The following is a 192,720-nucleotide window of genomic DNA, read 5'->3' as shown; positions in this document are numbered from 1 at the left end:
CAAGGGTCCGTCCTCGGCCTACCTCGACCGTCGCCGCTCAACATCATCGGCGCGCCCCGAGACATCGCGCTGGCGGCGCTCTACCTGGCGCCTGACGCCAGTCGCTTCGTGACGGATCAGGTGATCCGCGCCAACGGCGGGGTCCTCATGCTGTGAGCGCTAAACCGCGCGGCGGCCCGCATGCGCCAACAGCGGCCTCGAGCACCGCTCCAGTAACCGGACCTTCGACCGCGGTGCCAGACGAGCCCGAACGCCCCTTCTCGGACGTTTGTCAGCGCGCTTCTCGTGCCTCCACCTCGGTCGAGAAACTCACTCGAGGCTCATGCCTCCCAAAGCGGGACCGCCGTTCACGGCCACCGCCTTGCTCTCGGATCGTTGCGGCCGCAGCCTCGAGTTCGGACGCGGTTCGGCTGGCGATGACCACGTGAGCGCCGAGCTCAGCCAGTTGGTGGGCGGTTTCGTAGCCGATGCCTGTGGCGCCGCCCGTTACGACCGCGACACGACCCGAGAAATTCAGCTGGCGAGTGATCATCTGTCTTGTCTTTCGTCTTCGGCCCCTGTTTCCAGGATCGGCCTCTAGGGGAAGGGGCGGCGTCATGCGACCAGCGTGAGTGGGGGTCAGGGGGCCTTGCTGCCGACCCAACCATGGGAACGCAGCCAGGCGTCGAAGGCGACCGGCCAGTTGTCCACCGGCTTGCCCCGCGCAAGCGTTCCGGAGCCGTGGCCGACATCATCGTAGATGTGCAGCTCCGCCGGCAGTTCCGCCGCCGTCCAACGGGAAAAGATCTCGACCCTCTTGCCGACCGGGATGGTTGCGTCGTCCTGGGCGGCGACGATGAACAGAGGCGGCCCTCCCTTCGGCGGAACCTTGTCCTCCATCGCGCCGTAGATCGGCGCGCCGAAGTTCGGGCGATCGGCGCGTGGGGCGTCCATCACAACGCCCATCGTCGTCATGGCGCCCGCGGAGAAGCCCATGAGCCCAACCCGGTCCGGAGCGATACCGTACTGAGCGGCGTTGGCGCGAACGAAGCGGATCGCCTGGATTGCGTCGGCGACCGCAATCCCGCGGCCTGGCTCGATCAGACGCGCCATGTCGTCGAATTGCTCGGGATGATTGCGCAGATCAGTGGGCAATCGAAATCCGGACTGGCGGCGCACCCAGTACTTCAGGACGAAGGCGGTTACGCCGCGATCGGCGAGCCATTTCGCCACGTCGGTCCCTTCTAGGCTGAAAGCGAGGGCCTGGAACGCGCCGCCGGGGCAGACGATCACGGCCTTGCCGTTGGCTTGGCCAGGGCGCGGGCGGAAGATGGTGAGCGTCGGCGTCGTCAGGTTCAGCTCGGTGCCCGGCGGCGGACCAGGCCAGATCTTCACCGTCTCCGGCGCTCCCGGATTCGCGGGCGCGGAGTGCGCGCCGGGGCTCGTCAGCAGAACAGCGGCCGCTCACGCGACCCAGAACATGCGACCCAACTGCATCGCTTCCGCCAATAATGCCTGCTTATCGGTGTGGAGCGAGATCGAATCAGCCATCTTTTCGACGAGGTCGGCCTCTCGCCTGTATTGATTGGGGCTTCCATTCATAGCTGCGCCTTGCCAAAACTCGACTGTGGTTTGATTCAACTCACACGCCGAATGCTCTAGTTGTCAGCCCTCTGGCGCGATCGTGACGCGAAGGCCCGCAAGGCTGTCGCTCATGCGGATCTGGCAGGAGAGGCGCGACCGTCCATCGCGGTGGCTCGAGGCGTCGAGAAGATCGTTCTCATCCTCGCTGATCACGGGGACGAGGTCGGCGAACTCCGGATCTACGTAGACGTGACAGGTGGCGCAGGAACTGACGCCGCCGCACAGCGCGAGCAGTTCGTCGACACCGCCGTCGCGGATCACTTCCATCACGCTCATGCCGATCGGAGCTTCGAGCGTGTAGGTTTCGCCGTCGGCGGTGCTGACTGTGAGTTGGGGCATTCATCGACCTGTAAAATGGCTAGGCGGAGAATGCCAAAACGGCGCGGGCAGGTCCTGTCCCAGATGGGATAAGGAGGCAGCGTGTTAGCTGTTGAATTGTAGTCTCGGTCAGCCCGCGAACCGCGGCTCGGGCAGCCCACGCGCTCCGAGCCCCTCCACGACGTACAGCCATCCCGCGCCGGTTTCGGTTGGTTCGTTGAAGTAGGCCGGATCGATGGTGACGACGAACAGCTGATCGAGGTCGGCGCCGCCGAACATCACGCTGCCCGGGAGCGAAACCGGCAGGTCTATGGTGCGCTCCAGCCGTCCGTCCGGGCGGAATGCCGCGACCTTGGCTCCTCGGAAGATCGCCACCCAAATCAGGCCATCGCTGTCGACGGTGGCGCCGTCGGGCATGCCGCCCAGCGAACTCACGTCGGCCAGCAAACGTCGCCCGCCGACCGCTCCCGTCGCCGTGTCGTACTCGTAGGCGTAAAGGGCGTGCCGGGCGCTGTCGGAGAAGTAGAGCGTCTTGCCGTCTGCAGAGAAGCAGGGACTGTTCGAGAAGGCGATGTCGCCGGCGATCTTCTGCAGGCTCCCGCCCGGCGGCAGGCTGTAGATCCCGCCGATCGGAGTCGGCGCCTCCAGATTGGTCGAGCAAGAGCCGATTATGAACCGCCCCTGGCGGTCGACCTTGCCGTCATTGAAGGTGGCCGCCGCGGGCTGATCTTGGGCCGTCGCCAGCGGTTCGAACGCGCCGCTTTCGAAGTCGAGCGTGTAGATGGTGTCCTTGATCGCGACGACGGCTCCGCCCTCTTCACGCAGGGCCAGCGCGCCCGGGCCGGACGGCGCCTCCCAACCTTGCAGGCTTCCATCGCAGGGCGCGTAGCGGTGAATAATCCGCCGCCCGATATCGAGAAAATACAAAGCCTGCTCGGCCACGTCCCAGACGGGACCCTCGCCCAAGCTAGTCTCGACGGTCCCGACGCGGCTTATCCGCATGCCCTGTGTCTCCTTCCCAAACGACCCCTCGCTCTGCTTTTGCGAGCCCTTCTGCGGTCTCACCCCTCGCGCGCGGGCGGCCTCATCGGCGTCAACGGCGTGGATAGCGCGCCGTCCAGGCGGATCGTCTGACCGTTGAGGAACGGCGTCCGCAGGATCGCTTCGACCAGCGAGGCGAACTCTTCGGCCCGACCGAAGCGCTTCGGAAAGGCGATGTTGCGGACGAGCTCCGCCTTGAGTTCGTCGCTCGCTCCGGCGAGACGGGGCGTCCAGATGGGGCCCGGCGCGATGGCGCAGGACCGCACGCCAATCGCCGCCAGATCGCGCGCCATCGCCAGGGTCATGCCGGCGATCCCCGCCTTCGCCGCCGCATAGGCGACCTGGTTGGGCTGTCCGTCGAACGCCGCCGTCGAGGAGGTGTTGATGATGACGCCGCGCTGACCGTCCGCGTCGGGCGCGTTGCTGGCGAAGGCCGCGGCGCACAGACGCGACATGTTGAAGGGGCCCATGAGGTGCAGGTCGATCATGCTCCGGAAGACCTGCATGTCGTGCGGCGCGCCCTCAATATCGGCTGTCACGGGAGTCGGGATCGACACCCCGGCCGAATTGACGTTGATCGAGAAGACGCCGAGCTTGCGCGCCGCCGCGATAGCGGCGGCGATATCCTGGTCGTTGTTGTGATCGCCTTCGAGCGCCACGACCCGATCGCCGAGCTCACGGGCCAGAGCGCTCGCCCGAGCGCCGTCCGGTTCGAACACCACGACTCCGACACCCAGCTCGACCAGCCGACGCAAGGTGGCCCCGCCGAGCCCGCCGGCGCCGCCGCTCACGATCGCCGAGCTTTGCGCGAAGTCCATCGGTTCCTATTCCGCGGCTTCTACCTGGCCAGCCGCGACGGCCTTCGCGATCGGCTTTGTCTGCGTGAGGCAGCTGCCGAAGCTGTGCAGGCCGAGCGCATGCAGCCCGCCGAGCCCGCCGCAGACGAACAGGATGATGTCCTTGGGCTCCGGCGTCACATAGATCCGGCCGTCCTCGCGGATCCGGCCCTGCGCCTCGACCTGCCCCCGATGCAGCGGCTCGAGCCAGTCGCCGGGCACGCTCGCCTGCCTCCAGATCAGCTCCTGGACGTCTTCGATCCGCGGAACCTCCTTGGCGATCAGCTCGGCCCAGATCGGGTTAATCCCGATCATCATCTCGCTGTATTCCATCGACGGCGAGAAGCAGTTGGCCCCGGGATAGGCGACGGACTTGCCGATCATCTCGAAGAAGGCGTGCGCGCCGATCGACGTCGTGTCGAGGATGTTCATCGTCCCCATCGTGCCGAACGAGGTGACCGCGTCGCCCCTCACGCCCGCCCGGCGCTCTGCGAGCGGCGCCCAGGGCGACTTCTCCTCCCATTCGCCCAGCAAAAGGCCTGTGACGCGCCCCGGCGAGCCGAAGGTAGTCTGCGAGCTCACGCCCGGCTTCTGGCCGGCGACGTTGCGCATGATGAGCCGGATCGCTCGGCTGATCGCCACGGCTCGAGTCGCCACGCCGCCGGCGCAGCCGTAGCTGTAGGGGATCTTCAGCCTCTCGCGGACCGGGCCGTTGACGACGAAGGCCGGGTAGACTGGCGCGGTCGTGGCGTTGAGGCCGTAGAGCTCAAAGTCCGGCTCGGCGATCGCCTGGATCGCGGCGATGATCAGCTCCAGCGACTCCGCCGGCGCGCCCGCCATGACCGCATTGATGACGATCTTCTCGACCGTGCATTCGGACTCGTCGGGCATGCGCGCGATGAGCTCGTCCGGATAGCGGTCGTTCGCCGCCAGGAAGGCGCGCACCCGACCTGAGGTCGGCGCGACGAGCGGCAGCCCGTCGCCCCAGCCCTGCGCAAGCGACAGTTCGATCAAGGCCTCGGGGTCGTCATCGGCCTCGATCTGGCGGCTGGAGAGCCAGTCGATCTCACAGCCGGCCGGCCCACAGTCGCGGCTGACAAGGATTTTCGGGACCAACGCCCTGCGGCTGGACGGCTTGATCTTGTGGATCACGCGACCTTCTCCCGCTTGGCGCAGCTGGCGCCCATGACCTCGAGCAGGCCGGCGAAATAGGCGTCGGCGACCGGCAGCACTTCTTCTTGCGAAAGCTCGTTCAATGGGTACGGCAGGACGTGGACGCGCAGTCCCGAGCGCCCGCCGCGCCGCGCCAACTCATGGGCGAAGGCCTCGAAGTTGCTTGTCGCGACGGCGACGGTCGGAACGCCAGTATTGGCCGCGGCGATGGCGTCGCGGATCGTCCAGCCGGTGCAGGATCCGCAATTGGCGAGGCCGACGACGGCGACGTCGATGGTCTTCAGCCACGCCTGCAGCGAGGAACTCTGTTCCTCGCCCTCTTCGCCGGAGCGGTTCGTCGAGCGCCAGTACGAGACCTCCGCGCCCGCTTCGCGGAGCTTGGCCGCCCAGTCTTCGCTGATCCAGTCCCAGCAGCGCCAGATCTGGTCGAGGCGGAAGCCGATGCGCTTGCCGGCGAGAGGGCCAGCATCGGGCCCCGGGCTTGCATTGTCGTCCGCGCGCCGCGCGGTCGGGTCGAGGATCTTGATGGGCGCCATCGATTGCCTCCCTGCACGCGGCTTGTCTGCCAAGGGGTCGGGCGCCTCGCCCGCTCATCCCAAGCACCGCTTCTCCGAGAGCATGGTTGCAGCCTGGCGTCTGATCGTCCAATGCATATCATCGGCGCTATTTATACGGATGACGTATTGCTCGACCTTCGCAGTCTGCGGCACCTCGTCGTGCTCGCACGCCATCTGAACTATGTGCGGGCCGCCGACGAACTCGGGGTCACCCAACCGACGCTGAGCCGGTCGATCCAGGCGCTCGAGCGGCAGCTGGACATACGGCTCTTCGATCGAGATCGCGGCGGGGTCCGCATCACCCCACAAGGCCGCAGGATGGCCGATCGGGCCGCCGTTCTGCTTCGCGACGCCGATGATCTGGAACATCAAGCGATGCTGGCGGCTCGAGGCGAGGCTGGACGCGTTCGCTTCGGAATGGCGCCGATGCCGGCGCACACCCTGCTTTCGGGAGCCTTGACCGACCGCCTTGCTGTTGCTCCGGCGGTGACAAACGAGGTTCTGGTCCGTGACGTGGACGCGCTCTGGACGATGCTCCTTGCCGGCGAGATCGAGTTCTTCGTCGATCCGAACCCGCCGACGCACGACCTGTCCGAGGTGCGCCTGGAGGTGCTGGGAGAATTTCCGCTCAGCGTGATCGTCCGCGCCGATCACCCACTCCTGCGCGAAGGCTCCACGGGCGGTCGATACCCGCTCCTTCGGTCGAGTTGGACCGGTGTTGCGGTCCCCGAGGAAGTCACCGACCACATCCTTGGGCCGCCGAATGTCATCGAGGATTTTTCGGCTCTGGCGAGCCTCGCCGCCGCCACGGACGCCCTGTGGCTCTCCTCGGCCTTCGCCATCCAAGACGAGCTGCGAAGCGGGTCGCTTCGGGAGCTCTTCCGAGCCGCAGGCCACATCAAGATCACCATGTGTTCGCTGAAACGCCGTTCGCTCTCTCCAGCTGCGGCCGCTGTCGCAGCGATGCTCCGGCGTCGCGTGAAGCTGATCATGTACGACGACAATTCCACAGACTAGCGTCCGACAGGATCGCAAGAGCTGAAACGCTGCCGCCGAAGGCAGTTTCGCGGTGATTGATGTTTGGCTCCAGCGGCGCGCGTAGAATTGTGGCATCCGTCTTCGCCGCGATGACTTCCACCTGCATAGCCTTAGACAAGGGCAGGCTCGTGCAGATAACCCCGGCCGGCAGGAACCGGGGGGGAACCAACGCGTGCGCACGAAATCGATCACGAAATCGATCACGACCTTCATCCTCGCCGCGCTCGCCGCCACCTCCGTCCAGGCCGCCCCCACCCCCGAAACCCGCACCGCCGCCGCGCTCGAAGCCATACGCGACGACGAAGCCCGCCTCCGCCTCTTCCTCCAGGCCTTTCCGAAGGGCGGCAATCTCCACCTCCATTCGTGGGGCGCGGCCTTTGCCGAGGATTATATCGGCTGGGCCGTGCAGGACCGCCTCTGCATCTCGCGCGAAAAGCTCGCTTTCGTCCCGCCGCCCTGCGACCCCTCCGCCAGCCCGCCCGCCGCATCGCTGGGTCAGGACGCGGCGCTCCGCCGCCAGATGATCGACGCGCTGTCCGCTCCGGCCGATCCGCCGCCGGCCATCCCGCAGCACGACCGCTTCTTCGCGACGTTCGAGCGGATCGGCGCGCTCTACCCCAAGGCGACCCCGCGCGAACTCGCCCTCATCCGCCGCACCGCGGCGCAGGAGCACACGCTCTACGTCGAGTATATGTTCAACTTCGAAGCGCTGTGGCCGGCCGGCGCGGCGGGGAAGGGCCTTGCCGGCGAAACCGACCCGCAGACGCTGTTCAGCGCGATGGCCCCGGACATCGAAGGCCGTATCGCCGCCGCCCGCGCTGAACTCACCCAGGCCGAGACCCAGGCCGCCGCGCTGCTCCGCTGCGGCCAGCCCGGCGCCGAACCCGGCTGCGGTGTCGAGGTCCGCTACATGGCCGCGATCGCCCGCACCTTGCCGCCCGAGACCGTCTTCGCCCAGATGATGATGGCCTTCGCGCTCGCCGACGCCGATCCCCGCATCGTCGGCGTCAACATTCTCGAACCCGAGGATGATCCCGCCGCCATCTCCAATTATGGGCAGCAGATGCGCATGTTCCGCTATCTGGCGGCCCGCTATCCGCGGGTGAAGGCATCGCTCCACGCCGGCGAGCTGACCGGCGGTCTCGTCCCGCCGGCCGACCTGGCTTCCCACATCTACGAGGCGGTCACCATCGCCGGCGCCCGCCGGATCGGCCACGGCGTCGACATCGCCTATGAACCGAACGCGCCCGCTCTGCTGGCGACGATGGCCGGGCGTGGCATCGCGGTGGAGATCAACCTGTCGAGCAATGACGTCATCCTCGGCGTCCGCGGCTCCGCGCATCCGCTCCGCCTCTATCGCGCGGCCGGTGTTCCCGTCGTCCTGTCGACCGACGATCCCGGTGTTTTGCGCATCGACCTCACCCACGAATATGTCCGCGCGGTCCGCGAGCAGAAGCTGACCTATGCCGACATCAAGGCGCTGTCCCGCAACGCCCTCGAATATGCCTTCCTCCCCGGCGCCAGCCTGTGGCGCGACAGCAAGGTGGGGGCGCTCCGCAGCGAATGCGCCACCCTCGCAACCGCCGCCACGCCCGCCGAACTCTGCGCCACAATCCTGAAGGATAGCGCCAAAGCGACCGTGCAATGGCGCCTCGAACAGGACTTCGCGACGTTCGAACGCGACGTCGCGGCGCGATGAGGGAGAAGGCCTTCCGTCAGCGCTTTACGCTGCCTCCCCGAGACAAGCTCGGGCAGGAATTAACCCACCCCCCCGACCGGAGCCACATGCGCCTCACCCCGATCCTCCTCGCCTGCCTCGCCTTTGTCCTCCCGTCGCAGCTCACCGCCGCCCCGGCCCCCTGGACCCCGAAGGTCGTCATCATCACCACCTTCGAAAACGGCAAGGACACCGGCGACAAGCCCGGCGAGCTCCAGCTTTGGATCGAACGCGAGCATCTGACCGAGACGATCGCCTTCCCCGGCGGCGTCCATCCGCTGATGAGCAACGCCGATCATAGCGTCGTCGCGATCCTGACGGGCATGTCTTTGGTCAATGCCGGCCCGTCGATCATGGCGCTGGGCGCCGATCCGCGCTTCGACCTGCGCCGCAGCTACTGGCTGGTCGCGGGCATCGCCGGCGTCGATCCGGCCGAGGGCGCGATCGGATCGGCGGCCTGGGCGAAATATGTCGTCAACGACGTCGCCCAGTCGATCGACATGCGCGAAGCGCCGGCCGACTGGCCCTACGGCGTCTATGTCAACGGCGCCGACCGGCCCAACGTGCTGCCCTCATCGGCGCAGGGCTATGGCCCCGACGGCGAATATCCCCTGGTCTTCCCGCTCAACCCCGCGCTCGCCGACTGGGCGCTGGCGCTGACCCGCGACGTCGAGCTGCAATACACGCCCGAAATGGCCGACTATGCGAAGAAATGGACCGGCTTCCCCAAGGCGCAGGCGCGGCCGCAGGTCTTCCAGGGCGAAAGCTTCGCCGCCGACCATTATTGGCACGGCCGCTACATGAACCAATATGCGCGCGACTGGGTGAAGATGCTGACGGCGGGCAAGGGCCGCTTCGCCATGAGCAACATGGAGGATTCGGCGATCGCCTCGGCCATGGTCCGGCTCGACCGGATGGGGAAGGCGGACGGGAAGCGCTTCATGGTGCTGCGGACGGCGTCGAATTACACGGTCGCCCATGAGGGGCAGAGTGCGCTGGAGTCGGTGACGGCGCCGTATCCGGGTGGCGGGATCCCGGCCTATGAGGCGGCGTATCGGGTGGGGAGCAAGGTCGTGCGGGCGCTGGTGAGCGGATGGGGAACGTATCGGGACAGGACGCCGGAGGGGGAGTGGCGCACGGTGAGACGACGCGTCGGACGAGGTTGAGCGGCGCCGGGGAGGATAGTGCATGACCCCTGATGTTCTCGCAGTGCTGGAAGCCTAGATCTCGTAGGGCGAGAGCCGGCCGAGATTGTCCTGCGCCAGCTGGCGCAGCCAGTTGCGCACCACCCGCATCCGCGCGGTGTCGTGCACGTCTCCGTAGGTGCTCATCCAGAGACGCCGCTCGAGCAGCACCTCAGGAAGCACGCGAACCAGGCCTTCCGCCATGAAGCAGTGCATCACGCCGATCCCGCCATCGGCGCGGATCATCTCGCTCTGGGCGCGGATCGAGGAGCTGGCCAGAGTGGGGGTCAGGCCCGGCAGGATCTCGTCGAGGTAGCGCAGTTCCGAGGCGTAGATCAGGTCGCTGACGTAGCCGACGATCTGATGCCCGGCGAGCTCCTCAGGCACAGCCGGCGTTCCGCGCCGCGCGAGGTAGCCGGGCGAGGCGTAGAGGGCGAGCTGGTACTTGGTGAGCGGCTCGACCACCAGCCGGTGTGCGTCGGGCGCGCTCAGCGTAATCGCCATGTCGACCTCGCGACGGCTGGGCGAAAGAAAGCCCGCGGTCGCCGCCAGCTCGACCCGCAGGCCCGGGCGTTGTGCCGCGAGGGCCGGAAGCGCGGGCGCCAGAATGGCCGTGCCGAAGCCCTCGGCCGCACTGATGCGCACCGTTCCGGCGATCACGTCCGGGTGCGCCATGCGCGCGGCGCGTTCCATGGCGGTTTCCGCCTCGACCCCGCTCGCGAGCAGTTGAGCGCCGGCCGCGGTCAGTTGCAGGCCCGAACGCGAGCGGACCAGCAGCGTGGCCTTCAGCGCGGTCTCCAGGCGGGCGACCCGGCGGCCGACCGTGGCGGTGTTGACGCCCAGCTTCTCGCCGGCCGCGGCCAGTGATCCAGATCGCGCGGCGGCGAGGAAGATGCGAAGGTCGTCCCAGTCGAACATCGACCCCTCCAGCCTGCGTTTCGTTCATGCAAATGCGATGCGGCAAAAACGCAATACCGGTTGCGTCCCCCTCCAGCTAGGGCCTGCCCCCGAACGAAGGATCATCCCATGCGAGACATCACCCATTTCATCGACGGCCAGTCCGTCGCGGGGACCTCGGGCCGCTATGGCGAGGTCTTCAATCCGAACACCGGCGAGGTTCAGGCCCGGGTGGCTCTGGCGACGGTCGGCGAGGTGGACGCGGCCGTGCAGTCGGCGCTGCGGGCCCAGATCGGCTGGGCCCAGGTCAATCCCCAGCGCCGCGCGCGGGTGATGTTCGACTTCAAGCGGCTGATCGAAGACAACATGAACGAGCTGGCCGAGATCCTGTCATCGGAGCACGGCAAGGTGATCGCCGATAGCAAGGGCGACATCCAGCGCGGCCTCGAGGTCGTCGAGTTCGCCTGCGGCATCCCGCACGCGCTGAAGGGCGAATACACCGAGGGCGCGGGTCCCGGGATCGACGTCTATTCGATGCGCCAGCCGCTGGGCGTGGCCGCCGGCATCACCCCGTTCAACTTCCCCGGCATGATCCCGATGTGGATGTTCGGGGTGGCGATCGCGGTCGGCAACACCTTCGTGCTGAAGCCGTCGGAGAAGGACCCGACCCTGCCGGTGCGCCTGGCGGAGCTGTTCATGGAGGCCGGGGCGCCGAAGGGCGTGCTGAACGTCGTCCACGGCGACAAGGTCTCGGTCGACGCCCTCTTGGACCACCCGGACGTCAAGGCGGTCAGCTTCGTCGGCTCCTCGGACATCGCCCACTACGTCTATTCGCGCGGCACGGCGGCGGGCAAGCGCGTGCAGGCGATGGGCGGGGCCAAGAACCACGGCATCGTCATGCCCGACGCCGACCTCGCCCAGGCGACCAAGGACATCATGGGCGCAGCCTACGGCTCGGCCGGGGAGCGCTGCATGGCCCTGCCTGTCGTGGTCCCGGTCGGCAAGAAGACCGCCGACGACCTGCGCGAGCGGCTCCTGGCGGAGATCGAGACCCTGAAGGTCGGCGTCTCCACCGACGCCGCGGCCCAGTACGGCCCGGTCGTCTCGGCCGCCCACAAGCAGAAGATTTCAGACTACATCCAGCTGGGCGTCGACGAAGGCGCCGAGCTGGTGGTCGACGGCCGCGGCTTCCAGCTGCAGGGCTATGAGAACGGCTACTTCCTCGGCCCGACCCTGTTCGACCAGGTGAAGCCGACCATGCGCACCTATCAGGAAGAGATCTTCGGCCCGGTGCTGCAGGTGCTGCGGACCGAGAGCTTCGAAGAGGCCGTCGCCCTGCCGACCAACCACCAGTACGGCAACGGCGTGGCGATCTTCACCCGCAACGGCCGCGCGGCGCGCGAGTTCGCCTCGCGGGTTCAGGTCGGCATGGTCGGCATCAATGTGCCGATCCCGGTGCCGGTGGCCTACCACACCTTCGGCGGCTGGAAGCGCTCGGCCTTCGGCGACGCCAACCAGCACGGCATGGAGGGCGTGCGCTTCTACACCAAGGTCAAGACCGTCACCGCCCGCTGGCCGGAAGGCGCGGTCGAGGATAGCGCCTTCGTCATCCCGACGATGAAATAGGGCCGACCATGAAGTCGGCGCGCTCAAAACCCGCGCCGCCAGCGCCGTCCGGGACTCCGTCCCGGGCGGCGTTTTTCGTACCGGCTCGGCCGACTGTCGCGTCCGGGCCGTAAGCCGGCGGCTGGGCCAAAATTGGTACAACTACGCAACATCGCAGGGGCGATTGCAGCAGAAATCTGCTCTCGCAGTGCACAACGCCGCGGTTGACGCGCCCGCCAGATGACCGCATTAGGCAAAAGAGGCCTGAAGCCTTAGTGGTCGAGCGAAGCGAATTTAGGACAAGTTCCTAGTTACAGCCGAAACCGGTCGGGAAGAGCTCATCGCGGCGGCTTCCGACCCGGCGAGGTCGAAGGATTTCGAGTTGGGCGGAGCCTGTCGTCTTGGGGCTCTCCAAGGGAGTGGGACGAGAGCTGGCATGAGTTCGGACTCGCGCGCCGTCGGCGTTCTGAAGGAAGTCTTCCCTGGTGAGACGCGGGTCGCGCTCTCCCCCGAGGCGGCGAAAAAATTTGTCACCGGCGCCGCCAAGGTGCTCGTGGAGCGCGGGGCGGGCGTTAGCGCCAGCTTCCCGGATGCGGACTACGCCGCGGCCGGCGCCGAGCTGGTCGACCGCCAGGCTGTGCTGGCGCAGGCCGACGTCCTGCTCGCCGTCCGGCCGCCGACCCCCGCCGAGGTGGCCAAGCTGAAGCCCGGCGCGACGATCGTCGGCCTGCTGGATCCGTCCCGCAACGCTCCCCTGCTCGAGACCATCGCCGCCCAGGGCCTGAGCGCCTACGCCATGGAGCTGCTGCCGCGCACCACCCGCGCCCAGGTGATGGACGCCCTGTCCTCCCAGGCCAACCTCGCCGGCTATCGGGCGGTGATCGAGGCTGCGGCGGTCTTCGGCCGCGCCATGCCGATGATGACCACGGCCGCCGGCACCATCACCCCGGCCCGGGCCTTCGTCATGGGCGCCGGCGTCGCCGGCTTGCAGGCCATCGCCACAGCCCGACGACTGGGCGCCGTGGTGACCGCCACCGACGTCCGTCCCGCGGCGAAGGAGCAGGTCCAGAGCCTGGGCGCCAAGTTCGTCGCCGTCGAGGACGAGGAGTTCCTGGCCGCGGAATCCGCCGGCGGCTACGCCAAGGCGATGAGCCCGGAATACCAGGCCAAGCAGGCTGCCCTGATCTCCGAGCACATCCGCAAGCAGGACATGGTCATCACCACGGCCCTGATCCCCGGCCGCCCTGCCCCGCGGCTGGTGACCGCCGCCCAGGTCGCCTCCATGCGGCCGGGCTCGGTGCTGGTCGACCTGGCCGTCGAACAGGGAGGCAACATCGAAGGCGTGGCCCCCGGCCAGATCAAGACCACGGACCGCGGCGTCCATGTGATCGGCTTCGAGAACCTGGCGACGCGGATCGGCGTGGACGCCTCCACCCTCTACGCCCGCAACCTGCTGGCCTTCGTCCAGCACCTGTTCCAGCAGGCCGCCGCCGAGGGCGGCGGGGCTGACGACGACATCCTCAAGGCGGCCCGGGTCGTGCGCCAAGGCGCCGTCGCCTTCCCCGCGCCCGCCGCCGCCTGAACGCCCGGAGAACCTAGATGCACACCGCATTCGACCCGGATCTGATCGCCGTCTTCGTGCTGGCGGCCTTTCTGGGCTTCCAGCTGATCAAGCGGGTCTCCAGCCTGCTCCATTCGCCCCTGATGTCGCTGACCAACGCCATCGCCGCCGTGGCGGTCGTGGGCGCGATCATCATCCTGGGCGAAGAGAACGCCTCCCCGTTCGCCAAGACCCTGGGCTTCATCGCCGTCACCGCAGCGACGGTGAACCTGGTGTCCGGCTTCCTGATCACTGACCGCATGCTGAAGATGTTCAAGAAGGGCTCGCCCAAGTGATCGGCAACCCCCTCGTCGAGGCCGCCTACATCGTCGCGGCCGTCTGCTTCGTCCTCTCGCTGATGTGGATGAGCCATCCGACCACGGCGCGCCGCGGCGTGCTGGTGGGCGAGTTCGGCATGTTCCTGGCCATCGTCGGCACGCTTCTGCTCAAGGAGGTGGTCGACCTTCCGCTGATCGGGGCGGCCCTGCTGCTGGGCTCGGCGATCGGGGTTCCCCTCGCCTACATGATGCCGATGACCGCCATCCCGCAACGGACGGCGCTCAGCCACTCGCTCGGCGCGCTCGCCGTAGCCCTGATCGGCGTGGTCGAGATGAACAAGCTGGCCGGCCACGGCGCCGGCCTCAGCTTCGCCTCGGTGGCGCTGGCCTTCGAGATGATGCTCGGCTTCCTGACCTGCACCGCCTCGGTCCTGGCCTTCGCCAAGCTGCAGGAGCTGGTGACGACGCGGCCGATGGTCTTCAAGGGCCAGCAGATCGTCAATCTGTGCGTCTTCCTCGCCGCGATCGCCTGCGCCGTCGGACTGGCGCTGCAGCCGCAGAGCGGCGCCCTGCTGATCGGCTTCGTGGTGCTCGCAGCGCTCTTCGGCGTGCTGCTGGTGGCCCCGATCGGCGGCGCTGACATGCCGACGGTCATTGCGCTGCTGAACGCCTATGCCGGCCTCGCGGCCAGCGCCATGGGCTTTGCTCTGTCCAACAAGCTGCTGATCATCACCGGCGCGCTCGACGGCGCCTCGGGCTTCATCCTCGCGGTCATCATGTGCAAGGCGATGAACCGCTCCTTCGCCAACGTGATGTTCGGCGGCTTCGGCCAGGTCGCGGCCGACGCCGGCGGCGCGGGCGAGGCCCGTCCGGTGCGCTCGGCCAGCCAGGAAGACGCCGCCATGATGCTGGAGAACGCCACCTCCGTGGTGATCGTCCCCGGCTACGGCATGGCCGTCGCCCAGGCCCAGCACAAGGTCTCCGAACTCTACCAGTCGCTGACCAACAAGGGCGTCGAAGTGCGCTTCGCCATCCACCCGGTCGCCGGCCGGATGCCCGGCCACATGAACGTCCTGCTCGCCGAGGCCAACGTCCCCTACGAGAAGCTGATCGAGATGGACGAGATCAACGGCGATCTGCCGACGACCGACGTGGTGCTGATCATCGGCGCCAACGACGTGGTCAATCCGGCCGCCCGCGACGATCCGAAGAGCGCCATCGCCGGCATGCCGATCATCGAGGCCGACAAGGCCCGCACGGTGATGGTCATCAAGCGCAGCATGAAGCCGGGCTTCGCCGGGATCGAGAACGAGCTCTACTACCTGGACAAGACCCAGATGCTGTTCGGCGACGCCAAGGACTTCGTCGCCGGCATGGTCAAGGAACTGAGCGGAAGCCGCGGAGGGCACTAGCCCCCTCCCCTCCCCGCCCGCGCGACGGGTCAAGACCCCAAAGGGGTGTTTGCCCCTTCGGGGCGGTCGGCCCGCCGCCCCGGTGACGGCGGGCCTCCAGCTCAGGCCGGCCCGTTCACGCCGGTTCGAGACGCGGTTGGATCCCCAGCTTGTCCAGCGCGGCCTGCTGAGCCTGGGCGGCCCCGGAACCGCAAGCCGCCAGCATCCGCCTTTGACCCTGGCTGAGACCGCCGGTCTTGTTGAGATTGACGACCAGGCTGACGAAATCGGTCCGGTCGTACCAATCGCTGATAACGATGTTGAGATTGTCCGACGCCCAGTCGTTGATGATCCAGCTGTTGAGCTGTGGATCGAGCTCCAGCGCCAGGTCGAGCAGCGACGCAGGATTGCCGGAGAACGGGATGAACCCTTCGGCGATCACCGAGGCGTCCGGAGTGAGGATGCCCTGCAGGACGAAGAAATCCGGACCCGTGTAGGGCAGCTCCCCGTCCAGGAAGGCCTCGAGGTCCGCCGGCGTCTGCACATCGCCCCAGTTCGAGGTGATCGAGCTGCGAGACCAGAGGTCGGGGTATTGCGACACCGTGGCGTCGTCGTCGTAGAGGACGATGATGCGCCCTGCCCCCGCCCACAGGGTGTCCAGGGTGACGTTCGTGCCGACGCTGCGCGGGATCAGCTGGGCGCCCAGAGTCTGGAGCTGGGCCATCAGGGCCTGGGTCGAGGCGTCGTCCATGCCGAAGGTGTGCTGGAAATCCAGGATGATGACTTCCTGGCCGTTCTCCGGGTCGGCGTAGAATTGCGAGAGCTGGCTGACCAGATCGCTCAACGGCGCGCTGACCAGGCCGTGGACGAAGTTCATCTGACCGGCGACGTTCTGCAGCCGCAGGTCCAGATAGCGGATGCCCCCTTCCAGCTGCTGCAGGAAGGTCTGACCCTGGGCGATCGACCACATGGCCAGCACCGCGCCGACCGGAACCCCGGCGACCTCGGCGGCCGTGCGGACCCACGGCAGCCATGGGGGCATGTCGATCCCGACCGACGACCACGGGGTGATCGCATAGGTCCCCGAGTCATGCGTCCCGGGCATGGCCACCTGGCGCAGCATCTTTGGGCCGATGACCGAGGCCAGCTGGCTCATCCATGGGCCCTCGACCGCCGGGTAGTCTTCCAGCGACAGGCCGAGCGCAAAGCCGTCGGTGCCGGCCCAGAGGAGTTCGTTGTCGTCGTCCATGGCGAGCCGCACCTCGTTGTAGCCGAGGCCAGAGAGGGTGTTGGTCGCGTTCACCTTCCCCGTAAGGTCGTCGCACTCGTACACATAGCCGTTGGAGCCGGCGTAGATGACCGCGTCGCCGCTCAGCGGCGTGACGACGTGGTAGCCGCAACTGGGCAATGAGGTCTGCCACTGGGTCTCGACGTTCGCCGGATCGAGGCCGATCAGATAGCCGTTGGTGCCGACCGCCAGCACCGATCCGTCGGCGCTCAGCGACAGCCGGACTTCGTTCGATCCGCGCCCCGGCAGGCCGTTGGACTGGGCGAGCGAACCGTTGGCCTGGTTCAACCGATAGACGTGACCGGCGCAGGCGGCGTAGGCCACCGTATCGCCCGCCTCGATCGAGGTGACAGCGTAGCCGCAGCCCGGAAGGCTGGTCTTCCACGCCGTGCTGAGATCCGTCGTGCTGAGCCCCAGGGCGTAGCCGTTGGTGCCGACATAGACCAGCGAACCATCGACGCTCAGGGCGAACCGGACTTCCTGTTGGCCCACCCCCGACATGCTGTTGGTGTGCAGAATGTCCCCGGTCGCGGGGTCGAGGAGGTAGGCGTAGCCGGCGCTGCCGAAATAGGCGTAGGCCGCATTGGCCACCACGGAGACGACGTTGTAGCCGCAGTCCGGCAGGCTCTTGTGCCAATTGGTCTTCAGCGAGGTCGGGTCGAGCCCCAGGGCGTAGCCGTTGGTTCCGAGCAGCAAGGTGTTTCCGTCGCCGGAAAGCGCCAGGCGGATCTCGTGGTAGCCGTCTCCGCTCAGCCCGTTGCTGGCCAGGACGGCCCCGGTCATCGGGTCGAGGCGGAAGACATATCCATTGGACGCGGCGTAGAGCGCCGACGGCGTCCTCAGGACGGAGGTGACTTGGTAGCCGGTCTTGGGCAGGCTGCGGGTCCACATTGTTGCAAGCAGCGTCATCGTCTTCTCCGGTCGAAGGATGCTGGGGGGGACGCAACTGGGGAAATACACGCGGCGAGGGTGTGGAAACCTATACAGCAACTATGGCGCGCGCTCCGGCGATTAGCGCTGGGATCGCGCAATTGTGTTCGGAGTGTGGCGGCGCGAGCGTCCGCGGCCCCCTCCCCTCCCCTTCCCGCGCCCCGTGCCGGACGGCCGATTGACCCGCCCAGGCGCGGTCAGGCGGTCAGTCAGCGGCGAATAAGCGATGGGACGAGGATCAGGCCCGGCCGCCTCGTCCCGCCGGGAGGTGATGCAAATAAGCAAAACCCCCTTTGGGTATTCGCGCGACTGGCGTCTTGCCCTGACGCACGCGCGCAGACTTGCGTATTTGCGGTCTTGCCCGTCTCAGCGCTTAGGGTTTTGCACCTCTAGGCGTTTGCCCGCCTGGGGATAGGGGCCAATCCCCCATCACGCGTCTGCCCGCGCACCCATCTGGGCGACCACCCGTTTACGCGTCAGCCCGTCCGCTCGTTTGGGGTTTCGCATTTTCGCCCTGACGGGGCTTCACCCCATCACCCCCTTGACCGCGCGGGAGAGCGGGAGAGCGGGAGAGCGGGAGAGCGGGAGAGCGGGGTAGGGGGCGCTCGGGTTAACGGGATGTTCACCATCTGCCCATAGGCTCGTCTGCACGAAAGGACGCGCGCCCGTTCGCACGTTCGCCCAATCCCCCAAGACACCCATTGGGGGCCAGCTGGAGCGAGAAGATGGCCGTTATCAGCGTGTGCTCGACCAAGGGGGGCGTCGGCAAGACGACCCTGGTCATGTGCCTGGCCGACGCCTTCGCCCGTCAGGGCGGGTCGGTGGCGATCGTCGACGGAGATCCCAACGGCCACGTCGCCGCCTGGCGCGACCGGGCCGGCGAGGACTGCACCGTCGTTGTCCAGTCCGAGGCCGACGAGACCCGCATCCAGGACGTGATCGCCCAGGCCGCCGGGAAGTACGCCCTGGTCTTCGTCGACCTCGAGGGCGCGGCCTCCCAGGCGGTGACCTACGCCATCGCCGAGAGCGACCTGGTGCTGATCCCGACCAAGGTCTCTGGCATGGACCTGCAGGAAGTGTTCCGCACCTATGAGGTGGTCAAGCGGGCAGAAAAGATGCTGCGCCGACCGATCGCCGCCAAGGTGGTCTTCACCCAGATGTCGCCGTTGCAGAGCCGGGTCGCCCAGCACGCCCGCGCCGAGATCGGGGCCAACTCCATCCCGGTCCTCGCCACCGAGATCATCCAGCGCGCCGCGTATCAGCAGATCCACTTCACCGGCGCCACGCCCTCCCACCGCGACGGGGACCCCAAGGCCGCGCGCGAGATCGCCTCGGTGCTCGGTGAACTGCTCGAAGCCTTGGCCGATCAGGCCCAGGCCGCCGCCTGACCCTGAAGGAAGACCCGATGTCCAAGCCCTCGCTGGCCTTCCAGCCCACCCCGCGCCCCCGGCCCCTGTCCACGCAGCAGGAGACCGAGAAACTGGTCGAGGCCACCCACGACCTGGGCTTCGGTCGGCAGACCGCCGCGCCGCAGCCGGTCGCCAAGCCCGCTGTAACGCCCGTTCCGGCGCCTTCAGCAGAGCCGAAGGCGGGGGAGGCGGCGCTGCGCAAGCCGGCGGCGCTGAAATTCGACGTGCCTGACGAGCTCTGGGACGACCTGCGGATGGCCGCGATCCGCCGCCGCGTCACGGTCAAATACCTCGTCCTGGAGGCGCTGGAGGCCAAGGGCTACGCCGTCGACCTCGCGGGGATCCCGGAAGACGGCCGCCGCCTGCGCTGAGGCGGGCCTGAGCCGGCGCGGCGACTCGGCGTTCACCCCGAATCGTCGGTCTATTGGGAACACAGCTGCACCCGTTTGCCCGTTGCGGGAATCCGGGGGCGGGGAGGGGGCTTGAGGCCCCCCTGGGAGCGAGCATGAGCCTGCGAAAAAGCCAAAGCCAGGCGCAGTTCGATCTGTTCGCGCCCTACATCATCGACATGGCCTTCCGCGATCAGCGCGAGACCATGGAGCGGCCGTTCTTCTCGCTGGCCAAGCGCAAGCGGATCAAGCCGATCTCCTACACCAGCCCGGACGGCTCGGTGTTCGTCGAGGTCCACGCCGTGCCCGAGGAAGGCATGGCCACCATCTGGGACGGCGACATCCTGATCTGGGCCGCCTCGGTGATCACGGTGATGAAGGACCGCAAGGTCAACGACATCGACCGGACTTTGCACTTCCACCCGGCGGACCTGCTGCGCGGCATCCACCGCTCGGTCGGCGGCGAGGACTACACCCGCCTGCGCGCGGCGCTGAACCGGCTGCAATCCACCGCCATCCGCACCAACATCCGCGCCAAGGGCAAGTCGAAGACCCGCAGCTTCTCCTGGATCGAGAGCTGGACCGAGGTCGTCGACGAGGCCACCGGCCACTCCCGCGGCATGACGCTGACCATCTCTGACTGGCTGTTCGAGGGCATCGTCATGGAGGGCGGCGTCCTGGCGATCGATCCGGACTATTTCCGGCTGACCGGCGGGCGCGAGCGCTGGCTCTACCGGGTGGCGCGCAAGCACGCCGGTGGCAACGACGGCGGCGGCTTCACCATCTCCCTGCCGACCCTGTTCGAGAAGTCCGGGGCGGAAGGCTCCTATCGGCGGTTCAAGTTCGAGCTGAAGAAGATCGTCGATGGCGACGACCTGCCCGAATACCACCTGCTCTGGATCGACGAGAACCAGGGCAAGGAGCCGGCCCTGATGATGGTCCGCCGCGACAAGCTCACCCCGGATCACCCCGCCTATCGCAGCGCCGCCCTGCGCGACAAACGCTTCCCGCAGATGGCCGTCTGAGCCCGAGGCCAGGCCGCGCCAGGGCAGGGGAGGGGGCGTTCCCTATAGCCCGAGAGGGCGCTTCGGCCCGAACGCCTGTTTCACGCGACCAGGCTTGCAGCCCTCTCTCAAGAGCGAAATCAGAGTCTACGTCTTTACAGCGGCTTGCGGGAGACTCCGCACCTTCTCGATCCGGCCGAGGTCCCGACAAGGCCCGTAAAACGGGCGGTGAGTCGTCGGGCTTTTGGGAACGGCAGGGCCGCTTTCGGCGGATCAGGAACAAAACGTCGGGCGATCGGGGACGCTGCGGTGGGCGATCAGGAACGAAACCGCGGGCGTTCGGGAACGGGCCGATCTCGCAAGCTGCTGTTCTGGTTGAGGTTCCAGGTCTTATCCACAGGCTTAACGAACTAACCTCTCTTACGAGAGTCTCCTAAGGTTAGTAACGGTTCCCAAACCGCCGAAGCCGCTCGCCGGGCTGAATAAGGGCCCGGCGGCTCGATTGCAGCGGATCAGCGGAAAGGGGGCTGTTCGGGCGATTGGGAACGCCTCATCGAGCCCGCCGTGGCCGATCGCCAGTTTCCACCGTCGAAGGCGACGGCGTTCCTGATCCGCCGAGGTTGCGGACCGATCCAATCGGGCGATTGGGAACGCCCCGCAGGAGCCGCCGCCGTCATGACCGTTTTGGCCAGCAGGGCAGGGGGCCAGCCGCGCATCGCGCCGGCCTCTTGACTCAGACAACGCCCGTTCCCGATCGCCCGATTCCCGGCGAAAAGCGCATTCAGGCGTCGCCGCAGCCTTGAAGCCGTTTTTGCGAGCCCCCACCTGAATGAGTGCGGACCGGGCCCCTCTGGCGGTTGATGACAACCGTGATGTCGGACCGCGCGGGCGCCCCGGGGTCTGGAATGCTTTCCCCCCCTCAGCTGACCAGCTCCCGGGCGCGCCCTCCACTAGGAGGAGCAGATGAATCTCGACATTCGTATCTGGCGTTTGAGAAGCCGGCATCGCTGGCTCGAACAGCGGCTGCGCGCAGAGCTGAGGCGGCCGGTCCAGGACGCCTTCGCCATCCAGGACCTGAAGCGGCGCAAGCTGCAGGTGAAGGACGAGCTGATCGTCGCCGAGGCCCGTCTCGCGCCCGCCGGCATCTAAGCCCACCCGCCTCCAAAGACGCACGGCGAGGGCCCGGAGCATTTGGCGGTTCATTCGAACCGTCAAATGCTCATAAGTCTTCGAAGTTAGGCCATTCGCTGCGCCGAACCGGTTTCCACTTCGGCGGCGAATGGCCTAGCGGCCGCCGCCGATGCTCAGCCGATCCGAGACCATGATCGACCTTCTCCTCACTCAACCGACGCTGGGGAAGCCGCTCTGGATGTGGCTGGTCTTCGCGACCATCGTCGTCATCGTCTTGGCGCTGGACCTCGGGATCCTCCACCGCAAGCCGCGCGAGATCGGGGTCCGTGAGAGCCTGGGGCTCTCCGCCGTCTACATCTCCCTCGGCCTGGCTTTCGGCGGATGGGTGACGCTCGAGCTCGGAAGACAGGCCGGGCTGGAATACCTGACCGGCTTCCTCGTCGAAAAGAGCCTGGCGCTCGACAACGTCTTCATCATCGCAACCATCTTCTCCGCCCTCGTCGTCCCACGGGCCTACCAGCATCGGGCGCTGTTCTGGGGCGTGCTGGGCGTCATCCTGCTGCGCGGCCTGATGATAGGTCTGGGCGCCGCGCTGGTCGCCCGTTTCGACTGGGTGCTGTGGGTGTTCGCAGCCTTCCTGATGGTGATGGGGGCCAGAATGCTGGTGTCCGCGCGCCAGCCCAAGGACCCGCGCGAAAACACCCTCTATCGCCTGCTGGCCCGTCGCATTCGCCTGACGGATCGGTTCCACGGCGCCCGGTTCTTCGTGCACCTACCGGGCCGTGACGGCCGACGGGTGGTCTGGGCCACGCCGCTGTTCATGACCCTGATCATGGTGGAGCTGGCCGACTTGGTGTTCGCCGTCGACTCGGTGCCGGCGATCTTCGCGATCACCAAGGACCCCTATCTCGTCTACACCTCCAACATCTTCGCCATCCTGGGGCTCAGGGCCCTCTATTTCGCCCTGGCCGCGGTCATGGCGCGGTTCGCCTATCTGAAGTCGGCGCTGGCGCTGCTGCTGATCTTCATCGGCGGCAAGGTGTTCCTGGCCGAGCTGATGGATTGGGAGAAGTTCCCGGCGCCCGTCTCCCTCGCCATCACCGCCGGCCTGCTCGGCGGCGGCATCCTCTATTCGGCGTGGCGCACGCGCACCGGAGCGCCGATCCAGGCTGCAGGGGAGGGGTAGGCCGTCGGGCGATTGGGAACGGCGGCTAGTCCTCGGCGTCATCCTCGCCCTCGCGCGGGACCGAGGCCCCGCCGCCGGTGGCCTCGTAGCGGCGCGCTGCGAGCCACTCCAGGCGCTTGGCCTGGGTCAGCAGCACCCTGCGCAGCCCGCCCTTCACCTGGCGCTCCGAGATCACCTGGGCGAGCCTGGAGATGATCAGGGCGCGCCGGGCGATGCGGAAGTCCGGATGGGCGCGCAGCTCCTGCACCCGCTCGGAGACGATGCGGCCGCGGAAGGAGGGCTGGGCCTCGACCACCAGATCCCCAATCGGAGGATCCTTCTCGTTCAGGATCGCCCTAAACTTGGACTTGGCGATCTCCTGAGCGGTGACGAGCCGCTCGAGGGCGTCGAGATGCGCCTTTGCGGCCGGGGCGCGCAGCTTGTCGTTCCTACCGACGTCCTGAAATTGCGGCAGGGGCCAGACCTCGATCTCGAACACCTCGAACGGGTCCAGCACCGACATGGCCACTGCGTCGGTGCGCTGGTTGGTCAGGTGGCGGCGGATGCGGGTGCGCAGCTGCTCGTTGGTCTGGCCGACATAGATCGGCTCGCCGTCGTAGTCGAAGAAGGCGTAGACGCCCCAGCGGTAGTTGCCGACGAAGGGCCGCGCGCCCGAGGGATCGTGCTCGAACGGCGCGTCGAGGAACCGCGCCAGACCGTTACGCAGTTCGTTGGTCTCGAACGGCGGCTGGCGGATGAAGTCGGGATTCGCGCCGAAGAGGCTCACGCCACCTCGCGCAAGGCCGCCGCCGTCTCGACGATGGAGGGGCCGACGATCGGCTCGAAGATATGGCGGGCGAGGTGGCGCACCACGTCCACCGCCACGCCGTCGCCGGTGAGGTGGTAGGCCTCGTTGTAGTTGCCGGGCAGCCGGTAGTCGTCGGAGAGACCCATCAGCCGCGCGGTCTCCCGCGCCGAGATCAGCCGTGTCCGCACCCGCTCGCCGTCGATCACCATGATCACTTGGCGGCTGGAGCCGCCGGCCGGGGTCCGCAGGCAGCCGGAGACGTCGTCGAAGCGCACCTCGGCGCGCTGCACCTTGGCGCCGTTGTGGTTCAACCGCGTGCGACGGTAGATCCCGCCGACCATCCGGCGACCGGCGCGCTTGGCCTGGGCCACCTTCGCGGCGTTGACCGGGGACATCATGGCCAGCAGCTGACGGGTCTCGGCGGCGGTGTGCCACGGGACGCTCTGGGGGGCCTCCTCGATCACGTCGCGCAGCGCCAAGGCCCGCGGCCTGGGCAGAGGCAGGTTCCACCACAGGAAGTCGTCCTGCAGCGCCTGGGGCAGTTTGTCGACGGCCCGGCGCAGGGCGGCCGTGTGGAAGGGCTCCAGCGGGCCCTCGGAGAGCAGGGCAGGGGGGATGACGACATCGGCGCGGACGCCGATCACGAACAGCCGGGGCCGCGACTGCGGCAGGAAGAGCTCGGCGTTGATCACCAGGGCGCCCAGCCGATAGCCGGCCTTGGCGTAGGTCCGGCAGATCACCTCGAAATCCTTGCCGCCGTGGGAGGTCAGGGCGCCGCAGACGTTCTCCAGGGCGATGATCGCCGGCGCGCGGCCGTCCTCGATCAGCCCGGTCATCACGTCCCAGAAGGGATAGAAGGCGCCCGACCGCTCGGCCTTCAGGCCCGCGCCCGCGCCGGCCAGGGAGAGGTCCTGGCAGGGGAAGGAGGCCCAGGCGAGGTCGGCCACGCCCGGCAGCTCGGCCGAGTTCACCTGGCGCACGTCTCCGATCTTCAGCTCGGCGCCGCCAAAGTTTTCGCGATAGACCGCGCCCTTCTTCGGATCGAAGTCGTTGGCGAAGCGGCAGGTCCAGCCGGCGCCCAGGCCGGTCCGCGCCATGCCGCCGCCTGCGAAGAATTCATAGAACTCAGGCATGTCGCCGCCGCGTGTCGCCCGGTCTGGCGTGAGTGGGAGCGGCGCCATTGGAGGCCTCGCGCGCCAGCTTCTCCTCGATGGCTTCGGTGATCCAGGTGTTGCGCGACACCGCGCCGGGCCGGTCGGCGCGTGCGGCGTCGATCGCCTCGAAGGTCTCCCCCGGAAGCCGCAGGTTGATGCGGTCGAGCCCGCGAACCGCCGAGCCCTTCGAATCGTCTGTCATGGCGCCACGTTGGCGCCTCTGTGGCGCCGCGTCCAGTTTAAGAGTTGCCGGTTTGTTCTGGGCGCGCGCGAACGCCTCGCGATATCGCTCGACAGCCGCCCGCGATCGGGAAATTATTCGGTCCAGTCGGTTCGATTTTTGAGGTTGGTGGACGTGACGCGCGCTTGCGCCTCCCGGCCGTTCCCGTCCTTATTGGACCAAAAGAACAGGATCGGCAGGGAAGAAACATGCATCCGAAGTACCCCCACGTCTTCAGCCCGATCCAGCTCGGTCCGGTCGAGATCAAGAACCGCTTCTATTCGTCGCCCCATGCGGTGCCGCTGAACTGGCTGGGCGCGCCGACCGCCGACTACCTCGCCTACGTCGAGGCGCGCGCCAAAGGCGGCTGCGGACTGGTCGTGTTGAGCATGGCCGCCTTCCACCGGGCCAAGGCCGTCTGGCCCTGTCCTCAGCTGAAGGAGAACATCCCGGCCTTCCGCGAGCTGGCGGACGCCGTGCACGCGACCGGCGGGAAGATCTTCGGGGAACCCTGGTACTTCTGGTCGGGGCCGGGGTCCTGGCAGCCCTACAGCCCGCCCGCGCCGGCCCTGGGCCCGTCGGTCTCCCAGTTCAGGTTTCACGACAAGACCTGGTCGACCCGCGAGATGACCAAGGACGAGATCCGCCGGATGCTCGATGTCTTCCGGGAGTCGACCGAGAACCTTCGCGAGGCCGGCTTCGACGGCGTCATGGTCCACGCCTCGCACGGGGCGATCGTCGAACAGTTCCTGTCGCCCTATTTCAACCGCCGCACCGACGAGTACGGCGGCCCGCTGGAAAACCGGATGCGTTTCCTCGTCGAGACCCTGCAGACGGTCCGCGAGGCCGCCGCCGGCAAGATGGCCGTGGGCATGCGCTTCAACTGCGACGAGCTGCTCACCGGCGGCTACCACACCAAGGACGCCTACCAGGTTCTCAAGCAGGTCGCGGACGCAGGCCTGCTCGACTACGTCGACCTCGACGTGGCCGTCGAGCCGGACCAGTTCTGGCTGGGGATGCCGAACGTCTTCGTCGAGAAGCACGTCTACAAGCCCTTCATCCAGGCGGTCCGCGGGGCGGCGGGAGAGGTTCCGGTGCTGGGCGTCCTCGGCCGGCTGACGACCGTGGCCGAGGGCGAAGACGCCCTGGCCTCCGGCGTCTGCGACATGGTGGGCGCGGCGCGGGCCCTGATCGCCGAGCCGGACCTCGTCAATCACGCCTTCGCCGGCCAGGAAGAGCGCAGCCGCACCTGCATCGCCTGCAACTGGTGCCTGCAATCCCTGCTCGACGAGGGCGCCCAGACCTGCACGGTCAATCCCACCGCCTGGCGGGAACGTTACTGGGGCGCGGGGTCCATCGTTCCGGCGGCCAGGCCGTCGAAGGTCGTCGTGGTCGGGGGCGGACCGGCCGGGCTGGAGGCGGCGCGCGTCGCCGCGCTCCGCGGACACGACGTGACCGTGGTCGATGCACGCGACCGGCTGGGCGGGGCCTTGGCCTTGTGGGCGGGCCTGCCGGGCCGCGAGTTCTTCATGAAGAGCGTCGAGTGGTGGGGCCGCGAACTCGATCGGCTGGGGGTCGAGATCCGTCTCGGCGAGCAGGCCACGGCCGCGAGCGTGCTGGCGGAGACGCCCGATGCGGTCATCGTCGCGACAGGCGCCCTCTACAGCCGAAGCGGCCACAGCAATTTCCGCGACTTCCCGGTGCCGGGTCATGACCAGGCTTTCGTCTACCGGCCGGAAGAGATCCTGCTCGGGAGCGTCAGTCCGTCCGGCAAGGTGGTGGTGCTCGATGGCGAAGGCATGAACGCCGGCGTCGGCGTCGCCGAGGTGCTGGCCGGCCGGGGCTGCGAGGTGGAGTTTATCACCCCCAGCTTCTCGCCGGTGTCGCAGCGGGTGAGGGGGGCGGAAGAGACCCGCTTCATCATGCAGCGCCTGCTGGCCGCCGGGGTGACGATCACCCCGACCACCTATCTCAAACAGATCGGCGACCACGAGGTCACCGCCTTCAACGTCTATTCCGAAGAGGAGCGGGTCATCACCGGCGTCGACGCGGTCGTGCTGGCGACGGGCCGGGTGTCGTTGAACGATCTCGAGAAGGACCTCGACGGCAAGGTCGCGCAGCTCTTCACCATCGGCGACGCGGCGGCCGCCCGGATGTGGGCGACGGCCAGTTACGAGGGCCACCTCTTCGCCCGCTTCATCGGCGAGCCCGACGCCCCGACCTCGATCGCCGAGGTCTACTTCGGCTCGGACGAGCTGCAGCTCCGGCCCCTGCCGGAAGCGACGCGAAGGGCCTTGCAGGGCGCGGTGGGCGAAAATCCCTAGGGTCGCCAGGGGCGTCAAGTCTTGGGCGCCCTAGCTTGACCGCGGCGTCCCGCAGGACCATGTAATCGGGCGCGGAGGCTGACGTGTTCGCCTCCGCTGATCACAGGAACCCAACCCCAATGCCTAGCGACAGTAGTCGATTGTTCGCGCCGGCGCGGCCGCTCGTGGCCTGACCTGCAGGGGTCGGCTCGCCACGTCCGCCGCGACGGCGGACTGGAGGTGAGCCATGGAAGACATCCGCAGCGCGGCCGTCGCGGCCGTTGATCCGATCCTGCTGGCCGAGTTGATCGACCAGCACGTCGCCGACATCGTCGCGCGGCTGAACGAGGAGGCGCTGGAGACCGCCGCCTCCCTCCTCGCGCACCTCCCCCTGGAGCGCGCCGTCGAGGTGTTCGACCGCCCGGAGCTCGTCCGCGCCGGCGAACTGATCCTGGAGCTGCCCGACGAGATCGCCGGGCGAATCCTCATGGGCATGGCGGCCGACCGCGCGGCTGATACCCTGCACCAGCTCGACGGCCCAGACCGCACCAAGCTGCTGACGCGCGTCGACTTCGAGACGGCCCAGTCCCTTAAGCTGCTCCTCACCTACCCGGAGGGCGTCGCCGGCAGCATCATGACGACGGAGTTCGTCAGCGTGCCCGCCACCTACACGGCGAGCGAGACGCTTCGGCACATCCGCGAGGTCGAGCGCGACCGCGAGACGGTCTATTCGATCCAGGTGCTCGATCCGGGCACGCGCGAGCTGGTGCGGGTCGTGACGCTGCGCCAGCTGATCGCCGGCGAACCGGACCAGCCGATCTTGGCGCTGGCGCCGGATCGCGAACCGATCGCGGTGCAGGTCGACACCGACCGCGAAGAGGTCGCCCGGCTGATCTCGATCCACGACCTGCTCGCGGTTCCAGTGCTGAACGCCCGCCGCCAGGTCCTGGGCATCGTCACCGTCGACGACGTGATCGACGCCATCGTCGCGGAGAGCACCGAGGACGTGCAGAAGTTCGGCGGCGTGGAGGGGATGGCCGAGCCCTACCTGGAGATCGGCTTCGGCCGGATGATCCGCAAGCGCGGCGGCTGGCTCTGCGCGCTCTTCATCGGCGAGATGCTGACCGCCACCGCCATGCAGCACTTCGAGGACGAGCTCGCCAAGGCCGTGGTGCTGACCTTGTTCATCCCCCTCATCATGAGTTCCGGCGGCAACTCCGGCTCACAATCCACGTCGCTGCTGATCCGGGCGCTCGCGCTCGGCCAGCTGCGTCTGCGCGACTGGTGGCGCGTGGCGGTGCGGGAGATCCCGACGGGAGCCACCCTGGGCGCCATCCTGGGCGTCATCGGCATGGTCCGCATCGCCGCCTGGCAGATGCTGGGCATTTTCGACTATGGCGTTCATTGGCCGCTGATCGCGCTGACCGTCGGCGTCGGGCTGGTCGGCATCGTCACCTTCGGCTCGCTCACCGGCTCGATGCTGCCCTTCATCCTGAAGCGTCTGGGCTTTGACCCTGCCAGCGCCTCGGCGCCATTCGTCGCCACCCTCGTGGATGTCACCGGGCTGGTCATCTATTTCAGCGTCGCCCTGGTGATCCTCAGGGGAACCCTGCTGTGAGGCCCGCATCGGGTCCGGACGCCATGCCCGCTTGGCGGTTCGCACAAATACCCACTCGACACGCGACGTCTGATGCGCTGTACCGCGGTGGAAGTTGAACACCTGATCAGGTAGCCGCAGAAGCTCGGAGCGCGCGTCCCCCCCGCAAGGGAGCGGACGGCGTCCGCCGAGCCACGCCGTCCAGAACCAAGGAGAGGATCCCTCATGAGCGAACGCACACTCGATACGTCCGACATCGACCAGTACCTCGGCAAGCCGGTCGACTCCTCGCCGCTGCGCGAGCCCATCGCCAACAACGACATCCGCCGCTGGGCGCACGCGATGCACTACCCCAACCTGCTGCACTTCGACCCGGCCTTCAGCGCGGCCAGCCGCTTTGGCAAGCTGGTGGCCCCGCAGAGCTTCCCGATCGCGGCCGACGACGGCCATGGCGCGGCGCCGGCTTGCGTCGGCATGATCCCGGACTCGCACCTGCTGTTCGGCGGCGACGAATGGTGGTTCTACGAGCCGCGGGTGTTCGCCGGCGACATCATCTCCAACGAGCGCATTCCGTTCGACTACGTGGTCAAGCAAACCTCCTTCGCCGGTCCGACCTGCTTCCAGCGCGGCGACAACTTCTACCGCAACCAGAACGGCGAGTTGGTCGCCAAGCAGCGCTCCACCTCGATCCGCTACTCGGCCCACGCCGGCGGCGAGAACGTCAACCTGGATGACGCCGAGGAGCCGGTCTGGAGCGACGAGGAGATCGCGGCCCTGGAAGAACGCAAGTTCACCTGGATCCAGATGCTGCACGACCTGGGTCACAAGGAGCGCTGGTGGGACGACGTGAAGGTCGGCGACCAGCTGCCCGAGCGCGTCTTCGGCCCGCACTCGGTGGCGAGTTTCACGACCGAATGGCGCGCCTACATCGTCAACACCTGGGGCACCATCGACCTGCGCAAGAACGACCTGGAGGCGCTCGGCTTCACCAAGGAGATGGCGGGCTACGAGAACGATCCGGACATGCAGCTGATCAATCCGGAGCTGACGGACGGCGCCTATTACGGTCCGTCGCGCGGGCACCTCTTCCCGCGCTGGGCGCGCAAGATCGGCATGCCCCGGTCCTACGGCTACGGCGCCTCGATGGGAGCTTGGGTGACCGACTATCTGGCCGGCTGGGCCGGCGAGCACGGCATGGTCGTGCACTCGATCGCCAACTACCGTGGCCCGGCGCTCGCCGGCGACATCACCATCCAGACCGCGGAAGTCGTCGACAAGCTCGTCGATGAGACCGGGCGACATATGGTCCAGGTCAAACACAAGATGGCCAACCAGAAGGGCGTGACCATGTGCACGGCGACGGCCGAAATTCAGTTGCCCAAGAAGCCGGTCTGAGCGCCCCGTCCTCGTGACGGCAGAAGATCAGCCCCGGGACTTGGAGCCGTCCACCGGGGCTGATCGCGCCTTCGCAACCGACTTGGCCGGGCCAAAAAAAGCCGCGCCCGAAGGCGCGGCAGTTATTAGGGAGGAAACGCCCAGAATGGGCAGGACCGATCTAAGCATCGTTCAGACCGGGCGCAAGCCCTGCCATGGCGCAAATGACGAATATCCTCGCTTCCAGCGTTGACCACGTGCGCGGCGACGCGACCGGCCTGGCCGTTCCCGCCCATGGCGAGGCGCTGCGCGCCGGCGGCGAGGCCTTCCTGACCCAGGCCTTCCGCGCCTTCGGCGCGCTCCCGGCCGACAACAGCGTCGCCCGGATCACCCGGTTCGAGCCCTGCCCGGGCGGCAGCACCGGCAAGAAGTTCTTCCTTTCGGTCGAGTACGAGCGGCCCGGCCCGGACCTGCACACCGACCTCTTCGTCAAATTCTCCCGCGATTTCACCGATGCGCGGCGCGACCACGGCCGCTGGGAAATGGAGTCCGAAGTCCGCTTCGCGCCGATCTCGCGCCTCACCGGATTCCCGATCTCAACGCCGGTCGCCTATTTCGCCGACTACCATCACGAGAGCGGCACGGGCCTCTTGATCACCCAGCGCATCGCCTTCGGCGAAGGCGGGATCGAGCCGCACCACCTGAAATGCTTCGACCACGAGCTCGACGAGCCGCTCCCCTATTACCGGGCGATCCTGACGGCGCTGGCGCGGCTCGCGGCCGCGCACAAGGCCGGCCGGCTCTCCCCCGACATCGCCGTGCGCTTCCCCTTCGAACCGGCGACGGCGGGCGGCGACCCGATCCTCTACGACGAAGACGAGCTGCGCGCCGTCCTGGCGGATTGCACGGATTTCGCCGCGCGAGCCCCGCAACTGCTGCCGGCTGAGATCCGTGCGCCGGACTTCATGGCCAAGCTTGAGCGGGAGGCGCTTCGCATCCGCGAGCACGAGTCCACCATCCAGGCCTATCTGCGGGGAAATCCCGATCTCGTCGCGCTCTGCCACTGGAACGCCCACATCGACAACGCCTGGTTCTGGCGCGACGCGCAGGGCGAGCTGCAGTGCGGCCTGATGGACTGGGGCCGGGTCAATCAGATCACCCTGGGCGCGGCCCTGTGGGGCTGCCTGAGCGCGGCCCATCACGACGTCTGGAAACATCATCTCGACGCGCTGCTGGCGCTGTTTGTCCGCGAATATCACGAGTACGGCGGTCCGCTGGTCGCGGTGGAGGAGCTCAAGCTCCATCTCACGCTGCACGTGGCGAGCATGGGGGTGGCCCGGGTGCTGGCCTTCCCGGCGATCGTGCTGTTTCGCGTGCCCGGAGCGCTCAAGGCGTCCGGTCCGCACGATCCTGCGATCCTAGGCGTCGAGCCCGCGCGAAACTGCCTGCATGTCTACACGGTGTTCCTGAACCTCTGGCGGACCGGGGAGATCGGGGCGAGCCTGGACCGATTGCTTGAGCGTGCTACTGCTGCGCCGCCGGCCGGCGCCATGCGCGAGCCCATGCCCCGCTGAGAGGGCTGTCCCGCGATAGAGCGGCCGGTGTTGGATTGAGGGAACGACATGCCGAACGATGCGAGCCGCGGAGACGCCGCTTTTGAACCCGCCGCCCTGGCCGAGCGCGAGGCGCTGATCACCGGCAAGCCACCGCGGCTGCCGCCGATGACGGCGGAGGAGATGGGCCCCGAGGCGATGGAGACCGTGCGCGACATCCGCCGCGCCGTGGGCCTCGACCCCGATGGGATGACCGAGGTCCCGGACTATATGTCGACGATCCTGCGCCATACCGGCCTCTATCGGGCGTTCGGCGACTACGGGCTGCAGCTGCTCAAGGGCGTGATTTCGCCGCGCGACCGGGAGCTCGCCATCCTGCGCACCGGATGGCTGTGCCGGGCGCCATTCGAGTGGGCCGAGCATGTCGCGATCGGCCAGCGCTGCGGCGTGACCCAGGAGGAGATCGAGCGCGTCACCCGCGGGTCGTCGGATCCCGCCTGGAGCGCGAACGACCGGGCGATCCTGCGCGCGGTGGAGGAGCTGCATGCCGACGCCATGATCTCCGACGAGACCTGGGCCGACCTGGCGAAATTCCTCGACCAGCTGCAGCTGATCGAGCTGCCGTTCCTGATCGGCCACTACCACCAGGTGGCCTTCTATCAGAACGCGATCCGGCTGCGCCCGCCGCCCGGGAGCCTGGGACTTTCCGCACGCTGAGCAGGCTTGTCGGACGCCTGTTTCGCCGGGCGGGCGTTCCGTTCGCCCACCTCGTGACAGGGCTGCAATAATCTGCAACCTTTCCGATACTGTGGCGCTTTGTACAATTAAGGCGGCGTCGGTCGTCTGTGCGAAGAGCACTGGGAGGGCTTCAGATGACAAGAGTGGCGTTCGTGACGGGCGGGACGCGGGGCATCGGCCTTGCGATAGTGACGCGCCTGAAGGCCGACGGCCTGAAGGTCGCCGCCGGCTATTCCGGCAACGAGGCCGCCGCCGAAGCCTGCGCCCGCGAGTTAGGCGTCATGGTGGTCAGGGGCAACGTCGGGGTGCTCGAGGACTGCCAGAGCGCGATCGCCAAGGTCGAGGCCCAGCTCGGCCCGGTGGACGTGCTGGTCAACAACGCCGGCATCACCCGCGACACCGTCTTCCACCGCATGTCGCCCGAGCAGTGGGGCGAGGTCGTCCGGGTGAACATGGACAGTCTCTACAACATGACCCGCCAGGTGATCGAAGGCATGCGCGAGCGCGGCTGGGGCCGGATCGTCAACATCTCCTCGGTCAACGGCCAGAAGGGCCAGATCGGCCAGAGCAACTATTCCACCGCCAAGGCCGGCATGCTGGGCTTCACCAAGGCGCTGGCCCTGGAGAACGCCAAGAAGGGGGTGACGGTGAACGCCATCGCGCCGGGCTATATCGACACCGAGATGGTGCAGGCGGTGCCAGAGAAGGTGCTGCAGTCGATCATCGACCAGATCCCGGTCGGCCGGCTCGGCACCGGCGAGGAGATCGCCGACGTGGTGGCCTTCCTGGCCGGCGAACGGGCGGGCTATGTGACCGGCGCCACCCTGGCGATCAACGGCGGCCAGTTCATGGCGGGGTGAGGCTGGGTCGAAGGGCCCGCACAGGGCCTCTCGCCGCCGCAACGGCTCGAACATGTCGGAGGGGGCGGCTCGAGGGCCGCTCCCGATATGTCCGGGCGCTGACGGTATCGGCCTGTTGCTGAATTCTCCGTGGCGCGCGCGCGGCAAATAGTGCGATCCTGCCTGCAACAACCGATTGCGAGACGCCTGCAAGCGGCCAAGGGTCAAACCGGCAAGCTCACTCGCAACCCAGCAAATATCGGGGAGAACTACATGCGAATGAATGCTTTGCTCGGCTCGTCGGCCGTGCTGGTCGCCTTGGGCACCCTCATGCCGGTCTCAGCCTATGCCCAGGCGAAAGACGAAGGCGCCAGCCAGGTCAGCGAAGTCATCGTGACGGCGCAGCGGCGCTCTGAAGCGTCGCGCGACGTGCCGATCACCATCACCACCTTGAACCAGAGCCAGCTGGCGGTGGCCAACGCCAATCAGTTGTCGGATATCACCAAGCTGACGCCGTCGCTGCGCTTCGATTCGGCGGGCACCTTCGTGCAGCCGACCATCCGCGGCGTGGGCACGGCGGTCAGCACCTCGGGCGGCGGCCCGAACGTCGGCATCTATGTGGACGGCTTCTTCCAGTCGAACTCCCAGGTCGCCGACTTCCAGCTCCTGAAGGTGCGGAACATCCAGGTCCTGAAGGGACCGCAGGGCACGCTGTTCGGCCGCAACACCACGGGCGGCGCCATCCTGGTGACGACCGCCGATCCGGACAGCGATCCTGCTGGCGAGCTCAAGGCCAGCTACGCGCGCTTCAACACCGTCACCCTCCAGGGCTACGGGACGACGGGCGTCGGCGACAAGGTCGCTGTAGATATCGAGGGGGTCTATCGCAAGGGCGACAGCTTCAAGACCAATATCGTCAACGACGACCACCACGTCGGCAAGTTCGAGAACTGGTCGATCCGCACGGGCGCGAAGGTGCAGTTCACGGATTCGGTGTCCGGGCTCCTGCGTTACACCCATTCGGAAACCGACGATCCGACCTTGCAGCTGTCCAACGCCTATCTCGACCGCAGCGGACAGGCCGGCTTCTTCAGCAAGGTCTCGGCCGCCGGCCAGGCGTTCTACGGCAAGTCCAGCTCGGCCGGCGTGCCGCTGATCTATTTCTATGCTCCGACCATTCCTGGATCCTACACGATCGACCCGAATAAGATCGCGTCCGGCGACAAGCTGGTTTTCACGAACAAGTCGGACACCCTGCAAGCGACGATCAAGGCGGACCTCGGATTCGCCGACCTGACGTCCTACACCCAGTATCGTGAGGATCGTTCGGACAATAACGGAGATCTGGACGCCACGGCTTTGCCGTTCTTCTTCATCGATATCGATATTGACAACAAGACCCTCTCGCAGGAATTCCTGCTGAACTCGAAGGCGGGCACGGCCCTGCAGTGGACTGCAGGCGTCAACTACTTCCAGAACAAGGACATCTGGGATATCGGCGCCGCCTTCGGCGCCCCGCCCTTCCTTCCCTTCGGCGGTTCGGGAACAACGACGAAATCCTATGCAGCCTTCGTCGATGCGACCTATCAGCTGTCGGAGAAGTGGTACTTCACGGCTGGCGGGCGCTACAGCCACGACCTGGTCACCGAGGCCTATTTCCGGACCAATTTCACGACGACGGCCTATGAGGGCCCGGACGGAAACCCTGTCTCGACCGCCGGACTGCCCCCGGAGACGGTCATTCCGGTCAAGAGGCTGAAGAACAACAGCTTCACGCCGCGCGCTGTGATCCGCTACAAGCCGAACGAAAATTCGAGCCTCTATGCGTCGTTCACCCGGGGCTACAAGGCCGGCATCCTGAACGTCGGCGGGCTGTCGCAGGTCCCTGTCGAGCCTGAAAAGATCAACGCCTACGAAGTCGGCTACAAATATTCCGACAGCAGTTTCTCGTTCGACCTGGCCAGCTACTACTACGACTACAAGAACCTGCAGGTTTCGAGCTATCAGAACGGCGCGGCGATGATCACCAACGCGGCCACCTCCGAGATCTATGGCGTGGAGGGGCAGTTCCGCTATCGCGTGACGGCGGACTTCAACGTGAACGGGGGCGCGGCCTGGACCCACGCACGATACAAGTCCTTCCGCAATGCGCCCTACTACAGCTACTGCGACCCGGTGGCGGTCGCGCCCAGCGACATGGTCTGCGGCGCCATCGGGCCTGGCTCGCTCACCCAGACGACGACGGACGCGTCCGGCCTGAAGATGCAGCGCTCGCCCAGCTTCACCGGCAATGTCGGCGCCAACTACGGGCTGGACCTCGCCGGCGGCCGTCTGACGCTGTCCGGCAACCTGTACTACTCGTCGTCGCTCTTCTTTGATCCGTCAGAGCAGTTCAAGCAGAAGGCCTACGAGATCCTGTCGCTGCGCGCGCAATGGGTCGACCCTTCCGATCGCTATACGGTCGCGGTGTTCGGCGACAACGTCACCAACAAGCGCTACCAGAGCCAGGTTCTCTTCAATACGCTCGGCATCGGCAGCGTCTGGGGTTCGCCCGCCACCTATGGCGTCGAGCTCGGCGCGAAGTTCTGATCACGGCCGCCGCGTCAGGCGTCTTGCCTGACGCGGCCTAGGCCCCGCGCCGGCCGGGGAGGGGAGGTCGCTTGCCTTAAGCGTGTTTCCCGCCACAATTCACGCAGAACGGGATCCCGCGGCGCGCGGGGCCCCAACGATAAAAAGATCCAAGGGAGGGAAGATGGGCAGGCTTGCCGTGCCGGTCCTGTGCGGGACCGTTTCGCTTTTCGCCGTGACGTCGGCGATGGCGCAGACCGATCCGGCCGGGGCGAGCGGATCCGGGGACGGGGCGCAACTCGAAGAGATCATCGTCACCGCGCGGAAACGGGAAGAGTCGCTGCAGCGGGTTCCGGTCGCCGTTTCCGTCGTCTCGGCTGAGCAGCTCAAGAACAACCTCGCCAGCGATCTCGCCAAGATCGGCGAGCTGGCGCCGCAGGTCAGCATGTCTCAGGGCGGCTCCGGCACCGGCGCCATCATCACCGTCCGCGGCGTCAGTTCGGCGTCGAACGACGCCGGGCTCGACCAGAGCGTGGCGATCGAGGTCGACGACGTGCCGATCAGCCGCGGGCAGGTCATCTCGGCGGCCATCTTCGACGTCCAGCAGGTCCAGGTGCTGCAAGGGCCGCAGGCCCTGTTCTTCGGCAAGAATTCCCCCGCCGGCGTCGTTTCGCTCCGCTCGGTGGATCCGACCGACCGCTACGAAGGCTATCTGACCGCCGGCTACGAGTTCAGAGCCGACCAGCGATTCCTCGAGGGCGCGGTATCCGGCCCGCTCACCGACACCCTGAAGGCCCGGCTGGCCTTCCGCGCCAGCAAACAGGACGGCTGGATCCGCAACGTCGCCCAGCCGATCCAGGACTTCCTCAATCCGGCCGTGACCGATCCGGGCGCCACCATGGGCGAGCGGGGTCCCGCCGGCCACGACTACTCCGGACGCCTCACCCTGCTGTGGACGCCGACGGCGGACTTCGACGCCAAGTTCAAGCTGATGATGAACTCGCAGACCCGCAACGCCGGCAATGCGATGACCGAGCCCTTCTGCATCAACGGCCAGACGCAGCCGGTGTTGGCGGGCGTGGTTCCCCTGCCGGGCGCCGACTGCAAGAAGGACATGGTGAAGTCGCACGGCGCGGTCGCGCCGGAGTTCGCCGCCAACTTCCCCTACGCCAACGGCGGCGAGCCCTATTTCCGCTCCAAGTTCAGCCTCGCGGCGCTGACCTTCAACAAGAAGCTCGACAGACTGACGCTGACCTCGACGACTGGTTACTACAACCAGACGGTCCAGCAGATGAATGTCTCCGACTGGAGTCCGTATGCGTCCATCTGGGCGGCCAGCAAGGAGTCATACCGGCTGGTGACGCAGGAGGTCCGGGTGGACACCGATTTCGACGGTCCGGTCAATTTTATGGGCGGGGCCTATTACGAGCACTTCGTCCGGCCGTTCTTCAATGCGCCGGACCTGTTCCACGTCTTCAATCCGGCGGCGGGGAACTACACGCTGACCAACATGTCGTCGAACTCGCGCGGCGAGTACTATTCGGCGTTCGGCCAGGTCCGCTGGAACATCGTCCCGACCCTGGAGCTGGCGGCCGGCGCGCGGTGGGCTCACGACGAGAAGAGGAGCGCGATCGTCAACGCCGCGAACAACCCGAACAGCGCGACGGGCCGGGCGCTCTTGCCCTCGGGCCAGGTGCTGCGGTCGAAGTTCAGCGACAACGACATTTCGCCGGAGGTGACGCTCAGCTGGCGCCCTGAAGCGAACCGGACTTTGTACGCCGCGTACAAGACCGGCTACAAAGCCGGCGGCATCTCCAACCAGTATCTGGTCTTCGCCAACGCGACCCCGGACAATGTGAAATTCAAGCCGGAGAAGGCCCGCGGCTTCGAGGTCGGCTACAAGGCGACCACGCTGGACCGCAGGCTGCGCTACGATCTCGTCGCCTATCGCTACAATTACAAGGACCTGCAGGTCGTCTCCTATAATGCGGAGACGATCAGCTTCACCATCGGCAACGCCGCCTCCGCCCGCATCGAGGGCGTGCAGGGCTCGGGCGAATGGCTGGCGACGGACGACCTCACCTTGAGGGGCAATTTCGGCTACAACCGCGCCAGGTACCGGAGCTACCCGGGGGCGCAATGCTATGTGGGCCAACCGACGGGAACGGCCCCTGGGCAGTGTAACGGCGGCCGTCAGGACCTCACCGGCAAGTACCTGCTCCGTGCGCCGAAGTTCACCTACAGCTTCGGCGCCGACTACAAGCCGCAGCTGCTCGCGGACTGGGACACCACCTTCACGGCCCAGGCCAGCCACAGCTCGTCATACCAGGCCGCCACTGACTACGCGCCTGGAGGCCATCAGAAGGCTTACTGGCTGTTGAACGCCGGCGCGCGCCTGGGGCCTCAGGAGGGGAATTGGGACGTGGCCCTGATCGGCCGGAACCTGACGAATTCCTACTACATGCTCAACACCATCGGCTGGTCCGGCAGCGGCAACCCGAACCAGTACGTGGGCTTCTTCAACCGGCCGCGCGAGGTGGCGCTCCAGGCCACCGTGCGCTGGTGACCCAAGCGGATCCTGCCGGGGCGCTGTCAGCCCCGGTGGGATAGGCGATCGGCATGGCAGGCGACGGATATTGTCTTATCCGCGCGACCTGCGGCTGGGCTAGTGAAGCTTCCGACAGTCTCCCCAGAAGAGAGCGACGGAGGACGCCCCGCATGCCCGCCTATCTGATCGTCTATCGCGAGAGCCCGGTCCGCGACGCCGCCGAGCTGGCGGAATACTCCCGCCAGACCCGCGAGATGGCGGGTGGCGACTGGAAGCTGACGCCCCTGGTCGTCTACGGCGCCGTCCATCCGCTGGAGGGGCAGGCGCCCGACGGCGTGATCATGCTGCAGTTCCCGACGATCGAAGACGCCAAGGCCTGGTACGAGAGCCCGGCCTATCAGGCCGCCCTGCCGCATCGGCAGAAGGCCGCGGACTATCGCGCCATCTTCGTCGAGGGGCTGTAGGCCGCGCTCAGGAATCGCCGATGTCGAACAGGCGCGCGACCGGCCAACGGCCGTCGGCCGCGAGGGCGGCGACTTCCTGGCGGACGAACTCCTCGACCTGCAGCACTGCGCGGGGCGACTCGGCGGACGATTGCATGGCCAGGAACAGCTGGCGCGTGACCTTCGGATTGACGATCGGCGCCCAGGTGAGCCGACCGCTGACGGCCTCGCGGTTGAAGCTGGAGACGGGCAGCGCGGTGTAGCCCAGGCCGGATTCCACCAGCTCCTTCATCAGCTGGGAGGAGTCGGCCTGGATCTTCACGTTGAGCTTGCACCGGGCCTTCGTCGCGGCGGCGTCCAGGGCCATCCGCAGTCCGTGCGGATGGCTGGGCAGCACCAGCGGCAGCTCGGCGAGCCGGGCGAAGTCGACCGGCTGGTCCGGCCGCAGCGGCGAATCCGGCGGCCCGACCAGCATCAGCTCGTCCTCCAGCAGCTTGGCCGCATTCACCCCGACCGGGGTGGGAGGGCCATAGAGGATGGCCGCATCCAGCTTTCCCCGCTGCAGCCCGTCCAGCAGGGGACCCGACGAGCCGTCGACGATCTGCAGGGAGATGTTCGGCGCAAAGCTCGCCACCCGGCGCGCCAGCGGCCCGGCCAGGACATAGACCGTGGTCGGCGGCATGCCGAAGACGACGGTTCCGCCCGGCTCCGACGGCAGGGCGCGGACTTCGTTCAGCGCGTGCCCGACCTGGCGCAGCGGACCGGTGATCCGCGCGCGCAGCGTCTCGCCAGCCTCGGTCAGCTGCATGCCGCGTCGCCCGCGGGTGAAGAGGACCACGCCGAGCTCCTCTTCCAGCAGCCGCATCTGCCGGCTGAGCGAGGGCTGGGCGATGTGCAGGTGTTCGGCGGCGCGGCTGAGCGAGCCATGCTCGGAGATGGTTATGAAGTAGCCGAGCCGCTTGAAGTCCACGCGCTGTCGCCCTCGGTAATATAGCCTTCGGGCATAGCCCGAAGACGCAAACTGCCCCGGTGATATGCGGGGCTGGACGCACAGGCAAGGCGGAGCGGAGGCCGTCGCGCGACGGCGCTGGTATAGCTTGGCGCTATATCAGCCGACGTATTTTGACTGACTTGCGGGCCCCGCCGGTGGGCTATCTAAGCGCAGCGCCGAACTCAAAAACGAGCGGGAGGAAGCATGGCCGGGGAACTGGTGTTCGCATGAAAGCCTACCATTTCGACGCCTTCGGAGACGATCTGGCCAGCCTGAGGCTGGGCGAGGACGCGGCGCCCACGCCGGGGCCCGGCCAGGTCGTGGTCCGGATCCGCGCGAACGCGCTGAACTATCGCGACCTGGTCGTCGCCCGCAACGAGCATCCGGGCCTGCGTCCGGGCCTGATCCCGGTGTCGGACGGCGCCGGCGAGGTGGTCGAGGTCGGGGCAGGGGTCTACCGGGTCAAGGTCGGCGACCGGGTGGTTCCGTCGTTCCACCAGACCTGGCTCTCCGGCCCGGCGGAGCCCGAGTTCATGCGCGGCATGCTGGGCGGCGTCGTCGACGGGCTGCTGGCCGAATATGTGCTGCTCGACCAGCAGGGCGTGGTGCGGCTGCCGGACTATCTCAGCTATCAGGAGGGCGCGACCCTGGCCTGCGCCGGCGTCACCGCCTGGACCAGCCTCACCTGCGGTCCGCCCTTGCGGGCGGGCCAGACTGTCCTGGTGCAGGGGTCGGGCGGCGTTTCGATCTTCGCCCTGCAGCTCGCCCGCATGTTCGGCTGCAAGGTGATCGCCACCACCTCGTCCGCCGACAAGGCCGAGCGCCTGAAGGCGCTGGGGGCTGACAGCGTCGTCAACTATGTCGAGACCCCGGCCTGGGGCGCGGCGGTGCGCGATCTGACCGGCGGCCGCGGCGTCGACCGGATCGTCGAGGTCGGCGGTCCGGGAACGCTCGAACAGTCGCTCGCCTGCGCCGGCATGGGCGCGCAGGTCGCCCTGGTCGGCTACGTCGGCGGCCTGGCCGGCGAGATTAGTCCCCGGCTGCTGATGCGCCCGGGCCTGGCCGTCCATGGGGTCGCGGTCGGCAGCCGCGCCGACCTCAGCGCCCTGCTCTCGGCGATGGAGGTCGCCCAGATGCGTCCGGTGATCGACCGGGTCTTCCCCTTCTCCGAAGCCCTCCAGGCCTACCGGCGCCTCGAAGGCCGCAGCCACTTCGGCAAGGTGGTGATCGCGGGGGACTGAGCCGGTCCCCCTCAGGTATAGCCGGCAGGCATAGATAGGGACACGTATTGTCTTGGCGCTATGGCGCGCGCCTGAGGTATCCCTCTCGACAAGAAGAGTGCGCACAAGGGGAGGGGAGCTTCCCGGCGCGGTCGGCGAGAAGGTCAGTGCCTATGAAGATCGGCGTTTCGTACCCCGTCACGGAAGTCGCCGGCGATCCGGATGCGGTTCGCAAGTTCATCCGCGCCGCCGAGGACCTCGGGTACGCGCACATGATGGCCTACGACCACGTGGTCAAATGCCCGCACGAGGGGCGCGAGCCGAAGCTCACCGGGCCTTATACGGACAAGGACACCTTTCACGACCCGTTCGTGCTGTTCGGTTTCGCCGCGGCGGTCACCGACAAGCTCGAGTTCGCCACAGGCGTGCTGGTGCTGCCGCAGCGCCAGACGGTGCTGGTGGCGCAGCAGGCGGCGGACGTCGACCTGCTGTCGCGCGAGCGGCTGAGGCTGGGGGTCGGCATTGGCTGGAACTATGTGGAGTTCGACGCCCTCGGCCAGGACTTCAAGACCCGCGGCAAGCGGATCGACGAGCAGATCGGCTTCCTGCGCCAGCTCTGGGCCGAGCCGATCGTCAGCTTCGAAGGCCGGTTCGACCGGATCGATCGGGCGGGGATCAATCCTCGACCGCGCCGGCAGATCCCCATCTGGCTCGGCGGCCATTCGGAGCCCGCCTATGAGCGCGGCGCCCAGCTCGGCGACGGCTTCATCTTCGCCGCCCCGGGGGCCGGCGCCGTCGAGGCCTGGGCGCGGGTCAGGCATCACCTGGGCGCGCTCGGTCGCCCGGAGGAAGGCTTCGGCCGCGAGCTGCTCGCCATCTTCGCCCGCGATCCGCAGGAGGCGGCCGACCACCTCAAGATCTGGCGTGACGCCGGCGGCACCCATGGCTGCGTGCCGTCGATGGGCAAGGGACTGGGCGGCGATATCGACGCCCACATTGAATACGTCGCCGAGGTGAAGCGGCTTCTCGACGCCGGCTGAGGTCCCTGGACTCGGGTCGGTGAACGCACCACCTGTCGAACAGAAAACAATAAGATTACGGGAGGATACGGAGATGAGCGTGACCATCGAACCCATCAAGCCGCTGATCGGCGGCGTCGTGCGGGTCGACAAGGCGCACCTGTGCGACGACGAAGTGGTGGAGGCCGTTCGCACCGCCCTCGAGGAGCGCGGCGTGCTGGTCATCCCACAGATCGCCGTCAGCGACGCCGAGCAGCTCGCCTTCACCGACCGGCTCGGCGAACGCGTCAACTTCACGCGTCGCGTGCCTGGTTCCGACGCCTCGGCGCCGGACGTCTACAAGGTCACCCTGGACAAGAAGATCAACACCGAGCCGGACTATGTGCTCGGCACCTTCTTCTGGCACGTCGACGGCGTCACCCTGGACATGGCGTTGCCGAAGGCGACCGTGCTCTCCGCGCGCAAGTTGTCGAACACCGGCGGAGCCACCGAGTTCGCCAATCTCTTCGCCGCCTATGAGCAGCTCCCCGAGGAGGAGAAGCGGCAGCTGGAGGGGTTGCGGGTGATCCACACCCTCGAGGCGAGCATCCGCCCCGTCTATGGCCACCCGCCCCAGGAGCGCCTGGATCGCTGGCGGGGCATGGCCCAGCCCATGGAGCACCCTCTCGTCTGGACCCATGCGGACGGGCGCAAATCCCTGCTGCTCGGCACGCACGCCGATGGCGTCGTCGGCATGCCGGGAGCGCACGGCCGCGCCCTGCTCTGGCGGCTGCAGCAATGGGCGGCGCAGCCCGATTTCGTCTATCGCCACAACTGGCAGGTGGGCGATCTGGTGATCTGGAACAACGAGGGGCTGATGCACCGGGTCATTCCCTACACCGACGCCGGACGCGTCATGCACCGCACCAGCATCGGCGGCCACGAGCGGCCGGGCCATCTCGCCGCCAAGGACTCGCTGGCGAAGCTGCTCGAGCCGATGGGCTGAGGGCTCAGGCCGCCTCGACCCGGGTGCGCAGGATGCGCAGCGTCTTGATCTTCCAGCGGCCGTCCGTCTTCTCGTAGGTCTCGTGGTAGTAGCCGTAGCCAATCATCTTGGCGAACGGCGCGCCGGGCGGCATGTAGAGGTGGTCGGTCATCGACCAGATGGCCTCCGCCGTCGTGTCGCTGGTGATGCTGATCTCGGAATTGTGGCCATGGTGGGCGCTGACGATCCCGACCTTGGCGAAGCCGCCGTCCGACCATGACGCCGCGCCGCGCATCACGATGTTCATGGCGGGCAGGAAGTCCTTCCCGGTCGCCGGATCGGTGCAGCAGCCCATGTAGTCGAGCACACAGTCCTCGGCCAGGACGCCGCGCACCAGCGCGCCGTCGCTGGTGTCGACGCCGCGGAAGTACCGGGCCTTGGCCTGTTTGATCTCTTCGATCGCGGACAGCCGTTCCAGGTCGTTCATCAAGCGTCTCCAGGGGCTGATCCGCCTTCCAGGCCGGCAGGCGTATGCGCGGATCGCCGCATCTCCGAGCCCCTCTCCATAAGATATCAAGACTGCTCCCGCCAAATGTTGGACGGAAGGTCTGCGGATCGCTACGCCACGCCCCCTCATGAATATCTCCGTCGCCTGTCCTCCGCCCCGGGTCGCCACCGGGACGGCCGAATTCCGCAGAATGAGCCTGGCCCTCTTCCTCGGCGGCTTCTCGACCTTCAGCCTGCTCTATTGCGTCCAGCCCCTGCTGCCGGAATTCGTGGCGACGTTTCATGTCAGCCCGGCGGAGAGCGCGCTGGCCCTGTCGCTGACGACCGCCATGCTGGCCGTGGCGATCATGGTGGCCGGCGCCTTCTCCCAGGCGCTCGGCCGGCGTGGGCTGATGTTCGGATCGATGGCCCTGGCGGCGATCCTCAACGTCGCCGCGGGGCTGGCGCCCAACTGGGGCCTGCTGCTGCTGGCCCGCGCCTGCGAAGGCTTCGTCCTGGGCGGTGTTCCCGCGGTGGCCATGGCCTATGTGGGCGAAGAGATGGAGCCGCACGACCTCGGCTCGGCCATGGGCCTCTACGTCGCCGGCACCGCCTTCGGCGGCATGATGGGGCGGGTGGGCATGGGCGTTCTGACCGAGTTCGGCTCCTGGCGCTGGGCGCTGGCCATGATCGGGCTGCTGGACCTGGCGGCGGCGATCGCCTTCATCGTCCTGCTGCCCCGCTCGCGGCATTTCGTGCGGCAGGCGGGCTTCAAGCCGATGTCCCACCTTGCCGCCTGGGGCGGACACCTGCGCAACATCGGCCTGCTCAGGATCTTCGCCCTCGGCTTCGCGGCGATGGCGGTCTTCGTCACCGTGTTCAACTACGCGGGCTTCCGACTCAAGGCCGCACCCTACAGCCTCACCCAGACCCAGAGCAGCCTGATCTTCCTGGTCTATGGCCTGGGCATCATCGCCTCGCCCATCGCCGGTCGGTTCGCCGACCGCCATGACCGGCGCATTCCGCTGCTGGCGGGCTTCGCCGCCATGGTGACGGGCGTCGCCTTCACCCTCTGCCAGCCGCTGCTGCTGTTCGCCATCGGCATCGCCCTGGTCACCGTCGGCTTCTTCATCGTCCACTCGGTGGCGAGCGGCGGGGTCGGGCGGATGGCGACCGCCTCGAAGGGCCACGCCACCTCGCTCTACCTGCTGTTCTACTATGCTGGCGCGAGCCTGATCGGCTCCGCCGGCGGCTGGTTCTGGGAGCGTGGCGGCTGGACCGGGGTCGCCGTCCTGGCGGGCGCCGTCGCGCTCTCGGGCGCGGCGGTGGGACTGTCGCTGAAGGCGCAGCCGGGCCGCGGCTGAGCCTGGTGCGTTTGTGCGGTCTCCGCGGTTCGGCTATGCCGTCGGTCCATGAGCGACCCGAGCAAGCCGGCCGGATCATCGATCTCCGGCGAGAACCGGCTCGATCCTGGCGACCTGCCAACGCTTCTGGGGTTTCATCTGAGGCTCGCCCAGGTGGCGATGCGTCGTGACTTCGCCGAGGCCCTGGCCGATCTGGACCTGACGCAGAAGCAGTACGGCGCCCTGGAGATCATCGCCGCCAACCCGGGTCTTTCGCAGATGGATCTGGGATCAAATCTGGCGAACGACCGCGCCACCATCATGGCCCTGGTGGCTCGTCTGGAGGCGCGCGGCCTGGTTGTCCGCCGCCGGTCTGCGGCGGACCGACGGCGTCAGGAGCTAGGCCTGACGCCCGAGGGACGGGCGGTCCTGGCGCGTGCAAAACAGGCGGTCGATGCTCATGAGCGGCGGATCACATCCCGTTTCACGGCCGCCGAGCTCAAGGCCATGATGGAGGGGCTCGCCCGCATTCATGGGCGTTTGACCTAAGGTCCTGCCGGCGCGTTGCGGAATCGCGGTTCGGCGCATACTGTATGTCTCACATACAATTTGAGCGGCGACACAACGCTGCGCGGGAGGAAACATGGCGGCGCGAGGCTCGCTCCTGAGCGGAAGCCCGAACCCTGCTGCGATCTCGACAAGGACCGCGCGGACCGCGGCTGAACCATGCCCGACCTGACCCGCCGGCGCCTGCACGCCGCCGCCCTGACGACGGTGCTCCTCGGCGCCTCAGGCGCCGCCCGGCCCACCCTTGCCAAGGACAGGACAATGTCGAACGACGACACCGCGCTGCACGTGCCGGCCCAGGTCATTCCGCCGCCGAAGTCGATCAGTCCGCAGGGGCAGGCCTTCCTGGCCGCGGCGGCCAAGCGCATCGCCGAAAGGTCTCGCGCCGGCGGCCCGCCGCCCAGCACGGAGGCCCAATCCGCAGCCGCCGTCCAGTTTCTTCGGCCGCGCGCCGCCGGCTTCAAGGGTTCGCTCGAGGAGATCGCCCTGCCGAGCGGGGCGAAGCTCTATCGGGTCGTTCCGGAGGGGCGCAAAGGGCGGCTGGCCGAGGTCGTCTACATGGACATCCACGGCGGCGGCTTCATCTCCGGCGGCGGCGAAATGTGCCGGCTGCTGGCGACGCTGAGGGCGCAGGACTACGGCGCGGAAGTCTATTCGGTCGACTATCGCCTGGCGCCTGAACACCCGTTTCCGGCCGGCCTGGACGACTGCATGGCGGCCTATCGGGAGATCCTGAAACGCCACAAGGCCACGGATCTGGTCGTCGGAGGATCCTCGGCCGGCGGCAATCTCGCTGCAGGGCTGATGCTGCGCGCGCGCGACGAAGGCTTGCCGCTGCCCGTCGCGCTCGTGCTGCTGACCCCGGCCCTCGACATGACCCATTCGGGGGACAGCGTCCTCACCAACAGATACCTCGACGTGAACCTCCACGGCGGCGGGGGAGAGGGGCCGAACGCCTATGCGGCCGGGAGCGACCCGACGACTCCTTACCTCTCGCCGCTCTTCGGCGACTTCACCAAGGGCTGGCCGCCGACGATCCTGGCGAGCGGAACCCGCGACCTCCTGCTGTCCGACACGGTGCGCATGCATCGCGCGCTTCGCCGCGCCGGCGTGGCCGCCGAACTCCATGTCACCGAAGCGGGCCCGCACGGCGGCTTCATGGGCGGCGCGCCGGAAGATGCGGACGTGATCTCAGAGTGCCGGCGGTTCGTCTATTCGGGGTGGGGACTTCCAGGATAAAGGGGCCGGGCGCCGCGCCGCTACGCCTGTGCGTCCGGGGCGGGGCGACGGCGCGCCGCCTCGACCAAGGCTTCGATCGCCCATCGCTTCACACGCTGGGCGCCCTCGTCGTCGAGCCCGAGCACGTCCTTGGCGACGATCAGCCCCTCCGCGCCGACAAAGAGGCCGACGGCGCAGGCGAGGAGTTCGAGCGCTTCCGGCGTGAATTCACCGGCGCAGGGCGCCAGGGCCGCGGCGATGAGCTCCGGTCGGCGACCCTGGCGCAGCGGCGCGCCCGGCTGGAGGACGTAGGCCAGCATCTGGCGCACCGACGCCTCATGCCCCTGCACAGCGTCCTGCAGCGCCTCGTCCATCAGGATCAGGCGGGTGGCCGGATCGCCGCTCGGCTCGTCGCGGAACAGCTCCGCCGGCGCCGGGGCGACGACGTGGACCATGGCCTCCAGCAGCAGCGCCTCGACACTTGGGAAGTAGCGATAGGCCGTCGCCCGCGAAACCCGTGCTTCGACCGCGACCTCCTCGAGATTCGGGGTTGGCCCGCTGCGGATCAGACGGACGGCGGCCTCGCGCAGGTCCTCGCGGGTGCGCTGCCGCTTCTGGCGACCGGGCTCGACCCCGCGCCCGATGTCGTTGGCGGCCTTGAAGCCGAAGTGTTCGTCCATCTTCCGGTCCATCTCGGCGGGCGCCAGCAGCTGGCGATTCGCTGGTCTGCGAACCCTGCTACCGCCGTTCTCAGGTGAGAAAAATGGCGGGGCGATAGCGACAGGATGTTGCAGCCCTTCGGCAAGGCCGAAACGGGTTCAGGGACGGCTCTTCGGCTGAGGAGGTGGCGACGGTCGGACGGGTTGCGAAACCTTAAGGCGCAGCCGCACCGCCCAGGGCCGCAGCCAGGCCCGGCGTGAAGCTCGCGCCGTAGGGCGCCTTGATCGAGGAGCCGGCGAAGGCCGAGCCGAAAGGCTCGGCGCGTCCGCCGAGGCAGGCCTGCAGGAAGTTCTCCGCCGCCGCGTTGAAAGCGATGTTGTTCTCCGGACGCGCGAATCCGTGGCCCTCGTCGGGGAAGAGGATGTAGGTGACCGGCAGCCCCTTGGCCCTCATGGCGTCGACGATCTGCTGAGATTCGCGGACGTTCACCCGCGGGTCGTTGGCGCCCTGGCCGATCAGCAGCGGGCGGGCGATGGCCTCGGCCTTGAACAGCGGCGAGGCGGCCTTCAGCGCCGCCTGCCCCTCGGGCGTCGCCGGATCGCCGAGGCTGAGATAGAGCTGCCGGCGGCCGGCTTCCCAGTAGGCTGGGATCGAGGCCAGCAGGGTGTTCAGGTTCGACGGTCCGACGATGTCGACCCCGCAGGCGAAGGTCGTGGGCGTGAAGGTCAGGCCGGCCAGGGTGGCGTAGCCGCCGTAGGATCCGCCCATGATCGCCACCTTCTCCGGCGTGGTCACGCCGGCCTTCACGGCCCAGTCGACGGCGTCGATCAGGTCGTCGTGCATCTTGCGGCCCCACTGCATGTCGCCGGCCCGCAGGTAGCGTTTCCCGAAGCCGGTCGAGCTGCGGTAGTTGACCTGCAGGACGGCGTAGCCGCGGTTCGCCAACCACTGCGGCATGCCGGAATAGCCGTAGGAGTCACGGGCCCAGGGGCCGCCGTGAACCAGCAGAACCATGGGGACCGGCTTGGCCGGGCGGCCGCGACCCGCCGGGTCGCTGTCCGGCGGCAGGGTCAGGTAGGAGACCTCCGTCAGCCCGTCGCGCGTGCGGATCTCGATCGGATGCATGTCCGCCAGGCGGACCTTCTCCAGCTCCGGCCGGGTCGTGAAGAGCTTGGTCAGCCGCTTCGGGCGGCGATCGTAGAGATAGAAGGTCGGCGGGGCCGTCGCCCGAATGTTGACCACGGTCCAGAGGTCGTCCGCGTCGGTGCGCGACGTCACCTCGAAGATGCCCGGCAGCTGGGTCTGCAGGAACTCCAGATCGCCGCGGATCGCCGGATCCAAAGCCGTCCACTGAGACTTCAGATATTCCACGCCGTAGGCCTGGACCCGACCGGTCTTCGGATCGGACAGGGCGTCGCTGACGTCGGCCTTGGCGTCCTGCGCCAGCGCCGTCCGGGCGCCGGTCGCGGTGTCCTGGGCCACGAGGGCGGCGGTGTCGCGGCCGCGGCTGTCGATCCAGTAACGGATCTTGCCGTCGTAGCTGTAGCCCGTCGGCGCCGTGGTCTGGGCGTCCTCAAAGGCGATGGTCTCTTCGGGCTGGGCCGCGATCTGGTTGTTCTCCACCCGGTAATAGGCGACGCCTCCATCATTCAGCGGCTTGGCCGCCGCTCGGACCCGCAACTGGGCGTCGACGCCAAACCCGGCGAAGCCGTCGTTCTGCAAGAGCTTGGTGAGCTGGCCGCTCTTCAGCTCGAGGCTGAAGACGTCGTGCCAGCGCGGGTCGCGATTGTTCAACCCGACCAGGATGCGGTCCTTGACCAGCGGGCTGATGCCGATGACCTCGACCCGGGTCTTGTCGAACGGAGTGAGGCTGCGCTGCGCGCCGGTGGCGACGTCGACGCCATAGAGCAGGAAGTTCTCGTCCCCGTTCTTGTCGTTGACGAACAGCAGCATGGAGGAGTCCGGCGCCCAGAAGTACTGCCGGATCGGCCGGACCTTCTCGGCGGTGAGCGGCCGCGCCCGGCCGGGATCGGCGGTGGGCGCGACCCAGAGGTTCATGACCCCCTCGCGCGGGGCGAGCCACGAGAGCCACTTGCCGTCCGGGCTCAGCCGGCCCGCCGAACGGGTCGGGTTGCCGAACAGCTTGGTCCGCTCGATCAGCGGGGCGGCGCCCGACGGGCCGCCGGGTGCGGTGGAGGGCTGGGCGTTGGCTGCGCCGCCTGCAAGGGCGGCGACGACGACAAGGGCGAGCAGAAGCGAGCGCAAGGGAAGCTCCACCTATAGGTTGTGGCGACGTTAGCGACGAAGCTGCGCCTCGGCCAGGGCGCGCAGCGCACGCCGAGCGCAAGCACCCCATCTCTCAACGCGCATGAGTGCGACCATCTCCGTCGAACCGGGACGGTCGGCCGCTTGCGCCGTCGCTGCGGCCCCCGCTGGCTCGGCGCTCATCCTAGCGGCTCGGCACGAAGCCGGCGCTGGTCAGCTGGAGCCGCCGAAGATCGAGACCCATCTCGTTGCGGAAGCGTATGACGGCCGCGTCGCCCAATCGGCGCGCGCTGATCGCCGATTCGGCCCGTTGCTCGTTGAGGATGTCCGACAGCACGTAGTTGTTCGGCATGACCGTCGGCATCTCCTGGGCTGCAACCGGGGCGACCGCCGTCACCGTCAAGATCGCGAGCAGGGTCAGTAGAAGCGCCAGACGGTGAAGCATGACGGCGCTCTCGTCTGCGCCGCTCCCTGAGAGGCTTGGCCTGGTCGCGACTCCGCTCGTCTTTCGACGCCCAAACGATCTTCTTGTGCGCGGCGATTGTGCTAGGCGCAGCTGATGACGACCGTGGGGCCGAGAGAGCGTGAGTTCGCCTTGATGCGGCGTTATCCGGGCAAGTCGCGGGGCGGCGGGGTGGACCTGCGCCGCGTTCCCCTTGGAAGCTGACCATGGCCGTCGAGATCCGTTTGCGCCTCGCCGAGGCGGAGGACATTCCCGTGCTCGCCCCCTTGATGCGCGAGGCGATCGAGGCGCTGTTGAGCCCTGTCCTGCCGCCGCACCTGGTGGCCGCGTCCTTCGAGATCATGGGGCTGGACCGCCAGCTCATCGCCGACTGCACCTATTACGCCGTCGAAAGCGGCGGCCAGATCGTGGGCTGCGGCGGCTGGAGCCGCCGGGCGACCCTGTTCGGCGGTGATCACACCCACGGCCGCGATCCGGCCATGCTGGAGCCGGGGCGGGATCCAGCGCGCGTGCGGGCCATGTACACGCGTCCGGACTGGACGCGGCGCGGCGTCGGTCGGCGCGTCCTTGATCATTGCGAAGCTGCCGCGGCCGCCGAGGGCTTCACCGCCTGCGAACTCGCCGCCACCCTCGCCGGCGAGCCGCTCTACCGGGCCTGCGGCTACCAGACGGTCGAGCGATTCGAGGCGCCGACCTCGAGCGGCGACTCTGTGCCCCTGATCCGGATGCGCAAGCCCCTGGCCGGGGGTTGATCGGCGGCTGATCGACGGCCGGAAGCCGCCAGTTTGCCGCATATTTCGCCTTCCGGGCGCCTGAAGGCGCGATTGTTACCTACAAACTGAGCATGTGACGGCCGCCGTAACGCACCTGTGTTGCGCGACGCTTGGTGGGCTGCATTCCTTCCTACGCAAGTTGACCTGCGCCAAAGTTGCGGCGCCGCCAAAAGTTGCGGCCAATAAACGAGTCAATGGAAACGCTTGGTTAGAGGATATCGCCGTTCGGGGAACGTGCAAACTGGGGGTCTAACCTATGAAGAAAAGCAAATCGATCCTAATTGCTGGGGCGTCAGGCCTCGCATTACTTTGTACAACTGCTAGTAGCGCGGCCGCGCAGACGGCGGCCAAGCCGTCGGAGGAGTCCGCCACGGTCGACACCGTGATCGTGACCGGTACGCGCACCACCGGGCTTCGCGCCGTCGACAGCGCGGCTCCGATCCAGGTGCTCGGCGCCCAGGCCCTGGCGCGGGTGGGCCAGCCGGACCTGATCCAGGGCCTCGCCCAGACGGTGCCCTCCTTCACCGCCGAGGCTTTCGGCGGCGACACCGCCAACCTGACCCTCAGCGCCCGCCTGCGCGGCCTGAGCCCGAACCACGCCCTGGTGCTGGTCAACGGCAAGCGCCGGCATCCCACCGCCAACCTGCACGTGCTGGGCGGGCCCTACCAGGGCGCGGCCACCGCCGATCTCAGCCTGATCCCGGTGGCGGCCATCGACCACGTCGAAGTGCTGCAGGACGGGGCGGCCGCCCAATACGGCACCGACGCCATCGCCGGCGTGATCAACATCATCCTGAAAGACAAGGGCGCCGGCGGCGTGCTCGAGGGCACGGCCGGCCAGTACTACAAGGGCGACGGCGAGACCGGTTCGCTTTCCGGCAACTTTGGCGCGCCGCTGGGCGAGAACGGTTTCATCAACCTGACCGCCGAGCTGCGCTTCCACGACTTCAGCCATCGCGGCGGCGCCGACGCCCGGGTCTCCGACGTCGACGGCAACCTGCTGCCCAGCAGCCCAGCAAGCTGGGCGGGCGCGCTGGACTATCCGCGCGTCAACCACATCCTCGGCGACGCACAGCAGACCGTAAACAACGCCTCCTACAACGCCGGCTACGACCTGGGCGCGGTCCAGCTCTACAGCTTCGGCAGCTTCAGCTACCGCCGCGCCGAGGCCTACGAGAACTACCGGGTCCCGAGCCGGGTCATCGCCTCGCCGGTGCTGGGCGTTCGCGGCAGCTACACCGCTCCGGGCGAGCTGATCTTCGCCCCCCTCGGCTTCCACCCGAAGGAAGCGCTGCGTGAAACGGACTATGCCGTCACCGGCGGCGCCAAGGGCGCCGTCGCAGGCTGGAACTGGGACCTCAGCTCGACCTACGGCAAGGACATCGCCGACATCTACACGCGCAACTCCGCCAACGCCGCCCTCTTCGTCGACACCCATTTCACGCCGACCGAATTCTACGATGGCACCTTCGAGAGCACCCAGTGGACGAGCAACCTGGACCTGAGCCGGGAGTTCGACGTCGGCCTGGCGGGGCCGCTGAACGTCGCCTTCGGCGCGGAATATCGCTGGGAAAAGTACGCCATCACCCAAGGCGACGCGGCCTCGATCTACAAGGAAGGCGGCCAGTCCTATCCCGGCTTCCAGCCGACCGACGCCGGCGGCCACAGCCGGAAGAACTACTCCGCCTACATCGACCTGGCGACCAACCCGATCGCCAACCTGAAGGTCGACGTGGCCGGCCGCTACGAGCACTACAGCGACTTCGGCAGCACCACTGTGGGCAAGCTGACGACCCGCTACGACTTCAACCCGGCCTTCGCCCTGCGGGGCACGGCCTCGACCGGCTTCCGCGCGCCGACCCTGGCCGAGTCCTTCTACTCCGCGACGAACGTCGGCCCGACCACCGCCTTCGTGCAGATGCCGCCAAACTCCGACGCCGCCGCCCTGCTAGGCTTCGCGCCGCTGAAGCCGGAGAAATCCACCAACTTCAGCGTTGGCTTCGTCGCCCACCCGGTCGAGGGCATGACCGTCACCCTCGACGCCTACCAGATTAAGGTCTCGGATCGCATCATCGGATCGGGCTCGATCCTTGGCCAAGTCGGCAGCACGGTCGTCTCCCAGGCCGTGCTCGACGCGATCGCCGCCCACGGCAACGTCCTCGACCCGACCGTCACCTTCGTCGGCACGACGCTGTTCGCCAACGGCGCCGACACCCGCACGCGCGGCATGGAGCTGATGGTCACCTATCACAGCGACTTCGACGACTGGGGTTCGGTCGACTGGAGTCTGGCCGGCAACTACAACAAGACCACGATCACCAATCTCGCAGAGGTCCCGGCGCCGCTGGCGGGAGCCATCGACTCCCTGCTGTCGCCGACCGCCATCAGCGACCTGACCACGGCTTCGCCGAAGGCCAAGGTCACGCTCGGCGCCTTCTACGCGGTGAACAGGTTCACGGTGAACGTGCGCGAGACCATCTACGGGCCGGTCACCGAGATCGTCAGCCCCGACGGCACCGGCAGCGGAGCGGACGCCTACAAGAGCCACATCGGCACGACGGCGATCACCGACATCGACGTCGCCTACAAGATCACCGACAGCATCAAGGTCGCCGTCGGCGCCAACAACCTCTTCAATAAGAAACCGCCGAAGATGAAGCAGTTCGGGCCCACCGGCGGCTTGGCCGACGGCAGCAACGTCTACGACGCGCCGCTGACCATCAGCCCCTGGGGCATCAATGGCGGCTACTATTACACCAAGCTGACCTACACCTTTTGAGTTCTCGCCGGCGCGCCGGTGACGGCGCGCCGGCTCTGTTCTGTGTTTTTAGGCGCACAAGGTATTTTCGGGATGGAAAGCCAAGAAGGGGTCGGCGCCACAGCGCTGACTCGTCGTCGTTTCTTTGAACAGTTGGCCGCTGTGGGCGGCATGTCTTTGGCCGTCGCCGGCCTGGAGGCCTTGGGCTTCGGCTTCGCCTCGGCGCAGGCTGCGCCCCCCGCACTGAGCGGCGGCGCCAAGGGCAAGAAGGTCGTGATCCTCGGCGCCGGCCTGGCCGGGATGACGGCGGCCTACGAGCTCGACAAGGCGGGCTACCAGGTTCAGGTGATCGAGGCCCGCGCCTTCGCCGGCGGACGCTGCCAGACCGCGCGGCGCGGGTTCAAGCACACGGACCTGGCCGGCAACACCCAGGTCTGCGACTTCGACGAGGGGCTCTACATCAACCACGGGCCGTGGCGGATCCCCTATCACCATCGCTCGACCCTCCATTACACCAAGCTGTTCGGCGTGCAGCTCGAGAGCTTCGTCAACGACAACGACGCGGCCTACGTCTATTTCGAGAAGGGCAAGGGGGCGCTGGCCGGCAAGCCGATCCGCAAGGGCGAGATCGCCGCTGACGCCCGTGGCTACGCCGCCGAGCTGCTCGCCAAATGCGCCAGCAAGGGCAATCTCGACGCGCCGCTCTCGGCCGAGGACCGTGAGAAGTTCCTGGCCTATGTGGTCAGCGAGGGCCGGCTCGATGCGAAGGACCTGAGCTACAAGGGAACCCCCGGCCGCGGCTTCGCCGTCCATCCGGGCGCAGGCCTTGATCCCGGCCCGGGCAAGCCCTCGATCCCCTTCGCCCTGGCCGACGTGCTGGATTCCAAGGCCTGGATGGTGCTGAGCTCGGTCACCGAATACGAGCAGCAGCGCACCATGCTGCAGCCGGTCGGCGGCATGGACCAGGTCGCCAAGGGCTTCGAACGCCAGGTCGGCCGGCTGATCAAATATTCGACCAAGGTCGAGAAGATCTCCCAGGGGCCGGCCGGAGTCAGCGTCTCGGTGCGCGACGAGGCGGGCCAGGCCTCGGTGATCGCCGCCGATTTCTGCATCTGCACCATTCCCCTCTCGGTGCTGCGCACCATCGACATGCAGGTCGCCGCTCCGTTCAAGGAGGCGATGGCCGACGTCGCCTATGCGCCGGTGAACAAGATCGGCCTGCAGATGAAGCGGCGGTTCTGGGAGGAGGACCACGCCATCTACGGCGGCCACGTCTACACCGACATGCCGGGGATCAATTCGATCTCGCTGCCCTCGACCGGCTGGCAGGGCCAGAAGGGGGTGCTTCTCGGCTTCTACGCCTTCGGCTCGGAGGCCGCTCGCATCAGCGCGCTGCCGCCCAAGGAGCGGACGGCGTTTGCGCTCGCGGCGGGGCAGAAGGTCTTCCCGCAATACCAGGAGAGCTTCGAGACGGCCTTCTCCTTCTGCTGGCACCTGGCCGAGAACAATCTCGGCGGCTGGGCCGAATGGTCGCCGGAGGCCCGCGCCGCCGCCTATCCGGTCCTCGTCCAGGGAGACGGGCGCATCTATCTCGCCGGCGAGCACATGAGCTATCTCGGCGGCTGGCAGGCCGGCGCGATCGAATCCGCCTGGCAGCAGGTCGAGCGCCTGCACGCCCGCGTGCAGCAGGCGGCCTGACCCATGGGAAAGCACATCATCCTGGGCGTGGGCGTCGCCCTGCTCACCGCGGCCGCAGCGCCCGCCCTCGCGGCCGACGTTCCGGGCAAGGCCATGTATCAGGCCAGCTGCTCGGCCTGCCACCGGATCGACGGCGTCGGCGTGAAGGGGGCCTTCCCCGCGCTTGCGGGCGATCCCTTCGTGGTGGGACCGAAGACGGATGCGGTGAGCCGGGTGCTGAACGGCCGCGGCGGCATGCCGAGCTTCAAGGCCGATCTTTCGGATGACCAGATCGCCGCGATCCTGACCTATGTCCGCTCCAGCTGGGGCAATAAGGCGAGCCCTGTGAAGCCGGCGGACGTCGCCGCAGTGCGTAAGGGCGGCGCGCCCGTCCAGGCGCGCAGCCTGCAAGCCCATTGATGAGACGAGAGGACTTCATGAAACATGCTCTTTGCGCCGCGACCGCGGCGCTCGCCGGCGCCTTTCTGGCCCAGTCCGCCTGCGCCCAGGAGGTGGTTCACCAGGCGACGCCGGAGGCGGCGATCGCCACCCTGACGGCCGTGCCGCCGGGCTACGGCATGGTCTATGTCAGCGGCATGGTCCCGCCGGTCATCGATCCAAAGGCGCCGGCCGGATCGACGGCGACGTACGGCGACACCAAGACCCAGACGCTGGGCGTGCTCAAGAGGCTTTCCGACGCCTTGGAAAGCCGCGGCCTTAGCTTCGCCGATGTGGTGATGATGCGGGTCTACCTGGTGGGCGATCCGGCCAAGGGCGGCAATATGGACTTCGCCGGCATGATGGAGGCCTACAAGCAGCACTTCGGGACCGCGGCCCAGCCCAATAAGCCCGCCCGCGTCACCGTCCAGGTGGCCTCGCTGGTCGGGCCCGGCATGCTGGTCGAGATCGAGGTGCAGGCCGCGGCCAAGAAGCCCTGAGGGGCGCTCAGGGCGCGGCCGCCAGGAAGGCGCGCGCCAGCGTCGCGGAATTGTCGGCCGCGAGCTGAAAGAAGGTCCGCGCCTGATTGGGCCCGGGATCGCCGCCCGCGAGGTCGGAGAGACTACGGAAGGCGATGAAGGGGACGTCGTTGGCGTAGGCGACTGCGCCACGGCGGCGCTCTCCAGATCGACCGCCTGGGCGGAGAAGGCGCTCGCGAGCCAGGCCCGCAGGGCGGCGTTGTCGACGAACGCCTGGCCCGAAACCCCCTGTGCCGCCGACCACCAGACGCTTCAGGGTCACCGATCCGGCGACGCGGCGCGCCGTCTCCAGCAGGCCGGCGTCGACGGGAAACCCAGGGCGGGCGCTCGACGACGCCGGGCGCGCGGGTGATCTCCACCGCCTTCGCAACATCATGCCCAGCGGCGGCGGCGTCAGCGGCTCGTCGGGCGTGGGCGCGAACTGGCCCGGCGCGATCTCCCGCGCCATCACGCTCTCCTGGTGCTGGACCCACCGGTCGGGCACGCACGGAAGCCTCCCGAAAGACCATTGAGCTTAGCCATAGCCGGCCCGGGTCCGGCGTCGCGATTGTCGCCCCGAGGGCGGAGCGCGCCTGGACATTGGGCGCGGGCGGGCCAGCAACATTACCAAAATTTAGTCAAGCATGCCTCTTGAACAGCGCCTTGGATGCGACGATTTGTATAATCTGTGTGCGCAATGGGGCCGAAAAGGCTTAGAGTGTGGGCGCCACGCAGGCTTACTCATCGACGAATCTCGCGCCGCTTGCTGGCGGCAAAACTCCTGGAGCGTGTCTTGAAGCACCTTGCCCCCCTCGCCATCGCCCTTTCCCTTTTCGCGCCGGCGGCCGCGCTGGCCGGGACGACCGATGAAGCCGTGACCGTCCGGGTGAGCCACGCAGACCTCAACCTCGCCCAGCCGGACGGCGCCGCCATCATGCTGAACCGGCTCGAGCGCGCGTCGCTCAGCGCCTGCGGCGCCTCCACCTTCAGTTTCCGCGAGGTGCAGGATGAAGTGCGCAGCTCGGCCTGCTTCCGGAACAGCCTGGAGCGCGCCGTCGCTACGCTGGCCTCGCCGAGCGTGAACGCGATCTATCGCGCGCAGTCGCAGGAGCGTCTTGCGACCAACTGAGCGCATGGGGCCGCCAGCCCTCGCTTACAGACGAACGGCGGCGGAGCATTCCGCCGCCGTTTGCGTCTCAGGAGAGATGGACAAGCCGCTGAACCGCCCTGGTCATCCCCAGGGTCGTGCGTGCTAGAGCCGCGCGCGTAGCGCCGGCCTCGCCATAGGACGGTCTGGCGAGACGGCTGCGAGCTCCTGCCGGGCGACCCGGCCGAAGGCGTTTCCCTTGCGGTCGAGGACGAGATCGCCGGCGCGCAGCGGCGCGCCGATGGCGGCCGGCCAGGGCACGTCCGTGACGGCCAGGTAGTCGCCGCTCAAGGTACGTCGGACAAGCAGATAGGCGGTGGGCCGGGCGGACTGGTGCATGCGAACGGCGCTCCGCACCGTATCCGGATCGAGGCCGAGCTCGCCGGCGATAGACGCCCCGCGTTGCAACAGGACGCGCATCGACAAGGGCGTCCAGATCTCGGTGACGCAGGCGAGCGCGCGCGAACGCAGCGAGTTCTCCTGAGCGCCGCAGGCCGATCCGTCCCAGATCACGAAATGGTCGAGCGGCGTCCGCGCCATCGCCGCATCCAGGGTCTTCTTCGCCACCTGCTCGAGTTGCCGATGTCGCATGTAGATGTTCGGTGCCCTTAGCCTGTTCAGGTTCTTGCCGTTTCGGATAACGTCAGTATATATAGCAACGATATGCGGCGTTTGTGGTCATGAAGACCTGCTGTGTATGCAGTCCTCATGGATCAATCTTCAGTTTCGCTCCATGCCCTCTGCCCGACCGGCTGTAGAGAAGATTTGAATTTTCCAGGCGCGCTCATTTTACTGGCGGTCGGCGCCTACGCGGGCTGCATGCTGATCGTTTACGCAACGTCGCGCCGGCCGCGGGCTCAGGCGTCATCGCAAGCCCGGCGGGTAACGCATCAACGACTTGAGGCGGCGGCGATCAGTTCGCGCTGAATCGCCTTGGAAGGCTCGCTCCGCAAGATCACGCTGGTCGTCACGGCGCCGAACCGCGCCAAGGCATCGACAATCGCCTCCAGCTCGCTGGGCGCGGGCACGATGACGCGGATCACGAAACAGTCCTCGCCAGTGACGCGATGGACTTCGATCACCTGCGGCATGTCCGCGAACCGTTTCAGACATGCGGCGATATGTTCGTGCGTCGTGCGAAGCCTGATGATGGCCGAGGTGCTTAGTCCCAGGGCGTGGGCGTTGATGCGCGCGCCATAGCCCATGATGACGCCATGGTCTTCCAGACGGCGAACCCGCTCGGACACGGCCGGTTGGGACAGGCCGATCCGCCGCCCCAGTTCCGTGAGGGGAAGGCGGCCGTCCGCTTGGAGCGCTTCGAGAATGGCGTGGTCTGTCGCATCCAGCTCAGCTGATTTCGATCTCATCGGCGTTGGATCGTCCTGACCTTGAAGTCATCGGCAATATGTCGCGTTCGCCGATGGGTTGCTATTCCGCCATGGCGAATTTCTCGCGACCCTAGGCTCATCACCAACGGCATCGAGGGGTTGCGCCGATGGACGTCGAGACCATCATGCTTCCAGGAATCGGAGGGTCTGGAGGAGGGCACTGGCAGACGCTCTGGCGGCTGAATGATCCGTTCGCCACGGTCTTCCAGCCCTCAGATTGGGACCGGCCGGACCTCGACGACTGGGTCGCGGCCCTCGATCGCGCGGTGGCCCTGGCGGCTCAGCCGCCGTTGCTCGTCGCCCACAGCCTGGGGTGCCTGCTGGTCGCCCATTGGGCTGCGCGAGGCCGTGGTCTCGTGGCGGGCGCATTTCTGGTCGCCGTACCCGATCCGGACGGTCCCGTGTTCCCGGCGGAGCAGGCCGCCACGTTCCGGTCGGTTCCGCGCCAGCCTATGCTGTTCCCGACGCTGATGATCGCCAGCTCCGACGACCCTTATGGCTCCCTTGAGTTTGGGCGGCGATGCGCCGACGCTTGGCGGGCGGATCTGATCACGGCGGGAGCGCTCGGGCACATCAATGAAGCGAGCGGCGTCGGCGCGTGGCCGTCGGGCCGCACCTTGCTGACGTCGTTCCGCCGCCGCCTTGCGGGAGAACAGCCGGCCTGAAGGCCGCGCTTTCGGGTCTTGCATCCGGCGCCATCGCGACCCGGTCGACTCTGGCGGCGGCCATGATTACCCTTCCACCTGACGTTGCGTCGGGGGGGGTCATGACTGCAGTCGATACAAGCCGGCGAAAGCTCGATCTCGGACGGGTGTTCGGCGACACCTTCGGCGTCATCCGCCGACAGGCCGTCCCGCTGCTTGGCGTCACCTTTGTGCTGAGCTACCTGCCCAGCCTGCTGAACAGCTTCGTCACCACCAGCATCCTGAAGGTCGCCAAGCCGTCGCCGGCAGCCCCCTTCGCCGCCTTCTCGGCGTTCAGCCAGCCGCTCTATTCGGTCGCGGTCATCGTCGTCAGCTTGCTCAGCCTGCTCGCCCTCGCTTGCCAGCTCGGCATCGCGATCGGCGACCTGGAAGGCCGCAGCCCGTCGCTTCCCGACCTCCTGCGCGGCGGGCTGCGCAAGATCCTGCCCCTGCTCGGGGCGGGGCTGCTGCTCGGGCTTGGGGTCATGTTCGGCTTCGTGCTGCTCTTCGTGCCCGGGGTGATCCTCGGCCTGATGTGGGTGGTCGCCTTTCCGGCGATCGCGGCCGAAACCTCGAACCCGGTCAAGGCGCTGGGCCGGAGCCGAGCTTTGACCCGCGGCAATCGCTGGCGAATTCTCGGCCTCGTCCTGCTGCTCTGGCTCGTGATCATCGTCGCCGAGCTGATCTTTGTCGGTTCGACCCGCGGCTTCGGCAGCCTGGCCCAGGTCGCGGCGCCCGGGTTCCTGACCATCGCCGTCGTCTCACTGTTCAACGCCTTCCTATCGCTGGTGATGAGCGTCGGCAGCGCGGCGCTTTACACCCAGCTGCGCGAGATGAAGGGCGGCGGCGGGGAGAGCTTGGCTCAAGTCTTCGCCTAGATGTCGTGCTTGTCGCGCCGGGCCCGGCCAAACAGCAGGCCGGTCTCCAGGCGCTGGCGCAGGGCCGCATAGTAGGCGCCCAGGAAGGAGCGGTCCGGCGTGTCCGTCGGACCCTCCCAGGCGATCTTGCCGCGGATGCGCGTCGCCACCGCGGCCAGGGTGCGGCGGTCGCCGGTGCGCAGCACCTGCTCCAGCACCTGCAGCTCCTTGATCCCGTAGGCGTCGAGCTGGGCGTCGGTGAAGGCGACTCCGCCAACGGTCTGCGGCCCGGCCTCGGCGATGTCCCGCAGCAGGCGGATCTTCGGGGCCTTCACCACCATGGAGCCGGCGGCCAGGTCGCCCAGCCTTAGGCGATCGCGGTTGAACAGGGGAAAGATCACGAAGACCCCCGTCCAGATCGCGCCCAGCGAGATCAGCGCGCCGTCCACCCCAGAGCCCCGGGCGAACAGGAAGGTGGCGGGCAGGAAGATCTCCAGCTCGCGCATGGCGTTGCGGGCGAAGATGGCGTCGGCCGTCAGCCTGCGCCCGTCGCGGGCGATGACCCGCAGGCCCATGGCCCGCTTTCCGGGCGTCGCGCCGCGCGCTTGCAGCTCGAAGCCGATGAAATATCCGACCCGCAGGATGAAGGAGCCGAGCAGCCAGATGATGGTGATCGCCGGGCCCGGCGCCGGGCTCTTCGTCGCCCACGACGCCAGGCCCGCCAGGATCGTCAGGCCGATCAGGGCGCCGATGATGATCAGCCCGTCCAACATCAGGGCCAGTGCGCGGTCGGTGTAGGCGCCGACCTGGAGCCGCAGGTCGACCCCCTCGGGCGTGACGAAGCGCCGGCGCAGGTCGACCTCTGGCCCAGGCGCCTGGGCGCGAGCCCGCTTTCGCCGCCGCGACGCCATCACCGCGCGCTCGCCTTGCGGGACGGCCGGTAGAAGTAGCCGCCCCAGAGCGCCGCCGTCGCCGCGGCGATGGCGTAGCGCGCCCAATCGGCCTCCACCAACTGGCGGGCGAAGCCTTCGAGCAAGGCGGCGCAGAACAGCATCACCACGACGCCGGCCATCACCACAGCCCCGCGCCTGCCGGCGTGCATCGCCGCGTCGACCCGGGTTCGGCCGCCCGGAAAGGCGACCGCCCAGCCGATCGACAATCCCGCCGCCCCAGCCAGCGTCACGGCGAACAGCTCGGTCACCCCGTGGATCATCAGCCAGCCGACCGCCGGGACGATCAGCCCGTGCTGGGCGAACACCGCCAGGAAGGCGCCCAGCATGGCGCCGTTGGAGAGCAGCAGCACCGCCGTCAGCACGCAGAAGGCGAAGCCGAACGCGAAAGCGAACAGCGCGATCTGCGAATTGTGCGTGAAGAGGAAGGTGGCCAGGACGTCGAGTCCATCCTTCTGTCCGCCGGGCTGCCCCGCCGGACCATGCAGGGTCGCGCGGAGGAACTCCGTGGAGGCGTGGGGCTCGCGCCCGGAGGCCAGGGCGGGAGGGACGAAGCTGTAGAACCAGTCCGGCTCGCGCATGACGAGGCCAAAGGCGATGACGGCGGCCAGCACGCCGATCGCCGTGGCGACCAGGGTCTCGCGCCAGAGGCCGCGGACGGCGTCGGGCCAGTCACGCCGAAAGAAGCCGCCGATCCGCCGCCAGGCGTTGGTGCGCGCGCCGTAGACGAAGAAGTAGGCTCGCGCGCTGAGCGCCTCCAGATAGTCGATGAGGCTCTGGTCCAGCGAGATCGACCGCGCCACCGAGAGCGACGACAGCGCCTGCCGGTAGAGGACCGGGATCTCCAGCAGCTCCGCGGGGCGAAGCTTCTTCACGCCCGAGCGCTCCGCGCGGTCGAGCAGCCGCTCGAGACGGCGCCAATCGTCCTCGCGCTCGGCGCGGAAGCGGTGGCTCTTGAGTTGCAGGTCGGCCATGGGGTCAGACGAGCTCGCGCCGCATCACGTCGAGATACCGGTTGATCAGGGTCGGGCCGATCTCCGCGGCGCGCGCCTCGAGAATCTGCACGCCGAGCCGGCGAAGTTGCGCCAGCACGCTCTCGCGCTGTCGCAGCAGGGCGTCGGCCACCACTGCGCGCGAGACGTCGTCAGGCTCCAGCGGCTCGGCGGCGGCGAGCTGTTCGAGCTCCTCGTCGCGGAAGGTCACCAGCAGGATCAGGTGGGTGCGGGCCAGCCTGCCGACATGTTCGACCATCAGGGCCGCGCTCGTCGGATCGGCGAAGTCGGTGAAGATCACCACCAGCGCCCGACGATCGAGCCGGCCGGCCAGGCTGGTCAGTCCCAGGGTGAAGTTGGTCTCCTCCGTCGAATAGTCGATCTCCGCGGCCAGGCGCTGCAGCGCCGGAAAGGCCCGCAGGCCGGCCACCACGCCGCTGTTGACGCGCGGCCGGGCGTCGAACGAGAAGACGCCGACGCGGTCGCCGAGCTTGAGGCCGACGAAGGCCAGGAGGAGGGCTGCGTTGACCGCGCGGTCGATGCGGGCCTGGCCGGCGACCGGGGCGCTCATCAACCGGCCGCTGTCGAGCGCCAGGAGGATGCTGTGGTTGCGCTCGGCCCGGTACTCGCGTCCCACCAGCCTGCCGTGCCGGGCGCTCTGCTTCCAGTCGATGGCCCGCAGGTCCATGCCGGTCTGGAATTCCTTCAGCGCGTGGAACTCTGCGCCCTCGCCGAGCTCGAGCTGCGCCTTCACCCCCATCGGCGCATCCCGGGCGAACAGCTTCATGCCCTCTTCGCGGACCGCCGCCATGTCCGGGGTGACGGGGACAATGAGCGCCGGCTGTTGCGCCCGCTGCCGCCAGACCAGGCCGAGCGGGCCGCGCCAGCGCGCCCAGACGCCCTGCAGTCGCCCTTCGCCCCGACGCAGCGCCCGCAGCGGAAAGCTGGCCGACGCGGCGCCGTCGCGCACCTGAACCCGGCTGCGGCCGGAGGCTGCCTCCAGGCGCTCGTCCACGGCCACGGCGACCTCGACCTCCCGCGGCGGCGACCCGGCGAAGCGGGCGTCGACGCGCAGCATTTCCTCCCGCCCGACGCCGATCAGGCCTGGCGCGTGGAGGCCGAGCGACAGCGCGCTCACGGGGGCGGCCAGGGCCGCGTCGGCGACGAGCAGCGCCGCTGTGAGCAGACCCCACCCGGCCGCCACGATCCACAGCTCGGGCCGTGCAGCGGCGACCAGCAGGGCTGCCGGCGCGCCCGCCGCGGCCAGCACGATCACCCGGCGCGTGGGGTAGAGGTTCATCGGCTCAGCGCGGCGCGGCGGCGCGGTCGACGAGCGCGGCGATGATGGTCTCGGCGCGCCGCCCGTCGATCTCGGCGGCCGGCGAGAGGATCACCCGGTGCCGCAGCAGGGGCAGGGCCAGCGCCTTGACGTCGTCCGGCAGGGCGTAGTCGCGGCCGTCCAGCGCCGCTCGGGCGCGGGCGGCCAGGGCGAGCTGGCTGGCGGCCCGGGGCGAGGCCCCGCTCTGCAGGTCTGGCGTCTCCCGGGTCGAGCGCACCAGGTCGAGCACATAGCTGACGATGTCGTCGGTCAGGCGGACGCTCGCGACCGCCTGGGCGGCCTCGGCGATTTCGGCGCCTTCGGCCACCGGCTGAATGTCGAAATCCTGCGGATCGGCGCCGCCGGCGTGCATGCCGTAGGTGGCGACGATCTTCCGCTCCTCCTCGCGCGAGGGATAGGCCAGCACCTGTTTGAACAGGAAGCGGTCGAGCTGGGCCTCCGGCAGCGGATAGGTGCCCTGCTGTTCCAGCGGGTTCTGGGTCGCCACCACCATGAAGCGGGCGCTGAGCGGATGGGACCGGCCGTCGATCGTCACCCGCCGCTCCTGCATCGCCTCCAGCAGGGCGGCCTGGGTCTTCGGCGGCGTCCGGTTGATCTCGTCGGCCAGCATCAGCTCGCAGAAGACCGGGCCCTGGGTCAGGGTGAAGGCGCTGGTCTGGAAGTTGAAGACATTGGTCCCGATGATGTCCGCCGGCATCAGGTCGGGGGTGAACTGGATTCGGCCGAAGTCCAGCCGCAGGGTGCGGGCGAAGCATTGCGCCAGGAAGGTCTTGGCCGTGCCGGGCGGGCCCTCGATCAGGACGTGCCCGCGCGCGAACAGGGCGGTGAGCAACAGGTCGACCGTATCGTGCTGGCCGATGATGGCCTTGCCGACTTCGGTCCGGACTCGATCGGCCAGGGCCTTCACCTCACTCACGTTCACGCGTCATCTCCAGTCGCCATTGATAGAGGCTGTCGGCCACAGCCATCAGCTCGTCGCGTGTCCGCACCGCCCCAGCGTCCGCCGCCAGCGCCTGCGGATCGGTCAGGCCGCGTTGCTCGGCCGCGCGCGCCAACCAGGCGGCGGTCTCCGGCCCGCCCGCCGCCGGCGCGGCGATCCCGCCAGCCTTGGCGACCAGGTTGAAGGTGACCGCCGCATAGTCGGGGGCCAGCGCCGCCTCCTTGCCGCCCATCCGGATCAGCCCGGCGGAGTTGTCCACCAGGGCCGCGGCGCCGAGCGCGATTGCGCGGCCCTCGGCGGCCGGCGCTGCGAACCGCGCCAGCGCCTGCCAGCCGGTCAGCAGCACCGCCGCCAGTCCGCACAGGGTGGCCGCCAGCCAGGGCGGCTCAAGCATCAGCCGCGCCAGGCTGCGGCCCTGGCCCAGGCCGTTCAGCGTCACGTCGAAGGCCACGCCGTCCTCGCCGCTCAGCATCTGCAGCACGGCCATGCCGACACGCGCCGTGTCGATGTCGCTGAGGCCCTGGTTGTTCAGCAGGTCCGGATCGGCCAGCACATAGAGGTAGGCGTGGCTGCGCGAGGCCGCGAGCACCGCCCGGCCTTGGCCGTCGACCAGCACCGGCCGCCAGTCCGGACCGGAGATGGTCTGCAAGCCGTCGAAGGGGCCGAGCGGCAGGGCCTGCTGTGGGGCGAAATGCAGCCCGGTCCCGTACAGCACCGGCCGCTGCGCGCCGGGCGTCACCGTCACCCTTGTGCCTGGACCGAAGCCGGAAAGCAGCGGCTTCGCCCAGCCGTCAGGAAGCGCGCCCGCCTTCAACACGAAGCCCGGACGGCGCGGGTCAGGAGCCGCCTGCCACTTCGGCAGGATGATCAGGGTGCGCAGGGCGGTGGGAAACTTGCCCAGTTCGGCTGCGGGCGTCATCGGACTGGGCGTCAACACCAGGCCTGTCCCTGTCAGCTGCCGCGAACTCAGCCGCGTACGGCTGACGGTGGCCGGCACGCCGATCGCCACGAGCATGTCGCGGGCGCCGCGAAAGCCGACCGCAGAGCCCGACAGGGCGTGGCCGCCGCCATTCGAGCGCCCGCGCAGTTCCGGCGCATAGGTCGCCAGGGCGCCGAAGCCGGCCAGGGCGACGATCCCGACCAGGATCAGCGCCAGGACCGATCGCGCGGAGAAGGCGTCTTGCCCAGCCTGGACGGGATCTGCCGCGGTCATGGCCGCCGCTCGGCCAGGGCGAAGGCCTCATACTGTCGGCGGCAGCGGTTGAAATCGTCGGCCGCCGCCGGCCGACCGCCGAAGAAGCTGCGCTCGACCGCCTCGGTGATCAGTCGGAACGCCGAGCGGCCGTCCTCGGACAGGGGCGCGGCCTCGACGATGTCGCGGCTGGTGAAGGCCGCGCGCACGGCCTCGGGCCGCTTGGCGCCGATGTCCTCGATGCTGCGGAACAGGAGGAGGTGGATGGCGTCGCCGAACAGCCCCGATTGCGCCAGGCGGTCGGCGTCGTCCAGCAGGGGCCGCGCCGCGCCGGCCTCCGGACGCCAGTCGATCGAGGCGACGGCCGGCTTGCGCCGTCGCCGCCCTCGCGCAAACGGCAGGTCGCGGACGATCACCCAGAGCAGGGCGGCCGCGCCGAGCGCCACGCCGGCCCAGAACACGATCTTCAGGACCGGCGCGGCGGTCGTCAGGGCCTCGATCAGTTGCGCGATCCAGGCGGGCGGCGGCTTCGGCGCCGGCACAGCGGTGAAGTCGTGCTGCAGACCGCGCGCCTGCATGAAGGCCCTGTGCGCGGCGGCCAGCTGCAGGTCGCCAGCGCTTGCCGGCATGGCGCTCCCTGGCAAAGGCATCCCCCGAATTCGACTCGCGCCGCGCCTACGAAGGCCACGCTAGCAGGGGCAAGGTTGTCTGCGAAGCCACGCACCCGGAAGGCGGGCGCCGACGGTCCGCCAGAGAGACATGTCAGGGCAGGGGGCTCGGCAGCACCTCTCGATACTCAAACAATACCGACGAGCCTTAATTCGGTCGCGCCGGGCGGTTTTTATGCTCGTCGAGGTTGAGTTCCGCGCCGAGCAAGCCCGCAAGGATCGCAGATCCTCCACCGGGTTGAGGGCGCCGATGCTGGGATGGGGGCGCGCGACATGTCTTCAGATCCAGAATTGGAGCCAATTCGGATGAAATAGTGAAGGATTGCAGGCAGGTATTTGATGGGGCGAACTTGCATACTCCACGTCGGAACTGAGAAGACGGGTTCGACGTCCATACAACGGTTTCTCGGGCTGAACCGAACACGTTTGAAGGCGTCCGGATTCTACGTTCCCGAGAGCCTAGCGCCCTACGCCAAAGAGGGGCTGTTCAATCATCTCGCCTTGGCTGTCGTCGCACGGCCGGATTTTTGTGAAGTCGATGATATCGACCACGCGGTAGGCCTCAGGAGGCCGGCGGCCCGGACGCTGCTGACCGAAGAGATACAGGAAGGCCTCGAGTTCGAGCTGTCTGCAATCGACGATGACGCGACCGTCATCATATCAAGCGAGCACATCCATAGTCGGGTGAACACGACGGAACGGATGATGTTCCTTCGTGAATTCCTGAGTCCATTCTTTGAAGACTTTATAGTTGTTGTCTATATCCGCTCTCAATACCATATGGCTAGGTCTCTGACGAACACGGCGCTTCGTCAGGGGCAGGTTGTCCGGAAGGGGGTGCCGGATTTCTGCAATGATGAGGAATTCGATCCGGAACTGCCGGTTCACAAGGGGTTTTTCGACCTGAAGCTTTTCGTGGAGCGGCTTTCGGCCGCGTTCGGAGAGGAGGCGCTTCGGGTTCGCCTGTATCCCGAGGGACGCCCTGCGCCCGAGCTGATTGCAGATTTCTGCGCCGTCGCAGGATGTGCGCTGGACGGTCTCGAACTGCCCAGTCGCGAGAACGCCAGCTTCAGCGGTCAAGCCAGCCAGATCTGTGGACTGGTGAATGAGCTCATGCACGAGCGAGGTCATGACGGACGGCTGCAATACGACCTTCTCCGGTATCTGGACTCGGAACACCAAGGCGCCGGACTTGTCGCCGAGCCCGCCGAGGTGGCCGAATTCATGCGCCTGTTCGAGCAGGACAACGACGTCATCCGCTCGCGCTGGCTCCCGCACAGAAACGAACTCTTCTCCAACGACTTCGGTCAGCACGATGGCCCGGAGAGGACGCTGAGCATCAAGGCCGCCGTGGAGATGATGCTGGCGTTCATCGCCTGGCGCGAGCGCTTCGGCTCCGGGCTTTCGAATGCTGAAGACCGATCGGCGGCTGACGCCTGGTCCGCCTGGGAGCCGGCCATGTCGGCGCCCCCATCGCCGGACACGCGCCAAACGCTCCGTCCGTGAAGCGGGGCCGGGGCGGATACGGATGTTCACGCACTAGAAGTTGCTAAATTTCGCATAACATATATTAGCGGAGAAAGGCGTGTAGCCGGGTGGATTCCATTTCCAAGTGTAGCCGGTCAGGGTTTTTGTCACCGTTCAGTTCTTGTCCCCGGATTGGCCGAAGTTTTTGTCCAATCTGGCCGGAAATGATGTCCCTTTTGGCGGGTTTTTGTCGGGCTTCCATTTTGGTTGCCGGCGCCCGACGCTGAGGGGCGACTGTCCTTCCTGGTGTGACAGCAGGCGCCCGGGGCCGACAGGCCCAAGCCTGGCCAGGACGTGAGAGTGAAGTATGGACGTCGAAGCTACGACAAGCCGACATCGTCGTCCCAGCAGCCGCCGCGCGATTCCCTCATCTCAATTGCGGCGCCTTGCGAAAGCGTACCACCGACCCGCTCTTGGGGGTGCCTGCGTCAGTGATGGAACGGACCTGCGGGTCGTCGCACCGGGGCGACCCGCTCGAGTGATTGTCTTGATGGATTGCTTTCCAATCTTGAAAGCTCGATGAGTCCGCCTGGGGGGCGCGATCGATGCCATCGGATACAGTTTTGGCAGCAGTCCTCGCTGCCGTGGTCGCAGGATACTTCGGCCTGGTCGGTCTGATCGTCACCAAGGACGCCAAGACTTCCGATCTCCGACAGGCGTGGATTGACGCGCTACGTGCCGAACTGTCCCAAGCCGTCTCGCACTTCGAAGCGTGGACGTGGAGCAACTACCTTAACGGCACCGCTCAGACAGTTGCGCGCGCCGAGGCTGTAGCCAAGTTTCGGACGTCGGAGGCGTCCATTCGGCTGCGATTGAATCCTAGCAAGAGGCTGAACGATCAAGCGTTCAAGGTGCTCGACGAGATGGCCACGATGATTGCGGCGGGGAACGCTGACACAGCGCTTGCCCAGGAGAAGGCCTCCGCACTGGTCATCGCCACACAGCCGGTGCTCAAGGAGGCATGGGAGCGCGTCAAACGCGGCGAAAGCTGGTTCCAGGGGGTCAAGGCCACCAGCATCGCCCTGGTCGTCGTCGGGATCCTCTCAGTCAGCTATCTGATCTACCGCGGAGGCGAGACTGAGGGCAGCGCGACATTTGTTAGCTGAACAACGCTAGGTTCGAACGAACTGAGAACTTGTGAGAGTCCCGCCCCCCATGCGCCCCTCGCCTAGTTGTCGAAGCTACGAAGGTTGTTCACCCGGGGAGGGGTCTGAACGAAGCTGGGGTTGCAACACTCCACTTCCACCGGAACTCCCCGGATGAACGTCCATAAGAATGCGCGGCTGACGCCGCGTGGTCGAGCCCTGATGGTGTCTCGGATCGTAGATGAAGGCTGGTCGGTGGCAGCTGCGGCGGAAGCGGCTGGGGTCTCGGTGCGGACGGCCCGCAAATGGGTGGGCCGGCGTCGTCGGGGGCCGAGCGAAGACTTCACCGATCGCAGCTCGGCGCCCCGACGATGTCCGCGCAGGACGTCGCAACCGCGGGTGATGCAGATCGAGCAGCTGCGCCGCCAGCGGATGACCGGGCCGGCGATCGCCCAGGCCCTGGGCATGGCGCGCTCGACGGTGGGCGTGATCCTTCGCCGGCTGGGGCTGGGCAAGCTGACGGCGCTGGAGCCCCGGCCCGAGGTGATCCGTTACGAGCGCTCGCGACCCGGCGAGATGATCCATCTCGACATCAAGAAGCTCGGCCGCTTCGACGTGGAAGGCCACCGCATCACCGGCGACCGCCGTAAAGGCGCATCCCGGGGAGCCGGCTGGGACTTCCTGCACGTCTGCGTCGATGACGCCTCGCGCCTGGCCTACACCGAGATCCTGCCTAGCGAGCGCAAGGAGGACACCACGGCCTTCCTCGAGCGCGCCCTGGCCTGGCTCGCCCGCCACGGCGTCACCGTCGAACGGGTGATGACCGACAACGGCTCGGCATATCGCTCCAAGCTCTTCGCCAAAGCCTTGCAGACCGCCGGCGCGCGTCACGTCCGAACCCGCCCCTACACGCCTAGGACCAACGGCAAGGCCGAACGCTTCATCCAGACCAGTCTGCGCGAGTGGGCCTACGCCAAGCCTTACGGCTCGTCGGCGGAGCGATCAAAGGCCGTCGGACCCTGGACCGACAGCTACAACCTCACCCGACCCCACTCCGGCATCAAAGGCTTCACCCCCTGGCAGAGGGTGAACAACCTTCTTGGTAACGACACCTAGTCGCCGCCATGAGGTTGTCGCCTTCTATGCGAGCAGTTCCGTGATCGTCCGGTTCGTTTCCATGGAAAGTTGGCCCCAGCGCTCGACCTGGACGCCCATGGCCTGCTGAACAGTAAGCCCCAGGCGCGCGATGGAATCGCCGTTGCCAGCGAGGTGGTACCCGGTCCGGACGGCGCCGCCAGCATTGCCCGCGACTATGGCCGGGATGCCTTCCACCGCATGCGCTTTGGCGACCGAGCAATCGGAGTGGGCCAGGATCAGGCAGTTATCGAGCAGGGTACCGTCGCCTTCCGGAATTCTAGAGATTTCATCTAGGAATTCTTTCCAGGCGACCATGCTGTTGCTGGCGAACCAGGAACATTCCTTCTGATAACCAAGAGTCTTGTCTTCCGGCTCCTCGTGCGTGAGCGTGTGGTGGGTGGTTGTCTCCCCCTCCCGGCGCAGATTCGACGCGGTGTCGGAGAACAGGACGTTGAACACCTTCGTTTGGTTGCACTGGAGCGCCTTGGCGAGCAGCTCCGCCATTACGCGATGGGTCTGCATGACCTGGCGCATTTCGGAGCCGGGCGCATTCTCGCTCGGCGTTCCGGGCTTGCTGAAGGCCTTGACCGGAGCAGGGGGCTGAAGCTGCAGTTCAAGCTGCTGTTCGATCTGGCGGATGGAGGTGAAATACTCTTCCAGCCGCTGGCGATCGCTCGCGCCTACGCTTTGCATCAGCTTCTGCCGGTCTTCGGACACGGCGGAAAGCACGCTCTTTCGCACCAGGATACGGGTATCCGGCGCGAAATTCACCGAATTGGGATCCTGAAAGCCCTCGCCGAAGATTCGGCGATAAAGCGCCGCAGGCGACGTCTCGCTGGGATTGGGCGAACCCGCGGCTTGGTAGGAGTAGGACCGCTGCAGCCCACATGCGCTGATTTCCAGTGATCGAAAGCGCGCTTCGCCGCCAATCTCCTGACTGATCAGCACATCCAACGTCGGCGCCTTCACATTCTCGGTGGGGACGGGGATGCCGGTCCGCAGGCCCAGGCAGCCCGTGACGTGCGGCTTGTTCGCCACGCCGTCCAATTTGACGTCAAATCCGGTGAAGATCGCCAGCTTTTCCCGGTACGGCTCCAGCGGGGCTAAGTCTTCGGGCATCAGATATCCGCGGCCAGTCGTGGCGGGAATCCATTTTTGCGGAATGAAGCCGCAGCCCCAGATCCATGTGCCAAAGCGCACCGGAATGCGCTGACCGCTTGCAGCGATCGCCTTGCCGTTATTGTCGAGGAAGCAGTCAAGCAGCGGCAGCGACACGCCGACTGCCGCGCCGCCCGCCACGCCGCGGAGCACCATCCTGCGGGAGATCCTGCTCATGTCCTGTCTCGCTCGGTTTTGTTGCTTTTCATGAGCCGCTGCGTCGCCATGACCGGCGCGGGACGGGTCACTGTGAAAAAGTTCTCGCTCAACACGATCCGGCGCATGAGGTCGGGAATGCGGTAGCCGCCCTTTTCAAAGGCGGCGATCAGCCAATCGAGATAGTAGCGTTCGCCCCAAACGATATCGCGGCCGACGGCTGACTTGTACAGCCGCTCCGCCACGCACCGCGGCGTTTCCGGATGATTGCGCAAGGCCTTCGCGAGGCCGTCTGTCGTATTGAAATCCGTCCCGTCGAGCGACCCAACCGTGTTGATCCGCGCGCCATTCTCCTGCGTGCGGAACGTGCCGAGCCCGTCATAATTCTCCATCGTTAGTCCCAGCGGGTCCATCACCTTGTGGCAGCCCGCGCAGGAGGGTTCGGTGGAATGGAGGGCGAGGCGATCGCGCGCCGTCACCATCCTGGCGTGAGCCTTTTCCTCGATCGCGCTGAAATTCACATTGGCCGGCGGATCGGGCACTTGCTGGCATAGAAACACTTCACGCACCGCATAGCCGCGCAAGGTCGGAGAGGATCGTCCTGGATGGGAATGCAGGGCAAGGAAGGACACGTGCGACTGGATCCCGGCGCGATTCCCGTCCTTGTCGAACGCGAGCGCATCCCAGCCCCCGCGCGTCGGCACCGGGGTGCGATAGATCACGCCCAGCGACCGCGTCAGGAACGTGTCGCGTGTGGTGAACAGGTCGCGATAGTCGCCTTTTTTGGTGAGCAGGTGATCGACGATCGTGCGCAGCGTTTGCTCCTGCGCATCGGCCGCGACATCGGAATTGAAGGCCGGGTAGATTGCCGGATCCTTGGACAGGTCATCGAAGCGTTCGAACTGCAGCATGTCGGCAAAGAATGCGCGCACCGCCTCTTCGAACCGTTTGGACTTCATGAGGCGATCGACCTGTCGGCGCAGGCCCCAACCATGGTCCAACTCGCCCGCCTCGGCAGCGCGCAGCAATTCGTCGTCGGGCGCCGAATTCGTCAGAAAGAAGCTGATTCGCGAAGCCTTGGAAAAGGCATCGAGCTCCCCGGCCGGCTCATCCGAGCCCGCCGCCATCTGCTCAATCCGAAACAGGAAATGGGGCGAGACGAGCATTGTGTAGAGGCTGAGCTCCAGCCCCTCGTGGAAGCTACCGAGCTTGCTGTGAGCCGAGCGCGCCAGTCTGACATATTTGTCGGCCTCCGCGCTGGTCAGGGGGCGCCGGAACAGCAATCGGCCCTTCTCAGTCAGGAAGCTGCGCGCGCATGCCTCGTCGAACATCGCCTCGCTCTTCGGTCGGCAGGAGAGCGACTGGTGGCGCCGTTCCTTGCTCAGCACGGCCGCGGCGATGCTTTGCGCCGCGGCGTCATATTGTTCGACGGCGAAGGGCGACATGCCGGCCTCGCCGGTGCCAATCGCGATCAGCCCGTCGGCGCGCACCGGCTTCTCGAAACGGGCGGTAATTGGAATCCCAGGCCCGAAGATATCCGCCATGCTGGCGCGGTACTGGGCTTCGGTCAGTCGGCGGACCATCGGCGGGCCGCCGATCGGCTCGGGTTCGCTCGCTGCGCGCGCTTGAAGTATGAAGAGCAGCGCCAGGACGATCAGGACCGCCGCAATGCACAGACGCTTTCTGTCTCTCGAAAGCGCGGCCCACTGACTCTTGAGCGAGAGGATGGAAAGCCTAGTCATGGCGGATCAGCTTCGCGTTGACGCTCTTCGTCTTGACATCCACCACGAAAGCGGGCCGCGCCTCGAACTGATATTGGGTCGATATCGACGTGAACCTGCCGGTTTGCGGGTCCGGATGCCCGTCCGCCAGACGGTGCAACGACTGATACATCCCGTGGCAGGTGTGGCCGAGCGAGCGGGCCGCCCCATTGGACGACAGCAAACGCCTGGCCATGGGCGAGGGTTTGCCGGATGCATCGCTTGCGTTGCGATAGCCGAACTGGAAATCGTACATCGCGATCACGGGAGTGTATCCGGCGAGATAGCCCTTGATGACGCCATCGGCGGACAGGCTCGCCCTGATCCGAGCGTCGCGCAGCGGACGCTGCAGTTGCATGCTGTTCACGACGTGGCGCGCCCGGATGTCCACGGGCTCGGTCGTCAGCACACCGTTTTCGAGCCTGCCCGTGGTGGACGCGCGAAACGCCTTGTCCTGATCCATCGCATAGGTTGCATATTCCAGCGCTACGCGCGTGGGGCTGACCTGGATAGGATCGGCATTTGCATAAATGCCCACGTCGACATGATCATCGTTCCTGAGGTCGTCGACGTCGGACAGAGTGATCAGGATGCCCCAGGAGCCCGTGTACATTTCGGTCTCGAAGCTGTTCGAATGCCCGCTTTTCTGAAAGGATTTGTTGCACCCGACCGCCCGCCAGAACTGATTGTCCACGCCCTTTGCGCCGTCGACGCCCGTAAAGTCGAGCAGGCCGCGCTGCGCATCTTCCTTCGAGCGCGAAATCTTCCCGTCGAGATCGATGCCCTCGGCAGGAACGCTGGCGCTCGTCAGGATCCGTGTGTGCGGATCGGGCGGGGCCAGCTCCGGGTGCATGCAGTAGTTCTTGCCATCACTTGTCGTGGAAATGGATTTTCCGCCTGCTTCGAGGCGCTTGCCATATTCCTCGTCGCCTTCGCCGGGGTGCCGCCGGCCTTCGGGCGTTTCGGCAAAGATCTCGAGCGCACTCTTGGACATGCCATTTGGGCAGGCGCCGGTCTCCGCCGCATCGGGCCCGAGCGCGTAAGCGAAGTGGGTGACGACGAAACCCGCCTCGCCGTTCCTGACGAAGGAGCCAACTTGCGCGGTGGCCCTGTCGGAAGGCCACGCGATGTAGGCAAGCGTCACACCGGACGCGATTGCGCCGATGCCTCCATAAATCAGACCTTTTCGCAAGCGGGGCCCGACATCCATCGAATCTCTCTCCAACAGGGTTGTCGGGACATCCTTTTCCGGCGCATGCCCACATTACTTCCGACCCCGTTAGTAACAGGGTTGCAAGAAACTTCAATGGGCGATAGGACCTGGGTGCGGCGGAGGCTGCCGCAGTTGGTTTGACTGCCCGAGATTGTTATGGCCCGTCCGCTGTCCGCGACCGACGACCAAATTCTGGAGGCTGCGCAAGAAGTGCTCCTGAGACGTGGGCTGGACGGCTTTTCCGTGTCGGAGGTCGCGCGTGAAGTAGGTCTGTCGCGTACCGCCATAACGTTGCGGTTCAAGAGCGGCGACGAACTGAAAAGGACCCTGGTCAGGCGCCGCGTGGCTCAGTACGAGGCACAAGTTATGGCCTTGGATGTAGAACAGGGCTCTGCCGGTCTACTCGCAATAGTCGACATGATCGCTGAAAAGGCCGGCAGCCGAGATAAGTTCTCAAGCTTCATGCTGCGGTACACAAGCAACATAAAGGACCCGATCCTGCTTGAGTTGGAGCAAAGGCGCGGGCAGATTTTGCGTACCGCCATCGCCAAGGTCATGCCGGAAACCGCCATCGACAAGTCGGCCGCAGTCGATGCGTTCATGGCGAATATCACTGGCTCGCTGCTCAACTGGCAACCGAGCCACGATATGGATGCACGGCAATTTCTTCGGGAAAGGACATTCAACTGGCTCAGGCTTGTGGGCATCCCCGTCGACGAGGCGCAGGGGTGACCGACAAGACCGGCGGACAAGAGGCTAGGCCGCGGCGGAGATGGCTGCGCATTGCGTCCTTCGCCCTCCTGCTGACTATAGTGGGATGCGGTGCGGCCGCTTATGCTTTTCGCCCTTTGCCGCTCCCCGCTCCGGCGCCCTTGGAAAGGCATGACGCCGGCGTCGAGAAGGGGGAGTATCTTGCCCGGATCGGCAATTGCGCGGCCTGCCATACGGTTCCGGGCCAGGCGCGCTTTGCGGGCGGCGTAAAGTTCGAGACGCCGTTCGGTGTGCTCTTTTCAACCAACATCACGCCGGATCCGGAACATGGTATCGGGCGCTGGAGCTACGAGCAGTTTCATGCCTCGATGAAGCACGCCATCCGGCCAGATGGCGCTCACCTCTATCCGGCCTTTCCCTATACGTCCTTCGCCAAGCTCAGCGACGAGGACATCGCATCGCTCTATCTGTACTTCCGGACGACTGAACCGGTGGCGCAGCCCAATCGGGAAAACCGCCTGTCCTTCCCGTTCAACAACCGATCGCTACTGCATTTCTGGAAGGGGCTGTTCCATGACAGCGCCGCGTTCACGCCGGACGCCACGAAGTCGCCGGCGTGGAACAGGGGCGCCTATCTCGTAGAGGGGGTCGCCCATTGCGGCGCTTGCCACACGCCGCGCAATGTCCTCGGCGGGCTTGACGAGGATCGCGCGCTGCAGGGAGGCGCCTATGTCGACCAGGTCGCGAGCGGCGCATACCGGACCTGGTCCGCGGTCGACCTGACCCCCGGACGCCACGGCCTGAATCGCTGGAGCGCCACGGACATTGCGCTTTACCTGACCGAGGGAAAGAATGGCCACGCTGTCGTGCATGGTCCGATGAACGAGGTGTTTGAATCAACACGGCACCTGACGAAGCAGGACGCCGTAGCGATCGCGACCTATCTCAAAGGGATCGATCCGAGCCCGAAGCGTAGCGATCTGTCGTTCCTTCGTTCGCGCGTGGACGATGGCGAGATCGTCTACACTGTGCATTGCGGTACATGCCACCTTCCGGACGGCAAAGGCGATAAGGTCCTCGGCGTGCCGCTCGGCGGTAATGCGATCGTTCAGGCGAACGATCCTTCCTCGCTGATCAACGTCATTCTCTACGGTCCGGATCTTCCGCCGCCGCCTTTCGCTTCGAGCCGCACGACGATGAAGCCTTTCGGCAAGCGCTTGTCCGATGAGGACGTCGCTGCCGTCGCAAGCTATTTGCGTAGCAGCTTCGGCAACAATGCGGACGCGGTGACGCCGGAGCAGGTGCGGCGGCAGCGCTAAACATTTGCCCCCAGTGCCTAGCAGGCGGTGTCAGATTCGGACGCCAACATCCGTTGTTCGGAGGTGGTCGAAGGCTTGGCCCGCGGTCGATGATGTTCCCAGTGGCCGGTAGTCGGTAGCCGGTGGCTGATCGGCTGGGGTCGCATACTGCCGCAAGCTTCGAGCCAAACGCGGCCGCCACGTTCGTATTTTGTCCGCCTATGCGACAAAAATGGGCCGTTCGTTAGTTCTGGCCTATGCGGCGGACCTGGCCAACGTCACCGCCTGGTGCCAGCGGCACGGGTTCACGGCCATCCCGGCGCGGCCGGAAGTCGTCGGCGCCTACCTGGCGGCCGCCGGCGAAGGCTACGCGCTTTCGACTCTGCGTCGACGGGTAGCGGCGATCGCCCGGGCCTGCGGCGTCGCCGGCCATCCGCTCGACACCAAGCATCCAGCGATCCGCGAGACGCTGCGCGGGATCGGCCGGCGGCATGGCGGCCGCGGCCGCCATGCCGCCGCCATCACTACGACGGAGATCCGCCGGCTGGTCGACACCTGCGACGACAGTCTCGCTGGCCTGCGCGACCGCGCCCTGATCCTCATTGGCTTCGCCGGCGCACTGCGCCGCTCCGAGCTCGCCGCCATCGACCTGAAACACCTGACGTGGACCGAGGCCGGTCTCACCCTGTTGATCCCGCGCTCGAAGACCGACGGCGGCGGCGAAGGCGCCGAGATCCAGATTGCGTCCGGCAAACGTCCGGCGACTTGCCCGGTCACGGCGCTGCGCACCTGGCTCGAAGGGGCGAAGATCGCGTCCGGCCCCGCGTTCCGGAAGGTCGCCCGCGGAGGCCATGCCCAACCGGCACAGCTCACCGACGGCGCGATCCGTGAAATCCTGCGCAAGCGCGCGGCCGACGCCGGCATCCAGGGGCACGCTGGCCGAACCTGTGAGTCCGCACGGTCTGCGGGCCGGCTTCGTCACCACGGCCTACCGCAACGGCGTCGCCGACGAGGAGATCATGGGCCACACGCGCCATCGCAGCCTCGCCACGATGCGCAGCTATGTGCGGCGGGCCAAGCTCAGCACGACGTCACCCAGCGCCAAGGTGAACCTCTAGCCGAGGCTCTGCACCAGGAGTGGAGCTCCTGGGCCCTCCCCGGAACCGGAGGTTCGCGAGGGTGTGGGCCAACGAGATCGCAAATCGCGCCGTGCATTGGCCAAGCTCAAGTCGAGCAGCGCCTACCGCCCAGCGGCCTGAACCATTTGTCTTGGTCTGCAGAAGGCAAGGTGCTCGATGCGCCTGAGGAGCCGACTATCTGGTGGTCGCGGGGACCTTCACCACGAACTTGAGGCCCAGCGGGTCCGGCGCCCCGGTTAGTAAGCGGTGCTGGTGATCTGCGCCTTGGAGCGCAGCGCCGCCTCGAGGCGGCCACAGTCGCCGGCGCGGTCGTCGCGGGTCTCGGCGTCCCTGCGGGTGCGCATCCTGGATCAGGAAGCGCGGTGTGTGTTCACGCAAGAAGGCCAGCGGCGCGGACGCCGGCGAGCGCACAGAGCTCGTCGTTGTCGGAGGTGTCGCCCGTGATGCCGACGGCGCCGATAAGTTGGTCGGCCCCGTTGCGGATCAAGACGCCGCCGGCGGCTGGTACGACTGGCATGGCGGCGGATGCGCCGAGGCTTGCGAGCGCGCCCACGAACCGGGGCCGCTCCTCAGCCATGGCGGCGATCTGACGTGAGGAGACGCCAAGCGCCAGCGCGCCTGCCGCTTTGCCGATGGCGAGCTGGGGGCGCAGGTTGGAGGCGCCGTCCTGCCGCTGCAGCGCGATCACGTGCCCGCCCGCATCCAGCACCGCCACGGTCAGCGGCTTCAGCTGCAGCCGCGCAGCTTCCGCCAGCGCGCCCTGAATGATCGTATTGGCTGGCGACAGGCTCAGCTGAACCTCAGGCATTGGTCTGGTGTCTCTCTGTTGCGGGAAGGTGTGCGAGCGCGCTCGGCGCGGGACCGCCCATCGCCCAGTCCAGGAGCTCCACCGTGTGCGCCACCGGCGTCTTGGCCAGACCGCCGATCTGTGTGGCGCAGCCGATGTTGCCCGACGCGATCACGTCAGCTCGAAGGCCGTCGAGGTTCGCCGCCTTGCGCCGTCCGAGGTGCCCGGCGATGTCCGGTTGGAGGATGTTGTAGACGCCAGCCGATCCGCAGCAGAGATGCGCCTCCGCAGGCGAGAGCACCTGGAAGCCGGCGACGGCGAGCAGGCGCGCTGGCTCGACCCGCACGCGCTGGCCGTGGTTCAACGAGCAGGCGGAATGCAAGGCGACCGCTAGGTCGGTGCGCCGGACGGGCTGCGGCAGCGCGCCATCCAGGACCTCGGTCACGTCCTTCGCGATGGCCGCGAACGCCGCCGCCCGTTCGGCGTAGGCGGAGTCGTCCCGCAAAAGATGGCCATAGTCCTTCACGGCCGAACCACATCCGGAGGCCGTGACGACGATCGCCGCGACCGGTCCGTTCTCGGCCGCGCGGCTCCAGGCGTCGATGTTGCGCCGGGCCGCAACGAGCGCCGCCTCGTGCCGCCCCATGTGATGCACGAGCGCACCGCAGCATCCCTCCCCGGCGGCGAAGCTGGCGTCATAACCAGCCTTCGTCAGCAGACGCACCGCGGCGCTTCGGACCTCCGGCGTCAGGACGGACTCGGCGCATCCCTGCAGCAGGATCACCCGCCCACGCCGTTCGCCGATGGCAGGAGTAGCCTTGGCTGGTGCGGGCGCGGGCTCCTGGGCGGGCGCAAGCCGCAACATCGCCGCCACAGATTTCAGCCCAGGTGCGCGGCCGAGCGGACCGGCGAGCCCGCGGATCGGCCGCGCCAGGCGCAAGGCGAGGCGCAACCGGTGGGGATAAGGAAGGATGTGGGCGAGGCCCCACCGGAGCGCGCGTTCGGGCCAGGGTCTGCGGTGATTGCGCTCGACATAGGTGCGGGCGTGATCGATCAGCCGGCGGTAGTCGACGCCGGACGGACAGGTGGTGACGCAGGACAGGCAGGACAGGCAGCGGTCGATATGGGTGACCACTTCCGGCGTCGGACGGCGCTCGTTCTCGAGCATGTCCTTGATCAGATAGATGCGCCCGCGCGGACTATCGAGCTCGTCGCCCAAGAGCACGTAGGTCGGACAGGTCGCTGTGCAAAAGCCGCAGTGAACGCATCGGCGGATCTCCGCCTCGCTGGCGGCGACCTCCGGGTCACGTCGCTGCGCGTCGGTGAAGCTAGTGCGCATCGGCGTCCTCGTGGAAGCGGCCGCTACGGAAGACGCCGCAAGGGTCGAAGCTCTCGATCACCCGACGAGACAGGGCGGCCACCCCGGGCGCTGACGGGTGGAACGCTGGAGCCTGCGTGCGGAAGTCGGCCGGGGCGCGGATCAGGGTGGCGTGGCCGCCCTCCCCCGCCACCGCCTCGCGCAGCACGCGTGGCCCTGCCTCCGCCGGCAGCCCGGCCCAGATCCGCGCGCCGCCCAGGTCCATGAAGGTCTTTGCGCCGAGGTCCCAGAGCCGCCGGACCAGCCCCGCGGCGCGAGTTGGCGCGAGGCCGATGCGCCAGAGCGTTTCGCTGTCCGCGAGCCAGGCTGCCTCTCGGGTCTGACGCCACAGGTTCGCGGCCACCTCGCCGTCGAGCGGCTCAACCACGCCGAACCCCGCCAAACGCTCGCGCAGGTGTCGCTCACGGATCGCCAGCGACCGCTCGAAGCCTTCCAGCCGCAGGAGGGTTGCGGTGGGCAGAGCAGCAGCGGCCGCGACCGCCACCGGCGCCTTGAGCGCTTCGCACATCAGCTGCACGGCGGCCTCAGGCCGAAGGTCGGCGCAGGCCAGGGTTTGGACCGCGGCCGGGCGTGGCGCGACCCGGAGCGTGAGCTTGGTCATCGCCGCCATGCGGCCCCAGGAGTTGGCCATCAGCTTGGAGACGTCGTAGCCGGTGACGTTCTTCACGACCTTGCCGCCCGCGACGAACAGCTCCCCGCGCCCGGAGACCGCTTCGAAGCCCAGCAGGTGATCGCGCGGGCCGCCGCCCTGCAGGCGCCCGGGCCCGGCCACGGCGCTGGCCATCGCGCCGCCCACGGTCGCGCGGCCAGTCGGCCCCCCGAACATCGCGCCCGGGTCGAAGGCGTCGAAGGCGAAAGTCTGGCCGTGTTCGGCGAGAAGCGCGTTGACGTCGGCGAGAGGGACGCCGGCCTCGACCTCGATGGTCAGTTCCCGAGGCTGGTAGTCGATCACTCGACTGAGCTCGCGCATGTCGAGCAGGGCCGCGGTTCGGCCGGGCGCGCCGAAATTATCCTTGGAGCCGCCGCCCACGATCTCGAGTTTCTCGCCTCGCGCGACCGCCGAGGCGACGGCGTCACGCACCCCCTCCGGGTCCTGCGGGGTCAGGCGGGGTCGCGAGGTCATGGTCAGAACCTCGGCAGCTCGGGGAAGGCGACCTGACCGCGGTGCACGTGCACGCGGCCGAGCTCGGCGCAGCGATGCAGCACAGGGAACACCTTGCCTGGGTTCAGCAGCAACTGCGGGTCGAAGGCGCACTTCAGCCGCTGCTGGTGGGCGAGGTCCGTCTCGTTGAACATCAGCGGCATCAGGTCCCGCTTCTCGACCCCGACGCCGTGTTCGCCGGTCAGCACGCCGCCGACCTCGACGCAAAGCTTCAGAATGTCGGCCCCGAAGGTCTCCGCCAGCTCGAGCTGCCCCTCGACATTGGCATCGTAGAGGATGAGCGGGTGCAGGTTGCCGTCGCCGGCGTGAAAGACGTTGGCCACGGCGAGGCCGTAGCGGCTGGACATGTCCGCCATTCCGCGGAGGACCTCCGGCAGTCGCGCCCGCGGGATGGTTCCGTCCATGCAGTAGTAGTCCGGCGCAAGGCGGCCCACCGCAGGAAAAGCTGCCTTGCGGCCGGCCCAGAAGAGCTGTCGTTCCGCATCCGACTGCGAGACCCGTTGGGTCGTGGCGCCATTGGTGCCGGCGATCTCCCGGACCAGGCCGGCCAGGTGATCGCACTCCGCCTCGAATCCATCGAGCTCGAGAATGAGCAAGGCCTCCACGTCCAGCGGGTAACCCGCCTGCACGAAGGCCTCCGCGGCTTCTACGGCGAGCCGGTCCATCATCTCCATGCCGGCGGGGATGATGCCGGCGCCTATGATGTCGGCGACGCATTGGCCCGCGGCCTCTACGGAGGCGAAGCCGATCAGCATGGCCATGGCGGTGGCGGGTTTGGGAAGGATGCGCACCGTCACTTCGGTGACGACGCCCAGCAAGCCCTCCGAGCCGACGACCAGCCCAAGAAGGTCGAGCTCCTGCGGCTCCATCCACCGGCCGCCGAGGCGGACCACCTCGCCGGACATCAGCACCAGCTCGACCGCCAGGACGTTGTTGGTGGTCAGGCCGTACTTCAGGCAGTGCACCCCGCCGGAGTTCTCGGCCACGTTGCCGCCGATGGTGCAGGCGATCTGGCTCGAGGGATCGGGGGCGTAGTAGAAGCCCTCGCCTTCCACGGCCTGGGTGACCGCCAGGTTGGTGACCCCCGGCTGCACGACAGCGACCCGGTCATCGTAGTCCACGTCGAGCACGCGGTTGAACTTGGCCATCCCGAGCAGCACCGCGTCGCCCAGCGGCAGCGCCCCGCCTGAAAGCGAGGTGCCGGCGCCGCGCGGGACCACCTTCACGCCCTCGGCATGGCTCCAGGCGAGCACCTGCGACACCTGTTCGGTCGTCTCGGGCAGCGCGACCACCATGGGCAGCTGCCGATAGGCGGTCAGGCCGTCGGACTCGTAGGCGCGACGAGCCTCTTCCGCCTCGATGACCGAGGCCGACGGAAGGATGCGCCGCAACGCGCGGATCACCTCATCGCGCCGTTGCAGCACGGCCCGATCAAGGGGCGGCAAGGTCAGGCTCATCGCGCTCCTCCCTGCTCGAGGCGGAAGCTCTCGAACAATGCCGTCAGCCTGAGCTTGGCGCTCGTGGGAGTCACCAACGACGCCCCTCCCTCTTGCCTGGGTCTTGCCGGTGAGGCCAGCCGTAATTCCAGCGGCCGACGAACTCAAGCAAAATGGAATAAATATATTACCATGACTCCGGCACCCCCGTCACCTTGTTGCGAAGGTGGAATCCTCCCTCGACGACGTCCTGCGAGGAGGCGGCGCCGATCACCGAGACATCAGATTATGCAGATAGATCAATCTGATGAATGGCACGGACGCGTTCTAGAAGCGCCGCCCTGCTCCCTGCGGACCGGACGGGCGGCATTGCATGACGGAAAGTCTCGGTTGTCACGTATGGACAATATTGTTATCCATTGAGCGTGGGCCTTGGGCATTGTAGAGGCGTGAGAATGATCGAGCCCGCGTGGGCGCCATCCAGCCGCGCGCGCCACAGCCCGCTTGAAGTGGCGGCTCACGCGGAGAGCGCAGGTCAATGAGGGTCGGCGGCAACAGCGCGCGCCTCGACCTCTGGGCGCGCGAGGTGTTGCGATCCATGTTCAAGGCCGCCGTGGACAGCGCTGATCCAGCGAGGGTCCTGGCAGGCCACCTTCCCGAGCCGCCGATCGGCCGCTGCATTGTCGTGGGCGCCGGCAAGGCAGCGGCCTCGATGGCGGCCGCCTTGGAGACGGCGTGGCCCGATGAAGCTCTTTCCGGCGTGGTCGTCGTTCCATACGGATATGGCGCGCCGACGCACCGGATCCGCGTCCTTGACGCCGCCCATCCGATTCCGGACGCCAATAGCGAAATCGCCGCCCGCGAGATCTTGGCGGCGGTGCGCGGCCTAGCCGCGGACGATCTCGTCCTTGCGCTGATCTCCGGCGGCGGCTCGTCCGTCATGGCCCTGCCGACCGACGGCGTCACGCTCGAGGACAAACGGATTGTGAACCGGCTGCTGCTGCGGTCAGGTCTCGACATCCGGACGATGAACGCCGTGCGCCGCCGGCTGTCGGCGATCAAGGGCGGCAAGCTCGCCGCCGCCGCAGCTCCGGCGCGGGTTGTCACGCTGTGCGTCAGCGACATCCCTGGCGACCACATTGCGGCGATCGCCTCTGGGCCGACGGCCTTCGATCCGGACGGCGAACGGGATCTCAGCCAAGTCGCAGAGGACCTGGGGCCACGCCTGCCGGAGTCGGCAGCGAAACTCCTGCGGAGCCCACCTCCGGCGCCGCCGAGAATCATCAGCGATGTGCGCGTCGTCGCCACGCCCAGCAAAGCCTTGGAAGCGGCGGCTGCGGTCGCTCGCGCCGCCGGGATCAAGCCAGAGATTCTCGGCGACGACATCGAAGGCGAGAGCCGCGAGGTCGCCCGCGGGATGGCCGGCCTTGTACGTCAGTGCGCACGCGAGCCGACGGTCTTCATCTCCGGCGGCGAGACGACGGTGAGCTTGACCGGGGCATCAGCAGGCCGCGGAGGCCGCAACACCGAGTTCCTGCTCGCCGTGATGGCCGAACTCGGGAGCCGACCAGGGGTGTGGGCCCTCGCCGCCGACACCGACGGCGAGGATGGCGCGAGCGGCGGTGCGGCCGGGGCCGTAGCGGGGCCCGACACCCTCGCACGCGCGCACGCCAGCGGGCTCGATCCGTTCGCCCATCTGGCGGCGCACGACAGCGGCGCCTTTTTCGAGCGGCTCGGCGACACCCTCGTGACCGGCCCGACCCGGACCAATGTGAACGACTTCCGCGCCATCCTCGCCCTGCCGGAGGGATACGCCGGCGGGAAGACCTCCTGATCTTCCGCCGCCCGGTCCTCGTCTGATCGCAACTTCTTGGAGCAACCCACGTGAAGATTGGATTTATCGGCCTTGGCATCATGGGACGCCCGATGGCCGGCCACCTCCAGGGCGGCGGCCATCAGCTATGGGTCGTCCAGCATCACAGCCCCCTGCCCCAAGACCTGTTGGACGGCGGCGCCGTGGACTGCGGCTCTGCCCGGGACGTGGCCGCCGCTGCTGACGTGGTCATTCTGATGCTTCCGGACACTCCGGACGTAGAACGGGTCTTGTTCGGCGTCGATGGAGTGGCCGCAGGCCTGAGCGCGGGGAAATGCGTCGTGGACATGAGCTCCATTGACCCGATCGCCACCCGCGGTTTCGCCGAGAAGATTGCCGCGCTCGGTTGCGACTATGTCGACGCGCCGGTGTCCGGCGGCGAGGTCGGGGCCAAGAACGCCGCCCTGACGATCATGTGCGGCGCCAAGCCGGAGGCGTTCGAACGCATCCGGCCGCTGTTCGAGCTGATGGGCAAGAACATCACTCTGGTGGGCGACGTGGGCGCAGGCCAGGTGGCCAAGGTCGCCAACCAGATCATCGTCGCCCTGAACATCGAGGCCGTCGCCGAAGCCCTGCTCTTCGCCTCCAAGGCCGGCGTGGACCCCGCCAAGGTCCGCGAAGCGCTCATGGGCGGGTTCGCCTCGTCTCGCGTGCTGGAAGTCCATGGCGAGCGCATGATCAAGCGCACGTTCGAGCCCGGGTTCCGGATCGAGCTGCACCAGAAGGACCTGAACCTCGCGCTTTCCAGTGCGCGAGCCCTGGCGCTATCCCTGCCGAACACCGCTTCCGCACAGCAACTGTTCAGCGCCTGTATCGCGCACGGCGGGGGCGGCTGGGATCATTCCGCGATCGTTCGCGCACTCGAGGTCCTCGCGGACCATCTGGTCGCAGCCGAACCGACGCGAGCACGGTGAGACGTCCGGATCCGCGGGGTTGACCATTCTCCAGTTTGGACAAGTTCGATGACCGCGTTGACGGCTAACCGAAGAGGCGCCACATCGGATAGGTGAGCACATGGAGGCGGGCACGATGTCGACGTCGATCAGGCCGGTCAAACTGGCGGACGCCGTCGCCGACCACTTGCAGCAACTGATCCTGGAAGGCGCGCTTCAGCCCGGGGAACGCCTGCTCTCCGAGCGTGATCTCTCGGTGAAGCTGGACGTGTCCCGCCCGTCCCTGCGCGCTGCGCTCGACAAGCTCGTGCAACTCGGGCTCCTGACGACCGATGCGCAAGGGGTCTGCTATGTGAGCAAGTCCATCGGCAGCACCCTTCGCGACCCTCTGGCGCTGCTCTTCGAGGAGCCGGACGCGCGAATTGATTGCATGGAGTTCCGGTCCGTCGTCGAGGCCGCCGCGGCCGGCTACGCCGCGACCCGCGCCTCCGAATTGGACCGCCAGGCCATCCAGGAACAGTTCGAACGGATGTCAGCGGCGCACGAGGCCGGCGATGCGGACGAGATCGCGAAGTCCGACGCCGACTTCCACTTCGCCATGTACTCCGCAAGCCACAACACCATGCTGCTGCACGTCATGCGCAGCCTGGAGACCGTCCTGCGCTCGAATGTCTACCTGAACCGCCGAAACCTCTTCGAGCACAGGCGCGAGCCCGACACGCAGCTGGCCGAACACAAGGCCATCTACGACGCCATCATGGCCCGGGATCCCGAGCGGGCGAGCGAGGCCGCGCGGCAGCACATGGTCTCGACCGTCCGCACGCAGCAGGAAATTCATGACGCCGAGCGCCGGCTCCAAGCGTCGATTCGTCGCATGTCCGGTCACGACTTCGTCGCGCCTCCCAAAAAGCGTTCACGCGCCGGCTGACCCGCGCTATCCGGCGCCCCTGCTGCGCCGCCAGCAGCGCCGCTAAGTCCCACAATCGTCTGCATTCTCACACGCGCCGGCGTGCGCTCTCGCTTGCCCAAATCGCATCGTGGTCAATTTATTTGACCAATGAGATGGTTGCGGGATAGCGTTCTGGCCAATCGGCGACCGAGCCCAGTGAGAGCTTGCAGTGAAGCAGAATTCAGCCAACCCGATGATCGCGGCGGCAGTCGTGGGGGCGAGCGTGCTTGCCCTTGCTTCGGCCGTTCAAAGCGCCGAGCCAGTCCGCGGCTCGTCTGCGAAGTCCGTTCAGATCCGCGCTGGCGGCCTGCCCCTCGTTCGGAAGGTCGATGAGCGCTTCCAATCGTACCAGATCGGCTTCTCGCACCTGACCGGCGGCGACACCTGGAAGGCGTACGACGCCTTGCCCAAGGGCGAAGTAGCGAAGGACGTTTCTGCGGTCCGGGAACCCCGGGCCCCCACCGACCTGACCAATCCGCGGCTTCGCACCCTCACCGCCGGCCTCGCCCCCTTCTACTTGCGCTACAGCGGCACGACGGCGAACAACGTCTACTTCCACGACAGCGACACGCCGCCGCCGGCCACGGCGCCGGATGGCTACAAGGTCGTGCTGACCCGTGAGAGGTGGAAAGAGGCCGTCGAGTTCGCGAAGGCGGTCGACACGAAGATCGTCACCTCCTTCACCATCAGCGAGGGCGTGCGCGACGGCTCCCACGCCTGGACGCCGAAAATGGCCACGCCCTGGGTGGCCTACACGCGGTCGATCGGGGGCGAGATCTACGCGGCCGAACTGTTCAACGAACCCAACGCGCCCGAGCCGCCGCACATGCCGAAGGGGTTCAGCGCTGCAGAGTTCGCGCGCGATTTCGCCACCTTCCGCGCATCCATGGCGGAAGTCGCTCCGGACGTGAAGCTCGCCGGACCGGGGAACGCCACGCTCGGGATCGCCGGCGTACAGGCGATCATGGGAACGACACCCGAACAGTACGCGGCCGCAACCCCCAGGCCGAAGTTCGACATCGTCTCGTACCACTTCTACCCGACCCTCGCTCAGCGTTGCGCCCCGGCCGACTCCCCGCAGGGGATCAGCGTAGACAAGGCCTTGACCGAGGAATTCCTCGCCCGCCCCGACAAGCAGTTCCTGGAAATCAAGGCGCTGCGCGATCGCTATGCGCCCGGCGCCCCGATCTGGCTGACCGAAACCGGCGGCGCGGCATGCGGCGGATTGCAGTGGCAGCCGACCTTCCTCGACACCTTCCGCTATGTCGACGCGCACGCTCGGCTGGCCAAGCAGGGTTTGGATGCGATCTTCACGCACGCGCTCATCAGCGGCAGCAACGGGGTGATCGACGAGAAGACCTTCGAGCCGAACGCCAGCTACTGGGCGGCGCTGCTGTGGCGCAGGCTGATGGGAACCCAGGTTCTGGATGCCGGCCCGATTCAGCCAGAGCTGCACATCTACGCCCATTGCCAGCGCGGCGTCGCGGGCGGGGTGACCCTCCTGGCGATCAATCTCGAGAAGACGCCCGCCGAAGTGCGCTTCTCCGGTCCGGCGGATCTCTATGCCCTGACGTCGACCGAACTGCAGAGCCGGACCGTGCTGCTCAACGGGCGGCCGCTGGCGCTCGGTCCCGGAGACACGCTCCCGGCCATCTCGCCGACGCAGGTGAAGGGGAACCGCCTCTCGCTCGCGCCGACCAGCGTCAACTTCATCACGCTGCCGAAGGCGAAGAACCCGAACTGTTCGGCCTGATCGCGGGAAAAGGCCGAGCGGACGCCCTCAGCCTGAGCACTTCGGAAGGCTCCACATCGAACTCGACCCGCGGCGCTCGCGCGAGCGCGGCCAAGAGTCGTGAACGCAAACCATAGGACCCTGGGAGGGATTGAAATGAGAAGAGTTAGGTCGCTGGTGTTCGCCAGCGCGAGCGTGGCCGCAATCGCCACGGGAGCCATGGCTCAGCCGGCCGCCTCATCGTCGGACGACACGATGCTCAGCGAGATCGTCGTGACCGCACGCCGCAAGGCCGAAAGCCTGCAAGAGGTGCCCCAGACCGTGAACGCGGTCACGGGAGCCACGCTCGAGAAGCTCAACATCCGGCAGTTCGAGGACGTACAGGCCGTCGTTCCCGGCCTGACGCTGTCCTCAGGGGCCAACGGCTTCACGACGGCCGCGACCATCCGCGGCGCGCCGTTCCAGGCGGAGTCCGGCGCCCAGCCGACGGTCGCCTTCTATCTGAACGACGCCACCATCCAGTCGGTCTACGCCTTCCAGTCGATGTTCGACATTGGCCAGATCGAGGTGCTGCGCGGCCCTCAGGGCACTCTGCGCGGACAGTCTTCGCCGTCGGGGTCCATCACGCTGACAACCCGCCGGCCCATCCTCGGGGAGTTTGGCGCGTACGGGAACTTGACCGTCACCGACCAGCATGCGCGCAACCTGAACGGCGCGGTGAACGTACCGATCATCCGTGACATGCTGGGTCTGCGGGTCGCGGCCATCATCGATGACACCGACCTCGACGGCGTCGGCAGCATCAACAACCGCCTGACCCCGTCGTCGAAGACCTGGGCGGTGCGTCCGAGCATTCGCTTCGAGCCGAACGACGCGATCACCGTCAACCTGATGTACCAGCACCTGGAGAAGAAGCAGCGTTCCTTCAACCAGGTCGCGTCCTTCTCGCTGTTCGAGCCGACCGCACCCGCGATCCAGCCGATCATCCGCCCGAAGGACCGCGTCGGCATCACGGATGACTTCAACGAAGTTGATCAGAAGCAGGACACCTTCACAGCGAACGCCGACTACCGCTTCGCGGGACAAAAGCTGAGCTACGTTGGGTCATACAGCAACCAGAAGATCCACAATTTCAGCCTGCAGGATCCGGCGAACATCTTCACCGGCGTCGACCTCCGCCAGGAGGTCCTCTCCCGCTCGAAGCAGACCACCAACGAACTGCGCCTCTCCTCCGACCAGCCGCTGTTCGGGCGCTTCGACTACACCGTCGGGGTCTACGTCTCGGACTTCAACCCGCCCACCGACGTCATGCAAGTGTCGGCCGCAACCATCGGCGGGCGGCTCGCGCGCATCGTTCAGACCCCTGTCGCCCGCAAAGGCAAGGCGCACGAGGAGTCAATCTTCGGCAACGCCACCTGGCACATCGGCGAGGCCACCGAACTGTCCGGCGGCGTGCGGCGGCTCTGGTACCGCGACAGCAACAGCTTGATCGTGAACGGCTCTCCGGTGCTGAACAACAAGCAGGATAAGGCTGACGCCTGGCTCTACAATGTCTCGCTGTCGCACAAATTCACCAGCGACTTCATGGTCTATGGGAACACCGGCAGCGCCTTCCGTCCGGGCCCGTTCGTGATCGGGGTGTTTCGTCCGCTGACGCCCACGCTCGAGCGGCACATTGATCTCGCGAACGAGAAGTCGAAGTCCTATGAGGTCGGCTTCAAGTCGACGTTCTTCGACAAGCGGGTGCTGTTCAACGCCGCCGTCTTCCACCAAGATTTCAACAACTTCATTCAACGCGGCCAGCAGGTCTACTACGTCAACCAGAACCAGCTCGGCGAGACGGTCGGCAACTTCAACTTCGGCAACAGCGTCGATGCGAAGATCGACGGCGTCGACGTCGACGCCTCCTGGCAGGTGATGAAGGGCCTCAACCTATCGGGCGCCTTCAGCTACGCCAAGAGCAAGATCAAGAACCAGCCCATCGCCTGCAATGACCTCAACGGCGATGGCGTCGCCGACGTCCTCACCCAGGCGCCGACGTTCGCCCAGCTGAAGGCTGCGACGGGAACCGCGGCCCTGTCCGAGTGCCTGAACAACGGTGCGCTGCAGTTCACGCCGAAGTGGAACCTGACCCTCCAGGGCGAGTACGCCCGCCCCGTTACCGAGGAGATGGACGGCTACCTGCGCGGCCTGTTCACCTACCGGCCGAAGACCGAAGGCGATCCGAACAACGCGAACGACGAGGTCGACGGGTTCGGGCTGCTCAACCTCTACGCCGGCGTTCGCAGCCGCGACGGCGCGTGGGAAGTTTCGCTGTTCGCCAAGAACGTCTTCGACACCACCAAGGTGCTCACCGCCGAAGGCAGCTTGGTCGGCACCAACGTGCAGGCGCTGCAGCCGCCGACCTTCCGCACCGCGCAGGCGGCGACGATCAACGCTCCATACGTTCGCGTGTTGACGATGACCGCGCCGCGCGAGATCGGCATCAATCTCCGCTACGCCTTCGGTTCGCGATAGCACTGGTTTGATCCTCCCCCCTTGCGCCGGGCGATTGGGACGCCCGGCGCATCTTTTTTCCCGGCTCACCCGCTAGGTCCCGCCAGCAGCCCATCTTCGCGCGGCTGAGCTGGTCGGCGAGTCTAGCCCCACGACGCAGTCAAGAGGCTTGGTCGGCAAGCGCTCATCGCTGAACCCCGACGTCCACGGGACGGCCTCTAGACGCCCGCCTGTCGCGCCAGCTCTTAATCGCCACCCGTGTCGCAGTCCGCCAGACGCAGGCGTGGACTCAGCTGCGCTTGGATGTGGCAGATCGCTCCCTCTGGAGGGAACTCGATCCGGACCCTCCCGCCGAGCTCGCCTCCTACGCCGCGTTGGAGCAAGCGGGAGCCGAAGCCACGCCGCATCGGCGGGTACACCAGAGGACCGCCGCTCTCCTTCCAGGTTATGCGCGCCTCGCCATGCTCGACCGCCGTGGCGATGTCGATCTGACCGCCCCCGCGCCATGCGCCGTGCTTGATCGCATTGGTGGCGAGTTCGTGCACGACCATGCCCAAGGTCACGGCGAAGTTAGGGGCGAGACGAAAGTCCGGGCCCTCATAACGCCAAGCGTGGCCGTAGGGCGCGAGCGTGGCCGTCACGAGTTCGCGGAACGACGCGCTGGTCCAGGCCCGCTTGACGAGAAGGTTATGGGTAGTCGAGAGGGCCAGCAGCCGGTCGATGAAGAGATCGCGCGCGTCTTGCAGATCGCGCCCCCCGCCCAGTGTCTGCACGGCCACGGACTGGACCGAGGCGAGCGTGTTCTTGACGCGGTGATTGAGCTCGTCGAGCAGCAGCTTTTGTTGCGCCTCATGCTCGCGCATTTGCGCCATGGTCTGAAGGATTTCGAGCTCGCATCGCTTGCGTTCGGTGATGTCGAGCAAGGCGGTCAAGGCCCGCTTTGGCCGGCCCCCCTCCTGCAAGATCTCGGCGACGCAATAGACCCACGCCTCCTGGCCGTCGCGGCCGTGGATGCGGAATTCGCAACGCATGGGCGTCTGGGTTTCCAGCGCCTCGGCCCATGCCGCACGGACCCGCGCCTGGTCACGCGGGTCCACCGTTCGAAAGGGATCCGGCCAGATGTCCTCCTCGCGCAGCGGGTCTTGAAGGATCGTCTCCCACGAGCCGGCGGGCGCCAGGCTCTGCTGATCGAAATCGAGTTCGAACACCTCCATGCCCGCCAGTTCGATGGCGAGCTGAAGTCGCTGTTCGGCGCGTTCGGTGGCCTCCCGCGCCGCGACCTCTTCGGAGATGTCCATCGCGGCCCCCCGAAGGCCGACGCACACGTCGTCCTCGACAATCGGCTCGCAATATTCCCGAAACCAGCCCCGCGCGCCATCCGTCCGCGTGTAAGGCACCTCCTCCCTGCGGGTCTCCCTGGAAAGCCGCACACGCTCCGTACGCTCCCAAAACAGAGCCCTTGTCTCGGGCGCATAGCGGTTCATCGCCTCCTCCAGCGGAATCTCGCGAATCCCGCCGGCATCTCCCCTACGCACGATGTTCCGGCGAAAATCGGTCTCCCAACTGGCAAGAGAGACCATCGCCGCGACAGAGCGCTGGCGCGCAGCCTCCTCAGCCCCCGCGCGTTCGCGCGCCTCGGCGGCGAGACGCGCAGCTTCAAGCTCAGTTACGTCCCTGGAGACGACGAGCAAGCCCTCGGGCTCCCCCGCAGCGTCGCGCTGCGCCGATACGGCGATGTCCAGGCGCCGCTGCCCCGACTTCTCCGTATGTGTGGACGCGACGAAGCGCCCAGTTCCACCGGCGGCCGCGGCTTCAAGCGCGACCCTCGCAGCGGCTCGATCCGGCTCGCCCCACAACGTCAGCCAAGGAGCGCCAAGCAGACCGACCCGGTCGCGGGCGCCAAGCATTGCGACCGCGCTCGAGTTCGCGAACTGCACGGTCCCGGCGGGATCTAGCATCAGGACACCGTCCGGACCACTCTCGACCGCGCGCACGAGGCGTTCCGCTGCGAACCGCGTCAAAGCCAAACCGCCGCCGGCTCCCATCATGCACGCGTCCGACCTTCGCCGCCGGATCCCTCCCGAGATTTCAATTATATTCTCAGCGGTTGCGCGAAGCGAAGCATCTCAAGGTTGCGCCCCCTCTGCGCGTAGCTGTCGCTCGTGTGCAGCGCATAGCTCAGGATCAGCGATCCGATGGCTCCGCCGCTGTCGAGCTGCGCGCGACCAGCGCCACGACGTGCGCCCGCACCTGTCCAGCGCCAAGCCGAAGATCATCGGCCGCCAATGGAGGGCTTCCCCACTCTTAAGTGAGAATTTTCCCCACTTCCAAGTGGTCCCGCAGCCGATCTTTCGGAGCGGCGCAGTAAGCCTGCCACACCTTGTGCCGCGCGCCCCGGCGTGCGTGACGTCTCCACAAGGCGCGCGTTCTCAAGCGTCAGCTATCGCGCGGGCTCGAGCACGACCAGCTGCAGCGCGTTGGCGGTCAGATCGACGGTCACGCTGTGTCCGTTCCCGGGCTTGATCACCGACTCCGAGACCTGCTGCAGGTTAGCGTGCGCGGGGTCGCCCCAGTAGTTGCTCACCTTGTCGTCGATGCGGAACATGCGCTGGCGCAGTCTCTTGTTGCGCAGGTTCGCCGGCAGCTGATCCATGTTGATCGTCACGCGGTAAGGCTCGGCGGCGGCCTGCTGGTAGTTCCACACCACCACGGCCGCGCCGGTCTTGTCCTTCGTCGCGATCGCGTAGACGCCCTTGCCGTTCGCGAGCGCGTTCGACTGAGCCGCGACGCGCTCATCCTTCAGCTTCGAGAACATCAGCATCTGGTTCCCGTACGGCGTGAAGGTGCGGGTCGGGATCGGCTTGCCCTCACCGGCGCGCGTCAGCAGCTGGTCCTTGCGCTCCTCCATCGCGTGGCGGAGCACCCAGTTGAACGGAACGTCGCGCGGGTTCTCCAGGTACCAGTACATGTACGAGGCCATGATCGCGGCCTGCCGCAGATAGTCCGGGTGCGGGTCCTGCTTGTTGTCGTAGGACGGACCGGGATACCCCCCCGTCTCGGTGATGAAGCTCGGGATGTTCACGTCGAGTCCGCGCTTGCGCAGCTCCTCCTCGGTCCGCGCGCGCTGGCCCGCCAGCTGGCTGGGATCTGCCCGGATGGGAGTGTACTCGCTGCAGTTCGCCTGGTTCTTGAAGTAGCCGTAGGCATGATACGACAGGAAATCGAGCCGCTTGCCCGGATCCGGGTCGGCCGCATAGGCGTCGAGGAACTTTGGTATCCACTGCATATTGTTCGGGCCCAGGGGCGCCCAGGGGCTGCCGCACGAACCGGTCGCGGGGCCGCCGACGAGTAGCGGAACCTTGGGCTTGAGCTCGCGGTTGACCTCGTTCACCGCTTGATAATAGACGCTGTAATAGTCGTAAAGCTGCTCCGGCCTAATCACGTCGCGCAGATTGTGGTCGGGTTCGTTGAACGCCTCGATGTATTTAATCTGCGGATGGCGCTGCTTAAGGTCTCGCATGATCGTCTTGATCAGCGGTTTAATCTCGGCGGGAGTCCGCCGAAGCTTGCCGATTGACGCGCGCGTGTCGAGCACGACCAGCAATTCGTCCGAGAGCCGGCTCACGTCGGTCAGATAGTCGTCCATCCCTTCGTAGTTGTAGCGCCCCGTCTGGGGATCGTGGATATCTTCGACGATGACCCACACGCGGTAGATCTTACCGTGCAGGCCTTGTTCGTTGTAGAAGTCGACGTCGGCGTCGCGTTGTTCGACCCACCGGTGCGCCCGGGTGAGATTGTTATACCGCTCGGTCCTCAGCAACGGACCTCGCGACTTGTCGAAGTCGACCGAAATCACGGCGTTTGGCTGCGCGGGCTGCGCTGCGCCTGGTGTGCCGGCCGCGGCGCAGACCAGTAAGGCGGATAAGACTCTGATCGCCGTGCTTTTCAACGTTGCGGAATTTGTTCGGCGCCCTTCCGGGCGAGCGCGGTCCGCGTTCGCGATTTTTTTCATAATTGGTTTCCCCCTGATCGTTCGATGCAACGGCCCGTCACTGAGCCGCAACCGATGCACGGATCGCGTGGGCTACTCCGGCAGCGGGTTCTTTCCATCCGGCACGAGAGCTGCCGGTGAAGCATAGAATGGCCCGCACGGCATAAGGTGGGGCGGCGAGCGCAAGCCTTTACGTGGCGGGCGGATTACTTGAGGCGAAGCAGGAAAATGCCGTGGCCAGACCCTGCAATATCGGTCGTCCACCCCTCTTGGAAGGCGACGGTCTTGCCGTCCGGGCTGACCACCGGGTTCGTCGCCTTGTAGCCCCGCAGGTCGCCGAAGCGAGTCACGCGTGTGAAATCCGTGCTGTTCGGCTCAAGCCGCAGCTTCCAGGTATCCAGCGTCTTGGAGCCCCGCGCATTGGTCTGCTCGCGATCGGATTCGACGAGGATGTACTTGCCGTCGGGGAAGATCCCCTCGGCTTCATTGTACTCCTTCTCGAGCTGGCGATAGGTTGTCTTCCGTCCGGTGGCGAGATCGACCCCGAAGACGTCAGCAAGGCGCACGGTGGGTGTGTCGCGGTAGACGATATAGACGAGCTCCTGGTCGTCGTTGCGGAAGTCCTGCGCCTCCATGCGGCAGCCGAGGCCCTTCACGCGGACCGCTTCCTTCTTATCGACGATCCGCGGGCCGCTTGCCTCATAAACGATGTCGCCGACGAAAATCGCGCACTCGCCTTCGGGCAACAGGTCGGGCGAGGTGCGGAAATCGTTGGCCCAGGCGATCTTCATCGACTTGCGCGAGATGGCGACGCCTTCGGAGACCTTCTGGTTCAGCGGCGCCGGCAGGCCGCTCGCATCGGCCTTCATGATCCAGAACTCCTGGTCGAAATAGCGCGTGCGATCGACGTCCTTGAAGTCGCGCGCGCCGATCAGCAGGTAGTCGCCATTGGGGAGGAACTGTACGCGCAGGAAGCCCGCGTTCTGGAAATAGGTGAGCAGGCGGACCTTCCTGGCGCCGAGATCGATCTCGTAGGCGTCGCCGAAGCTCTTCTCCATGAAGGCGATGCGGCGACCGTCGGGCGACCACGATGGCCGCTCACCGAACGAGGTCAGACGCTGGTAGTCGCTCGAGAGCTTAGAATCGAGATCGCCTGCCGGCTGCGCCGGCGACGGGACCGGCGCCTCCGCCCTTGCCGCGCTGCAGGACGAGGCGAGCGCAACCGCCACGGTGGCGAGTGCAAAAACCTTGAAGCTCATCATCAACTCCGATCAGGGGCATGGAGGATCGGCCAGGCCCCCATGCTTGACGCGCTCTACTTCGCGGGCTCGAGGACGATCAGCTGCAGCGCGTTCGGACTGAGCTCGACGGCCAAGCCGTGCTGCCTGCCGGGCTTGATCACGGCTTCGGACACCTGCTGCAGATTCGCCCGCGCCGGGTCGCCCCAATAGTTGCTGGTTCGATCGTCGATGCGGAACATGCGCTGGCGCAGCGGCTTGTTGCGCAGGTTCGCCGGCAGATTCTCAAGGTCGATCTTGATCTGATACGCCTGCGCCCCGGTGTGCTGGTAGTTCCAGATCATGACGGCCGCGCCGCTCTTGTCCTTGGTGCCGATGGCGTAGACGCCCTTGCCCTTGGCCAGGGCGTTGGAGCGTGCGGCGACGCGCTCGCCCTTCAGCTTCGACATCATCAACATGGCGTTGCCGTAGGGCGTGAGGATCCCGGTCGGTATCGGCTTGCCCTCGCCCGCTCGGGTCAGGAACTGGTCCTTGCGCTCCTCACTGAAGTGACGAAGCACCCAGTTGAAGGGGACGGTTCGGGGCTGCTCCATGAACCAGTATTGCAGCGACGGGACCCCAGCCGCCTGGATGAGGTAATCCGGACGCGGATCCTTCGGGTTGTCGAACGACGGGCCCGGATAGATGCCGAGTTCGGTGATGAAGCTTGGGATGCTCGTGTCGAGGCCGCGGCTACGCAGTTCCGCTTCCAGTCTCGTGCGCTGGTCGGCGACTTCGCTCGGATCGACCTTGTAGAAATGGAAGGCCCGCGGCCCCTCGCGGGCGCCGTCGCCCGGCGGGAACATGCCGTAGGCATGGTAGGAGATGAAATCGAGCCGCTTGTCTCGCGAAGGATCGGCCCTGTAGCGGTCGAGGAAGGCGCGCAGCCATTCCTCATTGTACATCATGAAGGCAGGTCCCCCGACCTCAAGCGGGATAGCCGGCTTGAGCTCCCGGTTCACCTCGTTGACCGCTTCGTAGTACACCTTGTAGTAGTCGTAGAGTTCTTCCGGCTTGATAACCTTGCCGAGGTTGTGATCCGGCTCGTTGAAGGCCTCGATATAGCGGATTTGCGGGTAGCTCGCCTTCAGCTCACGGGTGATGGCCTTGATGACCGGCTTGAGCTGCGCGGGCGTTTGCCGCTGATCCCGGATCTGCACGCGGGTGTCCATCACCACCAGCAGATTCTTGGACAGGCCGCTGACGTCGGCCAGATAGTCGGTGATCCCGTCGTAATTGTAGGCGCCGGTCGCCTGATCGTGGACGAGCTGGGTGTCCACCCAGACGCGGTATATCTCGCCCTGCAGTCCTTGCTCTTTGTAGAACTTCAGATCGGCGTCCCGCTGATCAGTGAAAGTCCTGGCCCGGGAAAGATTGTTCATTCCCTCGGCGTGGAGCCGAGGTCCGCGCGAGGATGCGAAATCGACCGTAACAACGGCGTTCGAAACGGACTGCGCTTCGCTGGCGCCAGGAGCCCCGGAAATCAGCAACGCAGCAAGGAAACCCAATGCTGCGCGGCGAACGAGGCCGGGATCTCGATGATCGGTCTCTAAGATCGACTTCGCGTTGCTCCAGATTCCTACCCGTGATGACATTGTCTAAGGCCTCCCCTTTGAACGATTCTTTGGCTTTCACGAGCGTCGTCCTAAGTTCCGTCGGCGGACGCTACAGATTTACACATTCTTTGCATTGCGGTGCGCCAGGCAGCGCTCATGGGGACGCGGCCGTTGGCCGAACCTCGAACTTCCGCTTGCTGTCGCCGGCATTCCCCGCGACTGAGCTAAGCGGGCCTTCACGTCACGCGGGCTTCAGTCGCAATCGGTTCGCTGCGCATCGTTCTCGGCTGGCCTCCTCCAGCCAGGAAGAAGCAGACCGCGCCGATCACGGTCGTGGCGGCGGAGAACATCAGGAACGATGCGTAGCTGTCGGTCGTGTGCAGCGTATAGCTCAGGATCAGCGATCCAACCGCGCCGCCGCCGTCGAGCGCCGACTTCACGAAGCCGAAGATCAGGCTGTAATTCTTGAGCTCGAAGTGACGCGAGACCATGTAGGCGCCGATGTCGCCCTCCGCGCCCTGCGCCATGCCGATCACCAGAACCGCCGCGGCCAGCAGCCCCACGGCGGCGACCGGCGAAGCGAGCACGAAGAAGCCGACCGCCGGCAGGCTGAGGGCGAACAGCGCCACCACGTTCGCCCGCACCCGGTCGAGCGCCAGCCCGAAGATCACCCGCCCGATGATTACGCCGATCGCGTAGAGGGAGACCATCCACGTGGCGATCCCATCCGGCACGCCGTTGGCCAGCACGATCAGCTTGATCTGCGAGGCGGCGAATACCTGCGGGATGTTGATCAGGAACATGCCGCCGACGATCAGCAGGAAGGCCGGATGGCGCGCCACTGCGAGCACCTCGGCGCGGGTGAGGCGCGCGTACGGCGTCTTCTTCGGCGTCGCACCGTCCGTGGCCGCCCGCGCATCGGCGCGCTTGCTGCGGCCCAGCAGCGTCGCGCAGATCAGGCCCCCGAGGCCCGAGACGACGGCGAGGCCGACAAAGGCGGCCCGCCAGCCCTCCGCCTCGATGACATTGCCGAGCACGGGGGCGACGATGGCGCCCGACAGCGGCGGTCCGATCATGAGGAGCGACAGGCCGCTGCCGCGCGCCTTGTCGAACCGCTCGACGATGACTCGGGTGAAGACCAGCGAGGTGGTCAGCACGCCGAACACGTGCTGCACCACCCAGATCGCGAAGAACTCGACGATGTTGCCGGTCATCGCGCTGAGGGCGAGAAAGCCCAGCGAAATCGCGGCGAACCCGACTGTGGCGGAGACGCGCGCGCCGAACCGGTCTGTGAACCGACCGGCGAACGGCACCAGGAACATCGTGATCATGGGCAGGGAGCCGACCAGCGCAAACTGCGCCCTCGACCAGCCGAACTCCTTGATCAGCTCCGGAGCGAACATGCTCATCGTGTAGTGGCTGAGCGCGTTGCCGGTGGCGATGCCGACGAAGGTCGCCAGCAGGGCCTGCCAGTTGGTCCGGAACTCTCCGAAGTAGCCCACTTGCGCCTCTCCCGTGACCCAGCCCCGGCGTCCGGACCTTCTCCGCCGGCGTTCGGCCCCTAGCCGGTTGTCTTCGGGGGCGGACCCTAGCCCGCGGCCGGGTAAGGCGCTAGCACCAGGATGTCGTTTTGGCCAAAAACTTTGACCATTCATTTCGACCAGCCTATGAGCGCCTTTGGCTGGAGAGAGCTTGCCTGCGAGATTTGGCCCTCGCCGCGCCGGCTTATCGGAGCCAGCATGTGCAGGAAGGACGCGGGATGAAGGTGGCTGATGATCGCTCGCCCTGGTGGGAGAAGCCGTACCGGATCGTGCAGACGAACCTGCGGCTGACCGACGCGAGCCTCGATCCCGACGCGCTCGCGCGCCAGGCCCGCGAGTTCGGCGCCACCGCCCTCACCTTCAACGTGGGCGGGATCTTCGCCTTCTATCCTACCGAGCTGCCGCTCCAGGCGCGCAACCCGTTGCTGACGCAGGATCTGACCGGCGACATGCTGGAAAGCGCACACCGCGAAGGGCTGAGGATGGTCGGCCGCTACGACCTCTCGAAAGGCACGCGCATCGCCTACGAGGCGCATCCGGAGTGGTTCGTCCACAACAAGGACGGCGAGCCGCAGGAGTACAACGGCACGTACCAGGCCTGCGTGAACGGCGGTTGGGCGCGGGACTACGCCCATCGGATCTTGCGGGAGTCGCTGTCGCGCTACGCCCTCGACGGCGCGTTCTTCAACATGACCGGCTATCAGCCGGTGGACTACAGCGGGAGGCACCGCGGCATTTGCTGGTGCCGGAACTGCCAAGACGGCTTCGCGGCGATGTTCCAGCGCCGGCTTCCCGAGCGCGAGGACTTCAGCGACCCGGCTTACTCGGACTACCTGCTGTTCAAGAGGCGCACGAGCCAGGCTGTCGCGCAGCAGATCTACGACACGGTCAAGGCGCTTCGGCCGGAGACGGGCGTGATGGGCAATGGCCGTGGCGCCTGCGACTTCATGCGTCTGGAGCTCCAGCGAGCGGTCAGCCGGCCCGCGCCGGAATGGCCGCACCAGGCCGGCGAACTCTCCCGCTGGGGGACGGCGGTCGGCAGAGGCAAGGCCTACGCCTGCGCCTCGACAAACTTCCTCGACTATCAGTGGCGGTTCGCGTCGGAGACGCCGGCCCACCACATGCTCCGCTTTGGCCAGGCGGTCGCGAACGGCGCCCAGGTCGACTACTACCTGCTCGGCACGTTCGCGCAGAACAACGCCACACCGCTGGAGCCGGTGCGCCAGTTCATGCACTGGCACGGCGCCAACCAAGAGCACTTCGTCGGCACGAAGTCGCTGGCGAGGGTCGGTCTCTACCACTCGCGGACGACTGATCTGCACGCCGGCGCGACCGCGACCGGCCGCCAGCACGTCAACGGCTTCCGCGGCGCCTATCGCCTGCTGCTGGAAGCCCGGATTCCCTTCGACTTCGTCAGCGACGAGCGAATAGGCGACGCCGACGTCGCCGAGCAGTTGGCGGCCTATGACGTCATCGTCCTGCCGAACGTCGCTTGTCTAAGCGCCGAGGAAGCCGCCGTGCTCGACGCCTTCGTCGCCCAAGGCGGCACATTGATCGCGACCGGGGAGACTGGGCTCTACGACGAGCGCGGCCAGCCCCGCGACGGCTTCATCCTCGATAGCTTCCCGGCGAGCCGGCTGAACCTGGCTGCCGATAAGCTGGAGACCTACGTGGAGATCGGCGCCGAGGAGCTGGACTTCCCGAAGACACGGCTGCTGCACCTGGACGGCTGGTACTTCTACACGGACCGGAAGGACGACGCGGAGCGCCAGCTGAAGCTTCTACCGCCGCCGAAGTACGGCCCCCCGGAGCTTTGTTTCCCCGAGCTCGAACCCGACGACCATCCCGGCGTTCTCACCCGTCGCCTCGGCAGGGGGCGGGCCATCTACCTGCCCTGGCTTCCGGAGTGGCTGTACTTCCGTGACGGCCTGCCGGAACACCGCGAGCTCTTCGCGCAGCTGATCTGCCAGGCCTCGCAGCCGCCGGTGCAGCTGGTCGGCGCAGGGTCGCTCGAGGTGACGGTTCGGGCCAAAGATCACGGCGCCGGCGACTTGGTCGTTCACCTCGTCAACTACGCCGGCCAGCGTCAGAGCGCCTACGAGGAGCCGCCGGCGATCGGCGGCCTGCGGCTGGGCGTGAAGGGCGCTGGCGGTCCTGCGCGGTCGCTGGTGGACGGCTCCGCGATTGAGGTCGGCTCGCCCGACGCGGAGGGATACGCCTGGCTCGACGTCCCCGACGTGAAGTACTTCCAGGCGATCCTCATTCCCGCGCGGGCTGGGTAATCGCCATGGAAGGCCTGACCGTAGTCACCACCCTGCGCTACGAGGGCGAGCATTGGCGACGCCTCGAAGCGGCGCTGTCAGGCGCGGAGATCCTACGGTTCGCCGACCCCGATGCATCCGGTTTCGACCTAGCGCTGCAGCGCGCGGACGTCGCCATTCTCGCGAAGGACCCGGACCAGCGCTTCTTTGGCGCGCGCCGGCTGCGCTGGATCCATGTCGATCACGCCGGGCTGAACCGCGCCGCACGTCCCGAGGCCTTTCGGCCAGGACTGATCGTCACCGGCTCCGCCGGCCGTTCTGCGCCGGTGCTCGCCGAGCACGCCCTCTTCTTCGCCCTCGCCCTCGCCTACCGCTATCCAGCCTTCCTCGACGCCCAGCGATCCCATCAATGGGGCGTCCCAGACCAGGATCAGCTGCGCGGACTCTACGGCCGCACGATCGGCATCGTCGGCCTGGGCAACACGGGCAAGGAGCTGGCGGTCCGGGCAAAGGCGTTTGGCATGCGGGTTCTCGGCTACCGCCGCCGCGCCACCGAGCCGCCGCCGGGCGTCGATCAGCTGTTCAGCGCCGACGCCGGGGACGGGCTGGACGTCCTGCTCGCTCAGAGCGACTTCGTCGTGCTGGTGCTGGGCTTGTCGGACGCCACCCATCACCTCATCGGCGCGCGCGAGCTCGGCCTGATTGGGCCGGCGGGCTATCTCATCAACATGGCGCGGGGTCCCGTCGTCGACGAAGCGGCGCTGAGCCAGGCGCTGTACGAGGGACGGATCGCCGGCGCCGGCCTCGACACCTTCGAGGTCGAGCCGCTCCCGCGTAACAGCCGGCTGTGGGATGCGCCCAACACCCTGATTACGCCCCACGTGACCCCCGCGGTCCCCGATCGAACCGCGCGCTCGCTCGACATCATCTGCGAGAACATCCGGCGGTTCGAAGCCGGCGCGCCGATGCTGAACTGGCTGACCCAGGAAGACATCTACAGCCACGATGTGCGCTAACCCGCTGCCGTGGCGGGGCATACGATTCGAAATCGAAATATTTCTAGATGCGAAGCAACGGAACGTGGGAAGCGGTCCGTTGAAGCCAGCGAGTCAAAAAGAACCCGTCGGAGGATTCTCGAAGTGAAGCTGCGATCGCTCACAGTCCGCGTCTGCCTTATCGCCACCAGCGCTGTCGCGTCGTTCTTCACCCACAGCGCGGTCGCCGCGCCGCCCGCCGCCGCGGCGTCGACCGGCCGGTACGAGATCTACACCCTGCCCCTCGCTGACGGCTTCGTGCCCCGCAGCGCGATGTATACGCCGTCCGGCAGGGTCCTCGTCTCGTCCACGCAGGAAGGGGAGCAGGACCAGCGGCAGGTCACGCTTGTGGTCATGGACGACGACGGCCGGAACGCGCGCACCATCTTCTCGCAAGCGGTGCCGCCGCGTCCGAAGGACAATGGCATCCGCTACATGATGTTTCCCGACAACAAGCGGATCTTCATGGGCGATTTCGTCTTGGAATGCGCCCCCAGCTTGGACGACTGCGCCAAGTCGGCGCTGCTGCCCGTGACCTACCCCGCCGAAGTGGCGGACGGCGATCACATCGGCCACCGATGGTCGGAAATGATCGTCGCCCCTGACAACCGCCACATCGCCTGGACGACCCTGTTGGCCAACTACTCGGCCCTCGTCTTCACCGGTGAGTTGCGGAAGGAGGGGGCGGGCTATGTGATCGCCGATCCGCAGATCGTCAGCACGCTCGATCCCTTCGAGAAGGACCCGAAACATCCGGACGGCGTCATCCCGCAGGTCGTTCGGGGCGGCGAGGTCAAGCAGTTCGTCCACGGCGGCGCCGCCATCTCGCTTGCCGGGGCGCGCAAGAGCGACATCGCCGACTCCGTCGTTCATCACCTCGCCACCGGCGAGATTGAGGCGATCACCAATTCCCGCGGCTACGACGAGACGACGATCTTCTCGCCGGACGAGCGACTCGGCATGGTGATGACGACGCGTTTTTCGCCGACCACCGACCTGGCGATCCTGGGGATGATGCCCCGGCCCTACCCCGACAGCCTGAACATGGGCCTCAACATGGTCGCCTACACCTACGGCGTCACCGGCGTGCGGGCGGGGCGCAACGGCAACGTAGGTCCGGCGCTGACCGAGATCGCCGCCTCGAAGAGCCAACAGGGCTATCTCGGGACCAATCTCAACACCGCGGACCAATGGGTCTTCCGCTCGCCGATGTCGTGGCATCCGAGCAGCACCAAGGCGATGTGGGTGGAAGGGGCGCGCGGCGGCGGCCCGCGCCGCGTCCAGATCGTCCGCCTGCTCGACTACAAGCCCGGCCCCGCGGTCGCGGCGAAGCCGACGCCGACCCACATGCCGTATGCGATTACCGACATGTCCGTGGTGAAGACCTACGCCGCCAAATCGCAGGACATCGACGTCAAAGTCTATGGCCGCACGTCGGGGCACATCACGTATCGCCGCACGCCCCAGGGCGCGATCGAAAAGACCTACGTGAACTTCAGCGACGAGGGAACGAGCGTCTATTCGGGGCGCGAGACGATGCAGTCCAACCCGCGCGGCCGCTCCACCTACACCGCCGATGTGACGCTGTCCGGCGCCAATCCAGGGGTGATGAAGCTCAAGATGACGTTCGGGCCGATCGAAGGCGAGCGGCCCGCCGAACTCATCTTCGCCCCCGACACCACGGGCGCGCCGCTGTCGCAGGGCTACGCGGAGTATAACGGCAAGCGCCTTGAGGTTCAGTCGCTCGTTCCTTGAAGCCCGGGGCGCAGCGCCTGGGGCCTTAGCGCGCGGAGAGCGGGGGGGAACAGCTATCCCGCTCCGGGAGGCGGCGCCGCGCAAGGCGCGGCGCCGAATTCGTCAGGTCCGCAGCAGTTCCTCCGGCCCATACTTCTCCAGCAACACCGACAGCACCACATTCGTCGCTGTGAGGCGCCGCTCCTCCAACATGCGTCGGAACCGCGCCATGAACTCTGGCTCGAACCACAAGGTGACGGGCTCGGCGTCCGACGGCGGGGCTCGCAGGAAAGGCTCAAGCGCCAGCGGCCGGTCAAGCACCTCCTCGAGGATCTCTTGGTAGAGATCGTTGACCCGCTGCCCCCTCTGCAGCGCGAAGAACCGCATTCGGTGATGCATGAGTTTCGGCAGCCGGACGGAGAGCGCCAGGCGCCCCTGTTCGGCGAAAGGTACCTTCTGCTGAGCCTGCGGCATGAGCCGAATCAGATCGCGCGGCGGGCCTTCGCGCAAGTCCTCCGCCCGGCCTACCGGAGGCCAAATCTTCCCAATGCCGCCCGACAGGCGGTCGCTGCTGGGGTGCGCAACCTCTCAGGCCAGGCATTGCAGCGCTCCAACACGAGTTCCGATGTCCCGCGATTCCAAGTCTGCGCCGCCAGGTCCCATGGCGATTGTTCGATCAGGAGCCGCTTGGCGAGAGGATCGCGGGCTGCGGCCCAATGGGCGACCTTCAATCGTCGGGTAGCCTGCGGCGCCAGGAGCAACAGGCCAGCACTCGCCAGTGCGCGAACCCGCGGCCAAGTGGGAAGGGCGTCGATCAGCTGGTCGTCATAGTGAAGTCGCCCCCACCCATGCCGTGCAAGGTCGGGGTCAAGCATCAGGATGGATGCGGCCGAGATGCGACAAGCCCGGAACACGAGCTGGACAAGGCTTAGGTTCGCGAGTTCGCGTGCTGCCGCGATGAAGTCGTCCGGTTCTCGCACCCGCCAGGCTGGGCCAAGCCTTTTGCCCCGCCGAGCCCGGTCTGCTGCGCGCTCAAATGCCCGAGCGAAGGCCGGAGCCTGCGTGGGTTGGCTCCGGCCAAGCGGGGCAAGCCGGCTCATGCGCTGAGCTCTGCGCGGCGGCACCGAAGGAGCCGCCTCCAAGCTATCCAGGAAGCACCGGTGGGTTGCACAAGTCAGACGCCAGATCCCTGCGTCGCGTATGGTGCTCACCGGCGGCTCCAGTCCGGTCGAGAAGTCCATGCGGCAGGCGGGGCAATAGGCATGGCATCCGGCGAACATGCCGCCCTTGGAATGCGCAAAGTCACCTCTTACTGCAGCACGATGAGCCTCGCTCAGAGTCATCCTTTCGAGCTCCGCGCGCGGTCGTCCCGTCTCTCGAGCTAGACGCGCAAGCAGTTGGGGACAAGCCCGCCAGTCCACATCCAGACCACCTGGCCCAAGAACGTCCGTGACGCTGGCGCCGAGGCCGTATGAGAGCCGCAGCAGCCAGGAGCCGAGGAGTTCGCGATTTGCGGGGCGCGGCACGTGGGCGTGTCGGAAGGCCCCGCTCACAGCCGTCTGCGCCTCGGGCGTCGCACGACCTTCCGGCCGGCGGCGATCGGGGGAAGTTGGATGGCGTCAGCGGCGACATGGGCCAGTTCGATCCGCGGCGCGCCAGCGGCGATCGCCTTTTTGGCCGCGCGCTGGAGCACCTTCACCGTCGTGTCAGCGATCCCCTGCCCTGCTTCGTGCACCCGCTCGATCAAGCTGCGATCGAATGCGGGAGGCTCAGGCAACGGAAGGCATTTGAGATAGCTTTTCACGAAGCTTTGAATCCTCCCGCAGGCAAGTAGGTGAGGCGGTTGAAATTGGCGCCCCCGCCGGAGGACAACAATTTTGGCCAAATTTAGCGGCGGGCTGCTACCGTAGCCGGGCTGCTGTGACGCTCGAAGCCTCGCTGGCGAGGCACCTGCCCAATCGTTGCGGTAGGCCCCGCAAAAAGCGCGCTTCGGCCTGAACGTCAGCCACCGCCGCTCCGTATGAATGGCGGACGCGTGGACAAGAACTCGGATGGCCGAAATCTCTGTCCACGCATCGGCACCCCGATTCAGGGCCCTTGCGTGGACAAAAACCCCGAAAAATCGAGACAAAAACTCTGACCAGCTACACCAAGTGCGACCTGCCAAGCTCTCAAGGGTCCTCAACCCTTGCTGGTTTCCCGCACGACATCCAGGAAGGCGCGCAGCGGCGGCGGCACTGCGCGATGTCCCGGATAGTAGACGGCCAGTCCTTCGGCTGCCTGCGTCCAGGGTGAGAGGACTTCGCGCACCTGTCCCGTGGCGAGCGCGGCGGCGGCAGCCGGGCCGGCGATATAGGCGACGCCGAGCCCCCTGACGGCGGCGTCGACCATGAGATCCTCGTCGTCGAGCACGACGGATCCGGCCGCGTCCACCGTCAAGGCCTGTCCGGCCCGCTCGAACTCCCAGCGGTAGAGCTTGCCGCTCGGCAGGCGGTGGCCGATGCAGCGGTGTCGCTTCAGATCGTCGGGCGCGGTCGGAACTCCGGCGCGATCGAGATAGGCCGGCGAGGCCACGCACATGAACCGCAGCGCCCCTGAAAGCGGCGCGGCGATCATGTCCCGCGGGATCATCCCGACCAGACGCACGCCGGCGTCGAAACCGCCGGATACGATGTCGACAAGTTCGCCCTCGGCGACGATGTCCACCGTCACCTCGGGAAAGCGCTCCGACATCAGGGGCAGGACATCTCGGACGATGATCCCTGCCCCTAGGCGCGGCGCATTGATGCGAACGGCGCCCGCTACCCTTCCGCGAAACGCCGCGACGCTCTCCAGGGCCTCGTCCAGCAGGCCCAGGGCCGGCTGGAGCCGGTCGAGCAGCTGGAGGCCGGCCGCGGTCGGCGAGACGCTACGGGTGGTGCGGTTGAGAAGACGCACGCCCATGCGATCCTCCAGGGCGCGTATGGCGTGGCTCAAGGTTGAGGGCGCCGCGCCCAGTTCGTCGGCCGCGCGACGGAAGCTGCGGTGGGTGGCGACCGCCATGAAGGCGGTGAGATCACTGAGCGATGGGCGGGTCATTGATGGCCGTTTTGCATCAGCTCATGCAGATTTCAACGTCTAGTCGGCCAATCGTCTGTTCCCTATCTCCTCTCTGCCCGGTCAGCTTCGGCCCGCCGAGGCGGCAAAGCAGCGGCAGAAAGGAACAGAACATGCCCAGGCGTGACGCCATCTACCCCGCCAACCGGCACACCCTGTACGACGTCCATCACTATTCCGCAGCGATCCGCTCGGGCGACCTCCTCTTCGTGTCGGGGCAGGTCGGCAGTCGCGAGGACGGCTCTCCGGAGCCCGTGTTCGAAGACCAGGTCCGACTGGCGTTCGCCAATCTCCGCGCGGTCCTGGCCGCCGCGGGGTGCGGGTTCGACGACGTGGTCGACGTCACCACCTTCCACACCGATCCGCAGGCACAGATCGAGACAGTACTGTCGGTCCGCGCCGAAGAGATCGGTGATCCGCCCTACCCGAACTGGACCGCAGTCGGCGTCAACTGGCTGGCCGGCTTCGACTTCGAGATCAAGGTGATCGCCAGGCTGCCGGCGGCGATCGGCGGCGGCGATCCGCTCGCGGGGACATGAGGTTCGTGCCGGGAAGCTGGCGTCCAACCGCCCCACTCCAACCCGGGATGTCTACTTCTCGGCGTCGTTGGCTAAGTGCCTCGCGCGCCTGCCGGCGCGCCTCGGAAGACTCGCCGTCATCGATGTGGGTGCGCCGGCCGGGCGCTGCGCGGCGTGAGGGCTCCGCGCCCGCCCTTCGGCCGACCCCAGGCCCCCTGCCCTGACATGTCTATCTGGCAGAACTCGCGACATCTCTAACCGGCGTAGACAAAGTGCGACCTGCCAAGCTTTTCAGCGGGCCAGGACTGCGGCCTAGCCAACCCCGGGTCCGAGCGACCATGGTCAGACCCCAGCCGCCATGCCGCCGGTCACACGCAGGATCTCACCCGTGATGAAGGCCGCGCTTGGCGAGGTCAGGAACATCAGGGCGTCGACGATATGCTCCTCCTTTCCGTCGTCCCCCAGGAGCTGCATCGCCTTGACCCTCGCCTTGGTCGCCGCCGGCAGTTCGGCGGCGATCGTCTCGGTAAGCATCAGGCCCGGGGATATGGCGTTCACACGGATTCCCTCTGCGCCAAGCTCGCGCGCGAAGGTGATCGTAAGCGCGGCGACCGCCAGTTTGCTGTCGCCATAGGCCGAGCCGCCCATGTGCGCCGCCGACGACGAGATGTTGACGATGCAGGCGCCCGCTCGTCCGCTCATGTGGGGCGCCGCGGCCAGCGTGCAGGCGACGACGCCGATGACGTTCACGTCAAACAGCCGCTTCACCTTGGCAAGGCCCATCTTGCGGATCGGCTGGCCGTATTCGTCGCTATGAAGGCCCGCGTTGTTGATCAGGATATCGATCCCGCCATTGATCGCGGCGGCCTGGGCCATGACCTCGCCCATGCGCGCTTCGTTGGTCACGTCACCGGCGAGGCCGGTCGCCGCGCCGCCCACCGCCCGGATTTCGGCTGCTGCAGCTTCCGCGGCGCCGCCATCGATGTCGACCAACACCACATGGGCGCCATCCCTCGCCAACGCGTGTCCGAAGGCCTTGCCGAAGCCCCGTCCACCGCCCGTGACCACGGCCGTCTTGTTCGCTCGCGTCTGCGCCGTTTGCTTGTCCAAAATTCCACTCCCATAAAAGTCGTCAAATTAAACAATGCCTTCGCTTCGGCGCGCCGCGCAGCTTCCAGCGCGCCCTCACGGTCCACGAAAATAAAGGTGTGAAGGTGCGGATCGAGCCGGTCGATCCCCGCCAAGCATGCCTTCACGACGGCTACCGGCGATAGTTCACCGCGAGCGATGCTCAGTCGGTGACGCGCTCCTCGACCATGTCGCGACGGAAGTTCGCCGCTGCGGCGATGAAGCAGGCCGCGGCGAGGACGAGGCTGGCGGGGACGATCAGCAGAGCGCGCCCGAGCGCCTCGACGCCATAGGTCGGTGTAAGCACATCGCTGATCATCCCGGCGAACAGCGGGCCCAGTCCCCCCATCATGGCCGTGCAGAACAGCAGAACCGCGGAGATGCGCGCCCGCACCGTCACGGGTGCGAGGCTGTGGAGGCAGGCCACGGTAAGGGCCAGGTAGGCCCCGCCGACCAGATTGCTGATGGCGATGCAGAGGACGGCCCCGGTCCCCTCGGCGAACAGGTACCCCGCGACGCCGAACGGGATGGCGACCAGGGCCAGCAGCGTGAGCAGGGCCAGCGGCCAGCGGGGGTCCCGCCGGGCGAGCCGTCCGCCGAGCCAACTCATGGCGAGCATTGCGAGGACGCCGAGGCCGCCGTTGAGCAGGCCCAGCTGCAGGCCGACGGTCCCGACGGACATCCCGTGCGCTCGGATCAGGAAGGCGGGCGAGAAGGCCCCGGAAGCGTAGCCGCCAAGCGCAATGAAGCCGCTCGCGGCGCAGAGCGCCAGCACGCTGGGCTTGCGGAGGATGGACCTCAGGTCCGCCGTCGCAGGGTCGGCCGCCCGGCTGGGAAGCGGCTGCCCACGGCCGAGCGCGATCAGCACGATCGGCGCCAGTATGAGGCCGAGGCCGCCCATCACCATGAACGTCCGCCGCCAGCCCAGCAGTTCACCGACGACGCCGCCGACCACGAGGCTGGCCATCATCCCGAGCGGCGCGCCCAAGGTCAGAAGCGCCAAGGCCCCGGGCCGCTGCTCCGGCGGAAAGTTTCGAGAAATGTAGGCGTGAGCCGCCGGCGTGCTGCCCGCCTCGCCGAGCGCCACCCCAGCGCGTGTCGCGGCGAGCTGCCAGCCCGAGGTGACGAGCCCGCCCAGGGCGGTCATCAAGCTCCAGCCGGCCAGGGAGGCGCTGATCACGGCGCCGAAGCGGCCACGGTCGGCGAACCTGGCGATCGGTATGCCGGCGACCGCATAGATGACCAGGAATCCGATGCCGTTCAGCACGCCAAGGAAGGTGTCGCTGAGCCCAAGCTCGCGCTTCATCGGCTCGGCGAGGATCGACGGCAGGAAACGGTCCATGTTGTTGAGGATCGTCACCAGCATGAGCAGCGCGACGGCGGCCCAGGGGTGGGCGGCCAGCACGCCGGAGCGAGCGGGCTTCCAACCTGCCTCACCCGAAGGCGGGCGCGGGGCGTACTCTAAGATGATCCGATCCTCCCATGGCGCGGCCGTATGAAAGCCTTGCGCTGATTTTCAGTCGGACCCTCGAGGGGGCCGTTGCCCGCCGATCATCGCCCGGATCCAATCTCCGCCACAAGGCTACGGCCCGACAGCATGCTCACTGAATTCGCCATTTCGGCCCACAGCCGACCGGATCGCGCGGGCGATCACGGACGCCCCATGGCTTGGCAGAGGTCAGCCATCAACATTACGCTGTTCGCTGGACCTGAGGCTCCGACTGAGCCCAACAGCGCGATCACCTCACCACGGCGGCCCGACAGCGAGGAATGAATGGCGCAGATCCTGACCCAAGAGGCGCTGCGGGCGCTGATCCCAGAGCCCAGGCCGACCGCTTTCGCCAAGATCCGCGATCGACTGTGCGACCAGGGCGTCGCCTTCATTCAGCGATGCCCTTTCCTGGCCCTCTCGACCGTCGGCGGTTGGGGGCTGGAGGTCAGCTCCAAGGGCGACCACCCAGGATTTGTCGAGATCGTCGACGACCGCACCCTCTTGATCCCAGAGCGCAAGGGCAACCAGTTCGCACTTGGCCTGAGCAACATCCTCGCTGACCCTCGGGTGGGTCTGATGATGGTCCGTCCTGCGACGGACGAAGTGCTGCGCATTTCCGGCCGCGCGACGCTGATCGACGATCCTGAGGCCTGTGAGCGGCTTTCCGCCGAGGGCAAGCCCGCGGTGCTGATCATCAGGATCGAGATTGATCGCGCCGCCTTCCACTGCGTCCGCTCGGCCAGGCGCGCTGGCCTGTGGAACCCCGAGACCTGGGACGCGCCAACCCACATTTCGTTCGGCAAGATCTATGCGGATGCGCTGCAGCGGCCGGAGGTCGAAAAGGTGTTCGACGATCTGACTGAGGAGAGCAACGCCAAGCTCTACTGATAAGGTAGCCGCCCTACCCGGCTATCCGCTCGTCCGTGTCGCCGGCCTCACCGATGCGGAGCGGATCCGCGGGGAGCATCGGGGGCGGGCGAGTTTCAGCCGCGCCAGATCATCGCCCAAACGTGCGGTCCCGCATCGGGGATGTCGAACTCGTCGACCGTGTCGAACCCGACATGGTGGTAATATCCCACGTTCGCCGGGTTCATGACTTCGACATAGACGGGCATGCGCGCCGCCCGTGCGAGCTCAAGTCCATCACGGACAGCCGCGCCTCCCAATCCCATCCCCTGCGCGGCAGGACGGACCCCGATGAACTGAAGATACCACCACGGAAAGCCGGTCGGCTGCTTCGCCCTCAGGGTTGAGCTCATCAGCGACGACCGCTCCCGGCCGACTTTGAACGCACGCGCTAGGCTGGGCAGGCCGCGGAGAATTTCGATCCTGCCCGGATTGATGCGGCCCGGTCGCCTCCAGAGCGAGACGGCCTCAGATTTGGCCGATCGAAGGGCGACGCCATTGGCCATCGTGCCCTCGACGATGGACTTGAAGAAATGGGGCAGCCGCCGAAGGCGGTCCTCGCGATCCGGCCAGATCCAGCTCAGACCCGGATCATCGGCGAAGGCCTCGCAAAACGAAACGATCATCGCGTCCCGGTCCGGCGCTAAGGCGCGCTCCATTTCCGGCGCACGACGCGGCGTCGATTTATCGGCCATTTGAATTCCCGCCCTCGCCGAGAACAATGTTCTCAACCACACTATGGAGTGGAGCGGCCGCGGTCAATCAGCCTGACGGTGCGGCCTACATGGCCATGTTCACTGGAAAGGCTTGCTGCGAACGCCAAATCCAGCGTGGCGATATCATGGCGAAAATAGGACTTTCACAGATCAAAATATGGCGAACGCGGACTTGAGGCAACATAAATAGGGTTTGACAATTTTAAGTTGTGCACAACATTAACCTCACCGGCAACAGAACATGTGAGGGGACGACGATGCCAATGACCAACTTGAGCTCTTCCACGCCTGCGCCGCCCAGCGGCCTGGCGGACTCCGCCATCGTCAACGGCTACGTCAACAACGTCCGCGACACGGCGAGCCAGGCGCTGACCGGCCTGGCCGACGCCGGCGTCACGATCAGGGTGTACAACGGCGCGACCCAGCTCGGGACCGCTGTCGCCGACGAGAGCGGGGCCTGGAGCTTCACGCTCGGGCGGCTGGCGGACGGGCCCTACAAGCTGACCGCCACCGCCGTCGATGCGGAGGGACACGTCAGCGCCGCGAGCGAGATCCTGAGCTTCAAGGTCGACACCCGGCCGCCGTCCAAGCCCGGAACCCTGGCCGACGCCGCGATCTCGAAGGGCTACGTCAACGCGGAGCACAACACCGCCAGCCAGGCCTTCACCGGCAAGACCGACGCGGGCGCCACGGTCACCGTCTACGACGGCGAAACCCAGCTGGGGATCGTCAAGGCCGGCGGCGACGGGACCTGGAGCTTCACCCTGGGGCAGCTCTCCGAGGGCGCCCACAAGCTGACGGCGACGGCCACCGACATCGTCGGCAACACCAGCGACCGCAGCGACATCCTGGCCTTCACGGTCGACACCCATGCGCCGGGCGCGCCCACCAACCTCGCCGACGCCAAGATCGTCGGCGGCTATGTCAACGCCGCCCACGACGTCGCCAACCAGGCGCTCACCGGCAAGGCCCAGGCCTACGCCTTCGTCACCGTCTATGACGGGGCGACCAAGCTGGGCCAGGTCCAGGCGAGTGGGACAGGCACGTGGAGCTATACGCTGGGCAAGCTCGCCGACGGCGACCACAGCCTCACCGCCACGGCCGCCGACAAGGCCGGCAACACCAGCGCGCCCAGCGCAGCCCTGGCCTTCACCGTCGACACCCACGCGCCGCCGGCGTTCATCAACTTGGTGCAGGAGACCGCGCCTGGAACCCTCCTGTTCACCGGCGGGACCGAACCAGGCGCGACCATCACCGTCTCGGAAGGCCCGACCACACCCCTGGGCGCCCTCGTGGCCGACGCGGACGGCAACTGGAATCTGACGCTGTCCGGTGTGGCCGACGACAGGCCGTACGACTTCTGGGTGACCGCGACCGACGCGGCCGGCAACAAGTCGGCAGCGAAGGCGTTGGCGATCTATAACGGCGGATGGATCTTCTACGGCGACGGCGGGAACACAATTGTCGGCGGCCATGCCGTGGTGGGAGGCGGATACGGCTCCGCCATGAACGACGCATACCCCCCAACACGCTTGGTGTACCACCTTGGCAACGCGACTGGGCTGAAGGACCACGCGCGGGGCGGTGACAACATCCTGAACTTTGGGCACAACTCCTCGCCTGCGCCGGACGGGCCTGCCATCACGGTGTTCGGTGACTCACTCTTCATCACGGATTACGCAAGCGGCGGCGATGACTGGATCGTCGCGTTCGCCGGACCTGGCGCGAACAGCATAGCGACCGCGATTGGCGATGCCGAAAGGCTGAGCGGGCACGCCACGGGCGGCAACGACCTCGTGGACCCATTGGGCATGACCCTGTCCGTCGGCATAGGCGACGCCAACTTCCTTACGGACTATGCCCACGGCGGCGATGACGTGGTCGTGCTCAGCGGCGGCGGCCCTCACGGATCGACCACCTTGGGGTATGGCGACGCGGAGATTATGAGCGGGCATTCCGTCGGGGGCGACGACATCGTGACGGCCCGCACCGCCTATGGCGACGCCAAGACGCTGACGGACGACGCCCAGGGCGGCAACGACGTGGTGACAGGAAGGCTGGACTATCCCTCCTTCGAGAGCACGCTCTTCGGCGATGGCGCAGAGCTGCTGGGCAATGCGCATGGCGGCGAAGACACCCTGGTCGGGGACTCCAGCACGGCCGATCAGATGTGGGGCGATGCGGCGACCGTATCCGCGACAGCCACGACCGGCGCTGACCTCTTCCTCTTCCACCCGGGTGGCGGACACGATCAGATCATGGACTTCGAACTGGGGAAGGACCTGATCGAAATCGCTGACTTTGGCTTCAGCGACTTTGCGGACCTGTCCAGCCACTTCCAGACCACGTCCGACGGGGTTCTGATCAGCCTCGACACGGACAACGACGTGCTCGTGCGAGGCGTCACTGTCGCCCAGCTGACCGCGGGCGATTTCGTCTTCAGCTAGCGCCCAGGCTCGACCGCCGGCCGGCCTCGGCCGGCGGTCCGTCGTGGCGACCCTGGCCGCCCGTCGTCGCCTTTCTGGCCGTCCCTTCGCCCTCGCCAAACGATCGGCGCCTTTTCCCACCACCTTGAGTCGAATTTCGCGAGGCTGGGAGGGGATCGATGGCGCGACCGATAGTGGCCTCGCCTTCGGTCAGGCGGTGCGCGGTCGCGCTCATCCTGGCCGGAGCCGCCTCCGGCGCCGTGCGCGCCGAGATGGTCACCGAGCCCAGGACCGGCCTGGCCGTGGATCCTCCCGCCGGCTTCACCGCCCGGGTGGCGGAACCGCTGTCCGGTGATGCGCAGATCAACGTGGCGGCCGACGGCGTCCCGCTGTGCCGCATCGTCTACGCCGCCAGGGCCGACGTCCCGTCGCAGGCCCGGATGGACGCCCTGACCGACAGCGTCGCCTGGCGCGAGCGGGTGCGGCGACAACTCGAGACGCTGTACGGAACCGTCACGGTCGAACGGTTCGAGGCCGGCGGTCTGGTCGGCGCGGTGGCGACGGCCCTGGACGAACGAGGCGAGCAAGCGACCCTCGTCCACGTGCTGGAGACGCCCCGTGGCCGGACCACCCTGTTCTGCGTCGAGGCTGTCGCCCCCCTCGCAGCCCGTCGGGCGCGGCTGGACACGCTCGCCCGCGCCATCCGGACGCCCCGCTGACGGCGATCAACCGAGCGCTTGTATTTTAGCCTGGGATCCTGCTGGACTTTCGGCGGCCTCGCGCCACGCGCAGCCCTCACGGAGACCCGTCATGAACGGTGTCGGCCTAAGTCCTCCGGCGCCGCAGCCGGGCCATGTGCCCGACGCGGCGGTCTACGACTTCGACATGTTTCTCGACCCGGGCCTGTTGAAGGATCCGCACGAACGCGTGCGTCAGATCCTGGGCGAGGCGCCACCGGTCTTCTGGACCCCGCGCAACCACGGCCACTGGGTGGCGATGAGCCACGACGCCGTCTTCGAGGTGGCTCGCGACTGGCAGCGGTTCTCCAGCGAGTCCGCGCCGCGCGAACATCAGGCGGCCATGCTGCGCATGCTGCCGCCGGGCGCGCCGCACGTCCCGCGCGTGCGGCCGATCTCGCTCGACCCGCCGGATCACGGCAAATACCGGGCGGCGCTCGCCGCCGCCTTCGGCCCCAAGGCGATCAAGGCGCGCACGGAGGAGATCCGCGCCCTCGCCGCCCGCCTGATCGAGGCGGTGGCGGATCAGCGCCGCTGCGACTTCGTCGCCGCCGTCGCCGAGCCGCTGCCGGTGCTGGTGTTCCTGAGGATGATGGGCCTGCCGGGGGAGCGGCTGGCTGACTTCCGCGTGCTCGTGCACAAGCTCCTGGCACCCGGCGTCCTGGACCCGATGGAAAGCGCCAGGCGGATGCGCAACATCGCCGACGCCCTCGGCGAGGCGATCCGCGCGCGTCGGGATGATCCGCGCGACGACCTCATCAGCCTGCTCTGGGCCACCGAGATCGACGGCGAGCCGATGACCATGGAGATCATGGAGGATTTCTGCGTCCTCCTGTTCATCGCCGGGCTGGACACCGTCATCAACGCCATAGGCCATGCCGTTCGCCACATGGCCGCCGATCCGGATCTCCAGGCGCGGCTGCGCGCCGATCCCTCACTGATCCCGGAGGCGGTCGAGGAGATGCTGCGGCGCTACAGCTTCGTCACCCTGGTCCGGCGTGCGACTGAGGACATGGAGTTCGGCGGCTGGCTGCTGAAGCGGAACGACCGCGTGATGTTCTCCCTCGCCGGGGCGGGGCTCGACCCGGGGCATTGGAACACGCCCGAGGCCTTCGACTTGACGCGCGACGACAAGGCGCACATTGCGTTCGGGGCTGGCGTCCACCGCTGCCTGGGCTCACACTTGGCGCGCCTCGAGCTGCAGGTGCTCTACGCCGAGCTGCTGCAGCGCCTGCCGGCCTTCCGCCTCGATCCCGAGCAGCCGATCGGCTTCCGAGGCGGCAACGTCCTGGCGGTCGAGACGCTGCCGATCCGCTGGGATTGACGCAGCCTCGGCCAGATGCCGAGCGATCCGGAACCGCACGCGCCGGCTTCGGTTTTCCTGGACATGGTCATGGAAACTCCAACACCCGTCGCGTCGGACGCCTCCCCCGAGAATTGGGCCGTCGGCGTGGACGGGTCGTGCGTCACCCTGGGAACGCCCGGCGGCGTCGCCAGGCTCGAGCCGGCCGCCGCGGCGCGGCTGGCTGAACAGTTGTGGGATGCGGCCCGGGAGGCCGGCGGCGAAACCCCGCGTGGCGGCCCGCCCTTCCCGCCCGCCGAGCTCGTCAGCCCGCACGGCGCCGGTTGACGTGGCGGCTGGGCCGTCGGCCCTAGGCTCAAGTCAGACGCGCCAGGCGACGACCTTGCTCTCGAGGTATTCCTCGATCCCTTCGACGCCCCACTCGCGGCCGATCCCGCTCATCTTGTAGCCGCCGAAGGGCAGGTCGCCGGCGATGCACATCCCGCCGTTGACGCTGACGGAGCCCGCCCGGATGCGGCCGGCGAGCCGTAGCGCCCGGTCGAGATCGCCCGAGGCGACGCCGCTCGACAGGCCATAGTCGCTGTCGTTGGCGATGCGGATGGCGTCTTCCTCGTCCTCGTAGGGGATGACGACCAGCACCGGCCCGAAGATCTCCTCCCGGCCGATGCGCATGTCGTTCGTCACATCGACGAAGCAGGTCGGCTCGATGAACCAGCCGCCGCCCTTTTCGGGCCGCGTCTTGCCGCCGGCGAGCAGGGTGGCGCCTTCGCGCACGCCGAGGTCGATGTAGCCCATCACCCGTTCCATCTGCTTTTTGGAGATGACCGGGCCCATGACCTGCGACGGGTCGTCGAAATCGCCCCACTTGCCTTCGTAGGCCGCGTAGGCCCCGCGCAGGATCTCGACGGCCTCGGCGTAACGCTTCCTGGATACGAGCAGCCGCGACTGCACCGCGCAGCCCTGCCCTGCGTGGCCGACCAGCATGGTCGAGGCGACCTCCTGAGCGAAGTTCGGCACGTCGTCGAGGACGATCTTCGCCGACTTGCCGCCCAGCTCGAGGAAGACCCGTTTCAGGGTCGCCGCGCCCTTCTCCATGATCCGCTTGCCGACGCCGGTGGAGCCGGTGAAGCTGATCAGGTCGACGCGCGGATCGAGCACCAGCATCTCGCCGGCCATGGCCGGATCGGCGCCGGTGACCACGTTGAAGACCCCCGGCGGGAAGCCGGCTTCAGCCGCGAGCTCGCCCATCACGGCGCCCGGGCCCGGGGTGTCGGGGGCGGGCTTCAGGATCACCGTGCAGCCGGCCAGCAGGGCCGAGACCACCTTGCCGATGTTGACGTAGAGCGGGACGTTCCACGGGGTGATCGCGCCGACGACGCCGACGGCTTCGTAGACGATCTTCCGATGGCTGCGGTATTGCGGCGGCCCGGCTTCGCCACGATCCTTCTCCCACCGAACCTGCGGGAAGAGGTCGAGCAGTTCCTTGTAGCAGCCCAGCGCCATGCCGACCTGCGCGCGCGGCACGAAGCCCAGGGCCGAGCCGCCCTGCACCCGGCAGAGCGTCGAGATCCGCTCCTCGTTCGCCTGCAGCAGCTCGTAGAGCCGCTTCACGAGCTCGAACCGGGCTTGGTGGTTGGTGGACCAGTCCGTCGCATCGAAGGCCCGGCGCGCCGCCGCGATGGCTTCGTTGACGTCCTCGGCCGAAGCATCCGCCGCCTTGCCGACCACCTCGCCGGTCCAGGGCCCGACGGTCTCATATGTCCTGTCGCCGGCCGCGGGACGCACCACGCCATTGATGTAGAGCTTGGTTTCGGAAAGCATTTCCACGGCAGGGCTCCTTGGCAGATTGCGCCTCGCGCTCGAAGGCCAGCCCGTCAGGGACGGCGCGCCTCGAGCACGATCTGAGGCACGTTGAGGTCGTCAGGAAGGTGGGTCAGGGCGCGGATCAGGTCCGCCACGGATCCGAAGGTGCTGATCGGCCGCTGGCGGAAATCCAGACCTCTCTTGAGGTTCTCCTCCGCGAAGCGGCGCAGCACCTCGGGATCGGCGCTCGGGGCTGTGGATTCCTCGTCCGTCATCTGGCCGGCGCGCACCATGGTCACCCGGATCCCGTCCGGCTCCAGCTCCGCGCGCAAGGCTTCCGAGAAACGCTCCAGCCCCGCCTTGCTGCTCTGGTAGAGAGAGAACATCGCGTGGGGCAATCCCACGGTCTCGCTGCTGATGTTGAGGATGTGTCCGCCGCGTCCCATCATCGGGATGGCGGCGCGCGAGCAATAGATCGGCCCCGCAAAATTCGTCGTGACGGCCGCCTCGATCTGTAGGTCCTTGGCGTCCTTCACGAGGGTCGGCTGATAGATCGCGGCATTGTTGATCAGGACGTCGATCCTGGGGCTCCGCTCAGCGATCTCGGCGAAGGCCGCCCGGACGGACTGCGCGTTCGCGACGTCGCACACTACGGGATGGGAACGCGGCCCGAGTTCGGCCGCCACCGCCTCGAGCTTGGCGAGGGTGCGTCCGAGCAGGATGATCGTGTCGCCGTCCGCGGCCAGCCGTCGCGCCAGCGCGCGGCCCAAACCGGATCCGGCGCCGCTGATAACGACAAGCCTTCCCTTCGCTGCGACATGGTCAGCCAGCACCGCATCTCCTCCGTCGGCCAATTCGAAAATGGCTCTCTTACGAACGTGTAATCAGGTGATAACAGACGGTTGTCCAGCGCGAAAGGGTTGTAGACACTCGGTAACAAGCGGGTTACCACTTGATAACAGGCTGTTGTCCTGACGGGAATTCGTGGATAGCTCTGGCCACATGAACCAAGTCGAAGAGCTGTCAAAGGGCGACGCCGCGGCCACTCGAGCGAGAATTCTCGTTGTGGCGAAGCAGTGGTTCTCGAGGCGAGGCTATTCCGAATGCGGAATTCGAGACATCGCAGGCGATCTGGGCCTCTCGTCCACGATCTTGCTGCGATACTTCGGCAGCAAGGCGGGCCTGTTCGAGGCGGCCCTGCGCGACGCGCTGAACTCCGAACCGGTGTTTCCGCCGCGCGACCAGTACGGGGCGTTCATCGCCGGGCAGCTTACGGACCCGGACCACGACATGAACCCGCACGCCATGTGCGTGCTGGCGACGGCCCACGAGGAGGCGCGGGAGATCGCCACGCGCGTGCTTCACGACCTTGCGGTCGCCCCGATGGCGGCCTGGTTGGGCTCGGCCGACGGCGAGGCCCGCGCGCGGCAGATCCTGGCCCTGTGCAGCGGTTACGTCCTCTACACGTTCCAGCTCACCGTACACCCGGGCAGCGGCCGACCCGACCCGACCATGACGGCGTGGCTCGCGCAGAGCGTCCAGGCCATCGTCGATGACGCATCGAGCGCGGCGATCTCTCACGGCCGCTGAAGCCGCAGGGAAGAAATCGCACCAACAAGACGCAGGGAGGACATCATGGCTGACGACAACATGGAGCTGGCCAAGGCGGCGAAGAACTACTGGAGCGAGACCGGCTATTCGCCTGGCGGGATCATCCGCCAGATCGACTACGCCAAGTATTCGACCGGCGTGCATCCGCTGCTCGAGGGCGTCAAGATCGTCGACTGCGACACCCACTTCACCGAGCCGCCGGACATCTTCACCAGCCGCGCGCCGGCCCGGCTGAAGGACAAGGTGCCCTACCAGAAGATCGCGGGCGGCGTGACCCGCTGGTTCGTCGGCGACCAGGACTTCGGCATCGTCGGCGGCAATGTTATCCGCAAGGACCACAACAAGCTGCTCGGCCGCCTCGCATTCCCGACCCTGGACGAAGGCACGCCCGCGGCCTGGCAGGTGAAGCCCCGCCTGCAGGCCATGGACGACCTCGGGATCTACGCCCAGATCTGCTACCAGAACTCCGGCGTCACCCAGGCCGGTTCGCTGATGCGGCTCGGCGACGAGGTCGGCTTCACGGTCCTCAAGCTCTACAACGACGCGGCCGCCGAGCGGCAGGCGGAGTCGGGCGAGCGGCTCTTCACCATGGGCCACCTGCCGCTCTGGAACAAACAGGCGCTCGACGCCGAGGCGCGGCGCTGCGTCGACATGGGCATCAAGGGCTTCGTCCTGCCCGACACCCCCGAGACCCTGGGCGTTCCGTCGTTCGACGACCCCTATTGGACGGCCTTCCTGGAGCTCTGCAACGACACCGGGACGCCGATCAACTTCCACCTGAACGCCGCGATCGATCCGAACAAGCTGGTCTGGAAGAGCTTCTCGTTCGAGAAGGCGATCTCGGTCGCCTCGAACATGTTCTACATCGGCAACCTGGCGACCATGGGCAACTGGATGGTCTCCGGCCTGCTCGACCGCCATCCGAAGCTGAAGATCGGCCTGATCGAGAGCGGCATGGGCTGGATCCCGTTCGGCGTCGAGGCGATGGAGCACCAGTTCGACGAGATGCTGGCCGACGAGGCCCAGGCGCCCCAGCGCCGCCCCTGGGACTACTGGCGCGACAACTTCTGGTGCACCTACTGGTTCGAGAGCGTCGGGCCGAAGAAGCTGCTCGAGACGGTCGGGGTGAACAAGGTGCTGTTCGAGACCGACTTCCCGCACCCGACCGCCCTCTATCCCGGCGTCCAGGATCACATCGTCGACACCCTGGGCGCCTACACGCCGCAGGTGCGCAAGCGCGTCCTCGAGCGTAACGCGGTGGAGCTCTACAACCTGCCGTTCTGACCGGGCGGGCGCCGCCGCGCCCGCCGCCGCGCCCGCCTCAAGATGCCCGCAGCAAGCTCAACGGACCATGACGGCCGGCCGACGCCGCGCCGCAAGCGGCTGCGCGCGCCCGCACCTTGGAGAGACCTGACGTGACCTTTTCAATCGATCAGTACCGTCTGGACGGCAAGACGGCCGTCGTCACCGGCGCCGGCGGCCGCGGCAACAGCATCGGACGCGCCTATGCGATGGGCCTGGCCAAGGCCGGCGCCGCGGTCGTCGTGGCCGATATCAACGGCGCGGGCGCCCGGGCGGTAGCTGACGAGATCATCTCGGCCGGCGGCAAATCGATCGGCGTCGGCGTCGACATCACCGATCCGGCGGCGGTCCAGCAGATGGCCGGCGCGGCGGCCGAGGCGTTCGGCGGGGTGGACATCCTGGTCAACAACGCCGCCCTCATGGTCGAGCTCGGTTACCAGGCGGCCGCGGAGGTTGCGATCGAGGACTGGAACCGACTGGTCGCCGTGAATGTGACCGGGGCGCTGAACTGCGTGCAGGCCGCGGTCCCGATGATGCGCGCCCGCGGCGGCGGCAAGATCGTCAACCAGCTCTCTGGCGGCGCCTTCCCCGCGATGTCGCTCTATGGGGTGAGCAAGCTGGCGCTGGGCGCCCAGATCCTCCTGTGCTCGGAGGCCGGCGCCTGGATCACCGGCCAGACCCTGCATGTGGACGGCGGCTGGGTTCTGCGGCCATGAGCCGGTCAGCCTGGGATGACCACATCGACGAGGCCTGGCTCGCCCAGGTTCAGGAGCCGGCGCTGGACCCCGAACTGCCGATCGTCGATCCGCACCATCACGTCTGGGCGAAGCCCTTTCCGTACGAGACGCCGGAGCTGCTGGCGGACCTGACCAGCGGACACCGGGTGGTCGGCACCGTCTACACCGAGGCCCACCGGGGCTATCGCACCAACGGGCCCGAGCACCTGCGGCCGGTGGGCGAGACCGAGTTCATCGCGGCCCTGGGCGAGGCGTCGGACCGGGCCGGAAACGCGCCGCGGATCTGCGCGGGGATCACCGGCGCCGGCGACCTCACGATGGGCGCGGCGAAGGTGGACGAACTGCTCGACGCCCATATCGCCGCCGGCAAGGGCCGCTTCAGCGGACTCCGCGCCAACATCTTCGTGACCTTCGATCCCGCCACCCTGGCGATGAAGCCCCTGCCCGGTTCGAACAGCGCCGTCGATGACGCTGACTTCGTGGCCGGCGTCGCGCGTCTGGCGCGCCGGGGCCTCGCGCTCGATCTCGTCAGCGCCCATGCCCACCTCGAGCATGTGGCTCGGCTCGCAGGCCGGATTCCCGAAGCGGTGATCGTGCTCGACCACCTCGCGCCGATCGCCGATTTCGGCGAGCGGCCGACGCCCCAGAGCGAGCTGCTGGCCGCGTGGCGGCGCGGCCTCGCGGCGATCGCCCCGCACGACAACGTCCACATGAAGCTTGGCGGCCTCGCCAACCCCTTCATGTCCGGGGCCCTGCCGGCGTTCCGCAGCCTTCGCGAGCAGGCGACGCCGCCAACCTCGGAGCAGCTGGCGGAGCTTTATCGGCCGATGGTCAGCCAGGCGATCGAGACGCTCGGCGCCGCACGCTGCATGTTCGAAAGCAACTTCCCGGTCGACAAGCGCAGCACCTCGTACCGGGTGCTCTGGAACGCGTTCAAGCGCCTGGCTCGCGCCTATTCCGAGGAGGAGCGCCGCGCCTTGCTGATGGGCACGGCGGCCCGCGTCTATCGGCTCCGGGACCTGCCGCTCTAGGCGGCCTCGGGATCTGGATCTCAAAGAAAAAACAGGAGGAAAGCGTGACCGAAACTGACCCCAAAGGCGCCGGTGCGGAGCTGTTCAAGAGCTGGCGCTCGAAAGCCATGGACGAGATCGGCCAGGAGAGGAGCGACGAGTTCTGCACCGAGATCGGGGAGATCTCGATGGACAGCGTCTTCGGCAAGCTCTGGGTGCGCGAGGGCCTGGATCTTCGCGCCCGAAGCCTGGTGACGCTCGGCATCCTGATCGCGCTGCACGCCCGGGACGAGCTCCTGGTGCACTTCCCGATCGCGCTGAAGAACGGCTGCACGCTGAAGGAGCTGGAGGAGGTGATCTACCACTCCACCGCCTATGCGGGCTTCCCCGCCGCCAATGTCGCGCGCCGCGCGGCGTTGAAGACGCTGCGCGACGAGAAGGTGATCGCCTGATCGAGGGCGCGACCCCCCGAACAAAGCAGAAGGAAAGCCGTCATGGCGGACGATGCAAACCGCGGCCCGGGCGCCGAAGCCGGATCGGGCATGCCGATCCCCGCGCATATCCCGCCGGGGCTCATTTTCGACTACGACGACGCGCTCGGGCCGAGCGGGCTCGACGATATCTATGCGCCGGCCTGGGAGGTTTTCGAGAAGCTCCCGCCGGTGTTCTACGCCCCCGCTCGGCATGCTGGCGCAAGGTGGCCCGGGTCCTGGGTCTGCACCCGCTACGACGACGTCCGCGAGGTGTTCCAGAACACTGACCGCTATTCCTCCGAGGCGATCTTCCCGTTCCTCATCATGATCGGCGAGACCTTCCGGGCTCTTCCGCCCCAGGCCGACCCGCCCGAGCATGACAAGTACCGCATCCTGATGAACCCGTGGTTCTCGCCCAAGGCGGTGGCCCAGATCGACGCCAACATCCAGGCGGTCGTGGGTCAGCTGATCGACGGTTTCGCCGACAAGGGCGAATGCGACGTCTCCCATGACTTCGGCCGCATTTATCCCGTCCGGGTCTTCATGAGGCTGATGGGCTTCCCGGAGCAGCGGTTCGAGGACTTCCTCTCCTGGGGCTACGCCATGCTCCACGACATGACCGATCTCGAGCAGATGAGATGGGGGGCGAAGAGCGGCCTCGCGTATTTGCGCAGCTTCGTCGAGGAGGTCCGAAGGACCCCGGGCGACAACCTGACCAGCCGGATCGTCCACGGCCAGGTGGAGGGCCGCCCGCTGACCGAGGACGAGATCATGGGGATCGTCTTCTTCCTCTGGGTCGGCGGGCTCGACACCGTGGCGGCGACCAGCTCGTTGATGTTCCGCCGCCTCGCCCTGGATCCGGAGCTGCAGCAGACGCTGAGAGACAATCCCCAGCTTCACGCCGACGCGGTCGAGGAGTTCCTGCGCATGAGCCCGACCGTGAACTCGTCGCGCATGGCCAAGGCCGACCACGAGCTTCACGGCGTGAAGATCCGGAAAGGCGAGATGGTGCAGTGCCTCGTCGCCACGGCCAACTACGACCCGGCCGAGTTCGAGGACCCGCGCAGCTTCCGCCTCGACCGGAGCTCGAACCGGCACCTGACCTTCATCGCCGGCCCGCACCGTTGCCTGGGCTCCCACCTCGCCCGGCGCGAGCTGCGCATCGCGCTCAGCGAGGTCCTGCGCCGGCTCCCCGCGTTCCGGATCAAACCCGGCGCCGATCGCACCGCGGTTCCCGGGCTGGTCGCCATGAAGCGTCTGCCGATCGTCTGGGAGGCGAGCGCCCCATGAAACGGCTCGACGGCAAGTCCATTCTGGTCGCGGGCGGCGGCGGCATCGGCGCGGAGCTGGCGCGCCGCTATGCGCAGGAAGGCGCGGGCGTCCTGCTCGGCGACCTCGATCTGGACGGCGCCCGCGCTGTCGCCGGGGACATCGAGCGCGCGGGCGGGCGCGCGCGCGCCATCCGGCTGGACGGGGCCGACGAGGACTCGGTGGCTGCGGCGGTGGCGCTCGCTTGCGAGACCTACGGCGGCCTGGACGGGCTGCACGCCAACTTCGCCACCTTTGTCGATGGCGGCTTCGACACCGGCGTGCTCGAACTCCCCCTTGCGGACTATGACGAAACCATGCGCGTCAACGCGCGCGGCTACCTGCTCTGCACCCGCCACGCCCTTCCGGCGATCATCGCGCGCGGCGGCGGTTCCATCGTCTACACGAGCTCGCTCGCCGCCGACGCCGGCGAGCCGTGCCGCGTCGCCTACGCCATGAGCAAGGCCGCCGTCCACGCCCTGATGCGCCACGTCGCCGCCCGCTACGGCCGTGACGGCGTGCGCGCCAACTGCATCGCGCCGGGCGTGACGCTTCACGAGCGGGTCAAGAGCGCGGTCGGCCCGGAGTTCATGGAGTGGGCCCTTGGCATCGCCCACATCAAGTCGCGCACCGGCCGACCCGACGACATCGCCTCGGTGGGCGCGCTGCTGCTGTCGGACGAGGGCTCGTTCATCACCGGCCAGATCATCAGCGTCGACGGCGGCGCCACGATGCGGCCGTGACGGCGATGGTCCGCCCACGAAGCGCCCGCGCCTAGGGTGCGAAATGCCTGCGCGTGCCCACCAGCGCGCTGTCGCGGGCGTGGATCATCACGCGGACGTCCTGTCCCAATTCAGCGATGCATGCGGCGAGCTTCCGCGCAGTTTCTTCAGCCTGTGCGCCCGACCGGAAAAAGACCGGCTGACCCGTCATCGAGCACTGCACGGACCAGCCGCCCTCGACAGGAACGACCACGATCACCTGTTCGCCAACCATTGCCGCTCCGCCCGAGGCCCGCGCCTTCGCAGCCCTTGGGCGCAGGCTTTGTCAAAACTCAGGCAGCGAGATAGGTCTCTGCCGACATAGGGCGGATCGACCACTGCGCGCCCATCAGGGCGCTGAAAGCCACTATGTCATTCGATTGTGTGCTCGCCTGAATTGTGGGGTCATGGTCAGGCTCTTTTGGCGCGCATCCTGCCAGGCATAGAGCCTTGCCTCGGGCACAGGATCCCCAGCGGGGGTCTGGCAGGGCGTCGCCTCCGTGAAGGGCGCTATGATCTGGTCGCTGCAGACCCTCCGCTTCGTGGCCGCCCTGCTGGTGGTCTACGTGCATTCCGCCCAGGTGGCCTTCGCGGTGACCGGCTCGAACGGGCTCTTGCCCCACGACCTGACGATCGTCGGGCGCGCCGGGGTGGATATCTTCTTCGTCATCTCCGGCGTGGTGATCGCGAAGACCGCGCCGGGCCTGACCTGGGACGCGTTCGCCTGGAAGCGGTTGCGCCGCATCATCCCGATTTATTTCCTCGCCTGCATCCCGGCGCTCGCCATCGCCGCCAAGGCCGGCTTCGGCTGGCGCGAGGTGGTCGCCACCTTCCTGCTCTGGCCGGCGACCGACGTGATGACCATGCCGATGCTGCCGGTGGCCTGGACGCTCTGCTTCGAGGCGCTGTTCTACGCCGCCGCCACTCTGGTGATCCTCGACCGGCGCTGGATGTTTGCGCTGCTCGGCCTCTACGCCGCCGCGACGGCGCTGCGCTCGGCGGGCCCGGTGTTCCAGTTCCTCGGCAACCCCATCATCCTCGAGTTCCTGATGGGCGTCGGACTGGCCTATGCCCCGGCCTGCCGGATCGGTCGATGGGGCGTGCCGGCGGGGTTCGCGGCCCTGGTCGCCGCAGGTTTCCTGGGCGTCGCCCCCACCGGCGGCGACCTGCAGTTCCTTCAAGGCGAGGGGGCCTTCCAGCGGGTGCTGGCCTACGGGCTTCCCTCGGCGCTGATCGTCTACGGCGCGATGCAGATCCAGGCGAAGGCGAGCGTCTGGACCTACCTCGGCGACGCCTCCTATACGCTCTACCTGGTCCACACCTTTCCGGTGTCTCTGCTGCTCACCCTGGGCCCCGTCCTGGCCTTGCCGACCGACATGATCATTCTGCTCGCGGTGGCGGCCTCGCTGCTCCTGGCCTGGCGATCTTACGAGCTGTTCGAAAAGCCGATCTTGCGTCTGCTAAAGCGCCCCAGCCCGGCCGATCGCGAGGTGGAGGGACTGACCTAAACCGTTGCCGGCTAGGCCACGGCCGCGGCGGCCTGGATCCGGGCCTTCACGAAACCGTCGGGCGCCGCCTCGAGCTCGCCGAGGAGGTTCTCGCGGCGCACTGCGGCGCCCAGGCAGCCGGCTGCCGCGGAGACGTAGAACGAGGCGGCGACGCCGCCGGCTGCGCCGTCGAGGACGGCGAGCACTTCCATCGCATCGGCCGTCAGGCCTAACGAGGGACTCAAGGCGGCAAGCGCCGCCAGGGTGACCTCCCCGCCGCCGGCGGCTTCGATCGCGCTGTGGATCTCGTGAAAAATCTCGGTCGCGTCACCGAGCGTCTTGCGCGAGAGAATTTCGCCAAGCAGCGGCAAGCCCTTCTGCGCCATGCAGAAGTCGTAGGACGCCGAATAAGACATTGTCGCGCCTCCCTGTGGCAGAGGCTGGCCGCCCCGAGAGCCATTCAACCGTGGGCGGGTCGCGGTTCGCTTCGGTGGAACCGATGAGGAAGGGCTATATTTTTGCGGGTCCCGACCTGCTCGGGAATTCCCGGGACCAAACGCCTAGATCGACGTCACGACCCGCTGATCGGACAGGCGGCCAAACGCGTTCCCGAAGAATTGACCGGCTCATTCGACGCCGGCGCGGGCCCGCCAACCGCAGGCGCTCGGGCCTTCAGCGTGCGCTGAGGCCACCGTCGGCCCCAAGGCGGAGCCGCTGAACGGCTCGCCGCCTCGACACGCCCGCACAGCGCTGCTCGCGTCCGCCGGACGGCTGAGATTTGGCCAATGCCGTTCTTCGCAGACTGCGGGTTGCGCGCATACTAAACTCCAACGTGTAGCCTACGAGTGATCTGGTCATGGACCCGCCGTCGGTCGCCAAGCTCGCGACGCCACGCATCAGCCGCACGATCGCCAGGCCTCGCGTGCTGAAGGCGATGGAGCGCGCCTTGCGCGACGGTCACTGCTGGATCGCCGCGCCGGGCGGCTACGGCAAGACCACTGCCCTCGTGACCTATCTGCAGACCCGCGGCGAACCGCACATCTGGTGCCGGGTCGACGAAGGCGACCAGGACATCGCGAGCTTCTTTCACGACCTGAAGCTGTCCCTGCCCGGGGGCGAGGCCGCCGGACTGCCGCTGTTCGGCGTGGAGTACGCCAATCAGCCCGAGGCGTTCGCCCGCCGGTTTTTCCGCGCCTATTTCGCCGCCCTGCCCGCAGCCATGCTGCTGGTGCTCGACGACCTCCACGCCGCCGATTCGCCGGCGTTCCGGCGCGTCCTCGCGGTATTGCTCCAGGAGGTCCCCCACAGCGTGCGCTGCATTTGCGCCGCTCGGACCATGCCGCCTCCCGAGTTGGAGGACCTTGCGCTGAAGGGCGGCCTCACCGTGCTCGACCAGACGCTCCTGCAGTTCACCGCGAGCGAGGCCCAGGCCCTCGTCCGTCGCCGCCTCGGGCGGGACGCGACAGTCGACGTGGCGGCGGCGCGCGGATGGGCCGTGGGCCTGGTGCTGCTGGCGGAGGGCGGGCGCGCGACGTCGTCGCTGGCCGGCCCCGAGAGCGCCATGTTCGACAGCCTCGGACGCCAGTTGTTCGACACCTTGCCGGCCGCCGAGCAGCAGATGCTGCTGATGCTCAGCCTGCTGCCCGAACCCACGCCCGCCTTGGCCGCCGCCATGGCCCGGTCCTACGACGCGCCCGCCTTGTTGGAGCGCCTGCACCAGCGGCAGCTGCTGGTCACGCGCGGAACGGCGGGTCCGGACAGCTTTCGGCTGCACGACCTGCTCCGCGAGTTCCTCGCCCGCCGATTGGCCGGCCTGCCGCCGCACGAGCAGGTCGATCTGCGACGCCGGGCGGCCGAGGTCCTGGATGCGGCTGGCCACGTCGATGCGGCCATCGACGTGGCGCTGAAGGGCGGGCTGTGGGAGCTCGCGCGGCGCCTCATCGCGGACCGGGCCGACGAAGTTCTGGCTCAGGGCCGCCGTGCGACACTGATCGAGTGGTGCGCGGCCCTGCCGTCGATCGAGGAGCACGCCTGGCTCTGCTATTGGCTCGGGGTCGCCCACATGGCTGACGACGCCGCCGCGGTGACCTGGCTGTCGCGAGCCTGGGAGCTCTTCTGCGAGCAGGACGATGCGCGCGGCCAATGCCTCGCGGTCGCGCGCGCCGTGCTCGTCAAGACCGACAGCTGGCGCACGCACGAAGGCCTCGCCCTCTGGACGATGCGCGCGATGCAACAGCTCGATCGCGGGCTTCCCGATCTCGCGGGCGAAGACGAGCTGATGGTGCTGATCGGGATGTTGCGCGCGCTCGACTTCGCGCCCGAGTACAGCCAGGCCGCTCCGGCGGAGACGCGGCTGCTGGAGCGGCTGCTGGAGCGGCTGGCCGAGGCCGGCCGGTTCCCGCCCTCGCTTCGGCTGCTCGCCAGCGAGGCGCTGATCGAACATGCCGGCTCGTCGGGTCAATCGGCCCTGTTCGAGGCGGCCGTGGACAGCGTCGTGAACGATCTGGCGGACCCGCAAGCCTCGCCCTGGGCGTTAGGCCTTTGGCTGGTCGCCTTCGGCGCGGCCAGCGGCCGCTATTTCACCTTCTCGCGGCGCGGCTTCCCCTATCCTACGCCTGAAGCCGCCTTGCGGACGGCGATCTCGATCGGCGAGGACGAGCGCCTGCGGGGTGTGGAGTTCGGCGGCCTCTATCACCTGCAGCTGCAGATGAAGCTACGCAACGAGGTGGCGGAATTCGAGGCCCTGGTCGCACGCCTGGCCCAGATCGCCGACAGCCGCAACACCACCCAGGTGGCGGTCGTGGCGGATTGCGAGGCCGCGCTCTGCACCCTGAAGGCCGACCTGCCGGCCGCACACCGGGCGTGCGAGCGCTTCATGAGCGCGATCGCTGCGGCCGACGAGCCTCCGATCGAGCGCTGGCCGCACTTCATCACCAAGTTCCAGGTGCTGCTCGCCGACCAGGGCCCCACGGAAGCGGCTGATTTCCTGGGAGGCCTCGCCGGCATGTTCGACGGCGCAACGCGGCTGCGCACCGACGCCTGCATGACGATCGCCGCGGCGCTCGCGGCGAAACGCAGCGGTCACGAGGCCTATCCCGACCAGCTCCGCGCCGCCATCACCCAGGTGCGGGAGGCCAGCTGGTCTGCTGTCCTGCCCAACCTGCCGGACCTGTTGGCCGAGCTCTGCGCCGACGCCCTCGACCTCGACGTCGAGCCGGCCTTCTGCCGCACGCTGATCCACCAACGCCGCCTTCGCTCGCCCGCACGGCGTCCACGCAGGTGGCCCTGGCGGCTCAAGATTCATGTCCTGGGCGAGTTCCGACTGGAGATCGATGGCGCGCCGCTGGATCTCGGCCCGAAGCCCCCGACTCGCGCGCTGGACATAGTCCGAGCCCTGGCCATGTCGAGAGGCCATGACCTGCCGCTCGAGACGCTCTGCGATTGGCTCTGGCCCGATGCAGAGGGCGACCGCGCCAGGGCGGCCTGCGAGCAGTCGCTCCATAGGCTCCGCAAGCTGCTGGGACGGGCGGATCTGATCGTCCAGCGCGAAGGCCGGCTGCGCCTCGCCTCCGAGTACGTCTGGGTCGACCTCGACGACTGGGACGCTCGTGTCGACGCCGCTTTGGCGCTGAACCTGATGACGTGCGAAGCGCAAGGTGTCGCCCAGACGACCTTCGACGGCTTTCCGGGCCCGCCCCGCGCCGACGACCACGCCTGGTCGTTGCAGGCTCCTGAACGGCTGCGCGGCAAGTTCGTCGAGCTCGCTCGGCGTCTCGGCGCGGCGCAGGAGGCCGCGGGTCGACCAGCCGAGGCCTGCGCCATCTATCTTCGGGCCCTCGACCGGTATCCGAATTGCGCGCCGCTCCACGAGGCGCTGATCCGGGGAAGGATCGGGCAGGCCGATACAAGCGGCGCCATCGAAGACTTCATACGCTATGAGCGAATGATGAGGGCGTCGTCCGAAAGCCCGCCTTCCGCCTCGATCCGGGCCTTGGTCCGGCCGCTCCTCGACACCCAACCCCCGCTGGTCGTCGGCATAAGCCAAACATAAGTGCGGCCGCCACAGCTTCTGCGCATGGAGCGGCCGATCCGGCGGCGCCGTTGTCGTGGAGGCGGTCATGATCGGCGCATCGTTCCCAGCTCGCCGCGAGGATCGCGCGGCGCTGCTGGCCGACTGGGGTCGGATCGACGGATCGTCGTCACCCCTCGCTGCGCCCTCGGAGCCGGCGCAGTTTCACGCCGCTGCAGTCGACGCCCACGCGGAGACAGCGCTCGACGCGCTCGCAATCGGGACGCTCGTCTGTGACGGCGGCGGCTACGTCCTGCACGCCAATGCAGCCGGCGAGCACCTGGTGAGGCGGGCCGCCGGCCTGGCGTTCCGATGCCAACCCCGACGGTTGGTGGCGGCGGAGCCGGCCGCCGGCGGGGCGCTGCGACGCTGTATCGCCGCCGCGGCCCAGGGCGGAGGCGGCGGCGCGATCGCCGTTCCCGATGTCGGCGACGATCGCCTGCTCGTGCTGGTGTCGCCGTCCGTCCAGACTGGAGGCGAGCGGGGATGTGCGCTCGTGCTGTTGCGCTCGACCGCCGGCGACCGGTCGCCCACGGAAGCCGTGCTGCGCACCCTATTCGGCCTGACGCCGACCGAAGCGACCATCGCTTCGGCCCTGGCCAACGGCGAAAGCGCGCTGCAACTGGCCGCGTCGCGGCGGGTGACCGAAAGCACCCTGCGCACCCACCTCGCGAGCATCTTCCGCAAGACCGGCGTCGACGGCCAGCGAGATCTCGTCCGGCTGCTGAGCCTGCTGCCGCCTGTGTGGCCGACCGTTGCGAGCGGATATCAGAGCCCCTCCAGGAACCAGACGCTCATTGACGGGGAGCCGTGAGCTGATTGTCGCCACTCTGACCTGAGGCTCCGCTTCTCTGGGAAGCCCGCCCTTGGGCGACCGCCGCCCGCTGCTTGGCCAGATCGCGCCGGACATTGCTCATGAGCGTCTTCAGCCGTGGATCGCCCCTCAGGCCGCGCATCATCGGAAGATCCTCGACCCAGACGTTGTCATCGAAGAGCAGGCCCGTGCGCCAGCCGGCGTCGTACGCGGCCCGGAGCTCAGAGATGGCAAGGTCGCCCTGACCCCGCTCGGCGAACACCTTGGCGCGCGCCAATCGCCAGTCGTTCGGCATGCGCCCGCCCTTCACCGGGGTTGTCGCGGCGAGCACCTTGTCGAGCAGCTTCTGCCCCTGGGCCTCCTGGCCGGCGCGCCGCATCACATGGGCGATCAGGATCGGGGCGTTCAGGTCCATCGTCGATATGACTGGCTCCGAGGCGAAGACATCCGGCCGCATTGGGCGTATCGCGTCGAGCGCCTCTTCATAACGGCCCAGCATCGCATCGGCCTGGAAGATGACCGTCGGCCAAAAGGCCTCCTCGCTCTTGGCGGCCATCGCGCGTCCGAAAGTCAGCATGCCGGCCCAATCGCCATGGAACGCATAGGTGCCGGCCCGTCCGAGCTCGCGGCCCGGCGATCCCTTGATGGCGCCGGCGACGGCGTCGCCCTCGGCGTCAAGGCCGAGGTTGTAGTAGAGCCACTGGGTCTGGAAGCTGATGTAAGGGTCGTCGCCGCTCTGCGCGACCGCTCGCAGCAGCGGTTCGGCTTGGTCCAGACGCCCCTTCTCCACCAGCAGCATCGCCAGATGGTAGGGGCCTTCGGCGAAATCGGGATGGAGGGTGACCACGGCGCGATAGGCGCGCTCGGCCTCGTCGAGCTTTCCCGTGAAGGTGAGCGCCCGACCAAGACTGCTGAGGGCTGTCCGGCTGAGCGGATCGATCGCCACGGCACGCCGTGCGAGACGCTCGGCCTCTGCGGGCTGACCGGCGCGCGCCAGTCGTCCGGACAAGAGTGTCAGCGCCTCGGTGTTCCGCGGATCAATCTCCAGGGCCTTCCGGAGGGCCGCGTCGGTGTCGCGCTCGAAGCGCGTGTCACCCTGACGGACGGCCAGGGTCATCCCGACCACTGCCTTGGCCAGCCACGCTTCCGACGAAGTCGGATCCAGCCGCAAGGCGCGCTCTGCGGCGGCCTGGCTGGCGGAACTGGCGGCCGCGAAGTCCATGTTCATGTGGTGCTGCGCCAGCAGGATCAGGGCGTGCGCGTAACCCGCCCAGGCATCGGCGTTCTCGGGTTCGATCACTGTAAGGCGTCGATAGCCGGCGACCGCGGCCTGCAGGTCTTCGAGCCCCATCCGCCGCAGGTGCGCGCGGGAGGTGAGTTCGAGCTGATAGGCGGCGGGGTCGCGCTTGAGCCCCTTCACCTTGCCCTTGATCTCGAGCTTCGCCTTCAGCGCGTCGGCCACCCCTTCGCCGATCTCGGTCTGGATCGCGAAGGCGTCGTCGAGGGTGCGGTCGTAGGTCTTTGACCAGAGGTGAAATCCGTCCTTGACGCTGACGAGCTGCGCCGTGACGCGGAGTTGGTTTCCATCGCGGCGGACGCTGCCCTCCACCACGTGGGCGACGCCCAGCCGCTTGCCGACCTCCCGCAGGTCCTCATTGCGACCCTTGAAGTAGAACGCGGACGTGCGCCCGGCGACCTTCAGGTCGGGGGTTTGCGCAAGGCTGTTAATCACCTCTTCGGTCAGGCCGTCGGCGAAGTACTCCGTGTCATTGTGCTGGCCGAAGGCTGTGAAGGGGAGGACAGCGACAGACTTTTGGGGGACCCCCGATCCCAGGACCGCCGCGCGACCGCCCACGAGGCCGCCGATCTGGGCGCCGACCAGACCGACCACCACCACCATCGCCGCGATCAGCAGCATGTCCGACTGGGTGAGTGCAGGCCGGCCAGCCGGCGCCTCGGGGTCCCCTTCGGCGCGGGGGCCGGTGTCTAGCCGGCCGCGGTCGAAAATCCAGGCGAGGACGAGGGCCACCGGGAAGCCGACGACCAGCATGGCAAGGGCCAGCGTCGAGACCCACGGCGGCAATTGCAGGGTTTCTAGGATTTTGTCGACGACCGTGAAGGCGCCCCACGCCGCCACGGCATAGACGCCGCCGACACGGATCACCTGGCGCCGCTTCAGTTCGCGCAGGAAACGTCCGAACACGATCAGCGGCCCCCCCCAACCGTGACTATCGCCGAACTTGGCGACACCGTGAAGGCGCCTGCGCGGCCGACGTCGCGATCAGCTGGCCGCGGCGACAGACGCCTCGGCCTTTCCGCGCTTCACTGACGAGGCGGCGACTCCTGTGACCCGGGTGCTTAGGGCGTCAGTCGCCTCATCAACGAATTTATGCAGGAGCCTCCTTCGAACGAAGGACGTCCTGCCTTTCCGGGCCCGTTACTCGACGGAGGTTCGACAACTGAGAGCGCGAAAACGGCGTCAGTTGCTCACAGGGGTGGGCTGAAAAGGTCCGCTCGGAAGCAGAGCTGAGGAGGTCACTGTGACATTCCAAATCTGGAACCCCGACTGGTTCCCACTGCCCGGCCAAGCCGTCTTCGACCGCGAGCGCCAGCAGATCGCGGCCGTATCCCGCGCCCCCGGCAACCTGGACCTGTTCGTCATCGGCAACGACAACCACGTCTGGACCACCTACTGGAACGACCAGGTCGGCTGGAGCGCCGACTGGTTCCCGCTGCCTGGCCAGGCCGTCTTCGACCGCGAACGCCAGCAGGTCGCCGCCGTATCCCGCGCGCCCGGCGCCCTGGACCTGTTCGTCATCGGCAACGACAACCACGTCTGGACCACCTACTGGAACGACCAGGTCGGCTGGAGCGCCGACTGGTTCCCGCTGCCCGGCCGGGCCGTCTTCGACCGCGAGCGCCAGCAGGTCGCCGCCGTATCCCGCGCGCCCGGCGCCCTGGACCTGTTCGTCATCGGCAACGACAGCCACGTCTGGACCACCTACTGGAACGACCAGGTCGGCTGGAACCCCGACTGGTTCCCACTGCCCGGCCAAGCCGTCTTCGACCGCGAGCGCCAGCAGATCGCGGCCGTATCCCGCGCCCCCGGCGCCCTGGACCTGTTCGTCATCGGCAACGACAACCACGTCTGGACCACCTACTGGAACGATCAGGTCGGCTGGAGCGCCGACTGGTTCCCGCTGCCTGGCCAGGCCGTCTTCGACCGCGAGCGCCAGCAGGTCGCCGCCGTATCCCGCGCCCCCGGCAACCTGGACCTGTTCGTCATCGGCAACGACAACCACGTCTGGACCACCTACTGGAACGACCAGGTCGGCTGGAGCGCCGACTGGTTCCCGCTGCCCGGCCAGGCCGTCTTCGACCGCGAGTGCCAGCAGGTCGCCGCCGTGTCCCGCGCTTCCGGCAACCTGGACCCGTTCGTCATCGGCAACGACAGCCACGTCTGGACCACCTACTGGAACGATCAGGTCGGCTGGAGCGCCGACTGGTTCCCGCTGCCTGGCCAGGCCGTCTTCGACCGCGAACGCCAGCAGGTCGCCGCCGTATCCCGCGCGCCCGGCGCCCTGGACCTGTTCGTCATCGGCAACGACAACCACGTCTGGACCACATTCTGGGGACCGCGCGCGCCGATGACTCTCGACGTGCGCATCGACCAAACGTCGACGATCGTTCCTCTCCAGGTTGGGCTGCACATCGCAGCCACCGACGGGATTGTTACGGAAACGAACTGGAGCGCAACGAAGAACGGAGTGCACGTGCCTGAGGTCGGCGACACCATCCCGGCAGGTGTGGCGTTCGACCGGATTCTAGCGATTAACGACCCTGGCTCGTATGCCATCACCGTCAATCGCACGGGCCTGACGGGGCCTTCCGGCCCCACGACGCTCACAAAGCACTTCAGCATTTCTGCGGAGCATCCCGCGCCGCCGCCACCGCCGCCACAACAACCGCCGACGATCAGCGTGACCTTCAGTGGCTCGATCCAGCACGCGAAGTTTCACGTGACCGGAAGCGGGTTTCTTCCGAACCGGCCTGCCAACAACCAGGGCGTGGCCATCCGGGTCGTCGACGCGAACATCTTGACAGAGACACGGCGCGAATTCACCCGGTCATCGAGCCAGGGCGCGATCGACCACGTCATTGAAGGAGATCTAACAGGTCTCACTGTGAACGCCCTGGGAGTCGCCACGATAGCGATCTCGGCGACCGACGGACGACAAGGCCAAGGCGGGTTCCTATGGAGCAACACTGCAAGGATCGATTTCCCGGCGTAGGGCGACGGCGCAACGCCGACCTGGGGCCCTGGCCAGGTCGGCTGCCGCCCGACCATTCGCTGACGAGCCTGGACGTCCGTGATCGGACTCGAGAGGACATCACGTCGCGCGACGTCGTTTCGGCCTCCACATCAGCGGCGCAATTGAATAGGTTCCGCGCCCCGTCAGGTTTCGGCTTCAGTGAAGGCGCCCAGTTCCTTGCGTACGCAAATCGTCCACCCCGGCGCCGACAACCTGCGCTACGAAATCCGCCAGATCGTCGAGGTCGCCAACGCCATCGCGGCGACCGGCGCTCCCATCCGGTGGGAGAACATCGGCGATCCGGTGGCCAAGGGCGAACGCGTCCCCGACTGGATCAAGGAGATCGTCACCCAGGCGGCGGCCGAGGATCTGAGCTTCGCCTATTCGCCGACGAAAGGTCTGATGGAAGCGCGCAGCTACATCGCCCGTGAGCGCAATCTCGAGGGCGGCATCCAGATCACGCCGGACGACCTGCTGTTCTTCAACGGCCTCGGCGACGCCATCTCGACCATCTACGGCGCCCTGCACCCCAGGGCGCGGGTGATCGGCCCGAACCCGGCCTATCCGACGCATTCGTCGGCGGAGGCCGCCCACGCCGGCGCCCCGCACATCACCTATCGGCTGGATCCCGAGAACGGCTGGAAGCCCGACCTGGCCGACCTCGAGGCCAAGGTGATCGCCAACCCGGACATCGCGGCGATCATCATCATCAATCCGGACAATCCGACGGGTTTCGTCTACCCGGAGGAGACGCTGGCGGCGATCGTCGATATCGCCGCGCGCCACGACCTGTTTCTGATCTCCGACGAGATCTATTCGAACCTCGCCTACCCGGGGAGCGGCATGCGCAAGCTCGCCTCGGTCGTCGGCAAGGTCCCGGCGATCGCCATGCGCGGCATTTCGAAGGAGTTCCCCTGGCCCGGGTCGCGCTGCGGCTGGATCGAGATCTACAACCGCGACCAGGACCCGAGCTTCGACCGGTTCGCCCGGTCGCTGCTGGAAGCCAAGATGCTGGAAGTCTGCGCCACCACCCTGCCGCAGAAGGTGTTGCCGCGGGTCATGGGGGACGCGCGCTACTATCCCTATCTGGAGACCCGCGTCGCCGCCTACGAGCGCCGCGCCCGGCGCGCCGTCGAGGTGCTGGGCGACCTGCCGGAGCTGATCATCCATCCGCCTCGCGGCGCCTTCTACATGACCGCGGTGTTCCGCGGGGGCGCGCTCAGGCGAGGCCAGAGCCTGCCCCTGGAGGCGCAGGTCGAGGCGATTGTCGGCCCGCAGCTCGGCGAGGCGCTCGACGCGCGGTTCGTCTATTATCTGCTGGGGGCCGCCGGCATCTGCGTGGTGCCGCTGTCGACCGGCTTCAACTCAGACCTTCAGGGCTTCCGCTTCACCTTGCTGGAGCCCGACGAGGCGAAGTTCGACGCGATCCTGCAGACCCTGCGCCAGGCGCTCGTCACCTATCTGGCGAGCGACGCAGGCCATCGTCTGGAGAACGCGGCCTGATCGGCGGAAGCTGTCGGCGCGCCTGAGCGTTCAGTCACAGGCGCCGCCGGCATTTTTCGACGGCTCAGTCACCGGCTGTCTGCGCCGCCAACTGCGCCGAGAGGGTGGATTTCGGCGCATGGGTTTCAATGATGTTCGCGCGCGCCGTGGCGGCCGAGGCTTCGGGCCTTGCCGGAGTCTCCTGGCGCTTGGGCTTGGCGACCTCGGGCGCGGGCTCGGTGGGAACCTCCCGGCGAAGCGCGGGCGAAGGTGCGAGCGCCGCTGCGTCGAGCGGGGCGGGAAGCTCGGCTTCGTGGACCTCAGCCAGCGGCTTGATCGCCGCGACCTCAGCCGGGCGAACCGCGGGCGATGCCGAAGGCGCGGGTTCCGGCATACTCCCGCCCCCTGTGATGCGGCGCTCGAGCGCCGGATAGCTCCACAGGGCGCCAGCCACGCCTAGGCCCACGACGGCGGTCAAGCCGACCGCGAGGAGCCCACGCCGCGATCTCGGGTCGCGAACGGGCCGCAGGGCGCGGGAGGAGCCTACGGCGGCAGGATCTTCGGCAAATCCTTGGCGCGTCATTCCAGGCCGTCTGCGTTGCAGCTCGCGCGTTGCGAGGTCGAGATGCAGCGGGCGGTCCTCGGCGCCGGGAGGGCCCGAGGTGTGCTCCGACCGCGGCCTCGCCAGCGGGCGCGAAGCCACAAAATCCAAAAAGCGCGGCTCCCCGAGCTCACGTCTGGGACCGAAGGTGACGTCAACCTTGGGCATGCATGGAGGCTCCTGCGTGGTGATGGCGGAGTCTCCCAAGCCTCGGCGCCATCATTGAGGCTCCGCGGGTGAACGTCTTCAATCCACCGCGCCAGCGATCAGTCCAGGAGCTGAAGTCCCCTCGTCTGCACGTCGGCAAGAGCCGCTTCATAGTCCTCGAACAGAGTGCCTCCTTCGCCGGAGGACTGCTCCAGGCCGCTGTCGGCGTGAACGAGTACGACCTCGAACTTCACGATCTCCTTGCCGTAGGGCGTCTGGAAGGTGCGTCTGTGAATGCGGGCGTGCTTCATCTGGCCATCTAGAGGCCCAACCGCGCTCCTGTCACCTTTGCGGACCAGCTCGAATGGCGGTCAGCCGCCGAGGATCCAGGTGTCCGGCGGACTGGCCGTCTGGAACCCGACCAGCCGCATCTGGGCGCCGCCGTCAAACGCCAGCAGGGTGTCGGAACCCGCCTGGCTGAGGCTGTAGCTCATTCCGGCGTCGAGCTGGACCCGGTCCTGCTGGGCAAGGTCGAAATCCACGATCAGGTCCAGACCGCCCCCGGCGTGGAAGGTGTCGGCTCCGTCGCCGCCGGCGAGGGTGTCGTCACCCAGGTCTCCCGACAGCCAGTCCGCGCCGGGGCCGGCGGTGATGCGGTCTGCGCCTTGGCCGCCCCTCAGGCTATCGCCGCCGGAGCCGCCGGTCAGGGTGTCGGCGCCGAGATTGCCGTTGACACGGTTGCCGCCGCTGGAAAGTGCGGCGTCGATCAGGTCGTTCCCCTGGCCGCCAAGCAGCCAGTCCCCAATCGCCGACACGCCAACGAGGCTATCGTCACCCTTGTTGCCATTGACGTTGTCGAACCCGGTCCCGCCGGTGATGGTGTCGTTCCCGTCGCCGCCTCGCAGATAGTTGGCGCCGCCGAGGACCACGATCGCGTCGCCCTGCGCGCCGCCTTCAACCGCGACGTCCGAGCCGCGCAGGCGGCCTGAGAGCAGGAGGTTCGAGCCGCCAGGCCCCGCAATCTGCAGCCGGTAGCTCCCCGACGTCACGCCGACGCCCTGGACCTCGACCAGATAGTCGCCCGCGGCGGGCGCCGCGAACTGCAGGTGCGCGTCAAGGCCAAGTCCGCCGTCATCGTCTTCGGCCACCACGGCGCCGGAGGCGTCAAGCACGCGCACCAGGGGATCGGCCAATGTGGCTGCGCCGCTGCTCACGCCGACGAGGTCGAGCACATAGGTCTCGCCCCCGTTCAGGGCCGCCACGAAGCGGTCTGCGCCCCCTGCGGGAATGGCGCCGACGGCCTGGGAGCCGATGGTCGGGGGCGCGTTCCAGTCGAGCGGCCCGCCGGGGTTCTTCACCCCGTCGAGGATTTCCGAGGCGACCTGGGCGTGGGTCTGAGCCGTCGGGTGGAGGTTGTCGAAGAACAGGAAGCCCCGGCCGGTCGGATCGAGGGCGCCACCCTGGCTGGTGAGCGCTTGGGTGACGTTGGTGAAGCCGTACCTTGCCGGATCAGCGACGGCGGCGTCGGTGTAGGCGTCGAAATGAAACTGCAGCAGGCTGGAGCCCGTCGGGCGCGCGAGCGCCCCGAGCTGCGCCTCCAGCAGGTCGTCGACTCTATGGGCGTATTGCGCCGCCAGGCCGCGCCGCATCGCCTCGTCCTGGCTCCCCTGGTAGGCCGGAACCGCACCCACATTGGGGATGTCGGCGATGACGACATGGCGTGCGCCGCGGCTGTAGAGGCGAGAGACCTGCTCGACGATCTCAGATGCGATGGCGGCGAGCCTGGCCTCGGCCTCCGCCCCCGTCACCGGGGCGCCGCCCGTCGGAACGAGGGAAAGGACGTCGTTGGCGCCGATCCCAACCACGTACAGCGCATTCGGATCGGCCGTGTAAGTCTCGTAGATCTCGACTTGCGCCCCGAGCGCCGGAGCGGGGTCGGGCCCTTGGATCACCCGCGCGCCGCCGTAGGCGAAGCTCAGGTTGTTCCCCTCGGGACGGTTGCCGATCGGGCTGGGGAAGCCGAGGAGGGTTTCGGCGACGCCATAGGGAAAGGTGGGTTTGGCGGGCTGGTCCAGCAGCTTGTTGCTGATCAGGTCGGCGAAGTTGTAGCCGTTGCTGAACCGGCCCTCGAAATAGCCCTTGTCGGCGGTGGGGGCCCCGTCCGGAACCGAGACGAAGGGGAACCTGTCCAGCAGCTCGGCGGCCCTGAGGTCGTTGCCGGGATCGAGGAGACTGTCCCCGAAGCTGTATACCCCGGTGAAGCCCGGAAGGGGCGAAGCGCTTTCCGCCGACATTGAGATGCTCACATGCCGCAACCGCGTCGTTTCAGCTGGTCTCAAACCCGGCCGGTTGTGAAATGTTTTGCGCGGCTCCGGTTGTTGAATTTGTGTTGATCTGACGCGGGCTTAGCCCCGCCGGGGGTGCAGCGCCGACCGGCGCCCGCTCCCAACCCGCACGCTCAGGACTTCATGTCGCAGTTCCGCCGGGGGCCTTCCGCCCTGCTGGACACGAAAGCGCCAGACTTGCGGACTGAGTGGGCGCCACCGTTGCAGGAGTGGCGAGCGACCCCGATGCCCAACGTCGTCTTCATCAGTCCCAAGGGCGGCGCCGGCAAGACGACCGCGGCCGTGGCCCTCGCCGTCGGCCTTGCCGAGCGCGGACATCGCGTCGCGATGATCGACTCCGATCCGAACAAGCCGCTCGTCCGCTGGGCCGCTCTGCCGAACCAGCTCAACGGCGTCACCGTCCATCCCGCGCCCACGGTGCCGGACATCCGCGACGCCGTGCGTGAAGCGCAACGCCACCGGCCGGAATGGTTCATCCTCGACACCGAGGGCACGGAACGCGGCGCCGTGGTGTTCGCCGCTATGAGGTTCGACCTCGTGCTCACGCCGCTCGCGGGATCGCAACTCGACCTGCACGAGGCGATCAAGGCCGCCGAGATGGTGGCGGCGTTCGGCCGCCGAGGCGGAAAGGCGCTCGTCCACCGGGCGCTCCTGACCCGGGTGCCGACGGCCATAAAGCCGCGGATGCTCAAGAGCGTGGTCGTCCAGCTGCGTGAGGCCGGCGTGCAGATCCTCCCCACCCCGCTGTTCGAGAAGGAAGCGTTCCGCGCCCTGTTCCAGCTCGGCGGCGGATTCGAAACCCTGGAGACGAACGGCGTCTGGGGTGCGTCCGCGGCGCGTCAGAACACCGCCAGCTACGTCGACGACGTGGTCGACTTGGTCGAGGGGCCCGCCCCCCGCCGAGCAGGCCAGATGGCCGAGGCGCGACTGCCGTAGCGAATAGCCCGGCCTGGCCGTCGCACACCGGCGGCAACGCCCGTCTCCGACCCATCTCAGACCGCTGACCTGCTCCCGCTCAGTGTCAGTTGATCGAACGGCGAGGAACCCCGCTGCTTGCGAGGTCTTGCGATCGCAAGTCGGCGGGCCCTGGTTGGATGAGAAGCGACGATGACATGGCGAACGTCACCGAGATCGCGAAGGCCGTAACGATCGCTTACGGCGACAAGGACTGGGGCAAGGTGAAGGACCTGTTTGCAGCCGACGCCGTGTATGATGAAAAAGGGACGCACCGCCGCGTTCAGGGCGTCGAGCAGATCATCGACGCCTGGAAGGGCTGGGCCGCGGCCTTCCCCGACTCGAAGGCGACGTTTGTGCGCGAGTTTGCGAGCGGGGACACCGCGGTGATCGAGGTCGTGTGGAAGGGTGTTCACACTGGACCGCTGCAGTTGCCGTCGGGCGCGATTCCAGCGTCGGCCAAGCCGATCGAGCTCCCGGCGTGCCAAGTCGTTCAGGTCGAAGGCGGAAAGGTCCAGAGCTTCACGCACTATTTCGACATGCTGACACTGCTCACGCAGATCGGCGCGATAAAGGAATAGCTCAGGAAGCGTCGTTTCCTCGATTCATTCGGCTTCGTCGAGCGGCGCAAGGGCGTCGGGATCGTCGGTCGTCCGCTTTCAACGCCCCCTGACCTTCCGAAGGTCTTCTTGAGGATGCGCCACGTTTGAGCGCACCCTTTGAGCGCTCGCGGAAGCCGCCCCGTCATCGAAACTTCGCCGCGACTCTCTAGTCGTCGAGAACCGGCGTCGGCGTCCTTGCCGCGCGTCATCGTGATCGTCCTGAAGGAGGGGTTCCTGTGCCATCCCAGATGAAGGCGGGGTCGGCGACGCGTCGCGGCGCCCTTGCGGGTCTGGCCGCCAGCCTCGCCCTGCCGAGTCTCGTGCGGGCGCAGGCGTCGTTCGCGGAATTCCCCTTCTCCCTGGGGGTGGCCTCCGGCGATCCGGCCTCCGACGGCTTCGTCATCTGGACCCGGCTGGCGCCGCGCGCGCTCGAACCCCACGGCGGCATGCCGATGACCCCGGTCGCCGTCGCCTGGGAGGTCGCCGAAGACGACCGCTTCCAGACGATCAGCGCGCACGGCGAGGCCCTGGCGCGTCCGGAGCTCGGCCATTCGGTCCACGTCGAGCTGTCCGCCCTGAAGCCGAACCGACCCTACTGGTATCGTTTCACAGCCGGCGGCGCGCAGAGCCCGGTCGGACGGGCGAAGACCCTGCCAGCCATGGGCGCGCGCCTCGACCGCGTGCGCTTCGTAGCCGCCGGGTGCCAGAGCTTCGAAAACGGCTTCTATACGGCCTACCGGCGCATCGCCGGGGAGGAGCTCGACTTCCTCTGGCACTATGGCGACTACATCTACGAGGGCCGCGGCGCCGCCTCGCCGGCCGCGGCGGCCACGCCCGGCCCCGTCCGGCGGCATCTTGGCGACGAGCTCTACAGCCTCGACGACTATCGCCGCCGCTACGCCCAGTACAAGTCCGACCCCGACCTGCAGGCCGCCCACGCCGCCCACAGCTGGTGGGTCACCTGGGACGACCACGAGACCGACAACAACTGGGCCGCCGATATCAGCCAGGACGCAACACCGCCCGAGATTTTCGATCTCCGGCGCGAGGCTGCGGCTCAGGCCTATTACGAGCACATGCCGCTGCGACGCCGGTCGTTTCCGCGCGGCCCGGCGATCCAGATCTATCGCCAGGCCGCCTATGGCGATCTCCTGGACTGCCATTTCCTCGACACCCGCCAGTTCCGCGACGACCAGCCCTGCGGCGACGGCTTCAAGCCGTCCTGCGCAGACGGGCTTCGCCCGGAGCGCACGATCATGGGCGCCCAGGAAGAGCGCTGGCTGTTCGAGGCCCTGGCCAAGGGCTCCAGCCGGTGGAACTTCATCGGCCAGCAGGTGATGATGATGCCGCTCGACCGGCGCAAGGACGACGTTGGCCCGCCGATCTGGAACATGGATTCCTGGGCGGGCTATCCGGCGGCGCGGCGTCGCCTGCTCGACCACCTGCGCCAGGCGAAGGTGGGCAACGCCGTGGTCGCCACCGGCGACGAGCACCAGAATTTCGCCGGCGAACTGCGGGCCGGCGACGGCGACGGGCCGGTGGCCGCGGTCGAGTTCGTCGCGACCTCGATCAGCTCCGGCGGCGACGGCTCGGACCTGCGCGCGGGATCCGACCGGATCTTGGCGCACAATCCGCACCTGAAGTTCATCAACGACCAGCGGGGCTACGTCGTCTGCGACGTCGGGCGGGACCTCTGGCGGACCGACTTCAAGGTGCTGGACGCCGTCAGCCGGCGCGACGGCAAGCTCTCGACGCGGGCAAGCTTCACCGTCGAACGCAATGCGCCCGGCCTGCACGCCGGCTGACCTCGCGCTCGCACGAGGCTCCAAGGTCGCCGGCGCTAGGCGAGAATGGCGTGTGGCACGAACCGCGAGAGGTTCTTCGTCACCCGGCTGCGATCCTCGCGCAGGCCGATTCCGGCCGGCTCGTCGCCGACGATCCAGGCGCCCAGCACCGGATAGTGTCCGTCGAAGGCGCTGAGCGTCTGCAGGGCCTGGCGGATGTGGCCTTGTTCGCCATAGCCTTGGTCCAGCACCGCGGCGCGGCGGCCCTTGGCCACCAGTTCGACGTTGGCGCCCTCCCGCGAGAACAGCGGCTTCCTGACGTAGGAGTTTCCCAGTTCGGCCGAGCGCGGGTCGTCCTCGAAGAAGGCGGGCAGCAGGTTCGGGTGGCCTTGGTTCCGCGCCCACAGCAGCGGCAGCATGCCCTTGTTGGACAGCACCGCCTTCCACGGCGGCTCGAGGAAGCGGGTCTGCGCGTCCCTGATCTTGGACGCATACTCCTCGCGGAACATTTCTTCCCAGGGGTAGAGCTTGAACAGCACCTGGACGATGAAATTGTCCTGGTCCACGAAGCGGCCGTCGGCGTCGAGGCCGATCTCCCGGATCGGCGTGAACTTGGGCTCGATCCCGGCCTGGCTGGCGATGTCTTCGAGGTACTTCACCGTCTGGCGGTCCTCGACGGCGTCCGGATCGCTGGCGAAGTGGACGAAACCGCCGGCGGGGAAGATCGCCCGGAACCGCGCCTCCAGCTTCTCGTGCAGGCTGTTGAACTGGTCGGCGTCCGCCGGCAGGCGGCCAAGCTCGATCATGTCCTCCAGCCAGATCCACTGGAAGGTCGCCGTCTCGTAGATGCTGGTGGCCGTGTCGGCGTTGTACTCGAAGAGCTTGGCCGGGCCGGTTCCGTCGTAGGCCAGGTCGAAACGGCCGTAGAGCGAGGGATCCTTGCGCGCCCAGCTCTCCGCCACGTCGTCGCGCGACGCCTCGGGGATCGCCAGGCGGGCCATCAGGGCCTCGCTCTTGACCACCTCGTCCACCAGCTCGAGGCACATGGCGTGCAGCTCGGCCGCGGGCCCCTCGATGTCCCGCTCCACCTCTTCCAGGGTCAAGGCGTAGTAGGCGCGCTCGTCCCAATAGCGCGCGCCGTCGAGATGTCGCCAGGTGAAGCCGAGCGCCTCGGCCTTCTGATCCCAGCCGGGGCGCTCTTCTGTCTTGATGCGTTTCACAGGCTCGTCAGGACTTCACGTCCCGCTCGACCGGCTGCGCCTCGATCTGCAGGCGCGGCGCCTCCAGCTGCATGGGGGCAGCGGCGGGCGCCTTCAGCCGCGCCAGGATGTCGTCGGCCGAGGTGTGGCCAGGCAGGATGCCGGCCGCCTGCAGCTTGGCGTCGAGATCCGCGCCCGTGCGGCGATCCTCCAGTTCGGCGGACGCCTTGAACTTCTCGTCCTGGATCGCCTGGCGCTCCTTGATCCGCTTCAGGCTGTCCGCGGCCGATCCCAGCACCGCCGTCGCCCCGGCGCCGCGCGAGGCCACCGCCGCCTGCGCCCGCTGGACGCTGTCGTTGACCTTCACCACGTCGATCTCGCGGCGCAGGTTCTCCACCCGCTGCTGGGTGGTGGCGATCGTTTGGTGCATCCGCTCCTCGGCGGAGCGCATCTCGCCCAGCTGGGGAGTCTTCAGGCCGATCTCGGTCTCCAGCTCGGAGATCCGCTGGGCCACTTCGCGGGCCAGGGCCTCGTCGCCCTTGGTCAGGGCGGCGCGCGCCGAGCTCTCGTAGCGGACCGACTGGTCCGTCAGGCTCTGCAGCTCCTTCTCCACCATGCGCCGCCGGGCGACCAGGGTGGCGAGGTCGTCGCGGGCGCGGCCGAGCGCGTTGTCCGCGTCGCGGATCTCCTGGTCCAGGATCCGCAGGGCGTTCGCGTCGACGACCGCGGCGCCGGCTTCGTGAGCGCCGCCGCGCAGCAGGGTGAAGAGCTTTGTGAAGATCGACATGGGGCTTTCCTCAGGCGCCGGCGTTGAAGTTGTCGCGCAGATCGGACGCGGCGCGGATGGCGTTCTCCGCCAGCATCCGCAGCTCGATGATCACGGTCTGCAACGTGGTTTTGCAGGAGAGCTCGCCGAAGAGCTCGTAGTAGTCTCGTCCGGCGACCGTGGTGATGCCGAAGTTCGACAGCGGCACCAGCTTCTGGGCCTTCAGGAGGAAGACGTTGAACCCTGGCTGGTCCTCCTGCTCGTCCACCGGCCACAGCAGGGCCGACACCACGATCTGCTCGGAACCGACGGACAGGAAGATCGGCAGGTCGCCGAACTCGTGCATGGTGATCTGCAGGACGGGCTCGGAGCCCTCGATCACGCGGGCGGTAAGCTCGCCGTCTCGTAGCAGACGGGTCTCGTTGAGCGCCTCCGAGAGGCTTTTTACCGACCAGTCGGTGTCGATGACGTGGTCCATTTGGAAAGATCCCTGCGGAAGGTGGTTGGTCAGCAGCGCCGGTCCGCGGCTCGACGCTGTGATGATGGCGCGCGCGGCGGCCTGGATATCGGACTTGGCGCCGGGGGGAACCCAGAGCTCCAGCTTCACGAGCCCCAGCCGCTGGCGCTCGGCGCGCCATTGCCGGGTCCGTTCCGCGGGGCTAAGGCCCGCCGCCTTGTCCTTTGGCTGTCGCATTTGTTCATGGTATGAATACGCGTATGTTTGACAGGCTGCAAGGTCGCACTATGCTCAGACTCCGAATAGGGTTGGTGACGTGATCTTCCGGGGACTCTTCGGCGGCAAAAAAAACGGGGTCGAGACCTCGGCGATCCCTGTTGTCCGCAACGTCACCATCGGCCGGAGCGTACGGCTCGATCCGCTGGCCTGGCGCCGCCTGGGCGCGGACGCGAAGTTCAAGCTGCAGACCGACACCCTGGGGATCGTCGCCCAGGGCCTCATCAACCTCGGCGCCGACGGCTACGTCCACCGGTTCTACACCGAGGACGACCTCATGCTGCAGGTGGTCAGCCCCGACCCCGAGGGCCAGCAGGCCAACGACTTCACTCTGTTCGGCCCATGGTCGAGCGCCTATCCGCCGGACGAGGCCGCCAAGCGCCGCTGGGGCGACCGGCTGCGCGCCCGGACCTTCACCGACGACGGCCTGCCGGAGTACCGCCGCTTCTGGTTCGGCGACGCCGACGAGCGACAGGACCCGGTCAGCCTGTGGGAGAGCGTCTACGATGACCGCTCGGCGACCGAGCCGCGGCGCATCTACCAGACCTGCATGCTGTTCGCGCGCGACCTGCCGGGCGAAGGCCGGGAACTGTTGCTGGCCATCGAGATGGAGCCGCAGGGCGGCGACCTCACCCACGAGATCATGATCGGCATCCCGCTGAACGTTGGAGAATTTGAGGCCTGAATGATCTTCGATCCCTACGCTTTCGGCGCCGGTGCGCTGAGCTTCATCCTGGCCTTCGTCGCGGCCGGCGGCTTCACCCTGATCTTCAAGGCGATTTACCGCGCGATCACGCCGCATGACGAGGGCGCCCTGATCCGCGCCGGCAACGCCGCGGCGGCCGTGGCCCTGGCCGGCGCGGTCATCGGCTACGTCATCCCCCTCGCCTCTGCCTTGGCGCACACCAGCTCGCTTCCGGAATTCGTCGCCTGGGCGGCGCTGGCCGGCGTCATCCAGATCGCCGCCTTCTGGGGCGTGCGCCGGATCGCCCTGCCGGACCTGTCCGCGCGCATCGAGCGGGGCGAGATGTCGGCGGCGGTCTACCTCGTCACCATCTCACTGGCGGTCGGCATCCTCAACGCCGCCTGTATGACGGCCTGATTTCCATGAAACGCACACGCAAGCTGGCGCTGACGTCCCTGATGGCCGCGGGCGGCGTCTCGCTCTCGGCCTGCGGCGACAGCCCTGCGGACAACATCCGCATCGAAAAGCCGGTCGAGGCGACGGACGGCTTCGCCTACCAGTCCCTGCAGCAGTGCAAGGACAAGAACGAGGTGCCGGACTCCGCCTGCGAGGCGGCGGAGAAGACCGCAGCAGCCGACGACGCCAAGTCCGCGACCTGGAAGGAACAGGCCTCCTGCGAGGAGGTCTATGGCCAGGGCCAGTGCGTTCCGCGGCAGGCGGCGAGCGGCGGCGGCTCGATCTGGGGGCCGCTCATCGCCGGTTTCGTCGTCGGGCGCATGATGGATGGCGGCTGGGGCGGGCGCGGTCTCTATCGCGATGGGCGCGACGGCGGCTTCTACACCGCCGGCGGCGGGCGGGTCTGGACAGACTATTCCAGCGGCCGGACCCGCATCGACCGTAGCGGCTTCGACTCGCCCGACGTCGTGCGAGGTCCGCAAAAGGTGCAGACGCGCAGCTCCGTCATCTCCCGCGGCGGCTTTGGCGGCCGCATGTCCAGCTACAGCGCCGGCGGCGGAAGCTGGGGCGCCTAGAGCCATGCGCGCCGCATCGAGCCGTGAGGGCGGCCCGCCGCGCCGTGTCGTGACGGGGCTCGACAGTGAAGGACGCTCCTGCATCCTGATCGACGACGCCGCCCGCACAGTGATCTGGTCGGCCAAGGACCTGCCCGCTGACAACAGCGGAACGGACGACGCCGGCGGCGGGCGGTTCCGGTTTCCGACCGCGGGCGCGGAGTTCGTCTTCTCCGACTTTCCGCCGGGCGGCGGCTCGATCATGCATGCGACCGACACCCTCGACTTCCTCGTCGTCCTCTCCGGAGAGGTGGTCTTGATCACGGAGACCGGCGAGACCCGGCTGCGGGCGGGCGACGTCCTGGTGGACCGCGGCGTCATGCATGGCTGGCGCAACGACGGCGACCAGCCCTGCCGGATCGTCAATGTCCTGTGCCCGGCCCATCCCGTCGGCAAGGGCGCCACGGCGCGGGGCGAGCTCGATCTATGACAGGGGTGATCGCCGGGCGCAGGCCATGATCCTGGCCCCGCTGAAGGAGACATTCGATGGCTGACGCGCATCCGGGGCTCGCCGGGATTCGGCTCTGCTTCGGCGGTAACGTCTTCGGCTGGACGATCGACCGCGACCAGAGCTTCGCCGTGCTGGACGCCTACTACGAGGGCGGCGGGCGGATGATCGATTCGGCCGAGGGCTATTCGAGCTGGGTTCCCGGCAACAAGGGCGGCGAGTCGGAGACGATTATCGGCGCCTGGCTGGAAAGCCGCGGCGTCCGGTCCGACATGAAGATCGCCACCAAGACCGGCATGGGCGGACCTCCTGGCGCCCTCGCGCCGGAGAAGGTCGCCGCGGCGCTGGACGCCTCGCTCGAGCGGCTTCGGACCGACTATGTCGACCTCTACTATGCGCACCGCGACGAGCCGCAGACGCCGGTCGACACTGTCGTGGCCGGATTCGACGCCCTGGTGAAGGCTGGGAAGGCGCGCGAGCTGGGCGCCTCCAACTTCACGGCCGAACGACTGGCGCTGTCTCTCGACAGCGCGGCGCGGCAGGGGCTGGCGGCGTACACGGTGCTGCAGCCGGGCTACAATCTTGTCTGGCGCGGTGAATTTCCAAGGGAGCTGCACCAGCTGGCGGCCGATCGCGGCCTGGCCGTCCTGCCCTACTATGCGCTGGCCGCCGGCTTCCTGACCGGCAAGTATCGGTCGCCCGAAGACTTGACGGGCGCACGCGGCGGCAGCGCCAGGATGTTCGCCGACGCCGGGTGGCGGGCGCTGCCGGTCCTGGGTGAGGTGGCGCAAGAAACCGGGGCGACCATGGGGGAGGTCGCGCTGGCCTGGCTGAACGCACAGCCGGCGATCTATGCGCCGGTCGCCAGCGGCACCTCGGTGCAGCAGGTCGAGCAGCTTTGCGCGGCCGCCAAGCTGGAGTTGAGCGCGGATCAGCTCGCCAGGCTCACGGCGGTGAGCGTCGACGCCGGACTTTGACGGGCGTCGCAAGCAGACCCCGAGCGCGGCCAGAAGCCGGACCTTCAGAGCCTGGTGCGAGCCGGAGTCGCTAGGCCTTCTTGGCGCGGGCCGGCTTGGGCTTCGGAGCTTGGCGGCCCCCTTGTCCAAGTCCCATGCTCTTGGCCAGGGCGGAGCGCGAGGCCGCGTAGTTCGGCGACACCATGGGGTAGTCCTTCGGAAGTCCCCACTTTGCGCGGTAGTCCTCCGGGCTCATATTGTACTTGGTCCGCAGGTGACGCTTCAGCGACTTGAACCGGCGGCCGTCTTCGAGACAGATCAAGAAGTCCGGATTGATTGATTTGCGGACGCTCACGGCCGGCGCCTGCGCCACGACCGGCGCTTCGGTCTGACCACTGCTGACGCCGCTGATTGCGTCGTGGATCGACTTGATCAGACCGGGCAGATCGGCGGCCGACACAGAATTCTTGCCGACATAGGCGGACACGATATCGGCCGTCAGTTCGATGAACTCGGACTTTTCAGACATTTTGCACTCGCAGTTCAAGACCTGAATGCTGAATATTGGAATTTCATGGTCTTGTCACCGCGTTAGACGGGACGATCGCGCGCGCCGTTGAAACGACCATTGGCGCCGCCGACGAGCCGCTCTGCCAGCGGCGACCTGGGCTAGAGCCCCTGCCCCGCCGCGGGCCCCTGCTCGGCGCCGAGGTGATCGGCGATGGGCGTCAGATCCGCAGCCTCCGCCTCACGGATGTTGCGGCTGACGTTGAGGCGGATCAGGAGTTCCGCCGTGGGGTGCGCCGCGCGCATCTCCGCAAGCGGCTTCGCCCAGCTTTTCTCCGCCAGGTTGTTGGTGTGGCCGGCGCGGAGCAGCCGCCAACCGTCGGCGGCGGCCTCGGCGATCACATAGGTCACGCCGATCGCCCGCAGCGCGTCATCCCCACTGAGCCGGAGGAATGAATACGTGTCGCCCGACTGGCCGCGAAACTCCACTCGTCGGCTCACTCTTCCCCCCAATGCCGCCACGGCCGTTGCACGCTCACAAGTAGACTGCTTGCGGAGACTCGGGGGCGGAAAAATGGCGTCGCGAACGTACAATGACGCAAAACCGGATCGCCAGTGCGCGGCGGGTCGCCAGGCGGTCAGGTCTGGCTGGCGCCGGGTCATCCCGTGGGCGTCATGATCATCCACACGGTGACAACGCCGATTATCGCGAGGATCGTGCCGATCGCGAGCACCCAGCGGATATGACCGGTCTTCTGACCTCCGGACGCGGACGAAACCGCGATCGTCTCCCCGTCGCCGCCTGGATTTGTCTTCGGGTCGTTTGTCATGCCTAGCCAATGCGGCGCGACACGATTTGGATGCGCCGCCCCAGGCCTTTCGCAACGTCGGCGACCGTCAGGACGACTTTCGCCGGTAGTCCTGGATGCGGATCCCGTGGCGGTTCAGCTTGTCATAGAAGGTCTTGCGCGGGAGCTGCAGGATCTCCAGCGCGGCGCGGACATCGCCCTCGGCGGCCTCCAGCGCCTCGCGGATCAGGGCGGCTTCGTGCTGCTCCATGCGCGCGGCCAGGCCAGGCTGCGGCGCCCCAGGCTCGAGGGCGGGCCCGGCGGCGGGCTCGAAGTCTTCCGTCAGTCCCAAGGCCACCCGCTCGGCGAAATGGGCCAGCTCGCGCACATTGCCCGGCCAGCCGTGCTCCATCAGCCGCCGCCGCGCCGGCTCGGTGAGCGGCGGCGCCGGGCGACGAAAGCGGGCGGCGGCGTCGGCCAGGAAGCGGCCGAACAGCAGGGGAATGTCCTCGCGACGCTCGCGCAGGGGCGGCGCGGTCAGCGTCACCACCTTCAGCCGGTAGAACAGGTCCGCCCTAAAGGAGCCCGCTCTGACCGCTTCCGAAAGGTCGGTCTTGCTGGCGGCGATGATCCGCACGTCGGCGTAGCGGGGCTCGGCGGCGCCGACAGGCTGGTAGGCCCGCTCTTCGATCACGCCCAACAGCTTGGCCTGCAGCGGCGGCGCGAGGCTCTCCACGTCGTCGAGGAAGAGGGTTCCCCGCTCGGCCTGTTCGAGACGGCCGGCGATCCGCCGAGGGGCGGCCGCGCTGGCCTCGCGGCCGAACAGCTCGGCCTCGAACACCGCCTCCGGCAAGGCCGCGCAGCTCACCGCGACGAACTGCCGGTTGCGGCGCGGGCTGAGCCGATGGAGCGCGCGCGCTATGACGCCCTTGCCCGTTCCCGTCTCGCCCTGGACCAGGACGTCGACCTCCGCCTCCGCCACCTGGCGGATGGTGCGCCGCAGGCGTTCCATGATCGGCGCCGCGCCCAGCAAGGGCACGTCTTCATCCGCCGCCGCCGCGGCCCGTTCCAGCCGCCGATTGTCGAGCACCAGGGAACGCTTCTCGAGCGCCCGGCGCAGCGCGCCCACCAGCCGCTCCATGGGAAACGGCTTGGCCACGAAGTCATAGGCGCCCTGCTGCAACGCCTCCACCGCCATGCTGACGTCGCCGTGACCGGTGATCAGGATCACCGGGATGTCGGGATCGGCCGCGCGCACGCGCTCGAACAGCTCCAGCCCGTCCATGCCGGGCATCCGGACATCGGTGACCACGGCGCCGGCGAAATCGGCGCTGATCGCCGCCAGCCCCGCGGCGGCTGAGGCGAACGGCCAGACCCGGAAGCCGGCGAGCTCCAGGCCCTGAACATGGGCCGCGCGCAGGTCCTCGTCATCGTCGACAAAGATCACCTCGTCGCAGACCGTCGTCATGGCGCCCTCGGAAGGGTGACGGTGAAGGCCGCGCCCTCGCCCGGCGGGCTGTCGACCGTCAGCCGGCCGCCGAACTCGGCGGCGATGTCGCGCGAGATCACCAGGCCCAGCCCCACGCCGCGCGGCTTGGTGGTGACGAACGGCAGGAAGAGGCTCTCGGCCACCTCGGGCGCCAGCCCCGGGCCGTTGTCGGACACGGTGATGGCGATCTCCGTCTCCCGGGCGTCGACGGCCAGGCGGACCTCGGGCAGTGCAGCCCCCTCGACCGCCTCAAAGGCGTTCTGCAAAAGATTGACCAGCACCTGTTCGAGGCGGACCCGCTCGGCCATGACGCGCAGGGCCGGATCGATCTTGGGGCGCACGACGCGAAGCTGGCGGCGGCGCACCCGGCTGTTGGTCAACAGCAGCGAGCCCTCGATGGCCTCGGCGACCGAGGTCGGCTCCAGCCGGCCGGTGGCGCGGCGCGAGAAGGCGCGCAGCTCGTCGGTGATCGAGCCCACCCGCTCGGTCAGCTCGCCGATCGCGGCCAGGTTTTTCTTCGCCTCCGCCTCGCGTCCCCTGTCGAGCAACAGGGCGGCGTTGTCGGAATAGGCCCGGATCGCCGCGACCGGCTGGTTGATCTCGTGCGCCACGCCGGCGGCGATCTGGCCGAGCGAGGCCAGCTTGTTGGCCTGGACCAGGTCCGACTGCAGCGCCTGCAGCCGCGCCTCCGCCCGCTCGCGCTCAAGCACCTCGGCGGTCAGCTGGGCGTTGGCGCGGGTCAGCTCCTCGGTGCGGCTGCGCACGGCCTCTTCCAGCGCCATGCGGTTGGCGAGCGCCTCGGCCGCCCGGACCTGGGCGCGCCGGCGCCGCCGCCAGATCAAGGCGCCGAGGACGGCCAGGAGCCCGGCCGCCAGCGCCGCGATCCACCGCCCGGCGGCGGCCGCCCGCTCGGCCGGCGCGACAGGCGTCAGCAGATGCAGAGTCCAGCCGGCGACCGGCGCCTCGGCCCGGCTGTCGAGCACTCGCTCGCCGCCATCCTCGGTGCGCAGCAGCAGGCGGCCCTCCGGCGCGAGCGGCAGCGGCTCGAGCCGCGCGCCGTCGCCGAACTGCCGGCTGGCGCGCAGGGCGCCAAGCGTCGGTTCGTCCAGCCGCCCCAGGGTGTGGAAGCGCCAGGCGGGGATGCTGGTGATCAGGACGACGCCGTTGGGGTCCACGACGAAGGCCGGATCGCCGGCCTGCCGCCACTCCTGCTCCAGCGCGTTGAACTCCAGCTTGACCACCACGACCCCGAGCGGCCCGGCCGGGCCCTGCACCCGGCGGGCGATGTAGAAGCCGGGACGGCGGCTGACGGTGCCGAGCGCAAAGGTCTCGGCCGCCCCGCGCTGCATGGCCTCCTTGTAATAGGGGCGGAAGGCGTAGTTCGAGCCGACGAAGCTGGTCGGAAGCCGCCAGTTGCTGGCCGCCAGCGTCTCCCCCTTCACGTCCAGCACATAGACGTCGGCCGCCTCGGCCTCGGCCCCGAGCATCTCCAGCTTTTGGCTGAGCGCCTGCAGCGCATTTGGATCGCGGCTGCGCAGGGCCGCCTTCAGTTCGACGTCCTGCGCCAGGGCGAGCGGCAGGGTGCGCTGCTTGTTGAGCTCGCTGCGCAGGACCGCCACACGCAGGGCGGCGGACGCCTCTGCCTGTCGCCGCAGCGCGGCCAGCGAACTCGCCTGCACCTCCGCCCCGATCGCCCAGATCGCGACGGCGGCCAGCACGGCGCCCAGGACCAGGGCCAACCAGAGAACCTGGCGCTCGCGCGCGGGCGAAGGATCGGGCGGGTCGGCGACGATTGAAGCCACCTTGTGCGGATTATCACACAATATGGCCCAGCAGTGAGCGGATTTTCGCCCAGTTTGTCGCCCGGGCATCCGAGGGGCGTTAACGTTCTGCTTATTATTCAATCGCTTGACGCTCATTCCTGCGCAACGTTGCCGCCGCGCCTCGGCGGAGCGACGGTGCGGCCACCGCTGCTCTGACGGCGGGCCAACATGTCGGTGCGTCGGGCCCCCGGGTCCGCACGCGCAGGGAGGATCTGATGAAGCTGGTCGCCACAGCCACGGACGCGCCGCCGCCGCCCGCACGCCCCTGGTACCACCACACCTACGTCCAGGTGCTCGCCGCCATCCTGATCGGCGGCCTCATCGGCTATCTGCAGCCGGAGTTCGGCGTGGCGCTGAAGCCGCTCGGCGACGCCTTCATCAAGCTGGTGAAGATGGTGATCGCGCCGGTGATCTTCCTCACCATCGTCACCGGCATCGCCGGCATGCGCGACCTGGGCCGCTTCGGCCGCGTGGCGCTGAAGGCCTTCACCTACTTCCTGACCTTCTCCACCCTCGCCCTGATCATCGGCCTGGTCGTCGCCAACGTCGTCCAGCCGGGCGCCGGCATGAACATCGATCCGGCGAGCCTGGACACCTCAAAGGTCGCCGACTACGCCGCCAAGGCGCACGAGACGACGATCGTCGGCTTCCTGACCCATATCATCCCGACCACTGTGGTCAGCGCCTTTGCGGACGGCGACATCCTGCAGGTGCTGTTCGTCTCCATCCTGTTCGGCATCGCACTGGCCATGGTCGGCGACCGCGGCCAGCCGGTGACGGACTTCCTCGAGGCGCTGAGCGAGGCCTTCTTCCGCCTGGTGGCGATCCTGATGAAGGCGGCCCCGGCTGGCGCCCTGGGCGCCTTCGCCTTCACCATCGGCAAGTACGGGGTGGGCGCGATCGTCAAGCTCGCGACCCTGGTCGGCGCCTTCTACCTGACCTCGGCCCTGTTCGTGGTCGTGGTGCTGGGCGCCGTCTGCCTCGCCAATGGCTTCTCCATTTTCAAGCTGATCCGCTACCTGCGTTCCGAACTGCTGCTGGTGCTGGGCACCAGTTCGTCGGAGGCCGCCCTGCCGAGCCTGATCGGCAAGCTTGAACGGGCCGGCTGCGCCAAGCCCGTGGTGGGCCTGGTGGTCCCCGCCGGCTACTCGTTCAACCTCGACGGCACCAACATCTACATGACGCTGGCGGCGCTGTTCATCGCCCAGGCGACCGGCGTGCACCTCGACCTGGGCGACCAGCTCCTGCTGCTGGGCGTCGCCATGCTGAGCTCCAAGGGCGCCGCCGGCGTCACCGGCGCGGGCTTCATCACCCTGGCCGCCACCCTGGCGGTCGTGCCCTCCGTGCCGGTGGCGGGGATGGCGCTGATCCTCGGCGTCGACCGCTTCATGTCCGAGTGCCGCGCGCTGACGAACTTCATCGGCAATGCGGTGGCGACCATCGTGGTCAGCCGCTGGGAGGGGGAACTCGACCGCGAGCAGCTGAACGCCGCGCTCAACGGGACCCTGCCCGCCGCCGAAGCGCCGGCCCTCGCCGCGGCCGAATAGCCCGCGCCACTCGCCTCCCTACCGGACCTTCGCCATCCGCCGGCCCTAGGCCGGCGGACAGGAGCCTTGTCATGCGTCTTCGTCCCCGTCTTCTCGCCGGCGCAGCCCTCTGCGCCCTCGCCCTGCCCCAGCTCGCCGCCGCCCAGGAGGCCGCCGACGCCGCGACCGTCGCGCAGCTGAAAGCCCAGCTCCAGGCCATGCAGGCCAGGATCGACGGCCTGGAGGCCAGGATCGCGAGCACCCCCCCGCCGGTCACCCAGATCCCGGCGGCGACGGCGGCCAAGCCCGCGACCGCCATCAAGTGGGAGGGCTCGCCCCGCTTCACCGACGCCAGCGGCGACAGCTTCAAGCTCCGGGGCCGGATCCTGCTGGACACGGTCGGGGTCGATGTGAACCGCTCAGGCTCAGCCAACGACTTCCAGGCCTCCCAGTACCGCGCCCGCCAGCTCTATCTCGGCGCGGAAGGCCGGATCGGCCAATGGGGCTACCGGCTGGAAGGCGGGGTCGCCAACGGCTCGACCTGGGTCTGGGACGACGCCGTCATCGACTACTACCTGGCGCCGAAGACGATGATCAGCATCGGCAACCAGAAGGCCGCCTCGCTGGAGAACATCACCTCCATGAAGAACCTCACCTTCATGGAGCGTGGCCCCTTCTCCGACATCACCGACAACCCCTTCGTCATGTCGTTGCAGGGCGTGCACGTCGGGCGCAACTGGTCGGTCTGGGCCGCCCTGCAGGGCGACTCGCTGAACAGGGCCGACGCTGTCGGCGGCTATGACGCCAATGACGCTCGCGAGCGCCGCGCCGCGACCTTCCGCGCCACCTGGGCGCCGGTCATGACGCCGAACGACGTGGTCCACCTGGGCGCCTGGGTCCGCGACCGCTCGCGCGGCGGCGAGACCGGTTTCACCTATTCGGCGGCGACCAACACCGGCTACCGGTCCCAGACCGCAACCGGCGCGACCCTCTTCTCCACCGGGGCGGTGGGCGGCGGCGACCTGACCGTGGGCCTGGAAGGCGCCTGGACGCACCGCAACCTCTCGCTGCAAGCCGAGGCGGCGCAGATCAAGGTTCGCCGCATCGCCACGGCGACCAGCGCCGCCAACGGCGGCTCGGACTTCGACATCCGCACCGCCTACGCCTACGCCAGCTGGTTCCCGACCGGCGAGATGCGCCCCTACAACCCGAACGGTTCGTTCGGCCGCATCAAGATCCGGCGACCGCTGGACAAGGGCGGATGGGGCGCGCTGGAGCTTGCCGCGCGCTGGGACTACGCCGACCTCAGCGACATGACGCCCAACGCCGCCTTGCCGATCGCCAGCCAGACCGGCCTCGCCACCGCCGGAACCTACGAGGGCGTGACGCTGGGGGCCAACTGGTACCCGTACAGCTACGTGCGGCTGATGGCGAACCTCACCCACGGCGAGATCGACAACCGGCGGATCGGCGCGAGCGAGGCGGACGCCAAGGTCACGGTGGGGCAGGTCCGCGTGCAGCTCGACTGGTGAGGCCGGCGCGCAGTTTGAACGCCTCTCCCCGCTTGCGGGGAGAGGACTAGCGCCGGCTGACGTTCCCCGCGGGCCCTGGGAAGCCTATGACAGAAAAGGACTCGATGTATTTGCACGCGCGCCAGGAGATCCCCCATGGATGAGAACCTTCGTCGCGCGGCGCTCGCCTATCACCAGTTTCCCCGCCCCGGGAAGCTATCCGTCGAGGCCACCAAGCCGCTCTCCAGCCAGGGCGACCTGGCGCTCGCCTACTCCCCGGGCGTCGCCGCGCCCTGCGAGGCGATCGTCGAAAACCCGGAACGCGCCGACGATCTGACCGCGCGCGCCAACCTGGTTGCGGTCATCACCAACGGCACGGCGGTGCTCGGACTGGGGAACATCGGCCCACTCGCCGCCAAGCCGGTGATGGAGGGCAAGGCCGTGCTCTTCAAGAAGTTCGCCGGCATCGACGTCTTCGACCTGGAGATCGACGCCCTCGACATCGACCGCTTCGTCGAGGTGGTGGCGGCGCTGGAGCCCACCTTCGGCGGCATCAACCTCGAGGACATCCGCGCACCGGAATGTTTCGAGATCGAGCGGCGACTGCGCGAGCGCATGTCGGTTCCGGTCTTCCACGACGACCAGCACGGCACCGCCATCGTCTGCGCCGCGGCCGTGCGCAACGGCCTGACGCTGCAGGGCAAGCGGCTGGAGGAGGTGAAGCTCGTCACCTCCGGCGCAGGCGCCGCGGCCATGGCCTGCGTCGACCTGCTGGTGCGCATGGGGCTGAAGGCGGAGAACGTCACCCTCACCGACATTGCTGGCGTGGTGCATGCGGGCCGCAACGACCTGCCGCCCAATGTCGCCCGCTACGCCCGCCAGACCGAGGCGCGGACCCTGCCCGACGTGCTGCCGGGGGCCGACGTCTTCCTCGGGCTCTCCGCCCCGCGGGTGCTGAAGCCCGAATGGCTGGGCCTGCTGGCCGACAAGCCGCTGATCCTGGCCCTGGCCAATCCCGAGCCGGAGATCCTTCCCGAGCTGGTCATCGCCGCGCGGCCGGACGCCATCGTGGCCACCGGGCGCAGCGACTATCCGAACCAGGTCAACAACGTCCTCTGCTTCCCCTTCGTCTTCCGCGGCGCGCTGGACGTCGGCGCGCGGCAGATTAACGAGGAGATGAAGATCGCCGCGGCCGAGGCGATCGCCAGCCTGGCCCGGGTGGAGGCCAGCGACGTGGCCGCGGAGGCCTACGCCGGCGAGGCGGGCCTGTTCGGGCCGAACTCGATCATCCCCAAGCCCTTCGACCATCGGCTGATCCTGCAGATCGCGCCCGCGGTCGCGCGGGCGGCGATGGACTCCGGCGTGGCGCGTCGGCCGATCCAGGACTTCGACGCCTACCGGCTGCAGCTGGAGCAGTACGTCTACCGTTCCGGCCAGCTGATGCGCCCGGTGTTCGCCCGCGCCCGCGCCGCCCAGCGCAAGATCGCCTACGGCGACGGCGAGGATGAGCGCGTGCTGCGCGCCGCCCAGGTGGTCGTCGACGATCAGCTGGCCCGGCCGGTCCTCGTCGGCCGCCGGCCGGTGATCGAGGAAAAGCTGCGGACCCTGGGCCTGCGCCTGCTGCTGGACGATCAGGTGGAGGTCTTCGATCCGTCCGCCGATCCGCGCGCCGGCGAGCTCGCCCTGGACTATGCGCGCCTGGTCGAGCGCAAGGGCCTGACCCCGGCGGCCGCGGTGAGACGGTTCAACACCCGCGGCGCGGTCAGCGCGGCCATGCTGCTGCGCTCCGGCGCGGTGGACGGGGCGGTCGTCGGCGGCGCCGGCGACTGGTGGCGCAACTTCACCTACGCCCTGCCGGTCGTCCGCCGGCGGCCGGAGGTGGGCCGGCTCTACGCCCTCTCAGGTCTCATCCTGCCGCAAGGACCGCTGTTCATCTGCGACACCCATGTCGTGGTGGACCCCACGCCGGAGCAGTTGGCCGAGGCCACCTTCCTCGCCGCCGAGGCGGTCCGGCGCTTCGGGCTCTCGCCGCAGGTGGCCCTGCTCTCCCACTCCAGCTTCGGCTCGAGCAACTCCCCCTCGGCGCGGAAGATGCGCGAAGCCCTGCGGCTCATCGAGGCCCGGGGGCCCGACTTCCAGGTCGACGGCGAGATGCACGGCGATGCGGCCCTGCTGCCCGAAGCGCTCTCGCGCTACGTCACCCAAAGCCCCCTGCGTGGTCCGGCCAACCTGCTGGTCATGCCCTCGCTGGACGCGGCCAACATCGCGCTTACCCTGCTGGCCAGCGCCGGCGACGGCCTGCAGGTCGGTCCCCTGCTCCTCGGCGTCGCCCAGCCCATCCACATCCTGACCCCGACCGTCACTACGCGCGGGATCATCAACATGACCGCCCTGTGCGCCAGCGAAGCGGCGGGGTGACCTTCCGGATCAAGCCGTTGATTGAGGTGGTAGGTCGCCCCTCTCCTGACGCCTCTATCGCCAGGGCACGTCGGCCGCCATGATCGCCGTGGGTCCCAGGATCTTGGGCTGCTGGTCGTACCGAAGGTCTTTCAGTCGGCTGCCGGTAAGGCGGATCAGCTCGTTGAAGCTGATCTTCTGCTTGTCACGCAGGATCGCCGCCAGGCTGTAGGTGAAGGCGCCGTGGCTCGTCGCGCCGTGCCGGTACTCGTAGCTCAGCTCTTCCTCGCCGCACGCCTCGATGATCAGCGGCAGGTACGGCCCGTCGGGTATGTCCGGCTGGCCATCGGCCTTGAGCCGCTCGAGCTCTCGGGTGGAGAGACCGCGTCGCATGGCGGCTCGCCCCAGGCGCTCGGTCACCTGGTCCTTGCCGAAATAGCGCGTCTGCAAGTCTCGATCGCCGGTGAAGCCCCGGTTCTGACGGCGGAAGTCCCTTGGCACCCACATGCGGGTCTTCAGATCCCATTTGAGCTGGCGATGGCGGATGTCGTCCGGCGGCGTGATCCCGCGGGCGCGCGAGGCCCCGTCGCGGTGGATGCCCCCCGAGTGGCAGCAGTCGAAGATCATGGCCAGCCGGGTGTCGTAAGGCAGCTGTGAGTAGAGGCAGTGGATCTGGTCGTCGGAGATCGCCTTTTCCGGCGTCCAGTCGAAGTCCCAGGGGACCAGGACCTCGACGTTGCGATCCGGCTCGAAGTCCTCGCCGTACTCGGGAATCTGGGCGCCGTGGCCGCTGTAGTAGAAGACCAGTTCGTCGCCCGCCGCCGCCCCGTCGAGCAGCCACTCCAGTCGGCTCAAAACGCCCTCGGCGGTGGCGCGGGAATCCAGACAGGCGCGGATCGTCTCCGGGGGAAAGCCGCACTCCTGCAGGACCGAGCTCATGGTGAAGACGTCGTTCACGCAGCCTTCCAGGCGGTTGCGCTCGTCCGGGTAATCGTTGATCCCGACCAGGAGCGCCTTGCGGCGCGGCGCGCGCGGCTTGGGCTCGGCTCTCCGGCGGCTGGGCGCCCGGGCCGTGACGACGGACGCCCCGGTCCGCTCGGCGATCCCGGTGAAGTCGCGGGCGCCCATGGCCTGCGCTCCGATCGGCCGCCAGACGTTGTCGATGGCGTTGCTGTGCCGGAAATAACCCTCGGCCGCGTGATCCCCCACGCCCGGAAGATCGAACGGCGTGTCCGTCTGGCGGAAATTCGGCGCCGCCCAGTTCCTGATGGGCGCGGTGAAGACGTCGTCCTCCTTGTTGTAGAGATGATGCCAAAAGGCGAGCGGGACTTCCTGGACCCGGCCGTTGGTCAGGTTGCGCACCACGAACGGGTTGTTGATCTGCGAGCCGAAGGTCACATAGGTGGCCTGCGCCAGCAGCGGAGCGAGATCCGGGGCCGCCGCGTCCTTATGGGTGAAGGCGTTGTAGGTCACCAACGAGCCCAGGCTGTGGGCGAGGATGACGTCCGGCTGAAATTCACGGATCCGCTGGTAGACGCGGGCTCGGCTCTTCCTCTTGAAGCTGTCGTCATTGACCCAGGCCACGACATAGCCGGCGGTCCAGCGGACGCTGTGGGGTATGTCGCCCAGCACGCCGCGTTCGCGCTTGAAGATCGAGGTCACGCCGCTGGCTGCGAGCTTGGCCGCGGCGCCGGCGACCTCCCAGGCCGAGAGCTTCACATCCTTGAAGATGTCGTCGTACTCGACGAATTCGAACTCGAGCTCCAGACCGCTGGGGGTCGGAAAGACCTCGCGAATGGCCTTGGGCCAGTCCTCCTTCCAGGTGGAATGGCGTTGATCGCCGAGCCCGTGGACGCCCAGCAACTTCAGCTTCGGCATGACCGCCTCCGCCACAATTGGGATAACAAGAGTATCAATTATGGTGAAATGGTCTAGCTGCTATCTGAGCGTGAACCTGGTCCTGACCCGCCATTCAGGTTGAGCGGATCCGGCCGGAATCCCCGCCTGGCGCGGAGCGGAACGCCAGGCGCTGGAGTCGGCGGTCAGGTCTCGCAAGGCCGGCCGCCGCCCGGCCCTTACACCTTGATGTCGTAGACCTTGGCGGCGTTGCCGGAGAGGACCTTGACCTTCTCCTCTTCGGTGAGGCCGGCCATGGCCTTGTCCATGTCATCGACCGGATAGAGGCAGACCGGGTGCGGGAAGTCGGTCTCGAAGAGGACGTTGTCGACGCCGACCGCCTTGATGGTGTGCGACAGGTCGCGCCGCTCGAACCAGAAGCAGGCGTGGAAGTTGGACTTGAAGTACTCGCTGGGCAGGCGCTGCAGCCTGGCGACGTTGGCCCCGGTCTCCTTGTACTCGTAGTCGATCGCCTCGAGGATGAAGGGGATCCAGCCGATGCCGCTCTCCACCGAGACGAACTTCAGCTTCGGGAAGCGGTCCAGCAGGCCCGAGAGGATCAGGTTGCCCATCACCCGGCCGTTGTTGATGAACAGCATGGCGCCGCCGAGCGCGGCGCGCATGTCGTAGTGCAGGCCGGGCCAGCCTTGCGCGCCGACGAAGTCCATCGACTGCTCCGAGGCGCCGATGTGGAAGTTGACCGGCATGTCGAGGCTTACGCAGGCCTCCCACATCGGGTTCCAGTGCTCGTCGCCGAGGTCCGGCAGCCGCGAGCCGTCGGCGCGGATCAGGTAGTGCGGGTCGGAGTTGATGTTGATGCCCTTGAGCCCCATCGCGTGGCTCCGCTCGATCTCCTTCACCGACAGGTCGACGTCCCACCAGGGGATCAGCGCCATCGGGAAGATCCGCTCGCCGCTCTCGCGCTGGATGTCGGCCATGGCGTCGTTGAAGATCTGCACGCTGACCAGCCGCAGATCCTCGTCGACCTGCACCGCGTTCTGGCCGCCGAAGCCGAGGATGTTCGGATAGAGGATCTGGGCGGTGATCCCCATGGCGTCCATCATCTGGACCCGTTCGCGGGTCGAGTGGGAGGCCAGGTGCACCTCCTCGAACTGGTGGTTGATGAACTCCAGTCCCGGCCACTTCGAGCCGTCCAGCGTCACCGTCGAGGCCGGGACCGCCCCCTTCAGCAGGATCTTGTCGCCGTCGATCACCCAGGAGCGGACCCCGTCCACCACCTTCACCTGCGGCACCCGATCCAGGTACTTCGCCGGGGCCAACCTGGTCCAAAGGTCGTGCGGCTCGACCAGGTGGGTGTCGACGTCGATCACCTTGCGGCCACCGAACACGGCGGGGTTGTTCAGCACGGGCTTGTTCATGGCGAGGGTCCTTTCAAAGGGGCTTAAGGGAGCGGCGCGCGTCAGCTCAGCCGCCGAACCGGTAGCGCAGGCGCATGCCGTACATGCGGGGCGACGCCATCAGCTGCGAGACGAAGCCCGAGGTGCGCTGGTCGTTGACGCCGAGGTAGTACTTCTCGTTCGTCACATTGGTGGCGAACAGGGCCAGGTCGATCGGCCGGCCGGCGATCGACTTCCAGTCCATGTTGAGATTGACCAGCTCGACGGACGGAAGGGTCCCATAGGGTCCCGACGTCACGAGATAGCTGCTGGCGTAGGAGTAGGTCGCCGAAACGGAGACCTGTCCGATCTCGTCCGACAGGGGCAGGCGATAGGTTCCCGTCACCGACGCCTTGTGCTTCGGCGTGAACGGAAGCGGGGACCCTGGCGTCGCCGCGAACTGGAAGGTGTCATAGGAACTGCCCGGCGGGATGGCCACCGGCGTCAGGGACTGCAGCTTGGTGTTCAGGTAGGCGTAGCTTCCGTCGACACTGAACCCCCTGGGCAGCCGCAGCATCCCGTCCGTCTCGAAGCCGTAGATCCGCGACTTGCCGCCATTGATGATCGCCTGGGTGGGGGGCGCGGCGTTGGTGCTGCTGAGCAGGCCCACGGCGAGCTGCTGGTTGGTGAAGTCGTTGTAGAAGGCCGCGACGTTGAACGAGCCGGAGACGGCGCCGTGGAAGCTGGCCTTCGCGCCGACCTCATAGGTGTCGACCTTCTCCGGCCCAAAGGTCTGGAACTGCGCCGGGGCGAAGAAGTTCACAGCCCCCTGGCGATAGCCGCGGCTGTATTTTCCATAGAGCAGGACGTCCTGCATCGGGTTGTAGTCGAGGCCGACCACCCAGGTCGGGGCGTCGGACTTCTGCTTCGAAGTCGACGAGCACTGCGCCGGGCTGGTGGCCGCTATGTTGGTCGCCAGGGTGCAGACCCCGGTCAGAACATTGGGGGTGAAGAACCGATAGGTGACCTGTTCCGCTGTGGCGGTCGTCCGGTCCCAGGTGTAGCGGAGCCCCCCGGTCAGCTTGAGGGTGTCGGTCAGCTTGTAGGTTGCCTGGCCGTACAGGCCCAGATTGTGAAACGAGACCTCGCCGATGGCATAGGTCAGGCTGCCGACGGACGGCCGCCGCAGCAATTGCGCCATCACATCGGTGCACTGGAAGCTCGCGATGTCCGTGCAGCTCAGCAGGATGGGCGACTGAGCCCCGGAGCCGGTGAGCGGATTGCTCTCCTCGTAGTAGGCGCCGGCCTGCCAGGTCAGCTGGTCGCCCGACGTGCGGCCCTGCACCTGCAGCTCCTCGGTGAAGGTGTCCTGCTCCGAGCCGTTGCGCCCGGGGATGTTGTTGGACTGGGCGAAGCCGACGATCGAGCCTGCCAGGGCGCCGGTGTTGGGGATGGGTCCGAACGAGGTCGGGATGACGAAGGTCGCACCGAAGGTGTCGCCGCGCACCAGGCTCTTCAGCTGCGAGTAGCTGATGATGTTCTTGACGGTGAGCGCGTCGCTGGCGTGCCAGGTCGTCGTGTTGATTAGCTGCCACTGTTCCGTGCGGGCCTTCGGGTTGGTCCGGGCGTTCTGGACGGTGAAGAAGCCGGCGTCCGCCTGGCGGCCCATCTGCTGGCAGGCGAGCAGACCGAACGGGAAGGCCGCGTTCGAGCAGTCCGCCAGGACGGGGCCGTTGGCCGGCGTCGTGGCGTAGGCCGTCAGCTTGCCGATCGGCGCATGGTCCTGCGAGCGCGCGTAGGTCCCGATCGTGTAGTTCTCGAGGTCGGGGGTCAGCTCGGCGACGAAGCTGGCGCGAAGCGCGGTGTATTCCAGATCGCCGAAGCGGGACGGACCTATGCCGGAGATATTCTTGACGTAGCCGTCGCGGGTCTGCCGGTCGAACCCCAGGCGCAGGCGCGCCGTCTCGCCGAGCGGCAGGTTCACCACGCCCTGCAGCCGTTGCATGTCGTAGTTGCCGTAGGAGCCTTCGAGATAGCCTTCGAACTCGTGGGTCGGCTTCTGCGGGACGAGCAGCACGGCGCCGCCGGTCGTGTTCCGGCCGAACAGCGTCCCCTGCGGCCCCTTCAGCACCTGGACGTTCTGCAGGTCGAAGAAGGCGCCCGGCCCCGCGCCGTCCCCGGCGGGCTGGCCGCCGTTGCCGCCCCGTGGGGCCACGACGTCGGCGAAGTAGACGGCGACCGAGGCGGTCGTCCGCAGCTCCTGGGTGAAGCCGCGGATCGCGAAGGTGGTGTTGTTATTGCCGAAGCGGCCATTGGCCGAGAGCGACGGGGTGTAGGTCGCCAGGTCGGCGCCCGACAGGACGTTGCGGCTGTTGAGCTGCTCCTGGTTGAAGACGGTGATCGAGATCGGCACGTCCTGCAGACGCTCGTCGATCCGCCGTGCGGTCACCACAATCTCGTCGAGGCTGCTCTGACCGGAAACGTCCTGCGCCAGGGCCGGCGCGGCGCTGAACGCGCTCAGCGCCGTCGTCAGACAGAGTACGGCCTTCGTCGCTCGTAGGTTCATCGTGGTCCCTCCCAAGTCTTGTTTTTTCTGTTGTTCGTTGGCGGTCGGACGCGCGCGTGGGCGCGCCCGTCACCGATCGGCGCGCAGCACGACCGCGGAGGGGTCGTGGAAGAAGCTCCCTATGCCGATCAGCGCCGTGGACGCCTGGGCGGCCTGTCGCGGCCCCTCCTGGCCGCGCAGCTGGCGGACGGCTTCGGCGTAGAAGTTCGCGCCGCCGGCCCGGCCCTGGGCGAGACCTCCGCCATGGGTGGTGACCTGGGTGCGCCCGCCCAGCCGCAGGATGTTCTCGCTGCGGTCCCAGTTGTCCCTGAAGAAGCCGCCGGCCTCGCCCGGCTTGCAGAAGCCCGCGGCCTCGGTGAGCGCCACGGCGTCGATCGTGTAGCCGTCGTAGGGATAGAAGAGATCGATATCGCCGACCTTGAGGTCGCTGCGATCCCACAGGCCGCTCATCGCCACCCAGAAGGCGTTCTCGGTCCAGCCGAGGGTGTTCTCGTAGAACTCGCCCACCCGCGTGCCGCCCAGCGACATGGCGTGGATGTAGACCGGCTTGACCTTCAGGTCGCGGGCCCGCTCCGCCGTGGTGATGATCAGGGCTTCCCCGCAATCGACCGGAACATCCATGTCCAGCATCTGCATGGGGTCCCAGATCATCCGGGCCTCGTAATAGTCGTCCAGGCTGATCGGCGCCGGCATCACCGCGTGCGGGTTTCGCGACCCGTGGGAGCGGTTGTTGACCGCCATCAGGCCGAAGGCGTCCTTGTTGACGCCGTAGTCCTTCATGTAGCGCCGCATCCAGCCGGCGTAGGGCTCGCCGGAATGGGTCCAGCGACGCGCGAAGTCCTCCTGCCCGACGTCGCCGCCGACGTCGCTGAACTGCGCCGCGCGCCGCCGGAACGGATCGGCCGCCGCTGAGCGGGACATGCCGGGATTGCGCATATAGGTCTGCACCACCAGCACGGTGTCGCAGAGGCCGGAGAAGACGGCTTCCGCCGCGTAGACGAAGGCCGAGCCCAGCCAGCCGTTCTTCACCCAGGTGACGCGGTCTATGCCCAGACCGCCCTGCAGGCTGAGGAAGCCCGACCCGCCCATGGCCAGGGGCGTCATCCCGGAGCCGCAGATCCCGTCGATCTCCTGCTTGTCGATCCCGGCGTCGGCGATCGCGCGAACCGCCGCCTCCAGCCCCAGCGAGAGCTCCGAGCGCTGCAGGTCGCGGCCGTAGGGCGTCGACCCGACGCCGACGACGGCGAGGGTGTCCTTGAGCGGATTCCTAGCCATTCGCGTGGTCCTGCGCGGCGGCGGCCGGTTCGAACGCGGGCATCAGGCGCCCGGCCTCTTCCAACCAGGTCAGGGACACCGGCATGTCGAGCGCGATCTGGTCGCGTGGACAGTTGACGATGCGCGCGAGATAGCGAAGTCCGGCCTGTTCCTCGAGCTCGACGGCGGCCGCGGTGACCGGCTCCGCCAGGAAGGCGTCGGGGTCGCGCAGCTGCTGCAGGCGGGTGAACGTGAAGACGCGCCCGCGTCCGCTCACCTGGGTGGGCCTGACCTTCCACGAGAAGCATTCCGGGCAGAGCGGCCGATGCGGATAGATCCAGTGGCCGCAATCGTCGCACCGGTTGATCAGCAGCCGTCCCTCGGCCAGGGCGCGATAATGCTCGATGTTGTCGCGACTGATCATGACGTTTGGAAAGAGGTCGAAGACCTCGTGGTCGCTGAGCGGCGGGCGCGGGCTCATGCCGCCTCCTCCTTGACCCACCGGGCGATCTGGACCCGGTCGACCTTGCCGCTGCCCAGGCGCGGAAGGCGATCGATGAAGAGGATCTCCCGCGGCAACTTGAAGTGCGCCAGGCGCGGCTTGAGCCAGGCGCGAAGCTCCTCCTCCTCGAGCTTCTGCTCGGGCGTCAGGGTCACGTAGATGCGCGCCGCCTCGCCCTTGCGCTTGTCGGGCACGCCCACCGCGCAGCAGTCCATCACGGCCTCGTGGCTGGCGACCACCCGCTCGATCTCTTCGATCGAGACGTTTTCGCCGCCGACCTTCAGCATCAGCTTCAACCGGCCGAGCCAGGTGACGCAGCCCTCGGCGTCGATCGTCACCAGGTCCTCGGTGTGGAACCAGCCGTCCTTGTCGAAGGCGCGCGCCGATTCCTCCGGCTTGTTCCAGTAGCCACGCGCCACATTGCCCCGGAACCACGCTTCGCCCGGCGTTCCCGGCGGCGCATCCTGGCCGGTCTCGGGATCGACCACCCGGTATTCGTTTCCGGGCATCACCCGCCCGCTCGGGGGCTCCCCGGGCCGGTAGCTGGACAGCGCCGCTGGGCCGTAGGTCTCGGTGAGGCCGAAGGCGCCGAAACAGGAGGCGATATTCGGCAGCACCTTGCGGGAGGTCTCGTCAGGCGCCGAGCCGACGCGGACGGAGGGGAAGATCAGTCCCTTCGCCAACGCGGCCTGCACGATCTCCGCGCCCAGCACGGTCACGACGACGCTCGCCTGTTCCGAGGCGATCAGGTCCGCGGCGATCTCGGCGTCAAAGGCCTCGGTGAACACCAGGGTCCCGCCGTTCAGCAGCATGGTCATCAGGCCGTAGATGCTGCCGCCGGCGTGGAAGAAGGGCATCATGCTGAAGTAGACGTCGGAGGTGCGGACCCACATGCCCCGCGCGTGCAGCACCCCGTTGGCGACGATGCCGCCCTGCTCCAGCATCACGCCCTTGGGGAAGGCGGTGCTGCCGGAGGTGTACTTGACCATCGCCAGGTCTGTGGACCTGACCTCGGCCTCCATCCGGTCCGCCAGGGCATAGGCCTCGGGGCCGGCCTCGGCGGCGAGCGTCGCAAGGTCGTGGGCGCAGGCCAGGTCGCCGCCGCTGCGGCCGAACAGGACGATGTTGCGCAGGTCCGGCAGCTCAGGGCTGAAGGTGAAGCCCGGCGCCTTGGCGGCCACGGCTTCGGGACAGATCTCCGCCAGCAGCTCCGGCATGTTCAGCTTACGGAAGCTGTCGATCATCACCAGGTGCCGGGCGCCGGACTGCTGGATGAAGTATTTGATCTCCGGCGGCTTCAGGAAGGTGTTGACCGGGACGACGGCGGCGCCGAGCCGCATGGCGGCGAAGGCGGAGACCACCCACTCCAGGGTGTTGGTCATCCACAGGACCAGCCGGTCGCCGCGTCGCACCCCGATGCTGGCGAAGCCTGCGGAGAGGTCGCGCACCCTCGAGAGCAGCTCCTCATAGGTCAGTCGCTGCAGCTCGCCGGCGTCGTTGGCCGCGACCAGGGCGTGGCGGCCGGGATCGTGCGCGGCCGCGGCCTGCAGCGCCTGCCACATGGTGAAAGACCGCAGCCGCGCGAGCTCCGCCTTCGGATCGGGCTCCTGAGTTGCGCCGACCCCGGCGATGATCCCGCCTTCGGCGATCTCCAGATTATCCCTCACCACATCCTCCGCGGCCCGGTCTGGGGGCCCTGTCATTTCTGCAAGAGTCACGGGTCGAACCGGCGTCATTGGAGTCGGAAGACCGGCACGGTCGCGTTCGCAGCCTGGATCCAGTCGACGCGCACGGACGCTCCGATCCGGAGGCTGTCGATCGGCGCGCCGACGATCGTGCTCATCAGCCGCAGGCCGGGCGCGTCGGCGAACTCGATCAGGGCCGGGGCGCTGACCCCGGCCGGCTGCCCGTCGTCGCGCGCGGGGCGGGGAACCAGGGTGAAGGTGTAGATCCGCCCCTCGCCCGGCTGCGCCCAATCGACCTTCTGGGAGCGGCAATCCGGACAGAAGGGCCCCGGCGGCCAACGGAACAGGCCGCAATTCCCGCAGCGCGGGACCAGCAGCCGGCGGTCGGCCGCCGCCGCCCAGAAGGGCTCGCTCCAGGCGTCCATCGGCACTTCGATGGCGCTGCAGTCGAGGGGGACGGTCACGCCAGTCATCGTTCAGCACTCAGGATTGCGCCGCTCATCGGGATGTTCGCCGGGCCGCCGGTGACCAGGGCGAAGCGCGCGTCGCGGACCTGATTGACCGCCTCGCCGCGAAGCTGCTCGACCGCCTCGCGGATGTGGGTCATCCCGATGATGTAGCCTTCGGAAAGATGGCCGCCGTGCGGGTTGACCGGGATCGACCCGCCGAGACGGATCGCGCCGCTCTCGACGAACGGCCCGCCTTCGCCCTTGGCGCAGAAACCGTAGTCCTCGAGCTGCATGACCACGAGCGGGGAGAAGTGGTCGTAGAGCAGGGCCACGTCGATATCGCTCGGACCTATGCCGGCGGCCTCGTACAGGCGCCGTCCGATCGGCCCGCCGCCGGATCCGGTGAAGGCCTCCGCGGACTGGTTCAGCCAGAAGAAGGCGCGGCCCCAATCACGGGCGCCGCCATGGGCGCTGGCCGCGATGTGGACGGGCTTGTGCGGCCGGTCCGCCGCGCGCTCGGCGCTGGTGACGACGACCGCCACCGCGCCGTCGGTCTCCAGGCAGAAGTCGAGCCGGCACATCGGATCGGCGAGCATCGGCGCCGCCAGATACTCCTCCATGGTCAGCGGCTTGCGGCGGAGCGCCGTCTCGCGGGTCGCCGCGGCGAGGCGCGAGGCGATCACCACCTCGCCGAAGGCTTCGCGGCGCGTGCCGAACTCATGCATGTGCCGGCGCACCGACAGGGCGAGCGTCTGGCCCGGCCCGGGCAGGCCGGCGAGGGTGTGGAAGATGTTGTCCGGCGTCAGCGCCAGGTTGGTCATCGTCTGGCCGTAGCGACGCTTGCCCTGCTGGTTGGCGCCGATGCACAGCACGGTCTTCGCCCGCCCGGTCTCGATCGCCATCGCCGCGAGGTCGAGGATGCCCGGGCAGCCGCCGCCGCCGCCCGACACGCAGGCCGCGAAGGTGAGCTCGGGAATGCCGAGCTGCTCGGTCAGCATGCCGACCTCGTGGCCGTAGGCGAAGAAGGCCACGCCGTCGACGTCGGCCACGGTGAGGCCCGCGTCGTCCAGCGCCGCCAGCGTCGCCTTGTCGATCAGCTCAAAGAGCGTCTGCGGCTCGGACTCGCCGCGATAGTAGTAGGGCGTGGCGCCTACGCCGACGATCGCCGCCTTGGCTTTCATCAGGCGGCCGCCATAACGGCGGGATGCGGCAGGCGGAACAGCCGGGCCGCGTTCAGGCCGACGATGTCGGCCTTGTCCTGCTCGCTGATCTCGATGCCGTCGAAGAGGTGCGCCAGCACCTGTTTCGAGCGCGGGAAGGTGCCCTCGTGGTGCGGATAGTCCGCCCCCCACATCAGCGCCTTGGTTCCCGTGACCGATCGGGACATGACGCAGGCGCGGTCGTACTGGAAGGAGCAGGCCACCTGCCGGGCGATGATCTCCCGCGGGGTCAGCGATAGCTTCGGCTCCACGAAGGAGAAGTGGGCGTCGTAAACCTCGTCCATCCGCTCGGCGACGGCCGCCAGCCAGCTCGCGCCGGTTTCGATGCAGCAGACCTTGGCGCCGGGGAAGCGGTCGAGCAGGCCGCCGGCGACCAGCTGCATGACGGTGACCATGCTGTCACAGGCCTGCAGGGAATAGTTGATCACCGCCCCGCCCGGCCCGCGATGGCTGCGGACGTCCTCGCGTCCCGTGCCGCCGTGCTGAACGAAGACGATCCCGTGCGCCTGTCCGGCCTCGAACACCGGATCCCAGGCTTCGCTGGTGTAGAGCGGCAGGCCGAGCGTCGGCTGGATCAGGCTGGGCAGCATGGCGGCGGTGAAGCCGAGGCCCGCGAGCCGCTTGATCTCGGCGACGGTGTTCCTGAAGTCGCGGACCGGCAGGACGCCGCAGCGGACGAACCGCTCCGGGTGGTCCTTGAACATGCCGTGGTGCCAGTCGTTGTAGACCTGGGCGGTGGCGAGCTCGGCCTCGGGGTTCTCGATCAGGAAGGTGGTCAGGGCCAGCGACGGGAAGACGATCTCCGCATCGACGCCGTCGAGCGCCATGTCCTCGAACCGCCCGGCGATTTCGCGCGAGCCTTTGCGGTTCGGGCGGCCGAAATCTTCGCCGTCCCAGCCCGGGCGGGGCTTCGGGGCCTCCAGCCTCGCCTTGCTGGTGAGCCGGTCGCCCGCCATCATGTAGCGGAAGCCGTCGCGGATCTCGGCGCGGATTCCATGGCCGCGCAGGGACGGCGGCAGCCCCTCGGTCAACAGATCCGAGGGCTCGACGACATGGCCGTCGGCGCTGAATATGAAAGTCATGCTGCACCTCCCGTCGAGCCCGAGCTCGAGGTTCTCGTCAGAAATGTTGGGGTCGCGCTCATGCGGGCTCCGCCTTCCCGAAGACCCGTTCGAGCGCCGCCTCGATGGCGACGACCCGTTCGCGTCGCTCCGCCGCTGAGGCGGGCAGATAGCCGGCGTCGTCGTCGGCCAGACCCCAGTTGCACACCGGCCCATGCGGCAGCCGCTCGAGGCCGACCGCCGCCACGGCGTCGGGCGAGGCGAGGTTGGGGCTGCTGGGCATGCCCTTCTTCGCCTGCAGTCGGTGATAGGCCGGGGTGTCGGTCTGTCCGAGGACGAGGGTCAGGACGTCGACGCCATGCGGGCGCAACTCCGACCAGAGCGACTCGCTCAGATTGAGCTGGAAGGCCTTGGCGGCCGTGTAGATCGCCAGCGATCCGCAGCCGCCGTAGCAGGCCCCAGAATTGACGATGAGCAGGCCGCCGCGGCGCCGCGTCCGCATCCGGCCGCCGAAGTGGTGGCAGCTCTGCACGGTCGTCGTGATGTTGGTTCCAATCAGGCCGAGCCAGTCCGACGCCGGCCGATCGTGGAAACGCGCGCCGTACGGATCGGCGCCGGCGTTGGCGACGTACAGCCCGATGTCCCGCGGGCCGACCGCCGCGACGATCTCGGCGAACGTCTCGGGGCGGGACAGGTCGATATGCGCCGTCCGGCATTCGACGCGGTAATCCGCCTCGATCTCGACCGCGGCCTCTTCGAGCGGGCCGCCGTTGGCGAGCAGGATGCAATGGACGCCCTTCGCCGCGATCGCCCGGGCAAAGGATCGACCGACGCCTTCAGACGCGCCGGCCACGACCGCCCAGGGACCGTAGCGTTCCTGAAACGTCACGGCCGATCATCCGAGATGAGGGGCAAGGGCGGAGCCATATCCTGGCCGAAGTGGTCGGCCGGAGAACTTATGTTCAAGGAGTACAGGCGTGCGTAGGGCGCGACATCTTCCGACGTTGTTCTCACCACGCGCCTCCCGCATCTTGTCGCCTTATGAACGTGAGGGCGAAGACCCTGGCGCTGGCGGCGACTTGTTGTCGGATTTCATATCGACCGGGGAGCTATTCAACAATCGGCTAATCTATCATGCCCCCTATCGATAAAATCGAAGGGTAGGCGTGGCCGGGCTCGGGTCTCGGGTCCTCGCCGCGCTCGAGAATGAAGCGGTCGAAGGTGGCGGTCAGCCGGCTGCGCCATACATCCCGCGGGCGCGCCAGGCTGAGGGCGCGGGTGAAGTGGAAGTCCGACACCTCCAGCCGCACCAGGCGGCCGGCCTCGATGTCCGGCTGCACGATGCCTTTGGAGAGGCAGCCGACGCCGCCGCCGGCGATCACCGCCAGCCGAACGGCGGCGTTGCTGGTGGCTTCGAACGCCGTCTCGATCTGTCCGACCTTCTCGTGCAGCATGTAGCGAAGGCGCGCGGAGACAGTGGAATCGGCCTCGCGCGAGCACCACACCGTCCCGGCGAGATCCGCGATCGTCAGTCCTTCGCGGGTCGCGAGCGGGTGGCTGGGGGCTGCGACGAGCCACAGTTCGTCGGTGCGCCAGCGCGTCAGCTCCAGGCCGGCGACATCCGGAAAAATCTCGATCAGCGCGGTCTCCAGCTCGAACCGCGAAAGGCGTTCGAACAGCTCCGTGGCGCTCGCGGCCTCGACCTTGATCTGCACCCCGGGATGCAGGCGCAGGAACTCCACGCAGAGCGCCGGCAGCAGGGTTTCGGCGATCATCTCGGTGGCGCCGACGACGAGCGTGCCGCCCAGCGGGGTCTCCAGGCCGGATTCGAGATCATGCACCTCGCTGAGCAGCGAGCGGACCACGGGCCGAAGCCGCCTGCCCTCCTCGGTGATCTGCAGCGGCCGGCCCTTGGCGTGCGCGAACAGCGGACGCCGCAGCACGATCTGAAGGTCGGTCAACGCGTTGCTCGCCGCGCTCTGGCTCATGCCCAGCTTGTTGGCCGCGCTGGTGACGCTGCCCAGAGTGGCGACCGCATCGAAGATCTCGAGCTGTCGGAGCGTAACCTTCATCCTGTCTCCCCGCCTGGCCGGGCGCCCGAGCGGCGCTCTGCGCGAACCGCCACTCATCGCTTGAAGCGATGACCAGGAATAGAACATATCTGACGGGTCTCTAAGGCCGGAGGGCCGATCAAGGGAGGCCTGTGTGACCCGAGTTGACGCCGCCCGCGGCCCCGGCGCTCTGCGACGCGATGCGGCCGAGCCTGCGATCGAGGCTTCGCGAGCGCGTCCGGAAGGATGGCGCGACCTCGAGGCGGCGCGCGCGCGGACCGTGTGGCAGGCGGTGACGCAGGCGGCGCAAGGATCGCTGGAGCGGCTCGCCCTGGTGGCGGCGGACGACGGCGGCGACGTCCGGCGACTGACCTATCGGCAGCTGCTGGATCGCGTATCGGCGGTTTCTGCAGGCCTCGCCGGCGTGGGCGTGCGGCGCGGCGACCGCGTGGTCCTGTGGATGACCAACACCCTCGAGTGGATCGTGTCGTCCCTGGCCTGCATGCGCCTCGGCGCCGTGGTCGTTCCGATCAATCCCTTTCTCGCGCCGGCCGAGATCGGCTTCCTGATCGCCCACGCCGGCGCCCGGCACCTGATCCTCATCGACCGGTTCCGGGAGGCCTGTTTCCCGGAGGTCCTGGCGCAGATCTGTCCGGAGTTCGCCGCCGCGCCCGCGCCGGGCATGCTGTTCAGCGCCGAATACCCCGAGCTGCGCAACGTGATCCTGTTGGCGCGGTCAGGCGGTCAAAGGGCGGGCGCGTTCGACTTCGCCGCGCTGGAGGCGGCGGGAGCCGACGTCGGCTCCCAGGCGGCGCGCGATCTCGCCGAGGCCCTGGAGCGTTCCACCCGGCCGACAGACCTGGCCATGATCAAATACACCTCCGGCAGCACCGGCTTTCCGAAGGGAGCGATGCTGGAGCACGGCGGGCTCGTGGCGAACGGCCTCCTGCACGCGCGACGGATCGGCGTCCGCCGGACGGACGTCTTCTTCAGCATGATGCCGTTCTTCCATGGCGGCGGCAGCATCTACGGCCAGATGACGATGCTGCTGAACGGCGGAACCCTCGTCTTCACGGAGGCCTTCGACCCGGCGCTGGCGGTGCGGCTCATCGACCAGGAGCAGGCGACGATAGAGCTGGGCGTCCGTAGCAAGGAGATCGTCCAGGCCGCCATGGAGCAGGGCCGCGTGCTCGGCTCCCTGCGCATCGCGCCTCGGCCCAATGCGGCCGCCCGCCGGGTGATGCCGAACGTCATCTTCTGCATGTCGCCCTTCGGCCTCACCGAGACCTACGGCCCGGTCTCCATGACGAGCCCGCAGGATGCCCCGGAGAAGCAGGCGACCACCTCGGGCCGGCTGCTGGAGGGCTACGAATGCCGCGCGATCGATCCGGTCACGGGGGCGGACACCGCGCCCGGCCAACCCGGCGAAGCCTGGCTCAGGGGCAATGTCATGCGCGGCTATTGGAACCGGCCGGACGAGACGGCCCGCGCGATCGACGCGGACGGCTGGCTGCACAGCGAAGATCTCGTCACCATCGACGCCGACGGCTATCTCACCTGGCTCGGCCGGTTGAAGCTGACGCTCAGCCTCGGCGGCGAGACGGTGTCGATCGAGGAGATCGAGCGGCTCGTCGAGCGTTGCGAAGGCGTCGGGTATTGCGCGGCGGTGGGCGTGCCGGATGACCGGTCCGGGGATGCTCTGCGCCTCTATGTCACCGCCCGTCCCGACGGAGCCGTGTCCGAGACCGAGCTGCGCAACTGGCTGATGGTGCGGGTCGCGCCGGCCCGGATGCCCCGGGATATTCTCATCGTGAACGCCCTGCCCCGCCTCGCCAACGGCAAGCTCGACCGTCTGAAGCTGACCCAATGGGCGAGGACGGACACCCTCTCATGAGGGGTGGCTTGAAGGCTCCGAGCCGGTCCGCGCGCTGTACGGCGCTTCGAAGAAAGCCTGGACGCCGCGAAATTCTGGCTCTCAGCTGGGGGCTTGCCGCGATCGAAAGCGCTATGGTCAACCTCTGAGCGGGACGTTTCGGGCGCCCCGCCGAGCCTCAACGATGGGAGTGGTGATGGTCCTGGAACGCGCCGAGTTGACAATCAAGGACGGCATGGCCGAGGCCTTCGCCGCCGCCATGAAGGCGGACGGCACGGCCCTGCTGGCTGGGCACAAGGGCTGTCGTTCGGTGCAGGTCGGGCAAGGCGTCGAGAACCCGAACAAGTTCATCCTGCTGGTGCAATGGGACAGCGTCGAGGCGCACGTCACCGCCGCCCAGACGCCGCGGCATGCGGAATTCCGCAACGTGATCGGCCCCTTCACCGCCGGCGGGAGCGCGGAGCATTTCGTCATCGACTGAGGGGCTGGCGCCGCCGGGCTTAAGGCCCGGTGTGCCAGGTCTGGTACTCCGGCGGGGTGTCGCCGGGCTGGGCGGTCCGAGATTCCGAGAGCCGCCGCGCGGCCGCGTCGAGATCGCCGGAGAGCTCGCATTCAGCCAGGGTCAGGCAAAGCTGTTCGTGGGTGACGCCGAACCGGTCGACCAGCGCCTGGGCCTTCTGGAAGGCTGGGCTGTCGCGCATCGCCCCGCCCTGGCCGTCCCGGTAGTCGCCGAGGTCGGCCTGGTCGATCAGATCGCGCAGGGCGGCGGCGAGCTGCTGCTCATGCGCCGCGTGGCCGCCGGCCATCCCGCCTGACTCCTGGGTGGGCTGCTGCTGGTTCGCCATCGCGGGCTCCTCCTCTGGGCGCCGACGGAGAGCGTCCGCGGGACGCAGAGGTTCCCCGGCCGCCGAGTTCCGTCAGGTCCGCTGACCCTCGCCGCTCGATGCTTGACCCTGTCCGGCAGGAATGGTGCTCTGGCGTCGCAAAGGTTGATCCTCGCCCGGGCTGACGCCCAGGTTACTCCTGGGCGCGGCCACAGCCTCGCGGCCGAGAAAAGCGAGCCCGCCTCAAGGCGGGCCGGGAGGATCCGATGGCGCTCACGACGATCGACCTGTGTCCGCGTATCGGCGCGGAGATCCGGGCCGAGCCGGCGGAGCTGCTGGCCGGAACCTATGCGGCGGAACTGCGCGAGCGCCTGGAGCAGCGCGGCGTCCTGGTCTTCCGCGAGCTGGGGTTCGACGACGACCAGCAGATGCAATTCTCCGCGACCCTGGGCGACATCCTTCCCACCGTCGGCGAGAGCGTCTTCAAGATCACCTTCGAAAAGGGCGTCGCCTCGACCGCCGACTACACCCGGGGCTCGTTCGTCTGGCACATCGACCGCACCAATGAGGACGTGCCGACCCGCGCCTCGATCCTCAGCGCCCGCCGGCTGTCGCAAACCGGCGGCGAGACCGAGTTCGCCAACACCTACGCGGCCTGGGACGATCTGCCGGAGAGCGAGAAGACGAGCCTCGAGGGGCTGCGGGTGGTCCACAGCGTCGAAAACGGGATGCGCCTGGTGAACGCGACGCCGAGCGAGGAGCAGGTGCAGAGCTGGCGCCGCTCGGCCCCCAGGGTCCATCCCCTGGTCTGGACGCATCGCTCCGGGCGCAAGTCGCTGGTGCTGGGCTCGACCGCCGCCTCGGTCGAGGGCATGGGCCTGAAGGAAGGCCGCGCCCTGCTCGACGAGCTGCTCGCCTGGGCCACCCAGCCCCGCTTCGTCTATCGGCACGCCTGGAAGATCGGCGACCTCTTGATCTGGGACAACACCGGCACGATGCATCGCGTGCAGCCCTACGGCGAGGACAGCGGCCGGCTCATGCACCGCACCAGCCTGGTGGGCGAGGAGGCCGTCGCCTGAATCCGGCGCGTATGGCGCCCAGTACGTCTCATTGTGGCGGCTCAGGTGGATGCGCTAGAAGAGAGCATGCAGCATCTGACTCGCAAGGTTCGGCCGGGCGCGGGCCGCCCGACACGCGAACAGGCCGAGCAACGGCACGAGGAGCTGCTCGACCGCGCCCTGGAGCAGTTCCTGGAGAAGGGCTTCGAGCTCGCCACCATGGAGGCCATCGCCGCCTCCGTGGGGATGACCAAGCGCACCGTCTACGCCCGCTACGAGGACAAGCGCGCCCTGTTCAAGGCGGCCGTCCAGCGCGCGGTCGACGGATGGACGGTCCCGGTCTCGGCCCTCAAGGCCGCCGAGAGCGACGATCTCGAGGCGAGCCTGGTGGCGTTCGCGCGCATCCGCATGGCCAACGCCATCAGCCCGGTGGGCCTGCGGCTGCAGCGGATCATCAACACCGAGTCCTACCGCTTTCCCGAGATTTTCACCCACGCCCATGATCAGGGATCGCGGCCGACCCTCGAATACCTCGCCGACTTCCTGAGGCGCCGAATGAAGGCCGGCGACGTCTGCGTCGACGACCCGGAGACGGCGGCGACCGCCTTCCTCAGCATGGTGGTCGGCGGCCCGATCCGGGGCATCGTCCTGGGCGGACCGGTCGATGCGGCGGCGCTCGAGGCGCGCATCAAGTTCTGCGTGAAGCTGTTCCTCAACGGCGTCCGGCCGCGCTGAGACGCGCGAGACGTCGAGGCAAAGGTGCGTTTGCCCCCTTGCCCCTTCCCTCAGGCGCTCTGGATCCAGTGGCGGCCCTCGGCGAGCGCGGTCAGGTCGTCCCGCAGCCGCCAGCGGATGTTGACCAGGTCGTTGGGGGTGACGCCGGCGGTCATGGCCCAGATCTGCGCGCCGACGAACAGATACTGGACCAGCAGCGGCTCGGCCCCGTGGTTGACGGCGCCGACGGTCAGCAGAATGCGGCTCCAGGCGCGGTAGAGGTCGGCGAGCGCTTCCTGCACCAGCGGGCGAAGCTCCGGCTCGCGCGCGGCCTGCAGCCAGATGGCGTAGGCGGCGAGGTTCAGCGGGCCGAACTCGGTCGCCTCGCTCTGGAAGATCACCGCGGTGAGCTCGACCATCATCGACAGGTCCAGGCCGTTGAAGGCGCTGCTCATCACCTCGCGGTAGCGGGCCTTGGATCGCGAGAACAGCAGGACCTGGGCCTCGCCGAGGAGCGCCTTGGAGGAGCTGAAGTAGTAGGCGGGCGCGCCGGGGGTGAGCCCGGCCTCCAGGGCGACGGAGCGGTAGTTGACGGCCGCGGCGCCGCGCGCGGCGAGCAGCCCGATGGCGGCCTCGAGGATCCGCTCGCGCGTGGCCGCGGCCTTGGCGCTGAGCGGGGGGGCGTCCGCGACGGCGGCCTGGGCCGCGGACGGCGGGAATAGGTCGGCCGCGGCGACCTTGCCGCCGAGGGTCGCCCACAGGGTCTCGGGACTGAGGCCCAGGCCAAGGGCGTGAAACAGGGCGCCCAGGGTGATGTCCGAGCCGAAGCGGGCGGCGATCGCCGGATAGGGCGCCTCGTAGGCCCGCGCGATCTGCGACCAGACCCGCAGGCGCCGCTCATACCAGGTCCGGGTGAGGCCGTAGGCGTCCGGATGGCGCGCCGCGTCGAGCACGATCTCGCACCAGGCCAGGGTGCGCGCCCGGTGCTCGCCCACCCCGTTCGCGGCGACCCGCGCGACGAACCGGCGGAAGGCGGCGGCGCCGACGCCCGGCTCCTGCTCCGCCAGCCGCGCTAGGTCTGCAAGGTCGTTGCGCAGGAGCGCCTCGGAGGCCTCCGCGATCATGTCCTGCTTGCTCTCGAAGTAATAGGTCGTCGCCGCCAGCGAGGCGCCGGAGCGTCGCGCCACGAGGCGATGCGTCAGGCCGGCGACGCCGACGTCGGCCAGCACCGCGATGACCGCCTCGATGATCGCGCCGCGAGTCCGTTCAGATCGCTCCTGCTTGGCGCGGCGGCCGCCAGGGGTCTTGGCGAGGGTCTTTGCGACCAGAGGGTCCAGGTCCGGCGTGACGACCTCCTGCTCGCGTCAGAGGACTTCGAAGAGGCCGGCCGCGCCCATGCCGCCGCCGATGCACATCGTGGCCACGACATATTTCGCGCCGCGGCGCTGGCCCTCGATCAGGACGTGGCCGGTCATGCGCGCCCCGGACATCCCATAGGGGTGGCCGATGGAGACGGCGCCGCCGTTGACGTTCAGCCTGTCGTTCGGGATTTCGAGCCTGTCCTGGCAGTAGATCACCTGGACGGCGAAGGCCTCATTGAGCTCCCAAAGGCCGATGTCGTCCGTCGTCAGGCCGAAGCGCTTGAGCAGCTTCGGCACGGCGAAGACCGGGCCGATTCCCATCTCGTCCGGTTCGGTCCCGGCGACGGCCATGCCGATGTAGCGGCCGAGCGGCTTCAGGCCGCGCGCGGCGGCCAGTTCGGCGTCCATCAGCACGCAGGCGGCGGCGCCGTCGGACAGCTGGCTGGCGTTGCCGGCGGTGATCGAGCCGCCCTCGACGACCGGACGCAGGGCGGCAATGCCCTCGAGCGTGGTCTCCGGCCGGTTGCCCTCGTCCTTGGCGAGCGTGATGGTCTTGTCGCTGACCTGGCCGGTCGCCTTGTCCATCGCCTTCATGGTCGTGGTGACGGGGATGATTTCGTCGTCGAACCTGCCCGCCGTCTGGGCCGCGGCCGTGCGCTGTTGCGACTGCAGCGAATAGGCGTCCTGGCGCTCGCGGCCGATGCCGTAGCGATGGGCGACGACCTCGGCCGTCTGCAGCATCGGCATGTAGACGTCCTTGTGCAGGGCCACGAGCTCGGGGTCGGCGCCCAGGCGGACCTCCGGAGTCTGCACCAGCGAGATCGACTCCACGCCGCCGGCGACCACCACGTCCATGCGGTCGACGATGATCTGTTTGGCGGCGGTGGCGATGGTCATCAGGCCCGACGAGCACTGCCGGTCTATGGTCATGCCGGCCACCGTCACCGGCAGGCCGGCGCGCAGGGCGGCGGTGCGGCCGATGGTGTGCTGGTCGCCCTGCGGCAGGGCGGCGCCCATGAGGCAGTCGTCGACCTCGGCGGGGTCGACGCCTGAGCGCTCCACCGCCGCGCGGATCGCGTGGGCGGCGAGGGTCGGCGCCTTGGTGGCGTTGAAGGCGCCGCGGTAGGCGCGGCCGATCGGCGTGCGCGCGACCGAGACGATGACGGCCTCTCTGGTCATTTCACGTCCTCCGCTTTCGATCTCAGGCTCAGCTTTCGATCTTCAGGCCGGCCTTGGCCATCTCGAGCCGCGCCTGGGCGAAGGCCTCGTGCGGCACATGTTCATGCGTCCGGTCGGCGATCTTGTCCCACTGGGCCACGACCTGCTCGGCCGCGTCGTCGCCGAAGCCCACGTGCACGCCCTGCGTCAGCGTCACATAGGCCAGTTCGAAGCCGCTGGCGCCGGCCGCCAGGATGGTCTTGGTCGGAGCGTCGTCTCGCACCAGGGCCAGCACGCCCGGGCTCACCGCCTCGGGCCTCAGGACCTGGAGCTGCTCGGCCGGCAGCAGGCCTTCCAGCATCTGGGTGGCCGCCGTCGGCGCCAGGCAGTTGACCTTGATGTTGTTCTTGGCGCCCTCGATCGCAAGGGTGTTCATCAGGCCCACCAGGGCCATCTTGGCGGCGCTGTAGTTCGCCTGGCCGAAGTTGCCGTAGAGGCCGGCCGAGGAGGTGGTCATGACCACCCGGCCATAGTTCTGGGCGCGCATCGTCTCCCAGACCGCCTTGGTGCAGATCGCCGCCCCCATCAGGTGGACGTCGACCACCAGCCGGAAGTCCTCGAGCGACATCTTGGCGAAGGACTTGTCGCGCAGGATGCCGGCGTTGTTCACCAGGATGTCGATGCGGCCCCAGTCGGCCAGCGCCTTGTCGGTCATCGCCTGGACCGCGTCGACGTCTGACACCGAGCCGCGCGCCGCGATGGCCTGGCCGCCCTCGGCGACAATCTCCTGGGCGACGGTGTCGGCGGCGTCGCTCATGTCGTTGACGACGACCTTGGCGCCGCGCTTGGCGAGCAGCTTGGCGTGGGCCCGGCCCAGGCCGCCGCCGGCCCCGGTCACGATGGCGACGCGTCCAGACAGATCGATCACAAGTCTTTCCTCTAGTTCAGACGGACGCTCGCGCCCGGGCTACGCCACTCGCAGCGGCGGGCGCAGGCGGCGCAACCGGCCCTGCAACCGGATCGCGGCAACCTTGGCCCGCCCCGAGGCGGAGTCAATCGGCGCTGCGCTCTTGTACCAGTTCCGGGCCGCCAGCCCGCGTCCGGGCCGGAGACGCGCGGCCTCGTCCGGGCCGAACACGGCGCGTAGAGACGTCGAAGACCGCGTCGACCGTGGCCGGCTCAGCCGACCGGCAGCTCCACCTGGCCGGTGGCGACGACGACCGCGGCGCCGTCCTGGTTGGTGAGCTTCACCTTGACCGTGACCAGCGGCACGCCCCAGGCGGTCTCGGCCTGGGTCTCCACCACTTCGGCGTCGAAATAGGTCACGTCGCCTTCGAAGGCGGCGCCGCGGAAGTCCGACTTCACATAGCGGACGAAGCCGTCGTTGCCCGCCCAATAGGCCAGGTAGTCGGTGACCCAGGCGCCCATGGTCGCGCCATAGCCGTAAGCCCGCGCCATGCCGATCTCGCCGGCCTTCTCTTCGTCGACGTGGCCGCGGCTCGGCCCGAGGTAGAGGCCGTCGCGCTTGCGCGGGTCGATCTTGGCCCCCTCCTCGTCGAAGCCGAAGCCTTCCACCCAGCCCGGATCCTGGTTGACCCAGGGATCCTTCACGCCTTCCGGCGCGACCCAGGCGTAGCTGCCCCACATGTTGAAGGCGAAGGCGCGGTATTCGGTGGCGAAACTGGCGATGGTGTGCGGACCGATCACCCGGCGCGGCAGCCGATCGCCGACCTTCACCTCGCCGAAGATTGGCGAGACCCCCATCCGGTTCGACAGGATCCAGTCGTGGCGGACCTTGTCGACCTCGGCGATCTGCTCGGCCGTCCACTTGGGCTTCGGCGGCAGCTTCTGCTCGTACATCTTCCGCTTGTCGGCCTCGGCGGCGAGATAGCGGATGCCGGTCGAGCGCTCCTTGGCCACGACCGTGCCGTGCTGATTGCGGTGGATCGTGTCCCCCCGCGAGAACATCGTCGGGCCGGCGAACTTGGTGTCGGTGATCTTGTAGTCGTGGAATCGGCGCTCCTGGAAGAGCTTGTCGCCGGGGCGCACCCGGTAGCCGTAGAACCACCACTCCTCGCCGCCGAAGATCAGGTGCGAGCCGGGGATATGGCCGACCACGGCGGGTTGTGCGCCGTGGCCGAAGTCGAGGCAGACCGCGATCGACTGGGGGGCGATGATGCCGCCGAACTTGGACTTCCGCGCGAACTCCTCGTCCCAGTGGATCGGGTTCGGATAGTCCATCGCCATGACCCAGCGACGGATGTCGCCGGGGGCGCAGGGGTCATACAGCTGTCCGCCGCCAACCAGCTGACCCAGCCGGTGATCGACGTCGCTCAGGTCGAGCTGCACTTCACCTTGCGGCGCGGCGGAATTGGACATGTGACCTCCCGAAGCATTCTCTTTGCTTACGCGGGGCCGTCCCGAAGGCGGCCCCGCGGCGGCGTTCCTGCCTTGGTCTTACGTGTTGACGTCGACGACGATGCGTCCGCGGACCTTGCCGTCGATCAGGTCGGTGGCCGCGGCGACCGCGCCGGAGAGGCCGATCTCGGTCCCGCCGATCACGTCGAGCAGGCCCATGTCGAGGTCCTTGGCCAGGCGGGCCCAGGCCGCCAGCCGCGGGGCCTTCGGGGCCATGACGCTTTCGATGCCGAGCAAGGACACGCCGCGCAGGATGAAGGGCGCCACCGAGGACGGGAAGTCCATGCCCTGGGCCAGGCCGCAGGCGGCGACCACGCCGCCGTAGCGGGTTTGGGCGCAGGCGTTCGCCAGGGTGTTGCTGCCCACCGAGTCGACCACGCCGGCCCAGCGCTCCTTCTGCATCGGCTTGCCCGGCGCGGAGAGCTCGTTGCGGTCGATGATGGTCGTCGCGCCCAGCTGCTTCAGATAGTCGGCTTCCGAAGCCTTGCCCGACGAGGCCGCCACCGTGAAGCCGGCCTTGGCCAGGAGCGCGATCGCCACGCTGCCCACCCCGCCGGTGGCGCCGGTGACCAGCACCTCGCCCTTGTCCGGGGTGACGCCGGCCTTCACCAGCGCATCCACGCACAGCGCCGCCGTATAGCCCGCCGTGCCGATCGCCATCGCCTGGCGCGCCGTGATCCCGGCCGGCAGGGCGATCAGCCAGTCGCCCTTCAGCTTGGCCTTCTGGCCCAGCCCGCCCCAATGGGTCTCGCCGACGCCGAAGCCGTTCAGCACCACCTTGTCGCCGGCCTTCCAGTCGGCGTGGCTGCTCTCCAGCACCGTGCCGGCCAGGTCGATCCCCGGAACCATCGGCCACTTGCGCACGACCGGCGACTTGCCGGTGATCGCCAGGCCGTCCTTGTAGTTCAGCGTCGAATATTCGACCGCCACCACCACGTCGCCTTCCGGAAGCTGCGCCTCGTCCAGCTGCGTAACCTCGACGGTCTGGCCTTCGTCAGTCTTGCTGATGAGCAGAGCGGAGAACATGCGCGCTTGTCTTTCGTGTGGTCTTGGGGAGGGGTTTCAAGTCGCACATCCTCCGGCCAAAGGCCAGTCCGGCAGACCCCTGGCGACCGATCAACCGCCTTCGGCGCGCTTCTTCGTCTTGGTCGCGGGAACCGGCGCCTTCAGACGTTCGGCGATCTCCGGGAAGCGGTCCGCGCGCAGGCTGCCGTGCATGGAGATACGCAGACATTCCTGGGCGAAACGGTGGGCCAGCTGACGGCGATCCTTCTCGTCCGTGGCGTGGGAGCGGCCCCAGACCGGCCAGAGGAAGGCGCCGGCCAGCATGATGACCGAGAGCGCCTCGACGTCGATATTCTCCTGCGACAGCCCGGTCTGGGCGAACCTGCGCTGGGAGCCTTCATATTCCTTCCAGAAGGGGTCGCTCCAGGGGTCCGGCGAGGACAGGACCTGCAGCAGCCACACCCGGCAGAGCTCCGGGTTGTCCATGGCGAAGTTGGCCAGCCGGTCGGTCATCTCAGGGATGTCCACCTGCTCGACCCGACGCTCGCCGATGGTCTCCGGATCGCCGAACACGGCGCGAAACAACTTGTCCGAAACCCATTCGGCGGTGGCCTTGATCAGCTTCTCGCGGGTCTCGAAATGCTGATAGGCGGTGCCGCGATTGACGCCGGCGAGATGCGCCACCTCCGAGAGGCTCAAGCCCTCGGGACCATCGATCGCGAGCCGCGTGCGGGCCGCTTCCAGGATCGCCTCACGGGTCGCTTTCGGATCCCGCGGCCGCCGTTTCCGGCCCTCCGACATATCGCCCCTACCCTCGCGCCCGCCGCTAGACTGTCGCAGCCGCCAAGCTGCGCCCGCGGCGCTCAAAGCCTATCACATGCGCAGATCAACCGACTGCTGCGCGACCGCAAACTGACCTGCTTCGCGCCTGGCGGCTACTGGCCGGATCGGCGCGCGCTCGGTCTGGGCCGAGCGCGCCTCCGCATCCGTCAGCCCTTCGAGGCCATCGCGAAACTGCGGCGCAGATGGTCGAGGTGGCCTGTGGGGGCGGGCGGGAAGTGCCAGGGCTGATCCATGTTGCGGATGGCGTCGATCTGTTCGGCGATCTGCTCGATCGTCCAGGACGGACGATAGACCCCCTCGGTCTCGGCCGAGTAGGCCCGCGCCACCCGGCCGGCGACGGAGATCAGCATCTCGCCGGTGACCGAGCAGCTCTCATGGGCGAGCCAGCCCACGGCCGGCGCCACCAGATCCGGATCCATCGGCGGAAAGGCGCTGGTGTCGACGCCTTCGGACATCCGCGTCACCGCAGCCGGGATGATGATGTTGGACTTCACGCCCTCGGCGGCGCCTTCGATCGCCGCGACATTCGACAGGCCGATCAGGCCCGCCTTCGCCACGGAGTAGTTCACCACATTGGGGTTGCCGTAGAGGCCGTTGATCGACGAGGTCAGCACGATGCGGCCGTAGCCGGCCTGGCACATCAGCGGAAAGGCCGGCCGCACGACGTGGAAGCCACCACGCAGATGGACGTCGAGGACGTTCTCGAAGTCCGCGTAGCTCAGCTCCTTCAGCGAGCCGCGGCGGACGTTGCCGGCGTTGTGGACGAGGATGTCGATCTTGCCGAAGTGCTTGATCGCGGTGTCGATGATCGCCTGGCCGCCTTCGGGCGTCGTCACACTGTCGGTGCAGGCGACGGCTTCGCCGCCGGCGGCCTTGATCTCCTGGACGACCGCTTCAGCCGGACCGGCGTCCGCGCCCTCGCCCTGCAGGCCGACTCCCAGATCGTTGACGACCACCTTGGCGCCGCGCGAGGCGAGCAGCAGGGCGTAGGCCCGGCCAAGCCCCCGGCCCGCGCCGGTGATGACGGCGACGCGATCGTCGAATCTGAGTTCAGGCATTGGGCGTTTCCCTGGAGCGTGATCTTGCTGACGGCCCGAGATCCTCCAGCGGGGACCGCCTGGGCGCGTATCGACAGCAATATCGCCGGATCAGCGGCTTTTCCAACCATTGGTAACCGGCGTCAGGAAATCACCTTCAGGGCCCGCAGGCCTTCGATCTGCTCCGGCGTCAGGCCGAGCACGTCCTTGAGGATGTCATCCGTGTGCTGCCCGAGCGTCGGCGGCGCGGTGGGGACGGGCTGGGGCGCGCCGGGGAACTTGATCGAGCGATTGACGATCGGGATCTTCCCCAGGACCGCATGGTCGGTCTCGACCACCATCTCGCGCGCCACCGCCTGAGGCTGGGCGAGCGCCTCCTTGACGCCGAGGATGGGCGCGTGCGGGACCTGGTGCTGGGTGAAGATCTCGACGAGCTCGTCGACGGTCTTCTGCCGCGTGAACGCCGAGACCGCCGCGTTCACCACCTCGCGATGGTCGCGGCGCTTCTCGATGCTGGCGAACCGGGGGTCGTGCAGCCATTCCGGCGCGCCGCAGGCCTGGGCGATGCGCTCCCAGAAGCTGTTCATCAAGCAGGCGACGATGATCGACCCATCCTTCGCCGGAAAGGCGCCGTAGGGCACCAGGTTCGGATGTTGGGAGCCCTGGGGCTTCGGATCCTCTCCGGTGAAGAAGGCCAGCTGCGCCAGATAGCCCAGCATGCCGATCAGGCCGTCCATCAGGCTGATGTCGATCAGCCGGCCGCGACCGGTGAGGCTGCGCTCGTAAAGAGCGGCCAGGATGCCGATCGGGCCGTTGATCCCGCCCACCAGGTCGCCGAGCGGGATTCCCAGCTTGGTCGGCATGCGGCCCGGCTCGCCGTTGACGCTGAGCGCGCCCGACAGGGCCTGCATGACGATGTCGAAGGAGGGCTTGTCGCGAAGCGGGCCGGTCATGCCGAAGCCCGAGATCGCGCAGTAGATCAGGCCCGGATTGCTCGCCGACAGCGCCTCGTAACCGAGGCCCAGCCGATCCATCACGCCCGGGCGATAGTTCTCGATGACGATGTCGCTTTTCGCCGCGAGGTCCTTGGCTAGGGCGAGGCCGGCCTCTGTCTTCAGATCGACGACGATGCTCTTCTTCCCGCGGTTGACGCTCAGGAAGTAGTGGCTTTCGCCCTCGCGGAACGGCGGAAAGGTGCGGGTCTCGTCGCCGGCGCCGGGCGGCTCGATCTTGAGCACCTCGGCGCCGAGATCGGCCAGGGCGAGCGCCGCCGACGGTCCGGCCAGGACGCGCGTGAAGTCGAGAACTCGAACGCCCCGGAGGGGACCGGCCCAGACGGCCGAAGCTTCCGTGTCAGCCATCAGTTCTCCCTGGGCTTCGCTGCCTGTCGCCGGCAGTTTCGAAGCATGTGCCGGCCGCGCGCCGGAAAGGCGCGCGGCCGGGTAGCATGGTGGTCAGCCTCGGCTTAGGCGCCGCGGCTCGGCAGTTCGACGATGGAGGCGCCGGAGGCCGACAGCTCGTCGCGAGCGGTGATGGCCTTCTGCTGGATCTCCACCAGATGCTTGCCGTTCTCGACCCACTTCCGGGTGACCACGCCGTCGATGAAGATGGCGTCGCCTTCCGGGTTGTGGCGGCGGATCTGGCACTTGCTCTTTTGCAGGAAGCCCGCGTCGCCCATCCAGTTGGTGACGTGGTGCGTCAGCCAGGAGCAGCGTTCCGGGCCGTAATCGTAGGCGCCGGGGGCGCCGACTTCGAGCGCGAAGGCTTCGTCCCAGTGAACCCGCTCCGGGCAATCCGGCACGTTGAAGCGGTTCGGAATGCCGAGACCCGGGTGCTTCATGACCATGTTGGCGGCGAGCTTGTTGGCGCGGATGTAGAGGCCGCCCCAGCCCTGCGCGTAGGCGATGAAGCCAGTGACCGTCATCGGCCCCTTCATCATGCGCGGCAGCGCTTCGCCTTCCGTCACGTCTTCCCAGTAGCGGGGAGTCGCGCCGCGGATCTCTTCCTGGGCGTAGAGCTTGTAGAACTCGGCGATCTGTTCGTCGGTGTAGGGTTCGACGCGGCCGCGAGCTTCGGTGTACTTCGTGCCGCGCTCACGCGCTTCGTCGCGGTCGGTGCGGAACACCCAGCTGTCGCACTCGGCGACCTTGTCGCCGTGCTGGTTGAAGAATTCCGTGTGGTAGATCTGCTGGAAGGCGCGACCGGCGAAGCGGGTCTGGTGCTCGATCAGGTCCTTCAGGTGCGCCGTCGTGGTGATGACGTCGTTGCGCAGCACCGGCTTCAGCCAGGTCCAGTCGGCGCCGGCCCACATGGCGTGAACGCCGGAGAGGCCGCCGCAGTAGCCCGAGACGATCCGGCTGGTCGAGAACAGGAAGCTCGGCAGAGCCACGATGCTGCCGAACGAGGTCTTCGCCGCGTAATCCGGGTTGGTCCACAGGGGGTTATCGTCGCCGATCCCGTGGGCGTAGTGGCGGATCGCGTCGCGGGTCGCCTCATAGTTCCACGGCTCGAGCGTGTCGGTGATCGGAACGCCAATCCGCTTGCGGAGATCGTCGAGGCCCTGCTCGGTGATCTTCGGGAAACGGGCTTCGGTTGAGTCTAGCGCCATTCGTCTTCTCCTGGATGTCAGTTGGCGAGCGCGGCCGCGGCGGCGGCCTCGCGATCGCGAAGGATCTTGCGGTGAACCTTACCCGCCGGCGTCTTCGGCAGTTCACTCACAAATACGATGTGACGCGGAAACTCGTGCTGGCTGAGCCGCTCCCGCGTGAAGGTCTTGAGCTCGGTGATGAAGTCCTCGCTCGCCGCGCGGTCGCTGACGAGGAAGGCCTTGGCGACCTGGCCGCGGGTCGCATCGGCCACGCCGATGACCGCGGCTTCCTGCACGTTCGGATGCTTGAGCAGGGTGGCTTCGATCTCCACCGCGCTCATCGTCCAGCCGGCGGAGATGATCACGTCGTCGGCCCGGCCGCAGTGGTAGAGGTAGCCCTCGTCGTCGGTCCGCGCGAGGTCCTTGGTGGTCATCCAGCCGTCGCGGCGCCACAGCATCAGTTCGCCGACCACGTTCGGCGCCGTCGGCGTGCCGTCGGGATTCTGCACCTGCAGCTTCAGACCGGGGATCGGCTTGCCCAGCGAGCCCGGCTTGACCACGAAGTCTTCCGCGCCGGGATAGTTGACCAGCACCACGCCGATCTCCGTCGTGCCGTACATGCTGCACGCCGGCACGTGGAAGGTCTCCTCGATGAAGTCGAGGGTGGCGGGGTCGATCGGCTCGCCGGTGAAAGACAGCTTCTTGAAGTAGAAGGTGAAGTCCCCGGCCTTCCCGGAGTTCTTCATCATCCGGTAGTGGGTGGCCGCCGCCGACATGTTGGTGATCTTGTAGTCCTGCAGCGCCTTCAGCAGCCGCACGGCGTCGAAACGACCGGCGAAGGTGCCGGTCGACACGCCCAGCGCCAGCGGCGCGAGCGTCCCGTGCCAGAGGCCGTGGCCCCAGGCCGGCGAGGAGGGACAGAAGAATTCGTCGCCCGGCCGGATGCCGGTGCCGTAGAGCGCTGCGAACATCAGGGTGACGATGGCGCGATGGGTGTGCTTCACCGCCTCCGGCAGCTCGCGCGTGGTGCCCGAGGTATATTGGAAGACCGCCAGATCGTCGGCGCGCGACTTCGCCTCGAAGGTGGTCGGGAAGCGCCCGATCTCCGCCAGCATGGCCTCGTCGGCGACGACCACGCGGAGGCCTTCGATCTTGCCGGCGATCTCTGCCTTTTCGGCGTTGGTGATCAGCATCTTCGGCTTGCAGTCGTCGATCCGCAGCCGCAGCGCGTCGGGCCCGAAGAGGGTGAACATCGGCACGCTGATCGCGCCCATGGTGATCGCGCCGAACAGGCTCAGATAGAAGGGCAGCGACGGCTCGAGCATGAAGGCGATGCGGTCGCCCTTCTGGATGCCGTTCTCGACCAGCCAGTGGGCGAACTGCGCCGAGCCGGCGGCGATCTGGTCGAAGCTCAGGACCTCGTCGGCGCCATCGGCATGCGCGATGCGCACCGCCGCACGGCCGGAACCGTCCGCATGGCGGCGGATGCACTCGTGGGCGATGTTGAGATGCTCACGATCCCCGTCGAAAAGCTCCCACAGCGCCTGGGAGTTCGCGTGTTCCTGAGCGTCTGCGTAGCGGGTGTATTCGGTGAGCTTGGCCATTGATCCAACAGCTGTTTTCTCCGAAGCCGCCGCAGGTCTGCGCGGTCGTTCGGGTGACGCGGGGATATGCCACGAGATTTCGACTGTTGTAAATATCGAATAGCGTTCTATATATTGAACGAATTCGGATCCAGCGACTCGCCGCATACTGGGGCGGACAGGGGCATCCATGACTGACGGCGAACCGGCATGAAGGACGATGTGCTGCGCCCCGCGGCGCCGGAACGCGAACTCGCCAAGGCGATGGAGACGAGCAAGGCGCCGGCCATCTCCCGTGCGGCGGCGATCCTGCGTCTGTTGGGCAAGAGCGATGCGCCGCTCGGCGTGCAGGCCATCGCCCGCGAGCTCGGCCTGGTGCCCAGCACCTGCCTCTATGTGCTGCGCGCCCTGGTCGCCGAGGAGTTCGTCGCCTTCGACCCGGACACAAAGCGCTACGCCCTGGAGGCCGGCGTGCTGACGCTCGCCCGGCAGTGGCTGCGGCGCAATCCGTTCAACGACCTGGCCCAGCCGGTGCTGGACCGTATCGCCCAGGCCTTCGACGTGACGATGCTCGGCGTGCAGATCGTCGGCCTCGATCACATTATCGTTGTCGCTGTCTCCCAGTCGGGGCCCAGCTTCCAGCTCAGCACCCAGATCGGCAGCCGCTTCCCAGCCCTGATCAGCGCCACGGGCCGGTGCATCGGCGCCTTCGGGGGCTACCCCGAGGCCGAGATCAAGGCCCGGTTCAAGTCGCTGCGCTGGGACGAGCCCCCGACGTTCGAGGACTGGAAGGCGCAGGTCGCCCAGACCCGCGACCAGGGCTTCGCGGTCGACGAAGGCAACTACATTTCCGGCGTGACCGTGGTCGCAGCCCCGGTCTGGAAGGCGCGCGGACGGCCCAGCCATGCGCTGGTCGCCATCGGCATCGGCAGCGCCCTGAAGCGCAACGGCCTGCCTGCCCTGCAGCAGGCGCTCAAGACCGGGGGCCAGACCCTGTCGAACCAGCTCTGCGGCGAGCATTCCGCGGCGTGGAGCTGAACGTGGCGACGGCTCCGGCCGTGCTTCGGATCAAATGATGGAGCGTCCATCGCAGCAAAGGTTGAATATCCGCGAGTCATAACAAACAGAGGATGTTCGGAATGCCACGGCCTGCAAATCGTGTCGCAAGCATCCCACTCGCTGCGGCCCTTGTCCTGGGCGGGCTCAGTCTTGCCGGATGCGCCACCAAGGACTACGTCAACGAGCAGATCGCCCCCGTGGACAGTCGCATCACTACGGTCGACGCGAAGGCGGGGGACGCGATCCAGCGCGCCGACGCCGCCAACGCCGCGGCGCAGGCCGCCGCCGCCGACGCGCGCACCGCGAACCAACGGCTCGACCAGCTGACCCCCCGGGTGGACACCCTCGAACAGGCCCGCCCGCGCTCGCCGCGGAACTGATCTTCGGATACGGAGCTTGCAGGTGACCCTCGCCGATCGAGTTCCGCTGCCTGTGTAAGCGGGTCGGACTTGCGGTCCGTGGAGCGACGCTATGCGCGATCCCATAAGGACGGCGTTCGCGGCCTTGGCGTTCGGGGTCGGGGCGCTCTGGCCCGGCATGACCTGGGCCGGGGCGGCGCAGGCGACTGAGACGGCGCGGACCAGCCCGCCGGCGCCCGAGACCGTGGCGCAGCTGGCGACGTGGGCGATCGCGTCGGGCGACAATCGCGATCTCCCCTTCGTGATCATCGACAAGGTCGCCGCCGAGGTCTTTGTGTTCACCGCCGACGGCCGTCTGGCGGGCGCGGCGCCGGCCCTGCTCGGCCTCGCGCACGGGGACGATTCCGCGCCGGGCGTCGGCGACCGCAAGCTGTCCGCCATCCCCCCCGACGAGCGAACGACCCCGGCTGGCCGGTTCCTCGCGGCCTGGGGGCTCGCCCCGGGCGGAGGCCGGGTCCTTTGGGTGGACTATGCGACCGCGATCTCGCTGCATCCCGTCGTCAGGGGGAGCCCCCAGGAACGGCGCCTGCAGCGGCTGACGTCGTCGTCGCCGGACGACAATCGCATCACCTACGGCTGCATCAACGTCCCGGGCGGCTTCTACGAGAAGGTCGTGCGCCCGGCGTTCACCGGCGTCAGAGGCGTCGTCTACATCCTCCCGGAAACCCGGCTCCTGGAAGAGGTCTTCCCGGCCTTTCGCGCACAGGCGCGGACGGTCGCCGCCTCCACGGCCGCGGCGACGTCAGCGGGTTCCGACGCCGCCTCGGCCAGATAGTCGGCCCGCGCGCTGACGGCCCCTAGGCGACGTCGCGATAGACCTCGCCGATCTTCTTGCCGTCCTCGAAATAGCCGAGGCCGTAGTCGCCCTTGATCGTGGTCCGCAGGGTCTGGCGCTCGTACTTGGCGTCACAGCCTTCGACGGCGTGGACCATCCGCCAGTTGTCCCAGATCAGCATGTCGGTCGGCTTCCAGTCGTGCCAGTAGCTGCAGCCGGCGCCGGCCAGCCGGTTGATGGTCTGGCAGACCTCCTCGTAGAAGGCGTCGCCTTCGGCGTCCTCGTGGTGTTCGACGCCGACGGACATCCAGGGGCCGATGTGCAGCACCTTCTCGCCGGTCGCGCGCGTCCAGACCGCCGGGTGCATCGCCCGCGGGAAGATCGCCACCTCCTTGAGCAGTTCCTTGGTCGCCGGCGGATCGCCGAGCGGCTTGAAGTTCACGCCGAAGCGCATCTTCGTCAGGCGCGTGTCGAGCGTGTAGATGATGTTGAGGGTTTCGAGCCGGTCGCGCAGGTTCTTCGGGAACTGCTTGTAGAGTTCGATCCCGTCCATGAATCCGGTGCGGCCGCCCACCGGCGCATTGATCGGCGCGCGCAGCACGCCGGCGCGGTTGAGTTCGTCGTTGTAGCAGTGGTCGAAATG

General features: G+C 67.8%; 170 protein-coding genes and 1 pseudogene (1 of these 171 cut by a window edge). 85 read left to right on the top strand and 86 right to left on the bottom strand.

What is annotated here, in order from left to right; all coding sequences use genetic code 11:
• Positions 1–271: 271 nt before the first annotated feature.
• The 7 genes from ACSQ2B_RS24640 to ACSQ2B_RS24610 form a co-directional block, all read right to left on the bottom strand.
• Complete coding sequence (locus ACSQ2B_RS24640) at positions 272–532, bottom strand: SDR family NAD(P)-dependent oxidoreductase (protein WP_436054045.1); 261 nt, start codon at positions 530–532, stop codon at positions 272–274.
• Between the two features lie 86 nt (positions 533–618).
• Positions 619–1,374 carry an alpha/beta hydrolase gene (locus ACSQ2B_RS24635; protein ID WP_436054044.1) on the bottom strand — a complete coding sequence of 252 codons (756 nt, stop codon included), beginning with the start codon at positions 1,372–1,374 and terminating at the stop codon, positions 619–621.
• Between the two features lie 270 nt (positions 1,375–1,644).
• Entirely contained in the window at positions 1,645–1,962 is a 318-nt protein-coding gene (locus ACSQ2B_RS24630) for a 2Fe-2S iron-sulfur cluster-binding protein (protein ID WP_436054043.1), read from the bottom strand.
• A 108-nt stretch (positions 1,963–2,070) separates the two neighbouring features.
• Positions 2,071–2,907 (bottom strand): SMP-30/gluconolactonase/LRE family protein, encoded by an 837-nt coding sequence (locus tag ACSQ2B_RS24625; protein ID WP_436054042.1) that lies wholly within the window; start codon positions 2,905–2,907, stop codon positions 2,071–2,073.
• Between the two features lie 95 nt (positions 2,908–3,002).
• Positions 3,003–3,800: an SDR family NAD(P)-dependent oxidoreductase gene (locus ACSQ2B_RS24620; protein ID WP_436054041.1), complete on the bottom strand. Its 798-nt coding sequence runs from the start codon at positions 3,798–3,800 to the stop codon at positions 3,003–3,005.
• A gap of 6 nt (positions 3,801–3,806) precedes the next feature.
• Positions 3,807–4,970 carry a hypothetical protein gene (locus tag ACSQ2B_RS24615; protein ID WP_436054040.1) on the bottom strand — a complete coding sequence of 388 codons (1,164 nt, stop codon included), beginning with the start codon at positions 4,968–4,970 and terminating at the stop codon, positions 3,807–3,809.
• A complete protein-coding gene (locus ACSQ2B_RS24610) occupies positions 4,967–5,527 on the bottom strand; it encodes a UGSC family (seleno)protein (RefSeq protein WP_436054039.1) in 561 nt (186 codons plus the stop codon). Before ACSQ2B_RS24610 ends, ACSQ2B_RS24615 begins: the two co-directional genes overlap by 4 nt.
• 111 nt (positions 5,528–5,638) lie before the next feature.
• Between ACSQ2B_RS24610 and ACSQ2B_RS24605 the strand changes: the two genes are divergently transcribed.
• Entirely contained in the window at positions 5,639–6,565 is a 927-nt protein-coding gene (locus tag ACSQ2B_RS24605; protein ID WP_436054038.1) for a LysR family transcriptional regulator, read from the top strand.
• On the opposite strand, the gene ACSQ2B_RS24600 is transcribed toward ACSQ2B_RS24605, so the two are convergent.
• Complete coding sequence (locus ACSQ2B_RS24600; protein WP_436054037.1) at positions 6,537–6,704, bottom strand: YiiD C-terminal domain-containing protein; 168 nt, start codon at positions 6,702–6,704, stop codon at positions 6,537–6,539. The genes ACSQ2B_RS24605 and ACSQ2B_RS24600 overlap by 29 nt on opposite strands.
• Positions 6,705–6,758: 54 nt before the next feature.
• On the opposite strand from ACSQ2B_RS24600, the gene ACSQ2B_RS24595 reads away from it, so the two are divergent.
• Both ACSQ2B_RS24595 and ACSQ2B_RS24590 read left to right on the top strand, forming a co-directional pair.
• Complete coding sequence (locus ACSQ2B_RS24595) at positions 6,759–8,285, top strand: adenosine deaminase family protein (RefSeq protein ID WP_436054036.1); 1,527 nt, start codon at positions 6,759–6,761, stop codon at positions 8,283–8,285.
• A gap of 86 nt (positions 8,286–8,371) precedes the next feature.
• Positions 8,372–9,469, top strand: a complete 1,098-nt coding sequence (locus ACSQ2B_RS24590; protein ID WP_436054035.1) for a purine nucleoside permease — start codon at positions 8,372–8,374, stop codon at positions 9,467–9,469.
• Positions 9,470–9,523: 54 nt separating this feature from the next.
• Here ACSQ2B_RS24590 and ACSQ2B_RS24585 read toward each other — a convergent pair whose 3' ends face one another.
• Positions 9,524–10,405 carry a LysR family transcriptional regulator gene (locus ACSQ2B_RS24585; RefSeq protein ID WP_436054034.1) on the bottom strand — a complete coding sequence of 294 codons (882 nt, stop codon included), beginning with the start codon at positions 10,403–10,405 and terminating at the stop codon, positions 9,524–9,526.
• 108 nt (positions 10,406–10,513) lie between these two features.
• On the opposite strand from ACSQ2B_RS24585, the gene ACSQ2B_RS24580 reads away from it, so the two are divergent.
• From ACSQ2B_RS24580 to ACSQ2B_RS24565, 4 genes are all read left to right on the top strand, one after another.
• A complete protein-coding gene (locus tag ACSQ2B_RS24580) occupies positions 10,514–12,010 on the top strand; it encodes a CoA-acylating methylmalonate-semialdehyde dehydrogenase (RefSeq protein ID WP_436054033.1) in 1,497 nt (498 codons plus the stop codon).
• Positions 12,011–12,425: 415 nt separating this feature from the next.
• A complete protein-coding gene (locus ACSQ2B_RS24575) occupies positions 12,426–13,571 on the top strand; it encodes a Re/Si-specific NAD(P)(+) transhydrogenase subunit alpha (RefSeq protein ID WP_436054032.1) in 1,146 nt (381 codons plus the stop codon).
• A 17-nt stretch (positions 13,572–13,588) separates the two neighbouring features.
• On the top strand, positions 13,589–13,885 hold the full coding sequence (locus tag ACSQ2B_RS24570; protein WP_436054031.1) for an NAD(P) transhydrogenase subunit alpha: 297 nt from the start codon (positions 13,589–13,591) through the stop codon (positions 13,883–13,885).
• On the top strand, positions 13,882–15,279 hold the full coding sequence (locus tag ACSQ2B_RS24565; RefSeq protein WP_436054030.1) for an NAD(P)(+) transhydrogenase (Re/Si-specific) subunit beta: 1,398 nt from the start codon (positions 13,882–13,884) through the stop codon (positions 15,277–15,279). The genes ACSQ2B_RS24570 and ACSQ2B_RS24565 overlap by 4 nt, the downstream gene beginning before the upstream one ends.
• Before the next feature lie 115 nt (positions 15,280–15,394).
• Here the strand turns inward: ACSQ2B_RS24565 and ACSQ2B_RS24560 are convergent, their stop codons facing one another.
• Complete coding sequence (locus tag ACSQ2B_RS24560; protein WP_436054029.1) at positions 15,395–17,455, bottom strand: outer membrane protein assembly factor BamB family protein; 2,061 nt, start codon at positions 17,453–17,455, stop codon at positions 15,395–15,397.
• A 746-nt stretch (positions 17,456–18,201) separates the two neighbouring features.
• Between ACSQ2B_RS24560 and ACSQ2B_RS24555 the strand changes: the two genes are divergently transcribed.
• From ACSQ2B_RS24555 to ACSQ2B_RS24535, 5 genes are all read left to right on the top strand, one after another.
• A complete protein-coding gene (locus tag ACSQ2B_RS24555) occupies positions 18,202–18,864 on the top strand; it encodes an AAA family ATPase (RefSeq protein ID WP_436054028.1) in 663 nt (220 codons plus the stop codon).
• Positions 18,865–18,881: 17 nt separating this feature from the next.
• Positions 18,882–19,256 carry a hypothetical protein gene (locus ACSQ2B_RS24550; RefSeq protein ID WP_436054027.1) on the top strand — a complete coding sequence of 125 codons (375 nt, stop codon included), beginning with the start codon at positions 18,882–18,884 and terminating at the stop codon, positions 19,254–19,256.
• Between the two features lie 134 nt (positions 19,257–19,390).
• Positions 19,391–20,299 carry a replication initiator protein A gene (locus ACSQ2B_RS24545; protein ID WP_436054026.1) on the top strand — a complete coding sequence of 303 codons (909 nt, stop codon included), beginning with the start codon at positions 19,391–19,393 and terminating at the stop codon, positions 20,297–20,299.
• Between the two features lie 942 nt (positions 20,300–21,241).
• Entirely contained in the window at positions 21,242–21,427 is a 186-nt protein-coding gene (locus ACSQ2B_RS24540; RefSeq protein WP_436054025.1) for a YdcH family protein, read from the top strand.
• A gap of 172 nt (positions 21,428–21,599) precedes the next feature.
• Positions 21,600–22,595, top strand: coding sequence for a TerC family protein (locus tag ACSQ2B_RS24535; RefSeq protein ID WP_436054024.1), 996 nt, complete (start codon positions 21,600–21,602; stop codon positions 22,593–22,595).
• A gap of 25 nt (positions 22,596–22,620) precedes the next feature.
• On the opposite strand, the gene ACSQ2B_RS24530 is transcribed toward ACSQ2B_RS24535, so the two are convergent.
• Genes ACSQ2B_RS24530 through ACSQ2B_RS24520 form a run of 3 tightly spaced genes read right to left on the bottom strand, consistent with a single transcriptional unit; the run spans position 22,621 to position 24,738 of the window.
• A complete protein-coding gene (locus tag ACSQ2B_RS24530; protein ID WP_436054023.1) occupies positions 22,621–23,361 on the bottom strand; it encodes a GIY-YIG nuclease family protein in 741 nt (246 codons plus the stop codon).
• The gene (locus tag ACSQ2B_RS24525; RefSeq protein WP_436054022.1) at positions 23,358–24,515 is read right to left on the bottom strand and encodes a DNA cytosine methyltransferase; all 1,158 of its coding nucleotides are present in this window, start codon (positions 24,513–24,515) and stop codon (positions 23,358–23,360) included. Before ACSQ2B_RS24525 ends, ACSQ2B_RS24530 begins: the two co-directional genes overlap by 4 nt.
• Positions 24,508–24,738: a hypothetical protein gene (locus ACSQ2B_RS24520; RefSeq protein WP_436054021.1), complete on the bottom strand. Its 231-nt coding sequence runs from the start codon at positions 24,736–24,738 to the stop codon at positions 24,508–24,510. The genes ACSQ2B_RS24525 and ACSQ2B_RS24520 overlap by 8 nt, the downstream gene beginning before the upstream one ends.
• A gap of 227 nt (positions 24,739–24,965) precedes the next feature.
• Here ACSQ2B_RS24520 and ACSQ2B_RS24515 point away from each other — a divergent pair, with 227 nt between their 5' ends.
• The 9 genes from ACSQ2B_RS24515 to ACSQ2B_RS24475 all read left to right on the top strand — a co-directional run bounded on the left by ACSQ2B_RS24515 (position 24,966) and on the right by ACSQ2B_RS24475 (position 38,740).
• On the top strand, positions 24,966–27,080 hold the full coding sequence (locus ACSQ2B_RS24515; RefSeq protein ID WP_436054020.1) for an FAD-dependent oxidoreductase: 2,115 nt from the start codon (positions 24,966–24,968) through the stop codon (positions 27,078–27,080).
• Between the two features lie 226 nt (positions 27,081–27,306).
• The gene (mgtE, locus tag ACSQ2B_RS24510) at positions 27,307–28,677 is read left to right on the top strand and encodes a magnesium transporter (protein WP_436054019.1); all 1,371 of its coding nucleotides are present in this window, start codon (positions 27,307–27,309) and stop codon (positions 28,675–28,677) included.
• Positions 28,678–28,881: 204 nt separating this feature from the next.
• A complete protein-coding gene (locus tag ACSQ2B_RS24505) occupies positions 28,882–30,051 on the top strand; it encodes an FAS1-like dehydratase domain-containing protein (protein WP_436054018.1) in 1,170 nt (389 codons plus the stop codon).
• 203 nt (positions 30,052–30,254) lie between these two features.
• Positions 30,255–31,604 carry a hypothetical protein gene (locus tag ACSQ2B_RS24500; RefSeq protein WP_436054017.1) on the top strand — a complete coding sequence of 450 codons (1,350 nt, stop codon included), beginning with the start codon at positions 30,255–30,257 and terminating at the stop codon, positions 31,602–31,604.
• Positions 31,605–31,652: 48 nt separating this feature from the next.
• The gene (locus tag ACSQ2B_RS24495; RefSeq protein WP_436054016.1) at positions 31,653–32,300 is read left to right on the top strand and encodes a carboxymuconolactone decarboxylase family protein; all 648 of its coding nucleotides are present in this window, start codon (positions 31,653–31,655) and stop codon (positions 32,298–32,300) included.
• A gap of 155 nt (positions 32,301–32,455) precedes the next feature.
• Positions 32,456–33,181 (top strand): acetoacetyl-CoA reductase, encoded by a 726-nt coding sequence (phbB, locus tag ACSQ2B_RS24490; RefSeq protein ID WP_436054015.1) that lies wholly within the window; start codon positions 32,456–32,458, stop codon positions 33,179–33,181.
• Positions 33,182–33,433: 252 nt separating this feature from the next.
• Entirely contained in the window at positions 33,434–35,749 is a 2,316-nt protein-coding gene (locus tag ACSQ2B_RS24485) for a TonB-dependent receptor (RefSeq protein WP_436054014.1), read from the top strand.
• A gap of 163 nt (positions 35,750–35,912) precedes the next feature.
• The gene (locus tag ACSQ2B_RS24480; protein WP_436054013.1) at positions 35,913–38,294 is read left to right on the top strand and encodes a TonB-dependent receptor; all 2,382 of its coding nucleotides are present in this window, start codon (positions 35,913–35,915) and stop codon (positions 38,292–38,294) included.
• A 152-nt stretch (positions 38,295–38,446) separates the two neighbouring features.
• The gene (locus ACSQ2B_RS24475) at positions 38,447–38,740 is read left to right on the top strand and encodes a DUF1330 domain-containing protein (RefSeq protein ID WP_436054012.1); all 294 of its coding nucleotides are present in this window, start codon (positions 38,447–38,449) and stop codon (positions 38,738–38,740) included.
• A 7-nt stretch (positions 38,741–38,747) separates the two neighbouring features.
• On the opposite strand, the gene ACSQ2B_RS24470 is transcribed toward ACSQ2B_RS24475, so the two are convergent.
• Entirely contained in the window at positions 38,748–39,689 is a 942-nt protein-coding gene (locus tag ACSQ2B_RS24470; protein WP_436054011.1) for a LysR family transcriptional regulator, read from the bottom strand.
• Positions 39,690–39,937: 248 nt separating this feature from the next.
• Here ACSQ2B_RS24470 and ACSQ2B_RS24465 point away from each other — a divergent pair, with 248 nt between their 5' ends.
• From ACSQ2B_RS24465 to ACSQ2B_RS24455, 3 genes are all read left to right on the top strand, one after another.
• Positions 39,938–40,951, top strand: a complete 1,014-nt coding sequence (locus tag ACSQ2B_RS24465; RefSeq protein ID WP_436054010.1) for a zinc-dependent alcohol dehydrogenase family protein — start codon at positions 39,938–39,940, stop codon at positions 40,949–40,951.
• 152 nt (positions 40,952–41,103) lie between these two features.
• Positions 41,104–41,970: an LLM class F420-dependent oxidoreductase gene (locus tag ACSQ2B_RS24460; RefSeq protein ID WP_436054009.1), complete on the top strand. Its 867-nt coding sequence runs from the start codon at positions 41,104–41,106 to the stop codon at positions 41,968–41,970.
• A 73-nt stretch (positions 41,971–42,043) separates the two neighbouring features.
• Complete coding sequence (locus ACSQ2B_RS24455; RefSeq protein WP_436054008.1) at positions 42,044–42,934, top strand: TauD/TfdA dioxygenase family protein; 891 nt, start codon at positions 42,044–42,046, stop codon at positions 42,932–42,934.
• A 4-nt stretch (positions 42,935–42,938) separates the two neighbouring features.
• On the opposite strand, the gene ACSQ2B_RS24450 is transcribed toward ACSQ2B_RS24455, so the two are convergent.
• Entirely contained in the window at positions 42,939–43,400 is a 462-nt protein-coding gene (locus tag ACSQ2B_RS24450) for a nuclear transport factor 2 family protein (RefSeq protein ID WP_436054007.1), read from the bottom strand.
• Positions 43,401–43,611: 211 nt separating this feature from the next.
• Here ACSQ2B_RS24450 and ACSQ2B_RS24445 point away from each other — a divergent pair, with 211 nt between their 5' ends.
• From ACSQ2B_RS24445 to ACSQ2B_RS24435, 3 genes are all read left to right on the top strand, one after another.
• The gene (locus ACSQ2B_RS24445) at positions 43,612–44,763 is read left to right on the top strand and encodes an MFS transporter (protein WP_436054006.1); all 1,152 of its coding nucleotides are present in this window, start codon (positions 43,612–43,614) and stop codon (positions 44,761–44,763) included.
• A 48-nt stretch (positions 44,764–44,811) separates the two neighbouring features.
• A complete protein-coding gene (locus ACSQ2B_RS24440) occupies positions 44,812–45,291 on the top strand; it encodes a MarR family winged helix-turn-helix transcriptional regulator (RefSeq protein ID WP_436054005.1) in 480 nt (159 codons plus the stop codon).
• 177 nt (positions 45,292–45,468) lie between these two features.
• Positions 45,469–46,548, top strand: coding sequence for an alpha/beta hydrolase fold domain-containing protein (locus ACSQ2B_RS24435; RefSeq protein WP_436054004.1), 1,080 nt, complete (start codon positions 45,469–45,471; stop codon positions 46,546–46,548).
• Between the two features lie 20 nt (positions 46,549–46,568).
• Here ACSQ2B_RS24435 and ACSQ2B_RS24430 read toward each other — a convergent pair whose 3' ends face one another.
• From ACSQ2B_RS24430 to ACSQ2B_RS24420, 3 genes are all read right to left on the bottom strand, one after another.
• Positions 46,569–47,207: a TetR/AcrR family transcriptional regulator gene (locus tag ACSQ2B_RS24430; RefSeq protein WP_436054003.1), complete on the bottom strand. Its 639-nt coding sequence runs from the start codon at positions 47,205–47,207 to the stop codon at positions 46,569–46,571.
• A gap of 193 nt (positions 47,208–47,400) precedes the next feature.
• Positions 47,401–49,452: a S9 family peptidase gene (locus ACSQ2B_RS24425; protein ID WP_436054002.1), complete on the bottom strand. Its 2,052-nt coding sequence runs from the start codon at positions 49,450–49,452 to the stop codon at positions 47,401–47,403.
• A gap of 184 nt (positions 49,453–49,636) precedes the next feature.
• The gene (locus ACSQ2B_RS24420; protein WP_436054001.1) at positions 49,637–49,897 is read right to left on the bottom strand and encodes a hypothetical protein; all 261 of its coding nucleotides are present in this window, start codon (positions 49,895–49,897) and stop codon (positions 49,637–49,639) included.
• Between the two features lie 224 nt (positions 49,898–50,121).
• Between ACSQ2B_RS24420 and ACSQ2B_RS24415 the strand changes: the two genes are divergently transcribed.
• The 5 genes from ACSQ2B_RS24415 (at position 50,122) to ACSQ2B_RS24395 (ending at position 56,061) form a co-directional block, all read left to right on the top strand.
• Positions 50,122–50,667 (top strand): GNAT family N-acetyltransferase, encoded by a 546-nt coding sequence (locus ACSQ2B_RS24415; protein ID WP_436054000.1) that lies wholly within the window; start codon positions 50,122–50,124, stop codon positions 50,665–50,667.
• A 277-nt stretch (positions 50,668–50,944) separates the two neighbouring features.
• A complete protein-coding gene (locus ACSQ2B_RS24410) occupies positions 50,945–53,467 on the top strand; it encodes a TonB-dependent receptor plug domain-containing protein (RefSeq protein WP_436053999.1) in 2,523 nt (840 codons plus the stop codon).
• A gap of 150 nt (positions 53,468–53,617) precedes the next feature.
• The gene (locus tag ACSQ2B_RS24405; protein ID WP_436053998.1) at positions 53,618–55,144 is read left to right on the top strand and encodes a flavin monoamine oxidase family protein; all 1,527 of its coding nucleotides are present in this window, start codon (positions 53,618–53,620) and stop codon (positions 55,142–55,144) included.
• A gap of 3 nt (positions 55,145–55,147) precedes the next feature.
• A complete protein-coding gene (locus tag ACSQ2B_RS24400; RefSeq protein ID WP_436053997.1) occupies positions 55,148–55,543 on the top strand; it encodes a c-type cytochrome in 396 nt (131 codons plus the stop codon).
• A 17-nt stretch (positions 55,544–55,560) separates the two neighbouring features.
• Positions 55,561–56,061: a RidA family protein gene (locus ACSQ2B_RS24395; protein ID WP_436053996.1), complete on the top strand. Its 501-nt coding sequence runs from the start codon at positions 55,561–55,563 to the stop codon at positions 56,059–56,061.
• A gap of 7 nt (positions 56,062–56,068) precedes the next feature.
• Here the strand turns inward: ACSQ2B_RS24395 and ACSQ2B_RS24390 are convergent, their stop codons facing one another.
• Positions 56,069–56,584 (bottom strand): hypothetical protein, encoded by a 516-nt coding sequence (locus tag ACSQ2B_RS24390; RefSeq protein ID WP_436053995.1) that lies wholly within the window; start codon positions 56,582–56,584, stop codon positions 56,069–56,071.
• A gap of 288 nt (positions 56,585–56,872) precedes the next feature.
• On the opposite strand from ACSQ2B_RS24390, the gene ACSQ2B_RS24385 reads away from it, so the two are divergent.
• Positions 56,873–57,208 carry a UrcA family protein gene (locus ACSQ2B_RS24385; RefSeq protein ID WP_436053994.1) on the top strand — a complete coding sequence of 112 codons (336 nt, stop codon included), beginning with the start codon at positions 56,873–56,875 and terminating at the stop codon, positions 57,206–57,208.
• Positions 57,209–57,331: 123 nt separating this feature from the next.
• Here ACSQ2B_RS24385 and ACSQ2B_RS24380 read toward each other — a convergent pair whose 3' ends face one another.
• The 3 genes and pseudogenes from ACSQ2B_RS24380 to ACSQ2B_RS24370 all read right to left on the bottom strand — a co-directional run.
• Positions 57,332–57,817, bottom strand: a complete 486-nt coding sequence (locus ACSQ2B_RS24380) for a hypothetical protein (RefSeq protein WP_436053993.1) — start codon at positions 57,815–57,817, stop codon at positions 57,332–57,334.
• A gap of 299 nt (positions 57,818–58,116) precedes the next feature.
• Entirely contained in the window at positions 58,117–58,431 is a 315-nt protein-coding gene (locus ACSQ2B_RS24375; RefSeq protein ID WP_436054054.1) for an Lrp/AsnC family transcriptional regulator, read from the bottom strand.
• A gap of 57 nt (positions 58,432–58,488) precedes the next feature.
• Positions 58,489–58,593 (bottom strand): annotated as a pseudogene (locus tag ACSQ2B_RS24370) (AsnC family transcriptional regulator); the annotation flags it as partial.
• Positions 58,594–58,721: 128 nt separating this feature from the next.
• On the opposite strand from ACSQ2B_RS24370, the gene ACSQ2B_RS24365 reads away from it, so the two are divergent.
• Both ACSQ2B_RS24365 and ACSQ2B_RS24360 read left to right on the top strand, forming a co-directional pair.
• The gene (locus ACSQ2B_RS24365; protein WP_436053992.1) at positions 58,722–59,279 is read left to right on the top strand and encodes an RBBP9/YdeN family alpha/beta hydrolase; all 558 of its coding nucleotides are present in this window, start codon (positions 58,722–58,724) and stop codon (positions 59,277–59,279) included.
• 101 nt (positions 59,280–59,380) lie between these two features.
• Positions 59,381–60,175: a hypothetical protein gene (locus tag ACSQ2B_RS24360; RefSeq protein ID WP_436053991.1), complete on the top strand. Its 795-nt coding sequence runs from the start codon at positions 59,381–59,383 to the stop codon at positions 60,173–60,175.
• Here the strand turns inward: ACSQ2B_RS24360 and ACSQ2B_RS24355 are convergent.
• The 6 genes from ACSQ2B_RS24355 to ACSQ2B_RS24330 are packed head-to-tail and all read right to left on the bottom strand — an operon-like array spanning position 60,172 to position 66,196.
• Positions 60,172–61,065 carry an RDD family protein gene (locus tag ACSQ2B_RS24355; RefSeq protein WP_436053990.1) on the bottom strand — a complete coding sequence of 298 codons (894 nt, stop codon included), beginning with the start codon at positions 61,063–61,065 and terminating at the stop codon, positions 60,172–60,174. The genes ACSQ2B_RS24360 and ACSQ2B_RS24355 overlap by 4 nt on opposite strands.
• Positions 61,065–62,078, bottom strand: coding sequence for a stage II sporulation protein M (locus tag ACSQ2B_RS24350; RefSeq protein ID WP_436053989.1), 1,014 nt, complete (start codon positions 62,076–62,078; stop codon positions 61,065–61,067). The genes ACSQ2B_RS24355 and ACSQ2B_RS24350 overlap by 1 nt, the downstream gene beginning before the upstream one ends.
• Before the next feature lie 4 nt (positions 62,079–62,082).
• Positions 62,083–63,396: a DUF58 domain-containing protein gene (locus ACSQ2B_RS24345; protein ID WP_436053988.1), complete on the bottom strand. Its 1,314-nt coding sequence runs from the start codon at positions 63,394–63,396 to the stop codon at positions 62,083–62,085.
• Positions 63,397–63,400: 4 nt separating this feature from the next.
• Entirely contained in the window at positions 63,401–64,357 is a 957-nt protein-coding gene (locus tag ACSQ2B_RS24340) for an AAA family ATPase (RefSeq protein WP_436053987.1), read from the bottom strand.
• A complete protein-coding gene (locus tag ACSQ2B_RS24335) occupies positions 64,344–65,588 on the bottom strand; it encodes a hypothetical protein (protein WP_436053986.1) in 1,245 nt (414 codons plus the stop codon). The genes ACSQ2B_RS24340 and ACSQ2B_RS24335 overlap by 14 nt, the downstream gene beginning before the upstream one ends.
• The gene (locus tag ACSQ2B_RS24330; RefSeq protein WP_436053985.1) at positions 65,585–66,196 is read right to left on the bottom strand and encodes a DUF4129 domain-containing protein; all 612 of its coding nucleotides are present in this window, start codon (positions 66,194–66,196) and stop codon (positions 65,585–65,587) included. The genes ACSQ2B_RS24335 and ACSQ2B_RS24330 overlap by 4 nt, the downstream gene beginning before the upstream one ends.
• Positions 66,197–66,661: 465 nt before the next feature.
• Between ACSQ2B_RS24330 and ACSQ2B_RS24325 the strand changes: the two genes are divergently transcribed.
• From ACSQ2B_RS24325 to ACSQ2B_RS24315, 3 genes are all read left to right on the top strand, one after another.
• Positions 66,662–67,741: a hypothetical protein gene (locus ACSQ2B_RS24325; RefSeq protein ID WP_436053984.1), complete on the top strand. Its 1,080-nt coding sequence runs from the start codon at positions 66,662–66,664 to the stop codon at positions 67,739–67,741.
• Between the two features lie 584 nt (positions 67,742–68,325).
• The gene (locus tag ACSQ2B_RS24320; RefSeq protein ID WP_436053983.1) at positions 68,326–68,868 is read left to right on the top strand and encodes a hypothetical protein; all 543 of its coding nucleotides are present in this window, start codon (positions 68,326–68,328) and stop codon (positions 68,866–68,868) included.
• Between the two features lie 153 nt (positions 68,869–69,021).
• Positions 69,022–69,963, top strand: a complete 942-nt coding sequence (locus ACSQ2B_RS24315; protein ID WP_436049975.1) for an IS481 family transposase — start codon at positions 69,022–69,024, stop codon at positions 69,961–69,963.
• A gap of 24 nt (positions 69,964–69,987) precedes the next feature.
• On the opposite strand, the gene ACSQ2B_RS24310 is transcribed toward ACSQ2B_RS24315, so the two are convergent.
• From ACSQ2B_RS24310 to ACSQ2B_RS24300, 3 genes are read right to left on the bottom strand one after another with little or no spacing between them, the layout of a single operon-like run.
• On the bottom strand, positions 69,988–71,319 hold the full coding sequence (locus tag ACSQ2B_RS24310; RefSeq protein ID WP_436053982.1) for a DUF1552 domain-containing protein: 1,332 nt from the start codon (positions 71,317–71,319) through the stop codon (positions 69,988–69,990).
• Positions 71,316–73,040 (bottom strand): DUF1592 domain-containing protein, encoded by a 1,725-nt coding sequence (locus ACSQ2B_RS24305; protein WP_436053981.1) that lies wholly within the window; start codon positions 73,038–73,040, stop codon positions 71,316–71,318. The genes ACSQ2B_RS24310 and ACSQ2B_RS24305 overlap by 4 nt, the downstream gene beginning before the upstream one ends.
• Positions 73,033–74,268 (bottom strand): hypothetical protein, encoded by a 1,236-nt coding sequence (locus ACSQ2B_RS24300; protein ID WP_436053980.1) that lies wholly within the window; start codon positions 74,266–74,268, stop codon positions 73,033–73,035. The genes ACSQ2B_RS24305 and ACSQ2B_RS24300 overlap by 8 nt, the downstream gene beginning before the upstream one ends.
• 159 nt (positions 74,269–74,427) lie before the next feature.
• On the opposite strand from ACSQ2B_RS24300, the gene ACSQ2B_RS24295 reads away from it, so the two are divergent.
• Positions 74,428–75,003: a TetR/AcrR family transcriptional regulator gene (locus ACSQ2B_RS24295; RefSeq protein WP_436053979.1), complete on the top strand. Its 576-nt coding sequence runs from the start codon at positions 74,428–74,430 to the stop codon at positions 75,001–75,003.
• Positions 75,000–76,301 (top strand): c-type cytochrome, encoded by a 1,302-nt coding sequence (locus ACSQ2B_RS24290; protein WP_436053978.1) that lies wholly within the window; start codon positions 75,000–75,002, stop codon positions 76,299–76,301. The genes ACSQ2B_RS24295 and ACSQ2B_RS24290 overlap by 4 nt, the downstream gene beginning before the upstream one ends.
• Positions 76,302–76,524: 223 nt before the next feature.
• Here the strand turns inward: ACSQ2B_RS24290 and ACSQ2B_RS24285 are convergent, their stop codons facing one another.
• On the bottom strand, positions 76,525–77,214 hold the full coding sequence (locus ACSQ2B_RS24285; protein ID WP_436053977.1) for a hypothetical protein: 690 nt from the start codon (positions 77,212–77,214) through the stop codon (positions 76,525–76,527).
• Between the two features lie 13 nt (positions 77,215–77,227).
• Between ACSQ2B_RS24285 and ACSQ2B_RS24280 the strand changes: the two genes are divergently transcribed.
• Complete coding sequence (locus ACSQ2B_RS24280; RefSeq protein ID WP_436053976.1) at positions 77,228–77,398, top strand: hypothetical protein; 171 nt, start codon at positions 77,228–77,230, stop codon at positions 77,396–77,398.
• A 391-nt stretch (positions 77,399–77,789) separates the two neighbouring features.
• On the opposite strand, the gene ACSQ2B_RS24275 is transcribed toward ACSQ2B_RS24280, so the two are convergent.
• The 4 genes from ACSQ2B_RS24275 to ACSQ2B_RS24260 are packed head-to-tail and all read right to left on the bottom strand — an operon-like array spanning position 77,790 to position 82,203.
• Entirely contained in the window at positions 77,790–78,227 is a 438-nt protein-coding gene (locus ACSQ2B_RS24275; protein ID WP_436053975.1) for a GlcG/HbpS family heme-binding protein, read from the bottom strand.
• Positions 78,220–79,545, bottom strand: coding sequence for a glycolate oxidase subunit GlcF (glcF, locus tag ACSQ2B_RS24270; protein WP_436053974.1), 1,326 nt, complete (start codon positions 79,543–79,545; stop codon positions 78,220–78,222). The genes ACSQ2B_RS24275 and glcF overlap by 8 nt, the downstream gene beginning before the upstream one ends.
• On the bottom strand, positions 79,535–80,707 hold the full coding sequence (locus tag ACSQ2B_RS24265; protein WP_436053973.1) for an FAD-binding protein: 1,173 nt from the start codon (positions 80,705–80,707) through the stop codon (positions 79,535–79,537). The genes glcF and ACSQ2B_RS24265 overlap by 11 nt, the downstream gene beginning before the upstream one ends.
• Before the next feature lie 2 nt (positions 80,708–80,709).
• Positions 80,710–82,203, bottom strand: a complete 1,494-nt coding sequence (locus ACSQ2B_RS24260; RefSeq protein ID WP_436053972.1) for an FAD-linked oxidase C-terminal domain-containing protein — start codon at positions 82,201–82,203, stop codon at positions 80,710–80,712.
• 517 nt (positions 82,204–82,720) lie between these two features.
• On the opposite strand from ACSQ2B_RS24260, the gene ACSQ2B_RS24255 reads away from it, so the two are divergent.
• The 5 genes from ACSQ2B_RS24255 (at position 82,721) to ACSQ2B_RS24235 (ending at position 90,146) form a co-directional block, all read left to right on the top strand.
• Complete coding sequence (locus tag ACSQ2B_RS24255; RefSeq protein WP_436053971.1) at positions 82,721–84,016, top strand: glycerate kinase type-2 family protein; 1,296 nt, start codon at positions 82,721–82,723, stop codon at positions 84,014–84,016.
• Positions 84,017–84,066: 50 nt separating this feature from the next.
• Entirely contained in the window at positions 84,067–84,969 is a 903-nt protein-coding gene (locus ACSQ2B_RS24250; RefSeq protein ID WP_436053970.1) for a 2-hydroxy-3-oxopropionate reductase, read from the top strand.
• Between the two features lie 115 nt (positions 84,970–85,084).
• A complete protein-coding gene (locus ACSQ2B_RS24245) occupies positions 85,085–85,876 on the top strand; it encodes an FCD domain-containing protein (RefSeq protein WP_436053969.1) in 792 nt (263 codons plus the stop codon).
• A gap of 190 nt (positions 85,877–86,066) precedes the next feature.
• Entirely contained in the window at positions 86,067–87,650 is a 1,584-nt protein-coding gene (locus ACSQ2B_RS24240) for a hypothetical protein (RefSeq protein WP_436053968.1), read from the top strand.
• 135 nt (positions 87,651–87,785) lie between these two features.
• Positions 87,786–90,146 (top strand): TonB-dependent receptor, encoded by a 2,361-nt coding sequence (locus ACSQ2B_RS24235; RefSeq protein ID WP_436053967.1) that lies wholly within the window; start codon positions 87,786–87,788, stop codon positions 90,144–90,146.
• Positions 90,147–90,370: 224 nt separating this feature from the next.
• Here the strand turns inward: ACSQ2B_RS24235 and ACSQ2B_RS24230 are convergent, their stop codons facing one another.
• From ACSQ2B_RS24230 to ACSQ2B_RS24210, 5 genes are all read right to left on the bottom strand, one after another.
• The gene (locus ACSQ2B_RS24230; RefSeq protein ID WP_436053966.1) at positions 90,371–92,173 is read right to left on the bottom strand and encodes an HWE histidine kinase domain-containing protein; all 1,803 of its coding nucleotides are present in this window, start codon (positions 92,171–92,173) and stop codon (positions 90,371–90,373) included.
• Between the two features lie 392 nt (positions 92,174–92,565).
• Positions 92,566–94,137 (bottom strand): glycosyl hydrolase, encoded by a 1,572-nt coding sequence (locus ACSQ2B_RS24225; protein ID WP_436053965.1) that lies wholly within the window; start codon positions 94,135–94,137, stop codon positions 92,566–92,568.
• A 185-nt stretch (positions 94,138–94,322) separates the two neighbouring features.
• Positions 94,323–95,375 (bottom strand): TolB family protein, encoded by a 1,053-nt coding sequence (locus ACSQ2B_RS24220; RefSeq protein WP_436053964.1) that lies wholly within the window; start codon positions 95,373–95,375, stop codon positions 94,323–94,325.
• A gap of 56 nt (positions 95,376–95,431) precedes the next feature.
• On the bottom strand, positions 95,432–96,988 hold the full coding sequence (locus tag ACSQ2B_RS24215) for a GH39 family glycosyl hydrolase (RefSeq protein WP_436053963.1): 1,557 nt from the start codon (positions 96,986–96,988) through the stop codon (positions 95,432–95,434).
• 197 nt (positions 96,989–97,185) lie between these two features.
• Positions 97,186–98,451 carry an MFS transporter gene (locus ACSQ2B_RS24210; RefSeq protein WP_436053962.1) on the bottom strand — a complete coding sequence of 422 codons (1,266 nt, stop codon included), beginning with the start codon at positions 98,449–98,451 and terminating at the stop codon, positions 97,186–97,188.
• A gap of 257 nt (positions 98,452–98,708) precedes the next feature.
• Between ACSQ2B_RS24210 and ACSQ2B_RS24205 the strand changes: the two genes are divergently transcribed.
• The 3 genes from ACSQ2B_RS24205 to ACSQ2B_RS24195 all read left to right on the top strand — a co-directional run bounded on the left by ACSQ2B_RS24205 (position 98,709) and on the right by ACSQ2B_RS24195 (position 103,540).
• The gene (locus ACSQ2B_RS24205; protein ID WP_436053961.1) at positions 98,709–100,772 is read left to right on the top strand and encodes a beta-galactosidase trimerization domain-containing protein; all 2,064 of its coding nucleotides are present in this window, start codon (positions 98,709–98,711) and stop codon (positions 100,770–100,772) included.
• Positions 100,773–100,777: 5 nt separating this feature from the next.
• Complete coding sequence (locus tag ACSQ2B_RS24200; RefSeq protein ID WP_436053960.1) at positions 100,778–101,767, top strand: D-2-hydroxyacid dehydrogenase; 990 nt, start codon at positions 100,778–100,780, stop codon at positions 101,765–101,767.
• Between the two features lie 123 nt (positions 101,768–101,890).
• Positions 101,891–103,540 (top strand): hypothetical protein, encoded by a 1,650-nt coding sequence (locus ACSQ2B_RS24195; protein WP_436053959.1) that lies wholly within the window; start codon positions 101,891–101,893, stop codon positions 103,538–103,540.
• A gap of 102 nt (positions 103,541–103,642) precedes the next feature.
• On the opposite strand, the gene ACSQ2B_RS24190 is transcribed toward ACSQ2B_RS24195, so the two are convergent.
• The 4 genes from ACSQ2B_RS24190 to ACSQ2B_RS24175 form a co-directional block, all read right to left on the bottom strand.
• Positions 103,643–104,029 carry a hypothetical protein gene (locus ACSQ2B_RS24190; protein WP_436053958.1) on the bottom strand — a complete coding sequence of 129 codons (387 nt, stop codon included), beginning with the start codon at positions 104,027–104,029 and terminating at the stop codon, positions 103,643–103,645.
• A 14-nt stretch (positions 104,030–104,043) separates the two neighbouring features.
• A complete protein-coding gene (locus ACSQ2B_RS24185) occupies positions 104,044–105,045 on the bottom strand; it encodes a TniQ family protein (protein WP_436054053.1) in 1,002 nt (333 codons plus the stop codon).
• A 23-nt stretch (positions 105,046–105,068) separates the two neighbouring features.
• Positions 105,069–105,266: a hypothetical protein gene (locus tag ACSQ2B_RS24180; RefSeq protein ID WP_436053957.1), complete on the bottom strand. Its 198-nt coding sequence runs from the start codon at positions 105,264–105,266 to the stop codon at positions 105,069–105,071.
• 434 nt (positions 105,267–105,700) lie between these two features.
• Positions 105,701–106,597, bottom strand: coding sequence for a LysR family transcriptional regulator (locus ACSQ2B_RS24175; protein ID WP_436053956.1), 897 nt, complete (start codon positions 106,595–106,597; stop codon positions 105,701–105,703).
• A 131-nt stretch (positions 106,598–106,728) separates the two neighbouring features.
• Between ACSQ2B_RS24175 and ACSQ2B_RS24170 the strand changes: the two genes are divergently transcribed.
• Complete coding sequence (locus ACSQ2B_RS24170; RefSeq protein ID WP_436053955.1) at positions 106,729–107,154, top strand: RidA family protein; 426 nt, start codon at positions 106,729–106,731, stop codon at positions 107,152–107,154.
• A 321-nt stretch (positions 107,155–107,475) separates the two neighbouring features.
• Here ACSQ2B_RS24170 and ACSQ2B_RS24165 read toward each other — a convergent pair whose 3' ends face one another.
• Positions 107,476–108,243: an SDR family NAD(P)-dependent oxidoreductase gene (locus ACSQ2B_RS24165; RefSeq protein ID WP_436053954.1), complete on the bottom strand. Its 768-nt coding sequence runs from the start codon at positions 108,241–108,243 to the stop codon at positions 107,476–107,478.
• Positions 108,244–108,424: 181 nt separating this feature from the next.
• The gene (locus tag ACSQ2B_RS24160) at positions 108,425–109,666 is read right to left on the bottom strand and encodes a spinster family MFS transporter (protein ID WP_436053953.1); all 1,242 of its coding nucleotides are present in this window, start codon (positions 109,664–109,666) and stop codon (positions 108,425–108,427) included.
• Positions 109,667–110,035: 369 nt separating this feature from the next.
• Here ACSQ2B_RS24160 and ACSQ2B_RS24155 point away from each other — a divergent pair, with 369 nt between their 5' ends.
• Positions 110,036–110,641: an MSMEG_1061 family FMN-dependent PPOX-type flavoprotein gene (locus tag ACSQ2B_RS24155; protein ID WP_436053952.1), complete on the top strand. Its 606-nt coding sequence runs from the start codon at positions 110,036–110,038 to the stop codon at positions 110,639–110,641.
• A gap of 95 nt (positions 110,642–110,736) precedes the next feature.
• On the opposite strand, the gene ACSQ2B_RS24150 is transcribed toward ACSQ2B_RS24155, so the two are convergent.
• Entirely contained in the window at positions 110,737–111,354 is a 618-nt protein-coding gene (locus ACSQ2B_RS24150; protein WP_436053951.1) for a GNAT family N-acetyltransferase, read from the bottom strand.
• A 278-nt stretch (positions 111,355–111,632) separates the two neighbouring features.
• Between ACSQ2B_RS24150 and ACSQ2B_RS24145 the strand changes: the two genes are divergently transcribed.
• The 4 genes from ACSQ2B_RS24145 (at position 111,633) to ACSQ2B_RS24130 (ending at position 116,168) form a co-directional block, all read left to right on the top strand.
• Entirely contained in the window at positions 111,633–113,822 is a 2,190-nt protein-coding gene (locus ACSQ2B_RS24145; RefSeq protein ID WP_436053950.1) for an Ig-like domain-containing protein, read from the top strand.
• Between the two features lie 158 nt (positions 113,823–113,980).
• Positions 113,981–114,520 (top strand): hypothetical protein, encoded by a 540-nt coding sequence (locus ACSQ2B_RS24140; RefSeq protein ID WP_436053949.1) that lies wholly within the window; start codon positions 113,981–113,983, stop codon positions 114,518–114,520.
• A 91-nt stretch (positions 114,521–114,611) separates the two neighbouring features.
• Positions 114,612–115,862 (top strand): cytochrome P450, encoded by a 1,251-nt coding sequence (locus tag ACSQ2B_RS24135; RefSeq protein WP_436053948.1) that lies wholly within the window; start codon positions 114,612–114,614, stop codon positions 115,860–115,862.
• A 69-nt stretch (positions 115,863–115,931) separates the two neighbouring features.
• Positions 115,932–116,168, top strand: coding sequence for a hypothetical protein (locus ACSQ2B_RS24130; protein WP_436053947.1), 237 nt, complete (start codon positions 115,932–115,934; stop codon positions 116,166–116,168).
• A 33-nt stretch (positions 116,169–116,201) separates the two neighbouring features.
• On the opposite strand, the gene ACSQ2B_RS24125 is transcribed toward ACSQ2B_RS24130, so the two are convergent.
• On the bottom strand, positions 116,202–117,662 hold the full coding sequence (locus ACSQ2B_RS24125; protein WP_436054052.1) for an aldehyde dehydrogenase family protein: 1,461 nt from the start codon (positions 117,660–117,662) through the stop codon (positions 116,202–116,204).
• 53 nt (positions 117,663–117,715) lie between these two features.
• Positions 117,716–118,477 carry an SDR family oxidoreductase gene (locus ACSQ2B_RS24120; protein WP_436053946.1) on the bottom strand — a complete coding sequence of 254 codons (762 nt, stop codon included), beginning with the start codon at positions 118,475–118,477 and terminating at the stop codon, positions 117,716–117,718.
• A 169-nt stretch (positions 118,478–118,646) separates the two neighbouring features.
• On the opposite strand from ACSQ2B_RS24120, the gene ACSQ2B_RS24115 reads away from it, so the two are divergent.
• The 7 genes from ACSQ2B_RS24115 to ACSQ2B_RS24085 all read left to right on the top strand — a co-directional run bounded on the left by ACSQ2B_RS24115 (position 118,647) and on the right by ACSQ2B_RS24085 (position 124,828).
• Positions 118,647–119,234, top strand: coding sequence for a TetR/AcrR family transcriptional regulator (locus ACSQ2B_RS24115; RefSeq protein WP_436053945.1), 588 nt, complete (start codon positions 118,647–118,649; stop codon positions 119,232–119,234).
• Positions 119,235–119,279: 45 nt separating this feature from the next.
• On the top strand, positions 119,280–120,539 hold the full coding sequence (locus ACSQ2B_RS24110) for an amidohydrolase family protein (protein WP_436053944.1): 1,260 nt from the start codon (positions 119,280–119,282) through the stop codon (positions 120,537–120,539).
• Between the two features lie 131 nt (positions 120,540–120,670).
• Positions 120,671–121,273 carry an SDR family oxidoreductase gene (locus tag ACSQ2B_RS24105; protein WP_436053943.1) on the top strand — a complete coding sequence of 201 codons (603 nt, stop codon included), beginning with the start codon at positions 120,671–120,673 and terminating at the stop codon, positions 121,271–121,273.
• Positions 121,270–122,325, top strand: coding sequence for an amidohydrolase family protein (locus ACSQ2B_RS24100; RefSeq protein WP_436053942.1), 1,056 nt, complete (start codon positions 121,270–121,272; stop codon positions 122,323–122,325). The genes ACSQ2B_RS24105 and ACSQ2B_RS24100 overlap by 4 nt, the downstream gene beginning before the upstream one ends.
• Positions 122,326–122,369: 44 nt before the next feature.
• Positions 122,370–122,756 carry a carboxymuconolactone decarboxylase family protein gene (locus ACSQ2B_RS24095; protein WP_436053941.1) on the top strand — a complete coding sequence of 129 codons (387 nt, stop codon included), beginning with the start codon at positions 122,370–122,372 and terminating at the stop codon, positions 122,754–122,756.
• Between the two features lie 42 nt (positions 122,757–122,798).
• Positions 122,799–124,067, top strand: coding sequence for a cytochrome P450 (locus tag ACSQ2B_RS24090; RefSeq protein WP_436053940.1), 1,269 nt, complete (start codon positions 122,799–122,801; stop codon positions 124,065–124,067).
• Entirely contained in the window at positions 124,064–124,828 is a 765-nt protein-coding gene (locus ACSQ2B_RS24085) for an SDR family NAD(P)-dependent oxidoreductase (RefSeq protein ID WP_436053939.1), read from the top strand. Before ACSQ2B_RS24090 ends, ACSQ2B_RS24085 begins: the two co-directional genes overlap by 4 nt.
• Before the next feature lie 31 nt (positions 124,829–124,859).
• Here the strand turns inward: ACSQ2B_RS24085 and ACSQ2B_RS24080 are convergent, their stop codons facing one another.
• The gene (locus ACSQ2B_RS24080; protein ID WP_436053938.1) at positions 124,860–125,081 is read right to left on the bottom strand and encodes a hypothetical protein; all 222 of its coding nucleotides are present in this window, start codon (positions 125,079–125,081) and stop codon (positions 124,860–124,862) included.
• 277 nt (positions 125,082–125,358) lie between these two features.
• Between ACSQ2B_RS24080 and ACSQ2B_RS24075 the strand changes: the two genes are divergently transcribed.
• Entirely contained in the window at positions 125,359–126,354 is a 996-nt protein-coding gene (locus tag ACSQ2B_RS24075) for an acyltransferase family protein (protein ID WP_436053937.1), read from the top strand.
• An 11-nt stretch (positions 126,355–126,365) separates the two neighbouring features.
• Here the strand turns inward: ACSQ2B_RS24075 and ACSQ2B_RS24070 are convergent, their stop codons facing one another.
• Positions 126,366–126,719: a hypothetical protein gene (locus ACSQ2B_RS24070; protein ID WP_436053936.1), complete on the bottom strand. Its 354-nt coding sequence runs from the start codon at positions 126,717–126,719 to the stop codon at positions 126,366–126,368.
• 470 nt (positions 126,720–127,189) lie between these two features.
• Between ACSQ2B_RS24070 and ACSQ2B_RS24065 the strand changes: the two genes are divergently transcribed.
• The gene (locus ACSQ2B_RS24065) at positions 127,190–130,384 is read left to right on the top strand and encodes a hypothetical protein (protein ID WP_436053935.1); all 3,195 of its coding nucleotides are present in this window, start codon (positions 127,190–127,192) and stop codon (positions 130,382–130,384) included.
• Between the two features lie 67 nt (positions 130,385–130,451).
• On the top strand, positions 130,452–131,216 hold the full coding sequence (locus tag ACSQ2B_RS24060) for a helix-turn-helix transcriptional regulator (protein WP_436053934.1): 765 nt from the start codon (positions 130,452–130,454) through the stop codon (positions 131,214–131,216).
• Here ACSQ2B_RS24060 and ACSQ2B_RS24055 read toward each other — a convergent pair.
• Complete coding sequence (locus ACSQ2B_RS24055) at positions 131,197–133,419, bottom strand: tetratricopeptide repeat protein (RefSeq protein ID WP_436053933.1); 2,223 nt, start codon at positions 133,417–133,419, stop codon at positions 131,197–131,199. The two genes, ACSQ2B_RS24060 and ACSQ2B_RS24055, sit on opposite strands and share 20 nt — an antisense overlap.
• A 337-nt stretch (positions 133,420–133,756) precedes the next feature.
• On the opposite strand from ACSQ2B_RS24055, the gene ACSQ2B_RS24050 reads away from it, so the two are divergent.
• Together ACSQ2B_RS24050 and ACSQ2B_RS24045 are read left to right on the top strand one after the other, a co-directional pair.
• The gene (locus ACSQ2B_RS24050; RefSeq protein WP_436053932.1) at positions 133,757–135,508 is read left to right on the top strand and encodes a hypothetical protein; all 1,752 of its coding nucleotides are present in this window, start codon (positions 133,757–133,759) and stop codon (positions 135,506–135,508) included.
• A 198-nt stretch (positions 135,509–135,706) separates the two neighbouring features.
• On the top strand, positions 135,707–137,032 hold the full coding sequence (locus ACSQ2B_RS24045) for a pyridoxal phosphate-dependent aminotransferase (protein WP_436053931.1): 1,326 nt from the start codon (positions 135,707–135,709) through the stop codon (positions 137,030–137,032).
• A gap of 64 nt (positions 137,033–137,096) precedes the next feature.
• On the opposite strand, the gene ACSQ2B_RS24040 is transcribed toward ACSQ2B_RS24045, so the two are convergent.
• The 3 genes from ACSQ2B_RS24040 to ACSQ2B_RS24030 all read right to left on the bottom strand — a co-directional run bounded on the left by ACSQ2B_RS24040 (position 137,097) and on the right by ACSQ2B_RS24030 (position 140,053).
• On the bottom strand, positions 137,097–137,780 hold the full coding sequence (locus ACSQ2B_RS24040; protein ID WP_436053930.1) for a hypothetical protein: 684 nt from the start codon (positions 137,778–137,780) through the stop codon (positions 137,097–137,099).
• Positions 137,781–137,878: 98 nt separating this feature from the next.
• Positions 137,879–138,070 (bottom strand): hypothetical protein, encoded by a 192-nt coding sequence (locus ACSQ2B_RS24035; protein WP_436053929.1) that lies wholly within the window; start codon positions 138,068–138,070, stop codon positions 137,879–137,881.
• Between the two features lie 60 nt (positions 138,071–138,130).
• Entirely contained in the window at positions 138,131–140,053 is a 1,923-nt protein-coding gene (locus tag ACSQ2B_RS24030; RefSeq protein WP_436053928.1) for an SGNH/GDSL hydrolase family protein, read from the bottom strand.
• A gap of 276 nt (positions 140,054–140,329) precedes the next feature.
• On the opposite strand from ACSQ2B_RS24030, the gene ACSQ2B_RS24025 reads away from it, so the two are divergent.
• The 3 genes from ACSQ2B_RS24025 (at position 140,330) to ACSQ2B_RS24015 (ending at position 143,465) form a co-directional block, all read left to right on the top strand.
• Positions 140,330–141,040 (top strand): ParA family protein, encoded by a 711-nt coding sequence (locus ACSQ2B_RS24025; RefSeq protein WP_436053927.1) that lies wholly within the window; start codon positions 140,330–140,332, stop codon positions 141,038–141,040.
• A 176-nt stretch (positions 141,041–141,216) separates the two neighbouring features.
• The gene (locus ACSQ2B_RS24020) at positions 141,217–141,639 is read left to right on the top strand and encodes an ester cyclase (protein ID WP_436053926.1); all 423 of its coding nucleotides are present in this window, start codon (positions 141,217–141,219) and stop codon (positions 141,637–141,639) included.
• Positions 141,640–141,896: 257 nt separating this feature from the next.
• Positions 141,897–143,465 (top strand): alkaline phosphatase D family protein, encoded by a 1,569-nt coding sequence (locus ACSQ2B_RS24015; RefSeq protein ID WP_436053925.1) that lies wholly within the window; start codon positions 141,897–141,899, stop codon positions 143,463–143,465.
• 35 nt (positions 143,466–143,500) lie between these two features.
• On the opposite strand, the gene ACSQ2B_RS24010 is transcribed toward ACSQ2B_RS24015, so the two are convergent.
• From ACSQ2B_RS24010 to ACSQ2B_RS24000, 3 genes are read right to left on the bottom strand one after another with little or no spacing between them, the layout of a single operon-like run.
• Entirely contained in the window at positions 143,501–144,664 is a 1,164-nt protein-coding gene (locus tag ACSQ2B_RS24010) for a glutathionylspermidine synthase family protein (RefSeq protein ID WP_436053924.1), read from the bottom strand.
• Positions 144,665–144,671: 7 nt separating this feature from the next.
• Positions 144,672–145,430, bottom strand: coding sequence for a PspA/IM30 family protein (locus ACSQ2B_RS24005; RefSeq protein ID WP_436053923.1), 759 nt, complete (start codon positions 145,428–145,430; stop codon positions 144,672–144,674).
• A gap of 10 nt (positions 145,431–145,440) precedes the next feature.
• Positions 145,441–146,103, bottom strand: coding sequence for a YjfI family protein (locus ACSQ2B_RS24000; protein ID WP_436053922.1), 663 nt, complete (start codon positions 146,101–146,103; stop codon positions 145,441–145,443).
• An 82-nt stretch (positions 146,104–146,185) separates the two neighbouring features.
• Between ACSQ2B_RS24000 and ACSQ2B_RS23995 the strand changes: the two genes are divergently transcribed.
• Genes ACSQ2B_RS23995 through ACSQ2B_RS23975 form a run of 5 tightly spaced genes read left to right on the top strand, consistent with a single transcriptional unit; the run spans position 146,186 to position 149,322 of the window.
• Positions 146,186–146,827 (top strand): DUF2491 family protein, encoded by a 642-nt coding sequence (locus ACSQ2B_RS23995; RefSeq protein ID WP_436054051.1) that lies wholly within the window; start codon positions 146,186–146,188, stop codon positions 146,825–146,827.
• 3 nt (positions 146,828–146,830) lie between these two features.
• On the top strand, positions 146,831–147,244 hold the full coding sequence (locus tag ACSQ2B_RS23990) for a DUF350 domain-containing protein (RefSeq protein WP_436054050.1): 414 nt from the start codon (positions 146,831–146,833) through the stop codon (positions 147,242–147,244).
• 5 nt (positions 147,245–147,249) lie between these two features.
• Positions 147,250–147,858, top strand: a complete 609-nt coding sequence (locus ACSQ2B_RS23985) for a DUF1190 domain-containing protein (RefSeq protein WP_436053921.1) — start codon at positions 147,250–147,252, stop codon at positions 147,856–147,858.
• Between the two features lie 4 nt (positions 147,859–147,862).
• Positions 147,863–148,327, top strand: a complete 465-nt coding sequence (locus tag ACSQ2B_RS23980; protein ID WP_436053920.1) for a cupin domain-containing protein — start codon at positions 147,863–147,865, stop codon at positions 148,325–148,327.
• A gap of 56 nt (positions 148,328–148,383) precedes the next feature.
• Positions 148,384–149,322 carry an aldo/keto reductase gene (locus tag ACSQ2B_RS23975; protein WP_436053918.1) on the top strand — a complete coding sequence of 313 codons (939 nt, stop codon included), beginning with the start codon at positions 148,384–148,386 and terminating at the stop codon, positions 149,320–149,322.
• A gap of 70 nt (positions 149,323–149,392) precedes the next feature.
• On the opposite strand, the gene ACSQ2B_RS23970 is transcribed toward ACSQ2B_RS23975, so the two are convergent.
• The 4 genes from ACSQ2B_RS23970 to ACSQ2B_RS23955 all read right to left on the bottom strand — a co-directional run bounded on the left by ACSQ2B_RS23970 (position 149,393) and on the right by ACSQ2B_RS23955 (position 153,887).
• Positions 149,393–149,830, bottom strand: coding sequence for a MucR family transcriptional regulator (locus tag ACSQ2B_RS23970; protein ID WP_436053917.1), 438 nt, complete (start codon positions 149,828–149,830; stop codon positions 149,393–149,395).
• A 140-nt stretch (positions 149,831–149,970) separates the two neighbouring features.
• Complete coding sequence (locus tag ACSQ2B_RS23965) at positions 149,971–150,309, bottom strand: hypothetical protein (RefSeq protein ID WP_436053915.1); 339 nt, start codon at positions 150,307–150,309, stop codon at positions 149,971–149,973.
• Between the two features lie 396 nt (positions 150,310–150,705).
• Entirely contained in the window at positions 150,706–152,064 is a 1,359-nt protein-coding gene (locus ACSQ2B_RS23960) for a sigma-54-dependent transcriptional regulator (RefSeq protein WP_436053913.1), read from the bottom strand.
• Complete coding sequence (locus tag ACSQ2B_RS23955; protein WP_436053911.1) at positions 152,061–153,887, bottom strand: sensor histidine kinase; 1,827 nt, start codon at positions 153,885–153,887, stop codon at positions 152,061–152,063. The genes ACSQ2B_RS23960 and ACSQ2B_RS23955 overlap by 4 nt, the downstream gene beginning before the upstream one ends.
• Before the next feature lie 236 nt (positions 153,888–154,123).
• On the opposite strand from ACSQ2B_RS23955, the gene ACSQ2B_RS23950 reads away from it, so the two are divergent.
• The 3 genes from ACSQ2B_RS23950 (at position 154,124) to ACSQ2B_RS23940 (ending at position 159,363) form a co-directional block, all read left to right on the top strand.
• Complete coding sequence (locus tag ACSQ2B_RS23950; RefSeq protein WP_436053909.1) at positions 154,124–155,455, top strand: dicarboxylate/amino acid:cation symporter; 1,332 nt, start codon at positions 154,124–154,126, stop codon at positions 155,453–155,455.
• Between the two features lie 71 nt (positions 155,456–155,526).
• Entirely contained in the window at positions 155,527–156,966 is a 1,440-nt protein-coding gene (locus tag ACSQ2B_RS23945; RefSeq protein ID WP_436053907.1) for an OprO/OprP family phosphate-selective porin, read from the top strand.
• Between the two features lie 135 nt (positions 156,967–157,101).
• Entirely contained in the window at positions 157,102–159,363 is a 2,262-nt protein-coding gene (locus ACSQ2B_RS23940; protein ID WP_436053905.1) for an NADP-dependent malic enzyme, read from the top strand.
• A gap of 54 nt (positions 159,364–159,417) precedes the next feature.
• On the opposite strand, the gene ACSQ2B_RS23935 is transcribed toward ACSQ2B_RS23940, so the two are convergent.
• The 11 genes from ACSQ2B_RS23935 to ACSQ2B_RS23885 form a co-directional block, all read right to left on the bottom strand.
• Positions 159,418–161,220, bottom strand: a complete 1,803-nt coding sequence (locus ACSQ2B_RS23935) for a caspase family protein (protein ID WP_436053904.1) — start codon at positions 161,218–161,220, stop codon at positions 159,418–159,420.
• A gap of 197 nt (positions 161,221–161,417) precedes the next feature.
• Positions 161,418–162,617 (bottom strand): amidohydrolase family protein, encoded by a 1,200-nt coding sequence (locus ACSQ2B_RS23930; RefSeq protein ID WP_436053903.1) that lies wholly within the window; start codon positions 162,615–162,617, stop codon positions 161,418–161,420.
• Between the two features lie 46 nt (positions 162,618–162,663).
• A complete protein-coding gene (locus ACSQ2B_RS23925) occupies positions 162,664–165,141 on the bottom strand; it encodes a TonB-dependent receptor (RefSeq protein WP_436053902.1) in 2,478 nt (825 codons plus the stop codon).
• A 69-nt stretch (positions 165,142–165,210) separates the two neighbouring features.
• Positions 165,211–166,416: a thiolase family protein gene (locus ACSQ2B_RS23920; protein ID WP_436053901.1), complete on the bottom strand. Its 1,206-nt coding sequence runs from the start codon at positions 166,414–166,416 to the stop codon at positions 165,211–165,213.
• Positions 166,409–166,876 carry a Zn-ribbon domain-containing OB-fold protein gene (locus tag ACSQ2B_RS23915; protein ID WP_436053899.1) on the bottom strand — a complete coding sequence of 156 codons (468 nt, stop codon included), beginning with the start codon at positions 166,874–166,876 and terminating at the stop codon, positions 166,409–166,411. The genes ACSQ2B_RS23920 and ACSQ2B_RS23915 overlap by 8 nt, the downstream gene beginning before the upstream one ends.
• Complete coding sequence (locus ACSQ2B_RS23910; RefSeq protein WP_436053898.1) at positions 166,873–168,564, bottom strand: class I adenylate-forming enzyme family protein; 1,692 nt, start codon at positions 168,562–168,564, stop codon at positions 166,873–166,875. The genes ACSQ2B_RS23915 and ACSQ2B_RS23910 overlap by 4 nt, the downstream gene beginning before the upstream one ends.
• Before the next feature lie 65 nt (positions 168,565–168,629).
• Entirely contained in the window at positions 168,630–169,046 is a 417-nt protein-coding gene (locus ACSQ2B_RS23905) for a Zn-ribbon domain-containing OB-fold protein (protein WP_436053897.1), read from the bottom strand.
• Positions 169,047–169,051: 5 nt separating this feature from the next.
• Positions 169,052–170,212 (bottom strand): thiolase C-terminal domain-containing protein, encoded by a 1,161-nt coding sequence (locus tag ACSQ2B_RS23900; protein WP_436053896.1) that lies wholly within the window; start codon positions 170,210–170,212, stop codon positions 169,052–169,054.
• Positions 170,212–171,333: an amidohydrolase family protein gene (locus ACSQ2B_RS23895; protein ID WP_436053895.1), complete on the bottom strand. Its 1,122-nt coding sequence runs from the start codon at positions 171,331–171,333 to the stop codon at positions 170,212–170,214. Before ACSQ2B_RS23895 ends, ACSQ2B_RS23900 begins: the two co-directional genes overlap by 1 nt.
• 58 nt (positions 171,334–171,391) lie before the next feature.
• Positions 171,392–172,201: an SDR family NAD(P)-dependent oxidoreductase gene (locus ACSQ2B_RS23890; RefSeq protein WP_436053894.1), complete on the bottom strand. Its 810-nt coding sequence runs from the start codon at positions 172,199–172,201 to the stop codon at positions 171,392–171,394.
• A gap of 235 nt (positions 172,202–172,436) precedes the next feature.
• Complete coding sequence (locus ACSQ2B_RS23885) at positions 172,437–173,384, bottom strand: LysR family transcriptional regulator (protein ID WP_436053892.1); 948 nt, start codon at positions 173,382–173,384, stop codon at positions 172,437–172,439.
• Between the two features lie 133 nt (positions 173,385–173,517).
• Here ACSQ2B_RS23885 and ACSQ2B_RS23880 point away from each other — a divergent pair, with 133 nt between their 5' ends.
• Together ACSQ2B_RS23880 and ACSQ2B_RS23875 are read left to right on the top strand one after the other, a co-directional pair.
• The gene (locus ACSQ2B_RS23880; RefSeq protein WP_436053890.1) at positions 173,518–175,257 is read left to right on the top strand and encodes a class I adenylate-forming enzyme family protein; all 1,740 of its coding nucleotides are present in this window, start codon (positions 173,518–173,520) and stop codon (positions 175,255–175,257) included.
• Between the two features lie 175 nt (positions 175,258–175,432).
• On the top strand, positions 175,433–175,717 hold the full coding sequence (locus tag ACSQ2B_RS23875; RefSeq protein ID WP_436053888.1) for an antibiotic biosynthesis monooxygenase family protein: 285 nt from the start codon (positions 175,433–175,435) through the stop codon (positions 175,715–175,717).
• 19 nt (positions 175,718–175,736) lie between these two features.
• Here the strand turns inward: ACSQ2B_RS23875 and ACSQ2B_RS23870 are convergent, their stop codons facing one another.
• Positions 175,737–176,081, bottom strand: coding sequence for a hypothetical protein (locus tag ACSQ2B_RS23870; protein WP_436053887.1), 345 nt, complete (start codon positions 176,079–176,081; stop codon positions 175,737–175,739).
• Positions 176,082–176,326: 245 nt separating this feature from the next.
• Here ACSQ2B_RS23870 and ACSQ2B_RS23865 point away from each other — a divergent pair, with 245 nt between their 5' ends.
• Both ACSQ2B_RS23865 and ACSQ2B_RS23860 read left to right on the top strand, forming a co-directional pair.
• Positions 176,327–177,139, top strand: coding sequence for a TauD/TfdA dioxygenase family protein (locus tag ACSQ2B_RS23865; protein ID WP_436053885.1), 813 nt, complete (start codon positions 176,327–176,329; stop codon positions 177,137–177,139).
• Between the two features lie 66 nt (positions 177,140–177,205).
• Positions 177,206–177,853, top strand: coding sequence for a TetR/AcrR family transcriptional regulator (locus ACSQ2B_RS23860; protein WP_436053883.1), 648 nt, complete (start codon positions 177,206–177,208; stop codon positions 177,851–177,853).
• 50 nt (positions 177,854–177,903) lie between these two features.
• Here the strand turns inward: ACSQ2B_RS23860 and ACSQ2B_RS23855 are convergent, their stop codons facing one another.
• The 10 genes from ACSQ2B_RS23855 to ACSQ2B_RS23810 all read right to left on the bottom strand — a co-directional run bounded on the left by ACSQ2B_RS23855 (position 177,904) and on the right by ACSQ2B_RS23810 (position 189,845).
• Positions 177,904–179,079 carry a TetR/AcrR family transcriptional regulator gene (locus ACSQ2B_RS23855; RefSeq protein ID WP_436054049.1) on the bottom strand — a complete coding sequence of 392 codons (1,176 nt, stop codon included), beginning with the start codon at positions 179,077–179,079 and terminating at the stop codon, positions 177,904–177,906.
• A gap of 117 nt (positions 179,080–179,196) precedes the next feature.
• Positions 179,197–180,372 (bottom strand): acetyl-CoA C-acyltransferase, encoded by a 1,176-nt coding sequence (locus ACSQ2B_RS23850; RefSeq protein WP_436053881.1) that lies wholly within the window; start codon positions 180,370–180,372, stop codon positions 179,197–179,199.
• Positions 180,373–180,400: 28 nt separating this feature from the next.
• Complete coding sequence (locus ACSQ2B_RS23845) at positions 180,401–181,276, bottom strand: SDR family NAD(P)-dependent oxidoreductase (protein ID WP_436054048.1); 876 nt, start codon at positions 181,274–181,276, stop codon at positions 180,401–180,403.
• A gap of 254 nt (positions 181,277–181,530) precedes the next feature.
• The gene (locus ACSQ2B_RS23840) at positions 181,531–182,730 is read right to left on the bottom strand and encodes an FAS1-like dehydratase domain-containing protein (protein WP_436053879.1); all 1,200 of its coding nucleotides are present in this window, start codon (positions 182,728–182,730) and stop codon (positions 181,531–181,533) included.
• 78 nt (positions 182,731–182,808) lie between these two features.
• Positions 182,809–183,795, bottom strand: a complete 987-nt coding sequence (gene acuI, locus ACSQ2B_RS23835) for an acrylyl-CoA reductase (NADPH) (protein WP_436053877.1) — start codon at positions 183,793–183,795, stop codon at positions 182,809–182,811.
• A 90-nt stretch (positions 183,796–183,885) separates the two neighbouring features.
• On the bottom strand, positions 183,886–184,575 hold the full coding sequence (locus ACSQ2B_RS23830; RefSeq protein WP_436053875.1) for a TetR/AcrR family transcriptional regulator: 690 nt from the start codon (positions 184,573–184,575) through the stop codon (positions 183,886–183,888).
• Between the two features lie 188 nt (positions 184,576–184,763).
• The gene (locus ACSQ2B_RS23825; protein ID WP_436053873.1) at positions 184,764–185,675 is read right to left on the bottom strand and encodes an SDR family NAD(P)-dependent oxidoreductase; all 912 of its coding nucleotides are present in this window, start codon (positions 185,673–185,675) and stop codon (positions 184,764–184,766) included.
• Positions 185,676–185,797: 122 nt separating this feature from the next.
• Positions 185,798–187,015 carry a CaiB/BaiF CoA transferase family protein gene (locus ACSQ2B_RS23820; protein WP_436053871.1) on the bottom strand — a complete coding sequence of 406 codons (1,218 nt, stop codon included), beginning with the start codon at positions 187,013–187,015 and terminating at the stop codon, positions 185,798–185,800.
• A 104-nt stretch (positions 187,016–187,119) separates the two neighbouring features.
• Positions 187,120–188,262 carry an FAS1-like dehydratase domain-containing protein gene (locus ACSQ2B_RS23815; protein ID WP_436053870.1) on the bottom strand — a complete coding sequence of 381 codons (1,143 nt, stop codon included), beginning with the start codon at positions 188,260–188,262 and terminating at the stop codon, positions 187,120–187,122.
• Positions 188,263–188,279: 17 nt separating this feature from the next.
• The gene (locus tag ACSQ2B_RS23810; RefSeq protein WP_436053868.1) at positions 188,280–189,845 is read right to left on the bottom strand and encodes an acyl-CoA synthetase; all 1,566 of its coding nucleotides are present in this window, start codon (positions 189,843–189,845) and stop codon (positions 188,280–188,282) included.
• 189 nt (positions 189,846–190,034) lie between these two features.
• Here ACSQ2B_RS23810 and ACSQ2B_RS23805 point away from each other — a divergent pair, with 189 nt between their 5' ends.
• The 3 genes from ACSQ2B_RS23805 to ACSQ2B_RS23795 all read left to right on the top strand — a co-directional run bounded on the left by ACSQ2B_RS23805 (position 190,035) and on the right by ACSQ2B_RS23795 (position 192,077).
• Entirely contained in the window at positions 190,035–190,862 is an 828-nt protein-coding gene (locus ACSQ2B_RS23805) for an IclR family transcriptional regulator (RefSeq protein ID WP_436053866.1), read from the top strand.
• Positions 190,863–190,963: 101 nt separating this feature from the next.
• Positions 190,964–191,263 (top strand): hypothetical protein, encoded by a 300-nt coding sequence (locus tag ACSQ2B_RS23800; RefSeq protein ID WP_436053864.1) that lies wholly within the window; start codon positions 190,964–190,966, stop codon positions 191,261–191,263.
• Between the two features lie 91 nt (positions 191,264–191,354).
• Positions 191,355–192,077 (top strand): L,D-transpeptidase, encoded by a 723-nt coding sequence (locus tag ACSQ2B_RS23795; RefSeq protein WP_436053862.1) that lies wholly within the window; start codon positions 191,355–191,357, stop codon positions 192,075–192,077.
• Between the two features lie 22 nt (positions 192,078–192,099).
• On the opposite strand, the gene ACSQ2B_RS23790 is transcribed toward ACSQ2B_RS23795, so the two are convergent.
• On the bottom strand, positions 192,100–192,720 hold the 3' portion of the coding sequence (locus ACSQ2B_RS23790) for a TauD/TfdA dioxygenase family protein (protein WP_436053860.1). Its footprint extends 360 nt past the window's final position; 621 of the gene's 981 nt are visible here — the last part of the coding sequence; its start codon lies off the right edge, out of view; its stop codon occupies positions 192,100–192,102.

Source organism: Phenylobacterium sp. LjRoot225 (assembly GCF_964252855.1).
Taxonomy (GTDB): domain Bacteria; phylum Pseudomonadota; class Alphaproteobacteria; order Caulobacterales; family Caulobacteraceae; genus Phenylobacterium.
Note: the sequence above shows the minus strand (reverse complement) of the source record. Positions and strands in the feature narration are given on the sequence as shown.

Excerpts from the sequence above, each read along its gene's own strand:
- ACSQ2B_RS24075 (WP_436053937.1), top strand. The coding sequence starts at position 125,359 with ATGATCTGGTCGCTGCAGACCCTCCGCTTCGTGGCCGCCCTGCTGGTG.
- ACSQ2B_RS24115 (WP_436053945.1), top strand. The coding sequence starts at position 118,647 with ATGAACCAAGTCGAAGAGCTGTCAAAGGGCGACGCCGCGGCCACTCGA.
- mgtE (WP_436054019.1), top strand. The coding sequence starts at position 27,307 with ATGGAAGACATCCGCAGCGCGGCCGTCGCGGCCGTTGATCCGATCCTG.
- ACSQ2B_RS24440 (WP_436054005.1), top strand. The coding sequence starts at position 44,812 with ATGAGCGACCCGAGCAAGCCGGCCGGATCATCGATCTCCGGCGAGAAC.
- ACSQ2B_RS24235 (WP_436053967.1), top strand. The coding sequence starts at position 87,786 with ATGAGAAGAGTTAGGTCGCTGGTGTTCGCCAGCGCGAGCGTGGCCGCA.
- ACSQ2B_RS24515 (WP_436054020.1), top strand. The coding sequence starts at position 24,966 with ATGCATCCGAAGTACCCCCACGTCTTCAGCCCGATCCAGCTCGGTCCG.
- ACSQ2B_RS24260 (WP_436053972.1), bottom strand. The coding sequence starts at position 82,203 with ATGAGCCTGACCTTGCCGCCCCTTGATCGGGCCGTGCTGCAACGGCGC.
- ACSQ2B_RS24030 (WP_436053928.1), bottom strand. The coding sequence starts at position 140,053 with ATGTCGGCGGAAAGCGCTTCGCCCCTTCCGGGCTTCACCGGGGTATAC.
- ACSQ2B_RS24090 (WP_436053940.1), top strand. The coding sequence starts at position 122,799 with ATGGCGGACGATGCAAACCGCGGCCCGGGCGCCGAAGCCGGATCGGGC.
- ACSQ2B_RS24555 (WP_436054028.1), top strand. The coding sequence starts at position 18,202 with ATGGCCGTTATCAGCGTGTGCTCGACCAAGGGGGGCGTCGGCAAGACG.
- ACSQ2B_RS23865 (WP_436053885.1), top strand. The coding sequence starts at position 176,327 with ATGGCGCTCACGACGATCGACCTGTGTCCGCGTATCGGCGCGGAGATC.
- ACSQ2B_RS24300 (WP_436053980.1), bottom strand. The coding sequence starts at position 74,268 with ATGGATGTCGGGCCCCGCTTGCGAAAAGGTCTGATTTATGGAGGCATC.
- ACSQ2B_RS24365 (WP_436053992.1), top strand. The coding sequence starts at position 58,722 with ATGGACGTCGAGACCATCATGCTTCCAGGAATCGGAGGGTCTGGAGGA.
- ACSQ2B_RS24450 (WP_436054007.1), bottom strand. The coding sequence starts at position 43,400 with ATGAACGACCTGGAACGGCTGTCCGCGATCGAAGAGATCAAACAGGCC.
- acuI (WP_436053877.1), bottom strand. The coding sequence starts at position 183,795 with ATGTTCTCCGCTCTGCTCATCAGCAAGACTGACGAAGGCCAGACCGTC.
- ACSQ2B_RS24200 (WP_436053960.1), top strand. The coding sequence starts at position 100,778 with ATGGAAGGCCTGACCGTAGTCACCACCCTGCGCTACGAGGGCGAGCAT.
- ACSQ2B_RS24395 (WP_436053996.1), top strand. The coding sequence starts at position 55,561 with ATGAAACATGCTCTTTGCGCCGCGACCGCGGCGCTCGCCGGCGCCTTT.
- ACSQ2B_RS24315 (WP_436049975.1), top strand. The coding sequence starts at position 69,022 with ATGAACGTCCATAAGAATGCGCGGCTGACGCCGCGTGGTCGAGCCCTG.
- ACSQ2B_RS23820 (WP_436053871.1), bottom strand. The coding sequence starts at position 187,015 with ATGGCTGACACGGAAGCTTCGGCCGTCTGGGCCGGTCCCCTCCGGGGC.
- ACSQ2B_RS24265 (WP_436053973.1), bottom strand. The coding sequence starts at position 80,707 with ATGACCTCGCGACCCCGCCTGACCCCGCAGGACCCGGAGGGGGTGCGT.
- ACSQ2B_RS24405 (WP_436053998.1), top strand. The coding sequence starts at position 53,618 with ATGTCTTTGGCCGTCGCCGGCCTGGAGGCCTTGGGCTTCGGCTTCGCC.
- ACSQ2B_RS24035 (WP_436053929.1), bottom strand. The coding sequence starts at position 138,070 with ATGAAGCACGCCCGCATTCACAGACGCACCTTCCAGACGCCCTACGGC.
- ACSQ2B_RS23885 (WP_436053892.1), bottom strand. The coding sequence starts at position 173,384 with ATGAAGGTTACGCTCCGACAGCTCGAGATCTTCGATGCGGTCGCCACT.
- ACSQ2B_RS24040 (WP_436053930.1), bottom strand. The coding sequence starts at position 137,780 with ATGCCCAAGGTTGACGTCACCTTCGGTCCCAGACGTGAGCTCGGGGAG.
- ACSQ2B_RS23870 (WP_436053887.1), bottom strand. The coding sequence starts at position 176,081 with ATGGCGAACCAGCAGCAGCCCACCCAGGAGTCAGGCGGGATGGCCGGC.
- glcF (WP_436053974.1), bottom strand. The coding sequence starts at position 79,545 with ATGCGCACTAGCTTCACCGACGCGCAGCGACGTGACCCGGAGGTCGCC.
- ACSQ2B_RS24085 (WP_436053939.1), top strand. The coding sequence starts at position 124,064 with ATGAAACGGCTCGACGGCAAGTCCATTCTGGTCGCGGGCGGCGGCGGC.
- ACSQ2B_RS24020 (WP_436053926.1), top strand. The coding sequence starts at position 141,217 with ATGGCGAACGTCACCGAGATCGCGAAGGCCGTAACGATCGCTTACGGC.
- ACSQ2B_RS24275 (WP_436053975.1), bottom strand. The coding sequence starts at position 78,227 with ATGCCTGAGGTTCAGCTGAGCCTGTCGCCAGCCAATACGATCATTCAG.
- ACSQ2B_RS24420 (WP_436054001.1), bottom strand. The coding sequence starts at position 49,897 with ATGCTTCACCGTCTGGCGCTTCTACTGACCCTGCTCGCGATCTTGACG.
- ACSQ2B_RS23915 (WP_436053899.1), bottom strand. The coding sequence starts at position 166,876 with ATGAGCCCGCGCCCGCCGCTCAGCGACCACGAGGTCTTCGACCTCTTT.
- ACSQ2B_RS24255 (WP_436053971.1), top strand. The coding sequence starts at position 82,721 with ATGAGGGTCGGCGGCAACAGCGCGCGCCTCGACCTCTGGGCGCGCGAG.
- ACSQ2B_RS24540 (WP_436054025.1), top strand. The coding sequence starts at position 21,242 with ATGAATCTCGACATTCGTATCTGGCGTTTGAGAAGCCGGCATCGCTGG.
- ACSQ2B_RS24525 (WP_436054022.1), bottom strand. The coding sequence starts at position 24,515 with ATGCCTGAGTTCTATGAATTCTTCGCAGGCGGCGGCATGGCGCGGACC.
- ACSQ2B_RS23875 (WP_436053888.1), top strand. The coding sequence starts at position 175,433 with ATGGTCCTGGAACGCGCCGAGTTGACAATCAAGGACGGCATGGCCGAG.
- ACSQ2B_RS24460 (WP_436054009.1), top strand. The coding sequence starts at position 41,104 with ATGAAGATCGGCGTTTCGTACCCCGTCACGGAAGTCGCCGGCGATCCG.
- ACSQ2B_RS24330 (WP_436053985.1), bottom strand. The coding sequence starts at position 66,196 with ATGCCGGCAAGCGCTGGCGACCTGCAGCTGGCCGCCGCGCACAGGGCC.
- ACSQ2B_RS24580 (WP_436054033.1), top strand. The coding sequence starts at position 10,514 with ATGCGAGACATCACCCATTTCATCGACGGCCAGTCCGTCGCGGGGACC.
- ACSQ2B_RS23810 (WP_436053868.1), bottom strand. The coding sequence starts at position 189,845 with ATGGCCAAGCTCACCGAATACACCCGCTACGCAGACGCTCAGGAACAC.
- ACSQ2B_RS24220 (WP_436053964.1), bottom strand. The coding sequence starts at position 95,375 with ATGAGCTTCAAGGTTTTTGCACTCGCCACCGTGGCGGTTGCGCTCGCC.
- ACSQ2B_RS24305 (WP_436053981.1), bottom strand. The coding sequence starts at position 73,040 with ATGACTAGGCTTTCCATCCTCTCGCTCAAGAGTCAGTGGGCCGCGCTT.
- ACSQ2B_RS23940 (WP_436053905.1), top strand. The coding sequence starts at position 157,102 with ATGGATGAGAACCTTCGTCGCGCGGCGCTCGCCTATCACCAGTTTCCC.
- ACSQ2B_RS23830 (WP_436053875.1), bottom strand. The coding sequence starts at position 184,575 with ATGTCGGAGGGCCGGAAACGGCGGCCGCGGGATCCGAAAGCGACCCGT.
- ACSQ2B_RS24535 (WP_436054024.1), top strand. The coding sequence starts at position 21,600 with ATGATCGACCTTCTCCTCACTCAACCGACGCTGGGGAAGCCGCTCTGG.
- ACSQ2B_RS24465 (WP_436054010.1), top strand. The coding sequence starts at position 39,938 with ATGAAAGCCTACCATTTCGACGCCTTCGGAGACGATCTGGCCAGCCTG.
- ACSQ2B_RS24005 (WP_436053923.1), bottom strand. The coding sequence starts at position 145,430 with ATGTCGATCTTCACAAAGCTCTTCACCCTGCTGCGCGGCGGCGCTCAC.
- ACSQ2B_RS24230 (WP_436053966.1), bottom strand. The coding sequence starts at position 92,173 with ATGATGGGAGCCGGCGGCGGTTTGGCTTTGACGCGGTTCGCAGCGGAA.
- ACSQ2B_RS24605 (WP_436054038.1), top strand. The coding sequence starts at position 5,639 with ATGCATATCATCGGCGCTATTTATACGGATGACGTATTGCTCGACCTT.
- ACSQ2B_RS24170 (WP_436053955.1), top strand. The coding sequence starts at position 106,729 with ATGCCCAGGCGTGACGCCATCTACCCCGCCAACCGGCACACCCTGTAC.
- ACSQ2B_RS24355 (WP_436053990.1), bottom strand. The coding sequence starts at position 61,065 with ATGGCGTCGCGGCGGCGAAAGCGGGCTCGCGCCCAGGCGCCTGGGCCA.
- ACSQ2B_RS24500 (WP_436054017.1), top strand. The coding sequence starts at position 30,255 with ATGACGAATATCCTCGCTTCCAGCGTTGACCACGTGCGCGGCGACGCG.
- ACSQ2B_RS24360 (WP_436053991.1), top strand. The coding sequence starts at position 59,381 with ATGACTGCAGTCGATACAAGCCGGCGAAAGCTCGATCTCGGACGGGTG.
- phbB (WP_436054015.1), top strand. The coding sequence starts at position 32,456 with ATGACAAGAGTGGCGTTCGTGACGGGCGGGACGCGGGGCATCGGCCTT.
- ACSQ2B_RS24575 (WP_436054032.1), top strand. The coding sequence starts at position 12,426 with ATGAGTTCGGACTCGCGCGCCGTCGGCGTTCTGAAGGAAGTCTTCCCT.
- ACSQ2B_RS23805 (WP_436053866.1), top strand. The coding sequence starts at position 190,035 with ATGAAGGACGATGTGCTGCGCCCCGCGGCGCCGGAACGCGAACTCGCC.
- ACSQ2B_RS23815 (WP_436053870.1), bottom strand. The coding sequence starts at position 188,262 with ATGGCGCTAGACTCAACCGAAGCCCGTTTCCCGAAGATCACCGAGCAG.
- ACSQ2B_RS24100 (WP_436053942.1), top strand. The coding sequence starts at position 121,270 with ATGAGCCGGTCAGCCTGGGATGACCACATCGACGAGGCCTGGCTCGCC.
- ACSQ2B_RS23975 (WP_436053918.1), top strand. The coding sequence starts at position 148,384 with ATGGCTGACGCGCATCCGGGGCTCGCCGGGATTCGGCTCTGCTTCGGC.
- ACSQ2B_RS23920 (WP_436053901.1), bottom strand. The coding sequence starts at position 166,416 with ATGGCTAGGAATCCGCTCAAGGACACCCTCGCCGTCGTCGGCGTCGGG.
- ACSQ2B_RS23795 (WP_436053862.1), top strand. The coding sequence starts at position 191,355 with ATGCGCGATCCCATAAGGACGGCGTTCGCGGCCTTGGCGTTCGGGGTC.
- ACSQ2B_RS24225 (WP_436053965.1), bottom strand. The coding sequence starts at position 94,137 with ATGAAAAAAATCGCGAACGCGGACCGCGCTCGCCCGGAAGGGCGCCGA.
- ACSQ2B_RS24455 (WP_436054008.1), top strand. The coding sequence starts at position 42,044 with ATGAGCGTGACCATCGAACCCATCAAGCCGCTGATCGGCGGCGTCGTG.
- ACSQ2B_RS23925 (WP_436053902.1), bottom strand. The coding sequence starts at position 165,141 with ATGAACCTACGAGCGACGAAGGCCGTACTCTGTCTGACGACGGCGCTG.
- ACSQ2B_RS24520 (WP_436054021.1), bottom strand. The coding sequence starts at position 24,738 with ATGACAGACGATTCGAAGGGCTCGGCGGTTCGCGGGCTCGACCGCATC.
- ACSQ2B_RS24345 (WP_436053988.1), bottom strand. The coding sequence starts at position 63,396 with ATGAACCTCTACCCCACGCGCCGGGTGATCGTGCTGGCCGCGGCGGGC.
- ACSQ2B_RS24630 (WP_436054043.1), bottom strand. The coding sequence starts at position 1,962 with ATGCCCCAACTCACAGTCAGCACCGCCGACGGCGAAACCTACACGCTC.
- ACSQ2B_RS24620 (WP_436054041.1), bottom strand. The coding sequence starts at position 3,800 with ATGGACTTCGCGCAAAGCTCGGCGATCGTGAGCGGCGGCGCCGGCGGG.
- ACSQ2B_RS24145 (WP_436053950.1), top strand. The coding sequence starts at position 111,633 with ATGCCAATGACCAACTTGAGCTCTTCCACGCCTGCGCCGCCCAGCGGC.
- ACSQ2B_RS23985 (WP_436053921.1), top strand. The coding sequence starts at position 147,250 with ATGAAACGCACACGCAAGCTGGCGCTGACGTCCCTGATGGCCGCGGGC.
- ACSQ2B_RS23930 (WP_436053903.1), bottom strand. The coding sequence starts at position 162,617 with ATGAACAAGCCCGTGCTGAACAACCCCGCCGTGTTCGGTGGCCGCAAG.
- ACSQ2B_RS24375 (WP_436054054.1), bottom strand. The coding sequence starts at position 58,431 with ATGGGCTATGGCGCGCGCATCAACGCCCACGCCCTGGGACTAAGCACC.
- ACSQ2B_RS23935 (WP_436053904.1), bottom strand. The coding sequence starts at position 161,220 with ATGCCGAAGCTGAAGTTGCTGGGCGTCCACGGGCTCGGCGATCAACGC.
- ACSQ2B_RS23950 (WP_436053909.1), top strand. The coding sequence starts at position 154,124 with ATGAAGCTGGTCGCCACAGCCACGGACGCGCCGCCGCCGCCCGCACGC.
- ACSQ2B_RS24150 (WP_436053951.1), bottom strand. The coding sequence starts at position 111,354 with ATGGCCGATAAATCGACGCCGCGTCGTGCGCCGGAAATGGAGCGCGCC.
- ACSQ2B_RS24025 (WP_436053927.1), top strand. The coding sequence starts at position 140,330 with ATGCCCAACGTCGTCTTCATCAGTCCCAAGGGCGGCGCCGGCAAGACG.
- ACSQ2B_RS24400 (WP_436053997.1), top strand. The coding sequence starts at position 55,148 with ATGGGAAAGCACATCATCCTGGGCGTGGGCGTCGCCCTGCTCACCGCG.
- ACSQ2B_RS24475 (WP_436054012.1), top strand. The coding sequence starts at position 38,447 with ATGCCCGCCTATCTGATCGTCTATCGCGAGAGCCCGGTCCGCGACGCC.
- ACSQ2B_RS24640 (WP_436054045.1), bottom strand. The coding sequence starts at position 532 with ATGATCACTCGCCAGCTGAATTTCTCGGGTCGTGTCGCGGTCGTAACG.
- ACSQ2B_RS24560 (WP_436054029.1), bottom strand. The coding sequence starts at position 17,455 with ATGACGCTGCTTGCAACAATGTGGACCCGCAGCCTGCCCAAGACCGGC.
- ACSQ2B_RS24110 (WP_436053944.1), top strand. The coding sequence starts at position 119,280 with ATGGCTGACGACAACATGGAGCTGGCCAAGGCGGCGAAGAACTACTGG.
- ACSQ2B_RS24590 (WP_436054035.1), top strand. The coding sequence starts at position 8,372 with ATGCGCCTCACCCCGATCCTCCTCGCCTGCCTCGCCTTTGTCCTCCCG.
- ACSQ2B_RS24445 (WP_436054006.1), top strand. The coding sequence starts at position 43,612 with ATGAGCCTGGCCCTCTTCCTCGGCGGCTTCTCGACCTTCAGCCTGCTC.
- ACSQ2B_RS24080 (WP_436053938.1), bottom strand. The coding sequence starts at position 125,081 with ATGGTTGGCGAACAGGTGATCGTGGTCGTTCCTGTCGAGGGCGGCTGG.
- ACSQ2B_RS23980 (WP_436053920.1), top strand. The coding sequence starts at position 147,863 with ATGCGCGCCGCATCGAGCCGTGAGGGCGGCCCGCCGCGCCGTGTCGTG.
- ACSQ2B_RS24495 (WP_436054016.1), top strand. The coding sequence starts at position 31,653 with ATGCCGAACGATGCGAGCCGCGGAGACGCCGCTTTTGAACCCGCCGCC.
- ACSQ2B_RS24205 (WP_436053961.1), top strand. The coding sequence starts at position 98,709 with ATGAAGGTGGCTGATGATCGCTCGCCCTGGTGGGAGAAGCCGTACCGG.
- ACSQ2B_RS24410 (WP_436053999.1), top strand. The coding sequence starts at position 50,945 with ATGAAGAAAAGCAAATCGATCCTAATTGCTGGGGCGTCAGGCCTCGCA.
- ACSQ2B_RS24310 (WP_436053982.1), bottom strand. The coding sequence starts at position 71,319 with ATGAGCAGGATCTCCCGCAGGATGGTGCTCCGCGGCGTGGCGGGCGGC.
- ACSQ2B_RS24245 (WP_436053969.1), top strand. The coding sequence starts at position 85,085 with ATGTCGACGTCGATCAGGCCGGTCAAACTGGCGGACGCCGTCGCCGAC.
- ACSQ2B_RS24550 (WP_436054027.1), top strand. The coding sequence starts at position 18,882 with ATGTCCAAGCCCTCGCTGGCCTTCCAGCCCACCCCGCGCCCCCGGCCC.
- ACSQ2B_RS24545 (WP_436054026.1), top strand. The coding sequence starts at position 19,391 with ATGAGCCTGCGAAAAAGCCAAAGCCAGGCGCAGTTCGATCTGTTCGCG.
- ACSQ2B_RS23895 (WP_436053895.1), bottom strand. The coding sequence starts at position 171,333 with ATGACTTTCATATTCAGCGCCGACGGCCATGTCGTCGAGCCCTCGGAT.
- ACSQ2B_RS24335 (WP_436053986.1), bottom strand. The coding sequence starts at position 65,588 with ATGACCGCGGCAGATCCCGTCCAGGCTGGGCAAGACGCCTTCTCCGCG.
- ACSQ2B_RS24350 (WP_436053989.1), bottom strand. The coding sequence starts at position 62,078 with ATGGCCGACCTGCAACTCAAGAGCCACCGCTTCCGCGCCGAGCGCGAG.
- ACSQ2B_RS24415 (WP_436054000.1), top strand. The coding sequence starts at position 50,122 with ATGGCCGTCGAGATCCGTTTGCGCCTCGCCGAGGCGGAGGACATTCCC.
- ACSQ2B_RS24130 (WP_436053947.1), top strand. The coding sequence starts at position 115,932 with ATGGAAACTCCAACACCCGTCGCGTCGGACGCCTCCCCCGAGAATTGG.
- ACSQ2B_RS24505 (WP_436054018.1), top strand. The coding sequence starts at position 28,882 with ATGAGCGAACGCACACTCGATACGTCCGACATCGACCAGTACCTCGGC.
- ACSQ2B_RS23850 (WP_436053881.1), bottom strand. The coding sequence starts at position 180,372 with ATGACCAGAGAGGCCGTCATCGTCTCGGTCGCGCGCACGCCGATCGGC.
- ACSQ2B_RS23825 (WP_436053873.1), bottom strand. The coding sequence starts at position 185,675 with ATGCCTGAACTCAGATTCGACGATCGCGTCGCCGTCATCACCGGCGCG.
- ACSQ2B_RS24585 (WP_436054034.1), bottom strand. The coding sequence starts at position 10,405 with ATGTTCGACTGGGACGACCTTCGCATCTTCCTCGCCGCCGCGCGATCT.
- ACSQ2B_RS24215 (WP_436053963.1), bottom strand. The coding sequence starts at position 96,988 with ATGTCATCACGGGTAGGAATCTGGAGCAACGCGAAGTCGATCTTAGAG.
- ACSQ2B_RS24380 (WP_436053993.1), bottom strand. The coding sequence starts at position 57,817 with ATGCGACATCGGCAACTCGAGCAGGTGGCGAAGAAGACCCTGGATGCG.
- ACSQ2B_RS24295 (WP_436053979.1), top strand. The coding sequence starts at position 74,428 with ATGGCCCGTCCGCTGTCCGCGACCGACGACCAAATTCTGGAGGCTGCG.
- ACSQ2B_RS24430 (WP_436054003.1), bottom strand. The coding sequence starts at position 47,207 with ATGGACGAACACTTCGGCTTCAAGGCCGCCAACGACATCGGGCGCGGG.
- ACSQ2B_RS23800 (WP_436053864.1), top strand. The coding sequence starts at position 190,964 with ATGCCACGGCCTGCAAATCGTGTCGCAAGCATCCCACTCGCTGCGGCC.
- ACSQ2B_RS24135 (WP_436053948.1), top strand. The coding sequence starts at position 114,612 with ATGAACGGTGTCGGCCTAAGTCCTCCGGCGCCGCAGCCGGGCCATGTG.
- ACSQ2B_RS23840 (WP_436053879.1), bottom strand. The coding sequence starts at position 182,730 with ATGTCCAATTCCGCCGCGCCGCAAGGTGAAGTGCAGCTCGACCTGAGC.
- ACSQ2B_RS24480 (WP_436054013.1), top strand. The coding sequence starts at position 35,913 with ATGGGCAGGCTTGCCGTGCCGGTCCTGTGCGGGACCGTTTCGCTTTTC.
- ACSQ2B_RS23960 (WP_436053913.1), bottom strand. The coding sequence starts at position 152,064 with ATGACGACGGTCTGCGACGAGGTGATCTTTGTCGACGATGACGAGGAC.
- ACSQ2B_RS24155 (WP_436053952.1), top strand. The coding sequence starts at position 110,036 with ATGGCGCAGATCCTGACCCAAGAGGCGCTGCGGGCGCTGATCCCAGAG.
- ACSQ2B_RS23945 (WP_436053907.1), top strand. The coding sequence starts at position 155,527 with ATGCGTCTTCGTCCCCGTCTTCTCGCCGGCGCAGCCCTCTGCGCCCTC.
- ACSQ2B_RS24065 (WP_436053935.1), top strand. The coding sequence starts at position 127,190 with ATGGACCCGCCGTCGGTCGCCAAGCTCGCGACGCCACGCATCAGCCGC.
- ACSQ2B_RS24175 (WP_436053956.1), bottom strand. The coding sequence starts at position 106,597 with ATGACCCGCCCATCGCTCAGTGATCTCACCGCCTTCATGGCGGTCGCC.
- ACSQ2B_RS24070 (WP_436053936.1), bottom strand. The coding sequence starts at position 126,719 with ATGGCGCAGAAGGGCTTGCCGCTGCTTGGCGAAATTCTCTCGCGCAAG.
- ACSQ2B_RS23860 (WP_436053883.1), top strand. The coding sequence starts at position 177,206 with ATGCAGCATCTGACTCGCAAGGTTCGGCCGGGCGCGGGCCGCCCGACA.
- ACSQ2B_RS24570 (WP_436054031.1), top strand. The coding sequence starts at position 13,589 with ATGCACACCGCATTCGACCCGGATCTGATCGCCGTCTTCGTGCTGGCG.
- ACSQ2B_RS23970 (WP_436053917.1), bottom strand. The coding sequence starts at position 149,830 with ATGTCTGAAAAGTCCGAGTTCATCGAACTGACGGCCGATATCGTGTCC.
- ACSQ2B_RS24435 (WP_436054004.1), top strand. The coding sequence starts at position 45,469 with ATGCCCGACCTGACCCGCCGGCGCCTGCACGCCGCCGCCCTGACGACG.
- ACSQ2B_RS24125 (WP_436054052.1), bottom strand. The coding sequence starts at position 117,662 with ATGCTTTCCGAAACCAAGCTCTACATCAATGGCGTGGTGCGTCCCGCG.
- ACSQ2B_RS23900 (WP_436053896.1), bottom strand. The coding sequence starts at position 170,212 with ATGAAAGCCAAGGCGGCGATCGTCGGCGTAGGCGCCACGCCCTACTAC.
- ACSQ2B_RS24610 (WP_436054039.1), bottom strand. The coding sequence starts at position 5,527 with ATGGCGCCCATCAAGATCCTCGACCCGACCGCGCGGCGCGCGGACGAC.
- ACSQ2B_RS24000 (WP_436053922.1), bottom strand. The coding sequence starts at position 146,103 with ATGCGACAGCCAAAGGACAAGGCGGCGGGCCTTAGCCCCGCGGAACGG.
- ACSQ2B_RS24485 (WP_436054014.1), top strand. The coding sequence starts at position 33,434 with ATGCGAATGAATGCTTTGCTCGGCTCGTCGGCCGTGCTGGTCGCCTTG.
- ACSQ2B_RS24060 (WP_436053934.1), top strand. The coding sequence starts at position 130,452 with ATGATCGGCGCATCGTTCCCAGCTCGCCGCGAGGATCGCGCGGCGCTG.
- ACSQ2B_RS24140 (WP_436053949.1), top strand. The coding sequence starts at position 113,981 with ATGGCGCGACCGATAGTGGCCTCGCCTTCGGTCAGGCGGTGCGCGGTC.